At 63.8% G+C, this 204,391-nt stretch carries 176 protein-coding genes and 2 pseudogenes; 106 read left to right on the top strand and 72 right to left on the bottom strand.

The window, feature by feature from the left end:
- From ACIP90_RS13280 to ACIP90_RS13255, 6 genes are all read left to right on the top strand, one after another.
- On the top strand, nt 1-321 hold a 321-nt coding region (locus tag ACIP90_RS13280), incomplete at its 5' end, for an aldehyde dehydrogenase family protein (protein WP_400579789.1).
- Nucleotides 322-362: 41 nt separating this feature from the next.
- Nucleotides 363-1,055 carry a GntR family transcriptional regulator gene (locus ACIP90_RS13275; RefSeq protein WP_400579788.1) on the top strand — a complete coding sequence of 231 codons (693 nt, stop codon included), beginning with the start codon at nt 363-365 and terminating at the stop codon, nt 1,053-1,055.
- 310 nt (nt 1,056-1,365) lie between these two features.
- Complete coding sequence (locus tag ACIP90_RS13270; protein ID WP_400579787.1) at nt 1,366-2,295, top strand: amino acid ABC transporter permease; 930 nt, start codon at nt 1,366-1,368, stop codon at nt 2,293-2,295.
- Nucleotides 2,292-2,966, top strand: a complete 675-nt coding sequence (locus ACIP90_RS13265; protein WP_400579786.1) for a GntR family transcriptional regulator — start codon at nt 2,292-2,294, stop codon at nt 2,964-2,966. Before ACIP90_RS13270 ends, ACIP90_RS13265 begins: the two co-directional genes overlap by 4 nt.
- Before the next feature lie 160 nt (nt 2,967-3,126).
- Nucleotides 3,127-4,335, top strand: coding sequence for a PLP-dependent aminotransferase family protein (locus tag ACIP90_RS13260; RefSeq protein ID WP_400579792.1), 1,209 nt, complete (start codon nt 3,127-3,129; stop codon nt 4,333-4,335).
- Nucleotides 4,336-4,459: 124 nt separating this feature from the next.
- Nucleotides 4,460-5,794, top strand: coding sequence for an MFS transporter (locus ACIP90_RS13255; RefSeq protein ID WP_400579785.1), 1,335 nt, complete (start codon nt 4,460-4,462; stop codon nt 5,792-5,794).
- A gap of 320 nt (nt 5,795-6,114) precedes the next feature.
- Here the strand turns inward: ACIP90_RS13255 and ACIP90_RS13250 are convergent, their stop codons facing one another.
- Both ACIP90_RS13250 and ACIP90_RS13245 read right to left on the bottom strand, forming a co-directional pair.
- Nucleotides 6,115-7,518: a GntP family permease gene (locus ACIP90_RS13250; protein WP_400579784.1), complete on the bottom strand. Its 1,404-nt coding sequence runs from the start codon at nt 7,516-7,518 to the stop codon at nt 6,115-6,117.
- 52 nt (nt 7,519-7,570) lie between these two features.
- Nucleotides 7,571-8,128, bottom strand: coding sequence for a gluconokinase (locus tag ACIP90_RS13245; protein WP_400579783.1), 558 nt, complete (start codon nt 8,126-8,128; stop codon nt 7,571-7,573).
- Between the two features lie 191 nt (nt 8,129-8,319).
- Here ACIP90_RS13245 and ACIP90_RS13240 point away from each other — a divergent pair, with 191 nt between their 5' ends.
- Nucleotides 8,320-9,051: a FadR/GntR family transcriptional regulator gene (locus ACIP90_RS13240; RefSeq protein ID WP_400579782.1), complete on the top strand. Its 732-nt coding sequence runs from the start codon at nt 8,320-8,322 to the stop codon at nt 9,049-9,051.
- A 139-nt stretch (nt 9,052-9,190) separates the two neighbouring features.
- Here the strand turns inward: ACIP90_RS13240 and ACIP90_RS13235 are convergent, their stop codons facing one another.
- The 3 genes from ACIP90_RS13235 to ACIP90_RS13225 all read right to left on the bottom strand — a co-directional run bounded on the left by ACIP90_RS13235 (nt 9,191) and on the right by ACIP90_RS13225 (nt 11,691).
- Nucleotides 9,191-9,895 (bottom strand): SOS response-associated peptidase, encoded by a 705-nt coding sequence (locus tag ACIP90_RS13235; protein WP_400579781.1) that lies wholly within the window; start codon nt 9,893-9,895, stop codon nt 9,191-9,193.
- Between the two features lie 118 nt (nt 9,896-10,013).
- Nucleotides 10,014-11,168 (bottom strand): MFS transporter, encoded by a 1,155-nt coding sequence (locus tag ACIP90_RS13230; protein WP_400579780.1) that lies wholly within the window; start codon nt 11,166-11,168, stop codon nt 10,014-10,016.
- 319 nt (nt 11,169-11,487) lie between these two features.
- The gene (locus ACIP90_RS13225; protein ID WP_024365339.1) at nt 11,488-11,691 is read right to left on the bottom strand and encodes a cold-shock protein; all 204 of its coding nucleotides are present in this window, start codon (nt 11,689-11,691) and stop codon (nt 11,488-11,490) included.
- 275 nt (nt 11,692-11,966) lie between these two features.
- On the opposite strand from ACIP90_RS13225, the gene ACIP90_RS13220 reads away from it, so the two are divergent.
- The 3 genes from ACIP90_RS13220 to ACIP90_RS13210 all read left to right on the top strand — a co-directional run bounded on the left by ACIP90_RS13220 (nt 11,967) and on the right by ACIP90_RS13210 (nt 14,837).
- Entirely contained in the window at nt 11,967-12,359 is a 393-nt protein-coding gene (locus tag ACIP90_RS13220) for a TfoX/Sxy family protein (protein WP_400579779.1), read from the top strand.
- 119 nt (nt 12,360-12,478) lie between these two features.
- Nucleotides 12,479-12,955 carry a hypothetical protein gene (locus tag ACIP90_RS13215; RefSeq protein WP_400579778.1) on the top strand — a complete coding sequence of 159 codons (477 nt, stop codon included), beginning with the start codon at nt 12,479-12,481 and terminating at the stop codon, nt 12,953-12,955.
- A gap of 31 nt (nt 12,956-12,986) precedes the next feature.
- Nucleotides 12,987-14,837, top strand: a complete 1,851-nt coding sequence (locus tag ACIP90_RS13210) for a glycoside hydrolase family 15 protein (RefSeq protein WP_400579777.1) — start codon at nt 12,987-12,989, stop codon at nt 14,835-14,837.
- On the opposite strand, the gene ACIP90_RS13205 is transcribed toward ACIP90_RS13210, so the two are convergent.
- On the bottom strand, nt 14,808-15,545 hold the full coding sequence (locus ACIP90_RS13205) for a hypothetical protein (protein ID WP_400579776.1): 738 nt from the start codon (nt 15,543-15,545) through the stop codon (nt 14,808-14,810). The genes ACIP90_RS13210 and ACIP90_RS13205 overlap by 30 nt on opposite strands.
- A gap of 201 nt (nt 15,546-15,746) precedes the next feature.
- Nucleotides 15,747-16,124 (bottom strand): MarR family winged helix-turn-helix transcriptional regulator, encoded by a 378-nt coding sequence (locus ACIP90_RS13200; protein WP_400579775.1) that lies wholly within the window; start codon nt 16,122-16,124, stop codon nt 15,747-15,749.
- 97 nt (nt 16,125-16,221) lie between these two features.
- On the opposite strand from ACIP90_RS13200, the gene ACIP90_RS13195 reads away from it, so the two are divergent.
- A complete protein-coding gene (locus tag ACIP90_RS13195) occupies nt 16,222-17,673 on the top strand; it encodes an MFS transporter (protein ID WP_400579774.1) in 1,452 nt (483 codons plus the stop codon).
- A 183-nt stretch (nt 17,674-17,856) separates the two neighbouring features.
- On the opposite strand, the gene ACIP90_RS13190 is transcribed toward ACIP90_RS13195, so the two are convergent.
- The 3 genes from ACIP90_RS13190 to ACIP90_RS13180 form a co-directional block, all read right to left on the bottom strand.
- Nucleotides 17,857-18,012, bottom strand: coding sequence for a hypothetical protein (locus tag ACIP90_RS13190; protein WP_400579773.1), 156 nt, complete (start codon nt 18,010-18,012; stop codon nt 17,857-17,859).
- A complete protein-coding gene (locus tag ACIP90_RS13185; RefSeq protein ID WP_276208573.1) occupies nt 18,009-18,134 on the bottom strand; it encodes a hypothetical protein in 126 nt (41 codons plus the stop codon). Before ACIP90_RS13185 ends, ACIP90_RS13190 begins: the two co-directional genes overlap by 4 nt.
- A 393-nt stretch (nt 18,135-18,527) precedes the next feature.
- Entirely contained in the window at nt 18,528-19,376 is an 849-nt protein-coding gene (locus ACIP90_RS13180; protein ID WP_400579772.1) for an esterase/lipase family protein, read from the bottom strand.
- A gap of 381 nt (nt 19,377-19,757) precedes the next feature.
- Between ACIP90_RS13180 and ACIP90_RS13175 the strand changes: the two genes are divergently transcribed.
- Both ACIP90_RS13175 and ACIP90_RS13170 read left to right on the top strand, forming a co-directional pair.
- Nucleotides 19,758-20,540 carry a GntR family transcriptional regulator gene (locus ACIP90_RS13175; RefSeq protein WP_400579771.1) on the top strand — a complete coding sequence of 261 codons (783 nt, stop codon included), beginning with the start codon at nt 19,758-19,760 and terminating at the stop codon, nt 20,538-20,540.
- A 222-nt stretch (nt 20,541-20,762) separates the two neighbouring features.
- A complete protein-coding gene (locus ACIP90_RS13170; protein ID WP_400579770.1) occupies nt 20,763-21,170 on the top strand; it encodes an ester cyclase in 408 nt (135 codons plus the stop codon).
- Between the two features lie 284 nt (nt 21,171-21,454).
- Here ACIP90_RS13170 and ACIP90_RS13165 read toward each other — a convergent pair whose 3' ends face one another.
- Complete coding sequence (locus tag ACIP90_RS13165; RefSeq protein WP_400579769.1) at nt 21,455-22,489, bottom strand: Gfo/Idh/MocA family protein; 1,035 nt, start codon at nt 22,487-22,489, stop codon at nt 21,455-21,457.
- A gap of 74 nt (nt 22,490-22,563) precedes the next feature.
- Between ACIP90_RS13165 and ACIP90_RS13160 the strand changes: the two genes are divergently transcribed.
- The 3 genes from ACIP90_RS13160 (at nt 22,564) to ACIP90_RS13150 (ending at nt 24,344) form a co-directional block, all read left to right on the top strand.
- On the top strand, nt 22,564-23,145 hold the full coding sequence (locus ACIP90_RS13160) for a GNAT family N-acetyltransferase (protein WP_400579768.1): 582 nt from the start codon (nt 22,564-22,566) through the stop codon (nt 23,143-23,145).
- 202 nt (nt 23,146-23,347) lie between these two features.
- Nucleotides 23,348-23,788, top strand: coding sequence for a hypothetical protein (locus ACIP90_RS13155; protein WP_400579767.1), 441 nt, complete (start codon nt 23,348-23,350; stop codon nt 23,786-23,788).
- Between the two features lie 190 nt (nt 23,789-23,978).
- Complete coding sequence (locus ACIP90_RS13150; RefSeq protein WP_400579766.1) at nt 23,979-24,344, top strand: hypothetical protein; 366 nt, start codon at nt 23,979-23,981, stop codon at nt 24,342-24,344.
- Between the two features lie 114 nt (nt 24,345-24,458).
- Here ACIP90_RS13150 and ACIP90_RS13145 read toward each other — a convergent pair whose 3' ends face one another.
- Together ACIP90_RS13145 and ACIP90_RS13140 are read right to left on the bottom strand one after the other, a co-directional pair.
- On the bottom strand, nt 24,459-25,718 hold the full coding sequence (locus tag ACIP90_RS13145) for a S8 family serine peptidase (protein WP_400579765.1): 1,260 nt from the start codon (nt 25,716-25,718) through the stop codon (nt 24,459-24,461).
- 148 nt (nt 25,719-25,866) lie between these two features.
- Nucleotides 25,867-26,475, bottom strand: a complete 609-nt coding sequence (locus tag ACIP90_RS13140) for a TetR/AcrR family transcriptional regulator (protein WP_400579764.1) — start codon at nt 26,473-26,475, stop codon at nt 25,867-25,869.
- Nucleotides 26,476-26,508: 33 nt separating this feature from the next.
- On the opposite strand from ACIP90_RS13140, the gene ACIP90_RS13135 reads away from it, so the two are divergent.
- The 3 genes from ACIP90_RS13135 (at nt 26,509) to ACIP90_RS13125 (ending at nt 28,812) form a co-directional block, all read left to right on the top strand.
- A complete protein-coding gene (locus ACIP90_RS13135) occupies nt 26,509-27,573 on the top strand; it encodes a DMT family transporter (protein WP_400579763.1) in 1,065 nt (354 codons plus the stop codon).
- A gap of 169 nt (nt 27,574-27,742) precedes the next feature.
- Complete coding sequence (locus ACIP90_RS13130; RefSeq protein ID WP_400579762.1) at nt 27,743-27,952, top strand: hypothetical protein; 210 nt, start codon at nt 27,743-27,745, stop codon at nt 27,950-27,952.
- Nucleotides 27,910-28,812 (top strand): alanine:cation symporter family protein, encoded by a 903-nt coding sequence (locus tag ACIP90_RS13125; protein WP_400579761.1) that lies wholly within the window; start codon nt 27,910-27,912, stop codon nt 28,810-28,812. The genes ACIP90_RS13130 and ACIP90_RS13125 overlap by 43 nt, the downstream gene beginning before the upstream one ends.
- 274 nt (nt 28,813-29,086) lie before the next feature.
- Here the strand turns inward: ACIP90_RS13125 and ACIP90_RS13120 are convergent, their stop codons facing one another.
- Both ACIP90_RS13120 and ACIP90_RS13115 read right to left on the bottom strand, forming a co-directional pair.
- On the bottom strand, nt 29,087-29,596 hold the full coding sequence (locus ACIP90_RS13120; protein WP_400579760.1) for a hypothetical protein: 510 nt from the start codon (nt 29,594-29,596) through the stop codon (nt 29,087-29,089).
- A 209-nt stretch (nt 29,597-29,805) separates the two neighbouring features.
- Complete coding sequence (locus ACIP90_RS13115; RefSeq protein WP_400579759.1) at nt 29,806-30,081, bottom strand: hypothetical protein; 276 nt, start codon at nt 30,079-30,081, stop codon at nt 29,806-29,808.
- Nucleotides 30,082-30,403: 322 nt separating this feature from the next.
- On the opposite strand from ACIP90_RS13115, the gene ACIP90_RS13110 reads away from it, so the two are divergent.
- From ACIP90_RS13110 to ACIP90_RS13100, 3 genes are all read left to right on the top strand, one after another.
- Nucleotides 30,404-32,101 (top strand): amidohydrolase, encoded by a 1,698-nt coding sequence (locus tag ACIP90_RS13110; RefSeq protein WP_400579758.1) that lies wholly within the window; start codon nt 30,404-30,406, stop codon nt 32,099-32,101.
- Between the two features lie 103 nt (nt 32,102-32,204).
- A complete protein-coding gene (locus tag ACIP90_RS13105) occupies nt 32,205-33,026 on the top strand; it encodes an MFS transporter (protein WP_400579757.1) in 822 nt (273 codons plus the stop codon).
- A gap of 30 nt (nt 33,027-33,056) precedes the next feature.
- Nucleotides 33,057-33,365 carry a hypothetical protein gene (locus ACIP90_RS13100; protein ID WP_400579756.1) on the top strand — a complete coding sequence of 103 codons (309 nt, stop codon included), beginning with the start codon at nt 33,057-33,059 and terminating at the stop codon, nt 33,363-33,365.
- Between the two features lie 108 nt (nt 33,366-33,473).
- Here ACIP90_RS13100 and ACIP90_RS13095 read toward each other — a convergent pair whose 3' ends face one another.
- Nucleotides 33,474-34,487 (bottom strand): nucleoside hydrolase, encoded by a 1,014-nt coding sequence (locus ACIP90_RS13095; protein ID WP_400579755.1) that lies wholly within the window; start codon nt 34,485-34,487, stop codon nt 33,474-33,476.
- 33 nt (nt 34,488-34,520) lie between these two features.
- Nucleotides 34,521-35,942, bottom strand: a complete 1,422-nt coding sequence (locus ACIP90_RS13090; protein ID WP_400579754.1) for an MFS transporter — start codon at nt 35,940-35,942, stop codon at nt 34,521-34,523.
- 141 nt (nt 35,943-36,083) lie between these two features.
- On the opposite strand from ACIP90_RS13090, the gene ACIP90_RS13085 reads away from it, so the two are divergent.
- The 7 genes from ACIP90_RS13085 to ACIP90_RS13055 all read left to right on the top strand — a co-directional run bounded on the left by ACIP90_RS13085 (nt 36,084) and on the right by ACIP90_RS13055 (nt 45,080).
- The gene (locus ACIP90_RS13085; protein WP_400579753.1) at nt 36,084-36,956 is read left to right on the top strand and encodes a ribokinase; all 873 of its coding nucleotides are present in this window, start codon (nt 36,084-36,086) and stop codon (nt 36,954-36,956) included.
- A gap of 104 nt (nt 36,957-37,060) precedes the next feature.
- A complete protein-coding gene (locus ACIP90_RS13080; protein WP_400579752.1) occupies nt 37,061-37,339 on the top strand; it encodes a hypothetical protein in 279 nt (92 codons plus the stop codon).
- Nucleotides 37,340-38,053: 714 nt separating this feature from the next.
- Nucleotides 38,054-38,539 (top strand): hypothetical protein, encoded by a 486-nt coding sequence (locus tag ACIP90_RS13075; RefSeq protein WP_400579751.1) that lies wholly within the window; start codon nt 38,054-38,056, stop codon nt 38,537-38,539.
- On the top strand, nt 38,539-39,585 hold the full coding sequence (locus ACIP90_RS13070) for a helix-turn-helix domain-containing protein (RefSeq protein WP_400579750.1): 1,047 nt from the start codon (nt 38,539-38,541) through the stop codon (nt 39,583-39,585). The genes ACIP90_RS13075 and ACIP90_RS13070 overlap by 1 nt, the downstream gene beginning before the upstream one ends.
- 218 nt (nt 39,586-39,803) lie before the next feature.
- Complete coding sequence (locus ACIP90_RS13065; RefSeq protein WP_400579749.1) at nt 39,804-42,374, top strand: helicase C-terminal domain-containing protein; 2,571 nt, start codon at nt 39,804-39,806, stop codon at nt 42,372-42,374.
- A gap of 1,600 nt (nt 42,375-43,974) precedes the next feature.
- The gene (locus tag ACIP90_RS13060; protein ID WP_400579748.1) at nt 43,975-44,241 is read left to right on the top strand and encodes a helix-turn-helix domain-containing protein; all 267 of its coding nucleotides are present in this window, start codon (nt 43,975-43,977) and stop codon (nt 44,239-44,241) included.
- A gap of 158 nt (nt 44,242-44,399) precedes the next feature.
- Nucleotides 44,400-45,080: a helicase associated domain-containing protein gene (locus tag ACIP90_RS13055; RefSeq protein ID WP_400579747.1), complete on the top strand. Its 681-nt coding sequence runs from the start codon at nt 44,400-44,402 to the stop codon at nt 45,078-45,080.
- A gap of 106 nt (nt 45,081-45,186) precedes the next feature.
- Here ACIP90_RS13055 and ACIP90_RS13050 read toward each other — a convergent pair.
- Nucleotides 45,187-45,366: pseudogene (locus ACIP90_RS13050) on the bottom strand (transposase); the annotation flags it as partial.
- Nucleotides 45,367-45,447: 81 nt separating this feature from the next.
- Nucleotides 45,448-46,221: a hypothetical protein gene (locus ACIP90_RS13045; RefSeq protein WP_400579746.1), complete on the bottom strand. Its 774-nt coding sequence runs from the start codon at nt 46,219-46,221 to the stop codon at nt 45,448-45,450.
- 1,290 nt (nt 46,222-47,511) lie between these two features.
- Here ACIP90_RS13045 and ACIP90_RS13040 point away from each other — a divergent pair.
- Together ACIP90_RS13040 and ACIP90_RS13035 are read left to right on the top strand one after the other, a co-directional pair.
- Nucleotides 47,512-50,889: a helicase-related protein gene (locus ACIP90_RS13040; protein ID WP_400579745.1), complete on the top strand. Its 3,378-nt coding sequence runs from the start codon at nt 47,512-47,514 to the stop codon at nt 50,887-50,889.
- Entirely contained in the window at nt 50,886-54,095 is a 3,210-nt protein-coding gene (locus tag ACIP90_RS13035) for an Eco57I restriction-modification methylase domain-containing protein (protein WP_400579744.1), read from the top strand. The genes ACIP90_RS13040 and ACIP90_RS13035 overlap by 4 nt, the downstream gene beginning before the upstream one ends.
- Before the next feature lie 1,029 nt (nt 54,096-55,124).
- On the opposite strand, the gene ACIP90_RS13030 is transcribed toward ACIP90_RS13035, so the two are convergent.
- The 7 genes from ACIP90_RS13030 to hisC all read right to left on the bottom strand — a co-directional run bounded on the left by ACIP90_RS13030 (nt 55,125) and on the right by hisC (nt 66,583).
- A complete protein-coding gene (locus tag ACIP90_RS13030) occupies nt 55,125-58,280 on the bottom strand; it encodes a DUF3427 domain-containing protein (RefSeq protein ID WP_400579743.1) in 3,156 nt (1,051 codons plus the stop codon).
- A gap of 166 nt (nt 58,281-58,446) precedes the next feature.
- Nucleotides 58,447-60,348: a DUF262 domain-containing protein gene (locus ACIP90_RS13025; protein WP_400579742.1), complete on the bottom strand. Its 1,902-nt coding sequence runs from the start codon at nt 60,346-60,348 to the stop codon at nt 58,447-58,449.
- Nucleotides 60,349-60,564: 216 nt separating this feature from the next.
- Nucleotides 60,565-61,263 carry a hypothetical protein gene (locus ACIP90_RS13020; protein ID WP_400579741.1) on the bottom strand — a complete coding sequence of 233 codons (699 nt, stop codon included), beginning with the start codon at nt 61,261-61,263 and terminating at the stop codon, nt 60,565-60,567.
- 150 nt (nt 61,264-61,413) lie between these two features.
- The gene (locus ACIP90_RS13015) at nt 61,414-61,671 is read right to left on the bottom strand and encodes a hypothetical protein (RefSeq protein ID WP_400579740.1); all 258 of its coding nucleotides are present in this window, start codon (nt 61,669-61,671) and stop codon (nt 61,414-61,416) included.
- 1,183 nt (nt 61,672-62,854) lie between these two features.
- Nucleotides 62,855-63,343 carry a hypothetical protein gene (locus ACIP90_RS13010; RefSeq protein WP_400579739.1) on the bottom strand — a complete coding sequence of 163 codons (489 nt, stop codon included), beginning with the start codon at nt 63,341-63,343 and terminating at the stop codon, nt 62,855-62,857.
- A gap of 672 nt (nt 63,344-64,015) precedes the next feature.
- Nucleotides 64,016-65,428: an amino acid permease gene (locus tag ACIP90_RS13005; RefSeq protein WP_400579738.1), complete on the bottom strand. Its 1,413-nt coding sequence runs from the start codon at nt 65,426-65,428 to the stop codon at nt 64,016-64,018.
- Between the two features lie 57 nt (nt 65,429-65,485).
- The gene (gene hisC, locus ACIP90_RS13000) at nt 65,486-66,583 is read right to left on the bottom strand and encodes a histidinol-phosphate transaminase (RefSeq protein WP_400579737.1); all 1,098 of its coding nucleotides are present in this window, start codon (nt 66,581-66,583) and stop codon (nt 65,486-65,488) included.
- 93 nt (nt 66,584-66,676) lie between these two features.
- Here hisC and ACIP90_RS12995 point away from each other — a divergent pair, with 93 nt between their 5' ends.
- The 3 genes from ACIP90_RS12995 (at nt 66,677) to ACIP90_RS12985 (ending at nt 69,492) form a co-directional block, all read left to right on the top strand.
- Entirely contained in the window at nt 66,677-67,189 is a 513-nt protein-coding gene (locus tag ACIP90_RS12995; protein ID WP_400579736.1) for an Lrp/AsnC family transcriptional regulator, read from the top strand.
- A gap of 110 nt (nt 67,190-67,299) precedes the next feature.
- Nucleotides 67,300-68,973, top strand: coding sequence for a thiamine pyrophosphate-binding protein (locus ACIP90_RS12990; protein ID WP_400579735.1), 1,674 nt, complete (start codon nt 67,300-67,302; stop codon nt 68,971-68,973).
- Between the two features lie 201 nt (nt 68,974-69,174).
- Nucleotides 69,175-69,492 carry a hypothetical protein gene (locus ACIP90_RS12985; protein ID WP_400579734.1) on the top strand — a complete coding sequence of 106 codons (318 nt, stop codon included), beginning with the start codon at nt 69,175-69,177 and terminating at the stop codon, nt 69,490-69,492.
- A 95-nt stretch (nt 69,493-69,587) separates the two neighbouring features.
- Here the strand turns inward: ACIP90_RS12985 and ACIP90_RS12980 are convergent, their stop codons facing one another.
- From ACIP90_RS12980 to ACIP90_RS12970, 3 genes are read right to left on the bottom strand one after another with little or no spacing between them, the layout of a single operon-like run.
- Nucleotides 69,588-70,562 carry an NAD-dependent epimerase/dehydratase family protein gene (locus tag ACIP90_RS12980; protein ID WP_400579733.1) on the bottom strand — a complete coding sequence of 325 codons (975 nt, stop codon included), beginning with the start codon at nt 70,560-70,562 and terminating at the stop codon, nt 69,588-69,590.
- Complete coding sequence (locus tag ACIP90_RS12975) at nt 70,559-73,255, bottom strand: alpha/beta fold hydrolase (protein ID WP_400579732.1); 2,697 nt, start codon at nt 73,253-73,255, stop codon at nt 70,559-70,561. Before ACIP90_RS12975 ends, ACIP90_RS12980 begins: the two co-directional genes overlap by 4 nt.
- Nucleotides 73,249-74,271, bottom strand: coding sequence for a 3-oxoacyl-ACP synthase III (locus ACIP90_RS12970; RefSeq protein ID WP_400579731.1), 1,023 nt, complete (start codon nt 74,269-74,271; stop codon nt 73,249-73,251). The genes ACIP90_RS12975 and ACIP90_RS12970 overlap by 7 nt, the downstream gene beginning before the upstream one ends.
- Nucleotides 74,272-74,850: 579 nt before the next feature.
- Between ACIP90_RS12970 and ACIP90_RS12965 the strand changes: the two genes are divergently transcribed.
- The 3 genes from ACIP90_RS12965 (at nt 74,851) to ACIP90_RS12955 (ending at nt 78,708) form a co-directional block, all read left to right on the top strand.
- On the top strand, nt 74,851-75,876 hold the full coding sequence (locus ACIP90_RS12965) for a DUF808 domain-containing protein (protein WP_400579730.1): 1,026 nt from the start codon (nt 74,851-74,853) through the stop codon (nt 75,874-75,876).
- A 315-nt stretch (nt 75,877-76,191) separates the two neighbouring features.
- Nucleotides 76,192-77,043, top strand: a complete 852-nt coding sequence (locus tag ACIP90_RS12960) for a fumarylacetoacetate hydrolase family protein (RefSeq protein ID WP_400579729.1) — start codon at nt 76,192-76,194, stop codon at nt 77,041-77,043.
- Nucleotides 77,044-77,097: 54 nt separating this feature from the next.
- A complete protein-coding gene (locus tag ACIP90_RS12955) occupies nt 77,098-78,708 on the top strand; it encodes an FAD-dependent monooxygenase (protein ID WP_400579728.1) in 1,611 nt (536 codons plus the stop codon).
- A 226-nt stretch (nt 78,709-78,934) separates the two neighbouring features.
- On the opposite strand, the gene ACIP90_RS12950 is transcribed toward ACIP90_RS12955, so the two are convergent.
- The 5 genes from ACIP90_RS12950 to ACIP90_RS12930 all read right to left on the bottom strand — a co-directional run bounded on the left by ACIP90_RS12950 (nt 78,935) and on the right by ACIP90_RS12930 (nt 86,733).
- On the bottom strand, nt 78,935-80,086 hold the full coding sequence (locus ACIP90_RS12950; protein WP_400579727.1) for a flavin reductase: 1,152 nt from the start codon (nt 80,084-80,086) through the stop codon (nt 78,935-78,937).
- On the bottom strand, nt 80,083-81,537 hold the full coding sequence (locus ACIP90_RS12945; protein WP_400579726.1) for an MmgE/PrpD family protein: 1,455 nt from the start codon (nt 81,535-81,537) through the stop codon (nt 80,083-80,085). Before ACIP90_RS12945 ends, ACIP90_RS12950 begins: the two co-directional genes overlap by 4 nt.
- A gap of 8 nt (nt 81,538-81,545) precedes the next feature.
- A complete protein-coding gene (locus ACIP90_RS12940; protein ID WP_400579725.1) occupies nt 81,546-83,069 on the bottom strand; it encodes a 4-hydroxyphenylacetate 3-hydroxylase N-terminal domain-containing protein in 1,524 nt (507 codons plus the stop codon).
- 152 nt (nt 83,070-83,221) lie between these two features.
- A complete protein-coding gene (locus ACIP90_RS12935) occupies nt 83,222-84,745 on the bottom strand; it encodes a carboxylesterase family protein (RefSeq protein WP_400579724.1) in 1,524 nt (507 codons plus the stop codon).
- Complete coding sequence (locus ACIP90_RS12930; RefSeq protein ID WP_400579723.1) at nt 84,742-86,733, bottom strand: flavin-containing monooxygenase; 1,992 nt, start codon at nt 86,731-86,733, stop codon at nt 84,742-84,744. Before ACIP90_RS12930 ends, ACIP90_RS12935 begins: the two co-directional genes overlap by 4 nt.
- Before the next feature lie 136 nt (nt 86,734-86,869).
- Between ACIP90_RS12930 and ACIP90_RS12925 the strand changes: the two genes are divergently transcribed.
- Nucleotides 86,870-87,583 (top strand): GntR family transcriptional regulator, encoded by a 714-nt coding sequence (locus tag ACIP90_RS12925; protein WP_400579722.1) that lies wholly within the window; start codon nt 86,870-86,872, stop codon nt 87,581-87,583.
- 127 nt (nt 87,584-87,710) lie between these two features.
- Here ACIP90_RS12925 and ACIP90_RS12920 read toward each other — a convergent pair whose 3' ends face one another.
- From ACIP90_RS12920 to ACIP90_RS12900, 5 genes are all read right to left on the bottom strand, one after another.
- A complete protein-coding gene (locus ACIP90_RS12920; protein WP_400579721.1) occupies nt 87,711-88,517 on the bottom strand; it encodes an ABC transporter ATP-binding protein in 807 nt (268 codons plus the stop codon).
- 35 nt (nt 88,518-88,552) lie between these two features.
- Nucleotides 88,553-89,422, bottom strand: coding sequence for an ABC transporter permease (locus ACIP90_RS12915; protein WP_400579720.1), 870 nt, complete (start codon nt 89,420-89,422; stop codon nt 88,553-88,555).
- Nucleotides 89,415-90,194: an ABC transporter permease gene (locus ACIP90_RS12910; RefSeq protein WP_400579719.1), complete on the bottom strand. Its 780-nt coding sequence runs from the start codon at nt 90,192-90,194 to the stop codon at nt 89,415-89,417. Before ACIP90_RS12910 ends, ACIP90_RS12915 begins: the two co-directional genes overlap by 8 nt.
- Nucleotides 90,195-90,233: 39 nt before the next feature.
- The gene (locus ACIP90_RS12905) at nt 90,234-91,244 is read right to left on the bottom strand and encodes an ABC transporter substrate-binding protein (protein WP_400579718.1); all 1,011 of its coding nucleotides are present in this window, start codon (nt 91,242-91,244) and stop codon (nt 90,234-90,236) included.
- Between the two features lie 302 nt (nt 91,245-91,546).
- On the bottom strand, nt 91,547-93,166 hold the full coding sequence (locus tag ACIP90_RS12900; RefSeq protein ID WP_400579717.1) for an FAD-binding oxidoreductase: 1,620 nt from the start codon (nt 93,164-93,166) through the stop codon (nt 91,547-91,549).
- Between the two features lie 147 nt (nt 93,167-93,313).
- Between ACIP90_RS12900 and ACIP90_RS12895 the strand changes: the two genes are divergently transcribed.
- Nucleotides 93,314-94,261: a LysR family transcriptional regulator gene (locus ACIP90_RS12895; RefSeq protein WP_400579716.1), complete on the top strand. Its 948-nt coding sequence runs from the start codon at nt 93,314-93,316 to the stop codon at nt 94,259-94,261.
- A 54-nt stretch (nt 94,262-94,315) separates the two neighbouring features.
- Here the strand turns inward: ACIP90_RS12895 and ACIP90_RS12890 are convergent, their stop codons facing one another.
- From ACIP90_RS12890 to ACIP90_RS12865, 6 genes are all read right to left on the bottom strand, one after another.
- Nucleotides 94,316-95,623 carry an NtaA/DmoA family FMN-dependent monooxygenase gene (locus ACIP90_RS12890; RefSeq protein WP_400579715.1) on the bottom strand — a complete coding sequence of 436 codons (1,308 nt, stop codon included), beginning with the start codon at nt 95,621-95,623 and terminating at the stop codon, nt 94,316-94,318.
- A gap of 227 nt (nt 95,624-95,850) precedes the next feature.
- Complete coding sequence (locus tag ACIP90_RS12885) at nt 95,851-97,212, bottom strand: MFS transporter (protein WP_400579714.1); 1,362 nt, start codon at nt 97,210-97,212, stop codon at nt 95,851-95,853.
- A 203-nt stretch (nt 97,213-97,415) separates the two neighbouring features.
- The gene (locus ACIP90_RS12880; RefSeq protein ID WP_400579713.1) at nt 97,416-98,309 is read right to left on the bottom strand and encodes a VOC family protein; all 894 of its coding nucleotides are present in this window, start codon (nt 98,307-98,309) and stop codon (nt 97,416-97,418) included.
- Nucleotides 98,310-98,503: 194 nt separating this feature from the next.
- A complete protein-coding gene (locus tag ACIP90_RS12875; protein ID WP_400579712.1) occupies nt 98,504-99,292 on the bottom strand; it encodes a carbon-nitrogen hydrolase family protein in 789 nt (262 codons plus the stop codon).
- 35 nt (nt 99,293-99,327) lie between these two features.
- On the bottom strand, nt 99,328-100,683 hold the full coding sequence (locus ACIP90_RS12870; protein WP_400579711.1) for an APC family permease: 1,356 nt from the start codon (nt 100,681-100,683) through the stop codon (nt 99,328-99,330).
- A 10-nt stretch (nt 100,684-100,693) separates the two neighbouring features.
- The gene (locus tag ACIP90_RS12865; RefSeq protein ID WP_400579710.1) at nt 100,694-101,572 is read right to left on the bottom strand and encodes a carbon-nitrogen hydrolase family protein; all 879 of its coding nucleotides are present in this window, start codon (nt 101,570-101,572) and stop codon (nt 100,694-100,696) included.
- A gap of 94 nt (nt 101,573-101,666) precedes the next feature.
- Between ACIP90_RS12865 and ACIP90_RS12860 the strand changes: the two genes are divergently transcribed.
- Nucleotides 101,667-102,419 (top strand): FadR/GntR family transcriptional regulator, encoded by a 753-nt coding sequence (locus ACIP90_RS12860; RefSeq protein WP_400579709.1) that lies wholly within the window; start codon nt 101,667-101,669, stop codon nt 102,417-102,419.
- A 111-nt stretch (nt 102,420-102,530) separates the two neighbouring features.
- Here the strand turns inward: ACIP90_RS12860 and mmuM are convergent, their stop codons facing one another.
- Nucleotides 102,531-103,499 carry a homocysteine S-methyltransferase gene (mmuM, locus tag ACIP90_RS12855; protein ID WP_400579708.1) on the bottom strand — a complete coding sequence of 323 codons (969 nt, stop codon included), beginning with the start codon at nt 103,497-103,499 and terminating at the stop codon, nt 102,531-102,533.
- A 161-nt stretch (nt 103,500-103,660) separates the two neighbouring features.
- Between mmuM and ACIP90_RS12850 the strand changes: the two genes are divergently transcribed.
- The 3 genes from ACIP90_RS12850 to ACIP90_RS12840 are packed head-to-tail and all read left to right on the top strand — an operon-like array spanning nt 103,661 to nt 105,668.
- Nucleotides 103,661-104,110 carry a hypothetical protein gene (locus ACIP90_RS12850; RefSeq protein ID WP_400579707.1) on the top strand — a complete coding sequence of 150 codons (450 nt, stop codon included), beginning with the start codon at nt 103,661-103,663 and terminating at the stop codon, nt 104,108-104,110.
- A complete protein-coding gene (locus tag ACIP90_RS12845; RefSeq protein ID WP_400579706.1) occupies nt 104,107-104,859 on the top strand; it encodes a cyclase family protein in 753 nt (250 codons plus the stop codon). The genes ACIP90_RS12850 and ACIP90_RS12845 overlap by 4 nt, the downstream gene beginning before the upstream one ends.
- Before the next feature lie 32 nt (nt 104,860-104,891).
- Complete coding sequence (locus tag ACIP90_RS12840) at nt 104,892-105,668, top strand: IclR family transcriptional regulator (protein WP_400579705.1); 777 nt, start codon at nt 104,892-104,894, stop codon at nt 105,666-105,668.
- On the opposite strand, the gene ACIP90_RS12835 is transcribed toward ACIP90_RS12840, so the two are convergent.
- Together ACIP90_RS12835 and ACIP90_RS12830 are read right to left on the bottom strand one after the other, a co-directional pair.
- On the bottom strand, nt 105,665-106,465 hold the full coding sequence (locus ACIP90_RS12835; protein WP_400579704.1) for an IclR family transcriptional regulator: 801 nt from the start codon (nt 106,463-106,465) through the stop codon (nt 105,665-105,667). The genes ACIP90_RS12840 and ACIP90_RS12835 overlap by 4 nt on opposite strands.
- A gap of 124 nt (nt 106,466-106,589) precedes the next feature.
- Entirely contained in the window at nt 106,590-108,029 is a 1,440-nt protein-coding gene (locus tag ACIP90_RS12830) for an amino acid permease (protein WP_400579703.1), read from the bottom strand.
- 296 nt (nt 108,030-108,325) lie between these two features.
- Here ACIP90_RS12830 and ACIP90_RS12825 point away from each other — a divergent pair, with 296 nt between their 5' ends.
- Together ACIP90_RS12825 and ACIP90_RS12820 are read left to right on the top strand one after the other, a co-directional pair.
- Nucleotides 108,326-109,378, top strand: coding sequence for a homoserine dehydrogenase (locus ACIP90_RS12825; protein WP_400579702.1), 1,053 nt, complete (start codon nt 108,326-108,328; stop codon nt 109,376-109,378).
- Nucleotides 109,371-110,783, top strand: a complete 1,413-nt coding sequence (locus ACIP90_RS12820) for an aldehyde dehydrogenase family protein (protein ID WP_400579701.1) — start codon at nt 109,371-109,373, stop codon at nt 110,781-110,783. Before ACIP90_RS12825 ends, ACIP90_RS12820 begins: the two co-directional genes overlap by 8 nt.
- Here ACIP90_RS12820 and ACIP90_RS12815 read toward each other — a convergent pair.
- A complete protein-coding gene (locus ACIP90_RS12815; protein WP_400579700.1) occupies nt 110,773-111,255 on the bottom strand; it encodes an Lrp/AsnC family transcriptional regulator in 483 nt (160 codons plus the stop codon). The genes ACIP90_RS12820 and ACIP90_RS12815 overlap by 11 nt on opposite strands.
- A 75-nt stretch (nt 111,256-111,330) precedes the next feature.
- Between ACIP90_RS12815 and ACIP90_RS12810 the strand changes: the two genes are divergently transcribed.
- Both ACIP90_RS12810 and ACIP90_RS12805 read left to right on the top strand, forming a co-directional pair.
- On the top strand, nt 111,331-112,056 hold the full coding sequence (locus tag ACIP90_RS12810) for an HAD hydrolase-like protein (protein WP_400579699.1): 726 nt from the start codon (nt 111,331-111,333) through the stop codon (nt 112,054-112,056).
- A 67-nt stretch (nt 112,057-112,123) separates the two neighbouring features.
- Nucleotides 112,124-112,477: a hypothetical protein gene (locus tag ACIP90_RS12805; RefSeq protein ID WP_400579698.1), complete on the top strand. Its 354-nt coding sequence runs from the start codon at nt 112,124-112,126 to the stop codon at nt 112,475-112,477.
- A gap of 119 nt (nt 112,478-112,596) precedes the next feature.
- On the opposite strand, the gene ACIP90_RS12800 is transcribed toward ACIP90_RS12805, so the two are convergent.
- A complete protein-coding gene (locus tag ACIP90_RS12800; RefSeq protein ID WP_400579697.1) occupies nt 112,597-113,634 on the bottom strand; it encodes a helix-turn-helix transcriptional regulator in 1,038 nt (345 codons plus the stop codon).
- A gap of 120 nt (nt 113,635-113,754) precedes the next feature.
- On the opposite strand from ACIP90_RS12800, the gene ACIP90_RS12795 reads away from it, so the two are divergent.
- The 8 genes from ACIP90_RS12795 (at nt 113,755) to ACIP90_RS12760 (ending at nt 120,071) form a co-directional block, all read left to right on the top strand.
- Nucleotides 113,755-114,153: a DUF1304 domain-containing protein gene (locus tag ACIP90_RS12795; protein ID WP_400579696.1), complete on the top strand. Its 399-nt coding sequence runs from the start codon at nt 113,755-113,757 to the stop codon at nt 114,151-114,153.
- 73 nt (nt 114,154-114,226) lie between these two features.
- Nucleotides 114,227-115,120, top strand: coding sequence for a potassium channel family protein (locus ACIP90_RS12790; protein ID WP_400579695.1), 894 nt, complete (start codon nt 114,227-114,229; stop codon nt 115,118-115,120).
- A gap of 50 nt (nt 115,121-115,170) precedes the next feature.
- Entirely contained in the window at nt 115,171-115,299 is a 129-nt protein-coding gene (locus tag ACIP90_RS12785; RefSeq protein ID WP_400579694.1) for a hypothetical protein, read from the top strand.
- 4 nt (nt 115,300-115,303) lie between these two features.
- Nucleotides 115,304-115,975 (top strand): alpha/beta fold hydrolase, encoded by a 672-nt coding sequence (locus ACIP90_RS12780; protein WP_400579693.1) that lies wholly within the window; start codon nt 115,304-115,306, stop codon nt 115,973-115,975.
- A gap of 146 nt (nt 115,976-116,121) precedes the next feature.
- A complete protein-coding gene (locus ACIP90_RS12775) occupies nt 116,122-117,837 on the top strand; it encodes a LuxR C-terminal-related transcriptional regulator (protein WP_400579692.1) in 1,716 nt (571 codons plus the stop codon).
- Nucleotides 117,838-117,878: 41 nt separating this feature from the next.
- Complete coding sequence (locus tag ACIP90_RS12770; protein WP_400579691.1) at nt 117,879-118,490, top strand: carbonic anhydrase; 612 nt, start codon at nt 117,879-117,881, stop codon at nt 118,488-118,490.
- A 134-nt stretch (nt 118,491-118,624) separates the two neighbouring features.
- Entirely contained in the window at nt 118,625-118,948 is a 324-nt protein-coding gene (locus tag ACIP90_RS12765) for a hypothetical protein (RefSeq protein WP_400579690.1), read from the top strand.
- On the top strand, nt 118,926-120,071 hold the full coding sequence (locus tag ACIP90_RS12760; protein WP_400579689.1) for a flavin-containing monooxygenase: 1,146 nt from the start codon (nt 118,926-118,928) through the stop codon (nt 120,069-120,071). The genes ACIP90_RS12765 and ACIP90_RS12760 overlap by 23 nt, the downstream gene beginning before the upstream one ends.
- Nucleotides 120,072-120,170: 99 nt before the next feature.
- Here the strand turns inward: ACIP90_RS12760 and ACIP90_RS12755 are convergent, their stop codons facing one another.
- The gene (locus ACIP90_RS12755; RefSeq protein ID WP_400579688.1) at nt 120,171-120,551 is read right to left on the bottom strand and encodes a VOC family protein; all 381 of its coding nucleotides are present in this window, start codon (nt 120,549-120,551) and stop codon (nt 120,171-120,173) included.
- A gap of 234 nt (nt 120,552-120,785) precedes the next feature.
- Between ACIP90_RS12755 and ACIP90_RS12750 the strand changes: the two are divergent.
- Nucleotides 120,786-120,968: pseudogene (locus ACIP90_RS12750) on the top strand (DUF4913 domain-containing protein); the annotation flags it as partial.
- Here ACIP90_RS12750 and ACIP90_RS12745 read toward each other — a convergent pair.
- The 4 genes from ACIP90_RS12745 to ACIP90_RS12730 all read right to left on the bottom strand — a co-directional run bounded on the left by ACIP90_RS12745 (nt 120,922) and on the right by ACIP90_RS12730 (nt 126,457).
- Nucleotides 120,922-122,160 (bottom strand): amidohydrolase family protein, encoded by a 1,239-nt coding sequence (locus ACIP90_RS12745; RefSeq protein WP_400579687.1) that lies wholly within the window; start codon nt 122,158-122,160, stop codon nt 120,922-120,924. The pseudogene ACIP90_RS12750 and the gene ACIP90_RS12745 sit on opposite strands and share 47 nt — an antisense overlap.
- A gap of 65 nt (nt 122,161-122,225) precedes the next feature.
- A complete protein-coding gene (locus ACIP90_RS12740; RefSeq protein ID WP_400579686.1) occupies nt 122,226-122,681 on the bottom strand; it encodes a GAF domain-containing protein in 456 nt (151 codons plus the stop codon).
- A 40-nt stretch (nt 122,682-122,721) separates the two neighbouring features.
- Nucleotides 122,722-124,395: a hydantoinase B/oxoprolinase family protein gene (locus ACIP90_RS12735; protein WP_400579685.1), complete on the bottom strand. Its 1,674-nt coding sequence runs from the start codon at nt 124,393-124,395 to the stop codon at nt 122,722-122,724.
- A 10-nt stretch (nt 124,396-124,405) separates the two neighbouring features.
- Nucleotides 124,406-126,457, bottom strand: a complete 2,052-nt coding sequence (locus tag ACIP90_RS12730; protein WP_400579684.1) for a hydantoinase/oxoprolinase family protein — start codon at nt 126,455-126,457, stop codon at nt 124,406-124,408.
- A gap of 739 nt (nt 126,458-127,196) precedes the next feature.
- Between ACIP90_RS12730 and ACIP90_RS12725 the strand changes: the two genes are divergently transcribed.
- From ACIP90_RS12725 to ACIP90_RS12715, 3 genes are all read left to right on the top strand, one after another.
- Nucleotides 127,197-128,486, top strand: coding sequence for an MFS transporter (locus tag ACIP90_RS12725; RefSeq protein WP_400579683.1), 1,290 nt, complete (start codon nt 127,197-127,199; stop codon nt 128,484-128,486).
- Nucleotides 128,483-129,307, top strand: coding sequence for an aspartate/glutamate racemase family protein (locus ACIP90_RS12720; protein ID WP_400579682.1), 825 nt, complete (start codon nt 128,483-128,485; stop codon nt 129,305-129,307). The genes ACIP90_RS12725 and ACIP90_RS12720 overlap by 4 nt, the downstream gene beginning before the upstream one ends.
- A gap of 278 nt (nt 129,308-129,585) precedes the next feature.
- Nucleotides 129,586-130,671, top strand: coding sequence for a zinc-dependent alcohol dehydrogenase family protein (locus ACIP90_RS12715; RefSeq protein WP_400579681.1), 1,086 nt, complete (start codon nt 129,586-129,588; stop codon nt 130,669-130,671).
- 105 nt (nt 130,672-130,776) lie between these two features.
- Here ACIP90_RS12715 and ACIP90_RS12710 read toward each other — a convergent pair whose 3' ends face one another.
- From ACIP90_RS12710 to ACIP90_RS12700, 3 genes are read right to left on the bottom strand one after another with little or no spacing between them, the layout of a single operon-like run.
- Nucleotides 130,777-132,312, bottom strand: a complete 1,536-nt coding sequence (locus ACIP90_RS12710; protein WP_400579680.1) for a PucR family transcriptional regulator — start codon at nt 132,310-132,312, stop codon at nt 130,777-130,779.
- Nucleotides 132,305-133,387: a DUF917 domain-containing protein gene (locus ACIP90_RS12705; protein WP_400579679.1), complete on the bottom strand. Its 1,083-nt coding sequence runs from the start codon at nt 133,385-133,387 to the stop codon at nt 132,305-132,307. The genes ACIP90_RS12710 and ACIP90_RS12705 overlap by 8 nt, the downstream gene beginning before the upstream one ends.
- Nucleotides 133,384-134,604: a hydantoinase/oxoprolinase N-terminal domain-containing protein gene (locus ACIP90_RS12700; RefSeq protein WP_400579678.1), complete on the bottom strand. Its 1,221-nt coding sequence runs from the start codon at nt 134,602-134,604 to the stop codon at nt 133,384-133,386. Before ACIP90_RS12700 ends, ACIP90_RS12705 begins: the two co-directional genes overlap by 4 nt.
- 313 nt (nt 134,605-134,917) lie before the next feature.
- On the opposite strand from ACIP90_RS12700, the gene ACIP90_RS12695 reads away from it, so the two are divergent.
- The 7 genes from ACIP90_RS12695 (at nt 134,918) to ACIP90_RS12665 (ending at nt 143,188) form a co-directional block, all read left to right on the top strand.
- A complete protein-coding gene (locus tag ACIP90_RS12695) occupies nt 134,918-135,106 on the top strand; it encodes a hypothetical protein (RefSeq protein WP_400579677.1) in 189 nt (62 codons plus the stop codon).
- Between the two features lie 245 nt (nt 135,107-135,351).
- Nucleotides 135,352-136,407: a LacI family DNA-binding transcriptional regulator gene (locus tag ACIP90_RS12690; RefSeq protein WP_400579676.1), complete on the top strand. Its 1,056-nt coding sequence runs from the start codon at nt 135,352-135,354 to the stop codon at nt 136,405-136,407.
- A 332-nt stretch (nt 136,408-136,739) separates the two neighbouring features.
- Nucleotides 136,740-137,702, top strand: coding sequence for an ABC transporter substrate-binding protein (locus tag ACIP90_RS12685; protein ID WP_400579675.1), 963 nt, complete (start codon nt 136,740-136,742; stop codon nt 137,700-137,702).
- A gap of 74 nt (nt 137,703-137,776) precedes the next feature.
- Nucleotides 137,777-139,309 carry a sugar ABC transporter ATP-binding protein gene (locus ACIP90_RS12680; protein WP_400579674.1) on the top strand — a complete coding sequence of 511 codons (1,533 nt, stop codon included), beginning with the start codon at nt 137,777-137,779 and terminating at the stop codon, nt 139,307-139,309.
- Nucleotides 139,302-140,351, top strand: a complete 1,050-nt coding sequence (locus tag ACIP90_RS12675) for a ribose ABC transporter permease (RefSeq protein ID WP_400579673.1) — start codon at nt 139,302-139,304, stop codon at nt 140,349-140,351. Before ACIP90_RS12680 ends, ACIP90_RS12675 begins: the two co-directional genes overlap by 8 nt.
- A 114-nt stretch (nt 140,352-140,465) precedes the next feature.
- Nucleotides 140,466-141,815, top strand: coding sequence for a hypothetical protein (locus tag ACIP90_RS12670; protein ID WP_400579672.1), 1,350 nt, complete (start codon nt 140,466-140,468; stop codon nt 141,813-141,815).
- 368 nt (nt 141,816-142,183) lie between these two features.
- Nucleotides 142,184-143,188 (top strand): LacI family DNA-binding transcriptional regulator, encoded by a 1,005-nt coding sequence (locus tag ACIP90_RS12665; RefSeq protein ID WP_400579791.1) that lies wholly within the window; start codon nt 142,184-142,186, stop codon nt 143,186-143,188.
- Between the two features lie 508 nt (nt 143,189-143,696).
- Here ACIP90_RS12665 and ACIP90_RS12660 read toward each other — a convergent pair.
- The 3 genes from ACIP90_RS12660 to ACIP90_RS12650 form a co-directional block, all read right to left on the bottom strand.
- Nucleotides 143,697-144,422, bottom strand: coding sequence for an SDR family oxidoreductase (locus tag ACIP90_RS12660; protein WP_400579671.1), 726 nt, complete (start codon nt 144,420-144,422; stop codon nt 143,697-143,699).
- An 86-nt stretch (nt 144,423-144,508) separates the two neighbouring features.
- On the bottom strand, nt 144,509-145,414 hold the full coding sequence (locus ACIP90_RS12655) for an aldose 1-epimerase family protein (RefSeq protein ID WP_400579670.1): 906 nt from the start codon (nt 145,412-145,414) through the stop codon (nt 144,509-144,511).
- A complete protein-coding gene (locus ACIP90_RS12650; protein ID WP_400579669.1) occupies nt 145,411-146,262 on the bottom strand; it encodes a class II fructose-bisphosphate aldolase in 852 nt (283 codons plus the stop codon). Before ACIP90_RS12650 ends, ACIP90_RS12655 begins: the two co-directional genes overlap by 4 nt.
- Before the next feature lie 136 nt (nt 146,263-146,398).
- Here ACIP90_RS12650 and ACIP90_RS12645 point away from each other — a divergent pair, with 136 nt between their 5' ends.
- From ACIP90_RS12645 to ACIP90_RS12585, 13 genes are all read left to right on the top strand, one after another.
- Nucleotides 146,399-147,772, top strand: coding sequence for an L-fuculokinase (locus ACIP90_RS12645; RefSeq protein ID WP_400579668.1), 1,374 nt, complete (start codon nt 146,399-146,401; stop codon nt 147,770-147,772).
- Complete coding sequence (locus tag ACIP90_RS12640) at nt 147,772-148,578, top strand: DeoR/GlpR family DNA-binding transcription regulator (protein WP_400579667.1); 807 nt, start codon at nt 147,772-147,774, stop codon at nt 148,576-148,578. The genes ACIP90_RS12645 and ACIP90_RS12640 overlap by 1 nt, the downstream gene beginning before the upstream one ends.
- The gene (locus ACIP90_RS12635; protein WP_400579666.1) at nt 148,575-149,546 is read left to right on the top strand and encodes a 1-phosphofructokinase family hexose kinase; all 972 of its coding nucleotides are present in this window, start codon (nt 148,575-148,577) and stop codon (nt 149,544-149,546) included. The genes ACIP90_RS12640 and ACIP90_RS12635 overlap by 4 nt, the downstream gene beginning before the upstream one ends.
- A gap of 88 nt (nt 149,547-149,634) precedes the next feature.
- Nucleotides 149,635-150,708 carry a sugar ABC transporter substrate-binding protein gene (locus ACIP90_RS12630; protein ID WP_400579665.1) on the top strand — a complete coding sequence of 358 codons (1,074 nt, stop codon included), beginning with the start codon at nt 149,635-149,637 and terminating at the stop codon, nt 150,706-150,708.
- An 11-nt stretch (nt 150,709-150,719) separates the two neighbouring features.
- The gene (locus ACIP90_RS12625; protein WP_400579664.1) at nt 150,720-152,264 is read left to right on the top strand and encodes a sugar ABC transporter ATP-binding protein; all 1,545 of its coding nucleotides are present in this window, start codon (nt 150,720-150,722) and stop codon (nt 152,262-152,264) included.
- Nucleotides 152,265-152,299: 35 nt separating this feature from the next.
- Nucleotides 152,300-153,427: an ABC transporter permease gene (locus ACIP90_RS12620; protein WP_400579663.1), complete on the top strand. Its 1,128-nt coding sequence runs from the start codon at nt 152,300-152,302 to the stop codon at nt 153,425-153,427.
- Nucleotides 153,414-153,992, top strand: a complete 579-nt coding sequence (locus ACIP90_RS12615; RefSeq protein ID WP_400579662.1) for a gluconate 2-dehydrogenase subunit 3 family protein — start codon at nt 153,414-153,416, stop codon at nt 153,990-153,992. The genes ACIP90_RS12620 and ACIP90_RS12615 overlap by 14 nt, the downstream gene beginning before the upstream one ends.
- A complete protein-coding gene (locus ACIP90_RS12610) occupies nt 153,985-155,682 on the top strand; it encodes a GMC family oxidoreductase (protein ID WP_400579661.1) in 1,698 nt (565 codons plus the stop codon). The genes ACIP90_RS12615 and ACIP90_RS12610 overlap by 8 nt, the downstream gene beginning before the upstream one ends.
- 92 nt (nt 155,683-155,774) lie before the next feature.
- Nucleotides 155,775-156,863, top strand: a complete 1,089-nt coding sequence (locus tag ACIP90_RS12605; protein WP_400579660.1) for a nitrilase-related carbon-nitrogen hydrolase — start codon at nt 155,775-155,777, stop codon at nt 156,861-156,863.
- A 93-nt stretch (nt 156,864-156,956) separates the two neighbouring features.
- The gene (locus tag ACIP90_RS12600; RefSeq protein ID WP_400579659.1) at nt 156,957-157,970 is read left to right on the top strand and encodes an alcohol dehydrogenase catalytic domain-containing protein; all 1,014 of its coding nucleotides are present in this window, start codon (nt 156,957-156,959) and stop codon (nt 157,968-157,970) included.
- Complete coding sequence (locus ACIP90_RS12595) at nt 157,967-159,127, top strand: Gfo/Idh/MocA family oxidoreductase (RefSeq protein WP_400579658.1); 1,161 nt, start codon at nt 157,967-157,969, stop codon at nt 159,125-159,127. The genes ACIP90_RS12600 and ACIP90_RS12595 overlap by 4 nt, the downstream gene beginning before the upstream one ends.
- A 24-nt stretch (nt 159,128-159,151) precedes the next feature.
- The gene (locus ACIP90_RS12590) at nt 159,152-160,096 is read left to right on the top strand and encodes an aldo/keto reductase (protein WP_400579657.1); all 945 of its coding nucleotides are present in this window, start codon (nt 159,152-159,154) and stop codon (nt 160,094-160,096) included.
- 185 nt (nt 160,097-160,281) lie between these two features.
- Complete coding sequence (locus ACIP90_RS12585) at nt 160,282-161,088, top strand: DeoR/GlpR family DNA-binding transcription regulator (RefSeq protein WP_400579656.1); 807 nt, start codon at nt 160,282-160,284, stop codon at nt 161,086-161,088.
- A gap of 480 nt (nt 161,089-161,568) precedes the next feature.
- Here the strand turns inward: ACIP90_RS12585 and ACIP90_RS12580 are convergent, their stop codons facing one another.
- The 8 genes from ACIP90_RS12580 to ACIP90_RS12545 all read right to left on the bottom strand — a co-directional run bounded on the left by ACIP90_RS12580 (nt 161,569) and on the right by ACIP90_RS12545 (nt 170,291).
- A complete protein-coding gene (locus ACIP90_RS12580; RefSeq protein WP_400579655.1) occupies nt 161,569-162,582 on the bottom strand; it encodes a sugar phosphate isomerase/epimerase family protein in 1,014 nt (337 codons plus the stop codon).
- A 26-nt stretch (nt 162,583-162,608) separates the two neighbouring features.
- On the bottom strand, nt 162,609-164,105 hold the full coding sequence (locus ACIP90_RS12575; RefSeq protein WP_400579654.1) for a sugar ABC transporter ATP-binding protein: 1,497 nt from the start codon (nt 164,103-164,105) through the stop codon (nt 162,609-162,611).
- Nucleotides 164,102-164,956: a TIM barrel protein gene (locus tag ACIP90_RS12570; protein WP_400579653.1), complete on the bottom strand. Its 855-nt coding sequence runs from the start codon at nt 164,954-164,956 to the stop codon at nt 164,102-164,104. Before ACIP90_RS12570 ends, ACIP90_RS12575 begins: the two co-directional genes overlap by 4 nt.
- Nucleotides 164,949-165,800 (bottom strand): TIM barrel protein, encoded by an 852-nt coding sequence (locus ACIP90_RS12565; RefSeq protein ID WP_400579652.1) that lies wholly within the window; start codon nt 165,798-165,800, stop codon nt 164,949-164,951. The genes ACIP90_RS12570 and ACIP90_RS12565 overlap by 8 nt, the downstream gene beginning before the upstream one ends.
- 75 nt (nt 165,801-165,875) lie before the next feature.
- Complete coding sequence (locus ACIP90_RS12560) at nt 165,876-166,865, bottom strand: sugar ABC transporter substrate-binding protein (protein WP_400579651.1); 990 nt, start codon at nt 166,863-166,865, stop codon at nt 165,876-165,878.
- Nucleotides 166,866-166,930: 65 nt separating this feature from the next.
- Nucleotides 166,931-168,088, bottom strand: coding sequence for an ABC transporter permease (locus ACIP90_RS12555; protein WP_400579650.1), 1,158 nt, complete (start codon nt 168,086-168,088; stop codon nt 166,931-166,933).
- Between the two features lie 17 nt (nt 168,089-168,105).
- Complete coding sequence (locus ACIP90_RS12550; RefSeq protein ID WP_400579649.1) at nt 168,106-169,158, bottom strand: Gfo/Idh/MocA family protein; 1,053 nt, start codon at nt 169,156-169,158, stop codon at nt 168,106-168,108.
- Nucleotides 169,158-170,291: a Gfo/Idh/MocA family protein gene (locus ACIP90_RS12545; protein WP_400579648.1), complete on the bottom strand. Its 1,134-nt coding sequence runs from the start codon at nt 170,289-170,291 to the stop codon at nt 169,158-169,160. Before ACIP90_RS12545 ends, ACIP90_RS12550 begins: the two co-directional genes overlap by 1 nt.
- Nucleotides 170,292-170,541: 250 nt before the next feature.
- Here ACIP90_RS12545 and ACIP90_RS12540 point away from each other — a divergent pair, with 250 nt between their 5' ends.
- The 13 genes from ACIP90_RS12540 to ACIP90_RS12480 all read left to right on the top strand — a co-directional run bounded on the left by ACIP90_RS12540 (nt 170,542) and on the right by ACIP90_RS12480 (nt 183,538).
- Nucleotides 170,542-171,834 (top strand): ROK family transcriptional regulator, encoded by a 1,293-nt coding sequence (locus tag ACIP90_RS12540; RefSeq protein ID WP_400579647.1) that lies wholly within the window; start codon nt 170,542-170,544, stop codon nt 171,832-171,834.
- Between the two features lie 143 nt (nt 171,835-171,977).
- Complete coding sequence (locus tag ACIP90_RS12535) at nt 171,978-173,006, top strand: helix-turn-helix domain-containing protein (protein WP_400579646.1); 1,029 nt, start codon at nt 171,978-171,980, stop codon at nt 173,004-173,006.
- Nucleotides 173,007-173,272: 266 nt separating this feature from the next.
- Nucleotides 173,273-173,770: a DinB family protein gene (locus ACIP90_RS12530; protein WP_400579645.1), complete on the top strand. Its 498-nt coding sequence runs from the start codon at nt 173,273-173,275 to the stop codon at nt 173,768-173,770.
- A gap of 192 nt (nt 173,771-173,962) precedes the next feature.
- Nucleotides 173,963-174,340 carry a MarR family winged helix-turn-helix transcriptional regulator gene (locus ACIP90_RS12525; RefSeq protein ID WP_400579790.1) on the top strand — a complete coding sequence of 126 codons (378 nt, stop codon included), beginning with the start codon at nt 173,963-173,965 and terminating at the stop codon, nt 174,338-174,340.
- On the top strand, nt 174,337-175,611 hold the full coding sequence (locus ACIP90_RS12520) for an MFS transporter (RefSeq protein ID WP_400579644.1): 1,275 nt from the start codon (nt 174,337-174,339) through the stop codon (nt 175,609-175,611). Before ACIP90_RS12525 ends, ACIP90_RS12520 begins: the two co-directional genes overlap by 4 nt.
- Nucleotides 175,612-175,730: 119 nt before the next feature.
- Complete coding sequence (locus tag ACIP90_RS12515) at nt 175,731-176,300, top strand: hypothetical protein (protein ID WP_400579643.1); 570 nt, start codon at nt 175,731-175,733, stop codon at nt 176,298-176,300.
- 187 nt (nt 176,301-176,487) lie between these two features.
- Complete coding sequence (locus ACIP90_RS12510; protein ID WP_400579642.1) at nt 176,488-177,468, top strand: LacI family DNA-binding transcriptional regulator; 981 nt, start codon at nt 176,488-176,490, stop codon at nt 177,466-177,468.
- Nucleotides 177,469-177,588: 120 nt separating this feature from the next.
- A complete protein-coding gene (locus ACIP90_RS12505; protein WP_400579641.1) occupies nt 177,589-178,908 on the top strand; it encodes an ABC transporter substrate-binding protein in 1,320 nt (439 codons plus the stop codon).
- Complete coding sequence (locus tag ACIP90_RS12500; RefSeq protein WP_400579640.1) at nt 178,905-179,915, top strand: carbohydrate ABC transporter permease; 1,011 nt, start codon at nt 178,905-178,907, stop codon at nt 179,913-179,915. Before ACIP90_RS12505 ends, ACIP90_RS12500 begins: the two co-directional genes overlap by 4 nt.
- A complete protein-coding gene (locus tag ACIP90_RS12495) occupies nt 179,912-180,856 on the top strand; it encodes a carbohydrate ABC transporter permease (RefSeq protein ID WP_400579639.1) in 945 nt (314 codons plus the stop codon). The genes ACIP90_RS12500 and ACIP90_RS12495 overlap by 4 nt, the downstream gene beginning before the upstream one ends.
- The gene (locus ACIP90_RS12490; protein ID WP_400579638.1) at nt 180,853-182,553 is read left to right on the top strand and encodes an alpha-amylase family glycosyl hydrolase; all 1,701 of its coding nucleotides are present in this window, start codon (nt 180,853-180,855) and stop codon (nt 182,551-182,553) included. Before ACIP90_RS12495 ends, ACIP90_RS12490 begins: the two co-directional genes overlap by 4 nt.
- A 174-nt stretch (nt 182,554-182,727) precedes the next feature.
- Nucleotides 182,728-183,099, top strand: coding sequence for a VOC family protein (locus ACIP90_RS12485; protein ID WP_400579637.1), 372 nt, complete (start codon nt 182,728-182,730; stop codon nt 183,097-183,099).
- Between the two features lie 115 nt (nt 183,100-183,214).
- Entirely contained in the window at nt 183,215-183,538 is a 324-nt protein-coding gene (locus tag ACIP90_RS12480; RefSeq protein WP_400579636.1) for a hypothetical protein, read from the top strand.
- Between the two features lie 21 nt (nt 183,539-183,559).
- Here the strand turns inward: ACIP90_RS12480 and ACIP90_RS12475 are convergent, their stop codons facing one another.
- Nucleotides 183,560-184,924, bottom strand: coding sequence for an MFS transporter (locus tag ACIP90_RS12475; protein WP_400579635.1), 1,365 nt, complete (start codon nt 184,922-184,924; stop codon nt 183,560-183,562).
- Between the two features lie 383 nt (nt 184,925-185,307).
- Between ACIP90_RS12475 and ACIP90_RS12470 the strand changes: the two genes are divergently transcribed.
- From ACIP90_RS12470 to ACIP90_RS12460, 3 genes are all read left to right on the top strand, one after another.
- The gene (locus ACIP90_RS12470; RefSeq protein ID WP_400579634.1) at nt 185,308-185,721 is read left to right on the top strand and encodes an excalibur calcium-binding domain-containing protein; all 414 of its coding nucleotides are present in this window, start codon (nt 185,308-185,310) and stop codon (nt 185,719-185,721) included.
- Nucleotides 185,722-185,749: 28 nt separating this feature from the next.
- A complete protein-coding gene (locus ACIP90_RS12465; RefSeq protein ID WP_400579633.1) occupies nt 185,750-186,412 on the top strand; it encodes a class F sortase in 663 nt (220 codons plus the stop codon).
- Nucleotides 186,413-187,699: 1,287 nt separating this feature from the next.
- Nucleotides 187,700-188,704, top strand: coding sequence for a LacI family DNA-binding transcriptional regulator (locus tag ACIP90_RS12460; RefSeq protein ID WP_400579632.1), 1,005 nt, complete (start codon nt 187,700-187,702; stop codon nt 188,702-188,704).
- A gap of 48 nt (nt 188,705-188,752) precedes the next feature.
- Here the strand turns inward: ACIP90_RS12460 and ACIP90_RS12455 are convergent, their stop codons facing one another.
- Nucleotides 188,753-190,309, bottom strand: coding sequence for a glycoside hydrolase family 32 protein (locus tag ACIP90_RS12455; RefSeq protein ID WP_400579631.1), 1,557 nt, complete (start codon nt 190,307-190,309; stop codon nt 188,753-188,755).
- 399 nt (nt 190,310-190,708) lie between these two features.
- Between ACIP90_RS12455 and ACIP90_RS12450 the strand changes: the two genes are divergently transcribed.
- The 11 genes from ACIP90_RS12450 to ACIP90_RS12400 all read left to right on the top strand — a co-directional run bounded on the left by ACIP90_RS12450 (nt 190,709) and on the right by ACIP90_RS12400 (nt 203,655).
- Complete coding sequence (locus tag ACIP90_RS12450) at nt 190,709-192,145, top strand: GH32 C-terminal domain-containing protein (RefSeq protein WP_400579630.1); 1,437 nt, start codon at nt 190,709-190,711, stop codon at nt 192,143-192,145.
- Between the two features lie 44 nt (nt 192,146-192,189).
- Nucleotides 192,190-193,524, top strand: coding sequence for an ABC transporter substrate-binding protein (locus tag ACIP90_RS12445; protein WP_400579629.1), 1,335 nt, complete (start codon nt 192,190-192,192; stop codon nt 193,522-193,524).
- A gap of 43 nt (nt 193,525-193,567) precedes the next feature.
- Entirely contained in the window at nt 193,568-194,449 is an 882-nt protein-coding gene (locus ACIP90_RS12440) for a carbohydrate ABC transporter permease (protein ID WP_400579628.1), read from the top strand.
- Entirely contained in the window at nt 194,446-195,351 is a 906-nt protein-coding gene (locus ACIP90_RS12435) for a carbohydrate ABC transporter permease (RefSeq protein ID WP_400579627.1), read from the top strand. The genes ACIP90_RS12440 and ACIP90_RS12435 overlap by 4 nt, the downstream gene beginning before the upstream one ends.
- 38 nt (nt 195,352-195,389) lie before the next feature.
- Complete coding sequence (locus tag ACIP90_RS12430) at nt 195,390-196,469, top strand: LacI family DNA-binding transcriptional regulator (RefSeq protein WP_400579626.1); 1,080 nt, start codon at nt 195,390-195,392, stop codon at nt 196,467-196,469.
- 182 nt (nt 196,470-196,651) lie between these two features.
- On the top strand, nt 196,652-197,665 hold the full coding sequence (locus ACIP90_RS12425) for a LacI family DNA-binding transcriptional regulator (RefSeq protein WP_400579625.1): 1,014 nt from the start codon (nt 196,652-196,654) through the stop codon (nt 197,663-197,665).
- 62 nt (nt 197,666-197,727) lie between these two features.
- Complete coding sequence (locus tag ACIP90_RS12420) at nt 197,728-199,032, top strand: ABC transporter substrate-binding protein (RefSeq protein ID WP_400579624.1); 1,305 nt, start codon at nt 197,728-197,730, stop codon at nt 199,030-199,032.
- Nucleotides 199,029-199,985, top strand: a complete 957-nt coding sequence (locus ACIP90_RS12415; protein WP_400579623.1) for a carbohydrate ABC transporter permease — start codon at nt 199,029-199,031, stop codon at nt 199,983-199,985. Before ACIP90_RS12420 ends, ACIP90_RS12415 begins: the two co-directional genes overlap by 4 nt.
- A complete protein-coding gene (locus ACIP90_RS12410) occupies nt 199,978-200,865 on the top strand; it encodes a carbohydrate ABC transporter permease (protein ID WP_400579622.1) in 888 nt (295 codons plus the stop codon). The genes ACIP90_RS12415 and ACIP90_RS12410 overlap by 8 nt, the downstream gene beginning before the upstream one ends.
- Nucleotides 200,866-200,897: 32 nt before the next feature.
- Nucleotides 200,898-202,262, top strand: coding sequence for a glycoside hydrolase family 172 protein (locus tag ACIP90_RS12405; RefSeq protein ID WP_400579621.1), 1,365 nt, complete (start codon nt 200,898-200,900; stop codon nt 202,260-202,262).
- A gap of 34 nt (nt 202,263-202,296) precedes the next feature.
- Entirely contained in the window at nt 202,297-203,655 is a 1,359-nt protein-coding gene (locus tag ACIP90_RS12400) for a glycoside hydrolase family 32 protein (RefSeq protein WP_400579620.1), read from the top strand.
- A gap of 76 nt (nt 203,656-203,731) precedes the next feature.
- Here the strand turns inward: ACIP90_RS12400 and ACIP90_RS12395 are convergent.
- Nucleotides 203,732-204,391, bottom strand: a 660-nt coding sequence (locus ACIP90_RS12395) for an aldehyde dehydrogenase family protein (protein ID WP_400579619.1), incomplete at its 5' end; no start/stop codon positions are given.

The raw sequence follows: 204,391 nt of genomic DNA, 5'->3' as shown, positions 1-204,391 counted from the left end.
CCCCTGACCGCCGACTTGATGAACACCGAGATCTTCGGACCCGTCGCGGCGATCACGGCGTTCGACAGCGAGGACGAGGTGCTCCGCCTGGCCAACGACACCGAATGGGGTCTGGTGGGGTATGTGTTTACTGAGACCATGGAAAAGGCCCTGCGCTTCTCCGCAGAACTCGAAGTGGGAATGGTCGGCGTCAACACCGGCATCGTTTCCAACCCGGCAGCACCCTTTGGCGGGGTCAAGCAGTCCGGGCTGGGACGCGAAGGCGGCAAGGTCGGCATCGAGGAATTCCTCGAGATCAAATACACCGCAATAGCGGTCTAACGGGGCATGCAGTAGTCCGAAGAATGAAATGAGGGGGAACAATGGCAGTACCAGAAGGACTGTTTGTCCTGGAGGGAAGGCCCACCGCGCAGCTGATCGCCGATCAGCTGCGCGAACAGATAATCCAGGGGACCTTCCGCCCGGGACAGCAGATCAACGAATCCGCCGTCGCCAGCCAGCTGCGCACATCCCGGGGCCCGCTCCGGGAAGCGCTGCAGCGCCTGTGCCAGGAAGGGCTCCTGGTCAGCCACCGCAACCGTGGCGTCTTCGTCACGGAGCTTTCCACCGCCGACATCAGGGAAATCTATGAGGTCCGCGAGTCCGTGGAGCTGGCCGCGTCCAACACATTGATGGATGCCGGGCAGGAGCAGATCCAAGACACCTGCCAGGTGCTGAAGGAAGTCATCAGGGACATGGCAAAGCAGGTTGCCGCGTCAAACTGGCAGGAGATTGCACGGCTGGATATGCAATTCCACACCTCCTTCGTTTCTGGCACGGGAAATACCCGGCTGATCCGGATTTACGAAACGCTGGCCGCCGAATCCAGAATGTGCATCCTCAACCTGGAAGTCTCCTACCCCCGCCTGGACGTGCTGGTCCAGGAACACCAGAACCTTTTGGACCTGCTGGAAGCAGGAGACAGGACGGGACTGCAGCAGGCCGTCAAACGGCACCTGCAAAAAGCCGTTGAAGATCTCACGGCAACGAGGGAAGACAGGGAGATTACTGCCTAATTACGGCCTTCGAGCAGTATCCACATTGAAGAGGTGGCCAGGTCTACGGACCTGGCCACCTCTTCCGTCTCTCACTAGAGCCGCGTCTGGGTCCCGGTCCCGCGGGACATGCCCGGGCGTCGACGAAAATACACAAAAAAACTTTCTGTGAATTGTCGATGATCTGCGATCACGGTGGTTGCATTATGTAGATAGGAACGTCAGGGGCCGACGGCTCAGGAGCCGTCTCCCGGAATACAAGAAGTCACTCGCCAGATGGGGCCTCGAATCAGGCGCCATTACCGAAGCCAAGCTCAACTAGAGGGACGCCGTGAAGAAGCTAATCCATTCTGAAGGGGAATCCACCGTAAGCGGGATTGACTCCTCGCTCAAGCCAAGGCTCCGGCGGCGGAGCACCTTTGAATACGTCGCATGGATCCTGTGTGGGCTCTTTGCCCTGGCCGTTCTGATTTCGGTATCGACCAATCCGAACTTCAAGTGGCACGTGGTTGCCCGGTACTTCACCCACGAGACGATCCTGCGTGGCTTGATGCTCACCATCTTCCTGACTGTTGCCAGCATGGCCCTCGGAACGCTCCTCGGCCTGGCCTTGGCCATCATGAGGTCCTCGAGCATCAAACCGGTCGCCGCCACAGCCAACGTCTACATCACCCTGTTCCGAGGCACCCCGGTCCTGGTGCAGCTGATCTTCTGGTTCAACATCGCCGCACTGTACCCGAACCTGACCATCGGCATCCCGTTCACCAACATCGGCACCGCGATCGACATTAATTCGCTGATGTCGCCGATCACCGCGGCCTTGGTCGGCCTGACGCTGAACGAGGCCGCCTACATGGCCGAGATCATCCGCGGCGGGTTCTCCTCGGTCGGCAAGGGCCAGATCGAGGCCGCCGACTCCCTGGGCATGAGCAGCTCCATGAAGATGCGCAAGGTCATCATCCCCCAGGCCATGCCCTCGATCATCCCCGCCACCGGCAACCAGGTCATCGGCATGTTCAAGGAAACCTCCCTGGTCAGCGTGCTGGGCGTCGCCGAACTGCTCCAAAGCGCCCAGCTCATCTACGCCCGCACCTACGAGACCATCCCGCTGCTGATCGTCGCCAGCCTGTGGTACCTCGTGATGACCCTGCTGCTGAGCTACCCGCAGTCCAAGCTCGAGCAAAAATACTCCCGCACAACCTCCCGGCTCCCCCGGAAAGCAAAAGTTGTGCTGACCGCACCGGAAGGTATGGCCCGATGAGCACAGTGGATGGACTGTTTGTCCTGGAGGGAAGGCCCACGGCGCAGCTGATCGCCGATCAGCTGCGGGAACAGATTGTCCAGGGGGTCTTCCGCCCGGGACAGCAGATCAATGAATCCGCCGTGGCCAGCCAGCTGCGCACGTCCCGGGGCCCGCTCCGGGAAGCATTGCAGCGCTTGTCTCAGGAAGGGCTGCTGGTCAGCCACCGCAACCGTGGCGTCTTCGTCACGGAGCTGTCGACCGATGATGTCAAGGAGATCTATGCCGTCCGCGAGGCCGTGGAATCAGCCGCCGCAAATATATTGATGGACGCCGGACCGGAGAAGGTCACTGCCACCTGTGACGTGCTGAAGGGAATCATCAGGGACATGGCAAAGCCAGTTGCCGACGCGGACTGGCAGGCACTTGCACGATTGGACATGCAATTCCACATCTCCTTCGTGACCGGGACAGGCAACACCCGCCTGATCCGGATTTACGAAACGCTGGCCGCCGAATCCAGAATGTGCATCCTCAACCTGGAAGTCTCCTATCCCCGTGTGGACGTGCTGGTCCAGGAACACCAGACCCTACTGGATCTACTGGAAGCAGGAGACAGGAAGGGACTCCAGGACGCCATCAAACTGCATTTGCGAACGGCCGTAGAGGATCTCACCGCCACCATGGCATGACAAAGCGAGGCGCGCCGCCGTACAGAGGTTGCTTCATGACACCCTTGCGTCCTAGCTATTGTCAACAATCGACGATAGGCTTGACAGGAAGGTTCCGTAGATACAGGACGTTTGCTTCTCCGGCGCTGAGTCCTATCGAGAGGGAGAACGCATCGTGTCAATTGCGCCCACCAGTTCCGTAAGCCTCCCGTGGGCAGCCCGCACCAAGGGGCTGGTCGGTTCGATCATCGATTCGAGCACGTCCCTGCTGCAGCGGCAGACACACGACATCGTCAGCTTCGCAATGGGGAGCCCGGCTGCCGAAGCGGTTCCCTCCGATGCTTTCAGCGAAATCTATGGCTCCGTTCTCGCCGACGTCGGGGCGGGAGCTTTCGCATACGGGGCAACCGAGGGCGAAAATGCACTCCGCGATGCGCTCCTGGCGTACCTGGAAACCACGCCCGAACGCACGACGCCCGAACGGCTGCTCATCACGAGCGGAGGAATGCAGGGGCTGGACCTCGCGGGCAAGCTGTTTGTTGACCCTGGTGACCTTGTGATAGTCGAGGCACCGACCTACACCAACGGCAGCGCCACGCTCCTGGCTTATGGAGCTGACATAGTGGAGGCGCCCATTGACGACGACGGCCTGATTGTTGAGGCATTGCCGGAGCTGGTTCAGAAAGCCGGGCGCCTGCCCAAGGCCATCTACGTCATTCCGAACTTTCAGAACCCTACCGGGACGGCAATGTCCCTGGAGCGCCGGCTGCTTCTGCTTACGCTGGCCAGGGAATGGGGCAGCATCATTATCGATGACGACCCCTATGGCATGTTGCGTTTCGATGGCGAGCACATCCCGGGATTCCGCGAGCTGGGCGGCGGGGATCCGCTCGTCTTCTCCGTCCGCACCTTTTCCAAGATCCTCGCCCCGGGATTGCGGGTCGGCTGGGTGGACGCTGACCCAGCCATCGTGGCGAAACTCATTGATGCAAAACAGACGATGGACACCTGCACCAATGTGCCCAATCAGCTCCTGTCGGCCGAGTTCCTTCGCCGCGGCGACCTTGAGCCGCACCTGGAGCGGCTCCGCAGCGAATATCGCGGGCGAATGAGGGCAATGCAGGAGTCGCTGGAGCGCCACTTCGGCGGTCAGGCGACGTGGACGGATCCGCAGGGCGGATTCTTCCTGTGGCTCACCTTCGGTGAACACGTCGACACGTCGAAACTCTTTGAGCTCGGTGTCCAATACGGGGTTGCATTCATCCCCGGGCGCGCGTTTTCTGTGACTGGACAGTTCGGCAACGCCCTGCGGCTGTGCTTCGCCTCGCAAACGCCCGAGCGGACGGAACTCGGCCTCTCGCGACTCGCGGAGGCGCTCCAAGCCCTCTAGGCGCAAAGCCTAGTTATTGCGAATGATTCTTGATAGCATTAGATTGTTGGCTATTCAGCCTGCATGGAAAATGCATCAATCTGCCGGGCGGACCAGCTCCTGGCAGCAAAATCGGGAGCGACACATGAACACATCGACGGCGGCACGCACGTCGCGCGCGGAAGCCACCGGTGCCGGTGATGCCCCGGCAAGGGTGGAACCTTCACCGCGGCTTCTGCTGGCCAGCCAGCTCATCTTCAACATTGGCTTCTTCTCGGTGGTTCCGTTCCTGGCAGTGACCATGCGGGAAGACTTTGGCATGGGCGCCATGGCAATCGGGATCGTCCTTGGCGCACGCACCTTTGCCCAGCAAGGGTTGTTCCTTTTCGGCGGGGCCATCGCCGACGTCTGGGGAGCACGCCGGGCGATGATCACCGGATGCCTGGTGCGGATCGCCGGATATCTGCTCCTGGTCCTGGCCCAGGATTTCCCGCTCTTCCTGCTCGGCGCCGTTGTCACCGGCGTTGGTGGCGCCCTGTTCTCGCCTGCATTGGAAAGCCTCGTGGCGGCCGCTGCACAGCGCGGCACCAGCCGTTCCAAGACCGCGCCGAACAGCAGCACAAAAGGCAACCAGAGCTCCGCCCTCTTTGCCTTGCTGGTGGTCTTTGGGGAAGTAGGCGCAGTTGTCGGCCCGCTGCTGGGTGCCCTTCTGCTCGATACCGGCTTTGACACTGCCTTGCTGTCAGGGGCGGGGGTCTTTGCCCTGATGGCCCTGGTCTTCCTGCGCTTCCTGCCCAAAACGCGCCCCGCCAGCTCCAAGGCTCCCGCCGAACAGTCCGCACCGCCGTCGGGCATCTGGTCCTGCTTTGGCGAGAAAAAGTTCATCTGGTTTGCGGCCTTTTACAGCGTCAACCTCCTGGCCTACAACCAGCTCTACTTCGGGTTGCCGGTCGAACTCCAGCGCAGCGGGGCCGGCATCGGCGCGCTGGCCACGGTTTTCGCCTGTGCGTCCGTCCTGACCGTCATCCTGCAGTGGCCGATCGCGAGGCTCATGCGCCGGGCAGGGGCAAAGGTGGCGCTTCCCCTGGGATTTGCCCTGCAAGCCGCAGGTTTCGGTTCCCTTGCCGTCATGGCCGTGCTGTCTCCGCCGGACGGGTTCCCCATCCTGCCGGCACTTCTGCTCATAACGGGTCTTTCCCTCGGACACATGTGCGTGACGCCGGTTGCCATGGGACTGGTAGTCGAGTATTCGGCCGGGCGTCCTACCGGAGCTTTCTATGGCCTACTCGCCAGCGCGGGAGGGGTCGCCGTCCTCCTGGGCAACACGGCCCTGGCCCCGCTCTACGAACTTGCCTACACACCATCCGTGACGGCGGCCGCTCCGTGGGTGCTTTTGACCCTGCTGGCCGGCATCTCGGCGGCAGCCATCAACCGCTTCCTGCCGAAAACAAAGGTTTTGCGATCCCCAGTGCAGGCCTAGTCCGTCTCCGGCCCCGTGCAGTACCAGCATTCGTCTCCACAAGTGAGCCACACAGTGTCGTTTTTCATTATTGTCCCCTTCCATGGCCGCCACGAGGCTGCCCCGCAAGGAAGCGCATCCTCGCGCTTCCGGGGCCCTTGTGCTGGCGTGTGCAATCTAGGATGACAACGTAGCACGATCGTAAATTGTTGACAATCCCCAATCTGTAAACGAGCTGGCCAGCCGGCTTGCACGCTGAAAGAACTGTCGAAAAGCAGAGAACGACGGCGGGTGGCCGGCAAAATCTGCCAGCCACCCGCCGTCGTACTCAACTAAGGGCGCTAACCCGCCAGCCCGGCGAGGCCGAAGATGGCGACCGCGATGGCGAAGCCCATGGTGCCGATCAGGGTTTCCATGACGGTCCAGGTCTTCAGGGTGGTCTTGACGTCCATGCCGAAGAAACGGCCTACCAGCCAGAACCCGGAGTCGTTGACGTGGGAAACCACCACGGAGCCGGCTGCCACGGCGATGACCAGTGCGGCGATCTGCATGCCGTTCAGACCGGCTGTCGCGACGGCCGGGGCAATGAGGCCCGCAGTGGTGGTCAGCGCGACCGTTGCCGAACCCTGCGCGATGCGCAGGATCGCGGAGATCAGGAAGCCGGCGAGGATGAGCGGGATGCCCAGGTTGCCCAGGACGTCGGCCAGAGCGTCGCCGATGCCGGAGGTGCGCAGCACGCCGCCGAACATGCCGCCGGCGCCGGTGATGAGGATGACCGAGCAGACCGGGCCCAGCGAGGATTCGAGCAGCTTCTCCAGGACGCCGTTGTGGGTGCCGCGGCGGGCGCCGAGGACGTACATCGCTACGAGGACGGAGATCAGCAGCGCCACGGGGGTTTCGCCGAGCGTGCGCAGGAGCTGGAACCACTGCTCGTCCCGGACGGACTCCGGCAGCACGCCGGAGGCGGCGAAGGTGTTGAGGCCGGTGTTGATGAAGATCAGGACGAGCGGCAGGAGCAGCAGGCCGATGATGGTGCGGAACCGCGGCGGATGGGCTTCGGCTTCGGCGCTGGCATGGCCGAGCAGCTCGGGAACCGGGAGCTCGAGTTTCCTGCCGGTCCACAGGCCGTACAGGTAGGCGGTGACGTACCAGGTGGGAATGGCGGTGATCAGGCCGGCGATGGTGACCAGGCCGACGTTCGCCTCGAAGAAGGCCGACGCCGAGACGGGGCCCGGGTGCGGCGGCAGGAAGATGTGCATCACGGAGAATGCGCCGGCGGCGGGCAGGCCGTAGCGCAGCACTCCCCCGCCCAGGCGGTGGGCCACGGCGAAGACCACGGGGAGCATCACCACCAGGCCGGCGTCGAAGAAGATCGGGAACCCGAAGATCAGGGATGCGAGGCCCAAGGCAAACGGGGCACGCTTTTCGCCGAAGATGCCGATCAGGTAGTCGGCCAGGACTTTGGCGCCGCCGCTGGTTTCGACGATGCGGCCGAGCATGGCGCCCAGGCCAACGAGGAGAGCCACAGTTCCGAGGGTGGTCCCGAAGCCGTCAATCAGCACGGGCACCACCTGGTTGGCGGGAATGCCGGTGGCGAAGGCGGTGGCCAGGCTGACGACGATCAGCGCAAGCAGCGCGTGCATGCGCAGCCTGATGATCAGGAACAGCAGGACGGCGATTGCGGCCGCCGCAATGAGCAGCAGGGGGCCTGCGCCCAGTGTTTGGGTCCATCCTTCGATGGTCATGGTTCTCCTTTGAAACAGGGTCTTGCTAATTGGGAGCTTGAAAGCGTGTGGGTCAGTGGGCGGAGCGCGCCTGGTCCGACTCCGGGTCGTACGGCAGCTTGAGCGCGGCCACAATGGCTTCGATGAGCTCCTCCGGGGAGCGGGAAATGTCCAGGCGCAGGCTTCCATCCGCCAGTTCCTCCGGGCTCAGCGGCTCCAGGGCGGCGAGCTGGCTGGGCAGCAGCGTGGGCGGCATGAAGTGGCCTTCGCGGCCCTGCATCCGCTCGCTGATGAGGGCAGCCTCGCCGTGAAGGTGGATGAAGAGGACGCGGCCTTCCGCCTCGGACAGCAGCTGGCGGTAGCTGCGCTTGAGGGCGGAGCAGGTGAGCACCGTGCTGTGGCCGGCCTTGGCCTGTTCTGTCATCCAGTTCCGGATCTGGAGCAGCCAGGGCCAGCGGTCCTCGTCCTGCAGGGGAATGCCCTGGCTCATCTTGTTGATGTTGGACTGGGGGTGGAACTCGTCCGCCTCGGCGCACGCCCAGCCAAGCTGCTTGGACAGGGCCGCGGCGATGGTGGACTTGCCGGAACCGGCGACACCCATGACCACCAGATGCGTGGCTGGATACTGCATGTTTACCTCCGAAGAAGACGTCTTTGGCTTGTGGAAGAAGCTCAATCTGCAGCCCGTGCGAACTGCGTTCGAGATAAGGTATCACCAATTGATACCAAAGATACTATCTTTGCGTGTCACAGGTCATACCTTTGGCGCTTTCTTCCGGTACGCTGTGATAGCGCGCTGCAGCGCAGAGGGAAGGCAGGATCATGTCGACGGCGACGGCAGACCACACGGATGACGCGAACGACGGCGGGTCCCCCGCCATGCATGAACGCGTGCTGGACGCTGTTGGCGTGGCCATCGCCGCCGGCAAGCTCCCGCCGGGAAGCCGCCTCACCCTCGAGGGGCTGCAGCAGGAATACGGGATATCACGCACGGTCGCCCGCGACACGATGAAGGTCCTGGAATCAATGAACCTCGTGTATTCGCGGCGCCGCGTGGGCATTGTGGTGCAGCGCCGGGAGCTGTGGAACGTCTTTGATCCGAAGCTGGTGCGGTGGCGCCTCGCATCGGACCACCGGGAGCGGCAGTACAGCAGCCTGACGGAACTGCGCATCGCCGTCGAACCCATTGCGGCGGCCGGCGCCGCCCGCCGGGCCAGCGCCGCGGAACGCAGCCAGCTCGTGGCGTTGGCCGCGGACCTGAGGCGGCTGGGCGAAGCCGGGGAGCTTCAGGGGTTCCTCGAAGCCGACATCGCCTTCCACCGGCTGCTGCTGCAGAGCTGCGGCAACGAGATGTTCACGGCCCTCGAGGGGATGGTGGCGGAGGTGCTCACCAGCAGGACCCGGCAGGGACTGATGCCGTTCAAGCCCCGTCCGGAAGCCCTGGACGCCCACGAGGAGGTCGCCGCAGCCGTGGCCGGCGGGGATGCCACGGCGGCCGAGACCGCCATGCACCACATCCTGGATGAAGTGCGGAACGCGATGGGGCTGCACTAAGCCCCTCCGGTGGTTGGGCCGGCCGCGTGGTTGAGCCGGCCGGCCGGCCCTCTGGTCACCTCGTAGGCGGGGTTGAAGATCTTCCGCGGCCCTCCACACCCTTCACCTCGGCATCATCCGTGGCAGGTCTCGAACGTGCTCACTCGGCCGGCTCGATCAGTTCGGGCCCGTTGTTCCGTACGCTGTTCACCCGGGGACTGACAACCCTGGGCGTCAGTATCGGCTCCGGCAGGGAGTCCAGCAGGTGTTGAATGTCGTTCTTGTCGGTCAGATCCGGGTCGAGCCATTCAGCGAAACGGTCCCTGGGGATGATGACTGGTGACCTGTCGTGGACGTGGCCCAGGGCGTCCTGCGTGGTCGTGGTCAGAACCGTGCAGCTGAGCAGCCAGCGCGCCGGGTCATCCTCGGGCAGAGATGGATCAGCCCACCACTCGTACAGCCCGGCGAAGCCCAGCAGCGGCTCCTTCTCCGAGTACAGATAGTTGGGGATCTTCTTGCCGTCCTCGGTCTTCTGCCACTCGAAATATCCTTCGGCAGGGACCACTGCACGTCGCTTCACCGCGGCTTTGCGGAACGACGGCTTCTCCAGGATGGATTCGCTGCGGGCGTTGATCAGCTTGTTGCCGATCTTGATGTCCTTCGCCCAGGACGGCACCAGGCCCCAACGGGCAATGAGCAGATGCCGTTCAACGCTCCCTTCGTCCAGCCGTTCGGCCACGATAGGCACATCCTGTGTGGGCGCGACGTTCCAGCTCGGCGGGGGCGGAGAGCCCTCTACTTCCTTGGCATCGAAGTAGTTCAGAAGGTCCCCGGTGGCCTTGGACATCACGTATCTGCCGCACATGAGGCCATTCTGCCTGACGCGGCCCCAGCTGGCAGCAGACGGCAGGGCCGGCTGCGTCGAGTGACGGGCCCTCCTCGACACTTAACGGTCCCGGATCCCCAGGAACCTGCCCGGGCGGCTACTCGACGTCCTCTGCGGCTCTTGGGTAGGCGCCCATTAGCGCGGCCGATATTACCCAGATCAGACCAACAGCGACCACTGCGGCTGTGCCCCCGAACCCTGTCGCTGAGGCGGCCAAAGCTGCGCCGGCAGCAGAGGCGCTGGCGCGGAAACCTGCCGTGACTGTAAAGATCTGGGATTTGAGGTGCGGCGGGCTGAACTGATTGCGGAGGTGGAGCATCGCGGCCACGCTGGAGGCCGTGAAGACGCCGGACAGGCCAATGGCTATGGCCGTCCACATTATTCCGATATCGAGCGCGGCGCTGATCGTCAACAACCCTGTGGCAAGGAATCCTGCCATCATGAGGACGTGCGGCCTGCTGCGCGCAGGTCGCACGGTCTGGTAGAGGGCACCAAGGAGGCTGCCAGCGGCGAAGGACGTCACCAGGGCCGCACCTTCACCGGGCGAGCCGATCCTTTCGATCGAAAGTGCAATGGCCGCGATGGCCAGGCCCCCTTGGCCAAGTTGGGTCAGGGTCGAGGCGGCAGTCACAACCGCTAGCGGACGGTGCAGGACGATCCGGCGCAGAGCCGCTTTGGCTGCCCGCCATGGCGTTACTTCCGCACGCGTGTGGGGGTGAAGCCGGACTGTGCGGACAGCCACTGAACCGACGGCCGCACTGACTGCCAGCAGCATGAGAGCAGCCTTGGCGGGCAAGAAAGCCACAATTATGGCCACGGCGGCGGGGCCAGCTACGGCAGAGATGTTGTAGGAGAGGGCATCGTAGGCGAACGCTCGACGCCCGCCACCTATTGAGTTCGCGACGAAGCTCGACAAACCCCCCATGTAAAAGGGCGCGGATGCTCCGGCAGCAACCAGAAATGCCAGCGCAACAGGGACGGGTATCTCGCCGATAAAGGCGGATACCGCCAAAGCGACGGCGGTGACCACCCCGGAGGCTGCGATCCATGCGCCGGGGCGGCGGGTTCTGTCCAAGGCAGCCCCCACCAGTGGTGCGGCAAGAACGCTCGGCCCCAGCGACGCGGCCACCAGCACACCGCCTACGGCGACGTCATTCATCTGTTGCACGGCGAGAACCGGGAGCGCCACTACCGAACCGGCACTCGCCATTCTTGGTGGTACGGAAGCGGCGAGATAACGCAGCGCACTCATATTCTTACTGCCTTCGAAAGGATGTCGCCGCCCCCAGGGAGAAGGCCGTGGTTCCGAGCTTAATAAGTGCCAGCCCGGGCAGTCCATTCACCAAATCGCCCACCACGACATGGAGCAGCAAAATGATGCTTGGCGCGACTCTGAAGCGGCCGAAAAACGGGTGCTGGCTTTTAGGCGGCGTTCGATGCCGCCGCCTTCACGTCCGAAGGATGGCGGGCCCTGCATTGTTGGCACACACGGGTTAACAAAAGCAGGGCCCGTCTTGGACGGGCCCTGCTTTGAAAATATGAAACCCTAAGGCCCCAGTTTCTCTAGAAGATTAGAGAGCCTGGATGTTGACGGCCTGGGGACCCTTCGGGCCCTGCTCAGTTTCGAAGGAAACCTTCTGGTTCTCTTCGAGGGAGCGGAAGCCGGAGGAAGCGATCGCGGAGTAGTGCGCGAAGACGTCCTGTGAAGAGTCATCGGGGGAAATGAAGCCGAAGCCCTTTTCAGCGTTAAACCATTTGACGGTGCCAGTAGCCATTATTTTTGTCCTTCGTGAAGGTGGAGGAAAAGTCCCGACTTTCGGGTCCTCCGGTGTGGGGTGTTCAAAACCGCTACTTCAGAAGAACGCGGACTTTCGACCGCGCGTACTGCCTGAACTACCAAATACAAACACAACAACGGTCTCCACAGTACACGGGTTTTCGGAAGTGAGTTAATCGCGCCCCTCCCCCGTGCCCCGGTAAAGCAATATGGTGATGCTGAAAGCAGTCGGGCCCGACGTGCGCGGGCTCCCGCGATCCGGAAGAAGAAACCATGCAGATGCCCAAACCGTCAGAAGCGGACAAGGAGCACTTCCGCTCCGTCATGCCAACGGACCCCGGGGTCGTAGTCAAACCGATGTTCGGCAACCTTGGCGCCTTCGTCAACGGGAATATGTTCGCCGGGCTCTTTGGCTCCACCATCGGCGTGCGCCTCTCGGAGGCCGACCGGGCCGAACTGGAGGCGGCCGAACGGACCGTCCCCTTTGGGCCGGAGGAGCGCCCGATGGGCGGCTATACGGGGCTGCCTGAGGTCTGGAACGCCGAAGGCGAAGGCGACGAAGCCAGGGAAAAGGCCTGGGTTGCGAAGGCCTACGCCTACGTCGCGGGACTGCCGCCCAAGGAACCGAAGGCCCCGAAAGTCTCCAGGCCGCGGACCAAGAAGTAGCCGCCGCCGTCGTCCCTTGATTCCCGCGCAGCCGCTCTCTAAAATTAGAGAACATAGTTTTAGAAAGTGCGCAATGGAAACAGCACGGGCGACCTCAGAGCAGGCGGGCGGCGGCTGAGATGGACTGTCAGGGCTGGGCACTGTTCGGCCTGCTCGCCACCGCAGCCCTGACCGCGGTGATGATCGCCGCCCAGATGGCAGGCTGGACGCGGCTGGATCTGCCCCTGGTCCTTGGCACACTGGTCACCGCGGACCCGGACAAGGCGCGGGTGGCCGGTTTCTTCATTCACCTCGTGGCGGGGCAGGCATTCGCCCTCGGCTACGCGGCGGTCTTCGCATTGCTGGGCAGGGCAACATGGTGGATCGGGGCGCTGCTGGGACTCCTGCACGTTGCCGTCGCGCTGACGGTCATTCTGCCCCTGCTGCCGGGCATTCATCCGAGGATGGCCACCACCAGGGCCGGCCCGTCCGGCCGCGCGGCCCTGGAGCCTCCGGGCCTGCTGGCCCTGAACTACGGAATCCAGACGCCGGCGGTGGCCGTGGCCGCCCACGTGGTCTACGGCTCGCTGCTCGGCCTGCTCCTCACGGTCTACTGACCCTCTCGGCGCGGAAGAAGGTGCACGCACAATGGACGCAGCCGCAACGTCCGCCCTGTCCGAGTACGGGCTGCTGGGCGACACGCGCACGGCTGCCCTGGTCTCGGCCGGCGGGAGCATCGACTGGCTCTGCGCGCCCGCCTTCGACGGTGAACCGGTCTTTGGTGCCCTGCTCGGCGGGCCGGAAGCGGGAACCTTCCGGGCGGGTCCCGCGCTGCCTTCCCGGCCCCTCGTCCGCCGCTACCGCGAGCACACCGCCACGCTCGAGACGGTGTGGTCCACGGACGGCGGCACGCTGTCGCTGACCGAAGCCATGGTGGCGGAGGTATCGGGGCGGCTCATGCCCGCCACTCTCCTCATCCGGCGGCTGGTGGCCGAGGGCGCACCGGCGGAGGCCGTCGTCGAGCTTGACCCCCGCCTCGGCGAGGGCCACCGCCGTCCCCGCGTCCGGCCCGGGAAGCACCTGGTCTGCGAATGGGGCCCGCTGGCCCTGTCGCTCGGCTGCAGCGGCGGGCTGAGGACCACGCCGGGTACGACGGCGGCAATCACCGTTATGCCCGGCCGCCCGGTTGTGCTGGTGCTCGCCGTGGCCTACGCGGAGCCGCTCATCTGGGTGGACCCCGAATCCGCGTGGGAGCTGGTGGAGGCCGACGAATCGCGCTGGCGGGACTGGGCGGCAGGCTTCAGCCAGGACATCCCGTTCCGCGAACCTATCTTGCGGAGCCTGCTGACCCTGAAACTGCTGACCTATTCCCCCTCGGGCGCACCGGTCGCGGCGCCCACCACGTCGCTGCCTGAGGACGCCGGAGGCGTGCGGAACTGGGACTACAGGTATGCCTGGCCCCGGGATGCCAGCATCGGCATCGGCGCTTTCCTCGGGGTGGGCAAGGACAGCGAGGCCCTCAACTTCCTGAACTGGCTGCTGCATGCCAGCAGGCTGGAACGGCCCCGGCTTCCGGCCCTGCTGACGTTGACGGGCGGGCACGTCCCCCGCGAACGCACCTTGGAGGACTGGCCCGGCTACCGTGGCAGCACCCCGGTGAGGGTGGGCAACGGGGCGGCGCACCAGCATCAGCTTGACGGCTACGGCTGGGTCCTCGACGCCGTCTGGAACCTTGTGCGGCAGGGGCACCCTCTGAATTCGGAGACATGGCGGGCGATGCGGGGCTTTGCCGACCTCGTGGCGCGGCGCTGGCAGGAGCCGGACGCCGGCATCTGGGAGATCCGAGCGGACGCGGCACAGCACGTGCACTCCAAGGTGATGGGCTGGCTCGCCCTGGACCGGGCACTGCGCATCGCCCGGACCCATCCGGTCGGCAGGCGGCGGCAGCGGAGGTGGGATGCAGCGAGGAACAGCCTCGCCGCCGAGGTCAGGACCCGGGGCTTCGATCCTGCCAGGAACACCTACACCCGCTCCTACGGATCCGCGGACCTCGACTCAGCGCTGCTCATCCTCCCAGTGACCGGCTTCGAGGAACCGGACTCGGCACGTCTGCGGGGAACTGTTGATGCTGTCTGGACGGAGCTGTCGGCGGGTTACCCCTTCCTCTACCGTTACCCGCCGGGGCAGGACGGGCTGCCCGGGGATGAGGGCGCCTTCCTGCCCTGCTCGTTCTGGCTCGCCCAGGCTCTCGCCCTGACGGGACGGGCTTCAGAGGCCGCGGAACTGTTTGGAGCCCTCCTGGCGACCGCGGGTCCAATGGGCCTGTTCAGCGAGGAGATCGACCCTGCCACCGGCGCCTTTCTCGGAAACTATCCGCAGGCCCTGACGCATGCCTCGCTGGTTCAGGCGGCCCTGGCCCTGCGCGACGCGGCGGAGGGGCTGGCGGCAGGCCGAGGTGCTGTTGGAAGGCTAGGGCTGGACGACATTCACGAGTTCTGACCGGCTGCCGGTTTCCAGGTCCTCGGTCAGGACCAGCGCACCGACCTCGGGGCAGTGATATTTATGCTCGCGGGCATTCTTTTCGAGCGGAGTCCAGTCGTAGACCTTGACGCAGCCGGTGTACGTTCCTGATTTCGTGGAGACGGTCTCGCCGGTGGCGACGGTGTCCCGTATGTCTTCGGCATGGCCAACGTAGAATTCCTGTTTGTAGGAGTCGCCGACGCGCTGCTCGGCTTTCATCCAGATGCCGGCTTTTGCGCCGTCTTTGCCATGGAGAAAGCTGCCGGAATGGTGCAGCAGCATGCCGTTCCAGTAGTTGTTCACGTCCTCGCCGAAGTACCACACGTCGCCGTTTTTGTGCTGCGCCAGGTAATCCCGGGTTTCCTCCACGAGCTGCCCGTTCTTGTATTCCTTATCCAGATAGACCACCGTCTCAACGCCCTCTATCATCTTGGTCTCCGGCAGGATTTCGATTTCAATCCTTTCGGTGACACGTCCCTGCTGAGTGGTTTCGTACGTCATTTTCTTGCCGACAGGGAGGCTGAAGTATTGATTGGTGATGTTGGTGCTGAAATCGGCAGGGTTGACCTGCGGGTTGTATTCCGCGGCCCTGCTCCTTTTGGTGCTGTCGAAGAAAAACAGTGCGGCGCCGCCGGCCACCAGCAGCACGGCAACCACAGCAATGAATATTTTGCTTCGCGGATTCATGACCTTTCCCACTCCTCCTGAGTAGAAATTCCTGCATTGGGTCAGAGCACCGTTGCTTGCCCGTGGCCATAGGCAAAAGGTACTCCGGTCCGCCCTGAACCTGAACACCTCCGATGAACTCCACGCAGCAACACAGAATGGAGCGACGGGGCAGACGCACGGCAGGATGTCGCGGCGGGTCAGGGTTACTTCGCGGAACCCTTAGGCCAGGTTTTCCTTGAGGAGCGCGCGGTGTTCGACGGCGGCGGCCCGGTGGAGCTTGCGGCCCGCCTCTGTGAGCTCTAGGTACAGCGAACGGCGGTCGTCTGCGCAGGATTGGCGGGTCAGCAATCCGGCCTTTTCCAGCCTGTCCACGACCTTCGAGACGGCGCTCTGGCTCATGGGTGTCCGTTCACCAAGTTCCTTCATCCGGCACGTTGCCTTGCTGTTCTCCGCCACAAGGTCCAGAATCTCGAACTCGTTCAGGCCGATGTCGAACTTGGCCTCCAGCGTCCGGTCAAGGGCGCACGAAGTGCGGAAGTATGCGTCCTGGATGCTGCGCCATTGCTCAACCAGCAGGCGGTCCGTCGTTGATGCCATGCACTGATTCTAGGCGACAGCCGAACTGAAGTCGACGTCATAATATTCCCTGTCATATTCCTTGTCATTGAATGACGTGTCATATAGATTGGCGGACATGACATCACCCACCGCCCTCGAACGCACCGCCGAACCAATCGCCACGGCCGTCCGCTGGACCCGGGCCCAGTGGCTCCTGCTGATGGTTGTCTGCACCGTCCTTGCCCTCGACGGGCTGGATGTGTCCATGGTGGGCGTGGCCCTGCCGTCCATCGGACACGAACTGAACCTTGGCACGGACGCCCTCCAGTGGATTGTCTCCGCGTACGTGCTTGGCTACGGAAGCCTGCTGCTTCTGGGCGGACGGCTCGCGGATCTCCTGGGTCGCCGCCGCATCTTCCTCATCGCTCTCTCGGTCTTCGCCGCCGCTTCCCTGTTGGGTGGGCTCGTGAATGACCCCGCAATCCTCATCGCCACGAGATTCGTGAAGGGCCTGGCGGCTGCCTTCACCGCCCCCACGGGCTTCTCCATCATCACCACAAACTTCGCCGAGGGCCGCGAGCGCAACAAGGCGCTCTCCATCTTCACGACGTTCGGCGCCAGCGGCTTCTCCCTGGGGCTCGTCGTCGGCGGCCTCATGACCAGCCTGAGCTGGCGCTGGACATTCCTGGTCTCCGTGCCGATCGCTGTGCTGGTGGTCATCCTGGGCGCCCGCTTCATCCCGCGCGATACGCCCGATGCCACAGACAGCGGTCACGATATCTGGGGCGCCGTCACCCTGGCGCTGGGCATGCTGGGACTCGTGTACACGCTGGTGTCCGCACCGGAACAGGGGTGGGGATCTGTGGCAACAATCGCCGGGTTCATCATCTCTGCCGCAGTCCTGGGAGCCTTCGCCGTGATCGAGAAAAAAGTCCGGCACCCGCTCATCCGTTTTGGCATCCTGCGCGAGGGCTGGGTGGCGCGCGCCAACCTCAGTGCGATTGGACTCTTCGGCTCCTACCTCAGCTTCCAGTTCATCGTGACGCTCTTCCTGCAATCCGTGCTGGGGTGGAGCCCGCTGGGGATGGCCCTGGCCCTGCTGCCGGCCGGCCTGATCGTCGCCACCAGCGCGCCGTTCGCGGACCGCCTGATCAACGTGTTCGGCGCCACGCGGCTGATCCTGACAGGTCTGGTCTCCCTGGCCCTCGGCTACGTGTTGTTCCTCCGGGTGGGCATCACGCCCAACTACGCCCTGGACATCCTGCCCTCGATCATCCTGCTGGGCATCGGCTTTGCCCTGGCCTTCCCGTCCATCAACGTCCAGGCGACCGCGGGCATCAAGGACTCGGAACAGGGACTGGCAGCCGGGCTCATCCAGACCAGCACGCAGGTGGGCGCCGCTTTGGTCCTGGCAGTAACCACGGCCATGGTCAGCGGAGGACACTCGGACAGCGGCACGGCCCCAAGTGCCGCGGCCATGCTTGAGCAGTACAGGCCCGGCTTGGTGCTGAGCGCCGCCGTCGCGATCGCTGCGCTGCTGGTTGCGGCTTCACCTGCCCGACGGCGGACAGTGGCCCTGGCCACTTAGGGCGTGTAACTTCCGTGCGCCGGCCGGCGGCTGGCCGTCTCCGGGGTGGTCACCGCCAGGCTGTTGAAGGCATTGTTTACCGGCAGTACCGGTGCCGCATTGCCTGGCGGGACCTTCCGGCGGAGTACGGTCGACGGTGTTGAACAGGCACCGGCGCTTCGCGCCACGTGCTGACCGCCGGATTCACTCGCCGCGGTAACGGGCAAGTGCTTCCCTGTAGACGGCCGCCGTTTCGTGGTCGCCCCTGTCCGTGTACTTGGCAATGATGTTCGCCAGGTCGCGTTGGATGACCCAAAGCGCGTCATGCGGTTCACGAGAACGGGGAACGTAGTCGTTCATGATTTCCCACCCCCTTGCGCCTCTTCACGCTCCAGCAGATACCGCAGAAATGCCGCTTGGTTGTCGATTTCACGCTGTTTGCGCGGGGAAACCCAGTCCAGCAATTCTTGGTTGTCAGCCATGATGTTCACTCCTTCCAAGTTATGAATTGATGCTCGCCCCGTTCGGGCAAGATCGGCGAAAGGTTCAGTCAAGATCGGCGAAGATCTTCGGTGGCAGTTTTTGAGCCGGACGAATACGGCATTGAGGGTGCGCTTTTCCTCCAGTGGAGGCGTCTTCTTCAATAAGCCAGTAGCACCTGTTAGCTGGGCTTCCGCGCCGTCCGGTTCTACAAATTGCTCACATTGATTCAAACCCTGTCTACGGCGACCAGGCCCGTTCCAAGGTGTTCGTAGACTCAGGCCAGATAGGCCGAAGAGGGCGGCCCTGGTGGACCGCCCTCTTCTTATTCCCGCACCGCCCCATTTGGCCGCCTGATTATGAATTCAGAGGTTGGGACACGCCTGACCGACAAGCTAGATGCAGCGCGGCTGGTATGCCGGATCAGCGGGGCCGGATGCCCTACCCAGTGCGTGGGCCACAATCTGGTGCACCACGGGGTCGTTCGGCGTCTGGTCATGTTCGAAGGGATCTGCCGGGCATTTGTCCTGGATGGTGATATTGGTGACCTGCCGTGCCGGACCGTTCAGGAACTGGCTGTTGTAGGGAATGACCACTTCGTCGTAGACCGTGGAGATGACGGTGTAGGAAGGTCCCGCAACGGTGTCGCCGATGGAGTTGAGCTTCTGCATGAAAACCGAGCCAGCCTGCTGGTCGGCGCAGGCGGCGCAGCCCAGGCCTGGGTAGTCCGGATCCGGCACAAAGCCTGGCGGCGGGACTATCACACCTTCCGTGCCGTGGTTGGAGGGTGCGATGCCAATGAGCTGATGGACATGTTTGGCTCCGCCGAGAAAGCCCATGTAGTAGCGGGGCATCATGCCGCCTTGGCTGTGGCCCACAAGATTCACTTTCTTTGCGCCGGTGGCAGCACGGACCGCATCCACGAACGGGGCGAGTTCCTGGGCTGATTCGGCCACGGGCGCGGTGGCATACACGCCGTTCGTCTCGCCGTAATTGAGGGCGAAGACGCAGTACCCGGCGCTCTTGAGGTACGGCGACAGGGTGGACCAGTTCTTCACCATGCTCTCGAAGGTTCCAGGCACCAGAATGACCGGATAAGGGTGCTCTGCGGTTGGTTTGCAGGACCAGTCGTTGGCTCCCGGTGGGGAAATCTCAACGGCATCAGCTTGGGCGGGAGCCGCGGCCAGGGACCCGGCAAGGACGGTGGCTGCGGCGATGGACAGGGTCTTGGTGAGCAGTGACATAGAAACCTCTTTGTTCATGTGTCAGCGGGCTGGGCCCAGCAGTTACCTTGTTCTTCGGGCTAACCAGGGTTGCCCGGGGTACTCAAATGTAGGCAGCCCGGAGGCCCATGTGGCCTCGGGTGCACGGATGTGCGCGGAGAACGGCCGCCTGCTGACGTCCCCTCCCCCTCGGCGAAACCTTGCGTTTCCCCTGTTCGTTACTGGCGAGTAGGTTTTGGTTCGGGCGTCCAAGCCAGAAAGAACGGCCCGACACGCCTGCACAAACGTTCATGGCCGGGACGGCTAAGAGGGGAATCTCCAGCACCCGCCACCTTGTCCAACAAGCATGTAGCACGTGGAGTAGGCTGGAATTCCGCGAACAACACGCAAGCGAGGCATAACGTGCACGAGGACGCCGCCAAGTTCCTGTCCCAGCCGGTGGAGGCCCAGCCCGGCTCGCCGCTCCGGGTTGCCGTCTACTCCCGGATCGCCGAGGCCATCCGCAACAACCTGCTCACCCCCGGCTCCATGCTCCCCACCGAGACCGACCTCGGCACGGACATGAAGGTCAGCCGCACCGTGGTCCGCGAAGCCTTGATGCTGCTCGAGGAGGACGGCCTCATCCGGGCCCGCCGCGGCGTCGGCCGGTTCGTCTCCGACACCCTCCCCCGCATCGGCATCGAACGGATCCGCCCCTTCGAGGAAGTCCTCGGCGGCCCCGGACAGCACCTCGAAATCAAACGCATCCAGCGGGAGCGGCAGCCCGCCTCCGAATTCGTCGCCCCGGGTGTCGGCGTCGAGCCCGGCGCCGACGTCTGGCTCTGGGAATCGGTCCTGATCCGCGACGGCGAAGCCATCGCCCACCTGCAGGAGAACATCTCCGCCGGGCCGCTCAGTATCGGCAAAGCCTCCCCCGCGCCTTTGGAGATCGACGACGACGGCGGCGCCACGCTGCTCGCGGCCCTCAACTCCCGCTTCGGCCGGGTAATGGGACCCGGCGAATGCCAGATCAGCCTCAGCCAGGTGGGGCCGAGCCGGGCCAAGCTGCTCGACCTACGGGCTTCGGATCCGGTCCTCGTTCTGACACAGTACGTCAGACACGCGAACCGGCCCTTCTACCTGGCCAAGTGCCTGATCGCGGCACGCGCCGGGCACCTCTCCGTGATGCAGTCGCTCCAGTCCTGAGCCGACCCGACCAACTGCGAAGGGCCCGCTAAAGGGAACTAGTTCGTGGGCGCTCGCGACCATCCAGCTCTTGCCAAGGCCTAGTCTCCAGGGTGTCCTTGCACGGCTAGCCAGGGCCCCTTCTATTTGGGAGCACGGGTGCGGGACAATCTCCCTACAGCGCCCTCGTAAGGTTAGTGCTGGGATGCCTGAAGGGTCCATGAGGTAAAGGAGTGGATAAGCATGTCCGAAGAAAACAAGGCCCTCGCGCGTCGTTCTTGGGAAGCCCCGACTAACCCGGACATCGTCGACGAGGTGTACTCCACCGATCTCGTCTGGCACGAGCCCGATCGAGAGATCCGGGGCCCCGAGGAAGCCAAGCAGTTTATCGCCACGTTCAAAGCCGCTTTCCCCGACATGAACGTAACCGTGGAGGACGAGCTAGCCGAAGCGGATAAGGTCTCCACCCGCTGGACAATTCGCGGCACCCACCAGGGAGAGATCGAAGAGTTTGGCCCTCCCACCGGGAAGCAAATAGAACTAAAAGGCATCTCCATCAGCCGCATCGAAGGAGGCAAGATAGTCGAGGAGTGGAATAGCTACGACAATCTGGGCGTGATGCAGCAACTTGGGCTCGTTCCCGAAAAGTAGCACGAGTCAGGTCCAAGGCTGGGCGCCGCCACCAGGCGTAGAAGTCCTCGGCGGCCCCGGCCAGCAGCCAAGTGGGGCCGAGCCGGCAAAGCTGCTCGACCTGCGGCTTCGGATCCGGTCCTCGTGCTGACACAGTACGTCAAGGATGCGAACCGGCCCTTCTACCTGGCCAAGTACCTCATCGCGGCACGCGCGGGGCGACGGGATCAACGGAATCGTGCAGCCATCGGGAAAGCCGAAGACCGGCTTTGCGGTCGGCGTCTCCGGCTCGAGCCGCGAAATCTTCAGCTAACGCCTGGGCCAGCGCCAGAATGTGGTCTCGGTTCCGGCGCCCCCTCTTGTTTCCGCGCTGCCCTGTCGAGAGCTTCCAACACCCGTGCGTTGCTTGCCGCGTCCGTGAGATCGTAGCGGAGCGGCGTACCGTTTAGGACGCTGTCGGCGAAGTGTTCACCCATCCGAACGAAGTGGTTTGCGCCCTTGACCTGGTGATAGATCGTGTCCTTCCCGAAGTGATGCTCCTCCAGGACCGAATTCTCCTCCAAGAGGCTGAAAGGACTGTCGAGGTAGAGCCGGCCGTCAGTGCCCGTGATCTCCAGAAAGTTGCGGCGCTCCAAGTTAACTCCGGTATCAAAAAGCGCTGTTGCCCCACCGGGAAAGCGCAGCATGCCCGCGATGCTGGTGTCGATTCGGCCTCCGTCGTTGGCGTCGCGATAGTTGCCATAGGCCGCCACCCCAGCCGGCTCCTGCCCCGTGACCATCCGGCTCACGTTGACACAATAGCCACCCGTATCGAAAAGTGAGCCGCCGCCGAGCGCGGAATACCAGCGGATGTTGTCGTCCCCGCCTGCATCGAACGTGTGAGCGACGTGGACAAATGTCAGTTCGCCCACCGCGCGGGCCGCGAGCAGCTCTTGCAGCTTCTCGAAACGCGGATGAAAACGGTACATAAAGCCTTCCAGGACTTTGAGCCCGGTCTCGTCCGCTTTGCGCGTTATCTCCGCGCACTCCTCGGCGCTCATCGCCAGAGGCTTTTCACAGAGGACGTGTTTGCCCGCGTCCAAGGATTTTAGAATCCACTCGAGGTGCAGTGCGTTCGGCAGCGGAATGTAGACAGCGTCGATGTCCGGGGAAGTGAGCAGCGCTTCATAGGAGCCAAATGCCTGGGGGATGCCGTGCTTGTCGGCGTACTCCCTGGCCTTTTCCTCGGCGCGGGAAGCAATACCTACGACCTCACCGTTTTTCGTTTCCTGCAACGCCGGAATCGTCTTGCGGACGATGCGGGCGCCGCCCAGGACGCCCCAACGCAATTTCTCGCTCATTGAACTCTCCTTTTTAGCGTATGAGGATGAATCGTATGAATGTACCCTCGCTCTACCAAGGAGATGAGGCTCGCGTGATCGAAGTCCTGCCCGCGACCGCCGATCGCTTTGACGATCTCCACCCCATCCTGGCCCCGAAGAACCCCGACACCCCGGCCTGCTGGTGCCTCAGCTACCGCATCCCGAACTCGGACTACCGAGAGCTCGTCGGCCCGGAGCGACCGGCGCGGCTGCGTCGCTTCGCCGAAGAGGGCAACCCTCCGGGGGTTATCGCGTACGTCGACGGCGAGCCCGCAGGCTGGTGCTCGGCGAGCCCCCGATCCAGTCATCACCGGTTGCAACGCTCGCGCACGATCCCGACCGTCGACGACGTACCGGTCTGGAGCATTATCTGCTTTGTCATCCGGCCCTCGTTCCGGCGCCAGGGCCTGGCCCGTGAGCTGCTGGCCGGCGCGATCCGGTACGCCCGCGAACGCGGTGTCCCCGCCCTCGAGGCATACCCTCTCGACCCGCAGGGCGGCCGAGTCAGTTCGGCGTTCGCCTACGTGGGTACCACCGACCTCTTCGAATCTATGGGCTTCGAGCGCGTCGTAAAGACAAGTTCGAAGTCGGGCTCCATGACGCGCTGGTTGATGCGCCTGCAACTGGGAGGGTAGCGTCTCCGGACGCGTGCCACCCACCACCTCATCGCGATCTCGCGGCAGTACCGTCTGCTACCGCTGGTTCTCAACCACCACGGGCGCACCATTACTAGCGACCACATCTGCGTCGGCCCTGCCCGAAGCAGCTGGGTCGTCCCTGAATCCATCCCTTGCCTGCCTAGCGACGCTGATGTAGAGATCAGATAGGAGGTCAGTCATGGACATTGGTCAGGTCATCGAGCAGTACCATTCGGGATTACACGTGTTTGCCGTGGGCGATCCGGAGCCGATCAAGGCAATGTACGCGAGGAGCGAGGACGTGCTGCTAGCGAATCCCTTCGGCGGCTCCTCGCGCGGCTGGGATGCGGTTTCACAGGCGCTCGACTTCGCTTCATCAAACTTCCGCGATGGCATGCCAGTTCGGTTTGAAGAAGTTACCCGTTACGTTGGCGCAGATCTCGTTACACTGTTCGAGCACGAGCATTGGGAGACCAAGGTCGGCGGTCGACATGGATCTTGTGCAGACCTCGTGCGGGTTCGCTGCTTACAGAAGGCGTCCTCTGAGCGAAGGTTCTCCCCCTTGGTAGCGCTCAATTTGAGCTGCTATCTTTCCGGTTCAAGCATCAAAAATAACCTCCATGCGTCACCCCTGATCTGATCCAGCCTCAACTGGGCATCAAAGTCCTGGAGCTTCCCTCTTGCTTCACAAGTGATCGCGCTACTGTTCGTGTACTGCAGCTCGCAGTTGTCCTCGTTGATAACCAGCTTTCCCTGCCAGTCGCTGTCACGGATAATCCGTTCCACGTCGCCCGCGTCATACCCTGGCCTTCAGGCCCCGACCACTGCCGGTGCAGGGACGGGCAAGGCGCCGTCACAGCCGGGCAGGGAAGGAATGCCGTGGCCTGAACGATCCGCCCCGTCCTTCGCGGCACATCCCCGAGCTTGAAGCCCTCAGGAACGGCAAGGTCGTCTGCTGCACGGAGCATCTCATTGGTTCTAGCCGCCTCCAGAAAACCGCTGGCAACCACGAAGGCGGTAATCAGCAGCACCGTTGCACCGCTCAGGATCAAGGCAAACCGACGCTTCTTCAAGCTATTGAAGACAAGTGCAATAACGCCGACAACAACGGTGACCAAATCGAGAAAAGGATCATTGGGAAGTTTACGGTGAAGCTGGGGTATTCCATGCTGTCCTTCGAGACGGTGGTTGCCTAATAGTAGGCATCCCATTTGTCCCAAGCTCCTCGCTTTAGCATCAGTGCTGCCGGACTTGCCGCAAAAAATACTCCGCCAGTTTTACTGGCGGAGTATTTTGGCGGAGTATTCCGGCTAAGGGCAGTCACCAGCGACGGCTTCGCAGGCGTTCACGCGGCCGTGCTCCCAGAGGGTGCCCGTTCCATCAATATTGTCAGCGGTGGATTGGACTTTTTCGCGGACTGTTGAGTTTGCGGTGCCGGCAGGCGTGTTCCAGACCAGGGCGGCAACGCCGGCGACAATCGGTGCGGCCATTGAGGTGCCGCTGCCAATGTCATAACCCGTGGACCGGCCGTTCTGCGTGCCCAGGACGAAGGGGTGGTTCGGGAAAGTCGAGTAAACATTAACACCCGGCGCCGCGATATCCACCCATCTGCCGTAGGTCGAGAAGGACGCTTTGACGTCCCTGTTGTCGGTCGCAGCCACGGCAATAACGTTGGAATACGCGCCCGGGTAGATCTTGGCCTGGGTGCCGGCATTGCCGGCCGCGGCTACCATCACCACGCCTCGCTTCCACGCATTGTTGACGGCAGTCTCGAGGGTCCGTGATGAAACGCGCTGTCCGAGGCTCATATTGATGACCTTGGCGCCCTTTTCCACCGCCCAGTTGATGCCATTGGCAATGGCTGAGCTGGAGCCTACCCCGCTGCTGTTGAGCACTTTGGCATCCAGGATGGTGCAGTCCGGGCATACACCTGCGACACCGATGGAGTTGTGGGTGGCGGCAACAATACCGGCAACGTGCGTGCCGTGACCGTATTTGTCGTAGTCCTCGGGGTTGACGATTTTCGTATCGCTGAAGTTGGCCCTTGCCACGACCTTGTCCGAGATGTCGTCGTGGTCGATTGCCACACCTGAATCGACGATGGCGACCCGGGTACCGCTTCCTCTCGTGGTGGGCCACGCTTCGACGGCGTCCACATCAGCGTCCTTGGTGCCCCCGTCCACGGTCAGCGTGCCGGCTGTGTTGGTGAATGACTGACCCTCGTTCTGCAGAGCGTACTGGCTTTTGAAATACTCGTCAGCTGTAGCGGCAGTAACCAGCTCGTCCCGCTCGGCGTACTCAACGGCCGGGTTCCGGGTTAAGGCCTCAATGAGCTGAGATTCCTTGCCAGCCGGCACCTTTATGAGGTGAGCGCCGGTGCTGCCGATTCCAGCGCCCTCGCTGAGGCCATTCTGGCGTAGCACGCCGCCGGCCGCGCCGCTGTCGCGGAACTTCACGATGATCTGCCCCGTGATGGATGACTGAGGCGCCGCGTTGCCCGGGGCTGCCACGGTGAGTGCGCCGAGCCCCATGGCCACCGCGGCGACGCTGGCTGTAACGATCTTTTTCATAAAGAGCATCTTGCTTCAATCTGCACCAGCTAGATAGGGCTGTCGCCAAATTACATGGCCGGTGACGTGACCGCGGACTGGATCCTGCCTTTGCAGTCAGTTGGGCGACACGCGTCCCGCCCTGACAGGGCGCTAAGACGCCAGGAGGCTAGCTGGTGGCGAGCAGTCGCGCTGCTGCGTCTCGCCCTACCGCGAAGGGCTGGGGGAAGGTACCCATTCCCATTGTCACGAGCCCGCCCTCGTACAGAAGCATCAGCGAGTCGGCTGTCTGGGCAGGATCAGCAACGGACGCTTCCCTGCACAGCTGCTCGAGTAGGTCTCTCAACCATTTCTTTTGGCGGATGGCTTCCGCCGCGATGGGGTTCTTCGGGTCATCCGTCTCGGCCCGCGCGTTGATCGCGCAACACCCTTTGTCGCTGTTGTCGATGGCCCACCGCCCGGAGATGTCGAAGATCGCGAGGATCCGCTCTGTGCCGCCTGCGGGTACCTGCGCGAGTTCATTGTCGAGGTACTCGCGCCACCGGGCGTCCCGCCGTCGGAGATAGGCCACCGCCAGCGCCTCTTTCGAACCGAACTGGTCGTACAGGGTCTTCTTGGTTACGCCGGCCGCCGCGGCGATCGTGTCCACCCCTACCGCGTGGATGCCTTCCCGATAGAACAGCTCAGACGCGGCGCGCAGAACCCTTTCGGCTCCCTTCGTGTATTTGGGCAGCTCAGTCGTGTCCCGGGGCTGCTCCTCACGGCGATCTTTCACCATGCATCTACTATACCGTTCTGTATACTAATTGGCATGAGTAAACAGAACGGTATACCTCAGCGCATCGTCCTGATCGGAGCTTCCGTCGCGTTCGTTCTCAGTTGGAGTTCCGGTTTTCTCGTAGCCAAGATCGGCACCGCCGGCGCCCCGGCGCTTACTGTCGTCTTCTGGCGATTCCTCATTGTCGTGGTGATCCTGGCGCTCGCCGTCGCCGGAACCGCCCTCCGGGCCAGCATCACCCGTCGTCGGGTGGCTGGCGCCGGTTCGAAAGGCCGGCCCGGGAGTCCCTCCCGCGGCTCAGTCCTTCCCCGCGCGGACCTTCCCGGCTGGCGCGACATCCGCCCCCATCTCGTCATCGGATTCTTCGCCCAATTCGGCTACGTCGTGCCTATCTACCTGGCCATCGCCGCCGGCGTCTCGTCGGGGACCACCGCGCTCATCGATGCCATCCAGCCCCTTGTCATCGCCACCCTCGTGGGACCGCTCCTCGGGCTCCGCGTGCGTGCCCTCCAATGGCTCGGCCTGGTGTTCGGCGCCAGTGGCGTCGCCCTGATCGTGGCTTCGGACGCATCCGCAGTGGCGTCTCCAGGCCCCGCGTATCTGCTCCCGCTCGTCGCCCTCGCGAGCCTCGTCGCGGCCACATTCCTGGAGCGCCGCACCTCGGCACGCCTCGGTGTCTTTGCCACCCTGTCCACGCATGCCGCCGTCACTCTCGTCGCGGTCGCCCTGCTCGGGTCCCTCGCCGGAACCCTAGCCCCGCCGGCCACCCCTGAATTCTGGATCTCCACCCTGGTGATCGCGATCGTCCCCACCCTCATCGCCTACGCCCTGTACTGGTTCCTCCTCCGCCGGATCGGCATCACCGCGCTCAATGCCCTCCTCTTCCTGGTCGCCCCGACCACAGCTGTAGCCGGGGCTTTCCTGTTCGCGGAACCGTTCACTCCCGCCACCCTCGCCGGCTTGATCCTCGGGTCCGCCGCCATCGCTCTGGTCCTGCGGCCCGAGCGTTCCCCGGCGCATTCCCCCAGCACTTCTTCCGCCGATTCGGTCGACGCCGATTTCCAGACAGGCGAAGCGGCTTCTTCACCAACCCGGTGAAGAAGCCAAGCGGACGGGCTGCTCCACCAACGGAAGGACGCCCAGGCCAGCAGCACGGTCAGGGCCGCAGTCAGCCCGATGCGGAGCGGCAACTCCCGGACTCACAGTTTTATCGCGCGATTCCACCGGCCTCAGGCGCACGCCGGGATGCCGCCCGGGAGATGGCCAAATGGACCAACACCCACACTTTGTGGGGCCGGGTGTCCAGACCAACTCGATGGCCACCGCGATCGGCGGCGCAGCGACCATCCCGTGGGTCGTCGCCATCGGCTCCATCATCGTCCTGGCGCTTGTCATCATGGCGGTGTCAAGCGGATCGCCAGCGTCGCAGCGTTCGTGGTGCCGCTCATGGCCGTCGGCTACATCATCCTTGCCCTGATCGCCGTCTTCATCAATGCTGCCCAGCTGCCGGAAATCCTCTCGCTGGTGTTCCGCAGCGCCTTCGGCATGGATTCGACCCTCGGCGCCATCATCGGCCTGGCGGTCATGTGGGGCGTCAAACCCGGCGTCTACTCTAACGAGGCCGGCCAAGGAACGGGCCCGCACGCCGCGGCTGCCACAGAGATGTCACACCCGGCGAAGCAGGGCCTGGTCCAGGCCTTCGCGGTCTACATCGACACGCTGTTCGTGTGCTCGGCCACCGGCTTCCTGATCCTCTCGACCGGCGCCTACCGCGTCTTCTCCGGGGGCAGCGAAGACGGCGAGATCCTCGCCGAGGGCGGCCTGCTCTCGGCCACGGCTACCGTCGGGCCCCAGTTCGTGCAGACCGGCTTCGACTCCGTCTTCCCCGGTTTCGGCGCCGCGTTCATCGCCATCACGCTGATCTTCTTCTGCCTGCCCACGGTCATCGCCTACTACTACATGGCGGAGACCAACCTGCGCTTCCTCGTGGGCAACTCCTCGAGCAAGATGATTCCGGGTGTCCGAACCAGCGTCGGCCGCGCAACGACAGTCGCCCTCCAGGCAGCGATCCTCATCGCCGCCGCCTACGGCTGCATGAACACTACCGCTGACGCGTGGGTGATGGGCGACATCGGCGTCGGCCTCATGGCCTGGCTGAACATCGTCGGCATCCTGATCCTGCAGAAGCCCGCCTTCAAGGCGCTCAAGGACTTCGAGCGCCAGCAGAAGCTCGGCGTTGACCCGGTCTTTGACCCGCGGCCCCTCGGCATCACCGGGGCCACCTTCTGGGAGTCCTACAAGACGGCCGACCGCGAGAAGGAATCCGCACGGATCTAGTGCGAAGTGCACCGTGCGCCGCGCCGTTCACGCGGCGCACAGTCAGCTACCCGGATTCCCCCTTCGGCCTCACCCTTCGAACGGCTGCTGCTGGCCGGGAATGTGGGCTCCAAAGCGCGGTAACGTCCAAGCCAGTGCACGCAGCAGTAGCGGCTGTGGATCTTCGGAGGCCGTAGAGGGCATAAGCTCCAGTTTTCTAGCCCGTTCGCCGACTCATGACGGAACCGAGCAGACCCCGGCCGGGCAGATTCCTCTTATTGCGCCGCTCAGGCGTTCAGACGCACTTCGCCCTGGCCTGGACCAGGTTGGCGAAGGGCAATCTTCCATAAATTCTGATGAATTTCGCCTGATAGGTGGCTTCGGCAGAATTCACCTCAGCTGCTGCCAACTCCTTCCACGCGATGATTAACGATTTGGAATCGGCGAGCTGCCAGATGAGCCGCCCGCCCCAATGACCAACAGGCTTCCCGCGGCCGAAGTCGGCGAACTCTTGAATTCGCTTTCGGAGTCCGCGATTGCCAGTGCTTCCTGGACCTGCCTTCCCGATGTAGAGGACGTCCGCATCCTCGATCCACTCCGTTTCCAAAGTGGCTTGGAGGAGGGACGGATCCCGCCTCTTGAAGCGGCCTCCATTGCTCTTCGCAAGGAACCTCGGTTCGAAGCCATCGGGTTTAAGCACTGCATAGATTCCGGGAGCCTGCGGCACGCGGTTGATCTCCAGCTGCTCGAACGATCGGAACCCGGTAAACCCGTCCTCTTTTAGCGTCTGTTTGTTGATCTGCAATGGGTATTCCTTAGCTCGAGAAGTTGTGAAAGTTGCCTCAACAGGACCCCCAAGCCTTTGGTCGCCATCGACGAAACCGACCGGAAGCCCAGCCGGTGCAGAACATCCTGCCGCTTATAGTGTGCGGCCGAAAACGCTTTGCGTCAGCTCATACGTCATGAAGCGCGCGCCTTGGCGGGGTAGCGCGGGCCACTTGTCCAACAAACGCGTCACACCCTGCAGGCCTCGGCGGCCCCGGCCAGCACCTCGAGATCAAGCGCGTCCAGGTGGTACGGCAGCCGGCCTCCGAGTTCGCAGCGCCCGGCGTCGGCGTCGAACCAAGCAGCGACGTCTGGCTCTGGGAGTCCGTCCTGATCCGCGACGGCGAGCCCGTCGCGGACCTGCAGGAAAGCATTCTCCGCCCAGCCGGTCAGCGTCGCCGGCAGCACCGCCGCGCCGCTGGAAGTCAACGACGACGGCGGCACCACCCTGCTTGCCGCCCTCACCAAGGCGAGTGGCCGGGGACTCGGGCCGGGCGAGTGCCAGATCAGCCTGAGCCAGGTCGGCCCAAGCCGTGCGAAGCTGCTGGACCTGCGGGCTTCGGACCCGGTCCTCGTGCTGACGCAGTACGTCCGGTACGCGAACCGCCCCTTCTACCTGGCCAAGTGCCTCGTCGCCGACCGCGCCGGCCACCTCTCGGGAATGCAGTCGCTCCAGTCCTGAGCCTCAGGCCTGCCCGGATTTCCAAAAGCCGTGCACGGAGAGTCAAGTAACCAAGAGTCCCGCAACTTAGTGTTGTGATCCAACACACCTTTAGGGACTGAGGTTATGAACAACACAGCTGACCTTCTTCTGATCAACGGCGTCATCGACACCCTGCACGATGAACACCCTCGAGTCACGGCACTCGCCGTCAAAGCCGGGAAGGTCCTCGCCGTCGGTTCGTCTGCCGAGGCTGCAGCTGGACCGGGCACAGACGTCCTCGACCTCGTGGGCGCCTATGTAATGCCCGGACTACTGGACGTCCACAACCACCACATGCTGGCAGGGCAAATGGATTTGTTCGAGCTCAACGAGGCGCCCAACAAATCGCTCGATGATCTCCTCAGCGCCGTCGTGGAGTACGCAAAGAGGCTGGGCCCGGACGAGTGGGTGATCGGCGGGAGCTGGGGTTCCGGTCTCCTCGCAGAACTCAACTCCGTGGAAACCCTGGCCCGCTTTGATGCGGCGGCCGGCGGACGGCCGGCCATCCTGAAAGACGACAGCAAGCACAACAGGTGGGTAAATTCCCGAGGCCTGGCACTGGCCGGAATCGACGAGGGCACGCCGGATCCTGAAGGCGGCCAGATTATGCGGGACGCTTCGGGGCGTGCCACTGGTGTCCTCATCGAGGCTGGGGGCGTCCTCATCGAACAGACGGTGGCGCGGCTGCAGCCCCAGTCCAGGCAGGACCTGGCCCGGGCCGCAGCGCGCGGTATCGAAATTCTGCACACCTACGGCATCACGGGGTTCCAGGATGCGGCCTCGTCCCTCCAGCTACTGCAGGCACTGAAAGAGCTGGACGACTCCGGTGAACTCTCTGCATGGGTGGTGACTTCCATGCAGGCCAACGATTTTATTTTCGGCACCACTCCCCTCGGAGAGGGCATCATCGCCCACCGCGAGGACACGCGGTCCGAGCACCACAGACCGGACTTCATCAAGATCTTCCTTGACGGGGTTCCGCCGGCGGGGACTGCAGCATTCATTGAACCGTATCTGTCCGGCGTCGGCTTTCCGGAGTGCCACTGCGGAGGCACCACCATGCCTGCAGCAGAACTTGAGCGCTGGCTTATGGGCACGGCCGAACGGGGTATTTCCGCAAAGATCCACTGCACCGGGGATGCGTCGGTCCGGCTGGTGCTTGACACGGTCGGCAAGATCCGCGCAGCAGGACGCACAAAGCCGAAGTACCACATCGCCCACGGCCAGTTCGTCCAAGAAGAAGACATCCCCCGGTTTGCTGAACTCGATGTCACCGCCGACATCTCCCCCTCGTTGTGGTTCCCCGGCGTCATCTCCGAGGCCATCGCTACCGTGCTGCCAGCGGAAAGGGCGTCCAAGATGCAGCCCAACCGTTCCCTTATGGACGCCGGTGCCCGCATCGCGGGCGGCTCGGACTGGCCGGTCAGCGTGTCGCCCAACGTCTGGGAGGGGATTTACGGCCTGGTCACCCGGCAGGACCCAACGGGACAATTCCCGGGCACACTCTGGCCCGAACAGGCCATTACCCTCCCGGAAGCCATCAGGGTCTACACCACGAACTCCGCCGAGGCGATGGGCGTGGATGATGTCACCGGCTCCCTGGCCCCGGGAAAGTCAGCTGATTTCATCATCCTGAGTGACAATCCGTACGAGATCGACATCGAAAAAATCGCGCACATCAAAATCCGGCAGACCTGGTTCGCCGGCCGCAAGGTCTTCGATGCCGAGTCAACGGATCCCTCAGCAACCCCGGCCGAAGGGCGCGCAGCGCAGCGCGCCTGACGGTTCGCATTACCCCTGCTCCTTACCGCCCGCAGGGACCACTTCCCCAATTTCCCGCCGACGGCGGCCTTCGCCGCTTCGTCCTGCCCGAAAGACAGTGACCATGACCACTACCGCACAAGCCGCTCCGGCTACCGTCTCCTCGGACAAGGGGACGTACGCCTATATCGCTGTATTCAGTGCAGTCCTGTACACCGTTCTGCTGATTGCCCCTGTCATTGCGGGCAAGCTGATCGAGCAGTTCGGCCTGACCCCGGTCCAGGTGGGGACGCTCTTCTCGCTGGAGCTTGGGGCCTTCAGCCTGGCGACCGTACCTGCCTATCTATGGCTCCGCCGGATGAACCTGAGAACGGCGAGCTACATCTTCACGGCCATCGTCATTGCAGGCAACGTCGTCTCGGGCTTTGTGGACGACTTTGGCCTGTTGATGATCTCCAGGGTGGTGACCAGCGTCGCGGCTGGCTCCATCACGGTGATCATCCTGACCCTCAGCGGTAAAACCGCCAACCCCAGCCGGGCATTCGGAATATTCGTCGTTTTCCAACTGGCCATGGGAGCACTCATTCTGGCGGTCTTCCCGTCACTGTTCGCGGCAGCAGACGTTGCGGCGATCTACTGGACCCTCGCCGGACTCGCAGTGCTGTGCCTGCTTGTCGTCAACCGGATCGACGGGGAAGCGCTGCGGACCGCGGCCCCCGTTGCTGCTGACAAAGTGAAACGGGCGCCTGTCCTCAAGGCAGCTGCGGGGATGGCCGCGGTGCTGCTCTTCTACATTGCGCTCAGCGGTGTCTGGTCATTCATAGCCCAGATCTTGGCAGGCTCCGGAATCGACCTTTCCGCCAGCAGCCTTGTTCTGTCCCTGGCCACTGTCGCCGGGATACTGTCGGCCCTCGTTGCAACCGCCCTCGGTGAGTCGCCACACTGAAAGCTTTACCTGGCGACAGGTTACGCAGGCATGGCGGTAAGCATCGCGTTGCTCTTCGGCTCACCGGCCCTGATCCAGTTCGCCATCGCCGCCGTGATCTTCAAGTTCGCCTGGACCTTCATCCTGCCCTACCTGCTGTCCACCTTGTCCTCCCTTTCCAGCGGAGGCCACCTGATGAACACCACCAACCTTATGATCGGCACCGGCTTCTCCATCGGGCCGATTGTCAGCGGAGCATTGATCCAGTCCGGCGGAGGCTCATTCACGGGCATGCTCAGTTTCGCCCTCGCCGGTGTGCTGGCGTCCTGCGCCCTCGTCCTCGTGGCCCAGCGCCGATAGCGACTTCCAACACTGGCCCCACCCCCGGAGTTGTTGTCCGTCTATGCTGGCTTGAATCGTTCGTAGGTCTGCATACCTGGGCAAAAACTCCAAGGGGTGGGGTGGACGTTAGGTGAGTGAGACCGCCCCGGCGAGGCCCGCCGTCGTACCTTCCGCGCCGCCAAACGACAGCAGCACCTCCACCAGGTGCGGCGCGAAGTCGTCCTCAAGCGACAGCACCACCCGGCAGCGGGCTTCAGGCTGCTCCGGGTAGTCCATGTACAGCCCACGCATGTCGCAGACGGTCTGGCCGCAGCCAGGACCATCGGTGGTGTCGACGTCGACATGCACCACCGGGGCGACGGCGGCTTTAACGCCGCCCACCGCGAGCGCCGCGGCGAGGGGGTCGTGCATGGCGGAGCAGGCCCGGCCGAACTGGCTCTCGTAGAAGCGGAAGTAGTAGCCGAGCATCTCCCCCAGCGCCCGTGGCACAGGACCGGATGAGGCCAGCAGCTCCTGCCGGTGGCGTTCCTCAAGCACATTGGACATGGTGACGTCCAGCGGCACCAGGGTCACGTTCCAGTCGGCGGACAGCACAAGGGCTGCGGCCTCGGGATCGTTGGCGATGTTCGCCTCCGCCACCGGCGTGAGGTTCCCCGGAGCCAGGGCCGCGCCGCCCATGATGGTGATCCCCTCCACCAGTCGGGGCAGGTCGGGCTCGAGCCGCAGGGCCTCGGCGATGTTGGTGAGCGGGCCGATGGCCAGGACCCGCAGTGTGCCGGGGTGTTCGTGGGCGAGCCGGACCAGCATCTCGGCCGCGGTTTCGGACGCCAGCGAAACGGAGGCCGCCTCCAGCGAAACCTCCCCTATGCCGTTGGAGCCGTGGACGTGCGGCGCCCCGCCGCCGAAGGAACCGGCAAGGGGGTCGTGGGCTCCGACGGCGACGGGGATGTGCGCGTGCCCGGCGAGCTGGAGCAGGTCCAGGGTGTTCCGGGCGCCGACGGCGGCACTGACGTTCCCGCTGACGGTGCCGATCCCCTGCACGTGGGCCTGCGGGGTAGCGAGCAGGTAGGCCAGGGCGAGGGCGTCGTCGATGCCGGTGTCGCAGTCGAGGTAGAACGGGTGGCTGGTGGGCGTGGTCATGGTTCTTCTTTCGGTTGGTGCTGGGTGTGGCTGTTAGACGGACTCGCCCTTGGGGGCGGCGACGAAGAGGCTGACGATGAATGCGGCGGCGGTGATGGCCACCGAGATCCAGAGGGCGGTGGCGTAGCCGGCGGAGGTTGCCTGGGCGGCAAACGGGGCCACAAGAACGACGCCGAGGCTCGCCCCGATGCCGAAGGAGGCGCCGTTGATGCCGGGCAGGGCCGCGGGTGCCTCCTTGGGCGAGAGCAGCACGGAGAGTCCGTTGATGGCGGTGAGGAAGAAGCCGTTGTAGAAGATGCCAAGGGACGCGACGGCGATCAGCACGGCGACCTGGTTGTCGGCGAACGTGGCCGCGATGATGGCGCAGGCGAGGCTGAGCCCGGTGCCGGCGCGGAGGGTTTTGATCCAGCCGCGGCGGTCGGCGAGCCAGCCGGCGAGGGGTGCGGCGAAGACGCCGATCAGCGCGGCGGGGGTCAGGAACAGCAGGGCGGACAGGGAGGCGCTGAGTCCGAAGCCGTTCTTGGTGTCCTGGCTGAGCAGCACGACGGTGAAGTTGATGATGGCGAAGATGCCGGCGAGGGTCAGGACGGTGGTGGCGATGACGGGCCAGACCTGGCGGGAGCGCAGGTGGTGGACGGCGATGAGCGGGTGGCTGCGCTTCTTCTCGATCACCCAGAAGGCGGCGAAGGACGCGGCGGTGCCGACGAGCAGGCCCAGCGTGCTGGGCGCGGTCCAGCCGTCGGCCGAACCGCCGGAAACGAAGTATGTGATGAAGACCAGGAACACGGACAGGGATCCGGCGCCCCACCAGTCCATCGCGCCGCGTATGCCCTGCGGGCGTCCCGCCGGGACGGTTTTGATGATGCAGGCGGCGGCGATGGCGGTGAGGACCAGGACGACGGCGAAGATGGACCGGAAGCCGAGGGTCTCGGCCATGAGGCCGCCGACGTACCCGTCCACGCCGCCCACTCCCCCGTTGATGGCGGCGATGATGCCCACGGACGTGCCGAAGACGCGGGCGTTCAGGTTTTCGCTGAGGACGATGTAGGCGAGGGCGAAGACCGCGCTGGAGACGCCCTGCAGGAAGCGGCCGGCGATGAGCAGCGGCAGGGTGGGGGCGGCGATGCAGAGGAGGGTGCCGGCGCCCATGATGGCGAGGACCAGGAGCAGGGCGGCGCGGCGGCCGATGAAGTCGCTCCAGCGCCCGATGACGGGGCCGGCGATGGCGCCGGCGAGGAAGAACATGGACTGCACGGGGGCTGCGCTGTCGGCACCCCGGCCGAAGGAGGCCGCGATCTGGGGCAGCGCCGGGGTGACCATGCTGGCGTTGAGCTGGAAGGACAGCACGCCGAGCAGCAGGGTGGAAATGAGAAGGGCGGCGCGGCGGCCGGCGATTTTCGGCTGTTCCTCGGAGGTGATTGGCGGGGAGGTGGCGACCGTGGCTGGGGTGTTCACATCAAACTCCTTTGTTCTGCAGGCGGGTCCTGCCTTTGGGATGTGAGTTGTTATACAACCACGTATGACGCGCAAGTACAACCATGGCGTACACTATTTTCTAATTCAGCCGCCCCTGGCTCGACCTGATAGGACTTCCCCATGAGCACTCGACTTCCTGCCGTCACCGTCGTCGGCAGCATCAACCTGGACATCATCGCCACCACGGACCGGCTCCCCACCGCCGGCGAGACCGTCGGCGGCGGCGTCCTGCAGCAGCAGCCCGGCGGCAAGGGGGCCAACCAGGCCGTGGCCGCAGCGCGCCTAGGCGGGAGCGCCCGGATGATCGGTGCTGTGGGCGACGACGCCCAGGGCCGACTGATGCTGGAGGCATTGGCCGGCGCCGGCGTTGACACGGCCGATGTGGCCGTGCTCGACGGCGACGCGACCGGGACCGCGCTGATCGTGGTGGACCGCGACGGCGAAAACCAGATCGTGGTGTGCCCGGGGGCGAACTCCGCTTTCTCGCTGGAGGGCGTTTCGTTTGGGCCGGACGAGACTGTGCTGTGCCAGTTGGAAGTCGGCCTGCCTGTGGTGCTGGAGGCAGCACGGCGTTCTACAGGGTTTTTCGTTCTGAACGCGGCCCCCGCGATGGACCTGCCGGCGGAGCTCCTGGAGCGGTGCGACCTGGTGATCGTCAACGAGACCGAGTACGAGCTGATCCCGGCGCTGGCAGAGGCAAAGCTGGTCGCTGTGACGTACGGGAAGGACGGCTCGGCGATGTTCGAGCGCGGCCGGAAGGTGGCCGAGTCGCCGGCTTTGGCCGCGACGGTGGCGAACACCATCGGTGCGGGAGACGCATTTTGCGCGGCGCTGGTGCTGGCGCTGCGGTCCGGGCTTCACTATTCCCGGGCGCTGGCGGTGGCGAATACTGTCGGGGCTGATGCGGTGGGTGACCCTTCGTCGCAGCCGGCGCTTGCCCCACTGGAGCAGTACGTTGCCCGGGTAGGTGGAGCCGGGGCTGCTCGGCAGTGAATCTGGTTTTCAGGCCAGCACGGCCGGCCGACTATTCAGAGGTCCGGCGAATCACCCGGGAGGCCTACCTCCAGGCTGGGCATTTCGCTGCCGACAACCCATACATGAGCGTGCTGGACAGTATCGAACAGCGGGCGGAGCACGCCGAGGTGTGGGTGGCCGAAGCCTCCGGCGCGGTGGCCGCCGCAGTGGCGCTTACTTCGCGGGGCAGCCGTAGAGCGAGATCGCGGTTGAAAATGAGCTCGAGTTTCGGAAGCTCGCGGCTGATCCTGCTGTTCAGGGCAGCGGGGTGGGGCGCGCCGTTGTTTCGTCAGGTCATCGAACACGCCCACTCGCTGCCGACTGTCACGGCGCGCAGCATTACTAGTGCGACGCTTTATTGAACGGCCGCTCGCCCTGTACCAGTCGCTGGGTTTCCAACCCGTCCATGATCGTGACTGGTTCGCGCTCGGTGAAGACGTCCCGCAGTGGGTATTACGGCTGGAATGTACGAGACACCTTCAAGGTCGACTGTTCCCACACTCCGAGCACGAGTCTTACGGCCTGCGAACACCGGAAAAGTCCGAGCGGGCCCTGCCTTTGTGTTACATGCAGTTCTCCGTCTGCCACCCTGCTGCATACCGGTCTCCAGTGCGGCTCCGAGCGAACGCGCTGCTCGGCTGAAAGGGCCGTGGTCCCGCTCTCCTCTCTAAAAACGCCGAAGAGTCCTTGGTCGAGCACGCCCCTCACGTGGCAGGATCATCTCGATATGGGAGACAAGACACGGCAGGTTCCGAACCCAGAATGGGTGTTGATGTATCGGCGTGGCCGCCGCGGCGGGGGTTTCATTGCAATCCTGCCCGGCAGCTTCTAATTCGCCACGCGATCGGCACGGGATCACATGCGCTCTAGGCGCGCGGACAGGGAACCAAGGCCCTGTCCGACAGGTGCAATCCACCATGATAAGCGCGTGTGGTATATTTTCTGGTATGTTTTCATCGCGAAATGCTGATGACGTCCTCAGCCAGCTCGGGTCCCCATTCGTCAACTGCTTCCGGCGCGCTGTAGCGCTCACCCGGGCCGATTACCAGATACATCGCTCCGATCACCCTGAGTGGATGTCCACGTCTTCGGAACGCTACCTCGCAAACTTCATTCACGAACGCCTTTGGGCCAGGATGAACGAGCAAGTGCTCAACGAAGAACTCGCGATACAGATCGTGGACAAAGAACCCAAACGGGAAATGGTTGTTCCCGTCGGCAACGCCAACTTCGTAGTACGTTACAAGCGGCATCTTCCGGGCGATCGCATCTCAAGCTATCCCACTGACGGCGCCCGGTCGTTCTGGTCGACCGATGACGCACTCCCAACTATGGATCTGATCCCGTTGGCCATGGGATATATGTGGCATGCAGACGAACGAAAGATGGGAGATGCTCTCATCTCCTACCGAGACCGCATGGACAGGCCGGTCTGGTGTATCCGCTTAGGCGAAATGGAAGAGGGCACCAGCGAGATCACTTGGACGCCGGTTGAGCCCAACCTCCCTGCTCTGGATCTGAGCCAAATCGTTGCCGCAGCAGAACAGCAGCGAGGTTCCTGATGAATGGCATCGGTGACGTCATACTCGCCGCCAGGCAAGCTGCAGGGATCACGCAACAGGAGTTACGGGAAGCGCTTGGGGTGACTCAAGCCGCGCTCTCACGCTATGAGAACAATTTGCGGACTCCTGATGAGGAAACCTTGGCGAAGCTGGGCGAGGCTTTGGGTCTTTCGGCGGACTTTCTAAATCATTCATTTCGGCTCCAGGGCGCTATCGCCGCGGATGCTCACATGAGACGACAGAAATCCACCAAAGCGTCTGACTGGAAACGCATGGAAGCACGCCTAAACCTCGTGCGCATGCAATCTTCCTATCTGTTCGAGCGGTTGCCCATGCATGCCGAGAACCATGTGCCTACCTTCGACCCGGACAGTGTGGGGCCTGCTGAGGCTGCAGCTCACGTTCGTGCACAGTGGCGCCTGCCAATTGGACCTGTGAGGAATCTCGTCCGGTGGATCGAGTCTGCTGGGGTACTGGTTATCGAGGAGGATTTCGGTACCCGGCGGATGGACGGGCTGTCACAGTGGGCAAGCGAGTACCCAGTAATACTTCTGAACGCAACTCTGCCGACGGACAGAAAGCGCCTAACCCTGGCCCATGAACTGGGGCACTTGGTTTTGCATTCCAATTACGCTGACCTCGATATGGAAGAGCAGGCCAATCAGTTCGCTGCCGAGTTTCTAATGCCCGAGCGCGTGATCTCGCCCTCTCTCGGTGGTATTTCTCTCGGCAAACTCGTAGATCTCAAGCGGGAGTGGGGAGTCTCGATGCAGGCCCTCTTCGAGCGCGCATACAGACTCGGGAAAGTTTCGACAGAGGACCGGCTCAAGTTCTATCGGGCGATGAACGCCCGAGGTTGGAAGACCTCTGAGCCTGGGAGCGACGAATTAGCCCCGGAGCAAGCGTCGCTCGCCGCGTCCATTGGGGAAAACCTCCACGCGAACGGTCTTACTCAGGATGAGATCGCTGGATTGGTCGGTCAAGCATCCGGCCGAAACTCGCACGCGTTCGCGCCGATCCAACGAGGACTCAGAATCGTCTCGTAGCTGGCTCGCGCGGAAGGGGCTCCGGAGTCGCGCCAATTACGGGGCGGGAAGACCATCCTGCAATCTTCGAAAAGAACACACCTCACTGGACATCGAATACTCAGCTGGTCGAACAGAGTGATGGGATGGTTGTGCCCTGATACAGGGGTAGCCTCAGCAATTGCGGTCCAATGAACCCACGTAATGTACAGGTAAGTCGCACACCAGAAGGGGCATCCATGTCTAAGCTCGAGCCAAATTTCGAAGAAAGACTGTCGAGCTTTGAATCGCTGACCTTTGAGGGTTTGCGGCCCGGACAACGGCTCGTTCTGCAACAGTACGCAAAATTGCACCTCGACGAACCGGATTTGGCGATTGAAATGCCCACCGGAGAGGGCAAGACCCTCGTGGCATTGCTGATTTCAGACTATGCATTAGACCGCGGTTGGTCTGTGGCGTATCTGACCGGAACGAGGCAGTTGGCGGAACATGTGGAACAGGAAGCTGCAAAACTGGGGCTGGATACTGTTCGCTTTGCCTCCAAGCAGTACGGCCCCTCCGCCCTGGACGACTATCATCAAGCTCAGGCCGTCGGTGTGATGAACTACTGGGTCTATTTCAATAGCCGCCCGGTGCCGCAGCCCGCAGATCTAGTCATCTTCGATGACGCTCATTTGGCTGAACAGGCACTCAGCGCGCAAACTACACTTCGCATTCCCTACACCGGTGAGACTTCCAAACCCCTTTACCGGGCTATCTGCGACAAGATCCTCGCGCGAGGGGACTACTATCCAGGGCTTAGGGCTATGAGGGAAGGTACGGCGCTCCCGGGCGCTGCTCCCGAGTTAATATCCTTCAGTGATTGGGCGGACGTAAGTGGTCCCGTGGAGTCCCTAATCGCCCAGTCCCCGTTTATCACCAAGGGCGAACCGAGGTATGTTTGGGGCGACATCCAGGGCCGCCTAAAACGCTGCGGCGTCCTCATCGGTCCTTCTGCCATAGAAATGCGACCATATCATCCGCCGACTGCGCTCAATCAGTGGCACAACAAGGCGCAACAACGCCTATACATGTCAGCAACGCTCGGCTCCATGGACGACCTGCAACGTCGTCTTGGCACTGGGTCCATCGAGCGGTTGGTGCCAGAGCAAGCGCTCCCTGACGGTGAGACAGGATCCCGCCAACTAGTACTGAACCCCACATCAGATCTGCCGGATTCAGAACCTGTGATTGAGTGGGCTTTGACGCTGAGTCGAGCGGCCAAGGGCCGTGCCGCGTGGTTGTGCTCAAGCAACAGCGAAGCCGACGACATCGAACGTGCTCTTTTGAACGCAAGCGAAGCTACCTACCGCCTACGCTCGGGAAATGACTCGGCACTCGATCAATGGATCAAAGCGAAAAACGGCCATCTGATAACTGCGGGCCGGTACGACGGCCTCGACTTACCCGGGGAAGTCTGCCGGCTGGTATTCATAGTTGGCATTCCCCAGGCAAGTACGGAGTTCGAACGGTTCGTGGCCGCCTACTTGGGGGACGCCACTCACATGCGCCATAGGGTTGGTCAGCGGGTGACCCAGGCTCTGGGAAGAGCCAACCGCACACCCTCCGATAAGTCACTGTATGTGGGGCTTGATCCGAGGTTTGGACAGGTGTTGGCAGACCGTGCGGTCAGGGGGTCCATCCCGGACACGGCCCAGTCCTACATTCGGGAGGCTCTTGAACTTTTCGAGGAGGGCTGGAGACCAACCGTCCAGGCTTCACTCGCATATCTGCTGGATCCGCCACAGCCGTCGATCTCGACATCGCAATCGGCGCCTCCCGTACAAAAGAAGCGGCGCCCAGGCCGTGCAAGTGCTGGCGTAGGAGGATTGAGTGCCCATCACGAGGTTACGGCTTCAACAGATCTGTGGATCGGAAGCCATTCTAGTGCTGCATCCGCAGCACAACGAGCAGCTACAACCCTTGCAAGAGTAGGTGAAGTCGAACACTCCGCTTTCTGGCGATACGTTGAGGCTCACATACACTTCGATGCTGGAAGCGCCGCAGGCAAGTCCGAAGCGAAACGCATCTTGGATGACGTTGTGGAGAATGGGCCACGAACTGCTTGGTTTCGGCGTCTTGCTGGGCCCGCGGCGGGCTTGAGCAGCGAGCAGCAGAATGTGGCCGACGAAACCGACCGTCTTTTCTTCGCTTGGGACGAATGGATAAGGGCAACGGGTCCCAGGCTGGATTCAGTTCTGGCAAAGGGACGCCTCCGCCTTGACGGCAAACATGATGATCAGTGCGAAGGGCTGCGAATCCTGGCGCTACTCTGTGGGGCTTCGAGCGAGCTACCGTCCCAGAAGGAGCAGAGCGCTACAGACTGCAAATGGATGTGGACGACAGCCCGCTATAGTGAGCGACGCCTATGGGAGGTCAAAACAGGAAAGGCCCGTGAAGTGCCGCGTGGCGATGTTAACCAATTGCTTGGGCAGCTCGAAGTTGAGGGACGCCGATCACCCAAAGCACGAGTCCTAGGCTGTCTTCTGACTCCGACGCTGGAGGTCCCAGTCGAATCTGCGGAGGCAGCGCTCGATAAGATTTCGCTCATACATCAACCCGCTGCCATTCGGCTTTATGACCTTCTAGCCGACAGGATCCGCCTCTACTCATCGTTGTCGAGCGCGGGGTCTGCTTCGGCTCGTGGATCAGCACGATCTGAAGTCGAGAAATTGTTGCCTGCTCGTGGAGGGCTTGCTGGGCTCTTCACACCATCAAACGGCAAAGTGCGCACGGCTGAAGACGTCGCGTCGCTGTTCCCAGGCGGCTGATGATGGCAGTTGCCTGCTGATCTGGCAGTCGCCAAAGTTCCGTCAAAAACAGTTCCCTTCCCTGCAACCCGTGACTGACGAGACAGCGTCGGCCTTGCCTATCAGCCACTTAGGTCGGCGCCCCTCCTCGACCCAGAACAGGCAATGACTGCCGATTTACGATCCTTGTGACGTCTCATGAACGCTTCAGCGAGTCGGACCACAGGAGAGTACGACATTCGTGCAAGCCCTGATGTTTCAAAATCTTGGGCCACCCGGACTGCGTCTCAGCGCTAAACAACTTTTAGACGAGCACGCGGCGCGGGAGGACAAATCCGGGGCTCCAGCAACTCCTCTCCGCAGACGTCGGAGTCGCTGAAGCCTAGAGGTCGAACAGCTTTCCGGCCACCGACGGGATGAGGTCTGTGGAGATTTCAGCCCACCCCGAGCTTGTCTCCATGTGCACTGGCTCAGCGTTCAAGGTGCGGGTGAATGTGCCGTCTGGGTGCGCAACGGTTGTTTCGGTTGGCTCGGTCAGGGAGTCGACGGTACGTGCTTACCCGTCGTTCCTGCCTCCTCGATGGCAGCTGCCTCCTCTTCGGGGATGCTGTCCGGTTCGGGGCTTCTGCCCGCGGCAGCTGTTCCCGGTGGGATGTCAGAAGCATCCGCCGGGAGTGCTGCTCCCGGACCGGCGATCAGGCCAGCGCCGAGCCCAGGGTGAGAAGAACACAGCTGATCGCTGAGGGAACCCTCATGGAAACCACTTTCTACAAAGAAGAGATCAGGGCTCGGGGGCAGCGCGCAAGCTCAGAAACCCCCACTACACTGAATTGCTGAGAGAAACATACACATAATCTGGGTATTCACCTAGTGTGGCCCGGCCGCCGCATTTCTCTTGATTCCGTCGGCTATCCCGCAGTCCAAGTCCCCTCGTTCTCGTGGTCTCCTGGCGTCCGTGTTTTCCTGTCGGCAATAGCCCGAATTGAAGCCTTTATTGAGGCGAAATGTTGAGAGCGACAACCGGCACCTTTGTCATGTGGCCGTGCGCTCAACTAGTCTTCGAAAACTGGCACCATCAGGATGCCTGCAAACATTTTGAGGAAAATGAGCGGCTCTAATAAGACTGAGAGGGACGGCGTCCCCTCAGAACGGCCCGGTAGATGTGGAAGCGGCTGCATTCCACCAGTATCGGGGCCAGACTTACCGCCGTAACTCCACCGTTATTAGGGTTGTCGGTTTGTTCTTCTTCGGTATAGCGGCGGGAATCGTAGCGCTCATCATGGCCAGGCGCGCGGAAGACCACGGTGTCAAGGCAACACCCGGAAAAGTGCTTGCTGTGTTGGATGGAATCAGTGGATACGTGGTCATGACAGTATTTTTTGCAGCAACAAAGTAAAAAAATCATGAGAGGAAGCGTCAACGCGTCCGTGATCGGCGCGTAGCTGGAATCAGGCGCCGTCATTAGAGCCGCTTTCCGGTCTGCAGTGGCGGGATTGTGCCGGTAGCCCAGGTGCGCCCAACGGTTCCGACGAACTCACCTGCCTTCCCGGCACTCCTCTCCGCCACTCCGGCTTGCTTAGCCGAAGCGTTTGCGCCAGGAGTCCTTCTCCTTGCACATACGATGTTGGACATGACTGAAGAAGCTCGACCCCTGCGTTTCCTAACGATCGAACAGGTCGCACAGGAACTGAACGTGAGTCAGATCCAGGTCAGGGCTCTGCTACGAAGCGGTGAGCTTCGCGGGTTCCAAGTCGGCGGCCGGGGAATATGGCGTATCGGTGTCGATGATGTTGAGGCCTATATTGACGAGGCCTACCGCCGCACAGCGGAAAATCTCCACAGTGGGGAACTCCAAGAATCTATCCCTGCCAGCGGACAAGACGACTGACCGATCCTTCTACCGCCGGAATAGGCGTCAGGCGACGGATTCACGGCAACGGGCCCTGTCGAAAGAGCTCCGCGAAGCAGTGAGGTGGACAGGTGGGTTCCCCCGGTAAAGCCCAGAGAAGGCCGAGGACCCTGCCGGGTTTTGGGAGGATAGACCCCGTGACAGATACTCCGCGACGCAGCGCTCCCTACCAGGAGTGGGTGCTTATGTACAGGAAGGGCCTGAGCCGGGGGCAGATTGCCGACCTCACCGGTGCGGCGCCGGCGACCGTGGGCTACCACCTCGGATTGGCACGGACACTGGACCCACGACTGCAGCACGAGCATGACGCGGCCGCCCGCAAGCCCGCGATCACCGGGCAGGGGCGGGAACGCCTTCAGCAGCTCGTCGCGTTCGTGCAGGATACAGGCCGGTACCCCTCGAGGAGCTCGGGCGACGTATCGGAACGGACCCTGGCAGCATGGCTTCAGCGGCGCCGCTGCGAAGCCGCTGACGGGACACTCGCTCCGGCCTACCTTCAGGGCTTGGCGGAGCTGCCGGACTGGCGGGGCACACCCAGGGCAGTGGCAAATGAGGCACGGTGGCAGGACCGACTCACGGCCCTGTCCGCCTACCTGGCCTCGGGGCACGACTGGCCGCGCCACAAGGCCACCGTCCCAGGTCACGAGCATGAGCTCGGCGTCTGGCTTCACACCCAGCGCTACAAGGCCCGCCGGGGCGAATTGGCCCCCGCCAAACTGGTAGCCCTGGATGCAAGAGTCCCGGGCTGGAGGTCAGGGCGGACACGGGGCCGAAAACTCCTGGCTCGTCCGGGGCCGATCCAGCCCACCCAGTACTAGATTGATCGTGTGAAGCAGGACCTTCGGCTACGGCAGGTATGGCCAGCGCCGAACGGGCGCGCAGTATTTTCACCCTTGAAGGCTCTTCAGAATAGAGGGTGTAGTTGGGCCTGAATCCTCCGGTTTCGAGGAGCGCCTGGGCTATATAGTTCGTCAAGTTGCGGAAGCCGAAGGCGCTGAGGCGGAGGTGGTCGAGGCGGCCGTTGATCGCTTCTGTGGGTCAATTGGATGTGCCGGGGCGGTCGAAGTACGCGAGCACTTTGACGACGGGCTGTTTCGGCGTCCGGTCGGGCGTTGGATCTCGCTCCTACCCGGCCACCGCCGCGCGCACCCGGGCTACATCGTCAACTCCGAAGGGCCGCCAAGATTACATCTCGCCATCCGCCAGTCGCTGTGCCTCTTTGATCTCTACCTTTCTCGGCAGCACATACTCGCCAACAGCAATTCGAGCTCCCGCCAAGAACTTCACGACTACCGCCAGTGTCTCTTCGTCGAGCAAGGAAGCACTCCCCTCAAGCACCAATTTGATTGCGCTCTTCAATTCCGGAGGGAGATCGTCATCTTCAATGCGGGCATTAACCAAGACTCTCTTCCGCTCTTCCGCGAATCTCTCGGCTGCCAGAACCTCGATAACGCGCTCCCGGAATTCTGCGCTGCTCATGCTGATTCCGGGCTCCTCGACGGCGGCGTCCACTTCTTTGGAGGGATCTGCCGACGGAGTGGCGGTCAGAACGGCCAGCTCAGTAGAACCGGCTTTGCCGCTGGCCTCTCTAATTGCAGATCGAAGGCTCTTGGCAATCTCGCTCGACTTCCGCTTTATTGCTGGAGCGACGAGCTCCTTGAAAACGGGGGCAGCAACCTCCCTCAGGACCCACGCGCCCCCGTCTACTATCGCGTCTGCTATCGCTTGCTGCGTCGGCGAGAGCTCCCGCGTGTCCGTGCTTCTTGGTGAATCCGGAGCATACGCGTGAGCTCCGAACATGGCGGCCTCGTCGACCGGAAATGATTCGGGTGGCCCTAAGAGCTTATTGGTGCCGTCTTCCCGCAGGAGCTCGCGCTCGGCGCCGGGAGTATCTTTCGACTCCGAAAAATGCGTTCCTTTTGGAACTCGAACCCTGCGGAGTTGCCATTCTTCATTCATGCGACTCCTATGCTCCGACGCCTCAAACAGAAAAATACACCACTCGCGCGTGCTTGGCTCTCCAACGCGTCCAGGGTATGCACGCGCTGCCGCTCGGCGAGCGCAGTCAGATCATAGGGAGCCATGCCCGAAGTGTACTTGCGGCCACTGACAAGCGCCGATGCGGCGCGGAGTCGTGGCACCGTGACGACACGAGGCGTGGGCCCCCATGCGGCGCTATCGCTCGGCGCCACGGCCGCGGTTGCCGCCAGGCTCCAGGCGTGCCGGTGCAGCCTGCGACACGGCCGCCGTGCAACGGTCGCGGCGCCGTCTGCCCGAGGAGGACGGCGCGCGCGACGGCGTCCGCCTCGACCGGGAGGGGCCGTTCCCCGGAGGGAGGGACGGCGCGCACGCGCCGCTCGACCTCGGCATCCAGGTCCCAGCGCCGGCAGTCCTGGGTGAAGTCCCGCGATGGAGCCTATGCGAGCCCCTCTCTTAGGATCGCCGCGGAACGGTGCCGGTTGCGCGCGATGATGCCCGACAGCCGGGCCCACGCGCCGACGCTCACCTACATCGGCACTTCCGATTGGATGCTGACACCCCCATTGTGAAGAGCCTCTTTGAAGCGTCCGAGGACTTCACCAGGACTGCTGGCAGGCCAGCGAAGAAATTGCCGCCTCGGACTCGGACCGCTTCTACAGGCCATCCCATAATCATGCCTTCTGTATTGGAAGCGGTCTTCCCTCCGAACAATCCGTTGCACTAGCTGACTGCCACTCCCCCGTAGTAAATATTGAGATCGGCTTTCCTTTGAGGGCCAACATTGCGCTCCCGATGCCGAGGATGATGGCTGCATCGTCCTGGTGACAACATGCTGCGCAGACTAGAACGTGGCCAAGGACATCCACACGGAATCAGCGATCTGCCTCGTCGCCTCGAGGAATGCCTATCGTTAGAAATGAGTGAGTCCACCAGGAGCGAGCCCTGAGCTCAACCCGGCGGACGTTGAGAATCCCCGCCCAGCTGCTCCAAGTCTGAAGCAGGTCATGATGTGTTCCCAATCCTGCCCCTCCACGGCTGGGAGCAGTGGGACAACATCATGGGGAAAGTCCTCACCAAATGTCCGTCCTCGGCCAAGAGTGGAGGCACAGACGGCTTTCTAACATATGGTCCTTGGCAACGCACGGATTCGAGATCCACGGGTCTTCCTCAACTCGGAGATATGGTGGGTCTCGGGCTATAGGGTGGCGAGCGGTGTTGGGGTCAGCCGACAGCGAGTTTCTAGGGCTGAGTTGGCGAGGGAATGCTCCCTTGACTGTCGGCGAAGTGGAGGACGTGGACGTGCCGAGGATCTTCGATAATCTCGAACTGGTCTTGCATCCAACGTTGGACGCAACCTTGGCCAACTCCAGTCGGGCGGATTTCTGTGTTGGCTATTTCAATCTTCGCGGGTGGAAACTGATCGACAGCCGCATCGATGCATGGGCTGGAACCCCAGACAATCGGTGCCGACTGCTCGTGGGGATGCAGCGACTTCCCCAAGACGAACTGCGCGACATGCTACGCGCTGATTCTGCAAGTGGCGGAATCGATCTGCAGACCGCCAATGCGTTGCGTCGACGTGTGGCGCAAGAGTTCCGGCAGCAGTTGACAATGGGGAACCCAAGCAACAGCGATGAGAAGGGGTTGCGCCGTTTATCCGACCAGCTTCGCGCCGGCAAAGTCCAAGTTAAGCTCTATCTGCGTGAGACGCTGCATGCCAAGTTGTACTTGGTCCACAGGGAAGACATGAACAACCCAACCATTGGATTCGTCGGTAGCAGTAACCTGACGTTCTCTGGCCTGAAGAACCAAGGCGAGTTGAATGTTGACGTCCTCGACCACGACGCGTGCAGGAAGTTGACTTCTTGGTTCGAGGATCGCTGGGAGGACAACTTCTGCGTCGACATTACGGAGGATCTCGCCGATATTATCGACGAGAGTTGGGCCAGCCCTGTACTTCGGGATCCGTATCACATCTACGTGAAGATGGCGTACCACCTCTCGCAGGAAGCTCGGGCTGGGTTAAGTGAATACGGAGTCCCGAAAGACCTGCGGAATGTTCTGCTCGATTTCCAGGCCGCTGCTGTGAGAATAGCCGCGCACCATCTCAACCATCGCGGTGGAGTCATAATTGGCGATGTGGTGGGGCTGGGTAAGACTCTCATGGCGGTGGCCTTGGCCCGCCTGTTCCAAGAAGACCAGTTCACAAACACCCTGATCATCTGCCCGGCGCGTTTGGTTCGAATGTGGGAGTCGTACGTCCACAAATACGGACTCATAGCTCGAGTGGTTTCCCTCGGGAATGTGCAGAACGTCCTGCCTACACTTCAAAGGTACCGTGTCGTGCTGATTGACGAGAGTCATAATCTGCGTAATCGTGAAGGCTCTCGGTATCGGATCATTCGTGACTACATTGAACAAAACGACTCGCGTTGCATTCTTCTTTCCGCTACCCCGTACAACAAGTCCTACGAAGATCTCGGATCCCAACTCCGATTGTTCGTTCCTGAGAATCAGGACCTTGGAGTGCGCCCCGAGCGCCTGATCCGCGAGATGGGGGAAATGGAGTTCATCCGTAAGTATCAGGCTGCTCCCCGCACGATCGCGGCGTTTGAGAAGTCGCCCTACCCGGATGACTGGCGTGACCTGATGCGGCTCTATCTGGTGCGACGCACACGTAGCTTCATCGAGGAGAACTACGCGGCTGCCGATCCCAAAACTGGCCGAATGTTCTTGAGCTTCCCAGACGGAAGTCGTCACGTCTTCCCCACACGCGTCCCCAGAAACGTGGCACCGACACCTGTGACTTCCGAAGAGGACGACCCGTACCTTCGGATGTACAGCGATTCCGTGATTGACGTTGTCGACGCATTGAAGTTGCCCAGGTACGGCATGACCTCATATCTGGCCCCGGAGTCCGCGTTCAGCCCGACCGAGGGAGAAGTCCGGACCATTGCGCGACTCTCGCGGGCTGGCGCTCGGTTGATGGGCTTCGTCCGCACCAACCTGTTCAAACGCCTTGAGAGTGGCGGACCATCCTTCCTTCTGTCTGTGTATCGCCATGTCCTGCGAAACGAGGTGTTGGTCTACGCCCTCGAGAACGGCTTGCCAATACCCATCGGTGCTCAGGACGCGACCGTGCTGGATACGGATCTTACTGACGCAGACGAGAACGGGGAGGGCATACGTGTCGACGAGCAGGTCGACTATAGCCCCGCCAAGATTCGACAGCGTGCCCGCGATCTTTATCGCGAGTTCTCCGGTTCCCAGCATGGCCGTTTTCGGTGGCTTCCGGCCGAGGCTTTTCGGGATGAGCTGCGCAATGACCTAATCGCCGATGCCGATGGTTTAGCGGGTCTCCTGAGAGAACTCGGTGATTGGCGTCCCGAAGGGGACGCGAAGCTGCTAGCGCTTCACAGGTTGATAACGGAGGTACATCCGAAGGAGAAGGTCCTGGTGTTCACCCAGTTCGCCGACACCGCGGTATACCTCCAGCGGGAGCTACGTTCTCTCGTCGACGAGAAGGCGCGCCCAGAAATCGTGGCTGTAACCGGTAACGATAATGACCCCACGTCGATTGCTTGGCGTTTCAGTCCGAAGAGCAATGACGCTGAAACGACAGATGGTCACGAAATTCGCGTGCTGCTTGCCACTGATGTTCTGAGTGAGGGGCAGAACCTACAAGACGCTCACATCATCGTGAACTACGACTTGCCCTGGGCAATCATTCGCCTTATTCAGAGGGCTGGCCGTGTAGACCGTCTCGGGCAAGAAGCTGAAGAGATCCTTGCCTACTCCTTCCTGCCTGCGGATGGAGTCGAGCAACTGCTTCGGTTGCGAGCGCGGGTGCGCCAGCGTCTGCTGGAGAACGCTGCCGTGCTGGGTACCGATGAGACGTTCTTCGAAGACGACCCTGCGAGCATGCCTCTGGAGGATCTCTACAACGAAAAGGCAGGTGTCCTTGACGGCGATGCTGACACGGAGGTCGATCTGGCGTCCTACGCGTACCAGATATGGAAGAACGCCATTGACGAGGACCCGCATCTCGCTCAGCTGATCCCGAGCCTGCCTGCCGTCGTATATGCCACGCGTAGACTGACTGTCGGCGCTGGGGAGGTCAAGTCCCCAGGGGCATTAGTTTTCGTCCGCACATCTGCCGACAACGATGCCCTTGCATACGTTTCCGACAGGGGCGAGATCTTGAGTCACAGTCAGCTGGGAATCCTCAAAGCTGCTGAGTGTCTTCCGGATACTGCACCACAACCACGCGCCGAGAATCATCACGAACTTGTCGAGCAGGCTGTCGAGCATCTTTCCAACGAGGAGCGTGCAGTCGGAGGGCAATTGGGGCGACCGTCCGGTGCCCGCTTTCGGTGCTACGAACGTCTCAAGCGTCATTCGGAAAATGTGCGGGGGACATTGTTTGAGACTCCTGAATTGTTGAAGACTCTGGAGGACATCTACCGACACCCGCTTCAGCAGACCGCAACAGACACTATAAACAGGCAACTGCGAGCAGGCATTCCGGATCATCAGTTGGCTGAACTCTTAGTGGCGCTGCGGGATGACGGCCGACTCTCCGTCATCCAAGATAACGTAGCGCAGATCGGGCCAGAGATTCTCTGTTCGATGGGACTGGTTGAGTGAGTGGCATCAACGCCGCGCGCGCGCGCAAGCTGCTTAGGGCGACCGCTTTGGAGCAATTGTTTGTCGAAGAGCTCGGATGGGATCGGCACAAGGCGACGCGTCTCATCGAACGCAACGGGACCACATACACGTTCAGCGCTCTTGCCGAGAAGCGCGGCGTGGTTGCCTTCCTGTGCGCGTCTGCCGCTGGGCAACTTCCTAGCTATCAGGACCGGATCGCGCTTGAGCGCGAACTACGCAAACTGGTCCATGAGCACGTCATCATCTTCGTCGACGGCGCCGGAGCCTTCCAGATCTGGCAGTGGGTTAGGCGGGAGGCTGGCAAACCCCAAGCCACCCGGGAGCATCACTTCCATGTTTCGCAGTCCGGAGACTCCTTGATCGCGAAACTGGATCAATTGCTCTTCACTCTCGCGGAGGAAGACAGCATTACCATCTCAGAAGTAACGCAGCGCGCGCGGCAGGCCTTCGATATCGAGTCGGTAACGCGTCAGTTTTATGATCGGTTCCAAGATGAACACAAGGCGTTTCTTAGCTTCATAAGGGGATTCACTGATCAAGGCGATGCTGAGTGGTATGCGTCATTGATGCTGAACCGTCTTATGTTCATCTATTTCGTGCAGAAGCGTGGATTCATTGATAATGACCGTGACTACCTCCAGAATCGGCTACGGCGAGTACGTGAGGTTCGGGGCGAAGATAAGTTCTTCAGTTTCTACCGATTCTTTCTCCTGCGTTTGTTCCACGACGGCCTCGCGATGCCAGTTTCCGACCGAGAGAAAGATCTGGCGGACCTCCTCGGTAAGGTGCCATACCTAAATGGTGGGCTCTTCGAGCCGCACCGTCTGGAAAGACTCGGAAGTCATGTCGAGATTGACGACGCGGCATTCGTGAGGCTCTTTGGTTTCTTCGACTCTTACAGCTGGCACCTTGATGACCGACCGCTTAAGAGCGATAACGAAATCAACCCCGATGTTCTCGGTTACATATTCGAGAAATACATCAATCAGAAGGAAATGGGAGCCTACTACACAAAGGAGGATGTCACTGGGTACATAGCAGGAAATGCCATCGGAATCGCCTTGCTCCACCGGCTCGGGGGGAGTGGTGCAATTGATCGAGCACGAGAGTTGGTTACCCTGGCCCCCGAACGCTACCTACCGCCCTCACTCTTCGCGGCCTCCTTGCCAGGTGAGGGGCAGGCGGACGAGCGGGAGCGCTCACGTAGGCGTCATGAGGCTGTTCGACAGATGCGCAGGCCACCCCTCGAGTGGAATGATGCGATTCGCCACAACGTGGACCTCAGTGTCTTCCTCGAGGACGTCCTGCAGGAGGCATACCCGGACGAGTTGTGGGAGTTCTGGGTGACCCTGAACGGTCTCAAGGTCCTCGATCCGACGTGTGGTTCAGGGGCGTTCTTGTTCGCGGCCTTAAGGATTCTGCAGCCACTTTTCGAGGGAACCACGGCGCGGATGGAGGCGTTGCTGGGGACAACCAACCTCACCACCGAACAACGCAGCTCCTTCGAGTCGGTCATCACGGAGATTCGGCGCCACGCCAACCCTACGTACTTCACGCTCAAACGCATCCTCCTGAACAATCTGTTCGGCGTCGACCTCATGGAGGAGGCGGTCGAAATATGCAAGTTGCGACTGTTCCTCCAAGCCGCTTCGACGTTGCAGACGCCGACTGACTTGGAGCCCCTGCCAGACCTCGACTTCAACGTGAAGTGCGGGAATACAATCATCGGTTTCAGCTCACGTGGCGAACTTGCGGCTGCCATGGGTGAAGTCCTGGATTTGCATGGTGATCACGCGGGTGTGCTCTCTGCCTTGGATAAGTTGGACTCTGCCCATGCTCGATTTCGGCAGGCTCAGGGGCTGGCCGTCCACAATCGACCGGCGACTAATAAGGATTCGCTGGAAGAGTCGCTGGACTCTGTGCGAGCTGAACTCGACAGGTACCTGCTAAAGCGCGTTGGAGGCGTTACCCCCCGATCCGAGGAAGCGTGGATAAAACAGAATCATCCGTTCCACTGGTTTGCTGAGTTCCACGAGATCATGGAAAGCGGCGGATTCGATGTGATTATTGGGAATCCTCCGTACTCAGAAGTGCCCCAGACCCTAAGCCGGGACTACTTGGTGAAGCAGTACTCGACGGCCCTGTCGCGGTGGAGCCGGGATGAGGACGTCTACACGTTCGTGGTCGAGCGGAGTCTTGAACTGTTGGCCGAGGGGGGAGTCTTCGGCATGGTGCTTCCACTCAGTCTCTCGTTCAGCACAAAGCGGTCGTACGGCCTGCTGCGGGAGCAGATCGCGAAGGCAGATGGCTCCTGGTGGTTCTCGCATTTTGATCGAATCCCCAGTTCTCTCTTTGGAAATGACGTGAGAACGCGGAACACAGTTGCGATCCACGTGAGCCACCCATCCGAATATGAAGGCGGGTCTATAGTGGGTGTCACTGAGCTCCTCCGCTGGACGCATGAACAGCGCGACTACCTCTTCGACACGCTCCACTATGCGGTCATCGATGAGGTTCCGGTGCTTGGGATCCCGAAGTTGGGCTCGCAGCGACAGGCGAAAGCCTATGAAGCTTTGACGCATTCTAAACATTCCCTTGGGGTCGATCTGACTGACAGCGTCAGTTTCTCGTCTCTTGCAAGCAGCGCACCGGTGTTCCCCTCTAAGTCGGTCTTCATTGGCGGAACTGCCTACAACTGGTTCCCGGTCTGGAGGGAGATCCCCGAGACCACTGATGCGGCAGGCAACCCAAGTCTCCCTGCGCGGACTGCCTGTTACAGGTTCAAGTCTGAGGAGGAGGCCGACGTCGTCTTTGCGCTGCTGGGTAGCTCACTTGGCTACTGGTGGTGGGCCGTTGCCTCAGACGGGTTCAATCTCAAGAAGTGGCTGCTCGACCGCTTTCCGATCTCGCTGAGAGATCTCACCAAGGAGGCCCGAAAGGAGTTGGCCTCGGCGGGAGCAGCGCTGCGCCGCGAGCTGCGAAAGCACTATGTGTACAAAGACAACCGTGGGCGGGTGGGCAACTGGTACCTGCCTGCGTGCTCAGCACAGATGCACGCCATCGATGCCGTGCTTGCCAAACAAGTCGACGTTCTCGACGAGGAGTTCTTCGCAGACATACAGGCCTTCAACTCGAGGTTCTCCACGGCCCAGACCGTGGATCCAGGGGCAGATCATGCTTCATAGCTTCGCAAACGCGCCTGTGAAATGTCCGGGACATGACGCGGTAGTCTACTTGACGTTCGGATCAGAGGCGTTTACGGGCCCTTCGCAGTTAAGCATGGTTGGGTTGTTTTACCCGGTACGGGCGGTGGCCGCCAGCTGCGCGTAGGCATCTGAGTGTGTAGTTGGTTTAGTTCCGGAAGCCGCGAGCGATTCTGCGGGTGGTTTCGATGACGGCGTTGACCGCTTCCGTGGGCCCGTTGGGAGGCGCCGTAGGTGTCGAATTAGGCCAGGATCGCTGCCTTCCAGAGCCGCCGGGTCCGCCCGAGCCGGGCGCGATCACCCCGTTCACGAGGTCCCGCCCTCTATCGGGTCGGGCGTGATGTCGCGGAGCTTCTGGTAGCACTGCCAGGCCAGGGTGACTTCGCGGCCTGGGTCCCCTGCGGTGAGCTTGGCATCCAGTCTGGCCGCTTAATCCCCGGTTTCCTGAAAGACCGGGGTTCCCTAGTTTAGACAAACGGCCGATAGCGCTTTCACCGGGACCATCGTCGATGCTGCAATCCGCAGGACCATGTCGTCGTTCGGATGACTACTGACTGGCGCACCTTCCGATCAATGATCTCTTTGGGGGGCGGCTCGCCATGGGCTAAGTCCGAGGCTGAGTGAGGGGCTGCGTGACCGGTGCATACCGAGGGCGTACCAGACCCAGACTCAGCTTCTCCAAGACGACCAGAGGGGCGCTGTCGCTCTCCTAGGCCGAAGCGGCCTAGAAGCCCATGCATCCTTTGGAAGGCTCGTAGACGGCCGCTCAAGCTCCCGCCACACTTCCGTTTGGTTCGGACCTGCAAAGGCGTCGGGAACCATCCACAAACATCCACAACCTAGAGAACATGAAGGTTTTCTGGGGAGTCCGGAGGATGGGGCCAATCTTGTCTCCGGTCACCAAGACAGAAAAGCCCCCGGAATCTCGCCGATTCCGGGGGCTTGATCTGTAGCGGCGGTGGGGAGGCTCGATCTCCCGACCTCACGATTATTATGCGCCAGCTCTACAGCTCACTGCGCCACCGCAGCCGCCGTCGCATACACGTCCGCCGGCATGGGCCGGTGCAGCTTCCAGGTGATCGCAATCGGCTTCTCACCCACGTGCTGAACGTAGTCCACCTGCCCCAGACACGTGTACGGAACAGTCAGGCCTGTTTCGTCCTCTGAGGTGTCCCTAGTGAAGATCAGGATCTTCGAGCCGTCCGGAGCCCGGTCCAGGTACCGCCTCCCCGTCGGACTGCCGGGTGAGGTCACGTTCTGCGACTCCCAGTGGAATAGCTCCGGGCTAATGGCGTAGTCCTTGTACATCGTTGTCGCCGAGTGCTTCTTGTCGTCCTTGTTGAGCGTGACAAAGAAGGCATCGGTGGACGTCGCCGGGCACCAGGCCACGCCCTCACGGTGCTGAACGTTCTTGCCCAGCTCAAGCGAACCGTATTGCAGGGCCGCCAAGACCTCTTCGCGCCGGTAGGTCGCGTGCGAAAGCAGCGGAACATGTTGCAGTCCCGTTCCCAGGCCCTTTGCAGCATGCTTAGACGCGGCCACTCCGCGTTTCACGAGCTGGCGGATCTCGCTGCAGACAAACTGATAGCCGCGCAGGTAGTCGAGGCCGGCGTCGTACGTCTGGAAACCGCCGCCGTCATCCCAAAGCGTATAGAAAAGCATCCGGGCGAACGTCTGTTCCCTCATTCCGAGCTCGGCATAACGGGGCGCATCGGGGCCGACCAGCATCGAGTACGCCGCGGCGCGTTCCGGGTCGTCCACGTGGATAAGAGCAGCCATGCGGCCGAGAAGCTTCTTCTCATCGGCGTCCGAGAGCTCCTGGATTTTCCCGCTGAGGGCTGCCTCCAGCGGGGAGAACCCTTCGATCAGGCCCGCCTGGCGGAGGTAGCCGGTCCACGAGTCCCTGGTCGAACGGTAGATCGACTTCACGTCGTTCCCGGACTGCTCCAGATACGCCTCCAGTTCGGTCTCCGCGTACGAGGCGATGTCCCGGACCAGCTGCGCCCGGTTGAACCGCAGCTGTGCCCTGATGTTGTCCAGCACGACTTTCTGCGCCACCCGGTCCAGCACGATCTGCGATCCCGAGGGCAGGTACGGGAACTCGTCCTCGACGGCCTTCTCTAGCTCCTTCCGCCCGTAGCCGGTCAGCGCCCGGTAGCGCAGATCGAAGCGGAACTCACGGTGCTGCTGGCCGATGAAGTCCATGACTGTCAGCACCGCTTTTCCTTCGGCGCGGCGCAGTCCGCGGCCCAGCTGCTGGAGGAAAATCGTGGCGCTCTGCGTGGGCCGGAGCATCAGGATGGTATCCACCTGCGGGAGGTCCAGTCCTTCATTGAAGAGGTCGACGGCGAAGATACAGTTGATCTCCCGTTGCCGCAGCCGCTCAAGTGCAGCCGCGCGGTCGGCATCGTCTGTCTGTCCGGAAACCGCGACCGAAGCGATGCCGGCGCGGTTGAAGACTTCAGCCATGTAGACAGCGTGCTGTACAGAGACGCAGAAGCCGATGGCCCGCATCTGGTCCGTCCCGGTCACTTTATCGCGGAGTTCCCGGATGACCTTGGCGGCGCGGGCATCGTTGCCCGTGTACAGGTTGTTCAGCTGGGCGGTGTCGTAATTGCCACGCTTCCATTCCAGGTGGCTCAGGTCGACGTCGTCCGAGACGCCGAAGTAGTGGAACGGCACCAACAGGTCCGCGTCGAGGGCGTCCCAGAGCCTCAGTTCGCTAGCGGTGCGGCCGTCGAAGAACTGCTTGGCGACGTCGACGCCATCGCCGCGTTCCGGCGTCGCAGTCAGTCCGAGCAGCTGCTGCGGCTGCAGCTGGTCCAGCAGGCGCCGGTACGTGGGCGCCATGGCGTGGTGGAATTCATCGATAACGACCACGTCGAAGAAGTCGGGTTTCAGTTCTTCGATGCCGAGGGATGACAGGGACTGGACCGACGCGAAGATGTGTTTCCACTGCTGCGGTTTGTGCTCCCCGACGTAGAGTTCGCCGAAGACGCCGTCCTGCATAACGTCCCGATAGGTGCGCATTGCCTGTTTAAGGATCTCCTGTCGGTGGGCCACGAAGAGCAGCTTAAGATCCCGGCCGGCAGCCTCACAGAGGCGTTGGTAATCCAGCGCGGCGATCACAGTCTTGCCGGTTCCCGTAGCAGCGACCACGAGGTTGTGGTTGAAGCCCTTGAGGCGTTCGGCTTCCAGGTCCTCGAGCATCTCTTCCTGGTGGAGGAACGGCTGGACTTCGAGGCCGGTGGCTGCGTCCGGGGCGGCCGTGCGCCGGCCGCCGTTGCGTTCGAGCGCCGCGGCGAGCCTCTCTCCGTCGCGTTCGGGGTCATAGCCCTGGAAGGCGCGCTGTTCCCAGTAGCTGTCGAAGGTGACTTCGAACTTCTGCAGCAGTGTGGGCGTGCCGACGGAGCTGAGCCTGACGTTCCACTCGAGGCCGTCCAGGAGGGCTGCCTGGCTGAGGTTTGAGCTGCCGACGTAGGCCGTGTCGAAGCCCGAGTCACGGCGGAAGAGCCAGGCCTTGGCGTGCAGCCGGGTGGCCTGGGTTTCATAGTTGATCTTCACTTCCGCGCCGTAGCGAGTGACGAGCTCATTAATGGCGCGGCGTTCCGTGGCGCCCATGTATGTCGTGGTGAGGACTCTCAGACGGGCACCGCGTTCCTTCAGCTGCTCGAGGGCCGGTTGGAGGAGCCTTAGGCCCGTCCAGCGAACGAAAGCGCAGAGAAGATCGACCGTGTTGGCCGATTCGATCTCGGTTCTGAGCTCGGCAGCAAGGTTGGGATCGTCCTTGCTGTTGGTGAGGAGGGCCGAGTCTGATAGCGGCGTCGTGGGGCGGCGGAGTTGACGACGCTTGAGCGTGTCCGTGCGGTGAAGTGACTGGAGCTGGGTGGGGCCTTCGCCGATCAGGTCGTGATACTGCACCGCTCGGAGGAGCTTGTTCGCGAGAGCAACGCGCTCCTGGGGCTTGGCTGCGGTGAGGGCTCGGCGAACGGCATCGGCTATGTGGCGGGAGAGGATGTCCGGGGCGTCTTCGTCTTCTATATAGGCGAAGTTTGGCTGGACGTCCGAGAGTTGACTCAGCCGCGAAGCGAGGGCTTCCGTGTTCAGTAGCTCGTACAAGCCCTCGGGCAGCTGCTCTGCTGCCGGTCCCCCATTGAATGTAGTCACTGCGCCAGGCTATTTGGTAGTAAGAGGAAAGACCAATGACAACCACAATCTCAGCGGTCATGGACCGCGATGGGGCGGCAGGTCCATCCGGAGTTCGGAAAGATGGGGGTCACTGGGATTCCGGGAGCGAAACCCAAGTGATACTCCCTTCCGAACGCAGGGCTGCCTAACTACCGATTGTTTGGAGTGCCTCTTCTTCATCTGCATCAATTTCTTCAGTCAGGCTCGTCGCCTGATCCTGATAAACGAGATTGCCAGTAGCTCGCTCGATCAGTTCTATCAAGCGCTTTTGCCGGTCCTCCATAAAGTTGTCAAAGTCATCGGCTCTGAGCAAATTGGGATCAATCGCATGGCTTTTCAAATATGATTCCAATGCAGAGGACTCTATTGCTGGGGTTTCATTGTTTCCCCTCTCAAGTTGCGCCAAGTAGATCGAGGGCGCAGCACCGCCGATAATGCGATTGGTGCGATAGGACAAGGGAGTCTTGTTAATAATAGAGTCATAGATGCCTGCCGGTATCTTATGGTCTTCGCACCATTTGCGGGGAAAAATGTGGTGAATGTCCACCGCCTCGCCAAAGAAAACCGTGTGATCAAATGCCTGACCCGACCGAAAGTCACGAGCACCTTCAAGCATTAGAAGCGCATTTACACCCTTGTAAGCCGCGGAGAGCCGCATTCTCATAGTTCGAAGCCTATCCGCCCTGAAGACAGTATCGCTCACTGTGGCGGGAGGCTTTCCCCCCTTGAGCCATTCGGGGACCTCGAGGAAGTCTCTGGCTATCCGCGTGTCAACAGTAGAACCATACAGCTCACCAAATACTCCATTCCAGTACCAACGGACTAGCTTCGATCGATTTGCCTCGTGCTCCCACGCATCGCCAATATCAGCTAAAACGGCAGCGAGAGGGATTATCTGAGACTGATATGGGAGATCGAAGATGCGATATATATGCAACATGTGAAGGAACTTTGCCGCCCGGTGGAAACCGATCTCGGCTTGGTCCTGATACTTCAGATATGCAGTCAGAGGGAGGTTGAGTAAGGCCTGCCGATTCCCTGAAACCTGCGGTAGCTCCTTACCTGTCCTCCCCCGCAACTCGGCATCTCGACGCTTTTCACGTGTGTGAAAGAGGGAAATGACGTGAAGAAAATCTGTATTTGCTACATTAGTCAGAATGCCTGACTCCGCATCCGCGGGACGGTAAGCGCGAGCCAGCCGTCGGTGCCGCCCCTCAGTGGACGCATCACCGTACCAGTCCTTCCGCAGCTCATGTCCATCGGCCGCATACATCGCGGTGATGAGCTCAAAGGCGTCCAGTGCTTTGCCGCCGGTATTGACCTTTTCAAATACGACACAAACGGCTTCCTTGGAAGTCGAACGGTCAAGAGCTATCACGGGAATCTGATATTGCATGAAGTTGTTCAAGACTTCATCTTTAAAGCTCATTAGCAGCTTCCAGTTTTCCTGAAAGCCTTCCTTCCCCATGTTTCGTTCCATCCAGGATCTATTCCATTCATCCCAGTCGAAGACCATAGTCAATGGATACATCAAATTATCGAGCTCCGCCTCACGAGAAGAGAGATCCAGCTCGATCTCTCGTCCAAAGGCACCTCTGACGACCTTGTCGGCGGGAACCCCAACGACCGCATCTTCCCTATCGACACTGTTGTCGAGCGCTGCCCGAATATCAATGTAGAACCAGCGGTCAACTCGCTTCTTCCTCGGCGTAACCGTTCTGACGACTTGGTTCCTGAGAGTCACTTGATACAGGGAAGTCATTCGCTGCTGGCCGTCTAACAAGAGTGCCTCGGGCATCCTCTCGAATGCGCCCTCCGGAGCGCCCTCAACCGGCCGAGGCTTGAATTCAACTCCGCCCCCAGTCTCTAAAGTCATCAGTGCACCCACAGGGAAGGCGCGGGAGACTGAAGCAATGAGGCTCTTAATCCGATCCTCGTCCCAAACCCAACTACGCTGAAAATCCGGCAACTGCAATTTGCCTGATTGGCAGTTTGACAAGAGCTCCTGAAGCGAGACTGGGTTTGTCTTAAAGAACGAATTCACCATGCTTGGGACGATACATCAGGCCGTCGCTTTTCCGCGACGGCCTGCCATCCTCTGGACAGTGAGGGACCAAGCCCTGGCAGCGAAAACTGCGAGCGCTAGGAGATGTGCGGCGGGTACTGCCGGGACCCGACCGAGCACGTTAATGGATCCAGTGACCCACGTAGCGATCGACAGGCTGCGAGTGGGTTGTGCTTGAAGCAGCGTCAGGCGGTGTGCTCACGTCGCAGGGACAAGCGTTGGGTCAGGTACTTTCTGGCTGCCCAACTTCTGAACAGTAAACCGCGCACTGCAACGCTCCAAAGCATAGGACCAGGCTGCATTGTCCGCCCAGTCTGGCTTTTCGATCAGGTCGTTGATCTTTGGAACTCTGCTAAGGCCCGTGGCCAAATCGCGGTATTGGGGAAATTTAGATCGAGGAAGAAAGTAATGCTGATTTGGGCACTCGAGACCAGCATCAGTGAGAAACCAGCCTTCGGCGATAACAGCTGCCAGACTTCCCTGTAGCTGATACTGCGCGTCAGTACGCTCCATTTGAGAACTGATTGCAAGCCTGAGAGCTTCACGCAGCCTATCCAAACTATTCACCCAAGGGGCCGGTTTGCTGAGGCCCCATGCTTTGGCTCGCGTTAGCTGATGGAGGAGTTCATCGACGACTTGACTGAACTGCTCGTGGGACCGCCAGGTGGTGTGAGCTCTATGTTTCGCGGTTTCCACCATGATGCGAAGAACTCCCACCCCGCCGTCTTGGCCCGTGGCACCGGCCAACTCACGGAAAGCGGTCGTGACGGTAAACTCACCCGGAACGTCTGTTCCCTCGACGGTAATTTGGTTGTGGTCCAGCGCACCGATACCGACGGCCTCTTTCATTGCGGCCAATGCAGTCCCGTAGGTGAAGTTCGAAAGCGCGTCCAACACGTCATCTTGATATCGGGCTTTCGCTTGAACATTAGCGTCAATTTGCGCTTGGAGATCTTGAAAGCGTTGCTCAAACTTCTCAGCAACCTCATCGGTCTTCTCAGCCGCAGCTTCGTCAGCAACTTTGCGGACAGCTCTCCTGACACGAGGCTAAAAAATGAGTAGAGCACCCGCTGAGAAAAATCCCGTGCCAAAGTTCGTGAAAATGGACTGGAGCACTGGCAGATCATCAGTTGTCATGATGTTCCAAGGGAAGAGCTCGCCCACGCCTTGGGGATTGACCAAGAGCCGCAGGAAGAACGACGCGACGACTAGAACGGCGCCGATACCCATTAGCCAACAGATCCACTTCACGTTCAGTCGAGCATGACTCGGCGCAGGGGAATACGAATTATCTACTTCATCCACAGGGATACCCTATAGTCCAACGTAAGGGTCTGCTTCCTCCTTCCATGTCCGCCATATCAGCCGCCGCCGGAGGGGGCCTGTCCTCAGACATGCAGTCCAAGACCAACGAACGCGGCGGCTCCTTCGATCTGCACTTGCACCGGAGCGGTCGCGGGGAGCGGACCGAGGAAACGCTAAAAACGTGTTCGCCTAGTCGTTGATGCTGCGCGCGACCACGCTCGAGCTCGACACGCCAATGAAATTGACGTCAGTGGGTTTGGGTTTTAGGTTCCCGAGGGCATCCGGCCGCTGGGCAGAAATTCAGGGTGTAGCTCCCCCTGGTCAGACTAGCAAGCAGTTGGATTCTAGGCACACACCGGTCACGGCAGCTTGGCCCGGTCGCCTACAGCCGCCGCTGCCGGAACATCGGAAACAGCTCCCGCACCCTCGCCACACCGTCTCCAGCGAGTCGTCCACCGTCCGAACACCAGGTTCGAGCCCGAGGTCGGCTTTACCATCCCCATGGGATCCACCAGAATGCTGCGGCTCACGAAGACCGGCGGAGCCTGGCACACCCCCCACCACGTAAACGCTGTTCTCAATGGCGCTCGCCGCGTTCAGCGCCAGTCACTGCATCAACGAGTCGATGATATTGCAAGGCCACACGCTGTCACTGGCGACTGTTGACCTCTCCGCTTCTCAAGAGACATCCGAGACGGATTTCTAAAGGCAGTCCACGGGCATAGCCGTCCTGGTGAGCAGGTAGCCCACGCTGCGGCTAGACCGCTAATTCTTCCGGGGAACCGCCTCCGCACCCACCAACACAGCTCAACCCCCGCCAGGCGCCCGCTGTACGAGGTGCCCGCCCCGCTTTCAACGCGTCCGACTCCCGCCGTCGAACGCTTGTGCAAAGCGACGGTGGATGGAGTCAGCTGCCGGTACATCGCTTCCTCGGGCCGGATCCGATGGCCGTCCCGGATGACGTTCCACTCCTGCCCTGCTCCTCGATAGTGTGGGTGTCGTCCACGTCCGCCGGATAAAGCCGGAACAGGTGCAGGCGGCACTGTGTCTGACCGAACGCATTGGATATACCGTTGCCGGATGCCCTCAGAATGTGCTCGTGGAACGAGGTATTGTTCGCCACAAGCTCCTGATGGATGTCCTCGCCGGAGCGGCCGTGTTCCCTGAATTCCGCCGCTTCTGGCTACTTCAGTGAGGTGATTCCTTCGACCCTAAAAGCCGGAACCGTTGTGTTGCCGCGTATTTGGGTCTCGTAACTAATCGAGCCCAGCGACGTAGCCGTAATTCGGACTTCATCGTCAGTCACGAAGCCGCTCAGATCAGGACAGTTCGCATCTCCATCCCCTCCTTGGAAAACTGAGTTCTCATCGTAGTCATACGAGTTCTCCATTTTCTTGTAAGAGATGTTGGCGCGAAAGGTGCATGATCCCGTTGCGGCGTCGAATTGCGTGATCCGGGCGTAGAGAACTATTGTCTTCCCTTTATGGCTGTCAGGAGTCTTAACCAGGAGCGCCAAGTCTCGCTCAGTAAGTTCCGGCGCGGCATCGATCTGTGCCTGAGAGACTGGAGGAACATCCTTTGAGTCAAGCTGCGATTCTGCGGACGAATGGCCAAAGCTGGAGGCAATTGCCGCACATCCTGCGAATAGTGCGACGACCATAGCCAGGACCACCAGCCAAACGGTTCGACTTCGTCTCTTGCGCGGATAAGTTATGACCGCGGGCGCCTCAAACTCCCCAGCTCGTTGGACATGACGGGTGGCAACTCCATACGTTGGTGCGTCTATCCAGAGCTGCCACCCTTCCGGTAGTGGACCCCACGCTGGATCAGGCAGCCATCCGGGCGGGGGTGTCCAACCTTCAGGGGGTGCTGGCCAGTTCGGCGGCGGGTTGAAGCGTTTGTTCATGGTGATTGGTCCCCCTTGATCTCATGTGAGTGCCCTGACTGTATCCTTGTCGTCGACAGAATTTGCGCAGAAAATGCGCAGAAAACCGTCAATTCGATGGGTGGTGTTGGGTAGCCCGCCCTACTGCCACCGGCGCAAGGAAGCACATGTAGAAGGTCGGGCACCCGCTGCCCTTGCGGCAGACCTACAACCCGTCAGGTCACTTCACTGATGACGAGCGCCTACGTCGAGTCACACAGGCACCACTCCAAGCCGGGGTCGACGTAACCGAACACTTTTTGAACAGCTAACTGAAACTCGCTGGTCGGGTATGCCGTCCGGCCCAGGAGCATGCTGCACTTGTATCGTCCGGCACCTCAAAACGCCAAGGCGCGCCCGGCCAGACCGGACGCGCCCTTCGTGTGCCCTGAACCCGAGGAGTGGTTCGCTACGCCTGGTTCAGTCGATGAGCACCGGCTGCTTGGCACCATCCGAAGATTCAACAACCGGCGAAACGTTGCCGGAACGGTGGTGGAGCCAGTTCGCCACCGCCAGGAGCGCAACGAGCCCGAACGTGCTCAGCAGCTGGGGGCGGGAATCCTCGCCGATGAAGCCCACCGTGAAGATCGCCGCGAGGATCAGCAGACCAAGGGAAGTGAGCCACGGGAACCCGGGCATCCGCAGGGGAAGGGCCGTTCCCTCGCGGTCGGCGCGGAAGCGCAGCGCGAGCTGGGCAAGAAGCGCGGACGTCCACACCAACAGACAGGTCGAACCCACGATATTCAGCAGGACGGGAAGCACCATCTCGGGGAAGGCCATCTCCAGCACAACCGTGACAACCCCGAAGGCGACGCTGGCCAGCACCGCGATGACCGGAACCCGGGCCTTGGAGACGGAGGCGAGCGCACGCGGCGCCTCACCGCGTTCGGCCAGGGAGTACGCCATCCGCGATGCGCCGTAGAGGTTGGCGTTGAGGGCGGAGAGGAGTGCTGCGACGGCTACCAGGGTGATGGCGGTGCCGGCGCCGGGCATGCCTGCGGCTTCCAGCACCGCGGCGAACGGGCTCTTCAATCCCTCAGAACCCACGGGAACCACGGCCGCGATCACGAAGATCGCACCGATGTAGAACACCAGGATGCGCCACAGCACCGTCCGGACTGCCTTCTTCACGCTGCGGGCCGGCTCGGCGGTCTCGGCCGCTGCCACGGACACGATCTCGGTGCCGCCGAATGCGAACGCCACCACGAACAGTGCCGTCGCAATCCCGGCGAAACCGCTCGGCGCGAATCCGTCGCCGGTGAAGTTGGTCAGGCCCGGCGACTGGACGCCCGGCAGCCAGCCGAAAAGCAGGGCAGCGCCCACCAGGAGGAACCCGACGATGGCCGCCACCTTGAGCAGGGCGAACCAGAACTCGAACTCGCCGAAATTCTTCACGCTGGTCAGGTTCACGGCGGTGAGCACCACGATGAACACAAAGGCCATCAGCCACACCGGCAGGGCCGGGAAGATGGTGGCCAGCAGACCTGCCGCTCCGAGCGCCTCTGCCGCGATCACCACCACGAGCTGCAGCCACCAGAGCCAGCCCACGGTGGCACCGGCCACCGGCCCGTAAGCCTTGGCGGTGTAGACGGAGAAGGCGCCGCTGTCCGGGTTCGCCGCGGCCATCTCGCCGAGCGCCCACATCACCAGGATGATGAGCGTGCCCGCCACGAGGTAGGAGATCAGCACCGCCGGGCCGGCAGCCTGGATGCCCGCGCCCGAGCCGATGAACAGGCCCGCGCCGATGGCGCTGCCCAGGCCCATCATGGTGAGCTGGCGGGGCTTGAGTGCGGCGCCGAGGGCGCGGCCAGACGTCTTTGTCTGTTGTTCCATGGGGATTCCTCTTATATGTAGGTGGAACGGGGGTTAGGGGTAAAGTTCAGTCGGTTGTCAGGCCGCGTGGGCTGCCAAGAGTTGGAGCACGCGATCGTTGGAGGTGGGATCGGCAACGGTGATCCGCACGCCGTCGCCCTGGTATGCCCGGACCAGGATGCCCGCGCGGTCGAACGCGTCCACCAGCCCCGCCAGGAGATGGTCATCGGCCCGGATCCAGAGGAAGTTGCCCTGGCTCGGCTGCAGTTTCCAGCCCTGGGCTTCCAGCTGTGCGGCCATCCGGACGCGTTCCTGCCTGACGGCGGCCACCCGCGCTTCCATCTCCTCCCCCGCGTCCAGCGACGCGATGGCCGCCTTCTGGGCGAGCGCGCTCACGGCGAAGGGAAGGGCGGTGCGGCGCAGCCCCTCGGCGATGGCCGGCGCCGCCACGGCGTAGCCCACCCGCAGGCCGGCCAGTCCGTAGGCCTTCGAGAAGGTGCGCAGGACGCAGACGTTCGGGTACCGGCGGTACAGCGCCAGGGAACCGGGGCCGCTGCCTGCTTCGGCGTATTCCACGTAGGCCTCGTCGATCACCACGAGGATGTCGGAACGGACGGATTGCAGGAAGGCCTCGATGCGTTCATGGCTGATCGGGACGCCGGTGGGATTGTTGGGCGTGCAGAGCAGGATGACCTTGGTGCGGTTGGTGACGGCCGCGGCCATGGCGTCGAGGTCGTGGCCCTCAACGCGGTCCAGCGGGATGCGGACCGGCCGGGCGCCTGCCAGCTCAACCAGGATGGGGTACGCCTCAAACGAGCGCCACGCGAAGATCACTTCATCCCCGGCGTCGCAAAGTCCGGTGATGATCTGCTGGAGGACGCCGACGCTGCCGGGTCCCACCGCGACCTCTCCGGCCGTGACGCCGAGGTGGCGGGCAATCCGCTCACGGAGTTCGACGGCGGCACTGTCCGGGTAGCGGTTCATCGTACCGGCCGCTGCGGCCACCGCAGCGGCGGCAGCGGGCAGTGGCTTGTAGTGGCTTTCGTTGCTGGCGAGGGCAGCAATGTCCATGCCGGCGCTGCGCCGGCCCGGGACGTAGGGCGGAAGTCCGGCCACAGCACCACGAAGGGTGGGAAGAGCGGTGTCCGGTGCGGTCAGGAGCTGATCACGGGTCATGAGGACCGATCATGATTGTGACCCGGCCCACAATGCAAGATACCCTCAAGCCATTGGGACTTCTGCTCAACCTCTAGTGACTGTGATGAAAATATGACCATCCCGAACCCCCGCACCCTCGATTCCCTCGACGGCAGGATCATCCTGGCCCTCGACAAGGATCCGGAAGCCAGCGCCCTGGCACTCTCGCGGACGCTCGGCGTCGCACGCAACACCGTCCACGCCCGGCTGGCACGGCTCGAGCGCAGTGGCGCCCTCCGCTCCTTCAGCCGGAGGCTGGATCCCGCCGCGCTTGGCTATGACCTGATGGCCTTCCTCTCGCTGTCCATCAGCCAGACCCGGACAGGCGCGGTGGAAGACGGGCTCGCCGCGATCCCGGAGGTCATCGAGGTGCACGCCACCACCGGGGACGCGGACCTCATGGCCAAGGTGGTGGCACGCAGTACGGCCGATCTCTACCGCATCACCAACCAGATCCTGGAAATCGAGGGGATCCAACGGACCAGCACGGCCATTTCCGTGCTGGAACTCATGCCGCCCCGCTACGACGGCCTCCTGAGCCGGCTATCCGAGCAGGAATCCCCCCTTCCCGCTAAGCGAGGGTGATGCACGCCACAAGTGCGCAAATTTTCAGTTGTGGATCCACCTCCCTGCCAAATATCCCAATCAAACTGGACTCTCTTGCCTATCTGCAGACCAGCCCAGAAGATTCCTGCATGACTTCACTTACCGTCTCCGGCCGCGTGGCGCAGGTTCTCAGCAGCTATCTCAGCGATGTCTTCGGCGTCATGGGCAACGGAAACGTCCACTTCCTGGACGCCGCGGAAAAGCTGGGCCTCCGCTTCTCCCCCGTCCGCCACGAGGGCGCCGCCATCGCCGCGGCCGACGCCTACTACCGGACGTCAGGACGCCTCGCAGCGGGCACCACCACCTACGGCCCCGGCTACACCAACGCCCTCACCGCCCTGGCCGAGGCGGTTCAGGCGCAGATCCCGGTTGTGCTCGTCACCGGGGACGCGCCTACCAGCGGCGCCCGGCCTCAGGACGTGGACCAGGCGGCCATCGCCGCGGGCCTCGGCGCGGCCACCTTCACCGTCACCCGCGACGCCGCGGGCTCGATCACCCAGCAGGCGGTGGAGTACGCGCTCAGCAAGCGGACCGCCGTCGTCATTGCCATTCCGTACGATCTCGCCGCACTCGACGCTGCAGATGAAGAGCTTCCCGAGCCCCTGGCACCGGCGGTGAGTGACGACGCCGACGGCGGCCTCGGGCAGGTAGCCCGGCTGCTCGCCGGGGCGAAGCGTCCGCTGATCCTCGCCGGCCGCGGTGCACACCTCGCCGGCGCCGGCCCGGAGCTCCGGGAGCTCGCCGACCGCCTCGGCGCCCTGACCGCCGGAACCGCCCTGGCGCTCAACCTCCTCCAGGGCGAGGGGTACCTCGGCGTCGCGGGCGGCTTCGGCACGGACACCGCGGCCGGGCTCATGGGTGAGGCCGATGTGGTCCTCGTGGCCGGGGCAAGCCTGAGCGCCTTCACCATGCGGTTCGGGCACCTGCTCGGCCCGGACAGCACCGTTATCCAGATCGACGCCGCCCTGCAGCCGACGCACCCCCGGGTGGACCTGTTCGTCAGCGCGGACGCGAAGTCTGCCGCGGGCCACATCCTCCGGATGCTGGATGGCCCGGCCTCACCGAGCGCCGGCCGCGCGGAAGCCTGGCGCGCGGAAGCCCGCAAACGCCTGGCCGAAGGACCGGCGCACCACCCGGGCGCCGACGTAACCGCGGACGGACGGCTGGACCCGCGCGCCCTTGCCGCCGCCCTGGACGCCGTGCTGCCGGAGCGCCGCACGGTGGTCCAGGACGGCGGGCACTTCATGGGCTGGGCACCCATGTACTGGCGCATCCCGAGGCCCCAGGACCTGGTCATGGTGGGGACCGCTTACCAGACCATCGGGCTCGGCCTTGCCAGCGCCGTCGGGGCAGCCCGGGCAGTGGAGGACGGCCGCACCCTGGTGCTGGCCTCCGGTGACGGCGGTTTCCTGATGGGCCTGTCCGACCTCGAATCGCTCATTGCCGCGGCAAGCAGCGCCGTTGTCGTGATCTACAACGACGCCGCCTACGGCGCCGAGATCCACCAGTACGGCTCCGGTGGCCTGACCGAAAAGCCCATGCTGATCCCCGAGGTGGACTTCAGCGGCGTCGCCCGCGCGCTCGGTGCCGAGTCGGCGATCATCCGCTCACTGACAGATCTTGAGGCGCTCCAGGACTGGATCGACGCCGGCGCCAAGGGAACCTTCGTGGCCGACTGCCGCATCACGCCGAGCGTTCGGGCCCCGTGGATGAGCGAGTGGATGAAGGCATCGCAGGCCGCGAAGGCGGCCGTGGCGGGGTAGTTTGCGGAGCCCGTTGGACCGGGCGCCACCCTCGGAAAAGCAGGCACCCATGCGGATACACGTCGTCGGAGCCGGAGCCACAGGCGGGGCGTTCGGTACGCTCCTGCAGGAAGCATTGATTGGGCATTTCTCCCCTTTGCACCGCCCGCCGTGGGGACTAGCGTGATCTGCATCAGTGTCCACCGCCGTCGAGGAGCCGTCATGGCCGGGTTTGTGCAGATCATCGAATTCAAGACCTCCCGCATCAAGGAGATCGAAGAGCTGGGCCGTCCCTCAAGAACCGAGGGAAGCACCCAGCCCACGTTCCGCCGCATTGTTGCCACGGCGGACAGGGACCATCCCGGGACCTATTTCACCATCGTCGACTTCGATTCCTTTGACTCCGCGATGGAGAATTCCGGTCGGCCGGAAACCTCGGAGTTCGCTGCCAAGATGGCGGCACTGTGCGACGGCCCCGTGATCTTCCACAATCTGGATGTCATGTGGGAGGACAACGGAAATGGTACGGGTGACGGCTAGAAGCAGGACGTGGCCTCTGTAAGTCCCGCTCGCGAGCGGGCCGCCGTCGCAATTTACGACGGCGGCCCGCCGGCAGGCTGCCATGCGCCTGATACCTAAGACCCGGACCTATAGTGCTCCGCCAGCCTCGCCAATCCCTCATCAATCGAGACGGCGGGCGTCCAGTTGAGGAGTTCCCGGGTCTCGCGCTGGTCGAACCAGTGGGCGGTGGAGAGCTGCTCGGCGAGGAACCGGGTCATCGGCGGCTCCTCATCCCGCGCCGCCCAGGTCCAGAGCTTCTCCACTACCGCCCCCGCCGCCCGCGCCACCCCACCGGGCACGCACCACGAGGGCGCGGGGACACCTCCCGCGGCGCAGATGCCTGCCAGCAGCTCCCCCACCGGCCGCGGCTCGCCGTTACTCACCACCAAGGCCCTGCCGTGCACGTGTTCCATGCGGTGCAGCGCGGCGACGATGGCCGCTGCGGCGTTGTCCACGTAGGTCGTGTCGATCAGGGCCGCACCGGCGTCGAGCAGCGGCAGGCGGTTACGGCTGGCCCGTGCCAGGACCCGTTCCACCAGCTGGGTGTCCCCGGGGCCCCAGACGATGTGGGGCCGAACGGCTGCGACCCGGAATTCCGGAGCGTCGGCTGCGAGCGCCAACAGCTCAGCCTCGGCCTTGGTGCGTGAGTAGTCACCGTGCGCGCGCTCCGGGTCAGCCGGCTCCGCGCCAAGCCCGGCGATGGCGGCACCGGAGTTGGCCACAGACGGGGAGGACACATACACCACGTCCCGGACTCCGGCCGCACGGGCGCGATCCAGCAGGCGGCGCGTTCCTTCAACATTCACCTCATCGAACTCCGCGGCGCGGCCCGTGAAGGAAACCTTCGCTGCCAGGTGGATGATTCCTTCTGCGCCTTCGACTGCTCTCCGGAGCGCTTCAGCGTCCGTGACGGACCCGCAGAAGTCCGTGGCGCCGTCGACCCCTGACGGACGGCGCTGGAAGGTGGCTACGTCATGGCCCTGGCGCACCAGCAGCCGGGCAACTTCTCCCCCGAGCAGCCCGCTTGCTCCGGTGACGAGGACCCTCATGGCTTTCCTGGCCGGCCGCCGGCCAGCACCCGCGTAGCCCAGCGGGACAGCCGGCTCCTGTCGATCTTGGCGTTGTGCCGGATGTCGGTGGGCTGTGCGGGGACCTGGAGCACAGCGGATACCTGGACGCCGGCCTCAAGCGCTGCCCTGCGGACACTCCCGGCGAGCTGCGGCGCAGCAGGGCCGGCTTTCCGCGCGGCCGGGACGGTCTCGACGACGGCGACCACGGCCTGGGTGCCCGCCGGTCCGACGCCGGTGATCGCCGCAAGCCGGACGGCGTCCAGGCGTTCGATGGCCTGCTCCGCGCCCACGGGCGTCACCACAGCACCAGGCGCCGTGACCACATGGGCGAGGCGTCCCTCCACCCACAGCCGGCCGGCGCCGTCGAAGTGCCCCACATCGCCCGTGCGGTGCCATCCGGGCACGCTGCTGCTTTCCCGCTGGACCAGCCAGAGCCTGTCATACGCTTCCTTGACGTGCGGGGCGCTAACCAGGAGCTCACCGGTTATTCCGGGTTCCATCAAAGGCTGGGATCCTGGTGCGGTACCGTCCGCGGCCAGCGGCACGACGGCCACCCGGGCGCCATGCACCGGCCACCCCACGCACACGCCGTTGCCTGCTCCCAGTACGGTGCCGGCGGCAGCATCGGCGTCGGCGGCCTGGATCTGTCCCAAGCTAATGTCGGTAACCGGCAGCGCCTCAGTCATCCCGTACGGGGTATGCAGCGCGGCCCGGGGCAGCAGCCGCTGCACCTCTGCCAGCAGCGGTTCCGGGACGGGCGCGCCGGCAGAGAGCAGCAACCCGATGCCGTCCAAAGCTTTACGCCCTGCTTGGTCCAGGTCATCGCGGGTGGCAAGGACGTTTCGCAACGCGGCCGGCGAGGCGAAGACCACCGTAGCGCCGATCGCCGCGGCGGCGCCGGCGAGCGCGCACGCGGTCAGGGTGCGGGGCGCGGTAACGTCCATGGCCGGCGTCACGGACACTGCTCCGAGTGCCGGTCCCAGCAGGGCGAACGGTGCAAAACCGGCCACCAGTCGTGCACCGGGACGGATGTCGAAGGTTGCGGCCACCGTGTCCCGCATCGCGGCAAGCTGCCGGTGGGCATAAAGCACGCCTTTGGCGGGCCCGGTCGAGCCCGAGGTGAAGAGTACGGCGGCCGGGGCATCCGGATCCACGCTGTCCCCCGGCTGCGATGAACCGCGGCCGGCACCGGTATGCGCCAGCGCGTCGAGAGAGGCTTCGACGCCCAGCATCCGACGGCGGGCGGCCGGGAGCTCCCGCACACTGATCCGACGTCCAGGCCAGCCGAGCACTGAGGCGGCCGCGAGCGCCTTGTCGATTCCGATCAGGAAATCGGGGGTGGCGCCCTTCACGGCGCGGCTGAGGCCCTTGGTTCCCAGTCCGGCGTCGGCCACCACCACCACGGCGCCCAGCCGGAGGCAGGCGTAGAGGGCAACGGTCAGGTCCACCCCCGGCGGAACCATCAGGCTCACCCGGCTGCCGCTGTCCACGCCGGCTTCCCGCAGCCCCGCGGCCAGGTCCAGGATGTTCCGGTCCAGCTGCTGCCAGCTGAGCGAGCGGGCCACCGTACCGTCCGGCGCCATTTCCGCGACGGCGGTGTCCGCTCCCGCGGGCCCTGCCGCCTGCCTGCCGAGCAGGTCCCACAGGGGCCGGAATTCCGCCTGCTCCGGCTCAGCTGCATGGTCCAGCCGCTGGCCGCCGGGCGTCATGGCGTCCGCTTCCGCGGATGAGTTTTCGCGGTCGCCAACGTTTTCGGCGAGCCACTGGAAGACCGGCGCGGCAATGTTCCGGTCTTCCGCCAGAAGATGGCCGGCACCTTCAAAGCGGTGCACATCGGCGTGCGGAAACCTCGTGATGAGGTCCTTGAGGTACCGGTCCGAAAAAACGGGATCCCGTGGGCCCCAGAGCATCAACGCCGGGACCTTCAACCCGCGCAGCCTTTCCGCGACGCCGGTGAGCGCGGGAAAACTCGGGTGGGAGGCATCCACGGGGATGTCCGCCACAAAGTTTCCTACTCCAGCGCGGCGGTGGGCTTCTCGGTAGGGAGCCATGTAAGCTTTGCGGACGTCGGCGGGCAGCGGCGGGTGGGCGAGCGAGTGCGTCACCCGAAGAAACGCGTCCGTCGTCGTCGTTCCCCAACCGTGGACAGCGGGGTGCAGGGCAAGCCGCAGGGCCGGCGGGATTGCCGAATCGGAGGGTTGGTGGACGGCCGTGTTGGTCAGCACCACCCCGGCGAGGTGCTGCGGGTGCGCCAGGGCCCAGCCCAGGCTGATCACGCCACCCCAGTCGTGGCCCGCTGTCACCACAGGCCCGTCCAGGCCGAGAGCGTCGGTCAAGTCACCCAGGTCGTTGATGCGGTCAGCCAGGCCCCGGAACGTGCCGGTGCGCTCCGAGTAGCCCATGTCCAGTTGGTCCACCGCCACAACACGCCACGGGTGGGCGGCATCTGATCCGGCTGCCAGCAGCGTCCGCCACAGGTACGACCAGGTGGGGTTGCCGTGCACGCACAGCAGGGTACCGGCGGGAGCCAGGCCCAGGCGGGAGAGCTGGGCCCCGTTGTCCAGCAGGTGCCAACGGCGGACCGTGCCCGGCGCATCGGCGTCCGAGGTGGAGGCGACTTCAATGGTGCGCGACCATTCCGGGTCCACGCCAGGCCAGTCTGCGGTTACCAAAGAATCTCCAGCATGGCGGTGTTCAACCCGGATCCGACGCCCATGCACAGGACCCGGTCCCCCGCTTCAAGGGATTGGGCCTCGGCGGCGAGGGTCATGGGGAGGGAGGCCGGGCCCACGTTGCCCCAGTGAGGAAACGTGATGGGCACCTTCGCGGGGTCCAGGTTGATGGCGTCGATAATCGCCTGCGTGTAGGCATTGCTCACCTGGTGGGTGACGTAGCGGTCCATGGCGGTCCAGTCCCAGTCCGGCCGGGCTTCATGCCAGGCGTCGACGACGAGCTGGAGGCCGCCGTCGAGCAGTCCCTTCGTGTCGGTGGTCATGCCGTCAAGGCCGCCCACGCACAATTCATGGTGTTCGGTGCCGGCGCGCATCACCCCGCCGGCGATCCGGTGGGCACCGGGATGCTTGTCGGCGGGGCCCAGGACGGCGGCAGCAGCTCCCGACCCCAGGGTGAGCGTGGCGAACTCCCGGTTGAAGTCCTCCCGCGTGGTCTCGGGCCGCTGGAGGCGGGCCAGCGTGGCCTCCTGGGTGGCCTCGGCATCCTCGGCATTGACGATCACCGCGTACCTGATCTGCCCCGAGTCGATCATGCTGGCCGCCAGGGTCAGGCCGTTCACGAACCCCAGGCAGGCGTTGGCCACGTCGAAGTTCATGGCCGACGACGGCAGGCCGAGTCCGTGATGGATCTTTACCGCGACGGACGGTTCAAGGTTCCGCCGCGTCACCGAGGTGTTGATCAGCAGGCCGACGTCGGACGCTTCGACGCCGGCCTCGGCCAGGGCTTTGGCGCCCACCTCGGTGGCCGCATCATCAAAAGAGGTCCCGGCCGCCCACCAGCGGCGATGCGTGACGCCGGCAACACGCTCAAGCAGCCCGGGCGGGAAGTTCAGCCGCTGCAGGGTCGAAGCCAGCCTGCAGTCAAAATCCGTAGAACTCACGATCCTGGGAGCCTCGACACTGCTGACCGAGAGCAGCGCGGTGTTGCTGTGCCGGAATGTTGCATTCCCTGCCAATGAAAGCCCCTGTTCGTTTCCGTCCTACATCGTTGCGGTGACTTTACCCACAAGCGCACGATCCTGTTGGGAAGTACCGCAACAACCCAGACGTACACCCCGAGTCAGACCCGACCCCGCCGTTGGCCGACTGACCGAATCGCCATTGGTAAGCATGCTTAGAATACAGTTTGCATCGACAGGCGAGCCCATATGTGACGAAAACCCCGGCATGATCTCATCATGCCGGGATTTCCGTTTTCCGCCATGCGGTGACCACGCCGCCAGGATCCGCATGAGAAGACGGCCACCAGGCCATGCCATGAGCAAACCGGTGATCAAGGCCGCAAAGCACCAAAGATTGGCCCACCAGAAGTACCGGCGCATTGCAGCAGCCGTAGCGGTTGGACGCTCCCGGTTTGGCCCGCCGCCGGCCGGCGGTTGGATCGCCGTGCCGCCCCAGCGGACGAACGACATTTCCGCCTTTCACTCCCGTCGATGGGCTGTCCGCCGTCGATATACTGCAAACATGCCAATCACACGCCTCGACATAGGCAGCCGCACTCAGCCGTCCACCCTTGAGCAGCACGGGGGCGATCTGTGAGCGGCGGTCTCGTCGCCCTGCTGGATGACGTCGCAGCCCTGGCCCGCATAGCGGCCGCATCGGTGGACGACGTCGCTGCCGGAGCGGCCAAAGCGGGGGCCAAGGCCGCCGGCGTGGTAATCGATGACGCCGCCGTTACCCCGCAGTACGTCTCCGGGGCGGACCCGTCCCGGGAACTGCCGATGATCAAGCGGATCTTCTGGGGTTCGCTCCGGAACAAACTGCTGATCATCCTGCCGGCCCTGCTGCTTGTCAGCGCCTTCGTCCCATGGGCCATCCCGTTCATCCTCATGCTGGGCGGCACGTACCTTTGCTACGAGGGTGCCGAGAAGGTCTGGCACAAGCTCCGGGGCCACCACACCGCAGAGGAAGATCATCCGGCGGTTGAACGTGGCCCGGAGGCCGAGGCCAAGGTCGTCAAGGGTGCCATCACCACAGACTTCATCCTGTCCTGCGAAATCATGGTCATCTCGATGAACGAGGTGGCCCAGGATTCCTTGCTGTCCCGGGCGATCATCCTGGTGGTCGTGGCCCTCGTGATTACGGTGGCCGTGTATGGTGCCGTCGCTCTCATCGTCAAGATGGACGACATCGGGATGCACCTGGCCGCTAAAGATTCCGCAGGCTCCAAGCGCTTCGGCGAGCTGCTCGTCAAGGGGATGCCCGCCGTGCTGGCCGGGATAACCTTCATCGGAACGATCGCCATGCTGTGGGTTGGCGGCCACATCATGCTCCAGGGGGCCTATGACCTCGGCTGGCACGGTCCGTACGACCTGGTCCATGTCCTCGAGCACCCCTTCGAGGGGATCGCGGTGGTTGGCGGCTTCCTGGCCTGGCTCGTGAACACGTTGTGCTCGGCAGTCATCGGACTCGCCTGGGGCATCGTCGTCATGGTTATCGTGCATCCGCTGCTCAAAGCGCTGCCGTTCGGCAAGAAGAAGGGCGGGCACGAGGAGGGCGACATCCGCGCCGAACTTGCCGGCTACCGGCCGGCGAAACGTGACGCCGATCCCGACGCTTAGCTAGCGGCCCGGTGTAAGTCACCTCGCTCCGCGGTTACTGGCGCCGCCGCAGCACACCCGCTTTGCGCAACGCTGAGGCGGTTCCGGTCAACGTCCGCCCACGTACAGCTGCTCGCGACTCCGGGCTGCGTTGAGGGCAGCCACTGCTCCGCCTTCTAGATGCCTGGGATCCGGCTGCGCTATAGCCAGAATGCGTAAATGCAAGATAATGTATTCTTTGTCAAAGGATGCATATTAGTCCTGCCCGCAAAGCGGCCGGCAGGACACCAGCGCATCACACCCGGGCGCGCCGCCGCCGCGAAAGGAACCACCATCATGAACTACGCAAGCTTCGTATCCGCAGACGGCTCCCCCACATGGGGCATCATCGCCGACGGCCGGGCCTACGATCTGGGGCCCAGCGGAGCCAACCTTGCCCGCACGCTCCGCGCCGCCGTCGAGCAGGGAATCTTCGGCACCGTCGGGGAAGAGTTCCGCAACGCCCCGTCCCGTGCCGAGGCGGACATCGAGTTCCTCCCCGCCGTTACGGATCCGGGCAAGATCATCTGCATCGGCGTGAACTACCGCAGCCACCAGGAAGAATCCGGCAAGACGGAGCAGAAGGCCCCCACCATCTTCACCCGTTTCGCCGACTCCCAGATGGGGCACCTGCAGCCGGCCCAGATGCCTGCCACCACCACCAAGTTCGACTATGAAGGCGAAATGGCCTTGGTCATCGGCAAGGAGGCGTTCCACGTGGCCGAAGAGGACGCCTTTGACTACGTCGCCGGCTACGCCGCCTACAACGACCTCAGTGTCCGCGACTGGCAGCTCGCCGCCTCCCAGTGGATCCCCGGCAAGAACTTCCCCGGCACAGGCGGCTTCGGCCCCTACCTCGTTCCGGCGTCGGACCTGGGCGACGTCAACGGGCTCACCCTGGAAACCCGCGTCAACGGCGACATCCGGCAGAAGGCCTCCGTGGCCGACCTGTACTTCACCATCCCGCAGCTGATCGCCTACGTCACCGGCTTCACCCGGCTCTCCCCCGGCGACGTGATCGTCACCGGCACCCCCGGCGGCGTGGGCCTGTTCATGGAACCCTCCGGCCTGCTCTCCGAAGGGGACGTCGTCGAGGTGGAAATCACCGGCTTGGGCACCCTGAAAAACACGGTGGAACTCGTCTCCTGACCCGCCCTGCTCCCGCCCGACTGCAATCTCACAGGAACGGAACTTTGATCGGCAATGGACAAAATCATCGAAACCGACGTACTGGTCATCGGGGCCGGGCCCATCGGCCTGGCTGCCGCGAACCTGCTGGCGGACCAGGGCGTCAACGTGATGCTCGTTGAACGCCGTGCCGGTACAAGCGACGAACCGCGGGCCATCAGCGTCACCGACGAGACGCTGCGGGTCATGCAGCAGATCGGCATTCTGGACCGGCTCGCGCCGGAGATGCTCATGGACACCGGCGCGCGCTACTTCGGCCGGAAGGAACAGCTGCTGGCCGAAGTCCACCCGGCCAGTCCCCGGCTGGGCCAACCCGGCAAGTCGCAGTTCGACCAGCCCGTCATGGAATCACTGCTGCTTGACGCCGCCCGGAGCCGTCCGCTGATCGATATCCGCTTCAATACTGAAGCGTTCCGCATCACGGACGCCCCGGGGCACGCGGACACCGTGCTGGTCGACGAGGACGGCCAGCACACCGTCCGCTCCAAGTGGGTGGTGGCGTGCGACGGCGGCCGCAGCCCGGTCCGCTCCCAGCTCGGCATCCCCATGGAAGGTTCCACCCAGGTACAGAAATGGATCGTGGTGGACATCATCAACACCCCCGGTGAACCGGAACGGTTCTCCGAGTTCCACTGCAACGGGACACGTCCCGTCGTAGTGGTCCCCGGAGTCCGCGGCCGCCGCCGCTACGAGTTCATGCTCCTCCCTGGCGAGGAAGCTGCAGCGGTCACGTCTCCGCAGGCCATCATCAAGCTCATCGAGCCGTTCCAGACGATCGCCGCTGAAGACATCCGACGCGCGGCCGTCTACGTTGCCCACCAGCGCGTGGCAGTGAACTACCGCGTGGGACACGTCCTCCTCGCCGGGGACTCCGCCCACATGATGCCTCCGTTCGCCGGGCAGGCCCTGAACGCCGGGATCCGCGACGTCGCCAACCTCGCTTGGAAGATCGCCGTGAACGTCCAAGGCACCGGCACCGACGCCCTCGTAGACACCTACCAGTCCGAGCGGCGACCGCACGCGGTGGACATGGTGCGCCTTTCGCACCGGATCGGCAAAGTGGTGATGAACGTCAACCCGGCGCTCACCGCCATCCGCGACGCCGCGATCACCGCGTCCGGCATCGTTCCCACGGCCAAGAGCTGGCTTGCCGGCATGAAGTTCCTCAAGCAGCCGCACTTCACCGACGGCTGCGTGGCGGACCCGGGCAATGAAGTTCCCAAGCGGGCGGCCGCCCTGGTAGGCCGCTCCCTGTCCCAGCCGCAGGTCACGCTGCCCACCGGCGACGCCGTCCCGCTGGACACCGTCCTCGGTATGGGCTGGGCACTGCTGTACTTCCCCCACGATCGCCGCGCACCCCTTGAGGTCCGGCGGCTGGACAAAGTGGAGAACAACGACGGCGGCCCGCACCTCGCGCTGACCGGCGCCACGGCCGTCACCGATGCCAGCGGCGCATTCGCGGCTGTCGCCGGCAGCGGTATGACCCTCGTGGTGCGTCCCGACCGTTACGTTGCAGCAGCCACTACCCCAGACACCGAGCAGGCGGCATTTGAAGCGCTCGCCGCTTACGTGCCGGAACTGCCGCTTCTGTTGCAGCCTGCAGCAGGACAGCCGGCTGCGCGCTGACAGACACCGGGAGGGGAGCCGACGGGCGAAAGGAACAAGGGAGCGGGGAGGCCGTTGGGGGCTCCCCGCTCCTTTGCTGTCCGCCTCCCCGGGACTGTCCGCATTGTGCTGTCCGCGTACGGCGCACGGTTAACGCGAACAGTTAACGAACAACGACGGCGGGGCCGCACCCGCCGGGATCGGAATCCCTGGGTGCGGCCCCGCCGTCGCTGTTTGCAGCTGCTGTTTACACCTCGCCGCCGTGGCGCTCGATCACGTCGCTCGCCAACTGCTTGCCGAAGGAAGTGTGCAGGCGCAGGGCCTCGGCGGCCCGCTCGTGGTCGTGCTCCTTCAGCGCTGACGTGAGCTCCACGATGTGGCTGTGGTCCATCTTCCGGGCCCACTCTTCACTGTTGAGGGCCTCCCGCCAGACCGTGCCGATGCCCAGGCGGCGGAAGGCGTCGGTGAGCTGGGCGGAGCCTGCCACGCTGACGAGCCGGTTGTGGTACTTCGCATTGGTCTTGAGGAACTTGTCCAGCGCTTCCTTGCCGCCCTGGCGCAGCAGGGCCAGCTCGTCCGTAAGCCGGCTCAGTTCCGCAAGGTCCTCCTCCGTGAACTTGTCGAAGTGGCTGGCAAGGACCCCGAGTTCAATGGTGAGGCGGCCGTCGTAGACGCTGTCCGTCAGCTCGCGGGTGATGGGAGCGGAGAGGAATTCGCCCCTGTCCCCCCGGATGACGAGGGATTCGGCCGTCAGCTTGACCAGGGCATTGTGGACGTTGTGCGGATCGGACTTGGCCTGGGCAGCGATCTCGACCGGATCCAGCGCGTGGTGCAGCGGCGTGCGGCGTCCCAGCACCCAGTCACGCACGGCGTCGTAGGCCGCGAGCTCCTTGACCCGCTCCAGCCGGCCGAAGGCGCCGCGGAAGTACGCCAGCGGCTCGCCCGCACCCGCCTTGGCGTCCGTGACCTGGCCGAGGAATACGGTGTGCGTGCCCCCGGTGGGCGTTTCTGCAACGCGGCAGACGATGGTGGCAAGGGCGCCGTCCAGCATGGGTACGCCCTCCGCCGACAGGGTGACGGAGACGCCGTCGAACTTGTCCCCGCCCTTGCGTCCGAACTGCATGGCGAGGTCGCTCTGGTCCTCGGCCAGGATGTTGATGCCGAACACTCCGGCCTTCAGCACGGCGTCGTGCGTGGAGCTGGAGCGGTTGAGGCAGGCGAGCATCATGGGAGGCTCCATGGACAGCGACGACACCGCGGACGCCGTCGTGCCGTAAAACTCGCCGTCCACGACGGTGGTGATCACCGTGACGCCGCTGGCGAAGTGGCCCACGACGTGGCGGAAAACAGCGGGATCGACAGTGACCTCCGCCGCGGGAACAACCTGATGTGTATTCACTTGATCCTCCTGGGATGTATTGCTGAAAAGTGGGGTGTGAAGAGTCTGATGAGTGGTGCCAGGCTGTCCAGCTCCTCAAGGCGCTGGATGAGCTTTACCGCTTCCTCGGCGTTCCTGCGCGGGGTCCTGCCGCCGAACTCAACGTTGGCGTAGTACTTGTCCAGGATCTCCGCCTCGCTCATGGGGCTGGCATAGATGTCGCCCTTGGGCACGTCCGTCCTGGCCCTGAGCACCGAACCGTCCCGGAGCCGCAGCTCCACCTCGGCGGTCAGCGATTCCGCAGGCGGCAGCGAATCAACCAGCCGGATCTTGTCCAGCAGCCCCTGCAGGACCGGATCCTGCATGTGCTCGAGCGTGAGGTGTTCCGGCCGGACCGTCTTGTACATCAGGGCGGTGGCGGCGGTGAAACGGATGCTGAAGGCGCCCGAGACCTCAGGGCACTCCCCGATCACGAAGGGCTGACCCACGAAGCCCTTCAGGGTCCGCGGGGTCACGTGGATGAGGATCTCCGCGATCTCATCCTCGTTGAGCGTGTTCTCGGTGGCCAGCCGCACGCAGGCGTCCAGCGAGGGGTGGCTCGCCCGGCACGAGGACCACGGCTTGATCACACAGTCTGCATAGAACGCCTCGCCGAGCCGGCGGGTCACCTTCTCCGGCGCCGGCGATGAGCAGTACATGTCCAGGAACCCGTGCTGACCGCCAATGGCATCCGCAGGCCCGGTAAAGCCCGACTGCGCCAGCTCCGCGGACACGATCGCGTTGCGGGCGGCAAAGGCGATGGGCAGTTTGAACGCGAGGCTCTGGTCGAAGATGTTGGCGACGGTTCCGGACAGCTGGTTCACCGCCATGCCCAGCGCGTTCCGGACCTGGTGCGCGTCAAGTCCCATCAGTTTGGCGGCGACGGCGGTGCCGCCGAGGCCGTTGACGGTGCCGGTGTTGTCCTGCCCGCTGTAGACGTCAAATCCCGACGCCGCCGCGAGGCGCGCGGTGAGGTCGTCCCCGACGATCAGTGCGGTGAGCACGTCCCGGCCTGAGGACCGCTGCTGCTCGGCGACGGCCAGGGCCACCGGAACTGTGGTTCCGCTAATGTGGGCCGCGGTCTGCGTCTGGTCCTCGTATTCCGCGCCGATCGGCTCGAAGTCGTAGGACCGCATCATGACCGCGTTGACCATGGCCGCGTTGTGCGCCGGCAGGCGGGTGCCGTGGACCAGCACGCGGGATTCGGGAGCCCCGCCCCAGCTGCGGGCCAGGCTCAGCAGGGCGTCGTTGCCCTGGGCGCGGTGGCCGGCGGCGATGTTGCCCAAGGAGTCGATGATCCGGACCTTGGCCCGCGCCACGCTCTCGGCATCCAGGTTTTCGAAGCCGGTGTCAGCGACATGCCGGGCCACGGTGCCGGTCATGTTGTCCAGGCTGTTTTCGAGGCCGGTGGCTTCGGCGGTCTGGGCGGTCATTGCGGGACCTAGCTTCCGGCCCCGACGGCGAGCCGGTTGCCGGCAGGGACGGCGATCCGGTCGCCGGCAGGGACGCCGTCCGGCGCGAAGGGTGTGCCGTCGATTTCGTCGTACATGGCCTGGTAGGCGCCGGTTTCCCCGGCGGCCTGGGCCTTGCGGTGGTCGAGGGCGCGGGCACGGCCGATGCTGCCCAGGTAGAAGCGTTCGTAGAGCTCGATCCGGCTGCCCAGTGCCGAGCCCGCAAAGTCCCAGGCGGTGCGCATGATGCGGGCGCGTTCCTGGGCGCTGATGCCGTTGGCGCCGGGCAGGTACTTCTTCAGCAGGGGGCCAAGGCGCGGATCGTCGAAGGCGCCGCCCGTGGGTGTTGCCAGCAGGTTGTGCGAGCCCATGGTCTTGATGATTTCGTTGATCCGGATCATCCAGCCGGGCATGATGGCCCGCAGGGAGCTGATGTCGTCATGGCAGAAGAACGCTCCGCCGCCCCAGTCCGAGGCGCGCAGTTCCGCGGAGTGGATGGCCGCGCGGGTGAGGCGCAGGTACGTGTAGATTTCACCGAGCATCGCGCCGACGTCGGGCTTACTCTCGGTGCCCGTCACCTTGGCGATCTGCGTGCACAGGTCGTAGGCGAACTCCAGCTTCACGGCGGCACGGATAGCCGTCTGCTGCTGGGTGCTACCGGAGGCGGTGCCGGCATTTATGGAGTTGTAGACGTCCAGGTTGCCGTCGATGAAGACGCGCTCCCAGGGCACCAGCACGTCGTCGAAGATGATGACGGCGTCCTGCTCGTCAAAGCGTGCGGAGAACGGCTTGTCCGCAACATCAGCGTCCACACCGTAGTGGTCGCGGCAGATGGCGACGACGCCCGGGGTGGCCACCGGAATGGCAAAGGAAAGGGCGTACTCCTCGAACCCCTTCTGAATGGGCACCGCCGGGTAGACGTACAGCTCATCGGCGATCGGTCCGAGGGTGGCGAGCATCTTCGCGCCCCTGACGATCAGGCCTTCCCCGGTCCGCTCGACGACGCGCAGGGTGAGTTCCTCGTTCATGCCCTGCAGCTCGCCGACGCTTTTGTCGATCGCCGCGTGCACGATCGTATGGGTCAGCGCGAGGTCCTTTTCGATCACTTCGCGGTGGTACGCCGCAAGCCGCTGGTGATACACCGGGTCCCCGGAACGGTCGAAGATGTCCTTGCGGGACACGTGCCCGGCCAGGACCACGTTGACGTAGTCCGGTGTGCGGCCCAACATGCCGTTGGAGTACCGGGCCAGGCGGTCGAAGGCCCGGTGGCGGCGGGCGATGTCTTCCGTGTTCCTGGGGAGCGAGAGGCTCACGTTCATAGCCTCGCCGGTCTCCGGATGCGTGGTCAGGCAGTCCGCCGCGTACTTGTGCTGGTAGTCGAAGTAGCCGGCCATGCCGTCCACGGAACCTTTGAAGGCCGGGTGCTCAAGGACGGAGATGCGCTCCGCCCCCAGCCACACCTCACGGCCGTCATCCAGGCCCCGCTTGTACTCTGCTCCGGTGCGTGCAGTCACTGTGATCTCCTTCTAGCCTGATCCAGCACGTGGCCGGTTCGCTACATTTTAAGCTGAAAATATATTCTTGTTCGATTTTATATAACCTGCGGACCTTTGGCAATGGTCCGGCGGCAACAATCGGTGCGGCTTGGGGGCCGGGATAGCCGCCGCTAGCGCAGGGCGCGGAGTTCCGGTTCGAGGTTCCGTGGAACCAGTCCGCTGCCGGTCACGGCGTGCAGCACCGGGCGGTCGCGGGTGAACGGGCCCAGCGGCTCGCCGCTGCAGGACCGGGCGTTGCCGTCGGCAACGAAGCTAAGCAGCAGGGGCCGCAGCTGGTCGGATACCGCATCGAAGCTGTCCCCCGGGAAGCCGCGGAGCATCGGGGCGTCCTGCCAGTCCTCCCGGTTTCCGAAAAGGAACGGCAGGTCAAAGCAGTGTGGGCTGCCGGCCCCTTCAAGGCCGCTGGGGACCGAGAACCGGAGCAACGTCGACGCCACTCCTGCTGCGTCGGCCAGGCATGCCAGTTCAGTCGCGGCAAGGCGGAACTGGTGCAGGCTCATGGCCTCCACCAGCTTGGCGTGCGGCGTCCCTTCGGGCAGCCGCGCGTCCAGGAAAGCCAGGACGTCGCCGGCATCCTCGAAGTGGGTGGCCACGAAACCCGCCAGCTGCTCCGGACCCACGGCAGCCACCGGCACGGCGTGCAGGAAGGCCGCAGCCTCGTTGTCCGTACTGCTCAGCAGCAAAGACTGCACATGCAGGCAGGCTGCAGCACGCGTGAAGTCCATGGCCCAGTCCGGCACGAGCTCACCGTCTGCCCCAGGCATCAGCCCGAGGCCACGCCCCGCATATGCCCGGCCGACTGCGGCCTGGGCTTCAAGGATGGCCGCAATGGGCGCGGTGGCCAACAACCCGCCGTCGTCATTTCCGGGCCCCTCGCCGGCTCCGCCGCCGGCGAGCGCCTCCTTGGCGAGCGCCTCCGCAAGGAGGCCGTTGAACAGTTCCCGGCGTTCCTCATAGGCAGCGGGGCTGAGCGGCGGCTGCCACGGCAGGCTGAACAGCGCTGTCCGGCAAAACAGCCCCTTCGCAGCCGGGGCAAGGCTCAGGACATAGGCGTACCAGGCCCCGGCCGAATGCCCGGCGAGGGTGACGGCCTCGGGGTCTCCCCCGAACGCGCCGATGTTCGCCGAAATCCACCTGAGCGCCTGCAGGATGTCCTGCGCGCCCAGGTTCAGGGGCCTGTCGGAGCCGCCCAGCAGGGCCAGCGCGCCCAGCCGGTAACTGACGGTGACCACCACGGCGTTGCCCTCGGCGGCGAGCCGGGCGCCGTCGTACCAGCCGACGTTGCCGGCGCCGCTGATGAAGGCTCCGCCGGGGAGGAAAACGAGGACGGGCAGGTCCCGCGCGCCCTCGGGTGCCCAGATGTCCAGCAGGAAGGAGTCCTCGTTCTGCGGCAGCCGGGACAGTGCCGGGCCGATCAGCCAGTCCAGGGACCCGGGCGACTGTGGAAACACTGTGGGGCTGGCCTGCCCACGTCCGGGCGAGGGATCGCCCAGCGGCGAGAACCGGTCGGCTGGATCCAGCCGCTCACCGTAGCGGACCCCGGGAACGTGGACGACGCCGTCGGCCGTCTTTCCGAGGTATACCGTACTGCCGGTGGAGAAGGCTGCCGGGCCTGCGATGACGTCGGCGCTCATGCCAGCTGGTTGTAGTCGTCGAGGTTAACCGTGCGTGTGATCTTCCAGAAGTCCACCACCGGGTACGGCCAGATCTGGGAGACGCGGCCGAACCGGTTCTTGTACCAGGTCTGCACGGAGGGATGGCCCCAGGCCTTGGTGGCGCTGGCGGCATCCAGCTTTTCGATGAAGCCGTCCAGCACCTCCTGCTTGAGGTCCAGGCTCTTCAGGTCGTTTTCGACGATGATCCGGATGGCCTCGAGGATGTATTCGACGCCGTATTCCATCATGGAGTACAGGCTGCCGTTCACCACATGGCCCGTGTTGGGACCGGTGACCATGAACAGGTTGGGGAAGTTGGGAACCGTGATCCCGGCGAAGGCCTTCGCATCGCCGCCCCAGTATTCGTGCAGGTCCGTGCCCCTGCGGCCGGTGATCTGGAGGGGCTCAAGGAATTCGGAGGCTTGGAAGCCGGTGGCGTAGACGATGACGTCCACTTCGTGGAGCACGCCGTCCTTGGTGACGATGCCCTCGGGCACCATGCGCTCGAGGCCCTCGGTGACCAGCGTGGTCTGCGGTTTCTTGAGCGATTCGGCCCACACACCGTTGTCCCGGAGCATGCGCTTGCCGCCCACGATGTAGTTGGGCGTGACCTTGGCCAGCAGATCGGGGCGGTCCTGGTACTGCCTGGCCAGCATTTCCGTCAGTTCGCGGCGCACCTTCTCGTTCACGGCCGAGACGCTGCCCGGTTTGTTCCAGCCCGGCTCGGCGGCGGCGGTGTGCTGGCGTCCCTCCACTCCCAGCCAGTGCTGCCAGAACCGCAGCCACTGCCCGTAGTGCGGCAGCTTGCGGACCAGCCACTGGACCGAATCCGGCATGTCGTCGTAATAGCCCTTGGTGGGCAGCATCCAGGGCGAGCTGCGCTGGAACACCGTCAGCGCGGAGACCTGGTCCACGATGGCCGGAACAATCTGGTAGGCACTGGCACCGGTACCGATCACGGCCACCCGCTTGCCCGTCACGTCCACACTGTTGTCCCATTCGGCCGAGTGCATCTGGATGCCGGCAAAGGATTCCCGGCCGGCGACGTCCGGATACTTGGGCCGGTCAAGCTGCCCGACGGCGGTAATCACGGCATTGAAGCGGCGCGTCACCGGCCGGCCGCTGGCATCGATGGTGTCCACGTTCCACAGCCCCGTGGCCTCGTCATAGTCCGCGGAGGTGACCTCGGTGTTGAACTCGATGTTTTCCAGGATGCCTCCGCGCTCGGCCACCTGGCGGGTGTACTCGAAAATTTCGGGGCCCTGGGAGAACTGCTGCGGCCAGTCGTCACGCTGGGCGAAGGAGAAGCTGTAGGCGTAGTTGGGCGTATCCAGCCTCACACCGGGATAGGTGTTCTTCCACCAGGTGCCGCCCACGGTGTGGCCCTTCTCGAACACGGTGTAGGGCACGCCGGCCTGCTTCAGGCGGTAAGCCGCAGCCATGCCGGAGACGCCCGAGCCGATGACTGCGACGCTGAAGTCCCGGCCGATGGCGATGTCACGGAAGTTCCACTTCGGCTTGCCGCCCTGGCCCTCAACCAGGGCCATGTCATGCATGAGCATCGGATGGTATTCCGGGTTGGCTGCATTTGTGATCCACGTGAGGATGTCCTGCGCCTGCGCCTCGGTGAGTGTCCCGACGCCGGTCAGCTTCTCGTCCCGGACCCGCTTCAGTGCCGCGAATGCCAGCTCCCGGGCCTGTTCCTGCTGTTGGCCGTTCATGCCGCCATGGGGCAGGCCCATGATGTCGGCGGGGGGCTGCGGCGGACGGAGGTCGTCCCGCAGCAGCGAGAAGTCCCGGGTGACGGCAGCCAGGGCGACCATGAGGGCCGGCAGGTCCGAACCTTCCACGACTTCGCGGAGGAAGGCGTCGTCTTCCGTGATGGCCTCGTACTGGTCGCGCCAGTACAGATCGTCCACCACCGCCTCCCCTGAGGCCTGGACTGCTTCGGTGCTGGAGTTGGTCACGGCGGTTCTCCTTGTAATTGGGGATCTGCAGAGGACCAGCGATCAGGGTCTCTCGTGCGAGCTCCCTCTATTCTATTATTTGTTTTGCATAAGTCAACGAAGAATATATTCTAGTTCGGCCGCTACAATAATGCATATGGCGAAAAGTACCGATTCCGAGACGCTGAGCAAGCACATCCGGGATTCCCTGCGCGACGACATCCTGTCCGGCCGGTGGGCCCCGGGCGAGAAACTCCAGCTCACGGCGCTTTCAAAGCACTACCAGACCAGCAGCACCGTGATCCGTGAGGCCCTCACCCGACTGGTGGGTGACCGCCTGGTGCTCCTCAAGCCGAACCGCGGCTTCTTCGTGCCCACACTCTCGCTCTCCGAACTCAAGGACATCAACGAGCTCCGCTGCCGGTCAGAGGAGTTCGGAATCGGGCTGGCCATTGAGCGCGGCGACCTCGCGTGGGAATCCCAGCTCATCGCCGCCCACCACACTTTGGAGCGGACCCCCTACCGGGATTCCACGGACGACGCCCAGCTGACCGACGCCTGGAACCGCGCCCACCAGGCGTTCCATGCCAAGCTCCTGGAGGCGTGCGGGGTGCCCGTCCTGATCGACCTTTGCGCCACCCTGTCCGATCTCTCCCAGCTGTACGGCCGCTGGGCCGGCAGTGCCACCCGGTTCACCACGCGGGATGTCGCCCAGGAGCACCGGGACATCCTCGCCGCTGCCCTGCAGCGGGATGCCAAGAGCGCCTCCCGCCTGATCCGGGAACACTACGAGATAACGCTCAATGCCATCCTGAAGTCCGGCATTGACGACGGCGCCGGGCAGCACGGCGTGACGCCCGCCAAGGTCTGATTCGCCTGGAACGCAGAAGCCCGCCGTGAACCTCAGAGAGGTTCACGGCGGGCTTCTATGTGCAAGCGCAGCGGCGGAACAGCAGGCTGGCCGGCAGAACAGTTGGCGTTTCGGCCGAAGTGCCGGGTCAGTGGTTGCGGAGGCGGTGCAGGATGCGTGCGCGTGCCTCGGCGAAGCGCGGGTCCGCCTTGGTTTCAACCTGGTCCCGGTGATCGCCAAATCCTGTCTCGATCACGTCCACCACCGTCGCAGGCTTTTCGGCGAGCACGATGACCCTGTCGGCGAGGTACAGGGCCTCGTCGATGTCGTGGGTCACCAGGATGATGGTCACGCCCAGGTTGGACTGAAGATCAATCACCAGGTCCTCAAGATCGAACCGGGTCTGCGCGTCCACCGAGGCAAAGGGCTCGTCCATGAGCAGGACCTTGGCGTTATAAGCCAGCGCCCTGGCGATCGCGACGCGCTGCTGCATTCCCCCGGACATTTCCCACGGATATTTGTGGCCCTGCCCGGCCAGTCCCACGGCAGCCAGGTTCTTCTCCGCCGTTTCGTTGCGCTCCTTCTTGCCCACCCCGCGGCCCTGGAGCGGGAACGCCACGTTTTCCAAGGTGGTCATCCATGGCATCAGGGACCGGCTGTAGTCCTGGAACACCACGGCGAGATCACGGTGCGGTCCGCTGATGGCCTCCCCACCTACGCGCACCGCGCCGCTCTTGGGCCTGATGAGACCGGACAGAACCCGCAGCAAGGTCGTTTTGCCGACGCCGGATGGCCCCACGATCGAAACGAACTCACCGTCGTTGACGTCCAGGTTGAGGTTGTCGAGGATCCTGTTCTCGGAGTCACCAAGGCCGTAACTCATTGTCAGTCCTTGGACTTCGAGCAGAGGCGCCGTCGCTGTCTGCTCCTGCTCGGGTGCTGCCTGAACGGCCATGGTGGCTCCTTCTTTGGGATGTTGGATCGTGGGTGTCATTTCGCGCCCGACTTGAAGTACCAGCTGAGGATCCTGCGTTCGAAGACGATGAACAGCAGCGAGAGGATGTAGCCGATGACGCCGACCAGCAGTGCGCCGGCCCAGGTTTCGGGCACCTGGAAGGTGGCGGATGCATTGAGGATGTAGAAGCCCAGGCCCTTGTTGGCGGCAAACAGCTCGCTGACCACCATGACGGTGATGCCGATGGGCAGGGCGACGCGGATGCCGGCAACGATCTGCGGAAGTGCTGCCGGCAGAACCACCCGGCGGAAATGCAGCCACGGCGGGATGCGGTAGACCTTGGAGAACTTCCGGATGGTCGGCTCCACGCTGAGGACGCCGTCGATCGTGTTCAGCAGCACCGGCCACATGCAGGCGAAGGCGATGGTGTAGATCTTGGGGCCCTGCCCGATGCCGAACGCGCCGATGATGAGGGGCACCAGCGCGGCCTGCGGCACCGAACGGAAGAAGTGGATGACCGGGTCAACGATTTCCCGCAGCCATCTGGTCTCACCGAGAACCAGCCCGCCGGCGATGCCCACCACCACCGCCAGCAGGAGTCCCACGCCCAGGTTGGTCAGGCTGTAGCTTGCTCCGGACCCGATGACTCCGTTGGAGAGGTCCCGGCGCAGGCTGAGCAGGATGTCCTCAAGGGACGGAATGAAGATGTTGGTGCTGTTCGCCGAAGCGGTCCACCAGACGGCGAAGACCACGGCGATCAGCCAGGTCCTCTGCAGGACGTTCAGGAGTGCCTTGACGACGCGGCTGCGTTGGCGGAACCCGCGGCGCTGCCGCGCGCTCCCTGTTTTCGATGGATCCGTGCCCGCTGTTGTCCGCGGGGGTGTGCGGAGTGCTGTGTCAGTCATTGGCCTGCCTGTTCCACTTGAGGAGCTTGCCTTCTGCCAGGTTCAGGAGGCCGGCGATGCCCCAGCCCACCAGGCCGGCGAAGAAGAGGTAGGCGAAGGCCTGATCCCATCGCTGCGCCTGCTGCGCCAGGGTGATCTGCCGTCCGATGCCCGGCGCCTGGCTGAGCACCTCGACACCCACCGACACCAGAATGGCGATCGAGGCCGAGATCCGGATACCCGTGGAGATGAACGGCGCGGCGCTCGGGAGCAGGATCCGGCGGAACCAGAGCAGCCTCGGAATCTGGAATGTCCGCGCGGTGTCCACCACTGCAGCATCCATCCGCCGTGCCCCATAAATCGTCTGCACCAGCACCGGCCAGAGGCAGGAGAGCGAGACGACGAAGATCTCCATCTGCGCGGTGGCCCCCAGCAGCATGATGACAACCGGCATCAGTGCCAGCACCGGGAAGGACCGGCCGAAGTCAATGAGGATGGAGGTGGAACGGTCCAACATGGGGACTGAGCCAATCACCAGGCCCAGCACCGTGCCGGCAGTCACGGCGACCAGCCAGCCGCTGACTGCGGCAGTCATCGTCTGCGCCAGCGACGTCCAGAAAAGGGCGGAAGTAAATGCATTCCCAATCGCCGTTACGATTGCGGGCACCCCGGGAGTCATGGAGGGCAGTGATCCGCTCCAGATCACCAGTTGCCACACCATCAGGAGTGCGGCAACTGCCAGCAGCCTCTGGCTGGTCAGCCCCACATCAAACGCTCGTATTTGTGTCTTCATCTTCGTCTCTCAGTCAGGGTCTCTTGGCCGGCCCGGCTGCTATTTCGAAAAGCGGGGGGCGCCGCTCCAGAGCATGCCCTCCGCCGTCAGCGGGTTCTTGACGAATCCAAGGTCCTCCATGGCGTCAATGCCCGCCTGTCCTGAGGTGAGGTTGATGGCGGTATTGACCGGAACGTAGGCCTTGGGGTTGATCTTGGCAGCGTCCACCTGCTTGACGCGGGCAGAGATGTCCACGATGGCCGCGGAGTTTGCCGGATCCGAATAGAACTTGGCGGCCTTTTCCATGGCCTCGTTGAATTTCTTGGCGGTGCCAGGGTTGCTCTTGAGCCAAGGCTCGGTTGCGGCCCAGACGGTGACCGGCATGTTGCCTTGGAATTCACGGACCGGGCTGGCGATGCTCTTGAACCCAGCATCGACCAGCTGGTGGTAGTAGCTGTCCGCCACGAACGCTGCGTCCACAGTGCCCTGCTCGAGGGCTGCCTCCATCCCGGCGTAAGGTACTGCGATTTCGGTGAGGGATTTCGGGTCGATCCCTGCCGCCATTGCTGCCTGGAGCATCGGAATGTCTCCGCCGGTGTTCACGCCGTTGACGGCGACGTTCTTGCCCTTCAGGTCAGCCACCGTCTTGATGGGGCTGTTCTTGGGGATAACGATGCCGGAGTTGTCCGCTTCCGGGTCAACCACGCCGTTTCCGGAGATTACCCTGACAGGCATTCCCTTGGCTGTAGCCGTGGTCATGACACCCCACGACGCCGTGGTGATGTCCGCCTGTCCGCTGACGGTCTGCGCCAGGTTGGCGGAAGGATCCGCGCCGGGGATGATCTCGACGCTCAGGCCGGCCTCCTTGAAGTAGCCCTGCTCCTCAGCGACGTAGGCCGTCTCGAAGTGGATGGGGGCCACCACAACCTTGATGGCGGACTTGCCGCCCGACTCGCTGCCCGCGGCCGCCTCGCTGGGCGACCCACAGGCCGCAAGCGAGAGCAGGGCAAATCCGGCAACAGCCGGAATCAGGACTTGCTTGAACCGGGAGTAAAACGTGGGCTTTTCCATCCAGAATCTCCTCTTTGAGTAGTGGCAGAGGCGGCTGGAATGGTTCCGCGCCTGGCATGCCACTGTGTTGCTGGGTATTTGGCGTGCTGATCGGCATCACCGGGCTGATGACTTGGAGGTCTAGGGGCTCGCAGTCGCAGCTACAAGGAGAGCTCACTCCCGCCGATAATGCATAATCTAGTTAAAATATATCCTGAGGACTATGTTGTGGCAATAGTCACAGAAAACATAGTTTGATTGGTGCCCTTGCGATAAGCGCGAGCGCGCAACGCGCTACGGTCAGCGCCCGCGCCTTCCGCGGCCTACAGCCGGGCAGCGCTGGAACGGGCGGCGGCCTCCACGGCAAATTGGGTTTCCGGAGCATCGGCCGCCGCTTCGACGCCGCGGTAACGCCGCGGCCAGACTCCCTGCTTTCCGGGCGAGAGGATGCCGTTGGGGTCCAGCGCGTCCTTCAGCGTCTCCTGGAGCCGCCGGATGGCGTTGTTGTTGTAGTCGAAACCGTCTGCGATGACGTCCATGTAGTCCACGTGGCTGCGGTAAGGGGCGTATCCGTGGCTGCGGGCAGCCGCCAGCAATGCTGAGTAGAGTGCCCGTGCGCGCGCCAGCTGCTCCTGGTTGTCGTTTTCGAAGAAGATCATGGTCACGTGCACCATGTGGCGCGGGTAGAGGTGGTAGCCGATGTACAGGTCGAAGCCGAACCGGCGGTACAGCTCCTTGGCTTCCCGGTAGAACGCCCACACCTCGTCCCCTCGAGCGGGAATGATGGGGGCGGCATCTATGTGCCCGCCGTTCTCCGCCGCCCATGCCACTGTTGACAAGGGCCTGAGTGTGGGTACTCCGGCCATTTGGGTCCGGTCCATGTCGGCGATGTCGTCATAGGCAACCTGCACGCCTTCCGCACCTTCATAGAGCCGGGCTTTAACGGTGAACCCGCCAAGGCCGGCGAAGCGCTCCCGGATGATCTCTAGCCTGCGTTCTGCGAGACCCTTGTCACCGTAGATGGCGAACTTGGCGTTCCACTGGCCGATGCCCATCTCATGGCGCATTTCTTCCAGGCGGTCGTCCGGAATGGACCCCTCCCCCTCATACCAGCGTGAGCGCGGCCCGTTCATGGTCGCCGCCCGCACCACGTTCCCGCAGAGGGCGTTGTTCTGGATGACGTCCTCGCGCCGAAGCTGGGTCAGGATGTCAATCAGCTTGGGCAGATCCTCTTCGCGCTCCACCACAACGTCGCCGTTGATGTACACGTCCGGCCAGGGCATCAGCCAGAGACCGATCTTGGTGACTATGCCGAGATTGGACTGGGTGAAAATCCCATCGAGCGTAGGGCCGAAGCCGCCTTTGAAGATGGGACCGAGCTCGGTTCCTTCCATGGCCCACATTCCCGTCCGCACCAGGTCGCCGTCCGGCAGGACCACCTCCATGCCACAGATGGACTGGACGTGGTCACCCATCGGCGTCATGCCGTAGCCGCGGTCCAGCGCATTGCCCAGGATGGATCCCCACCCCAGTGCAGGAACGGACATCCACAGCTTCAGGCCCTTTTCCTGGATGTGTTCGAAAAGGTCAAAGAAGGTGACCCCCGGCTCGATGACGGCGTAGTTCAGATGGTCGTTCACCTCGATGATCCTGTTGAGGCGGCTCAGGTCCAGCGCCACCATTCCCTGCGAGCGCGGTTCCGGCCCCCCGTAGCCCAGGTTCTTGCCTTTGGAGAAGGACCACAGCGGAACGCCAGTGCGGTTCGCGAGCCGGACGACGGCCTGGACCTCTTCCACGCTCCCGGGCCGAACTCCCGGCCACTTCGCGCGTCCGGGATTCAGCGGGTACGGATCGATGTATCCCTCTTTGGGCGTGGCCCGGACAACATTCTCGGCGCCGACAATGGCTTCAGCTTGGTCAAGGAATCTGGATTGGGCGTCCATCTGCTTTCACGTCTCTCTCGGAAGGGATGCCGCCGCTGCGGCAATAGCTCTGGCGCCGTGGTCGGAACCGTTTCTTTCATCATGACAAGCTGCACTTCTCAAGTAAATCGTCAGTTTCAGCGGAAAGTTGTCAGTAGAATTGACAATATGAATATCAGTCTCAACCCCGCGATCACCCTGCGCCAGGTTCTCCATTTCGTGGTGGCGGCCGAAACCGGAACCATGAGCGAGGCAGCACGGCGGCTGCACATGGCGCCGTCGGCCATCTCCATGTCCATCGGGGAACTGGAGCGGATCGTCGGAGCGCAGCTGTGCATCAAGCGCAAGTCCAAGGGGCTTACCCTGACCTCCACGGGCATCGTGGTGTTCCGCCAGGCGCGGCAGTTGCTGGATCTCGCGGATGAGATTGCGTCGCTCTCCAAGAGGGACAGGACCGATATCCGGGGTCCGCTGACCGTAGGGTGCTTCATGCCGCTCGGCCCCACCATCATTCCCCCGATGCTGGCCGACTTTGCGAGCCAGTGCCCCCATGTGGAGGTGGACTTCATCGAGGGGTACCACGAGGATCTTCAGGACCGCCTGCTTAATGGCTCCATCGACGCCGCCTTCGTCTATGACATGGACGTTTCCCCTGCCCTTAAGACGGCGCCGCTGCTGTCCGTGGAGCCTTACATCCTGCTTCCGGAGGACCATCCCCTGCGCGAGGCGGAGGTGGTCTCGCTCAGGGATGTGGCCGCCACTCCGCTTATTTTCTTCGACGCTCCGCCCATTTCCACCCGCATCCTGGACATGTACCGCGATGCCGGGTTGAGTCCGAACATCCGGCACCGCTCCCGCAGCTACGCCACGGTCCGGTCCCTGGTGGCCAGCGGCCGCGGCGTTGCCGTGCTGTTTCAGCAGCCGATGCTGGACGCGCCATATGAAGAGCTGAAGGTTGTCCTGAAAACGGTTGCCGAGCCCCGGGTCCATACGCGCGCGCCGGCTACTGTTTCCTTGGCCTGGACGCGGAGCATGCGGCTGAACGCCCGCGCGCAGGCGTGGGTGGACGTCGCCGTCGAGCGGTTTGGCCCAGCCGGTGCCGGGGCCGGTGTCTGAGCAGATGGCTTCGAAGCCGAAGGCTCCAGGCTCTCGGTTTCCAGACTCCGGCTTCTAGGCTCCCGGCCGACCGAGCCCGAGGTTGTCGCGCAGCGTGGTGCCCTCGTACTCAGTCCGGAAGTAGCCGCGATCCTGGAGCTCCGGGACCAGCTTGTCGCAGATCAGCTTGAAACCGCCCGGGTTGAACGGAGCGTTGAGGTTGAAGCCGTCGCAGGCCTTCGACTCGAACCAGTCGACCATGCGGTCTGCCACCTGCGAGGGAGTGCCGGCCATCCACTGGTGTCCTGTGGAACGGGCCAGGTCCACGATCAGCTCGCGCAGCGTCATGCCAATGTCCACGCTCTTCTTCCGGTAGATCTGGTAGCGGCTGCCCATTCTGGGATCGTCGGAAAACCACTCGGCCGGGATCGACTCGTCGAACTCCAGCTCGGAAAGGTCCATCTTGAGGTCAGCACCCACCTGCTTGCGGCCGTTGCCGAGGTGCACGTAGCCAGCCAGCTCGTTCGCGAGGTCCAGCGCTTCCTTCTGGGTGTCGCCCAGAATCGGCAGGATGCCCGGGATGATTTTGACGTCGTCGGGGTTTCGCCCCTTCTCGGCCACCATGTTCTTGAACTTGGTGTAGAACTCGATGGACGGTTCCTTGAACGGCTGCGCGGTATAAATTCCGTCGGCCACGGAGGCACCCAGGTCCATGCCCGGGCCCGAGGATCCGGCCTGGACAAGCACGGGCCGTCCCTGGGGCGACCGCGGCATGTTGATGGGTCCTTCGACCTCAAAGAACTCGCCCTTGTGCCTGATGGCCTTCAGCTTGCTCCGGTCCACGTACTCGCCGGAGGCCCTGTCAACGACGATGGCGTCATCGGACCAGCTGTCCCACAGCCGCTGCACAACGTCCACGAACTCGGTGGCGCGCCGGTAGCGCACCGCGGGATCGGGAACGTCCTCCACACCGTAATTGCTGAAACCGTCCGACGACGTGACGATGTTCCAGCCGGCCCTGCCGTTGGACATGTGGTCCAGTCCGCATAGCTGCCGGGCGAGGTTGTAGGGCTCAGAAAATGAGGTGGACATGGTCCCGATGAGGCCAATGTTCTTTGTCCTGGCAGCCAGCGCTGCAAGCACGGTCATCGGTTCATAGAACCCGTTCATTTTGATGTCGCCCCGCATGACCGTGTTCGCGTGGACGATGTCGCCGAAAAATACCGCGTCGAGTTTCGCAGCCTCGGCCATCGCGGTCAGGTCTGACACGAAGTCCAGGTTGCCCAGTTCTTCGGCCCGGCTTCCTTCCATCCGCCAGCTGTCCTTGTGGTAGCCGGCGGGCAACATGAAGGTAGTGAGCACCATGTGATTCTGAGGCTTCATTGCCTGGTTCCTTTCGTGATGTGCGCCGCTCCGGACGCTTCGCTGACTCCAGCATGGCATTTTGCCTTTGTTGCGTAAATGACAAGTTTCAGCACAAGGAGTTCAAAAAAACTGATAAATGGAAGCAGGCGCTCCCAGCTCACCGGAGTAGCTGGGGGCCACTACCACTAGGCAGGCACGCCAAACGTGTCCGTGCGCAGGAAGGCCTGCCGCGTGCGGGAGTGTTTTTAGACCGTGTCGAGCTTGAGGCGTGAGCCCTCGGCCGTCAGGCGGACTGCCGCGAGCCCCGCTGCCAGGACGACAATCCAGAACACGGCCACTATCCACACACCGCCGCCGGCTGCGAGAACGAGGCCCGTAGCGATCATCGGGGTGAAGCCCGCCCCGATCATTGAGGCTCCCTGGTAGGACAGGGACGCACCCGTGTACCGGACACCCGTGGGGAACTGTTCGGAGATGTAAGCGCCGATGGGCCCGGCGAGCGCTCCCTGGACCAGCCCGTTGCCGACCACTACCGCGACCGCAAAGCCCCAGAGGGTCCCGTTGGTCAGAAGCATGATCAGGGGAAACGCCAGGAGGATGGCGGCGACGCCCGCGCCGGTAAGAACTGCGCGGCGGCCGATCCGGTCACTGAGCCGTGCCGAATAGAAGCAGACGGCCACCGTGACCACGGCGGCAACACCCTTCCAGTTCAGGACGCCGGAGCGGTCCACGCCGCTTCCGACCGCCATCGAAACGCCCCACACTGTCAGCAGTCCCTGGCAGGCGTAAAAGCCCAGCGTTGCCACCAGAGTGACCAGGACGAGGCGCGGATGGTTCCTGAGCACCTCCATCAGGGGTGGCCGCTTGATCTTGGCGGCTTCAGCGTCCAGCTTCTGGAAGACGGGAGTTTCTGCCACCTTGAGGCGGATGATCATGCCGATCACAATCAGCAGGGCGCTGAGCAGGAACGGTATCCGCCAGCCCCAGACCAGGAACTGGTCCCCGGTCAGGGCGGAAACGGCGGAAACTGCAAGGGTGGCCAGCAGTCCGCCGGCGGGGCCGCCGGCATTGGCGAACGCCGCTGCGAGGCCGCGCTTTTTCTCAGGAGCGTGCTCCAAGGCCATCAATGTGGCACCACCCCATTCCCCGCCCACAGAGATGCCCTGAATGACGCGGAGGAGGACCAGCACAATTGGCGCTGCTACACCAATCTGAGCCGTGGTTGGCAGGAGCCCGATCAGAACGGTGGCGCCTCCCATCATCAGCATCGACAGCACGAGCATCTGCTTCCGGCCGAGGCGGTCCCCAAAGTGGCCGAAGACGATGCCGCCCAGCGGCCGGGCAACATATCCGGCCGCAAGCGTCGCGAACGAGGCAAACAAGGAAAGGCCGGGGCCAAGGTTGGCGAAGAAAACCCGGTCGAACACCAGGGATGCGGCCGTGGCGTAAAGGATGAAGTCGTAGTACTCGATAATGCTGCCGATAAGGCTGGATCCCAGGACGCGGCGCATGTCCTTGGTGTTCAGTGAGTCCGTCGGGGATGACTTGCTCGGCGGCAGGTTCACCTGCTTCCGGCTTTTCTCCTGGGCGGTTTTCGGGTTCAACATGATCTCTTTTCGAAAGCTGTGAGAGTTTGTGACCGACGGCGTTGTTGGTCACGTCCCGAGGCAACCCCTTTATTCGCTCTTCCTAGCATGACGCAGATCACAGCGAAGGCCAAATAAATAAGGCATAACCAAGGCAAAAGTATTTAATCTGGACTGGCGGGGTGCCGGGACACATGGCAATGAATTGGGCGGCCGGGGCTGCCTCAGCGGTGGAGGCTACTCAGGGACCGGCGGCCCACGGGGGCGAGCCCGAACTTGCGGAATTCCAGAGGGCGGTATTCACCCCACATGTTGTACCAATTCTCGTCCTCGCCCCACACAACAGGGGGGCGGGAGTCGTCGTAGATCTGCTCCAGGTCCGTGTAAAGCTCGACGACGGCACCAGAGGTTTCCACATAGTACGCGGCAATGTTGTGGCCGGCGCCGTGACGGACCGGGCCCCAGATCAGTTCCCTGCCCAGCTTGTTCAGCCTGTCCCCCAACTTGCCGAGGTCAGCGATGCTTTGCGTCTGCCACGCGTGGTGGTGCAGGGTTCCTTCACCACGAACCAGGGCGATGCCGTGGTGGTCAGGGTTGCAGCGCATGAAATAGGCAAAGTCGTCGCCGATGACATCCGAGAGGCGGAAGTCCAGGACCCGGTGCAGGAACCGCATCATTCCCCCGACATCCCGGGGGTGGAAATTGATGTGCCCGTAGCGGTCGGGACCAAAGGACTGCTGGAGGGCGATGTTCTCCTGCATGCCGACATAAATTTCGAACACGAAGCCTTCAGGCCCAATAAAGGAGAAGCCGTCTTCGATACCAGCTCCGCGCGGCTTGCTGCTGACGATGGTGAAGTTTTCGTCCTCCACGCGCTGGCGGATTTCGCGCAGGGCATCACCGTTCGCGGCGACAAGGCCGAAGCCGTCCACGCCGTTGACGTCCGACTCAACATAGACAAGTTCGTGGTGAACCGGGCCGGCAGCGAGATAGACGGCATCGGCCGTCCGCTCCGTTTCGCGCAGCCCGAGGATCTGGGTTGCGTCAAGAACGGATCTTCCGAGGTCCGTCGTTTGAATGCTTACGTGGCCCATGGCGCTGATCAATCCCCAAGACATCCTTGTCTCCTACTCGTGGCACGGCTTCTTCAGATCCCATTACCCGCGAATCTGTGATGAAGAAAACACTATCGCATCAAGAATCGATAATCCATCGAAAAAGCACAAAAACTTGGTTGGACGCAAAAAGGGACGGGGCCCACTGCTCTCGGTGCAGTGGGCCCCGCCTCTTGGGTGGCAGTCGTGGAAGCCGGTCAGGGCTGCGGCAGCCGCCGCTGCCGGAACATCGGGAATTGCTCCTTTACCCGCGCCACTGTCGCAAGCGAGATCTCCACCGTCCGCACCCCCGGCTCAAGGCCCAGGTCGGTCTCGGTGAACCCCATGGGATCCACCAGGATGCTGCGGCCGACAGACACCGGCGGAGCCTGGCACACCCCTGCCATGTACACGCTGTTCTCGATGGCCCGCGCTGCGTTCAGTGCCAGCCACTGCTCCGTCTTGTGGGTGCCCGGCACCCACGACGAGCAGACCAGCAGGACCTGCGCGCCGGCGTCGGCCAGTGACCTTGCCAGTTCCGGGAACCGCAGGTCGTAGCAGGTCATCAGCCCGAACCGCACGCCCCCGTGTTCGAAGACCACCGGGGTGGTGGACAGCCCCGGCTTGATGAACGTCGACTCCCCGAAGCCCTGCGCGTCGAACAGGTGGATCTTCCGGTAGAAAGCCAGCCTGCCGCCGTCGGGCCCATAAGCCACCAGCGTGTTGTAGGCCTTGCCCGGCTCGTCCGAGGTTTCCACGACGCCCGCCACCAGCGCGATGCGGTGGCGGCGGGCGGTAGCGGCGAGTTCCTGGCAGACGGGGCCGTCCAGCGGCTCCGCATTCGCCGGAAAAGTCGCGTCCACGGTCTTCTTCTCGTACGTGGCGTACTCCGGGAAGGCGACCAGCGCGGCGCCGTCGCGCGCTGCCTCCGCGGCGAACCGGACGATCGCCGCAAGGTTGGCCTGGATATGGGTGCCCGACTCCAGCTGCCCGAGCGCTACCCTCACGCCAGTTCCCTCCATCGGTTGTTCTGTGTCAGGGCCTAAACGGCCGCCTCAACCGTCGCCTTCTCGGTCGCCGTCATCTCCGGCGGCGCCGCCTTGAACCCGCGCGTGATCAGCGCCAGGACCACCACGCCCAGCACCAGCCAGGACACTCCCAGCGTAATCGCGTTGCTGTCCAGCTGTGAGAGCAGGTAGGCGCAGATAACGGCTCCCACCACCGGGACCACCACATAGGACACGGGGTTCAGCTGGTGCCCGGCGCGGCGCTGGCGCAGGTAGTGGAACACCACCGAGGCGTTGACCAGGGTGAAGGCGGTGAAGGCACCGAAGTTGATGAACGACGTCGAGGTGGCCACGTCCAGGAAGATCGCGACCAGCCCGATGATGCCGGTCACGATCAGGTTGACCACCGGGGTGTGGAACTTCGCGCTGAGCCGGCCAAAGAACGCCTTCGGGAGGACGGAATCCCGGCCCATCGCGTACAGCAGGCGCGAGGCGCTGGCCTGAGCGGCGAGGCCGGAAGCGAACTGCGCCACCACCAGACCGGCCAGGAACACCGCACCGAACAGCTGCCCGCCGATCTGCAGCGCGATGGAGCTGGCCGCGGAGGCCGAGTCCTCGAACACCCCGCCCGGGTGGACCAGCTGTGTCACGTAGGACACGGCCACGAAGATGCCGCCGCCGATCAGGGCGATGAGCATGATGGCGCGGGGCATGTTCTTGCGCGGGTTGATGGTCTCCTCGGTGAGGGTGGTGACGGCGTCGAACCCGAGGAACGAGTACGCGGCGATGGCGGCGCCGGCGGAGATGGTGGCGAAGCTGGAGGTGTCGTTGAAGAACGGCTGAGTGCTGGCCAGGCCGCCGGCGCCAGAGGTGGACACCACGTTGCCGATGGACAGCGCCACAAAGAACACGATGACCAGCAGCTGGAACGCCATCAGCACGTAGTTGGCCTTGTCCGCCACCTTGATGCCCAGGATGTTCAGCAGCGTGGTGATGAGGACGAAGCCGACGATCCAGAGTCCGATCGGGATACCGGGGAACTGCGCGCTCAGGTAGGAGCCGCCGATGAGCCAGATCACCATTGGCAGGAAGAGGTAGTCCAGCAGGATGGCCCAGCCCACCAGGAATCCGACCCTCGGGTCGATCGACCGGCGGACGTACGTGTAGGCGGAACCGGCCACGGGGTACGCGATGGCCATCCGGCCGTAGCTGTGCGCCGTGAACAGCATGGCGACCATTGCCACCAGGTAGGCGGAGGGCGATGCCCCGCCGGTGGCTTCGGCGATGATGCCGAAGATTCCCAGGACGATCAGCGGGGTCAGGTACGCCAGGCCGAACAGCACCAGGGAGGGCAGTTTCAGCGTGCGGGTGAGGGTGGGTGTTGTGGTCACGGGTGTTTCCTTAGGCGTTGAAGGACTGGGGAGCCCAGGTGGCCGGGCTGATCCGGCCCTGGTAGACGGGCAGTTCGACGGCATCTTCGCCGTCGCGGAACTGCGACCAGGGGCGGTTGAGGTTTTCGGTGCCGTGGGTTCTGACATGCTCGACGGCGGCAAGGTCCAGTTCCGCCGTGAGCAGCACCGGTGCATCATCCGGGGCCTCGGCCAGGGTGTTGCCCTCCGGGTCCACGATGATGCTCAGGCCTTTGCCGGTGGGGCCGGCGCAGTTGACGCTGACCACGAAGACCTGGTTCACGATGGCGTTTGCCTTGGCGAGCACCAGCTCTTGGCGGCGGTCCGGCGTCGTGGTTTTCACAACGTTGAGAATCACCTCGGCGCCCATCCAGGCGAGCTGGCGGGAGACCTCCGGGAACCACGCGTCGTAGCAGATGTTCAGGCCCACCCTGCCGACGCCGGCCAGGTCCACGGTGGTGAACCGGTCGCCGGGGTCGTAGGGCTCGAATGGGCGCCAAGGGAAAACCTTCCGGTAGTAGCCGGCAAGTTCCCCCTGCGGGGACAGGACCAGCTGGGTGTTGAACAGCTGCCCTTCCGGACCGCGCTCGCACACGCTGCCCGGCACCAGCCAGATGCCCAGGTCCGCAGCGAGCTGCCGGAGCTCCTTGACCCGGGGGCCGTCCAGCGGCTCGGCGGAGGCCTGGAGCATTTCGGTGCGCTGCTGGTCAGGGTCGGAATCCCCGAACAGGTGCAGCTCCGGAAAGACCACCAGCTGACTGTGCGGCTGGACGGCGAGGGCGGCTTTGACTTCGTCCGCGAAAGCCGAGACGGGTTCGCCGATGAGCCGGGGCCGGGCCTGGGCAGCGATGAGGGGAAGCGTGCGTTGCATGGTTTACTCCACGTTGGCGATGTGATCTGAACTATATTAGATCAGAATGATCCAATTATGGGAAGAGGGCGGATTGCGCCGTAAAGTAGCGGATATGACCCGTCAGTTGGAGGACACCGCCGAGCCTTCGCCCATTGGCGCCGGCAGGCTCGCCGGCATCGACCGCCGCAGCGCCATCGATGCCGTGCGGCTGAGGATCGGCATGGCGATTTCGCTGGGGCTGCTGAAACCCGGCGAGCGCCTGCCCGACCAGGAGGACGTGGCCCTGGGCCTGTCGGTCAGCCCGATCACCGCCCGTCGCGCGCTGGCGAGCCTGGCGGAGCAGGGCGTGGTGGTCCGCCGCCGCGGCCGGGGCGGCGGAACGTTCGTGGCGGATGAGCCTCCGCGGAGCGTGCTGGCCGAACTGTCCGCATCACCCGCGGAGTCCCGGGCCGTGAACCGGCTGGTGGACCGGAGGCTGCTCTTCGAATGCGCCGTGACCCACTATGCGGCCATCAATGCCACCGCTGAACAGCTGGATGAGCTCGACCGGCTGACCCGGGACATGGCTGCGTCCTCGGACTGGTCTGACTACCACCAGGCCGACGAGCAGTTCCACCAACTGGTGGGGACGGCATCGGGGCTGGGGACCGCTGTCGAGGTTTACCACGAGACGCTCGCGGAGCTCTACGCCTACTTCATCCCCTACCCCATCGAGCTGCTGCACAAATCCAACTGCGACCACGTTGCCCTGGTGGCGGCCCTGCGGGCAGGCGACGTCCAAAGCGCGGTGGAGGTCTCACGGAAGCACGTGGACATCCTGCACCGAACCATGTTCATGGGCTTGGCAGCGCGAACGGACACTTGAGGCCCTCACTGACCGTGCCATCGGTTGCCGCCTCGCGGCCCCCTTGGCATACTGCGTGCACAGTCATCGGCCTGCGATGCGGGGGTGCCGGCCTGCTGAGGCAGCCAGCCGTCAGGGGTTTCCCGTAAGCCCGGCCACGGCGGCAATGTCCTCGGGGGTCGTTCGGCAGCACCCGCCGAGGAGCCGGGCACCAAGTTCACGCCAGAGGGCGACTCCTTCGGCCAGGCTTGCGGGCTGCTCGTTACCGGCTCCCCCAGATGTGTCCCCGGACGCTGCCGGCCGCCACTTTTTGGTGACCGCGTCGTAGATTTCGCCGGAATTCGGATACGCGATCAGGGGCGTGTCGGTGGCTTCGCCCAGGGCGCCCAGCGCTGGGGAAACTAGCTCCAGCGGCACACAGTTCACGCCAATGGCCACGACGGACGGCTGCGCCCTGGCGAGCTTTGCCACCCGCGCCAGCGGTGTGCCGTCGCTGATGTGCCCTCCGTCCCGCAGCGTGAAGCTGAGCCAGCCTTCGACGTCGAACTCTTCCATGAGTGCCGTCAGGGCCTCGGCCTCCGGCAAGGACGGCAGCGTCTCACAGGCAAGAATGTCCGCTCCGGCGTCCACAAGCGCGGCAATTCGGGGCCGGTGGAACTCCATGAACTCGTTTCGGCTGAGGAAGTAGTCTCCCCGGTATTCCGACCCATCGGCCAGGTATGCGCCGTACGGACCGACCGATCCGGCAATCAGCAGCGGGCCTGCACCCGGGTTTTCGGCCAGGTGCTCGCTGCGAGCCTCGTCGGCCAGGCGCACACTCAATGCCACCAGCTCCAGGGCCTCTTCTTCGCCAATGCCGCGCCGCGCGAATCCCTGGGGTGTTGCCTGATAGCTCGCCGTGATCGCGACCGCGGCTCCGGCGCGGAAGTAATCCCGGTGCACACGCTTGACGAGCTGCGGCTGTTCCAGGAGGACTTTGGCCGACCACAGGGGGTCGTCCAGATCGCAGCCGTGCGCTTCCAGCTCCGTGGCAAGTGCGCCGTCCACGGTCAGATTCGCTCCGGCATCCAGCATGCGGGAGAGCTTGGTGTTGCTGGGCATTGTTTGGGCTCCAAGCGGTTCGTTCGTCCATGGCTGTCGGGCACGGTGCACGTCGGATGCACGTCACTATGATCATAATAAGCATCTTTCAATGCTTGTAATGACCATCATACCGTGCCACGATGGCAGCAGACACCGTTGCGACCCCGAGGAGGCTTCCCTTGAAGATTGAAATGAAACCAGTACGCAAGCTGCGTGTGCATTGGCCCGTAGCTTCGGAAACCTTCTCTCGGCTCGCCAGCGGCGACGCAGACGCATTCAAAGACGAAGCGGGCATCGCGTCCCTGCTCACCGCTGTCGCGGAATCCCCTGACCTCGGGGACTTCGGCAACTACCGGCATGTCTTCGAATCCGGTTTGGGTTTTGAGGGGTTCACTTGCGCTGAAGGTGCCAATCCTACGTTGGGGCAGGTTGGTCAGCGGACAATTGCGCCGACCCTGGTCCTGACGACGTATTTCGATGCTGCGCTCGACGACGCCGCCGTGGAACGCTTCCTGCAGCACATCGTGGACATCCACCCTTGGGAGGTGCCCGTCATTGAGCTGACAGGGCCAATCGGCGTTTCCAACACTGCCCGTCCGGCACTCGTCGAAAGCCAGGCCACGTCATGACTGAAGTCACCACAACCGCCCTTTGGAACGGCCTGCAGACACTTTTTGCGGGCAGATCATTCACTGACCTGACGCACGCCTTCCACCCCGGCCAGCCACACTTCCCGGCATTCCCCGACCAAATCAGGGAGCCAGTCTTCGATCTGGAGAAAGGTGACGGTTTCACCGCTCACCGCTACTCGATCATCGGACAATGGGGAACACACGTTGATCCTCCCTCGCATTTCATCTCAGGAGGAAGGACCCTGGACCAGATTCCCCCGGAGGAGATGGTCCTTCCGCTGGTCGTCTTGGACATCACCGAGCGCGTCACCGCTAATGCGGACGCCACTCCCCGGATGGAGGATGTCCAGGCCTGGGAACGCCGCAATGGTGCCATCCCACCCGGGGCCTTTGTGGCATTGCGGACAGGCTGGAGTGACCGCTGGCCTGACGCTGCCGCCATGGCAAACAGGGACGATCACGGTGTCAGCCACGCACCGGGCTGGTCGCAGGAAGTCCTCTCCTTCCTGATTGAGGAGCGCTCGGTTACCGCCGTCGGCCATGAGCAGACGGACACAGACCCTGGACTGGCCACATCCCGCCAGGATTTCACACTGGAGACCTACGTCCTGGCACAGAACCGGTGGCAGATCGAGCTGATGGCGAACCTGGAGGGACTTCCGGAAGCGGGCGCTGCCCTCATTGCCACCTGGCCCAAGCCACTGCGGGGCAGCGGTTTTCCTGCCCGGGTCTTCGCCATCCATTAGGAGGCATTCCTCCAGTGACTAGAATCGGACCCATGTCTAAGACATCCAGCATGGGCCGGGGAATTATGGCTGTCCTGGCGGTGGGCGCCCGCAACGCAGAAGGCCTGCCTGGCGGAACGGTCGCTGATATAGCAACCGACCTGGGCAAGGACCGCAGCCAGGTAGCGCGCAGCCTGCGGACGGCCCAGCAGGAGGGGTTCCTGGTCCGCAAGGACCACCGGACCTACACCGTTGACTGGTCGCTCCTGACGGACGCGCAGCTGTTGTCCGAACAACGGTTGCAGACTGACGGCGCCACCGCGCTGGCAGGCCTGGCCCGTGAAACTGATGAAGGATGCTTCCTTGGAATTCTGAGCGGAGACAGCACCGTCACCATCGGTGAGCATGTTCCGGCAAGCAGCAACATGATCGGTTCATGGCTGGGCCGGCCCTATCCGGCCTACTGCAGCGATGCCGGCCAGGCACTACTGTGGGAAGCGTCCGACGACGAGGTCCGGACCCTGTTCTCCGGTGTCCCTTTCGTGCGCCATGGCCCCAATACGCCCCTTGACGTGGAGGACTTCCTGTCACGACTACGCGCGGCCCGGGAACGGGGATACTCCATCGTCGACGAGGAAGCCGAGCCGGGGCTGTATTCCCTGGCCGTTCCGATTCGGGACTTCAAGGGCGACGTGGTGGCAGCGCTGCAGGTCGTAGGCGCCAAGACCCGCCTGCAGCCGAGGTTGGATGACTGCGCCACGGCTCTCGTGTCCTGGGGAAGGTGGCTTGAGTCCATGCTGGGTCAGGTCCCGCCGAAGAATGTGCCTTAGCTGGCAAGACCCTTCCGGCCAGCGCTGTTTCGCGTGCCGCCCTGGCAGGAGCCCAGCCGTTGGGCTGCTTCCCACAGGGCCTTTGCAATGTCATCTGCGCCGGACATGATCTCGGCCCGGCCGCCCAGGACGCTCAGCGCTGCAAGAACGGAACCGTCGGGGGGGCGGACCGGAACCGCCAGTTCGTAGACTCCATGCTCGAACTCTTCCTCCGCGACAATGAAGCCCCGTGCCCGGTCCCGGTCCAACAATTCGACGACTTCCTGCGGCGAATGGGCCGCCCCCGGACCGCCCACGCCAATAAAGTTGACGTCCGCAAGGAGGGCCTCAACGGCTGGCTGCTCCTCGTCCCACAGCAGGGCCCGGCCGGATCCGGTGCACCACACGGGTGTCACCATGCCGGGTTTCACGAAGCCGCCGGGAACCGCGTCATTGCTGGAGGTCCGCAGGAGAATGACGCGGAACCCCTCCCGGACAGAAAGTCTGGATCTCAGGCCGAACGAGGCCACCAAAGCCTCAAGTTCGGTTCTTGACTCGCGGACCCAGCCTGTATTCAAAGCGGCAGCCAGGCTAAAAAAACGTGGACCGGTCCGGAATGGCCCGCGTTCGACGCGTTCCAGCAGTCCCAGCTCGCACAATTCCTGAGTCAACCGGGAGACACGGCTTTGGTCCATCTCCAGCTCGGATGCGATCTGGGAAACGCCGAGCAGCCGCCTTCCCCACTTCTCCCGGTCTGCGACCAGCCGAACTATCCGAAGGCCTTGGGCCATGGATGACGCTTCCGAGGAAGAATCCATGCTCCTGCTCCTTCCGCCTGATAACTACGCCTATTCTCACATGTCCCCACAGAACGCCGAGCTTGGTGGCGGGGGACGAAAGCCTCCCGCCACCAAGCTACGTGGACGATAGTTTGTGACGGCGTCAGGAGGGCTGGTTGGCGCGCGCCTTGCGTCCGTACTTGAAGTAAAAGAAGGCATAGCAGGCGCCAACGAAAGTGAATCCAAAATAGAGCGCTGCCACCTGGTTCGGGTCAAAGGCGATGCCGATGAGCGAGATGACGCAGAGCGAGAAGGCCAGGATCGGCACCAGCGGGAACAGCGGGGCCTTGTAGGGAAGCGCAGCGACATCACCGCCGTTTTTGACGAAGGATCTCCTGTGGAAAAAGTGCGAGGCGGTGATGGACATCCAGACCCCGACGACGGCGAAACCCGCCACCGACACGAGGGCCAGATATACCGTTTCAGGTGCAACGACGCTGCTGATGAGGGATGCCAGGCCACCGAGCATGCTGACGGAGAGTGCAGTCATGGGAATACCGCGCCGGGTCAGCTTCTTCAGCGCCCGGGCCGCGTGCCCCTCGTCGGCAAGGGAGTAAAGCATCCGTGCGCAGGAGAAGAGGCCGCTGTTACCGGCTGAAAGGAGCGCGGTGATGATGACGAAGTTCATGATGTCGGCGGCATAAGGAATGCCGATGGATGAGAAGACCGTCACGAACGGGCTTTCATCCAGCCCAACCTGCTCGAAGGGGATGGTGGCGGCAATGACAGCGATTGCCCCGACGAAGAAGATCAGCAGGCGGATGACGGTGCTGCGCATCGCTTTGGGGATATTGGTGGCAGGGTCGGCGGTTTCGCCCGCCGCCACACCGATAAGCTCCGAACCCGAGAAGGCGTAGAACACCGCAAGCGCAGTGACCAGGACACCCGTGAAACCGTTGGGGAAGAGACCGCCGGAAGTGTTGAAGTTTTCGAACATGCTGGGATGGTTGGCCGCCTCGCTGATCGGGTGGAAGCCGAACAGCGCCGCGCCGCCGAAAACGATGAGAACTACGATGGCGCCGACCTTGACGATGGCGAACCAGAACTCAGATTCGCCGAAGAATTTCGAAGAAACCGCATTGAAGCCGAAGAGGACCGAGGCGAAGATCAGGCACCAGACCCAGACGTCAACACCCGGGAACCATCGCTGCATCAGGAGACCGGAAGCCGTGAACTCCGATCCGATGGCCACCGCCCAGCAGAGCCAGTAGAGCCAGGCGGTGGTGAACCCGGTGGCCGGCCCGATCGACCTCGCCGCGTAGATATGGAAGGCCCCTGAGACCGGATAAGCGATGGCAAGTTCACCGAGGCAGGCCATCACCAGGTACACAACGAAGGCGCCAATGAGATACGCGATGACCGCCCCGAGCGGCCCGGCCTGGGAAATGGTGTACCCCGAGCTCAGGAAAAGCCCGGAGCCGATCACCCCGCCCATGGCGATCATGACCAGATGCCGTGCCCCCATGGACCGCCGTAGCCCCGAGTCGGTCGACGGCGGAACGGTTGGCTGCGGTTCTAGCTGGACAGGTAATGACGATTCCATGGTTTCTCCCAGGTGAGTGGCAGGTGTGATGCGAAGGATGCGCACGTGGCCTGGCGTGGGTCACGCCGACTCGGGCTGCGCAGTAGCGACAGTGATGAAAGTAACACGAGACGGCCGTTTTGGTCATTAAAAACATCTACACATGTTTATGTTGAACGTAAGTTACGTTCCGCGTGAATGACGAATCGACAGGCGGATGGTCAATTCGCCCTGCTTTTCGGTCACAATCACATGCGCTGACGGACATGGAATGCGGTCAGCATTGGAGGACCGACGTAACTGACTGAAGGAGCACCATGACCACCTACGACATTGCGCTGATCGGCTTCGGCGGCGTCAACAGGACGCTGGCCGAACTGATCGCGACGCGTGGTGAGAGACTTCGTTCCGAGCTGGGCTTCGGCCTGCGGATCGTGGCCATCACCGACCTGCGTCTCGGATCCCTGGTCCAGCCCGAAGGCGTGGACCTCTCCGTTGCCCTCAAACTGGGCGGCGACAATGAAACCTTTGCAGCCCACGGCGGATCTGCCGACACCAACAACGAATCCGTGATCCGCAACTGCACAGCGGGCATTATCTGCGAGGCCACCTTCACTAATCCCGAAGACGGCGAGCCGGCAGTTTCGCATGTGCGCTGGGCACTCGAATCCGGCAAGAGCGTCTGCACCACCAACAAGGGTCCGGTTGCCCTCCGTGGCGCCGAACTGAGCTCCCTCGCCGAGCAGAACGGCGTGCACTTCGAGTTCGAGGGTGCCGTCATGAGCGGCACTCCCGTCATCCGCCTGGCCAAGAAGATGTTCGCGGGGCTGAAACTGAAGGGATTTGAAGGCATTCTCAACGGCACCAGCAACTATGTGCTCGGGCGGATGGAAGCCGGCCTGGACTTCCACGCAGCCATCAGGGAGGCACAGGAACTCGGCTACGCCGAAGCAAACCCCGCAGCCGACATCGAGGGCTACGACGTTCAGCTCAAGGTCCTCATCCTCGCCAACGAACTGCTGGACGCCGGCATAGAGCTCAAGGACGTTCATCGGCAGGGGATTTCCACCGTGACCCCGGAGGATATTCGGAAGGCAGCCCGCGAGGGGCGCCGCTGGAAGCTCATCGGCGCGGCACGTCGGAACCCGGACGGGTCCGTGACGGCAGGCGTTTCCCCAGTGGCCCTCCCCCTTGATCATGGGCTGGCCGGGGTTTCCGGGGCGACCAATGCAGTGTCCTTCGAGACCGATCTTCTCCGCGCAGTAACCATCTCCGGCCCGGGAGCCGGGCGCGTGGAGACCGCCTACGCGCTGCTCTCTGACATCATCGCCATGCACGCAGCCAGGACGGAGGTATCCGCTAATGCCTGAATCCACATTGTGTTCGGCAGAAACCGCGCTGCCACAGTTCCGTGACGTGACGAGCCCCTACGACGGCAGGGTGGTCGGCACGGTTTCGCTGACCGAAGCCACCGCCGGCGAAGCCGTGATCGAAACGGCGCGCGTCGGCGCCCGGAAGGCACGGGCCCTGTCCCGCGCCGCACGCGGGAAGATCCTGGACGGCGCAGCAACGGAGATCGAGCAGCGCAGCGAGGAGTTCGCACTAACGATAGTGTCCGAGGCCGGGAAAACGATCCGCCAGGCACGGAAGGAAGTGCTGCGCGCGGTCAACACGCTCCGCCTGTCCGCTGCCGAAGCGCGCCGGAACGCCGGCGAAGTCATCCCCTTCGACTCCTATGAAGGCTCAGAGGACCGCACCGGGTGGTACTCGCGCGAACCGCTGGGCATCATTGCCGCGATCACCCCGTTCAACGACCCCCTCAACCTGGTGGCGCACAAGATCGGCCCGGCAATCGCCGGAGGAAACGCCGTGATTCTCAAACCCTCTGCGCTGACTCCGCTGTCAGCCCAGCATCTGGCGGACGCCCTCGTGAGCTCGGGGCTCCCGCCGGACGCCCTCACAATTGTCCACGGCGGCCGGGAAGTAGCCGAAACAATCATCAGGTCCCGGGACGTACGAATGGTGTCCTTCACCGGGGGGTTCTCCACGGGTGAGAGCATCGCCCGCACGGCGGGCTTGAAGAAGCTGACCATGGATCTCGGCGGAAACGCACCCGTGATCGTCCTGGAGGATGCCGACATCGAAAAGGCGGTGGAATCCTGCGTCTCAGGAGCATTTTGGGCCGCCGGTCAGAACTGCGTGGGGGTGCAGCGGATTCTCATAGCCGCCCCGGTCTACGGGGCGTTCCGCCGGCGCTTCCTGGAGGCGGCGGACAGGCTGGTTGTTGGAGATCCTTCAGATGAACGGACGGACGTCGGGCCCATGATCAGCCCGGCTGCGCTGCATTCGCTCCAAACCAAGCTGGACGAGGCCCTCGGCGCCGGCGCTGTCCTTCTTTCAGGCAATGTCACGGACGGCAATGTGCTTCACCCGACCGTCTTGGAAGCGGTCCCGACGGACAGCCGGCTGTGGAAGCAGGAGGTTTTCGGGCCCGTGGTCATGTTCCGCCAGTTCAGCACGTTCGAAGAGGCCATCGAAGTCGCCAACGCCATCGAGTTCAGTCTTCATGCGGGCATCTTCACCGACTCCCTGGCCAGTGCCATGGACGCGGCCCAACAGCTCGAAGCAGGCGGCGTCATGATCAACGACTCCTCTGATTACCGCTTCGACGGGATGCCGTTCGGCGGGGCCAAGTACGGAAGCATGGGCAGGGAGGGCGTCCAATTCGCGTATGAGGAGATGACCCAGCCAAAGGTCATCTGCATCAGGAACTGATCGAACCGGAGGGGGCGCGGGCATCTCCGGGGCCCCGCCTGATGTAACTGGACAGCGTCATGGCCGTCACCGTGTCCGTGACGCCGGGAATGGCCGCAATCTGTTCCCAGATCTCCTGAACCCTCTCCAGCGAGCGGGCCTCGACCCTCACCAGCAGATCAAAGTCACCGCTCACAACATCACACAAAACCACTTCCGGAATTGACCGCAGTACGGTGATGACGTCCGCCCCCCGCACCCGGTCCTTCCTGTAAACCATCAGGAAGGCGGACACCGGCCCCTGCCCCGGTGGGCCGGCAACGATCGTGTACCCCTGGATATACCCTTGCCGTTCCATCCGTTCGATCCGTTGGCGCACGGCATTCCTCGACAGCAGGACTTTGGTCGCCAGCTCCGCGTGGCTCATCCGAGCGTTCTTCGTTAGCTCCGCAAGAATCCTCTGGTCTATCTGATCAAGACTCACTCGATCCATGCCTACCCTTCACACCAAAATTTTCCCGGCACACCCAGAACCGAACCAACTCCACGACCGAAAGCACTCGAAAAAATGACACTTCTGCAGCAAGACCGTCCACCTCTCACTGGCATTAGCTGCGTCCTGTTCGACATGGACGGAACGCTGCTGGATTCAGCACCCGGCGTTACGGCAAGTGCTTCCCGAGCCCTGGCAGCCGTAGGCGCGCCGGTCCCCGCGATGGACAAACTGCGGCAATTCGTCGGCCCGCCGATGATCGAGTCCTTCAGAACAGTCTCACAGCTGGACGACATAACCGCCCAAAGGGCCCTCCAACACTACCGCAGGGCATACGCCGACCACGGCGCTGAACAGTCCAGCCCATACGACGGGATCATCGAACTGCTTGACCATCTGCACTCGGCCGGCATTCCGATGGCTGTGGCCACATCCAAGGTGGAAGATCAAGCGGTAAGACTCGCACGAAGATTTGGCATCGAAGGCCACTTCATCAACATCTGCGGGGCGTCCGACCGCGATGGAAGAGCAAGCAAGGCAGAGGTCGTCGCCGAATTGCTGCCCCGCCTTCAGTCCGAAGGCGTAGACATCTCCAGTCCGGTAATGATTGGAGACCGAAGCTACGACATCGCCGGAGCCGCCGAACATGGAATCCCGACAATATTCGCGCACTGGGGCTACGGGGACGCGGGCGAAGCGTCGCAGGCGGCCGCCGTTGTCTCCTCTCCTGCAGCCCTGCTGCCACTGATCGTGGCCAAACGCCGCCCGTCGGCTACAAGACGCTCCCCCGCCATGCCGTGACGGAGGCCCTTACGACCCCGTATATAGACTGCAGTAGTACGTGTCCCTCGACTTTTAGGAGAAGTGCATGAGCTACAGCGGAAGTCAGTCCGAGAAGCCGGTAGCAGCCGGTGACCTAGACCGCAGCCATATCGGTCAGACGGTGAGCTTTGAATCGAACGACTTCACGGTTGTCTTCGGAACACTCTCCGGCATCGCCCGGACCGAGGCCATGGTGTACCTGTCCCTTCAGGGGGTGGGCGGCGGCACACATCTGAAGGACGAGTACGACTTGCCTCTCGACCACAACGTCTACGTTCAGATGGATCCCCTGAGCACCGCCGGGAAAACCCTCGCAGAGGCGGAACGGGTCATCAAGGAGAAGTTCGACGAGATCAAGAAGAACCTCCGTGACCGGGAACAGAAACCGGACTCCGAGTAACCGAAAACCGGCCAGCAAGGAACCCCGCAGTGCCCGGCACTGCGGGGTTCCTCTGTTTGTCACTGTGCCCAACGCGCCGCCGATAGGACGAGAACCACTATGGCGATGCTGGGGCAGCTTCATGCCAGCAGCTTCGCCACCAATTCCCCGCGGCTGCCGACGCCCACTTTTCCGTAGAGCGCCTTCAAATGGTCGTGCACCGTGTGCGGGGAGATGAACAGATTTCGGGCGACGTCCGCCGTCGAAATTCCGGACAGAAGCTCCAGGCAGACATCCCGCTCACGGGCGGAGACCCCGTAGGCCGCCAGCAGGAGGCTGACCACGTCATGCGTGGTGGCCGGCTCCACGGTGACCACCATCTGCTCGGGGTCGTCGCCGGTAATGAGGCGGCTGGCCTGCAGCACCACCCAATTGCCGCCGGCGTCACGCATTCTGGCCCGGGCAGTGCCTGACACGGAGGCGTGGGCCTGCGCCACGACGGAGTGCAACGTCATGGTGAAACCGCCCGGAGCCGCATCCTCCACGTCGGCCAACCACAGGACCGCGGCGGGGGTGGCCGCCCGCAGTTCGCCGTGGATCCCGGCGATAACGATCACCGGGCCACCCGCAATGGGGCGTTGCCCGCGCTGCACCCGCACGGCCACTCGGGTGGCAGCTGCCAAAGCGGCGGTGACGGCCTCCAGGAATTCCACCTCACGGTCCGTGAAGTCCTGCCCGCCCTCCCGGAAGATACTGCCCACACCCCAGCACGCCTCGTCCACCCGGAACGCCCCGCGCAGCTCATGATGCAATCCGAGGGGCACCAACAGGTCATTGATTCGGACGCTGTGGACCACGTCCCGGTGCGGGGCATCAGAAATCCTGGCCACGGGCCGCGGCCGCAGCAGCAGCTCCCTGAACGTGTTGGGTTCGGCTCCGGTGTACTCGGACTCGGCGAAGCGGGCCGCATACTCGTCCGTCACCGGCCACGGCCGCCAGTTGGTCACGGACGTCATCCCCAGAGTGTCCGGGTCGACCCCCGCCCAGCAGCCCTGATCGAACGGCACCGCCTGCCGGACAACGGCCAGGGCGGCGGTGTAGAGCCCAGCCAGGTCTAGGCCGCCCGCGGCGAGGTCTGCAATCTCGCGCCGGGCACGCTCAGCGCGCTCCTCCCACATACCTCCAGTATCCGGCCGGAGGGCCGCACCGCAATCCCCGAAACTGGGGATTGAGGGCGTCTCCCGAAACCCCTGGTGAGGGGATCGCAGCGGCGCGCGCCGCCGGCGTACTCTTCCCCTATGAACGCCGTATCCCAGCTCTTCGCGGTGCTGGCCGCCCTGATCTACATCGTGGTGTTCCCGCTGGAAAGCTTCTTCCTGCGACACCCGGCAGCGCAGAAATTCCTCAGCACCCCTGCACAAAACGTGCCCGCCGTGATGATGTGGGCGATCCCCACAGGGTTCCGCAACCTCCTGATCGGGTTGGGGAACATCGCCGGCGTGGTCGCGGTGAACATGGGCCACGTGGTGGTGGGGTACACGCTGGTGGTCTACTGCTGCGCCAACATGGTGCTCAGCGGTGCCACCATGGGGCTCGCGGACTGGCTGGGCCACTACCCCCGGAAGGGAGACAGCATCCCCGGCACCCTCGGGTCGACCATCCCTCCCCTTATTGCGCTGGTGGCGCTGCCCTTCTGAGCAAGCGGTCGCCGTCGCCCTCTCCCCTGATGTCCATCGCGGCTTCCGAGCAGTGCCGCCCATAAGATGAGGCATGGACTTCGCGGACACGCTCTGGACGGTTTTGGGGGCCGGGCTGGTTCTGCTGATGCTCGTCGACGTCTTTCGTACGCTCCTTTATCCGCACGGTTCCGGTCCTGTGGGCCAGGCGATTATGCGCGGATTCTGGCTGGCGTCCAGAAAACTGCAGGGCCGGGGCTCCTTCATCGCAGCACCCTTGGCCATGGCAGCTGTCATTGCCGCCTGGGCAGGCCTCGCGGCCATCGGCTGGGCCCTGCTCTATCTGCCCCATCTGCCGGCCGGTTTTGTTCACGGCGCCGGGGTTCCACAGCGGGGCGACTTCGCCGAAGCGCTCTACATCTCCCTTGTCACTCTTTCCACTGTGGGGTTCGGCGAAATCGTGCCGGCACATCCACTGCTCAGGCTGGTTGTGGCCTTCCAGGCCGTCACCGGTTTCGGGTTGCTGACAGCAACGGTCACCTGGATCCAGCAGACATACCCCGCCCTGAACCGCCGCCGAGCCCTTGCCCACCAGCTGAACCTGTTCAAGGAGGCTGCAGGTCCGGCTGGTGTATTGTCGCTGGAACCCCGGCACGCTGCCGGGCTGCTGGAGTCAATGGCCGGAAACGTGGCTTCGGTGAGCATAGATCTGCTTGCGTTCCATGAAACCTATTACTTCCGTGAAGTCGAGCAGCGCGGCTCCTTGCCGGCCACGGTCGCCTACGCCCAGGAGCTGGCGTCCGAGGCCCAGCGCAGCGCGAGCCCGGAACTCCAGTTCGCCGGACGGATGCTCCACGCGGCGCTGGACGGACTCGCGAACGTCCTTCGCGGCAAATTCGGCCATTCAGGATCAACGTCTTCCGATGTGTTCGACAGTTACGAGCTGCACCACAGACACCGGCGGCCGGGGGAACCGGACAGAAACTAGCGTCGCGGCTATTCCGCGATCCGTGTCGCCGCTGCGCGTACCCTGAGGCTATGGAATCCGAAGTCCGGGATCTCAGGCTCCGCACCGGCATCACGGTGCCGTGCCTCGTCCGGGGCGACGCCGGCGCCAAGCCGGTATTGCTGCTGCATGCGTGGGGCGAATCCCGCCCGAAGCTTTGACCGCGTGATACCCCTGCTGACGGGTTTCCGGGTCTACGCTCCCGACCTCCGCGGGCAGGGCGGGGCTGACAAACCGGAGGAGGGCTATTCCCTGGCGGAACAGGCCGAGGACACCGCGGCGATCCTGGAAGCCCTCCACGTGCGGCGGGCCTTCATCGTCGGCTCCTCCAGCGGCGGCTACGTCGCCCAGCAGCTGGCGGTTGCCCACCCCGAGCGGGTTGCGGCGCTGGTGCTGGTGGGCTCTCCCCTGAACCTGCAGGGCCGGACCCCCTTCGCCGACGAAGTGGACGCCCTCACCGACCCGCTCGACGAGGGATGGGTCCGGGAGTCCCTGTCCTGGTTTCCCCTGCTGCACGAGGTTCCCCAGAGGTTCATTGAGGACCGCGTGCGCGCCGGCCTCAGGATGCCAGCCCACGCGTGGAAGGCCATCCTGAACGGCCTGTGCGAGGCCACGCCGCCCTCGGATTCGGGAACCATCGAGGCGCCCACGCTGATCCTGTGGGGCGCCCAAGACAACCTTCTGCCACGCAGCGACCAGGAAACCCTGGCCGCCCGGATCCCCGGCGCAGTACTGAAGGTCTACCCCGACGTAGGGCACATGGTTCTGTGGGAATGCCCGGAACGGGTGGCTGAGGACGCAGCGGTGTTCCTCACCTCGTGTGCCTGGCACCTGTGACGGGGGCCCCGCACCTTGCCGCCCCTTAACCCCGGCGGTAGCCTGAAAACCAGATGACGGGCCGCGCCGCCCACCACCGGTTCCGAGAGAGCTGGCTCCGGCAGCGCCCACAGGGTCAGACCCGCCACCGGGAACGGGGAGAGGCGATGTCTACGCTCGCAGACGGGCGGGAAGCCTACGCCGAACGGCGCTGGCCGGACGCCGTCGGGCAGTACACCGCTGCCGAGCAAGACGCCGAACTGCCGGCCGGCGATCTGGAGCGGCTGTCCACCTCCGTGATCCTCACCGGCCGGGGTTCCGAGGGAGTGGACATCCTGGCCCGGGCGCACCTGAAGTACCTTGCCGACGGCGACTACGCCGCCGCCGTCCGCTGCGCCGTCTGGACCGGGATTAACCTCATCTTGCTGGGTGAACCGGCCCGCAGCGCCGGCTGGCTGGCCCGGGCACACCGGATCGTCGAGGACCTGTCCGAACCCTGCCGCTTCGAGGGCATGCTGTTCTTACCTGCCGGGCTGGGCGCCCTCTACCAGGGCGAAGGCGCCGCCGCCGCGGAAGCCTTCACCAGGGCCGCTGACCTCGGGCGGGAACGTGGCGACGCTGACACGGCGGCCCTCGGCATGCTTGGCCTCGGACAGGCAAAGATCATGCTGGGCCAGCTCGACGACGGCCGGGCCCTGCTCGACGAAGCGATGGTGGCCGTCACCGTCGGGGAAGTCTCCCCGGTCCCCGCCGGGATCATCTACTGCGCAGTGGTCGAAACCTGCCATCTGGCCTTCGACCTGCACCGCGCGCACGAGTGGACAAGGGCGCTGGACCGGTGGTGCGACGCGCAACAGAACCTGGTGGCCTTCAGCGGCCAGTGCCAGAAGCACCGGGCCGAGCTTTACCGGCTGCACGGCGCCTGGACCGAGGCGATCGATGCGGCCAAAATGGCTCAGGACCTCGCCTTCCGCGGCGACCGGATGGCCACCTACGGCGGCTTCTACGAACAGGGCGAAATCCACCGGCTCCGGGGCGACTTCGACGCCGCCGAAGCCGCGTATCTGCACGCCCAGGAGACCGGCTTCCCGCCGCAACCCGGGCTGGCGCTCCTCCGCCTGGCCCAAGGCAGGCCGGACCAGGCCCAGTCGATGGTCCGGCTGACCATGGACGGCGCGGCCCCCGACTACCGGCGCCGCATGCTCGCGGCCCGGGTGGAGATCGAACTGGCAGCAGGCGACGCACCTGCAGCACGGGCCGCCATGGAGGAGCTGGCCTCGCTCTGCGCCTCGTTCGACATGCCCATGCTGCACGCCCTCGCCGAGCAGTCCGAGGCCGCCGTCCTGTTCCACGAAGGCGACCCCAAGGCTGCCCTGGTCCCGCTGCGCCGCGCATGGTCCCGCTGGCTCGGCCTCGACGCACCGTTCGAAGCGGCCTGCTGCCGCGCCCTGCTGGCCAGCCTGTGCGCCGCGCTCGGCGACGAGGAATCGGCGCGACTGGAGCGTGAGGCGGCCCGGGCAGTATTTTCGGAACTGGGCGCCGTGCCGGCGCTATCGGAGCTTGAGCGCTCGGCGCTCGAGTCATCCGCGGTTGAGTCATCCGCGCCTGAGCAGTTGGCGCCCGCTGCGCCGGACGCCCGGACAGCCCTGCTGCCAACCTCCGAGAACGACGTCGGCCACGCCGCCGGCACCGGGTCCCTCACCGCCCGCGAAACCGAGGTGGTCCGGCTCGTCTCCGCCGGACTGAGCAACCGGGACATCGCCACCGAGCTGTTCATCAGCGAGAAAACGGTGGCCCGGCACGTGAGCAATATCTTCACCAAGCTGGGCCTGACCTCCAGGGCAGCGGCCACAGCCTACGCCTACCGGCACGGACTCGTCTGACCTCCCCTTGTGAGTCAGCATGCCACCGTAAGGTAAGCAGGGTGAGCAGAATCAGCCCGTACGATGCATGGCAGCGCCTGCTTGAAGGCAACGAGCGTTTCGTCTCGGGAGAATCGAAGCACCCGAACCAGAACGCCTCCCGGCGCAGCGCACTGGCGCACACCCAAAACCCGTTCGCAGTCATCTTTGGCTGCGCGGACTCCCGCCTCGCCGCGGAGATCATCTTCGACGTCGGCCTCGGCGACGTCTTCGTCGTGCGCACAGCCGGGCACGTGATCGACGACGCCGTTCTCGGCTCTCTCGAGTACGGCGTCTCGGTGCTCAAGGTCCCGCTGATCGTCGTCCTCGGGCATGACAACTGCGGCGCCGTCACGGCCGCGAAAGAAGCCGTGGAAACCGGGGACGTGCCCTCGGGCCACATCCGCGACCTGGTTGAACGGATCACACCGTCGGTACTGAGGTCGCTGCGTGAGGACAAGACGGACGTCAACGACATCGTCGTCGAACACGCCAAACAAACCGTGCACCGGCTGCTGGACAGTTCACGGATGATTTTCGACGCCGTGGACAATTACTCCACGGCGGTGATCGCCGTCGCGTACCGGCTCGAAGAAGGCCGGGCGCGGCTCGTCTTCACATCTGGCGTCCTCTGAAGCCACTTTCCGCTAACCGTCACAGACCTCCCTCCCCTGCATAAAATTACCCATTCCGCGCCCTGCGGATTCCGCCCCGGAAATGGGTGATTCGCCCGATTCGCCGCGCGGCGCCGAAAAATAGCGTTAGTGGCATGAACATCTCGGTGCTCGCAGGAATGGTTTCCACCGTCCTCTTCGCGGTGAGCTACCTGCCCATGCTGCTCAAGGCCCTGCACACCAGGGATCTTGACTCCTACAGCCTCGGCTACCTCGTGCTGAGCAATGCCGCCAACGCCGTGCACTCCGTGTACGTTGTCAGCCTCCCGCCGGGGCCGATCTGGGCGCTGCACTTCTTCTACGTCGTCGCCTCCGCGCTGCTGCTCATCTGGTACCTGCGCTTCCGGTCCGTTCATAACCCCGCAACTGAACCTGCATCACCAAGGAGGCACCACCATGAACACCACCCCAGCAACTGACTCCTTCGGCGCCTCCGGCACAACCGCCGTCGACACCGTCATCATCGGCGCCGGACAGTCCGGCCTGGCGCTGGGCTACTACCTGGCGCAGCAGCACCGGAACTTTGTCATTCTCGACGCCGGCACACGGGTCGGCGACGCGTGGCGGAACCGCTGGGACTCGCTGCGCCTGTTCACCCCCGCCAAGTACGACGGCCTGCCCGGCCGGCGCTTCCCCGGCGACCCCCTCGCCTTCCCCACCAAGGACGAGCAGGCGGACTACCTGGAGGACTATGCCTCCCGGTTCCACCTCCCGGTCCGGCCCAACACGGCCGTTACCCGGCTGAGCCACGACGGGCGGCGGTTCCATGTCACGGCCGGGGCGCGGCGCTGGACGGCGGCCAATGTCGTCCTCGCCACCGGCGCCTACCACCTGCCCAGGACGCCGCGCTTTGCGGCGGACCTGCCGTCCGACGTCGTCCAACTCCACTCCTCCAACTACAAGAACGCGGCCCAGCTAAAGCCCGGTCCGGTCCTGGTGGTGGGGCTGGGCAACTCCGGGGCGGAGATCGCCCTGGAGACCAGCCGTACGCATGAAACCTGGCTGGCCGGCAAGCCGAGCGGCGAAATCCCGTTCCGGCACGGGCGGACCGCGGCCCGGTTCTTCATCCCCATGGTCCGCTTCGCCGGGATGCACGTGCTGACCACCAACACGCCGATCGGGCGAAAGATGCTGCCCAAGATGGCTGCCATGGCAACCCCGTTGATCCGCACCAAGGTCGCGGACCTCGCCGCCGCCGGCGTCCACCTGGTGCCGCGGGTCGCCGGAGTCCAGGGCAGCGAAGCAATGCTCGACGACGGCCGGCGCCTTCCGGTGGCAAACGTCATCTGGTGCACCGGCTACACCGAGGCCTACCCGTGGCTGGACATCCCCTCGCTGCCGGCGAACTGGCGGGAGCAGCAGCACCGCGGGATCGTGGACGCACTCCCCAGCCTGTACCTGCTCGGGAAGGACGTCATCTTCGCGGCAGCATCGGAAACCCTTCCCGGCGTGTGCCGGGACGCCAAGTACCTGGCGAAGCAGCTGGCGGCAACCCGGGCTTCGCAGGACGCAGCGGAGCTCCAGAGCCGACTGGCGGCGTAACTGGACGACGCCTGCGCCCGTCCCGACGGGCCCCGGGACTGCGGCGGCGGCGCGACCGCGGCGGCGAGCGCCGGCGTCGTTCTCCTTCAGCGTTGGCTGTTACGCGCGCTGGGTGATGTTGAGAATGTTCCCTTCGCTGTCCAGGAACCAGGCGGACTTCCCCCAGTCATCCGTGAAGACGCCGTTCTCCGTCTTCAACCCGGGCTGGTCGTACTCTTCAAAGACGACGCCGCGGCCCCGCAACTCCTCCATTTCGCGTTCGAGGTTGTCCGTTGTCCAGCCCATCTGGGTGTTCTTCGCCGTCCCGGCATTCTCTGTCTGATAAACGAGGAAGGCCGTTCCGTGTCCGCCGCGGTACACCAGGTTGTCGTCCTCCACGGACTCGGAAGGCTCCAGCCCCAGCTTGTCCCGGTAGAAATCCCTCGCCCTCTTGATGTCCTTCGCGGGAAGTACAGCCATGATGTCTGAATCCGTGAGCATGATGATTTCCTTTGCGCGTTGTTCTCTCGTTGATGGCGGTACTCTTCCCCGGAAGCGGTTCCGGAACGTCCTTGTCCCGTGGCCGCGTGGCCGCCCGTTCCGCCAATACCGGGGCGGCCACCTGGGACTCTGCTACGCCCCGCCGGCCATCATCGGCACGAGGGTCCCCGAAGCTTACGGGGCCATTATGGAGCCGATTCCCGGCTACGGAAATAGTGCTGAGGCGGGACTTCCACCACCTGGTGCCCGACATGGTGGAGGCACACGGAAGCCGTCAGCCGCTTGGAAGCCCTCGGCCCGCAACTGAGACAAATAATGCCTTCAGCCGAATCGTGGTTCCGGCCTTCCTCATGGGCCATTGCCTCCGGGCTTAAGGTGTCAAATCCCTGGCACCCCAAAGGGCACCGGTGGAGATGATCTGCCCGTCCTTAATGACGGTACGCGTCTTGCTTTCGTCCCAGAGGATTGAGGGTTCATGGAAGGGATTCCCGTCCAGGACCACCAAGTCCGCACAGGACCCTCCGGTAATACGTCCAAGGTCACCGCGCCGGAGCAGGGTGGCGTTGGTTGATGTTGCCGACCGGAGTGCGCCGTACACGCCAAGGGCTTCACACTGCAGGCGGAGTCCGGCCAGTTGCTCATCCTCCAGTTCACCCATGAGGTCTGTTCCGAACCCAATCCGGACTCCGGCATCTCGGGCCAGTGCCACGGCATTCTTTCCCGCCGCTAGCACTTCCCGGTTCTTGGCCGCTCCCACTTCGGTGAGGCCGACTTCCTTCCCGCGCCGTTCCATGGCTTCGTAGGTCACCAGGGTGGGGACTAGATAGACATCATTGGCAGCCATTAGCTGGGCGGTTTCAGCGTCCAGCAGGTTGCCGTGTTCGATGCAGCGAACCCCGTTAAGTACTGAATGGCGAATGGCCTCGGGGGAATAGGCGTGAGCGGTGGCATAGCTGCCCCGGCGGGAAGCCTCCTCCGTTACGACACGGATTTCCGCCGCACTGTACTGCGGAATGCGAATCGGATCGACCGGTGAAACCACCCCGCCGGAGGCCATTAGCTTGATGGCGGAGGCGCCTGTGCGGAACCGGTGACGCACGGCCCGCAGCAGATCCTCGACGCCGTCCACGACTTCGCACATGTGCCCGCCATGGAAGCATCCTCCATGGTTCGCGGCCCGGATGTCGCCATGGCCGCCTGTCTGGCTTAGCGCGGGGCCGGTGAAGAAGTAGCGAGGACCAGGGTACAGACCCTCCTCGAGGGCGTTGGCAAGGCCAATGTCACCACCGGCTACGTCTCGGACCGCGGTGAAGCCGCGGAGCAATGTAGCCGAGAGGCGCCTTGCCCCTGCAAGAGCGGAATAGCTCAGCGGCCCCGTTTCGTTCCTGGCGGACGTCAGGCTGATCGCATAAGCATGAAAATGTGCATCGATGAGTCCTGGAATTACGGTTCTGCCGCCGGCGTCAAGGACGGCGCCGGTCTCTTCCACATCCTGCCCTACGGCGGTGATCCGGCCATCCCGGATGCTGATGGAGCCCTCAAGCAGGTCAGGTGATTCACCGTCGAAAATGAGGGCGTTCCGTATTGTCAGGCTTCCCGGAGTTGTCACGTGCGGATCCTTCCTGTTGTTGTCCCCGCGGGCGAGCCCCCAATTGGTGCCCGCCCGCGGAGGAACTAGTTGGCGGTGGTAAGGGCTTCTTCGAGCAGATGGACGGACCGCCGTGCGACGTCCACGGCTGCATCCACCGAACTCTGGTCGTAGCTGCCCTCAGGGCCGAGGAAGTTCATGGATCCGATAGTCTGGCCATGGCTCACGACCGGAACGTTGACGATGGCCCCGCAGCCCAATGACTCGATGGTTGCCGAATCAAAGAAGAATGCGCGGACCACTTCCTTATCCGCCCCCAGGAACGGCTGCTGTCCTTTGAGCACCTGCTCCAGCCACACCGGGTTCGTGTCCCCGGCGAGAGTCTTCTTCCCGCCCACCGGATAGACATCGGGATGGGTAGTGTAGACGCGGGCCATACTGGCGCCATTATCGGCAATGACGGAGGCGGTAAAGAGCGTGACACCAACTGCTTCCTGGGCGTGAGCGTACACGTCGTCGAAGGATTCAAATTGGGAACTCATAGAGTCCTTTCTTTTCTTGATGGGAACCGGCTGGTGGTGCTTAGTAGCCGTAGTGAGTCTTGGCGAAGTCCTCGGTGATGAATCCGTTGATGATGTCGTAGGTGATGTCTTCGCGGGAGCGCTTGGAGACCTCTCCGAAGCCGCCGCCGCCTCCCACGGCGAGGCGGACGACGTCGCCGGCCTTGACCTTGCGGGCGTTCGCCTTCAGGGTGCGGACCTCATCACCGCGGCCGGGGTTGATGACAACTTCCGGCCCTTGGGCGTCTGATCCGCCGAAGAGCCCCCAGGCGGGGGTTTTTGACCGTTCGAACCAGAGCCCGACGACGCAGTCGGCCAGGAACTCGTATTCGCGCACTACGCCGTTGCCGCCGCGATACTGCCCGGGGCCGCCGGAGTTGGGGCGGATGGAGTACTCGTTGATCCGGAACGGGTAGCGGGTCTCCAGCATCTCGATGGGCAGGTCCTTAAGTGAGCCGTTGACGTTGTTGATCATGGCGGATTCACCATCCGTGCCCTGCCAGGCGCCCCAGCCGCCCAGAGTGGCTTCCATCGTGACGAAGTTCCGGCCGAAGCGGGGGTCGAAACCGGCGGCGGTGATGATCATTGAGTCACCGTGGCTGGCGCTGGCGACGCGTTCGGGCATGGCCGGGGCCATTGCCTTGGAGACGAGGTCAATCAGCAGCCCAAGGTGGGAGAAGTACCACTGGCACGGGGCCGGCGTCACGGCACCGAGCACTGAGCCGGACCGTACCTGAGTGGTCATTGGCCGGAAAGAACCGCCGTTGGAGTTGGACTCCGGGCTGATGAGGAGCTTGTAGCCGACGCGCAGTGCCGAGACGGCCTGGGCGGCACCACAATTGACCGGACCCATGGTCTGGTCCGCGGATCCTGTGACATCGAAGTCAACGGTGTCGCCGGCTACGGTGATCCTTAGCTTGATCGCAATAGGAGTGTCCAGATTGATACCGTCGTTGTCCAGGAACCCCTCGGCTTCGTAGACCCCGTCCGGGATGTTGCGTACGGTCGCGCGCTCGATTTCCTCCGTTTGGCGGAAGATCTCATCACGGGCGGCGTCCAGCTGCTCCATCCCGTACCTGCCCACGAGCTCCTTCATCCGGGTGGTCCCCATCCGGAGGGCCGCGATCATCGCGTGCATGTCACCAATGGTCTGGTAGGGGAAGCGCACGTTGGTCCGGATCAGGTCCACAACCGAAGTCTCCACTCCGGCTTCGACCAGCTTGACCGGCCCCATCCTAAAGCCTTCCTGGAAGATATCCGTCGAGTCCATCGAGCCGCCCACATCCTTGGACCCCATGTCCATCCAGTGCGCACGCGTCGCGGCGAATCCGACCACCGCGCCGTCGTCGAAGATCGGAGCAAAAAGGGTCACATCATTCAGGTGAGTGCCGCCCAGGTATGAGTCATTAAGGATCCAAATGTCCCCTTCCTGCCACACCTCGCGGCCGTACATCTCCTCCACCGCGATGGAACAGGTTTCCAGGTTGCCGAGGAACAGCGGCAGGCCGGCGGACTGTCCGAGCACGCGGTGCTCGGTGTCCAGAAGGGCCACGACGCAGTCCCCGCCCTCGTAGAGGATGGGTGAGTAAGCGGAACGGATCAGGGTGGCGTTCATGTCATCCGCGGCGCTGGTGAGCGCGTTGCGGATGATTTCCACGGTGACGGGATCCAGGGTTTTGACTGCTGCAATTGTCATTTTTGGTACCTCAGTTTCCTTCAACATCTTCAGAGCGGATGACCAGGGAGCCGATCTCGTCGACCGTGACGTTGAACCCGGGGGGAACCACAGTGGTGGCGGTCTGCTCCACGATGATGGCGGGTCCTTCGAATGTGTGGCCTGCGCCGAGGTCGTCCCGGCGGACCACGGTGGTGTCGTGTTCGACATGGTCAAAGACCACCCGCCGGATTTCGTGCTTGAACAGCGGGCCCTGCGCGGTGACGTGGCTGGGAGCTTCCAGCCGTCCCAGGTCGCCGACCGCCTGCGTGCGCAGTGTGACGATTTCAATCGGGGCGCCAAGGTTGGAGTGGCCGTAGCGCTCGTGGTACATCGCGGAGAAGCGGACAGCGAGGTTGGCGACGAAGTCGGGAGACTCGGGTTCGTCAGCGGAGGTCAGCGGAACGTTCAGGGAGAACTCCTGCGACTGATAGCGGACGTCCACGGACGCCGTCGTGGAGCGGTTTTCCTCCGGGACTCCTTCCGAGACCAGTGACGACAGGCCTTCGACTTCCATTGAGCGCAGGATGCCGGCCATGTCTGCCACGTCGATGTCTTCGTCGAGGTAGAAGTAGGGTTCGGAAAAGTCCTTGCGGATGTTGGTTTGCAGCATGCCCCAGGCAGAGAAAGCGCCGGGGAAGCGGGGAACGACCGTTTCCGGGATGCCGAGTTCCTTGGCGAGGAAGACGGCGTGCATGGGTCCGGCTCCGCCGAAGGCCACCAGGGAGAAGTCGCGGGGTTCGATGCCGCGGGAGATGGTGATGGTCCGGATGGCTTGGGCCATCTGGGAGTTGGCGACGTCGCAGATGCCTTCGGCCATGGCGATGGGGTCGAGGCCGAGCTGGTCGCCTACTGTTTTTACGGCTGTTATCGCGGCTTCACGGTCCAACGCGACCTGTCCGCCGGCGAACCAGTCGGGGTCGACTCGGCCGAGCACCAGGTTGGCGTCGGTAACGGTGGGTTCCGTCCCGCCGCGGCCGTAGCACGCCGGTCCGGGGGTGGCCCCTGCCGAACGCGGTCCGACCCGCAAGCCGCCGGCTTCGAGCCAAGCGACGGAGCCGCCGCCGGCGCCGACGGTGTGGATGTTCACGACGCTCATGAGCATCGGCAGACCTTCAAGGTGGGCCTCGGTGGAGACGTCCGGCTTGCCGTCGACCACTAAGGAGACGTCAAAGGATGTGCCGCCCATGTCCACACCGATGAGGTTGCGGTTTCCCGAGACACCGGCCAGTTCTACATCGCCCATGGCACCGCCGACCGGGCCGGAAAGCAGCGTTTGCAGCGGACGCTTACGAGCGGACTCGGCGGTGAGCACGCCGCCGGAAGACTGCATGATGTGCAGTGGAGCTTCCACGCCCCGGTCAGCGAGTTTCTCTTCTAAGTCCAGGAGGTAGTTGCGTACGACCGGACCTGTGTAGGCCTCGACGACGGCGGAGGAGGTGCGTTCGTATTCGCGCCATTCCTTGGCTGCTTCGTGTGAAAGGGAGATGGTGAAGTCTTCCCCCAGTTCCTCGAGCAGGATTTCGCGGGCCCGGAGCTCGTGCGAGGGGTTCTTGTAGCTGAACAGGAACCCAACGGCAACGGCACCGTAGCCCTCCTCCGCTGCCCGGCGCGCTGCCTGGCGTACTGCAACTTCGTCCAAGGGCCGGAGTTCCTGGCCTTGACTGTCCAGCCTGCCGCCGACACCGATGACGTCCTTGCGCTCGACCAGCGGGACGGGCTTGCGGTACTGGGCATTGTAGAGCTCGAGACGGGGGCCGCGGGCGATGTGATAAGTGTCTTCGATGCCGGCCGTGGCCAGCAGCAGCACGGGAACCCCACGGCGTTCGAGGAACGCATTCAGGCCCTGGGTGGTGCCGTGGACCAGGAAATCGATGTCCGTTAGATCATCAACTATCGATTCGAGGCCTGCAATGACTCCGGCACTCAGGTTCCCCGGCGTGGTGGACGCTTTCGTAGCCGCGTAGGTTCCGGCGTCCTGGTCGTACGCCACAATGTCAGTAAAGGTTCCGCCGATATCCATCGACACCCTGTAGTTCGGCATGTGTATCTCCTCATGCTCTTGGAATGGAACTTTGTGTGTGAGAGATCACGGTACATTCGAGGCCGAGCAAGATGGTGGGCATACTGCATGATTCGGCTACAGCTGGACGGGCAGAGTGCATAACAGTGGTGTGCGGGCACCAGACTATTGAGACCGGCGGGCTGGGCGCCATTCGGCGTGAGGTTTACTGAATTGGCGCTTGCCACTCCTTAGGGCGACAACGAAGACGCTTCCGGGTGGGATGTCGTGGCACGAGCCATTCTGGCCGGGGCAGGCACAAGTGCTGGAAACGAAACGAACCGTGGCTGAGTGCCCCTTTGGCGATCCCTCTTGGACGCCTGGCGCCAGTCCGAAAGGCCCGGTAACAACGCCGGATAGAGCCTGCCCAATGTCCCCAAAAAACAAAGTCCTTTTGACCTGCGCAGAGAGAGTGCGCGTTTAGACAAGCAGTGCTTTACGCCCAAACGGGAGAATCAAGAAAGTGCAAAGTGAACACTGCCTGAGCGCTCCTCGTTTGTAGTGTGAGTGCAATCACTCGGCGGGAGGCTAGAACGAGCTGTTCCGAGTGGAGGCTTGGTGAGCTGCTCCGAGGTGAATTCCCTGATATCGGGACTGTTCTCCGTGCAGAAACCCTGCGTGAACTTCTTATCCTGTCCAAAATATCGGAGGTCAAGACATGTCCAGTATCGACCCACTCATTTCAGGGCAAGCGCCCGGGACGGCGAGCCCACCTCGCTCCATGGCCGTCGGCCACGCGTTCCGCGACATGCCTTTCGGGTCCGTCCACTTCAAAATCGGTGCCGTCCTCTTCTTCGCTTTCGCAATCGAAGCGTGGGAAATGCTCATCCTCACCTACGTCGCCAGTGATCTAGCGACCAGCCTGCAGGTCGGTGCGACCCAGGTGGGGATCGCCATCTCGGCACTCTTCCTCGGCATGATCCCCGGATCTCTCCTATGGGGCCCCATCTCCGACCGGATCGGCCGGAAAGCGACGTGCGCGTGGAGTTTCGCCGGCTACGGCGTCATCACACTCCTGAGTTGCTTCGCGCCGAACTTCGAGACGCTCGCGATAGCCCGCTTCCTCTCCGGGCTTTTGTTCTCAGGCGTCTTCACTGTGACCTTCCCGTACTTTGAAGAACTCCTCCCCGTCAAGGTCCGCGGAAAGGCCGCGGTCTATCTCGCTGCGGGGTGGCCGATTGGCATCCTTGCCGCCCTCGGAACTACCGCCCTGATTGGGGGGCACGGTTGGCGTTGGGTCGTTGCTGTCAGCGCACTCGCCAGCCTATGGGGCATCGTTGTGTACAAGGTCGTTCCGGAATCCCCGTACTGGCTTGCGAGGCGGGGCCGGAACGAAGACGCGCACGATGTCCTCGAACGTCTGGGCGCACAAGACATTTCCCGTAGCACCATTCTCACGGTCTCGGTGGACAAGAGGCAGACCATCTGGAGCCTCTTCAGGGGCAAGATGGGTCGGATCACTGTCATTCAAGTCCTCATCAACTTCACCTTCTCTTGGGGCTACTGGGGACTTCAGTCGTGGATGCCAACGTTGCTTGAAGGGCGAGGACTGAGCGCCTCATCAAGCCTTTCCTTCATCGCCCTGAGCGCGATCCTCATGATCCCCGGCTATATGACAGCCTCCTACCTGACCGGACGTTTCGGCCGCAAGTGGATCTTTACCGGCTACGTTCTGGCGGCAGCCGGCGGCGGCTTCTTCTTCGCGACAGCCTCAACTGAAACCGAGATGCATATCGGCATGTTCTCCCTGGCCTTCTTTGCTATGGGAGCCTGGGGCGTTTGGGACACGTGGATGGGCGAACTGTACCCCTCCGCCATGCGTGGCTCGGGCTTCGGCCTCGGGATCTTCGGCCAGCGGGTTGCGAACACTATCGCGCCGAGCCTCGTCGGTTTCCTCCTCGCCTCCGCCACGGGAGCAACGTCGACGATTCTGTTTATCAATGCGTTCTTGTTTGCCACGGTCGTCCTCGGCCTGTTCTTGCCCGAAACAGAAGGAAGTGAATTGGAATGATCACCACTAACGATAATGTCGACGCTCTGTCGGAGAATGCCCGGATCCTGTGGATTAACCCCCTCTACACCGATGTGTACAACCGTGCGATGGCGGACTCCTTCCGCCAGATAGTCCGTCCCCGCACCGAAGTTGATGTCGTCTCCCTTGACGGAGAGGGCCCCTCCCACGTGGAATACAACGCCTTCGAGGCACTCATGCTGCCACAGCTGTTGCGCACGGTGCGGTGGGCGGAAGAAGAAGGCTATGACGCCACCGTCATCGGTTGTTTTTACGACCCGGCGCTGCGGGCGGCACGTGAAATCACCGATCGCATGGTGGTCGTAGGTCCGGCGCATTCGGCGCTGAGCATCGCAGGCAGTCTGGGTGAGCGGTTCTCTATCCTCGTCGGACGGAAAAAGTGGATTCCCGAGATGGCCGAGAACGTCCATCGTTGCGGCGCGTCAGACCGTCTTGCCTCATGGCGCGTGCTCGAGATGGGCGTCGATGACTTCCAGCAGGACCCGGCACTCACCGAAGAGCGGATCATGACCGAAGCCCGCAAGGCCGTGGAGCAGGACGGCGCAGACGTCATCGTCCTCGGCTGCACGGCCGAGTTCGGGTTCTTCCGAACGGTTCAAGAGGAAATTGGCGTACCCGTGATCGACGCGACCGTGGCCCCACTCAAACATGCTGAGCAGCTCGTGGATTCGGTCCGTCGGTTTGGTTGGTCGCACAGCAAGCGCCTGGGCTACGACGGGCCCACGGCCCAAGAACGCCAACGGTTCTTCCCGGCTCTCGAGCCAAAGCACATGGTTTCAATGACCACGGTGTCCGCGTAAATTCATTGCACCGCCCGTCACGCTGGCTGCTTGCGCGTGACAGAGTGCTCTCCCCCTAGGACATCTATGGCGGGAGGTACCCCAATACCCTCGCTTGCCTTGACACCCCGTGGTCGAGGCAGGCGAGGGAACCCTTGCGGGTCACCAGTAATACGGGGACGGGTAACCACATCGGTCCGTAACCCCGGCGGCATCAGCGCCGGCTAACCCAATCAAAATCAAAACGTGGCGTACAGCACCACGCAAAACGGAGGTACGGCGATGTCCGGACGGACCATATGTATCAACCCCATGATGACCCACGCTTACCATGTCCCTATCGGACTGCTGTCCCCCCTCAAGCCCAACCTCTCGCTGGCCCAGCGATGAGCAGGCCGGAATCCGCGGTTCTCTTCCGCAAATTAGGCGGCCCCGAAGTGCTGGCCGTCGAAGCTGCTTCTCCACGTCAAGTCGCCGAAAACGATGTCCGCATCAATGTCGCAGCATTCGCACTCAACCGGGCAGATTTAATGTTTATCCACGGAGAGCACTACACCATCCCGGTGTTCCCTTCGCGCATTGGGTCGGAGGCAGTGGGCACGGTCACCGAGATCGGCGAAAACGTCACCGCCTTCAACATCGGCGACCGCGTCACGAGCATTCCCTTCTTCACCGCAACGGACGGCGTGCAGGGAACAACCGCCGTCCTACCGGCGGACTACCTAACCCTTGCTCCACGGGATCTTTCGGATGCCCAGGCCTGCTCTGTTTGGATGCAATATCTCACGTCTTACTTCGCCTTCGCAGAGGCAGCCAATCTCGGATGCGAAGACACAGTGCTCATCACTGCCGCCGCCAGTTCGGCCGGGCTTGGCGCCATCGAGATCGCACGCGCACTTGGGGCGAAGGTGGTCGCGACGACACGCTCGGAGAAGAAGCGGTCGCTCCTCCTCGAGGCCGGCGCAAACGAAGTAGCCCTCGTGGGAGTCGACGACCTCGGCGAGGTCATCGACCGAACCACTGATGGCAAAGGCGTCCGGGTCGCTTTCGATCCTGTCGGAGGAGACTCCCTCGGTACCTACGTCGATCACCTCGCACCCAACGCCGTCATTTTCGGCTACGGAACGCTGAGTGATTTGCAGCCGGTTATCCCTATGGCCGCAATGTGCAGAACTCAATCAGTTTTCCACCCGTACTCAATGTTCAACCACGTCGGACGGGCCGATGAGCGGCGGCGAGGTGTCGACTTCATCCTCGAGCGGATTAGCTCCGGCGCCCTGCGGCCCAGAGTTGACAGGATCTTTGCTTACGACCAAGTGCTTGACGCCTACCGCTACATGGAGTCGAACGAACAGTCAGGGAAGATTGTCGTCGAAATAAGTTAGCCCTGCCGCGCCTGGATCCGTGTCCGTGGAACAGTCCGGCGGACACGGACCGGGGTCGCAAGCCAGAAATCCTCGACCCAATCATGAAGGAATCAGACTGGGAACTCAGGGGAGTCCTTTCTGGTTTTCGAGGGGGTCTTCGGAAGTCGTATTGTCTGGCATAGATCGCCGCAGCACTTTGGCGATGAGGTGGACGGACAGCAGCTCAGAGGGGATATCAAGCGGGACACCGAGTTCCCGTGCCCGGTTAAGCCGGGCCTGCAGGGTGTTCCGGTGCAGGTTGAGGGATTTCGCAGCGAGACTCACTGAGCCGCGGTGATCGAGGAAGGCGGCCACCGCGGTAATGATCACGTCGCGGTCAGGGGATGCCATCAGTCGCGGCAGTGCCAGTTCGGCCACGAGCGCGACGGCGTCCATGTCGACGAAGGTCGTGGCCGCGACCACGCCGAGGCTGGCGAAGCCCAGAACTGTGCCGGGCCCAATTGACCGGGCCGATTCAGCAGCCAGCCGCGCCTCACGCACGATCAACGCCAGCGCCGGGGCATCCTCCTGCCATCGGGACAGTCCCGTCACCAGGCCAAGCTCGGCAAGAGCTGGCCCCAGCCGTGTCCTGATTCGGGTTTCGAGCTGGGTCGAGGCGTCCTGATCCCCGGCCGGTACGAGCGTCAGCCAGCCGCCTTGAACCTCAGCCAAGGGGCTGCGTACTGTGACCTTGCGCCAGAGCAGGCGCAACACGGCCGTCAGCTCGGGCCGATGGTCTTGCACCTGCCCGCTGCGGAACCACACGGCCACGTACGGCTCCCCTTCGCGCCAGCCCAACTGGTTCAGTAGATGTCGGTGTTTTTCCTGGAACTCCGCGCCTGACGCGTCAGAGTCCTGATCCAACCCGGCGATCGCTGCTGTGGGAACGGCCCGGGCAGTGCTGAGTAGGTCCTCCAACAGCCAGGCTGCCTTCACCGCGGGGGTGGCCACCTCAAGGACTGAGCGGACCAGCCGGAGGTTGTAGACGCCGGAAGTGGGCACGCGGGCCGTGAGGGTGAAGCGGACGGCGCTGCTGGCATCGCCGACTTGCACGGTGATGACTTCGTCAGTCTCCCGTGGAGGCATTCCGGCGGAGGCCAGAACCACGCCGTCGTGCTCCAGGGAAACTCCGACCCCGTCCAGTTCCCTGGAAATGGTCTTGAGGACATCACCGAGTGTGGTGTCCTTTGCGACTGTCCGGGCGACCCTGGCTAGTTCCGCATCGACCACTGACAGGGCCGCTCCGATCTCGGCCGCCAGCGCCAAGGCAAGGGCGGCAGGCTCCCCGTCAGTAGCCAGCAGGGTGATGCCCAACCGCTCCGCCAGTCCGACCGCCGCGCTTGCATAGGCGCTGCCGGCCACGACGACGGCGCTGGCCCGCCGCTCCCAGGCGTGTCGCAGTGCCGCGGACACCAGCCAGCCCCCGGATCCCATCTCTGAGGAGAGGACCACCACAGTATTGGGCCGCACCTGCCGGATTGCCTCAAGCTGGGAGACGAGAACGACACTTTCTATCAACCCGCTGGATGGAGTGAGATATAGCCGTGTGGTGCCACGGAGGGAGCCGTGCGCCAATAGCCCGGCGACATCGAGCCGCGTTTCATTTTTCGATCTACGCATGTCGCCGCCTTGGGTGCACGATCGGAATGCCGAAGGCCTTTGGCTCAGCGAGATCAAGCCCCGCTTCCGTGTACCACTGCGCCGCTGCCGTGATCTTCACGATGTCGATGACGTCGCCCACCTGGACGTCGTCGATGTTGACCACCGTGCCCTGCTCGGAATTGAGCAGCGTCACCATGTCCGGGACGGCTGCTGTTACCGCACCATCCACGAGAACCAACAGGATCTCATTCTGGATTTCAAGACGGACGATGCGTCCGGTGGTTTCGTCTTCGAGCGTTACGCTGGACGGCTGCGCCGGCAGGCCGAGGTCGGTGGGCCGGGAGAGGCTTTCGATGTGGCTCACACGGGCCCGGGCGATGCGCGTGGCGCCGAGGAGATCGGCGAGCAACAACAGCTTTCTCTCAACCGGCGTGCTCGCGTCGAGGATTTGACCGATCCGGATCATCCGGCTGATGGAGCCATGGACGCCATGCTCCCTCAGCTGTTCTGCGGAACACGGATACATGGCGGTGGCTGCCCAGCCGCCGAGTTCGGTCACCAACGCACGCACCAGCGTTTCGGCCCGCTGCGGGCTTTCGACCTCAACCACCGCCCGTTCCCCGGTTACCCCCATGAGCGCGATGGGGCCGATCGCCACGTTTCCAATGTTCAGCGTGGTCTGGCTGATCAAGGGGAAAACGCGGCCCATGGGGTCGGAATCGATGACGGGCAGCGAGGACTGCAGCCCAACCATGAGGGGGACGATTCCGTTGATGTTGGCGGCGGCGAGCGAATAGATCGCCCGCACCGGCCGGCCGAGACTGGCCTCGATGGCACGGATGCAGCCGAGGAACTCATCACCCACGGGAGGCATGTCGGCGATGAAAAGGCCCTGCGTCACCATTCCGACCGCCACCACCAGATCGTCGGGAGCAAGCTCGTCCACGGTGATGAGTTCCAATGACCGGTCCTCCATCGCCCGTTGGATCATTTCTGCGTAGATGTAGATGGCCGTCGGGTCGATGGTGCAGGTCAGAAAGTGGGCCCCGGTGCGGAGGTTCCGGACGTCCTCGGTAGTGAGTACGGTGCTCATGGCTTGGCTCTCCGCGCGGCTGGGAGCAGCACGTGTTCCTCGTCGGCGGACATGTCTCCTGCCGCTTGCACCCGGATGCGAACGATTCCGGGGTTGCCGTAGGGCATGGCATAGACGTTCGATTCAAGGATGTGGGTTTGCCCGGGGCTGGCGCCCAACTGGACCGCCGCTGAGTGGGCGTCCTCTTCAGCGAGGTTCTGTGCGCGTTTCAGGTCCACACGGCCGCCGACGGTCTCGAGCCTGTCGATCCAAGCTGTCAGCGGGGCCACGGCAGACCCTACCAGCGCGGCGTCCTGCACCGCCGGAAGCGTGGGCACCAGCCCGAAGGGCAGTGCAGTCTCCTGCCCCTCGCGGAGGTCGGCAATCACGGAGGGGATGTCGGTGCGAACCGGATGGTGGACGGTGTATGGCTCCAGAATGGCGGCGTTGCTGGCGAGGCTTGCGTCAAATCCTTGGCGAATAAGGCTTCTGGCGACAGGCAGGCCTCCACGGGTGTGGCCCACGGTGACCCCGGCCTCCATGCAGAGAATGACTTCCCCCTCGGGGATTCCCGCCAACGTGGCCGCACCAAGGATTCCCATCGCGGGCTCGGCGCGCAACCCGTGCACAGGCGCCAAGGCCAGCCGTGACAGAGGTGCGCGGCCGCCGTCGTTCTTTGCAAACGACAAGAGGGTGGCCGGGAACTGGCGCCGGCCTGCCTCCTCAAGCATGGCAGCCAGCTCTTCCCCCGTCTCCATCAGGGCGCTGTTAAGGATGGCCGTGTAGTCGCGGTCCCGGAAAACGCTGGAATAGAAGTCACTGGAAATACTGATCCGCATATCTCTGTCGTTGCTTAGGATGGCATCGGCGATGCGCGTTTCATGGTCCATTGACGCCGTCGAACCGACGGAAGTGATCGCCACGTTCCGCACGTCACTGGCAAGGATGCCGGGGAGATCGGCCAGGAACGACTCCAGATCCAACCGGGCCAGAGGCTGTCCCCGCAGGTCGTGTCCCCCGCGGACATGCACGGTCCGGGTCACCGCCGGTTCAACAAGGGGTGGCAGCACGGTCATGTGAAAGTCGTCCGCGGGGGGACGGGGCGAAATACGGATGGCGACGACGTCGGCCAGTTTCCGCTCCACCAAGACCCGTCCGACGTCGGCAGTGATCTCCGTGATGCCTGACCCGAACTTCCGACGGAGCCCGGACAGGGACGACTCCAATGCTTCCGACAAGCTGCCCGCGTGCACCTCCCGAGCGGCGGAAACTACAGTCCGCCCGTCCAGTACAACGGTCCGGCAGTTGGTTCCCTGTAGCCGCAGTCCCACTCTCATTGTTCAGTTCCTGCCTGGCGTCTACCAACGATGAGTATCTGCCGAGTGGTGAATATCTTCCATGTGTATAGAGTGCACTACTAGTCGTCCTCTAGTGCTCCTCCAAGTCGCTGAGAGAGCATCGTTTGCGTGCTCCTCGGCCTATCGAGACGTTGACGAAGATACCCAGCGCGGCCCGTTAGCTAAGTCCCACAGCACGGGCACAGAATACCGGGTGCTGGAGACCCTCAAAGGGCGCACCGACGCCCTGGAGAAAAAGGCAGCGGAGCGCCAGCTCCTGGGCGACGCAGGAAGGACGGGACAGCGCGCCGGTCATGTCCGCAGCTATGACGAGAAGATGCGAGGCCGGGCTAGTGTTCAGTTCGACATCGCCTTCCAAGCCGTCCACCGGACTGCAGGGTGAAGCCTGACGTCCACCGGCTAGGGATGCGATCCCGGTGAGGAGCGCCAATCCCGGCTGATTTCGTCGTGAGTGGGGCAACCAATCCGGTTGTCGGCGTCGAGGTCAGAATTTGAGCGGGAGAACCGCAGACATCACCCCTCTTGACGTGTGCGTACGATCACACTTATCGTTAACCCTAATCCTTTAGGTAACGCGATCGGAACCTCGCGAACCTTTTCCCTAAACGATTAGAAAGTAGTCCGAATATGGCCAAGAAGCCCACGTTGCGGGACCTGAGCGAAGCGACAGGCCTGTCTTCCTACACGGTTTCGCGCGCCCTGAGTAACGGCGCGGATGTCTCGGAAGCGAGCCGGAAGCTGGTGTTGAAGGCCGCCCGGGAGCTTGGTTACGTCCCGAACCGTGCCGCGCAGGAGCTCCGCAAGAAATCGCGCAGTTCGATCGCGGTCATCACGGCGAGCACCTCGAACTACTACTACCTGGATCTGATGAAGGGCATCCAGCGGGTCCTGCGCGGAACCAGCCGGAACGCCGTCGTCGCCGATATCGCCGCGGAAGGTGTATACACGCCCGAGGTGGAAGATGCGACCATTCAGGATCTGATCCAGTCGCGGACGGCTGGCATCATCACCACGCTGACGCTGAGCAAGGAGAACGTCAAGCTCCTCGAAAGCTGGGACATTCCGGTGGTTTTCGTCGACTCGGCGCCGCCGGAGGACGCGACACAGGTTCCGAGCATTCTCACGGATAACTTTGCAGCGAGCATGAAAGCCGGAGCCCACCTCGCCCAGCACGGACGTAGGGATTGGCTTTTCCTGGCCTATCCGGGGCGCTGGTCCACGCGGGCGGAGCGGGAGCGTGGTCTCCGTGAGGCGGCCACGAAGTATGGGGCCGCGCTGCGCGTACTGGAGACGGAAAACGACTCCGACTCGGCGTATAAGACACTGTCGGGCTACCTGGAGACCCCGGGGCAGGCCCTGCCCGAGGCGATCATCGCGGGAAACAACCCTCTGCTCCACGGTGTCCTGACCGTGCTCCAGCAGCGTGGAATTGCTGTCCCCGGCCAGGTGGCGCTCATAGCGTTTGATGAGTTTGCCTGGGCGCCCTTGCTGGATCCTCCACTGACAGTGGTGGATGAAGACAGCGAATCGATCGGAGTTCTGGCCGCGCAGACGCTGACCCGGATCCTGGACGGGCAGCTGGAGGCCGAACGGCGGGGCCAGCCCCCCGTTCCCTACTACCGTCCTGAAGACCGCCGGGAGGTGACCGCGGACTTGATCGTGCGACAGTCTTGTGGATGCTGAGCTCCAGCTCCTCCTGACTCAAAGAAGCAACAAAGGTTCCGAGCCGTCTTGGCTCAGCAGCGCCTCTGGCGCGGCAGACAAGGGCCTTCCTTCCCACCCGCCCGGCCCTGCAGAAGCACCGCTGCTTTGGTACTCGAAGAGGGTACCGGCAAGCCCGGTTCCAGCGGAGTGACCTCTCAGGGGTTGTCATACCGCGGGAACCGACCCGAAAGGCCCGGTCCTCGCATCGAAGCGAGCCCGGTGTAACACCACTACCAATTCCATCACCCCGTTTTTTACGGACCTGGCCAGCCGTCACGGCCTCACCGGTTCCGGTTCAAAGGAGATCGAAAATGAATCAGCTCGTTAAGAAGTCTGCAGTCTTCACGGCAGCCGCCTCACTGGCCGCGCTCAGCCTGACGGCCTGTACCTCTGGCGACACCCAGGCCGGGACCAACAAGCCGGCAAAGATCGAGAAGATCGGCCTCATGGTCCAGGACATGTCCAACCCGTTCTTTTCCGCGATGGACAAGGGAGCCAAGGAAGCCGCAGCGAAGATCGGCGCCACCGCGAACACGCAGGACGCCCAGCTTGACCTGGCGAATCAGAATACCCAGATTGATACCTTCATCCAGCAGGGCGTGAACCTGATTGTCATCAGCGCAGTGGACGAAAACGGCATCCAGCCGGCGATCGAGCGGGCGAAGCAGGCGGGCATCATTGTCATCGCCGTGGACACCCCTGCCAAGAGCGCCGACGCCGTGGTGATGACCAACGCAGTCCAGGCCGGCGAAAAATCATGCCAGTACCTGTTCGAGCAGATGGGCGGAAAGGGAAATGTTCTTCTGGTGGACGGAACCCCGCTCCAGACGATCCGGGACCGTATCACCGGTTGCAAGAACGTCGTGAAGAAGTTCCCTGACATCAAAATTGTTGGGCAGCAGGCCTCTAAGAACGACCGAGCCTCCGGTCTCGCCGTAACCACGGACATGCTCACGGCCGCCCCCGACGTCCAAGGCATCTTCGGAATGAACGACCCGTCTGCCCTCGGTGCTGTTTTGGCCGTCCAGCAGGCCAAAAAGGCCGGCACGGTGAAAGTCACCGGCGTCGATGGCAGCCCGGAGGCCGTGGCCGAACTCAAGCAGCCCGGATCGCCTTTCATCGGAACCGCGACGCAGAATCCCGCCGAGATGGTCCGCAAGGCTGTCGAGGTCGCCCAGAACATCATCGACAACAAGCCCCCGGCAGAAACCACGATCCTGATCCCCAGTGAGCTCGTGACCCGGCCGAACGTCAGCCAGTACAAGGGCTGGTAAGGCTCCCCCACTGCCGTGTGGGGTCGCTCCAATCCCGCAGCGGCCCCACGCAACCGGACCGAGAATAGGCCGCCATGACCACAACTTCCTCCCGCCAGCCGCTGCTGCAGCTGGAAAGCATCACAAAACGCTTTGGCGCCACACTTGCGCTCAACAACGTCCACTTCGACCTGCGCGCCGGTGAAGTACACGCCCTGATGGGCGAGAACGGGGCAGGTAAATCCACCCTGATGAAGATCCTGGCCGGGAACGTAACCCGCGATTCCGGACGCATCCTGATCGACGGCAACGAAATCGACATCCGTTCCCCGCACGAGGCCGTGTCCAACGGCATCGCCATCATCCACCAGGAGCTGAACACGGTGCCGGCGATGACAGTTGCCGAGAACCTGGCCCTCGGACGGGAACCTTCGACCAGACTCGGAGCGTTGGATCGCCGTGCCATGATCGCCCAAGCCCGTGAAAAGCTGGCACGGGTCGGTGCACGGATCGACCCGCGAACGGAGCTCGGCCAGCTCAGTGTCGGCATGCAACAGATGGTTGAGATTGCCCGCGCTGTCAGCGAGAACGCCCGAATCCTGGTACTCGACGAACCAACAGCTGCCCTCTCCCGCAGCGAAACCCTCCATCTTTTCCAGATCATCAACGAACTGCGCGAGGCAGGCGTCGGACTCGTGTACATCTCCCACCGCATGGAGGAGGTCTGGGAGCTCGCGGACCGTGTGACCGTATTCCGCGACGGAACATACGTCGGTACCCGGGGAAAGACTGAAATCAGCCCGCCCGATGTCGTACGGATGATGGTGGGCCGCAACCTCGAGGACCTGTACCACCACGACCGGCACAGCCCGGGAGAGGTCATGTTGGACGTGAAGGGACTCACCGACGGAGCGGGAATCGGGCCGCTGAGCTTCCAGGTACGCTCGGGCGAGGTGGTCGCCTTGTCCGGGCTCATCGGGGCCGGCCGCACGGAAACGGCCCGGATGATCTTTGGCGCCGACCGCCCCCGTGGCGGCACCGTCACCGTCAAAGGCAAAGCGGCAACGGCCTCCAGCCCCGCCGAAGCAATCGCCCGCGGAATCGCCATGGTCCCGGAGGACCGCAAAGACCAGGCCTTGTTCGCGTCCCACAGCGTCGAGGACAACATCGCCATCAGCTCCCTCGGCGGCCACATAAGTGCCGGGGTGCTCCAACGGGCCCGCATCCGGAACGCCGTGAAAAAGCAGATGGAACGCCTGCACCTGCGGCAGAACGCCCTGCGCCTGCCGGTCAGTGCCCTTTCGGGCGGCAACCAGCAAAAGGCGGTTCTCGCCCGGTGGCTGATGCGCGCATCCGACGTGCTGATCCTTGACGAACCCACCCGGGGCGTGGACATCGGGGCGAAAAGCGAAATCTATGAAGTCATTAACGACCTGGCCAAGGCCGGCAAGGCCATCCTGGTCATCTCCTCGGACCTGCCCGAAGCGATCGGCATCAGTGACCGACTCCTGGTGATGCGCTCCGGCCGGATCGTTCAGGAACTCAACTCACGCACCGCCAGCGAAGAGGACGTCATGTCCCACGCTACCGGTACCGCAGCACAGATAAACGGAGAATTCCATGACTAACCAGGCTCTCAACAACCCACAGGATGCAGGGGTCCGGCCAGAGGCCGCACCTGCGCCCGCCCGCGGCTTCGACTTCGCCTACTGGTGGGACCGGGTCGGCATCCTCGTCGTCCTGATAGCACTCGTGGCGCTGATGGTCGTCATCGCCCCGAACTTCGCGAGCGTCAACAACCTGCTCAACATCGCCCGGTCAATCTCGATCAACGCCATCCTGGCCGCCGGCATGACCTTCGTCATTCTGGCCGCGGGCATTGACCTCTCCGTCGGCTCCATACTGGCCGTTTCCGGTGTCGCATCGGTCATGACAGGCATTGCAGGACTGCCCGCCCCCCTGGCGATCCTGGTCGGAGTCCTGACAGGGGCGGTCGCAGGACTGATCAACGGCATACTCAGCGCCTATCTGGCCCTGGCCGCCTTCATCGTCACCCTGGGCACCATGACCTTCCTGCGGGGACTGGCCTACACCATGACCGACGGCCAACCCATTGTCTCGAACACGCTCAGTTTCCGGGACATCGGCAACGGCTACTTGGCCGGCATTCCGGTGCCGGTGGTGATCATGATCATCGTCTACGTCGCGGCGTGGTTCGTCCTGGAGCGCACCCGCTATGGCCGGCACGTGTACGCGGTGGGCGGCAACGCAGAAGCCGCCCGGCTGGCGGGCATCAACGTCAAAGGCGTCCTGACTTCCGTTTATGTCATCGCCGGAGTCTGCGCCGGCCTCGCCGGCGTCATCTTCTCCGCCCGCGTCGTCTCAGCCCAGCCGACAGCCGGCACCGGCTACGAACTGGACGCCATCGCCGCGGTTGTCCTGGGCGGCACGAGCCTTGTGGGCGGACGGGGACGGATCTACGGCACCCTGATCGGCTCTATCATTCTCGGTGTCCTCAGCACAGGGCTGATCCTGATGAACGTCCAATTCTTCACCCAGCTGCTCATCAAGGGCCTCGTCATCATCCTCGCGGTGGCTATCGACAGCCTGAAACAACGCACCCTTCGCCTGCCGTGGTCCAGGGCCACCGCCATGCAAACACCCGCCTAAGAACACTCCCCCGTACCGGCAGCTACATCCTGCCCGCCCCAAGGAACAATCCGGCTACTTTCCTAAAGTGGCCGGGTTGTACCCCAACGCCAATAACTTGAGAGGAAAAGACCCGTGGCATTGCCCACCATCACCATCACGGACACGCTTCCCGGCCGACGGATCAACGAACCCGTGACCTTCACCGTCGACGCCGAATTGACCGAAAACCTCTGGACGGCAACCACCAGCGCCGGAGAGACTCTCATCTGCCAGCGGCTCCGCAACCAGCCCGCACCGGGCAAAACCACCTTCATCACCGTCGTGACCTTTGAAGGAAGCGTGGAACTCGCCCTGACCGCACCGGTCACCGGCCACGTCGACGGAATCACCGAACGGGAACCCGTCGAATCCGACGCCTTCGTCCGCCTCGACACGGGATACTTCGACCTCGAAATGTGCTCGGGCACCGCCGAAGGCACCGGCTCCTCAAAGTGGGGACTGCGTCACTTCGCCACCCTGAAAGAAGGCATCGACCTGCTGCCCTCAGGCAACAACGCCATCGGCGGGTTCTACGGACCCTTCTTCACCCCCGAGAACGGCCTCATCAACCCGCCCGAGCACACCACCGTCGAAATCGAAACCATCGAACACGGTCCGATCCTGCACCACTACCGGATGCACGGCACTGTCCCCGACGGCCTCCTTGAGGAGCTCAAAGGCAAGAAGTTTTCCATCGACTGGAAATTCACCCACGGCACACCCTACTTCACCCGCCGCTATCGCCTGGATGACTTCCAGACAGTCATCAACGGCCGCTCAATAACCAACAAGATCACCGTCGGCGACGAATTTGAAGCCGGCCAGGGCGAGGTGGTCTTCAACCGTTTTGAAGCATACGGCGGCACACGGTACCGCGCCGGGGACCCCTACGCTGCTGAACTCGCAAAAATGGTCGATGAAACCATCACCACCTCCCCCTCGAGCACGCCCAAGTTCCAGGATTTCCGCCGCCAGCTCACCGGCAATATCGAAGCCGCCCACTGGGACTTGTACTGGCGCCTGTTCTGCAGGTGGGAAGGTGCTCTGGACGAGGCGGAAATCCGCGACCGCCTCGCCCGGGTCAGGGCAAGCTCACACGTGCTCGCGGATCTCCCCGACCGGCAGTGGACAATTACAGACGGCCCCATCGACGTTTCCGCCCTGCCGCACGAAACCATCTTTCCCGGGCCGGCCTCCAAGACCGCGGAATTCCATTCAGAACTCGACAGAGCCATGGTGTGGTGGACCTCCGAACCCTCGGGAGCCTTCCAGATCGTCCAGCGCCGCCAATCAGGCTGGGTCAACTGGGGAACCAACGGAGAAAACGAATGCCCCGAACTTCCCGTCGGCGTCGAGATCAAAACCGCATACGGTATGTTCAGCGACGGCTGGCAGCAAGTAGCCGACCAACTGGAGACTGCACCCACGGTCCATCAGGCCTGAGGGCCGACAGATGGGCTTGGGACATGGCAGCGGCCAACATAATTCGCACAGACATCGCCGCCATTCTCCGGAGCCCAGTGTTGTAATTCCGGGCTCGGACGCCCTGTTGAGGGATCTGTCTCCGCAGGAACTCCGAGACCCTCCCTGCTGTGCAATCAGGATTATGCAATCAGGCGTCAGCCATCTCCTGGTCACGGCCCGGCCCGTTAGAGCACGGACGACGGAGCTCAGCAGCGACGCATTCAGCGACCCGACAAGCAAAATGAATTGAGGTGATCCAGACGGCAGAGCGAATGGCCGAGGCAAGTGAGACTACTAAGGACGGCGTCAGCTCGCATTCCGATGCGGTGGGAGTAGCCAGGCCGAAGATGCGTGACGTGGCTGCTTTGGCCGGCGTGGGAATCAAAACGGTTTCCCGAGTAATTAATGACGAACCTGGTGTTTCTGAAGCCACGCGCCGGAAAGTGCTGGCGGCGGCGAGGGCACTGAACTACCAGCTGGACATGGCAGCCCAAAGCCTCCGCCGGGCCGGCCGACAGACACAGTCCATCGGGCTGCTGCTTCCCAGCGTTGCCAACCCGTTCCATGGGCAGATCCACCGGGCCCTGGGGGATGTCCTGACCAGTCACGGCATGGCGGTCCTCGCGGCGAGCCTGGGTGATGACGCTGCACGTGAAGAGGCGCTGGTCAAAGCGTTTCTTCGGAGGCGTGTGGATGGACTGGTTCTGATCCCGGTCGCAAAAAGTCAGGGGTACCTGCCGGAACATTCCAGGGACCTTCCGATGGTCTTCAGCGACAGGGAACCGGTCGGTATCGACGCCGATGCAGTGGTTAGCGATAACGCCGCAGCCGCGGCCAAGGCCGCCGCTCACCTCATTTCCCAAGGCCACACCAAACTCGCCTACCTAGGTGGCCGCACGGATATCCAGACCGCCCGGGAGCGGCGCCGCGGCTTCATTGATGAGTTGGGCCGCGCAGGTATTTCGACCGACACCGTTCCCTTCCTGGAAGGACTACGCAGTGAGGAATCAGCACGGATGGCGGCAAGAGAGTTACTCACGGGCGCTGAACCGCCGACGGCCATTTTCTCTGCACAGATTCTGGTGACCTTCGGTGTCATGCGGGCCTTGCAGGAGCTGGAGCTGAACCGGGCTGTAGCCCTGGTCGGTTTCGGCGACTTCAACCTCTCGGACATGATGAACCCCGGCATAACGGTCGTCGCCCAACACCCCGAACGTATCGGCAGGGTAGCCGCAGAACGCATTCTGGCCCGTATCAACGGAGACCGACAGGAACCGCGAACTTACGTCGTCCCCTGTGAACTGATCCTCAGAGGGTCAGGGGAAGTTCCGCCGCCCCGCCTTGACCGGTGAGCTGCTCCGAGGCATGAATCCCCAACGGACGACGTGCCGCCGGCGCGACTGCTGGGCGAAGGTCAGGTCGAAGACGCAGCACAGGCGGTCCTTGCCGCCGCCAGAGCATTCGCGGCAGCAGGCCGACGGGTGAATTTTGAGCAGCTGACATTGAGGGCTGCGGTTAGCCGGGCATGGCGGATTGGATTCCGTACTGCCCCCTGGGCATGGAGCGGCTGGGAATGGGCAACCAACGGCAGGTTCCCAGGCCGGTGCGCCATTTTCGAACGACCAGGCGACAGGTTTATCAGCCCGAAGCTTCAGCACAACAAGGTCAGAGGCAGAGCGTTTTGGATTTCCAACAGCGCCCATAAGCCGTGGCATGGTCAACATCCTTCCACGAGCACAAGATGCTGGGTCAAGGAGTCAACAAAACTGGGGGCAGTCCCCATTTTGGGTCTTCACATATTCCTCCTGGTTGGTCAGATGAACGGCAATTCCTTCCGCTAGACCGGAGCTCACAGCCCTGCTATCCCCAGGATTGTTCGGACATGTGGCGGAAGGCGACCTCGAGGATCCTCAGATGCCGCGGGCGGGTTAGTGCGAACAGGACTACCTCGGCCACGTCGTCGGGGGTCATCATGTTTTCCAGTTCCGGCATGCCGGGAAGGCGCAGGCCCCGCCCCATCCCAAAGTTACTCGCAACCCCTCCCGGGCAGACATTGGTGCACCGGATGCCGCTGGCCCTGAGTTCGTGGTCCAATGAGCGTGTGAATCCGACTTGAGCGAACTTCGTGGCAACATATACGGCTTCGTCGGGCAGCCCGCGACGGCCTGCTTCGGATGCAACAGTGACGATGTCCCCTGCGCCTCTTTTTTGCAGGTAAGGAAGAGTGGCATGCACCGTGTTGAAGAGGCCCGTCACGTTGACGTCCGTCATTTCCTGAACGTCGCTGTCGGGGGTCTCGCTGAAGGGTGCCCAGGACCCCACCCCGGCGTTAGCGACGACGATGTCGATGCCACCAAAGTGCTCCGCCGTCCTTTCGGCGGCGTCCTGCAACGCCTCGCAGTCCCGGACATCGGCCACCGCCGTCAAGCTGTTGGGAAGACTGGGACCCAGTCCCGACCGCGACACCATGGAGACAGCGGCTCCCGACCTGGACAGGGCATTGGCGACGGCCGCACCAATGCCTCCGCTCGCTCCCGTGATGAAAGCAGTCTTGCCCGATAGTTGATGGCTGATGATTTCGTTCATAACATAACCGCCTGAGTCGATTCGATAGCTTTCACTTTGGTGTCGATCTGAGTCCAGTCCTGGCTGGAAGAGTGCTGGTCGCTGCGTCACAGTGCATGAACGGTCCAGCCGGCATTGTGGGTCGTTCCTGGGAGCAACGTCACGAGGTCTTCACCCGTGTTGAACGCGTTGGGAGGGCAGGTCATGGGTTCCACTGCCAGCCCGATGCGGTGCCGTTCGGGTATCTCATGGTCCGCGGTGTGAAGCTGGACCCATGGGCAAGCCTGTCCCCAAGTCATTGCGACTCCGGTACCGCAGGGATCCCGTAGCTGTAGGCGTACTTCGTCCTCGCCAGGGATGGTACGGAGATCGGTGAAGGCGTGGTCTATTGCCGTCTTACCGAGCCGTTGGGGGCGGCGGTAATCGAATGGTGTGCCGTCCACGGAGGTACGTTGGAGCGGAATGAGTTTGTCCGGCGTGACGTCGAGGAAGGTGCCTGCGTCCAGTTCCAGTGACCATGTATCCAGGGCGGATGGCCCGGCCATGAGGTACGGATGGGGGCAGGTCCCGTAGGGGGCAGCGTGTTCCCCGGTGTTCGTGGCGGCGACGGTGGTGTGAAAACCTGACTCGTCCACAACGTAGCTGACATCGACCAGCAACTCGAAGGGGTAGCCCTTGCTCGGGCGCAGTACGTGCCGCAGTCCCAGGCGTGATCGTTCATGGTAGAGAACGGTCCAGGGAACGTGGGAAACCAGGCCGTGTAGCGCCGCCGCCCTGGAGGGCTCGTTGATGGGAACCGTAAGCTCAACTCCCCCGAAAATGTAGCGGCCGTCAGGAATGCGGTTGGGCCAGGGCGCGACGATGGCGCCCCGGTAGTCAGGAATCGGCTCACCGGGAGCGAACGGGACAAGCAGGTCACGGCCCTCATGGGTGAGCATGCGCACGGCGGCCCCGTCTTGCGTCACCGCCGCGCTGTAGCCGGCTGCGGAAATTCTGTAGTCCCCGGCGTTCACGGGGCAGCCACCGGCCGCGTGGCCACGACCCGCAACAACCTGGCAGCGACTGCCGCGGTTTCCACCCGTGCTGGGGCGAGGTAGGCGCGGGGATCAACGATATCCGGGGCAGCCAGCGCGGAGCGGACCGCACCCGTGAATGCGACGTTCAGGATGGTCCCCAGATTGATCTTCACCATTCCTGACGCAACGGCAAGGACCACGTCGTCGTCGGGCACGCCTGAGGACCCGTGGAGGACCAGTGGCACGGCCACTGCATTTTTGATCCGGGCGATGAGGTCGTGATCCAGCCGGGCCGTCTGTGCCGTCATGGCATGGGAACTGCCGACGGCGACTGCCAACGAATCCACCCCGGTATCGGCGGCAAACCTGGCGGCTTCGACGGGGTCGGTGCGCACTCCGGGGGCGTGGGCACCGTTCTTTCCGCCGATTTCTCCGAGCTCGGCCTCGACGTGCCATCCGCGCAGATGGGCCCACCTGGCTGCGCCGCGCGTCGCGGCGATGTTGTCCTGGAACCCTAGGCGGGAGCCATCAAACATGACGGACGTGATGGCAGTTCCGGCCGCCTCGCGGAGAATTCGCTCGTCCTCGATGTGGTCCAGGTGCAGCGACACGCGGGCATGGGAGGACTCTGCCAGCGCCGCCAGCCCGCTCACGAGCGGCTTGAGCCGGCCGCGGTGGAACTTGATGCAGTTTTCGCTGATCTGCAGCACGGCAGGCAGTTCCGTTTGCTCGGCGGCCTCAATGATGGCTTCCCCGTGCTCAAGGCTGATGACGTTGAAGGCTGCCAGCCCGACGCCGCTTCCGACCGCGTCGCGCATGAGCTCCCCCGTGTGTGCCAATGTCATATGAAATCTCCGTTGCGTTTGGTTGGAGCCGCCAACCTTGTAATCAGCAGCTTTCAGATGTGAGCTTGACAACATCTCCAATGAAATACAACAATATCCAATATCTTCCAATCAACCAACAGGCAGGGGTGAACCGGTGCTTCTCGTAGGACTCGACATCGGCACGACGGCGGTCAAGGCCGTGGTCATTGACGAGCACGGCGCCGCCCTCGCCGAGGGCCGGGCCGCTACACCGTGGTCTGTTTCGCCATTGGGGGTTCAGCTGGAGGCCGCCGAGCTTCTCGAGGCCGCGGCCTCCGCCCTCACCTGTGCACTCGCCACGGCACCGGACGGTGCGGTGGCTTCCATCGGCATCACCAGCATGGGTGAATCGGGCGTGCTGACCGGCCCGGACGGCAAAGCCGTGGGCCCGGTGATCGCCTGGCATGACCGGCGGGATCTTGCCGAACTGGAGAGCCTGCGCGCTGCCATTTCCGAGGACGCGTTCTCCGTCCGAACGGGCCTGCCAATGCGGGAACAGTGGTCCCTGACCAAACACCGCTGGCTCCTGACCCATGTGCCGGAGACCCGGGGGGCGACCGCGCGCCTTAACATCGCGGAGTGGATGGCCTTTTCGCTGGGCGGAGCCCCCGTCTCCGAGCTCTCCCTGGCTTCGCGTACCGGCTGGCTGGACCTCGCTTCCCGCAACTGGTGGACCGAACCCCTGGAATGGTCGGGGGCCAGCCGGGCCCTCATGCCGGAACTGGTGGTGGCCGGGACCAACCTGGGTGCTGTGAGCGCCGAAGCGGGGATAAGCCGCCTCACCGGGGCCGCCATCACGGTGGCGGGACATGACCACCAGGCGGCGGTCGCCGGTGCGGGGGCTTACCTGCCCGGCGATGTCCTTGACTCCTGTGGAACTGCCGAGGCCCTGGTGCGCGTCATTGAACCAGCCCTTTCGGAACCGGCCCTGCTCGAGCTGACATCCGCCGGAATTACTGCAGGCTGGTCCGTCTTTGAGGACAAATGGGCACTGCTCGGCGGCACACAGGCCGGGCTGGTCCTCCAGAACGCGTTGAAAATGCTCGGCCTCGACAGCGCCGACATCGCACGCCTTGACGCCGATCCCTCCCACGGCGTCGGTCCGCTTCATGCCACGATCGACGCCGGGCAGGGACTTTCGCTTCACGGCGTCACCGGGGCAACGAGCCAGGCAGACATCTGGCGGGCCGCGCTGGATGCCGTCACCCGGCAGGCCGTGGAAATTCACTCCCTGATGACCCGGGCGGCAGGCTCCCCGTCCCGGATGGTGGTGACCGGCGGCTGGTCCCGCAGCAGCGGACTCCTGCAGAGCAAGGAAAGAGTGTTCGGCGCCCTCACGGTGTCACCGGCCAAGGAATCGGGTGCACGCGGCGCCGCCTTTTTCGGAGGCCTCGCTGCGGGGATCTACGGATCTGCTGCAGATTTTCCCTCCGGCGCGGGCCCGCGCCCATCCTCAAATACCGCCCTCCAACCGGAAGGGGCCCTGTGATGCACGCCGTCCCCGGCCGCAATGAGCCGCGCTCCGATTCCCGGGTTCCATTCCCGGAGCAGCGGCGCGGACTCATCCTTGAGCGCCTCCGCGCCGAAGGCCGCGCCGACGCGGCCTCGATCGCAGAGGAGCTGGGCGTCACCGGTGAAACCGTGCGCAAGGACCTCATGGCCCTGGACCAGCTGGGCCTCCTGCGCCGGGTTCACGGCGGAGCCGTACCCGTGGGTCGCCTGACCTACGAGCCAGCCGTCTCGATGCGGACAGGCTTCATTGACGAAAAGACCCGTATCGCCAAGGCAGCGCTGCGGCACCTGCCCACCGGCAGTTCGGTGCTGCTCGATGCGGGATCCACCACAGGCAGGCTGGCCGCGATGTTCCCGCATGACAAGGAGTTAACCGTGTACACGAACACACTCAGTATCGCCATTGGCCTCCTGGACAGGCCGTTGCTGACGGTTCACACGCTGGGCGGACGGGTCCGTCCATTGACGGAGGCCGAAGTGGACGACTGGGCATCCCGGTCACTATCCGAGATCAACGTTGACATTGCCTTCCTCGGAGCGAACGCGATTTCGGTAGACAGGGGGCTTACCACTCCGGATCCGGCGGAAGCCGCAGTGAAGAAGTTGATGCTGGAAAGCGCCCGGCGGCGCGTCCTGTTGGCGGATCACAGCAAATTCGGGTGCGTGAGCAACTGCAAACACGCCGACCTTGCCGACATCGACCTCCTCATCACCGACTCCGGCCTTGACGGCCGCGAGCTCAAAGCCGTCCAGGCGGCAGGGGTGGAGGTGGAACTGGCATGATTGTGACCGTTTCACCGAATCCCAGCATGGATCGCACCATGTCCATCGACCGGCTGCCGCACGGGGACATTGTCCGCAGCCACCGGAGTTACAGCGAGCCGAGCGGCAAGGGGGTTAACGTCGCCGTCGCGCTGCATGCCAACGCCATCGACGTCGTCACAGTCCTGCCCGCCGGCGGCTTTACCGGGGTGCAAATGACCGGAATGCTGTCCGACCTGGGCGTCCCGCATGTCGCGGTGCCGATCGCACAGGAGATCCGCAGCAATGTCAGCCTGGTGGAACCCAATGCGACTGTCACCAAGATCAACGAGGTGGGTCCCAGTTTGGACGATGCGGAGGCCGCATCGCTGATCCGGGCTGCCTTGGACCAGGTCGGCGCCGATGACTGGCTTGTCCTGTGCGGGACGCTGCCGGATGGAGCGGTGGAACGGCTGTACATCGACTTGGTGGAGGGGGCTCACGGACGGACCGCCCGCGTTGCCGTCGACACTTCGGGGGAACCCTTGCGGAACGTCCTTCCGTACGGGCCCGACCTGGTCAAGCCCAATGCCGGCGAGCTCGCGGAGCTCACCGGACGGTCGTTGGAGACCCTGGGGGACGTCGTCGACGCCGCCGAGGAACTTCGACACCGGGGAGCCCGGGCCGTCCTGGCAAGCCTCGGATCCGACGGAGCAATCCTCCTCGACGATTCCGGCTGCTATTTCGGCCAGGCACGGGTGGACCGCGTCGTCAGCGCCGTCGGCGCCGGGGATGCACTGCTTGCCGGCTTCCTCGCCGGCGGCGCAAACGGACCCCGCGCCCTCCGGGAGGGCTTGACGTGGGCGGCTGCGGCCGTCCAACACGAGGGCACTCTTTACCGCGGTGGTGGGCCACGGATAAAAGTGGACATCCGCGACGATCTCGACCGGAACCGAGCCCTCAAGGAACCCTGCACCGCAGCGGGCCAACCGGCGGGGAGCCTGATCTAAGCCCGCCCCTCCGCCCGCCAGCACCACCACAACCTCGGGCCCCAAGGCCCTTGCCTGGCTACACGCAACCCAATTTCAAAGGAGAACCATGGTTACCAAGCGAACAGCGCGGCTCGCACTTATCTCGTCTCTCTCTGCTGCCACTCTTCTCGGCCTCACGGCCTGCGGCGGTTCCGCCCCGGCCACCACGTCTCCAGAGGACAAAGGGCTGATCGGCATTTCCATGCGGTTCATCGCCGGAAACGCCTGGTTGAGCACCATGTCCGACGGCGCCGTCAAGTCCGGAACCGCCAAGGGCTGGACGATGGAAGCCGTCGATGCCCAGGGCAGCGCCCAAACCCAGATCCAGCAGATGAGGACCTTCATCAACAAGGGCGCCAAGGCGATCATCATCGAGCCGGTGGGCGACCGCAACGTCGCCGGCGGCATAGAGGCTGCCAAGGCCGCCGGCATTCCGGTCATCGTCGTCAACGACCGTGTTTCGGAGGAGCTCGCCAAGAAGGTCGCCTGCAACGTGCACGACGACGGCGAAGCGACCGCCGAGCTGGTGGGAGCGAAAGCCGCGGCGGCCGCCGTCGCCAGGAAGGGTAAAAACTCCACCATCAACCTCTACATCCAGGCGCTGTTCCCCCAGGAGCTCGTCACCGAAAGCCGTGAAAACGGGTTCATGGCCGGCTGGAACAAGTACATGGAGCAGCACCCGACGGTGAAGACCAAGCGGATCCCCAACAACTACGGCGAAGCCCTGCCGGACAAGACCCTGACCGCGATGCGCAACGTGCTGGCCGGAAACCCGGACCTTGACGTCGTCTTCAACCAGACCGACGTCGTAATGCCGGCGGTGATTGAGGCACTCAAGGGCGCGGGCCGCATGGACCAGAAGGGTAAGACCGAGGTCATCCTGGCCGGGTTTGACGGCGGCATGGAGGTTATCAAGTCCATGGCCAAGGATCCCTCCTCCCCCGTGGTTGCAGACGGCCTGAACCAGCCGGCGCTCCAGGCGGCCTACGCCGTGGACGAAGCCATCGCCGCCGTGACCGGCACACCCACCGGCGAGTGTGAGGGCACCCCGGCAACCCGGATACTGCCCGCTCTGGCTGTGACCCCCGAGAACGCCGGCCAGTACATCAGCGACGACCTCGCCTTCGCTGGCGCCGAGTAGGCGGGACCATCATGACTGCATCCGTTGGGCTCGACCTGCGCCCCCTGATCGCGGTATCGGGAGTGTCCAAGGCATACCCGGGAACCCAGGCCCTCGCCGGCATCAATTTGGAAGTGATGCCCGGAGAAATCCACGGCATCGCCGGACAGAACGGCGCCGGAAAATCCACCCTGGTGAGAATCCTCTCCGGCGTGGAAAGGCCTGATTCCGGCAAAGTCCTGATCGACGGTGAGGCCGTCACGCTGGATAACCCGCAGGCGGCCCAGCGGGCGCGGATCATGACCGTTCACCAGGAACTCAGCCTGGTCCCGCACCTCTCTGTGGCGGAGAACATCTACGTTGGAGAACTGCCGCGCACCGCCGTCGGCACCATCCATTGGTCCAGGGTTCGCACCCAGGCCCGTGAACAGCTGCTACGCCTCGGGTTCGACATCGACGTCCGTGCCAGCGTGGCATCGCTGCCGATCGCCCACCGGCAGGCCGTGGAAATCGCCAAGGCCCTGACCCGGGACGCCCGGGTCCTGATCCTGGACGAACCCACGGCCACCCTGCCGCGTCACGACGTGAACCAACTGTTCGACCTGCTGAACGAGCTAAAGAAGCTGGGCCTGGCCATCATCTACATTTCGCACCACTTCGACGAGATGTACGCAATCTGTGACAGAATCTCCGTCTTCCGGGACGGCCAACGCGTGGCGCTTCACGACGGCGACGAAAAGCAGCACGATGCCATCCTGCAGTCCATGCTCGGCGGGGTGAGCCCGGAGCGGTCAGCAAAGCTTCAGGTGGGGCCCGGAGACATGCCCAGGCTCGGCACCGGCCGGACCGAGGGCGAGGTGGTGCTGTCAGTCCGTGGCCTCCGTGATGGCCACGACCTGCACGGGGTGGACCTGGACCTTCACAAAGGCGAGGTGCTCGGCATAGCCGGCCTTTCCGGCAATGGCCAAAGCCAGCTTGCCGCGGCTTTGTTCGGAGCTGAAAAGTCCCAGCACGAGGAGTTTCTGGTCAACGGCCGGGAGCGGCGTCGGCAGGATCCCGCCCACTCGATCGCCCTGGGTATCGGCTTGCTCCCCGAGGAACGCAAGACGCAGGGGCTGATCCTGACCATGTCCATCACACGGAACATCACCATGGCCTCTCTGCCGCGGTTCTCGCCCGGGAATTTCCTGAACAAGGCCAAAGAACAGAAGGCAGCAGTGCGCATGCGTGACGCCCTTGCCATCAAGACCGCACACGTCGGCGAAGCGGTGGGAAACCTCAGCGGCGGCAACCAGCAAAAGGTTGCCCTTGCGAAGTGGCTGGTCAGCGGCGTCAGCACGCTGATCATCGTCGAACCCACCCGGGGCGTGGACGTGGGGGCAAAACTTGAGATCTACGAACTCATCCGCACGTTCGCGGACCAGGGTGGCAGCATCATCCTGATCACGTCCGAAATCGATGAGGCCCTGATGTGCGACCGGGTGCTCATCCTTAGCCGGGGCCGGACCGCCGGCGCCGTGAGCCGCAGCGAGATTGAGCAGCGCGGGGAGGCCGCGATCCTCGACCGCTTCAACTGACCGTCCCGATAACCAAAACAATGGAGTTCAAACCCGTGGCAACCAACACCACCCCAATACCGCCGGCACGAAGGCTTGCCCAAAGCCTGCCGTCCGCCCTCACTTCGCTCCGCACGTTCGTCGCTTCGCTCGGCTCCAAGGGATACCTGCTGGCCGTCGGCGCCATCGTCCTTCTCGTCGGCAGCGCACTCTCCCAGCACTTCATGACCTCACGAAACCTCATATCGGTCCTGATCACCGCTTCTGTGGTGTCCGTCCTCGCCGTCGGACAGTACCTCGTGATCGTCACCGGCGGCATCGACCTCTCGGTAGGGGCCGTCGCAGCAGTGTCGTCGGTGATAGCGGGGCTGGCCCTTCAGCAGGGCACGCCCTGGCCCGTCGCCCTCCTTCTTGCACTGCTGACCGCCGGCCTGATCGGGGTCTTCAACGGCCTGATGATCGTCTACGGCGGCATCACCCCGTTCATCGTGACGCTGGCGATGATGAGCATCGCCCGCGGTGTGGCATACATGCTGCAGACGGGGCGGCAGGTCGCGATCGAGGACCAAGGCTTCCTTGCGGCCTTCACCGCCAGCGTGGGTCCCATGCCCGCGCCGGTCATGATCGCCCTGCTGGTGACCATCGTCTTCGCCGTCGTCATGTCCCAGACCCGCTTCGGCCGCCGGCTCTTCGCACTGGGAGGCAACCCGGAAGCCGCCAGGCTGTCCGGACTCCCCATCAAGCGGGACATCATCGGCGCCTACTTCCTCTCCTCCCTCCTGGCCGGCCTGGGCGGGGTGATGATCGCCGCACAGCTGACCGAGGGCAGCGCGATCATTGGCGAGGGCTACGAGCTCAACGCAATTGCCGCCGTCGTTGTGGGCGGGGCGTCCCTTTTCGGCGGCACCGGCGACCCTGTCAGCGCCGTCCTGGGAGGCCTGATCATCGCGGTGATCCTGAACATCATGGACCTTCTCGGCATTCAGGCCCAACCCCAGCTGGTGGTCAAAGGGGCCGTGATCCTGCTGGCCGTCCTGTTCACCAGCGGCGTGGGCAACAAGCTGCCCGGCGCCCTTCGAAAACTCATCTTCCAGCAGCGCTACACGGGCAAGCCCACTACTCAAGCGACGCCGCTCGGCGCTGCACCGGCAAAGGACAAGGAGGAAGCGGATGTCCGCCACTAACGAGGCCACGCTGACCCGGTGGCGGTTCTTCACGGAGGCGGAAGCCGAAACCGTGGACGCCATCTGCGCGCGCATCTTTCCCAGCGGCGACGGAAAACCCGGCGCCCGGGAAACCAAGGTCATCACCTACATCGACAGGACGACGGCGGACGAGGACGAGGCCCTGCGCCGCTGCTACCGAGACGGAGTGGAGGCCCTGAACGGCCTCAGTTCCGAGCTGTACGGCCAACGGTTCGCGGAGCTGTCCGACGAACGCAAAGACGAGGTGCTGGAACGCATCGAAGCCAGCGGAGCCGCTGAATCCACTGGAGCCCCGGAGGGCCCCGAAGATGAGGGCCTCCTGGCCACGTTCTTCGCCCTCGTCTGGGAACACACGATCCAAGGCATGTTCTGCGACCCCCACTACGGCGGCAATCACGAGGCCCTGGGCTGGCAGCTGGTCGGCTTCCCAGGGGCCCAATGGGGCTACAACGCCGAACAAATGCGGCCCGGCTTCGATTCCAAAACCATCCCCATCAAGACACTTGAAGATCTACGCAGAGAGTTGAGGCGAGCAGATGCCTGAGACTGCAGAGGCCATCGTCGTCGGGCTGGGAGCATCCGGAGGCATCATCGCCGAGCAGCTGACCAAGGCCGGAATCCGGGTGCTTGCCCTCGACAAGGGACCCGTGCACACCACCGAGGAATTCACCTTCAAGCAGGACGAAGTCAAGTACTACTCCCGCGGCTCCCTCGTCCCCCAGCTGGCAACCGACCCCGTCACTTGGCGGCCGGACGAAAAGTCCACCGCACGGCTGCTCCCCTGGGCAGCCGGGGTACGCGGGAACAGCGAACCCCTGCACTTGCCGCCCTCCATTGGTCCCGGCGGCGGAACCCTGCACTGGGGCGGTGCTTCCTGGCGCCACCGCGACGCCGACTTCCGCATGAAATCCCTCATCGAGGAGCGCTACGGTGCCGACGCCCTGGACGAGGATTCCACCATGGTGGACTGGCCCATCGGCTACAGCGACCTGGAACCCTACTACGACCGCGTCGAATGGGAACTGGGCGTCTCGGGCCGGGCGGGAAACGTCAAGGGCGCGCCGGACCCGGAGGGTAACCCCTACGAATCCCCCCGGGAGCGCGGCTTCCCGATGCCCCCGCTGCGCACGGCGCCGGCCGACGACAGGTTTAAAGCGGCCTGCCAGCGCCTCGGGTACCGCCCCTTCCAGCAGCCGGCTGCGGTGGCTTCCACAGACTACAAGTCGCTAAAGGGCTGCGAATACTGCGGTTTCTGCCACGGCTTCCTGTGCCACGTCAACGCCAAGCAGTCCAGCCGCATCACCTCCGTCGAGGCGGCCCTGCAGACGGGCAACCTGGAAATCCGTTCCAACTCACGGGCCTTCCGGCTAGACCGCGACCCTTCCGGCCGCCGGATCACCGGAGTCTCCTACTTCGACGCCGACGGCAACGTCCACGAGGTGCAGTCCAGCCTCGTGGTGGTGGCCTGCTACGCCTTGGAGAACAGCCGTCTGCTGCTCGCCTCCGGCATCAACGCCAGCGGCCAGGTGGGCCAGAACTTCATGACACACAGCTTCGGCTGGTGCAGCGTGGTCCTGCCAGAGTTCAGCAATCCCTTCATGGCACCCCTCGTCGCCGCCAGCGTCGTGGACGATCTGAACTGCGACGGCGTGCCGGACAACGACGAAGGGGTGCTGTGGGGATCCGTCCTGACCAGCATTCCCGGCGACCTCCAGCCCATTGAAGCCGCCCACAACCTCCCGCCCGGCATGCGCCGCTGGGGTCAGGGCTTCAAGGACTGGTTCTCCGAGAACTACCGTCGCCTGATGGGCATCCACAACCAGGTTCCCAGCTTCCCGTCCAGGAAGTACTACTGCGACCTCGATCCGGTGGTGAAGGACAAGTTCGGCCAGCCGGCGCTGCGCATCACGCACGACTGGTCCGAGCATGACCTGGCCGCCCTTAAGTACTTCGAGAAGGTCAAGCGCGCCATCGCCGAGGAAATGGGCGCCACCCAGTTCTGGTCCGAACCGACGCCCCCGGCATACCACCTGTCCACGCACGAGGTGGGAACTCACCGGATGGGCGAGAACCCAGCCGATTCCGTCGTCGACATCTACGGCGAGTCCCATGAATGCAAGGGCCTGTTCGTCGTCGGTGGCGGCCAGTTTCCCACGCTGTCCGGCTACAACCCGACCCAGACCCTGCAGGCGCTGGCGTATCTCAGCGCCGACCGCATCCTCGACAAGGTCTGACCGGGCCCGTACCGGAACACTAAACCCCCGAAAGAACACCTCGTCTACCTGAAACCCCAGGCGACGACGCGATAAAGAAAGAGAAATAACAAATGGTTGACCCGTATGCCATCGTGGCATTGTCCAACACCGTCCACACCATCAAGAAGCGCGAAGACGCCATCGAGAACACCAAACGGATCTGCGACTTCATGGACCCGGCCGTCATGGTGGCGGCCACCGACGGCGCACCCGTCAAGCTTGTTGTCCTGCCGGAAATGGCAATTCAGGGCATGCTGCCGGACTTCAAAGCCGGCAACCGCGAAGCCCACGAAGCCTTCGCCATGACCATCCCCGGACCGGAGACCGAGATCCTCGGCCAGAAGGCCCGCGAGCTCAACACCTACATCGCCGCTGAGCTCTACCTTGTCCGCGACGACGACTTCCCGGGCCACCTCTTCAACGTGGCCTTCATCATCGACCCCAACGGTGACGTGGTCTACAAGCGTTACAAGTCCACCTCGGACGCGTACGAGGGCGGCGCCCTGGGCACCACCAACCCGCACGACATCTGGGACGAATTCATTCAGAAGCGCGGCAACGGCAACCTCCTGGATGCCTTCTTCCCGGTCGCCAAGACCGAGATCGGCAACATTGGCTACATCATCTGCCACGAGGGCGCCTACCCGGAGACCTCCCGCGGCCTGGCGATGAACGGTGCCGAACTCATCATCCGCGGCACACTGATCGAGCCGCAGGTGGGCATGGGGATGTGGGAGCTGCAGAACCGCGCCCACGCCATGTTCAACCAGGTCGTGGTGGTCGCTCCGAACCTGGGCCCGCAGCGCAACGACGACGGCAGCCTCTTCGACCTCTTCGGTGGCCAGTCGATGATCGTGGACCACAAGGGCCGGGTCCTGGTGAAGAACGAAGGCGTCAGCGCCGGCGACTCCTTCGTCAGCAGCGTCATCGACCTGGAGGCGCTCCGCCGCTCGCGGGCTGCCAACGGCGTGACCAACTGGTTCAAGGACCTGCGCACCGAAATGTATGCGGGTATCTACGAACAGCCCATCTACGAAAAGAACCAGTACCTCAACGAGCTGCCGGCCGAAGGCTGGCTTGCCCGTGAGGCGAAGCGCCGTGGCATGAACATCGAAAAGCTCATGGAACGCGGACTCCTCACGGCGCCGTCGAGCAACTAACTCCCCGCAAGAGGGAAACCACTGCGGGCGTCCGGCCCAGGCCGGACGCCCGCAGTCCATCACCAATCCCTGCAAAACCCGAAAGGTAGACGCATGTACGCCGCCGTCCTCCGTGCCCCCGGACCCGTCGAGAACCATCCGCTGGACTACAGCGAGGTCCCTGAACCCGTACCCGGACCCGGTGAAGTCGCGATCAGCGTGCTCGCCTGCGGGGTCTGCCGGTCCAACCTGCACATGATCGAGGGTGACTGGCTGCCCGGCACCCCCGCCGCGCTGCCTATCATCCCGGGCCATGAGGTTGTGGGCCGGGTGAAGGCCGTTGGTCCCGGCGTGGACAACCTCGCGGTGGGCGACCGGATCGGCGTCCAGCCCATCTGGTCCGCGTGCGGCATGTGCGGGCACTGCATCGGCGGTCATGAGCAGCGCTGCCGGCGGCGGCAGATCACCGGAGAGACACGCGACGGCGGTTACGCGGAAGTCATGCTCGCGAACGCCGCCTTCGCCTGCAAGATCCCCGATTCCCTGTCCGATACCGAGGCTGCGCCACTGTTCTGCCCGGGGATCACCGCCTACGGCGCGGTGAAGAAGGCGCTGCTGCGGCCGGGACAGAACGTGGCCGTGTTCGGCGTCGGCGGCGTCGGCCACCTGGCGCTGCAGATGGCCGGGCTCACCGGCGCCCACGTCAACGCCGTCTCCCGGAGCGTGAAGGCCCGGACCCTTGCCGAGCAGCTGGGTGCACACGGCGCATATGTGCCTGCCGGAAGCGAGGCAGGCCTGGTGCTTCGGGACGGGTCCCAGGACGCGGCCATCGTCTTCGCCCCGTCGGACCGGGCCGTTGCCGAAGCGCTGCGCGTCATCAAGCCGGGCGGCCGCGTGGTGCTCGGCGTGGCACAGTCCGTGGGCGTTATGGACATCGGCGACGAAAAAACTGTGGTCGGAACGGTGCTGGGTACGCGCCAGGACATGGCGGACGTACTAAGCCTCGCAGTGGACGGCAAGCTCCACGCTGTCCATGAAGACTTCCCGCTCAGCGAGGCCAATCAGGTGCTGCAGCGGCTCAAGAACGGCCAGCTGCATGGCCGTGCCGTACTGGTGCCCGGCGCATGAGTGCCGTCGCCGGCCGGGAACCGCAACGGTTCATCATCGTGGGCCGGGGCTGGCGCGCCGACTTCTACCTGCGCATAGCCCGAAGCCTTCCCCACCTCTTCACCTGCGTCGGTGCGGTCACGCGAACATCAGAAGGCGGGGAGTACATGGAGCAGCAGTGGGGCATACCCACATACCGGACCCTCCAAGAGGCAGCCCGGAGCCTGGACCCGGACCTCGCCGTCACGTGCGTCCCCCGGCACGCCAACCCGGAGGTCGTCCGTGCACTCATTGGCCTCAACATTCCGGTCCTTTCGGAAACGCCGCCCGCCGCTGACCTTCCCGCACTGCTCGCGCTGTGGCACGACGTGGGGTCCACGGGCATGGTCCACGTGGCCGAGCAGCACCCCTATCTTCCCTTCTTCCGCGCAGTCCGCCGCCTCCTCGACGCCGGCAAGTTCGGGGAAGTCAGCTCCGCCACCGCGTCCTGGACCCACGACTATCACGCCATGGCCATCCTGCGGTCGGTGCTCGCCATAGGACACGACCGCGTACACATCCTGGCGATGTCCCGGCAGTCCCCGCTCCTCAACGGACCAGACCGGCAGGGCAAACCCGATCACAAGAAACTGGACGACGTCCGCACCACACTCGCGCTCCTAAGTTCGGGCTCCAAAACAGGGCTCTACGACTTCACCGAGACCCAGTGGTTCAATCCCCTGCGCGGACGGCATTTCCAGCTCCGCGGCAGCCACGCCGAACTCACCGGCAACCGGCTCACCTGGTTAAACGACGACGGCGACCCCATCAGCGCACCGATCGAACGACGCCAACTCGGCATCAACGGCAACCTCGAAGGCGCCGATCTGGACACACTCAGCGCCGCAGGGGAAATCCTCTACGTGAACCCTTTCCGCGGCGCCCGGCTCTCAGACGAGGAGATCGCCATGGCCACCTGCCTCAACAACACGCTGCCGGAAAACCGCACCCAGGGCTACTCCCTGGCCGACGCCTGCCAGGACCACTATCTCTCCCTCCTCATTCATGAAGCCGCTGGGTCAGGAGGGAGCCTCAACTCGACGCCACAACCATGGCAGGCCGTTCCGAGCCTCCACACCTCATCGGGCCACCAGCTCACACCAGCGCGTGCCGTCACCGGCCTGGAACCAACCAAATAACAACCGATTCGAAGGAACGACAATATGCAGAAGCGAACCCTGGGACGCACCGGGCTATCCGTCTCCCCAGTCTGCGTGGGAACAAGTGCCCTGGGCAGCCACCCCACACAATACGGCTATGAAGTCAGCCACGAGACGGCGGTAGCCACCATCCGCCGAGTGTTCGACGGACCGTTCAACTTCGTCGACACCTCCAATGAATACGGGCACGGCGGCGACAGCGAACGCCGGATTGGCGAAGCCATCAAAGAAGCGGGCGGCCTGCCGGCAGGCATTGTCCTCGCCACGAAAGTCGACCCCGTCGTCGGCACCACGGACTTCTCCGGCGACCGGGTCCGCAAGTCCGTGGAGGAAAGCCTCGAACGGCTCGGACTGGACAGACTGCAACTCGTCTATTTTCACGACCCCGAAAAGATCACCTTCGAAGAAGGAACGGCGCCTGGAGGTCCCCTAGAGGCCCTCATTGACCTGAAGAACCAAGGCGTTATCGAACACCTGGGTGTTGCAGGCGGCCCCATCGACCTCGAACTGAAGTACCTGGCGACCGACGCCTTCGACGTCGTCATCAGCCACAACCGCTACACCCTCGTGGACCAGACGGCGGAGCCGCTGATCCAGGACGCGGCGGCCCGCCGCGTGGCATTCGTCAATGCCGCCCCATTCGGCGGCGGCATGCTGGTCAAAGGTCCGGACGCAGTCCCGAACTACTGCTACCGCCCGGCGAGCCCGGCGATCGTGGAGCGGGTCCGGAAAATGGAACAGCTGTGCAAGGCGCACGATGTGCCCCTGGCCGCCGCGGCGCTGCAGTTCTCCACCCGGGACCCACGTGTCGCGTCCACGATTGTAGGGATGTCCGAACCCCGCCGCGTTGCCCAGACAGCCGAACTCGCCGAGTGGGACATTCCGGCCGAGCTGTGGGACGAACTGATCCCGCTGGCCCGCGCCGCCGGTTCCGGGGAATTGGGATAACCGCCTACCTTCCCAAACACCGTGAATGCCTCCGCCAGGTCCCATACCGGAATCTGACGGAGGCATTCCGGCGTGCTGGCCGACGTCACCGTGCCCCGGTAATTCCAGATTCTCGTCAGCAGGAATTTCATGACACCGTTAGGAGGAGTCAACCGGCCAGCTAAGCCGCTTTACAGGAGGTAGCCATGACCCCAGCCGCAGAACAGGCCAACGGGCGTCCGGACACGCGCGTGCCCTACGCGGACCAGAGAAGAGAATTCATCCTTGCCACACTCCGAACGAACGGCCGCGCCGATGCCGCCGACATGGCTCTGGAACTCGGGGTCACGAACGAAACCGTCCGCAAGGACTTTGTAGCCCTCGAGCAACTCGGATTGCTCCGCCGCGTCCACGGTGGGGCGATCCCCGTGGGGCGCCTGACCTATGAACCTCCCCTGGCAACGAGAACAGCCCTCTCCGAGGAGAAGGAGCTCATCGCCCGGGCGGCCCTCCAGCACTTGCCCGCCGACGGCTCAGTACTCATCGATGGGGGGTCCACGACCGCGAAGCTGGCCGAAATCCTGCCGCGGGACCGTGCGCTGAGGGTCTACACCAACACGCTGTCAATCGCCATCACCCTCATGGATGCGCCGTTGCTGACGGTTTACACACTTGGCGGACGCGTCCGCCCGGTCACCTCCGCGGAAGTCGATGACTGGGCAGCCCGGGCACTTGCTGAAATCAACGTGGACGTAGCGTTCCTCGGAACCACAGCCGTCTCCCTCGAGCGGGGCCTCACAACTCAGGATGCGGCCGAAGCGGCCGTCAAGCGGCTCATGCACGCCAGCGCCCGTCGCCGGATTCTTCTCGCCGATCACAGTAAGTTCGGGAAGGTCAGCAACTGCAAACACGCAGATCTGGGCGACATCGACCTCCTTATCACTGATACCGGCATCAACCCCCAGATGCTGAAGTCGCTGCGTTCAGCAGGCCTCCGTGTGGAGACGGTCTGACCCCTCGTCAACGATTAACAGGCCCTCATCTACGGGCACACCGCAGTCAGTCGTCGCCCCGTTCTGAACGGCGAACGCGGTGCTGGCCCCACCCGGCGTCCAATCCTGAAAAGACCAGGACGGAAATCGGCCTCGTACAACGTTTGGCCTCATCGCCGGACTTGCCGGGCCGTGGTTCGCCTGCCAATGCGCGCTGAAATCGTATGTCAGGGTTCCGGCTGGCGCGCCATCCCTGAATTCGATACAGCAGTGCCGCACGTCCCTGCGATCGCCGAGGACCATCTCTATCCCCATGATGAAAGTTCCCGTGCATGGAAGCTCTCCGCTGTACTCAAACTCGAGAACGCAGTCACGATCGGTTCGCGAGACAGCTGCCCTGACTAGCCGGGGCGCCTGAAGGCAAACTTGGTCATAGGCGTGAGTACACATGGCGACTCCTCATACACGGGACCCAATGGTGGTCTTTCTGATGCCCGACAATTAATCCTTGCTGCTGAAGGCGGCGTCGAAGCTGGTCTGCGAGGCCGGGAAGTCGAACTTCTTGAGCGCGGCGAGGGCTTCGGGGGCGCCGTGGAGGCGGTCCATGCGGGCGTCTTCCCATTCGATGCTGATGGGGCCGGTGTAGCCGATGGCGGTGAGGGCGCGGAAGGAGGATTCCCAGGGGACATCGCCGCGTCCGGCGGAGACGAAGTCCCAGCCGCGGCGGGGGTCGCCCCAGGGCAGGTGCGAGCCCATGACGGTGTTCCGGCCCGTCATGCGCAGCTTGGTGTCCTTGCAGTCCACGTGGTAGATCCGGTCCTTGAAGTCCCAGATGAAGGAGACGGGGTCGATGCCCTGCCACATCATGTGGGAGGGGTCCCAGTTCAGGCCGAACGCCTCCCGGTGGCCGATGGCTTCCAGGGTCCGGACGGTGGTCCAGTAGTCGTAGGCGATCTCACTCGGGTGGACTTCGTGGGCGAAGCGGACGCCGCATTCGTCAAAGACGTCCAGGATGGGGTTCCAGCGGTCCGCGAAGTCCTGGTACCCGGCGTCGATGACCTTTTCCGGCACGGGCGGGAACATCGCGACGTACTGCCAGATGGAGGAACCGGTGAAGCCGACGACGGTGTCCACGCCCAGGGCCTTGGCGAGCCGGGCGGTGTGTTTCATTTCCTCGGCGGCGCGCTGGCGGACGCCTTCGGGGTTCCCGTCGCCCCAGACCCTGGCGCCGACGATCGCTTCGTGGCGGAAGTCGATCGGGTCATCGCAGACGGCCTGGCCCTTGAGGTGGTTCGAGATGGCCCAGACTTTGAGGTTGTATTTTTCCAGCACGGCGAGTTTGGATTCGACGTAGCCGGGCTCGTCCCAGCGCCAGGCGTCCAGATGGTCCCCGGACACGGCGATCTCGAGGCCGTCGTAGCCCCAGCCGGACGCGAGCCGCGCGACTTCCTCGAAGGGCAGGTCGGCCCACTGGCCGGTGAACAGGGTGAACGGGCGGGTCTGTTGATTGGTCATAGCTATTTCCGTTCCGGGAGGATCGCCTACGCCGCGGCGTAAGCGATGACGTTTTCTTTCGTTGCTTGGGCTTTATCCAGTTCGGCCACTACTCGGCCGGCCCGCATGACCATCACTCTGTCGGAGAGCTCGAGCAGCTCGGGGAGCTCGCTGGAGATCACGAGTACGGCTACGCCTCTGCGGGCCAGCTGTTCGATCAGACGGTGGATCTCGGCCTTCGCACCGATGTCGATGCCCTTTGTTGGCTCGTCCAGGATGAGGACCTTGGGATTGCTTGCCAGGCAACGGGCGATGATGACCTTTTGCTGGTTGCCGCCGGACAGGGACTGTATCGGCGTTTCCGCAGACGGGGTCCTGACATCGAGTTCCTTGATGTAGTCGCCGACCATCTTCTTTTCGAGGCCCCGCCGCAGCACGCCCCATTTACTGACCTGTTTCAGGAGGGTCAGCGTGGTGTTTTCGCGAATGGACAGCATTGGAATGATGGCCTGCAGCTTGCGCTCCTCCGGGACGAGGGCAATGCCGGCAGCGATGCCGGCCGAGGCACCATGGAGACTCAGTTTCCGGCCGTTTACCTCTACGGTTCCGGCGTCGGCTTTGTCTGCCCCGTATATGCATCGGGCGACCTCGGTCCGGCCTGCACCGACGAGTCCTGCGAGTCCAACGATCTCCCCTGCATGCAGCTGGAGGTTCACGTCCTCAAACGCACCTGCCAGGCTTAGACCCCGCGCCTCGAGAACAAGTTCACCGCGTTCGCGGGGAATGTGCTCGTAGAGGTCAACGTCCTTGCCCACCATCAGCTGCACAACGGAACGGGCATCAAGTTCATCTGCCGGGACGGATGAGGCCACCGTTTTGCCTTCGCGGATGACGGTTATCCGGTCGGCCAGTGTGAAGACTTCCTCCAGTTTGTGCGAAACGTACATGATCGCCAGGCCTTTGCCCCGCAGCTCGTTAACCAGCTTGTACAGTTTCTCAACGTCCTGCTCGGTCAGGGCGGTGGTGGGCTCATCCATGATGATGACTCTCGCGTCCTGGGCTATGGCCCGCGCGATTTCCACCATTTGACCGTCCACCGTTGAGAGCGCCATGGCAGGGGTGTCGAGGTTGAGGTGGGGCGCGACCTGGTCGAGGGCCTTGCGTGCGCGCTTACGGATCTCGCGGCGGGAGAGGATGCCGTTGTGTCCGCCCCAGTTTCCCAGAAGAACATTCTCGGCCACGGACAGGTCCGGGACCAGGTTGTGCTCCTGGTAGATGGTGGCGATGCCGGCGGCCTTGGAGGCCACTGTGCTGGAAGGCATGAGCTCGCCGTCCACGTACACGCCGCCTTCGTCCGGAGTGTAGAACCCGCTGAGTGTCTTGATCAGCGTTGATTTACCGGCCCCGTTTTCACCGCAGACGCAGTGCACCTCTCCGGCATGAAGCTCAAAGTTCATGCCGGAGAGGGCGACGACGCCCGGAAACAGTTTTACGAGATTGCGTGCTTCAACGATTGCTGGAGCGCGTCCGGGCGTCACGGTCATGGCAGTTCCCTCCTCAGGAAGGTGAGTCCGTCCCTGGCCAGCGCGTCCATGGACGGTGCCACCGGCCGCCAGAGCGAAACGGCCTTGGCGATTTCCTCGACCGTGGGAAGGAACGATTCGACAACAATGGAACCCTGGTAATCGATCGTTTTCAGCGCGTCAAAGGTCTCGGACCACGGGACGTGTCCGCTGCCGGGCGTTCCGCGGTCGTTTTCCGACACTTGGAAGTGGAAAACCTTGTCACCGGCAGAAGTGATGGCCTCACCGATGTTCTTCTCTTCAATGTTCATGTGGAACGTGTCGAGCATGAGGCCCACGTTGTCCCGGCCGATCAGTTGGCACAATTCCAGACCTTGCTGGACAGTGTTGACCAGGTCGGTTTCGAAGCGGTTGAGCGGTTCGATGGCCAGCGTGACTCCACGTTCGGAGGCGTAGTCGGCCACTTCGCGCAGACTGTCGGCCGCCCACTGGCGCTGCTGCTGGCGTTCCCCGGGGGAAAGCAGCCGGGCTTTGCCGGTGGCCGAGTACATAGGGCCGGCCACATGGGGTGATCCGACGGCTTGCGCGATGTCAATGCAGAGTTTCAGGTAGTCAATGCCCTGCCGCCGCTTCTGCGGGTCCTCGTGCGAGACGTCACGGTCCGGTCCGAATGCGCCGCAGATGGACACGGGCAGTCCGGTCCGTTCCGAGGCTTTCTTCAGTGCTTCCGCGCTGACCACCGCAGGGTCTTCAATGCAGACTTCGATCAGGTCGTAGCCCATTTCTTTAGCGACATCGAACTGATCGACGTCCTCATCGGTGAATGGGGAGACCAGGATGAAGGTGCTGACTCCGAATTGGTATTTACTCATTGGGCCACAGCTCCTGTTCCAGCTTCTTCATTTCGTTGATGGCTTTTTCGGTGTAGGGGTCAAGGAACTCCAGGTGGCCGCCGCGTGCCATCATGGCAAAGGGGTTTGACGCGGCGGGCAGGAGCTCGAATGTCAGGTAGCCGTCGAAGTTGATGTCCTTCAGCGTCTGCAGTGTCGGACGGAAGTCGATGTGTCCTACGCCGGGGGCTGCACGGTTTGAATCGGCCAGGTGGACATGGTTGACCTTGCTGCCGGCACGGGCGAAGGCGCCGTGAATGGTGTCTTCTTCGATGTTCATGTGGAAGAGGTCACCATGCACGCCGGCGTTCTTCAGGCCGGTAGCGTCCAGAAGTTCAACGGCGCGGTCGAGCCGGTTCAGGAAATGTGTCTCGTACCGGTTCCATGGTTCGAGGGTGATGTTGATGCCGACGCCGGCCGCATATTCGCCAAGCGTGCGGACGTTCTCCACAGCCCATTCCCATTCCTGTTCGTCGCTGGCCAGGGCTTCGGTCTTACCCACCGGGGAAGGTCCGACGATGATGGTCGGAGCTCCGACGGCGGCGGCGAAATCGGCTACCGACTTGCCGTAGTCGAGGGCCTTCTGCCGGTTGGCGGCGCTGGGGTTGATCAGGTCGCGTTCCTCGCCGAACCAGATGCTGCAGATGGAGCTGACGTCAATGCCTGCGTCCTTGGTGAGCTGGTTGATTTCTTCGACGTTGTGCGTTGCCGGTTCTCCTACGAGTTCGATGGCGTCGTAGCCATAGCGGGCGACGCGGTCGATGCCTTTGGCGATGTCTTCCTGGTAGTAGACGATGGCGTTGTAGGAATACTTGAAGCGGGACATGTTTCTCCTTGAGTTGGAATTGGTTTGTTCTGCCGGGCCACGTAGCGGGGCCCGGCCGTTAGGGCGTTTGGGGCCCTAGTCCTTGAAGATGTTGCCCCAGAGCTTGGGGTCATCAACGTTCTCTTTGGTGATGAGCTTGGTGTCGGTCAGCTGCATCTTGGGGACCTGCTTGCCGTCCAGCAGGTCAACTTGGGCCTGAAGGGCCAGTGCTCCCATTTCGAAGGGGTTCTGGTCCATGGTGGCGTCCTGGATACCCTTGCGGATGCGGTCCAAGGCGAGGGGTGTGCCGTCGACTCCGACGAGCGGGATGTGGTTTGCGGCTCCGACCGGGGCGTCCTTGTTGATCTGGGAGAGGCCGGAGACGATGCCACGCACCATTTCGTCGTTGTGGCTGAAGAGGCCGTTGATGCTTGAGTCGGCGGTGAAGTTATCGACGGTCAGGGACAGGGCGTTGTCTGCAGTCCACTGCGCGTCACGGCCGATGACCTTAATATCGGGGAACTGCTTGATGCCGTCGGTGAAGCCCTTGCCGCGCAGAATCGCGTGGTAGGCGCCCTTGGCTCCTTGGTATTCAAGGACGGTTCCCTTGTTTCCCATCAGTTTGGCCACGGCTTCAGCGCCGAGTTTGCCGGCCTTTTCGTTGTCGAAGGCGACGGCTGCGTCGGCGATGTCGCCCGGGATCACGGAGTCGACGGTGGTGACGGTCTTTCCGGCATCGTGGATCATCTGGACTCCGGGGACGAGTTCAGCGGAGTTATTGGGGCTAAGGACGATGCCGTCTACGCCCTGAGCGAGCTGGTCCTGGATCTGGCTGATCTGGGTGCTGGAGTCGCCTTTGGCATCAAGGAGTGTCACCTCGACGCCGAGTTCCTTCGCCTTATTCTTCACGCCCTGTCCGAGGGCAACCATGAACTCAAAGCTCTGGCTGTAGAGCAGGACGGCGATTTTTTTTGTCTTCTTTCCGTCGCTTGCTTCCTGGGCGGCGCTGGGTGTACCGCAGCCGGTCAGGGCGATGGTAGCGGCGGAGATTGCCGCAAGGACCGCCAGTTTGGGTGAGGTCTTCATTGACTTACTCTTTCTGTTGAGTGCTTAGATGTGCCGGCCGGGCCGGGCTGTAAGCGGGTGAGGTGTTAGGCCGGTGTTCCGGTCGTGTGCGCTGTGACGGCTCCGGCGCTTGTGGTGCCGGCCGTCTTCGGGTCTATCGCCGGCGGCGGCCCGATCTTGCGTTTCCGCGACAGGTTCTTTTGGACGTACTTGTAGCGGTACACGTCCAGGGCGGCGGCAGCGAAGATGACGACGCCTTGAACGATCCGGTCGTAGGACGAGGGGATGCCGAGCAGGTTTACGGCGTTCGAGACCATGGCGATCAACAGCACGCCGAGCAAGGTGCCCTTGATGTTTCCCTGGCCGCCGAAGAGGCTGGTTCCGCCGATGACCACGGCGGCGATGACGGTCAGTTCAATGCCGTCGCCGGCACGGGGGCTTCCGGAGGCCAGCCGGCCCGTGAGCAGGAGGCCTGCCATTCCCGCGGAGAGACCGGCGATGATGTAGGCGTTCATCGTGACCCGGTCGACGCGGATGCCTGCCAGCAGAGCTGCTTCCTTGTTGCCGCCGACGGCGTAGATGGAGCGTCCATAGGTGGTACGGGTCAGGGCCAGGTGGGCCAGGAAAGCGAGCACCAGAACGGCCGGTATAAGCAGGGGGATCCCTGCGATTTTCGCGCTGACCATGTCGGTGAGCACCTTCGGAACGGGGGTGATGTTGCCGCCGTCGGAGTAGGCAAAGGCGATGCCCGAGCCGGCGGAGAGTGTTGCCAGGGTCGCGATCAGCGGGGATATGCCCAGCTTCGTGACCATCAGCCCGTTGACCGCGCCGACTCCGGCGCCAACCAGGAGGCCGGTCAGGAGCCCGATAGCCGGCGGCATGTCCATGTTGACGATGACGCCCATGGACAGCACGGACGACAGGGCAGCCGTGGATCCTACCGAGACATCGATGCCGCCGGTAAGGATCACGAAGGTCATGCCGATGGCGAACACACCGAGGATAGTGCACTGGTACAGCAGGTTCACCAGATTGACCGTGGTCAGGAATACCGGGCTTAGGAACGTCAGCAGTACACCGAAGAGCAGGACGACGACGAGCAGGCCCTGCGCTCCGATGAAGTCGCCGACGCCGGAAAGCCGTGAACGGGACTCGTTTTGGGATTTTCCGGGACCAGCCTTCCCGGAAACTGCACGGGCGGAGCCAGTGGTTGTTTGTGGCTGCATGGTTGTATCTCCAGTCATTTCGACACTTCTTCGGGTCAGAAGTGCGAGTGGCTGCCGAAGAGTTCGGCGTTGGTCTTCAAGGGAATGGGCGCACCATCCTGGCGAGCGGAGTCGGCGGTGGCCATGACCAGCTGCAGGCTCTGGATGTTGTCGGTGACGTCCGTCTCAGCCTTCTGCCCCGTTTCGATGGCGTCGCGGAAGGCTGCGAGGGTTCCCAGACGCTCCTCGACCGGCAACGGGTCCAGGTCGACGTGCATGACGCCGGAGCGTTCCACCGCGCCGGCGAGGAATACGGTGTCGAACAGTGAGGCGAAGTTGATGGTGACCTCGTTGTTCTTCCAAGTGATGGCGCCCCTGCTGCCCTGGATTTCCCAGTCGCCGTCCCAGCTGGTCTGCGGGCCGTAGGAGCTCCATGAACCGGTGTATACGACGCGGGCACCGTTGTCGCAGTCGAACTGCACGACCGCGGAGGCGTTGCCCTTGAACCTTGAGGTGCCAGTGTTCCAGGACCGTGCACGCACGGCGGTGGGTTCGACACCGATGATGCCGCGGAGCTGGTCGAGGTGATGGATCATGGCGTCCACGATGAGGGGCTCATCCATTTCGAGCCGGAAGCCCTCGAACGGCGGGTTCTTCTTGTAGTCGATGAAGACGTGCTCGAGGTCTCCGATGACCCCTTCGCGGATGAGGCGCTGAACGGTCCGCGCGGCGCGCTTGAAACGGTAGTTCTGGGACACCATGGCCTGCTTGCCGGACTTCTCTGCCGCTTCGATGATGCGGATGCCGTCCTCGAGGTTATGGGCGAGGGGCTTCTCAATCAGTGTGTGCACGCCGGCTTCAAGGGCCGGGATGGCCACGGCTGCATGGTATTCGGGCGGAACGATGACCAGGACAGCGTCGAACGTTTCCTTGTGGTTTAACGCTTCTTGGATCGTGGGGTAGGCGGGGATTCCGTACTGTTCACCTGCAGCCCGTGCGGCGTCGGGGTTGACGTCGACAACGCCGGCCAGCTCCCAGGTTTTGCTCTGATGAATCACGTTCAGCCATGAAGCGCCCCACGCGCCGAGGCCTACCTGGATAATTTTCATTACTGCACTCCTTCTAGTTGTTTCGCACCGGGGACGTCGACCCACTCGCCGCCCTTGCTGGATTCGATGATGCTTTCGGTGAGAACGGCTGACCTGAGGCCGTCCCGGAACGTGGGCAGGCCATCCCGGATGTCTCCGTCGATTGCGGCGTAGGTATCGGCGACAAATGAGTTGAAGGCATCCTGATAACCCTGCGGATGCCCTGCCGGCAGGACACTGAGGCGTGCCGCTTCGGGGCTAAGCGCATGCGGGTCGCGGAGAAGCAGCTGTGAACCGGCCCGTTTGCCAAGCCACAACGTCTCCGGGGCTTCCTGGTCGAACTGGACGGTGCTCTCAGAACCTGAAATTTCGATCATCAGGCGGTTCTTCCGCCCAGGTGCTACCTGGCTGACCAGGAGGTTTCCCACGGTGCCGGTCTCAGTCGCGAATACAGCCGCGACGAGGTCCTCGGTCTGGACGTCCTTGTGGGTTGCCCGGCCCGAGAAGAGAGTGCGGCTCAGAGCGCTCACCCGTTTTATCCGGTCCCCGCTCACGAATTCGAGGAGATCGCAGAGGTGGGACCCAATGTCGGCGAACGCCCGCGAAGGGCCACCGATACCGGCGTCCACCCGCCAGTTGTCGTCGTCTCGGGACAGCAGCCAGTCCTGAAGATAGGACGCCTGGATGGTGGAGATCAGTCCCGTCTGGCCGGATGCAATACGTTCCCGGGCTTCCCGCACCATGGGGTGGAAGCGGTAGACGAAGGGAACGGTCGCGACCGTTCCGGCCGTAGCCGCGAGCTCCACCAGATGGGTGGCATCCTTCACAGCGGTAGCCAGCGGCTTCTCGCAGACAACGTGCTTGCCTGCCTTCAGCGCGGCCTCCGCTAGCGCGACGTGGGTGGCGTTCGGGGTGCAGACGTGGATGACGTCGATCGTGTCGTCCTCGATGAGGTCCTGGACCGAGGCGTAAGCCCGCTCGACGCCCAAGCGGTCTTTGGCGCGGGCGGCACTGGCAGGGCTCGAGGACGCGATGCCGGCGACTTCCGCGCCGGCAGCACGGGCGGCTCTGCTGTGCACCTCAGCCATGAACCCGGCACCGACGAAGCCGGCCCGTAACCGGGAGGGGGCTGTCGTGGTTCTGTTGTTTTCCATGCCGAAACAGTGACACGCACCACGTGGCTTTAGTCAGTCACCCAGCAAAAGTCTGCACCTTTTGACGCTCTTGGCCGTGGAATGCACACCGAAGCTGCACTTTTTGATGCTGGCGGCTTCGACGAGTGGACGGGAACGAGTGGGCACCTTGACACTGAGTGGAGACGAGGCCCCTCGGGGCCCTGTGAGCCTGATGTTTCAGATCTCAAGCTCACCATTCACCTCTTTCGAGCCCCCGAAATGGAGAGACATGGACAACGGCGGCCCCGGCGAACTCTTGCGCATCCTGCGGGACGGACGCCCGCGAACCAGGGCAGACCTTGCCGGAATAACGGGCCTGGGTCGAGCTGCCATCAGTTCACGCCTTGAGCCGCTCCTAAAGCTGGGGCTCGTTGTACCCGTGTCAGATGCGGCTTCCACCGGTGGCCGCCCATCGGCGCGCCTGGCCTTCAACCCCGGTGCAAAGGTGGCCGCTGCCGCTGACGTCGGTGCCACACACGCGACCGTGGCTCTTGCGGACCTGTCCGGAAGGGTACTCGTGGAAACCACTGAACGACTTGAGATTTCGTGTGGACCGGAAGCTGTTCTGGATTGGCTAACGATGACGCTGACGGGCCATTTGAAAGCGATGAAGCGTCCAGCAATGGATATCATCGCTGTCGGCATTGGGCTACCCGGTCCGGTAGAACACTCCACGGGAAAGCCGACCAGTCCGCCGATCATGCCGGGATGGGATGGATTCGATGTCCCCGCTTACGTTCAGCAGACCTTTGACGTTCCCGTACTCGTCGATAACGATGTCAATCTCATGGCGCTCGGGGAGCGGGCGACCCGCTGGCCCAATGAGGACAACATGATCTTCCTCAAAGTCGCCACAGGTATCGGCTCAGGGGTTGTTAGTGGAGGAATATTGCAGCGAGGCGCGGCAGGAGTCGCTGGAGACGTTGGCCATATTGCTGTTTCCCGGGCGGCAGGAATTCAATGCCGCTGTGGCAAGACCGCCTGCTTGGAGGCCATTGCAGGCGCTCCGGCCGTCGCCGCCCAGCTCCGCGAAAATGGACGCGAAGCCACCACAGGCAGCGACGTGGTCTCGCTCGTCCGTTCGGGCGATTTGGCCGCCATTCAGGCCGTTCGGCAGGCTGGCCGCGACATCGGGGAAATGCTCAACATGTGTGTGAGCTTCATCAACCCCTCCCTAATTGTCGTGGGCGGATCGCTTGCACAATCAGGAGAACATTTGATCGCCGGTATCCGTGAAACGGTCTATGCACGCTCAACGCCGTTAGCTACCCAGCACTTGAATATCACCCAATCCGAAACCGGGCCGGAAGCTGGAGTGGTTGGGGCCAGCATCTTGGCCGTCGAATATGCCCTCGCCCCTCACCGAGTCAATGACCTCGCAACCATGCTGCATTTCGGCGGACACGAAAAGACCGACGATCTGCGGAAAGGGGAACATGTGGCTATCCACCGCACGCTCACCCACACCAACGGCGACCATACCGTCGTGGGGGTGTGGGCACTAAGGCCATCAACGCCCTGATCAAAGGTCAGTACAGGTAAAATAGGCATAAGAGCCGAGGTCCTTTCTGGCCAGCCTTATGAGCCACCGCAACCGCTTCCTCAAGACGTAGCGGCCGCTCCCATAGCCGCCATGAAGCTTCAGCTGGTGAAAAGGAGGATGGCATGCCTCAATCCGCTAGCGGGAACAGCGGCCGACTGCGACAATATACAGTGCCGGAGGGGCTCAATCCCGAACAAAGGTTCGAACATTGGCGCGCGTGGTATGGCAGTGCTGTCGAGACTCCAATGCGGCTGGAAAAGTCGGCACGCCAGACTCCTGTGTCCTTCAATCCTTCAGCCATTAATCTTGCCGGGCCGGGCTTTAGCCTCATAGAAATGTTCAACGGTCCCGCAGTGGGCTCGTGGGCGCCGAATCCCGACACCAAGGATCTGCGCCTGGCCTACTTCCGCAAAGCGCCGGGCTTAACCCTCGCTCTCAACGGCGTGCCTGAGCCAGTATCACAGGGATCTGTCAGGTTCATCGATACTTCGCTGGGCGGCAGTTTCGATGCGCCCGAAGGCTTTCATGCCTTGCAGCTCAACATCGACCGCAGCAGCCTGAATGTGAGCGAATCCGCGCTAGGCTCCCTGCTTCGCCTGCCTGACCTCGCAAAGCACCCAATTGTGGGCACTTTCATAATCCCCGCGCTGATGAGCTGGAAGCGGCCGGGCATCGACCGGGAGGCATCGGGAACCGCAGACATCCTCCGATCAGTCATGGCCACCTTGGTGGGCTCCCTGCTCGAAACCCCGATCGACGATGAGGCGCAGAAACCGGCTCTAAGCCGGGCTGTGAAGAAATACCTTGATGCCAGCTATGAAAACCCCGATCTGGACGTGGCAATGATCGCCGAGAGGTTCAACCTCTCCCGTCGCTCTCTGTTCTACTTTTTCGAGAATGAAGAACTTCACTTGGGTGAGCGTATACGCGCCTTGAGAACGCGCAAAGCCCTCGAGCTCCTCCTTCAGGCCGGCGCCCAAAGGATCACTTACTCAGAAATAGCGACATCGTGCGGATTCACCAATGTGCAAAGCATGCGCCGTGCAGTGAAAGAGTTTACCGGGATGAATGTGAGGGAGATCCATCGATCCGAGCCCGTCGTTCGTGACGCACTGCAACAACTGCGGGAGTCGCTGAACCCCAACATGTAATGGGCGGCCGAGACTGTAGCGGACCCTGCGGTCATTCTTGGTGCCGCAAATCAGGATGCCGACGCTTTCGCTGCCTCCCCTTCCGGGTGCGTGGTTTCCCCTTCCAAGCGACGGCCGACCCAATCTGATCAACCGACCGGCCTTTTCCAAGCCACCTGGACCAGCCTCCGGCCGCCATCGGGCCGCGAAGTCGGCTTGAGCAACCGACGGCGACACCCGCCCAGCCTTGCGAGGCGCCGGGCCGCCTCGGCTGGCATACTGCACTCATGCCTACCCCACCAGCAGTGTTCGGCAAGGACGTCATCAGCCAGCCGCCCCAGGCCCTGCTCGAGGCCTTTCTCGACGAGCACCGGGCGGCGCTCAACGACTGCCTGAACGGGCTGACCGAGGAACAGGTGCGCCGCTCACTGGTGCCCTCGCGGACCACGCTGCTGGGCCTGGTGAAGCATGCGACCGTCGTCGAGAAGGTGTGGTTCGACGAGGCAATCAGCTGCCGTCCGCGCGCCGAGATCGGCATCCCGGCCACGCCCGACGAATCGTTCATCCTCGGCGACGGCGATTCCATCGCCAGCGTCCAGCGGGCACACCGCGAGGCGTGCGAGGCGTCGCGCCGTGCGACGACCTCCCTGGGGCTGGACGACCTGGTCCACGGCAACCGGCGGGGTCCGCTCCCGCTGCGCTGGGTGTACCTGCACATGCTGCGCGAGCTCGCCCAGCACTGCGGGCATGCTGACATCCTGCGCGAGCAGATCCTCCACGGCTGACCAGCAGCGCGAACCGGACCTACAACCCCCGCACTTGCCCCCTGCACCCCACAGGAGCATAATGGTTAGCGGGGCTAATTAGCATTGCTAAGGAAATTCGCAGGAGGCGCAGCGCAAGTGACGGAAACGGACCGGGAGCCCAGGGACAGCATCACGCCGGATGTTCTCGCCATCGACCTTCGGACAGCGGTGATGCGCACCTCCCGCAGGCTCCGCGTGGAGGCAACCGGGGACGTCATCACTCCCGGCCAGTACACGGTCCTGGCCCAGCTGCACGTCAACGGACCGCAGACCCTCCGGGCACTGGCCGAACGCGAGCACGTGCAGGCGCCGTCCATGACGCGGATCGTCAACGCCCTCACGGAGCAGGGCTTTGTTACGCGGACGGCCCACCCCGCGGACGGCCGCCAGGTCCAGGTAGGAATCACCCCGGCCGGGATGGACGTTTTGGCAGAGGCCCGCGTACAGCGGACGGCCTGGCTGGCTCAACGCGTCGCCGGACTCAGCGACGAGGACCGCCAGACCCTCAGCCGCGCCGCCGCCATCATGCAGCAATTGAGCGCCAAATGAGCGCGATGTTCCGGGCACTGGAGAACCCCAACTACCGCATCTGGGCGGGCGGGGCGCTCGTCTCCAATATCGGCACCTGGATGCAGCGGATTGCGCAGGACTGGCTGGTACTGACCGTCCTCACCGACCATTCCGGCACAGCCGTCGGCATCACCACGGGCCTTCAGTTCCTGCCAATGCTGCTGCTTGGCCCCTACGGCGGTGTCCTGGCAGACCGGCACCGCAAACGCCTGATCCTGCTGTGGACGCAGCTGGCGATGGGACTGTGCGGGCTGGCCATCGGACTCCTGGTGGTCACGGGCACCGCCCAGCTGTGGCATGCCTACCTGGCTGCACTGTGCCTTGGGCTGGCCAGCGCCATTGACGCTCCGGCCCGCCAGACCTTCGTCTCCGAACTGGTGGGGCAGGACAAGGTGGCCAATGCGGTGGCGCTGAACTCCGCTTCCTTCAACACCGCGAGGCTCACCGGTCCTGCCATCGCCGGCGTCCTGATCGCCTGGGTGGGCACCGGACCGGTCTTCCTGCTCAACGCAGCCAGTTTCGCCGCCGTTATCATCTCGCTGTTCCGCATCCGCACCTCCGAGCTGACCCCGGCCACGCCGGCGGTCCGCGGCAAGCACCAGGTGGCCGAGGGCCTGCGCTACGTGCGGGGCCGGCCGGACCTGACACTCATCCTGGTCATGGTGGGGGTCCTTGGTGCCTTCGGCATGAATTTCCCCATCACCAACGCGCTGATGTCCACCGCGGAGTTCGGAGTGGGGCCGGGTGAATTCGGGCTGCTGGGTTCCATCATGGCCGTCGGGACCCTGGCCGGTGCCCTGCTCGCCGCCCGCCGGTCCGGCCCCCGGCTGCGGTTCCTGCTGGGCGGGGCGCTCGGACTCGGGTTCTTCACGCTGGTGGGCAGCGTGTCGCCGTCGTTCTGGCTCTACGCGGCCGTGCTGATCCCGGTGGGTCTGGCCTCCATAACCTTCCTCAACAGCTGCAACACCAGCATCCAGCTCTCCGTGGAGCCGCAGTTCCGGGGGCGTGTGCTGGCGCTCTACCTGGGCGTCCTGCAGGGCGGCACCGCGGTGGGGGCGCCGCTCATGGGGTGGATCGGCACGGAATTCGGCGCGCGCTGGTCGGTGGCCGGCGGCGGCGCCGTCGTGCTGCTGACCGGCCTGCTCTCCGTCATCGCGGTCAGCCGGCGCAGCCCGCTCACGTTCCGGGCACAGCTCCGGACCGCGTTCCCCGGAAAACGCACCCGGGACATGAGTGCCTCCGACGCCTAGCCCGCCTCCCGCAACTGCCGCGGCATGCCCGGGGGTGACTCGGATAGGCTCACTTGGGACGGGACCAGCATGGGCTCCAACTGTAAGGGGCGGGGAATTCCTTGGATCTACTGGGCGGCATGAGCCGCGACGAACTCCGCATCTTTTCTTGGGTTGCCGCCACCGTTTTCGCGCTGGCGGCCGGCGTCTGGCGTCCGCGCAGGCTTCATTGGACTCTGCTCGGTTCCGTCCTGCTCTTCGCGGCCCTCAACGCGGGTGCCGCGATCTACGTCCTGAACCATTTCAGTGATCCGCGCTGGTCTGCAGGGGGCGATCCGCCGCTGAGCGCTCCGTCGCTTTCCGGGACGCCTCTCGTGGGGCAGTTTCTGGGCCCCCTGGACTCTGCTCTGAACGGTGTGGTCGGCGGGGTGAACGAGTTCCTGGCATTCAAGCAGGCACTTCCCGTAGCGCTGGACTTCCTTGCCGCGTCGGGCTGGGCCCTGCTGGTGTCGTTCCCGCTTGCCATTCTCGCCGCCGGCATCAGTTACTCCATGGCTCGGCGCCGAACGGCGGAGTTCGACGAATACTGTGCCACCGTTGACCTCCTCAAAGATGAGCTTGAGCAGGTCAAGCGGCAGATCTCGTCAGGGAATTCCGCCGATACGGCACTCCCTGCGGAGGACGAGGACACTGATGGCCGCCCGGACTGACGCCGAAGAGCCTTAACGTCCGGTGGACCTGCCTCCATCGCCGATGAAGCCCCCGTTTACGAAACGTACAACAATCCCGTTCCCCTCCGTTTAGTGTTGGTGCAGCAGATCACGAAACCGATTACGTAAACCGTTTACGTAGCCGTGTTCTGCACAGGAACCAGCCAGCACCGGCCGAGGAGAAACAGTGGTAACCATCAGGGACGTCGCCAGGCACGCCGGCGTATCTCCCGCCACCGTCTCGCGGGTGGTCAACGGGCTGGTGGGCTACTCCGCCGAAACCCGCGAGCGCGTGGAGGATGCGGTCCGCAGTCTCAGCTACGAAACGGACTACCTGGCCCGCGGCCTGAAAACCCGGCAGACCTCCGTGATCGGGCTGCTGGCACCCATGGTGTCGGACGCCCTCGCCTCCCAGGTGATGCAGGGCGTCGAAGCCGAGGCCCAGGAGCGCGGCTACGCCGTAATGCTGGGCCGCACCGGAGCCAAGTCGGCCTATATTGCCGGCTACCTGCGCACACTCCGCACCTACCGGGCGGCCGGCGTCATCCTCATCTCCGCCGTCATCACGTCCGAAACGCGGCAGCTGCTGGGGCCGAACATCCCCATCATCTCCGTGGCCATCAGCGACAGGTCCGGCTCACCCAGCGTGGCCATCGACGACGAGCAGGCAGCGTACGACGCAACCCGTCACCTGCTGAAGCTCGGCCACCGCCGCATCGGCCTGCTCACCGGCGATCCCGCCTCGATCTTCGTGGCCCAGCCCAGGGAACGCGGCTACCTCCGCGCCATGGCCGAGGCCAAGTGCACTCCCGTCACCGCCACCGGCAGCTTCTTCTACGAAAGCGGCGCCCCCGGCCTGGATGACCTCCTGGCCCAGGAACCGGAGCTCACGGCGATCTTCGCCATGAGTGACGAGATGGGCGCAGCCGTGGTGAACGAACTGCAGAAACGGGGCCGACGGGTCCCGGAAGACGTCTCCGTCCTCGGCTTCGACAACACCTCCACTGCCCTGCACGTCCACCCGCCGTTGAGCACCATGGCCCAGCCGCTCGAGGAGATGGGCCGGATGGCCGTGAAGAAACTGCTTCGCTCCCGCGACCTGGGGCCGAAGATCATGCCACACCGGCTGATCGACCGCGGCTCCACCGCGCCTCCCGCTACCACTTAGCACAACCCCAACCCCCTTCCCAACGGCAACAGCCGGCACCGACGCGTGCCGCCGTCGTCGTACTCCCCCATGCCCAAAACCAAGTGCCACAACAGACAGAACCCCTTGAAGGAGCAACACATGAGGCAGCGCCGCCGGACCTGGCAGACTCTTCTCACCACCACCGCACTCGTGACGGCCGCGGCCGTCTCGCTCACGGCCTGCGGCGGATCCGCCACGGAACCCAAGGCCGGAGCCAGCGCCGCCGCGGCGTTCGAAGGCAAGGGCCCCATCAACTACGTCTCCTCCCGCGACGCCTCCGGTGCCGCGCAGAAGAGCATCGACGAATGGAACGCGGCGCACCCGGACGAGAAGGTCACGTTCATCGAACTCCCGGACTCTGCCGACCAGCAGCGCCAGCAGCTCGTCCAGAACGCGCAGATCAAGTCGGACACGTTCAGCGTGCTCAACCTGGACGTCGTGTGGAACTCTGAATTCGCGGCCAACAAGTGGGTCCTCCCGCTCCCCGCGGACGCCATCCCCACGGACCGCATGATCCCCGCCACCGTGAACGCCGCGAAGTACCGGGACACCCTCTACGGCGCCCCGTACTACACCGACGGCGCACTGTTCTACTACCGCACCGACCTCCTCAAGGCCGCCGGCGTGGCCGCCCCGCCCAAGACCTGGGACGAGATGAAGGCCGCCTGCGAGAAGGTGCTGGCACTCCCCGCAGCCAAGGGCATGTCCTGCTACGCCGGCCAGTTCGACAAGAACGAGGGCCTCACCGTCAACTTCTCCGAAGCGGTGGCCTCGGCCGGCGGCAGCATCGTGGACGCCGAAGGCAAGCCGACGGTCAACACCCCCGAAGCCAAGCAGGGCCTCTCGCTGCTGGTGGACGGCTTCAAGGACGGGCTCTTCCCCAGCGACGCCATCACCTACCTCGAGGAACAGGGCCGCCGGGCCTTCCAGGACGGCAAGGTGGTGTTCCTGCGCAACTGGCCGTTCCTCTACTCATCGTTGAGCGCCACGGACGGCTCCAGCGCGGTGGCGGGCAAGTTCGGCATCACGTCCATCCCGGGAACCACGGGCACCGGCGTCTCCACCCTCGGCGGACGCAACCTGGCAGTCTCCCCGTTCACCCCGAACAAGGCCACGGCCCTGGAGTTCATCAAGTTCTTCACCAGCCAGGAACAGGCCCAGAAGCGTCTGGCCCTCAGCTCCCGCGCCCCCGCCTACGCCGCGCTCTACGAAGACCCGGCGATCGTGGCCAAGCGCCCGTTCTTTCCCACGCTGCTCGAATCCCTGACCAGCGCCCAACCCCGCCCCAAGGTTGTCCAGTACGGCGCCACCACCAAAGCCATCCAGGAAGAGGCGTACGCCGCCCTGACCGGCGCGAAGGACACGGACACCGCCCTGGCGGACATGCAGGCAAAGCTCGAAGAGATCACCGCCAAATGACAGCCACCGTTACCGCCCCCGCCCCGCAGAACCGGAAAAACCCGCCAACCCGGAGCACGAAAAACCGCACGCCCGGCGAGGGCCGCATGGCCGCCATGCTGCTCTCCCCCACCCTCCTGGTCCTAGCGCTGGTGATCGTGTATCCCCTGCTTTCGGCCATCCACCAGTCCCTCTACCGGGCCGAGTCCGGCCTGGACGCGGACGGGTTCGTCACCGAAGGCGAGGCCTTCGTGGGCCTGGCCAACTACGCGGACCTGTTCGTGGGCGAGTCCGGCCAGCGCTTCCTCAACGCCTTCTCCAACACCACATTCTTCACCGTCACCACCGTGCTGCTGGAAACTGTCCTAGGCCTGTGCCTGGCGCTGGCCATGAACCGGGCCTTCCGCGGCCGGTCCTTCCTCCGCGCCAGCATCCTGGTGCCGTGGGCTGTGCCTACCGCCGTCTCCGGCCTGCTGTGGCGCTGGATCTTCCAGTCGGACGGCATCGCCAACAGCCTGCTGGGCAGCGAAATCCTGTGGACCGCCGAAGGCACCGCCTCGAAGGTGGCCATCATCGTGGCCGAGGTGTGGAAGACCGCACCGTTCATCGGCCTGCTGGTCCTGGCCGGCCTGCAGATCATCCCCGAGGAAGTGTACGAGGCCGCGAGGATCGACGGCGCCGGCTGGTGGCGCCAGCTCGGCTCCATCACCCTCCCGCTGGTCAAGCCCACGCTCCTGGTGGCCGTGCTGTTCCGCATGCTCGACGCCCTGCGGATGTTCGATCTCCCGTTCGTCCTCATCGGTCCCGGCAAGGAATCCGTGGAAACCCTCTCCATGCTCGCCTGGGACGAATCCAACCAGCTCCGCTACGGCTCCGCCTCCGCGTTCGCCGTGGTCCTCTTCCTGTACGTCGCCGTCGTCGCCATCGTGTTCGTGAAGGTGCTGGGCGCGGACATCACCGGAGGAAAGCAGCTGGGCCTCAAGAAGCGCAAGGCAACCCGTTCACAGAAGGCCGAGGCCACCCGATGACCATCACCGAACCCAACAGCCTCGGCACCGACAGCAAGCGCGAAGGCAAGCAGCACGGCGGGAAAGGCGCCCGCAAAGCCGGCGCATCGCCGTCGGACGCTTCTCCCGCACCGAAGAAGCGCACCTGGCGCTCCTACTCCGTGTACGCCGGGCTGGTGCTGATCTTCGCCTACTGCCTGGCGCCGTTCTACTGGATGATCGTCTCCAGCCTCCGCCGCACCGCGGACATCTTCGACAACACCCTCCTGCCCGCGCCGTTCTCCCTTGAGAACTACGTGAAGGTGTTCGACGGCTCCACCATGTTCGGCCAGGCCCTGCTCAACAGCCTGATCGTGGCCGGCACCACCACGGTGCTAGCCCTGGTAATGGGCGTGTTCGCCGCCTACGCCATCTCCCGGCTGAACTTCCGGTTCAAGTCCGTGATCCTCGGCGTTATCATTGCGACGTCGATGTTCCCCGGCATCTCGGTGGTGGTGCCCCTGCTGAGGTTCTTCACGGACCTTGGCTGGATCAACACCTACCAGGCCATGATCATCCCCAACCTGTCCTTCGCCATTCCGCTCGCCGTCTGGAATCTGACCACGTTCATGAAACAGCTGCCGTTCGACCTCGAAGAAGCGGCAATGATCGACGGCTGCAGCAAGTGGCAGGCCTTCCGGAAGGTACTGCTCCCGCTGGCCGCACCCGGCGTGTTCACCACCGCCATCCTGACGTTCATCCACAGCTGGAACGAGTTCATCATTGCCCTCTCGATGATCAACGACCCCCAAATCCAGACCGCCACCGTCGCCATCTCCAAGTTCACCGGCGCCACCGAGTTCCAGGCACCGTTCGGCGAACAGATGGCCGCCGGCGTGATCGTCACCGTTCCGCTGGTGATCATGGTGCTGATCTTCCAGCGCCGGATCGTGGAAGGCCTCACCGCAGGGGCCGGCAAATGAATGATTCCGGTTCTGCCGCCGGGGCGCCTTTGGGTGCCGCTTCCGAAGAAGCGCACGACGCCGCGTGGTGGCAGTCCGCGGTCATCTACCAGGTGTATCCGCGCTCCTTCGCGGACGGCAACGGCGACGGCGTGGGCGACCTCGCCGGGCTCGCCGCCCGCCTGCCGTACATCGCCTCACTGGGCGTGGACGGCATCTGGATGACCCCGTTCCAGCCCTCCCCGCAGGTGGACCAGGGCTACGACGTGAGCGACTACTGCGGCGTGGACCCGCTCTTCGGCACCATGGCCGAGTTCGACCGGCTGCTGGACCTCGCCCACTCACTGGGCCTGCGGATCCTGCTCGACGTCGTCCCGAACCACTGCTCCTCGGCCCACCCGCTGTTCCGGCAGGCCCTCGCGGCCGGCCCTGGCTCGCCGGAACGGGAACTGTTCCACTTCGTCCAGGGCCGCAGTTCCGGCCCGGACTCCCCCGGCGACCTGCCGCCCAACAACTGGCAAAGCGTCTTCGGCGGCCGGGCCTGGAGCCGCGCGAACCCGGACTCGGAAGGCGACAGCCCGAGGGCCGACACGGAGTGGTACCTGCACCTGTTCTCGTCCGGACAGCCCGACTGGAACTGGCGGAATCCCGCCGTCGGGGATTACTTCGAAGGCGTGCTCCGCTTCTGGTTCGACAAGGGCGTGGATGGCATCCGGATCGACGTTGCGCATGCGCTGTTCAAGGCGGACGGCCTGCCGGACGCGCCTGCCGACACCGCCGTGGTGGACGGGCTCCGGTCCAATCCCCTGGTCTCGGACCAGGAAGAGGTCCACGAGGTGTACCGCCGCTGGCGGACCCTCGCTGAGAAGTACCAGCCGCACCGCCTGCTCGTGGGCGAGGTCAACCTGGAACCGGCCCGCGCCGCCCGCTACACCCGGGCCGACGAGATGCACCAGGCGTTCGCCTTCGCCTTCGTGAAGCTCGGCTGGGACCCGGCGGCATGGGCTTCGGTGGGAGCGGAGCTGGAGGCGGCCCGGCAGCTGCACGGCGCCGCGCCCAGCTGGGCGCTGGAGAACCACGACATCGTCCGTTCGGTGACGCGGTTTGGGGGCGGGGCTCTCGGCGCCCGGCGTGCCCGGGCTGCGGTGCTGGCGCTGCTCGGCCTGCCCGGCGCAGCGTACCTGTACCAGGGCCAGGAACTCGGCCTGCCCGAAGTCGACGTCCCGGTGGATGCCCGCGTGGACCCCATGTGGGTCCGCGGCGGGATCACCCGCGACGGCGCCCGCGTCCCGCTGCCCTGGACCGAGGACCCGGCACGAAACCACGGCTTCACGCTGGGTTCCGCCGGTGAGCGGGCCGGCTCGCCGTCGGGCCCTCCTTCCCCGCCGTGGCTGCCGCAGCCCGACGGCTGGGGCAGCCACGCGGTCGAAACCCAGCGCCAGGACCCGGGCTCCATGCTCGCCCTGGTGACTGCCGCCGTCGGACTCCGCCGTCGGTTGTGGGAACAGGGCGTGTTCACCGCGGACGACGGCGGCACCTGGCGGGTGGAGGCCGGGAACCTGCTGCTCTGCGAGCGCAGCCCGAGGTTCCTCGTCGCCGTCGCGATGGGAACGGAGCCGGTGCGGCTACCGGGCGGGACCGTGCTGGCCAGTGCCGCTCCGCTGGAACGTGAGGGCTGGCTGCAGCCGGACAACGCCGCGTGGGTGCTGCGGCACTGAGTTTCCTGTTGACGGAACCGGCCCTGGCACCCGCCTTCGTCGTTCCCTCCCCTGCCGGGACGCCGCCGACGGCGACGGTTCCCCAGCGGCGGCCCCTGCCCGCATCTAGCCGTTGAAGTTCAGACCCGCGGGTCACGTCCACGGCCAGCCCAGGGTCTGCCTAAGATGGGTGCCATGTCCAGTCGGTTAGCGGCCATCGTGATCGACGCCGTACAGCCGCGCGTGGTGGCCGACTTCTGGTGCAACGTCCTCGGCTGGCACGTGGTCGACGCGGACGACGGCGTCATCAGCATCTCGCCACCAGATGGCTCATGGCCCACAATCGACGTGGTGCCAGTGCCAGAGAGCAAGTCCGTCAAGAACCGGCTGCATCTCGACCTCCGCGCCGACGGCACATCGACGGCCGACGAGCTTGAGCGACTCCTGGGCCTGGGCGCGCTACACACAGACGTGGGCCAAGGGTCCGACGCAACGTGGGTTGTTCTCAGTGATCCCGAAGGCAACGAGTTCTGTCTGCTCGCCCGCACCGTGCAAGAAGCCCGATGACGATGGCGTAAAGTACGACGCCGGCGCGGTAGGCGGCCTCCCGCCACAGCGTGGCCTCGCCCGCAATTGGGCGCGAAACCGGGGCGGGCGCCCGGGCGCGCGGGATAATGGAAGCATGACGGATCAGGATCACCACCGGGATCCGTGGGAAGAGTTCGACAGGCTCCCACCCGCGGTCCCCGACCGCGTCGAGGGGATACCCGGAGGTCAGCCTCTGGGCTTTGGCTTCCGCACCGGCGTGCGCAGTGCAAGGGTGGCGTTCGGGTTCGCCGTGTACGCGCTGGTCCTCGGAACCCTGCTGGTCCTCGCGGGCGTGATCGTGTTCATCAGCCAGGGGCAGTGGCTATTAGTCGGACTGATGGTGATGATCGAGGCCGTCTTCGTGTATGCCTTCAGCCGGCTGGCGCGCCAGGCACGCAACCGGCGTTTGGCCCAGTAGCGGCGCTGGCCAGTAGCGGCGCTACGCCGCCTTCCGCTCCCGCCACAGCAGCGACACCACGAACGTCACCGCGCAGAGGCCCAGCATCACCAGCACCATGCGGCCCCAGTTTTCCTGGTTCACGCCGGTGCCGTAGAAGATGCCGATCATCACGGTGGCGCCGATGGCGCCGACGTACCGGCAGGTCTGGTAGATCCCGGCGGCCACTCCCCTGTCCCCCGGCGCTGCCGACACGTACAGGCCTTGGTTGGAGGCGATGGCGACCGCCCCGTACGGCACGCCCATGAGGGCGGTCAGCGCCAGCACCAGCAGGACGGCGAACGACGCCGTCAGCAGCCACAGCGCCGCTGCCGCCACAGTAAGCAGTACAACGGCGGCGATCAGCACCCGCCGCACGCTGAACCGGTCGATTGCGCGCGCGGCGAGCGGCGTGACGATGACGGACATCGCCGCCAGCGGCAGCATCAGCAGGCCCACCACGCCGGGGTCATAGCCACCGGCTTCCTGCAGCAGCTGGGGCAGGCCGAAGAACGCGAAGTAGTAGACGCCGCTGAACACCGTGAAGCCCAGGTACACCAGCAGCAGCGGCCGGTTCCGGCCCAGCAGCCGGAGGTCCAGGAACGGGCGTTTGAAGCTCAGCTCCCGCCAGGCGAACAGCACGGCCAGCACCATGGCACCGCCCAGCAGCCACCAGCGGAAACCGGGCAGCGCGTCCAGCAGTCCCATGAGCAGCAGCACCATGCCGCCCGTGAAGGCGAGGATGCCGGGAATATCGGAGTCACGCAGCAGGCTGGCGAGGCTGCCCTGCTCCCGCGCGTGGTCATCCGGCGCGAACTTCCGCACCAGGAGCAGGGCGGCGAGGGCCAGCGGCACGTTGATCAGGAACAGCGCCTCCCAGCCGACCAGGCTCACCAGCAGCCCGCCAACTACCGGGCCGACCGCCGCGCCGGACGTGTTGGCCATCTGGATGCGGCCCAGCGGCCGCGTCGTTGACACGTCCGCCTGCCTGGCCAGTTCACCGACCATGACGACGGCGCTCGGGTACGCCGTCGCGGTCCCCAGGGCCATGAGCGCGCGGGCGATGCAGACGAACACGAAGTTGGGCGAGAAAGGAGCCAGCGCGCAGGTCACCGCCACCAGCGCCATGCCCAGCATGAAGAGCCGCCGCGGCCCGAACCTGTCAGCCAGCCGCCCCATCAACGGCTGGCCCGCAGCCGAGGTGATGTAGAAAGCGGTGATCACCCAGGTGACGGTGGCGACGTCGAGCCTGAAATCCTCGCGCAGCACCACCAAGGCAACGGCGATCATCGACGAATTCAGCGGGTTCAGCGACGTGCCCAGGCTGAGGCCGGCCACGGCGAGGCCGGTGCGGGGAGAGTTGCTCACGGCAACAGTCTTCCGTACAGATCGGCCTCCTCCCCAACTGAGTGACGTTCAGCCCTCCGGCATCGAACGCCCGCCGGTCTGCAGCGTCCTCGAACGGCTTATGCAGTGGATGCCACTATGGCTGTGTCACCAGGCTGCAAGCCAATGGCCACGACGCCGTTGACGTCATTTCCACCGAATCCTACTGATTCTGGGGCCAACGATGCTCATTCCCAAACCCGCAATTGCGCTGCGCGTCACATTGACGTTTCAACCATCGACGCTGATATAAGTTGCAAGGCAAATGCCACTTTTTATTCGCCAGCAGGGCCCTCGCAGGCTTCCTTCATGGGATGGTCATGCGCTCGCCCTGACTTGGCACACAAAAATGAATGGGGAACAAAATGAAAAAGAGCACCGCCGTACTGGCAGTAGCGGCCGTGGTTGGACTGTCAGCGCTGACGGCAACCCCCGCTAGTGCAACAATCGGCGCGTACCCTAACTGCGATGCAGCGGCAGCGGCAGGCGCCTTCAACATCCCGGTGGGGGCACCCGGTTACGGTCCGCACCTCGACCGGGACAAGGATGGCATTGCCTGCGAAAGCGCCACCGCCGGCGGAACCACCGACGTCGCTCCGGCTCCCGACGCTGTCGCCCCGGCTCCTGCCCAGGTGCGCCAGGTGCCTGTTGGTGGCGCTGACACCGGTGTTGCTCAGGAAACGGGCAACGGCATGGGCTTCCTTGCACTTGGGGGCCTCGCCGTGGCAGCAGCAGGCGCAACGATGATCGTGCGCCGCCGCACAGCCATCCAGGCGTAAAGACCCGGGATCGGAAACAGAGCTTCGTATGACTAGCTCAACGAGCGCCCGTCGCAGATGCCAGCTGGCGTCTGCGGCGGTCGCTTTGCTACTTTTCACAGGCTGCGGAACCAGCACTCCGTCGCAAAGCATCGGCACACCTGCGTCTGTCAATGCGACGGCAAGGGCTTCAGTGCCGGCGTCGCCCAGCGACTCAGCAGTGGCTTCAGCGCCTGCGTCCCCATCACAGGACGTCATGGCCGCCTCCGCCCCGGTATCTATAAGCATTCCATCCGTTGGCACTCAATCCGAACTCCTGAGTCTCGGCCTGAGGGAGGATGGCTCGCTGGAAGTGCCGCCGGATGGGCCGGGGGCCCCCGCTGCGTGGTACAACGGATCCCCCACACCTGGCGACCCCGGACCTGCAGTCCTTCTTGGACATGTGAATGCAACCGACGGAGGACCAGGCGTCTTCGCCAAACTCCGCGATCTCAAGACGGGCGATCTCATCAGGGTTACCCGGCAGGATGGCACCACGAGCGAATTCACATTCGATCATGGCGACCAGTACCCCAAAGACGCGTTCCCTACAAAGGCGGTCTACGGAAATACCGAAGGCCCCGAACTGCGGCTTATCACGTGTGATGGTTATGACCCGGAAACAGGTCTGTTCGACGACAACTACGTGGTCTACGCAAAGCTTCTCGCTTGAAACCACGCCGGTCGAAGTAACAACCTGACACGGAATCGGTTGTGAATAGCGGAGCCTTTCCCTGCCGCCGTCACAGCCACTCCCGAGTGTGATGGCGGCAGGGAAAATTCCCTTGTGAGCACCCGGCCACGGCAGTAGCATCCCCTCACCTGATGGCTCCGTGGAAGTGGGCACCGATGCTCGACACTGCGCGCAACACAAGGGCCGGCGGGCTCCGCGACCTGGTCACAGAGCTCCTCGGCCTGTGGCTGCTGCTGGCCGTCTTCCTAGACGGCTGGGCGCACCTGAACGTCCCCAGCCTCGAAACGTTTTTCACGCCATGGCACGCGGCCCTTTACGCCGGCATGCTGGCTACGGCGGCGTGGACCGCCGTCGTGATCTGGCGGAACCGGGCGCCCGGGCAGACATTGCGGCAGGCCATTCCACCCGGCTATCGCGGAACAACGGCCGGGGTCATTCTCTTCGCCACCGCCGGCGCCTTGGACCTGCTGTGGCACGAGCTGCTGGGCCTCGAAGTGTCGCTGGATGCCCTGGTCAGCCCCACCCACCTGCTGCTCGGCTTCAGCCTCTTCCTCATCCTGGGCACCGCGGTGCGGAGCGCCCGCGCGGCCGGGCCCGCCCGGAACTTTGCGTGGACCCCGGCGGCGCTGTTCGCCGTCGTCCTGCTGACCGGGCTGGGAGCGTTCTTCCTCATCTACTGCTCAGCTTTCGTCCGGCCAGGGCCGACGGCCCTCTTCACGCCTATGCCGGTGGGCACGCCCGGCCGCATCCAGGCGGAACTGCCGGTGGTCGTCAGCCTGGCGAGCTACCTCGTGACCACGGCCCTGATCATTGCGCCCTTCCTCTTCACGCTCTCCGCAGCCCGGCGCCCGACCAGCGGGATTGTCACCATGCTGGTGGCGGCAGCGGCCTGGCTGCCCGTCGTGATGGTGGGCCTGCAGCCGTACGCGATCGCCGGAGCAGCCGGCGCCACTCTGGCGGCATTGGTGGCCGACCTACTGCTGCTCCGGCTCCCCGACGACTGGCTGAGCAGGCGGCTGCCCGCGGTCACGGCAGGGATCGCTGCGCTCCTGTGGACGGGCCAGCTCGTCGCTTTCGCGGTGACGGATGCGATCCGCTGGCCGCCATCCCTCTGGCTGGGGGCGGTGGTGCTCAGCGCCGCGGCGGCTGCGGGCTGGCCGCCCTCAGTTCCTGGGGCCCGGCGAGGACCGCATCGGACGCCCGTCTGTAAACTGGCGGAGGCGGCGCGAAACGTTCGCGTAAACGATTCTCCGAGGGCGGGCGACGATGACGACGATGGTAAAAGTGGCCCAACTGGCCGGCGTGTCCATCTCCACCGTTTCGCACGTCCTGAACGGCACCAGGCACGTTGGCGACGAGACCCGGCAGCGCGTCCTCAAAGCCATCGAGGAAACCTCCTACCGCCAGGATGCGCTGGCCCGCGCCATGCGGCGCTCCCGGACCGACAGCATCGGCCTGATAGTTTCCGACGGCGGCGAGCCGGCTTTCGCTGAAATGATCCGCGGTGTGGAAGAAACCGCCGCCAACCAGGGCATCACCCTCCTCCTTGCCAATTCCGCCGAAGACCCTGAACGCGAGGGCCGCGCCGTCCGGGCCCTCCTGGAGCGCAGGGTGGACGGCCTCATCCTGGCCCGCTCCGCCGGTTCCGGCCCGGAGGCCCTGGCCGAGTTCGCCAACCAGGACACGCCGCTGGTGCTGATGGACCGGCTGTCCGAGGACCCCTTCGACCAAGTGGGCGTGGAAAACACGGCGCCCATCAAGGAACTGGTCGACCATCTCACGTCACAGGGCCACGACCGGATACTGCTGGTGGCCGGGGACACCCGCGTGTCCACATTGCGGGAACGGCACAGCGCCTTCCAGGACGCCATGACGGCAGCCGGCATCCCGCCGTCAGACCAGCTCACCGTCACCGCCGCCGGCCAGGAAGGGGCCGACGCCGGGATAGAGGAAGCACTGTCAGCAGCCGCCCCGCCCACCGCAGTCATCGCCTGCAGCACCGTGCTGGCCGCGGCCGCGCTGCGGCGCATCCAGCAGCGGGGACTTCGGATGCCCGAGGACATCGCCTTCGCCGCCTTCGACGGCTTCGCCTACGCGGATCTGTTCGAGCCCCAGCTCACCACCGTCCGCCAGCCGGCATTCCAGGTAGGTGCCACCGCCGCCCAACTGCTGACCAAGCGCATCGCTGACAAGTTGGCCGAGACCTCCGTTGTCCGGCTGGCGCCAACCATCGAATACCGGGCCTCGACCGGCCCTGCCCCGGCCGCCTAAAAGCACGGGCCAGGCCTCTAAAGACGCCGGGCCCGCTGATCCCAGTTGCTAGATGGGGCTGCCGAACTCGCGGATTCTAATTCCGGTGAAGTCCGCCGGGCCGCCGTCGGCGTAAAACGAGATACCGGTGTCGACGTCGGCGAAATGCACTTGCTGCGACAGCACCGTGTGCCCGGCGTTCACGAACACTTCGACGCTCTGTGTATCGACGAAGATGCGCAGGTGCACCGATCTCGCGTTGGCGTCAATAGGCGCGGCAGCACGCGAGTAAGGCGCGAGCGAGTAGCCGTTCTGGTCCGAGGGCGCACGGTCGACGTAGAGCTCGTCGCCGTACTTGCCAACGTTCGTATGACGCAATCCGTCTAGTGAGCGGCCTACAGAGACCCCAACGTTCGTAGCCGCGTCCCATGAGATGTCGAGCTCGAGCTCGTAGGCGCGCCCACTCCACGGCAGCACGGAACTGCCGTTGACCGTGCGATCAGGGAACGTGGTGGTCGCGGTGGCGTAGCCCGAGAGCGCCTCAACGGGGGCGCTGAGCAGGCTGTACCAGCTGCCCGATTGGTGCTCGAGCCGCAGTTCCCGCACGATCGAGTTCTGCCCGTTGTACCCGTCGGATGCATCGGTGGGTACGTCCCGGGCCGCGTACTTCCAGTTGTTCATCCAGGCGATTGCAAGGCGTTTTGTCTCGGGCGCCTCAACCGATGGCCACGTGACAGCTGCGTACCAGTCCCAGCCCCAGTCGAGCCACTGCGGTGTGAGGTTGCCGGCAATAAACGCCGTGCCGTTCCAGGCGCCAGTCCAATACGCATAGGTCATCGGTAGGCCGATGCTGTAGGCATCCATGCTCGCGCCGAGCACCCAATGCCGTGTGCCGTCGCCAGCGGTCATCTCGAACAGATCGGGGCACTCGATCCCGCCGAGCGCATGGTTCGGGTAGTCGAAGTTGGATTTCCACTGCCAATTCCGCAGGTTCGGCGAGGTGTAAAAGGCCGCGTAGCGTGCCCGTCCGATCACGCACACCCATTCGCTGCGCATCTCGTCCCAATGGATCTTGGGGTCGCGAAACCACTCTGCGTTTTCGATCTCGGCTGGTGTCGCGGCAGTGCGGCCGTCGGTGTTGGCGATCACCGGGTCGGGGAGGGCGGTGAAGGTGTAGCCGCCGTCGGTGGACCAGTAGAGGTACTGCTCCTGATACTTGCGGATCCCGTCGGTGGGCTGTGTCGCGAGTGCGATCACCGCCCCGGCGCCGAAGCCGGCGGTGTTGGCGGCGTCGACGACGGCCGATCCCGACCACACCGGGAAATCGGGCTGCAAGGGCATCACCACGCCGTGGTGGGTGAAAGACACGCCATCACTGGTCGTGGCGTGGTCCCATCCGCCCGGGCCATTATTCTGCCCGGAGTGCAGGTAGTAGAGCTGATAACCGCCGTTGGTATACACGGGGCGTTGCGGGTCGCACAGCCAGCCCGAGGGCGGAGTCATGTGATAGACCGCCCGCAGGGATGACTGGGCGTGCGCTGCCGGTAGGGCGCTGCCAGCGAAAAGGGTAAGTGCCCCGACGCCTGCACCCTGCAGGACAGTGCGTCGTGAGGTTTCGTGCCTCATAAATTGGTTTCCTCTCAAGGTTCGGCGGGCGCCATAGCCAGCTGAACGTGGTGGTAGCGGAGGCGCATAGGGGTGTGGGACATGGGAAGGTCCCGGGCAGCAGTGCGCGCTCTTCGGAGTGAGAAACGTCGACCGGTGTCCCTGAAACTGCCGTCCGTTAGTTGGCGACGGGCGTGGGACTCACCGGTTACGCAGGACGATAGTCCGATCCGGAGGCCGTGGTCAAGCGTTTAATCACCAGGTTGTCACTTTCTCAGGACGGCTCGGTGTATTAATGGTCCTCCTGGGCTGGGAGCGCCGGAAGCAAAAGAGAAAGTTTGCTAAAACGCTTGATCACCACACGCATTAACGCTACCTTCCTAGTGATCAAACGCTTTAGCAGAATGGACATCAGCGCAGATGAAACGCTCAGTCTTCTTCCAGCCCAACCACGGATGGGTTGGGGACCTTATCCCCTTCGAGAAGGATGGAGAGTTCTGGCTCTTCTACCTTCACGAAGACCGCTCGGATCCGAAACCCGGGACCTCATGGAACCTCGTCACCACTAAGGACCTCACGCAGTTTGAGGACCATGGCGTTTCCTTGCATCACGGCAGCGAAACCGATCTGGACTTTAATGCCTACACGGGCAGTATCGTCGTCGACGATACCGGCATCCACCACCTGTTCTACACAGGCCAGAACCCCCGGAATCTCGGCCCTGACGGTCTGCCCCTGCAGCTGGTCATGCACGCCTCGAGCACGGATGGCATGCAGACGTGGGTGAAGCACCCGGAACTCACGTTTGGCGCTCCGGAGGGGTATGAGTCCGGGGACTGGCGGGATCCCTTCGTGTTCCGCGATGAAAGCAGGCACCAGTGGCGGATGCTGTTGGCGGCACGGCATTCCGACGGGCCAGAACGGCGCCGGGGTGTCATTGCCCAGTGCGTGTCCGGTGACCTGATGACCTGGCAGCACACCGAGCCCTTCTGGGATCCACGCCGCTACATTACGCATGAATGCCCCGACGTCTTCGCTTGGGGCGACTGGTGGTACATGGTGTACTCCGAATTCTCGGAATCGTTCACTACCCGGTACCGCATGGCCAAGAGCCCCGACGGGCCCTGGACCGTACCGAACCTGGACAGCATCGACGGCCGCGCGTTCTACGCCTCCAAGACAGCAGAGCGCGAGGGGCGCCGCTTCTTCTTCGGCTGGATCGCCAGCAAGGAAGGCGACACCGATCAGGGACCTTGGCAGTGGGCCGGCACGATGGCCGTGCTGGAAGCCCGCCAAAATCCGGACGGAACCCTGGGATTTTCCTTCGCCGATGAACTCGTGGGCAGCTTCTGGGAGGACATCCCGGTATCCCTGACCAACGACCTGCCGACACGGCTGGGCGTACCGGACGGGTATGCCGCTGTCATATCCGACGAAGAACTGCCCAGCCAGTTTTACACCAAGGCAGTGTTGGACATCGCCCCTAACACCACCGAATGCGGGCTGTTGCTGCGCTCCAGCCAGGACGGGGACCAGTCCTACATTCTGCGCTTGGAACCGAAACGTGGCCGGCTCGTCTTCGACCGCTGGCCACGGGCCATCACAGGAGAGGCCCAATGGCACGTGTCCGGGGACGTTCCGTTCGACATCGAGCTGGAGCGCCCGTGCGACCTTGCTCCGGGCGAGCACACCCTGGAGGTCATCGTCGACGGCGACCTGTGCGTCGCCGTCGTCGACCGGCAGGTAGCTCTCAGCACCCGGGTCTACGACCTGCCCGCGGGACGGATCGGCCTTTTCACCGGCGAAGGATCCGTCACGATCACCGAACTTGAGATCCGTAAGCGCACCGACACCTGAATATCCCCACCCCAACCTCTGTTCAATCAAGGGAGATTGCCGCAATGAAAAAACTAATCCGTGCTGCCGCCGTCGCCGCCGTCGCAGCCTTGGCATTGACAGCCTGCGGCGGCGGAGGGACCAGTGACCCTTCCAACGTCAGCCCCACCGGGGAGATCAAAGCCCGTGAAATCTCGTGGCTGCTTTCCCGGCCGGCTGACGGCGCCGTCATCAACATCATGAAGAAGCTCGCGGACGAGTACGCCAAAGACCACCCGGGCTTCGCGCTGAACCTCGTCACCACACCCGACCGGCCCTCTTACATCCAAAAGCTTGAGACGCTGGCCGCAGCCAACAAACTCCCCGAGCTCTTCGACACCGATGCCACGCCTTTCGCCCAACAGCTGGCCAAACAAGGGAAAATGGTCGACGTCGAAAAGTTGCTGAAGTCCCTGGACGTCTACGACGACTACCGGCCCAGCGCGCTGGACTATCAACGGTTCGACGACGGGTCCCTGAATATGATTCCGTTCCAGTTCGAGCTGGAGTTCATCTGGTACAACAAGGCCCTGCTGCAGAAGGCCGGGGTCTCCGTGCCGAAGTCCCTCGATGACATCCCCGCCATGTGCACCGCCCTGCGCGCGGCCGGCATCACACCTATTGCCATCGACGGCCAGGACCAATGGCCTCTGGAGCGGTATATCGCCTACCAGCCCTTCCGTGAAGCCGGGCCGGACTTCATTCAGAAGCTCAAGAAGGGCGAAGCAAAGTTCTCTGACCCCGCAGGCCAGAAGAGCGTCGAATGGCTGGCTTCGCTCGGCAAGGCGAAGTGTTTCCAGGACGGCTTCTCATCCCAGGGCTACTCCGATGCCCAGAACCAGTTCACCTCGGGACAGGCAGCAATGTACAACATCGGTACCTGGGAACTGCCAAGCCTGGCGACGGACAAGCTGAATCCTGAAGTGCGTAAGGACATCGACTTCTTCACCCTGCCCACGACTGCAGGATCCGTCACGGCCGCAAATGAGTTCGTCTCCCCGTCCGGGATCGGCATGGCCGTCAACTCCAAGACCTACGACCCGCTCGTGAGTGACTTCCTGAAGTTCGCCCTGACGAAGTACCCGTCCGAATACGCGGCCACCGGTGCACTGTCGCCGACCACGAACGTCGAGACGGCCGTACCGGCCAACGCCACGCCCTTGTACAAGAAGGCCTTGGAGAAGGCCAACGACCTCGGGGTAAAGCAGGCCATGCCGTGGGACACGCAGCTCGACCCGACCACCAACGGCAGGCTGCAGCAGGAGCTCGTGCTCCTGGTCCAAGGCAACATCACGCCCGAACAGTTCACCAGCACGATGGACAGCACCATCGCGCAGAACGCCCCGAAGTTCTTCAAGTAATCACAGCGGTGGGGGCTACGGCCCCCACCCGAAAGGCCCAGCCATGCTCCCCAACAGGTCACGACTCTCTGTCCTGGTCTTCCTGCTCCCACCCCTGCTGCTGTACGGCGTCGCAGTGCTGTTCCCCATCATGCAGTCGCTGTTTCTTAGCTTCTTTTCCTGGAACGGCATCAGCGACATGGAGTTCGTGGGGCTCGCCAACTACGTGCGGATGCTCACGGCAGACGACATCTTCTGGCGCTCCTTCTTCAACGCCCTCGGTTATCTCGCCATCTGCCTGGTCCTGCAGCTCGGCGGCGCCCTGCTCGTCGCCAGCCTCCTCACCTCAATGCGACGCGGCCGCGAGCTCATCAAAACTCTCTATCTCCTGCCGGCCGTGATCTCCACAGTTGCTATCGCGTTCCTCTTCGTGCGCATCTACTCGATCGAACCGGTGGGCCTCCTCAACCAGCTCCTGCACTGGATCGGCCTCGGCGCTTTTGAACGCCCCTGGCTCTCGGACATCAACAGCGTCCTCACCGCAGTATCGGCCCCGGAAGGCTGGCGGTTCACCGGCCTTTACATGCTCATCATCTACGCGGCGCTGCTGTCCGTCCCGCAGGAACTGGAGGAAGCCGCCCGCCTCGACGGCGCCTCGCGGTGGCAACTGTTCACCAAGATCCGCTTCCCGCACATCATGCCCGTCTGGATCACCACCACGATCATGGCAACCACTTACGGCCTGCGCGGATTCGACATCCCGTACCTCATGACAAACGGCGGCCCCGGACAGTCCTCGGAGCTCCTGACCACCTACATGTACAAGACGGCTTTCACGAGCACCGACTTCGGATACGCCAGCACCATCGCCGTCTTCATCGTCGTCGAGTGCCTGGTCGCCGTCGGGCTCATTCTCTTCATGCTCAAACGAAAGGCGGACGCATGACCGCGCCAGCAGCTCCTGTTACAAGGCCCCTCCCGGCCCCATCAGACAGCCCGCCGCCCCTCCGCAGGCGGCGGCCGCCCAGCCTCCACAGCACGCTGTCAAAGGTGATCATCGCCCTCATCGTCATCGTGCAGGTCTACCCTCTGGCCTGGCTCTTCATCACGAGCCTGCGCACCGAACATGACTTCGCGACCGGCGACCCTTTCGCGCTCCCCAAGGCGATCACCTTCGATAACTACGCCCGCGCCTTCGAAACGGGCAACCTCGGAATGAACATCCTCAACAGCTTCATCGTCACGATGGGCGCCAACCTCCTGATTGTGCTCCTGGGCATGATGGCCGCCTACGCCCTGCAGGTCCTCGGCTTCCGCTTCAGCAAATTCATCCGCAGCCTTTTCCTGATCGGCATCATCGTGCCTGTGCAGATCGCGCTTGTGCCGCTCTTCATCGACTACTCGACCATCAACCTGCTCGACACGTACCCATCGATGATCATCCCCCTGGCCGGCTTCGCCCTTCCGATGTCGATCTACCTTTTCTCCTCGTTCTTTGAGTACATCCCGCGGGAAACGTACGAGGCAGCCTCTCTTGACGGAGCAGGCCCGTACCGCATCTTCGGACTTATCACCCTCCCCCTTTCGGTGAATACCGTCGTGACAGTCGTGCTGGTCAACAGCATCTTCATCTGGAACGACTTCATTTTCGCCAACACCTTCGTCCTCTCCGAGGAACTGAAGACCATTCCGCTGGGCCTGCAGAACTATATCGGCGCGATGGGCAAGACTGACTGGACAGCCACGTTCGCGGCCGTCTGCGTCACCATCACGCCCCTGCTGCTGGTGTTCCTCGTGCTGAACAAAGCAATGATCCAAGGCCTGGAAAGTGGGGCGACGAAGGGATGACGGCCATGGCAGACGGATATACTCCTGATGGAGGGCACATGATTTCGCAGGAGAAAAATTCAGGCAAAGCGGCCACCCCCGACGTTCCTGTCAGAACGGGCACCGCCCATCCAGTCACCCTCCGCGAGGTTGCTGAAGCAGCCGGCGTGTCCACCGCCACCGTCTCGCTGGTCATCAACAAGAAGAAGAATGCCCGCATTGCGGATGAGACGCGGCAACGAGTCAACGACGCGATCCGGCAGCTCGGTTACCGACCCAACGCATTGGCCAAGACCCTGGTCAGCGGCACGTCACGGTTCATCGGGCTGGTCGCAGATGGCGTGGCCACCACCCCCTTCGCCGGCCAGATCATCCACGGCGCCCAGGACGAAGCCTGGAAACACGGGTACGCCCTTCTTATCGCCAACACCGAAGGCAACCGCGAGCTTGAAAAGGACGCCATCGCCATGATGCTCGAATACAAGGTGCGCGGAATCCTCTACTCCACCTGGTTCCATCGGCCAACCGACATCCCGGACACCTTGCGCGAAGCGGACTTCGTCCTCGTCAACTGCTTCTCTCCAGAGCCTGGGGCGGCCCGCGCCGTCGTACCCGACGAAGTACAGGGTGGGCACTCCGCCACTGAAATCCTGCTTCGCGGCGGCCACCGGCGCATCGCTTTCATCAATGCCACCATCCCCGCACCTGCCAAGGACGGCCGGCTACAGGGCTACAAGAATGCCCTGGAGGCTGCCGGAATTCCATTCGACTCCGACCTGGTGATGGAAGCCTATCCGGATCAGGAAGGTGGATACGGCGCTACCGACGAACTGCTCAAGCGCCACGTCACAGCCGTGTACTGCTACAACGACCGTATGGCCATGGGACTTTACGACGGCCTGCGGGAAAATGGGCTCTCCATCCCGGACGACATCGCCGTGGTGGGTTTCGATAACCAGGAAGTAATCGCCGCTCACCTTCGCCCCCCGCTGTCCACGGTTTCCCTGCCCCATTACGAACTCGGTGCGGCAGGAGTGCGCATGCTGCTGGGCCTGGACGGCGCACCGAATGCCTCCGCCGTGAAGATCGCCTGCCCCGCAATTGAGCGCGCTTCTGTTGCTCTTCACTCACCGGCATAGGTTCTAAACACCCGCGACGGCGGCGCGTCCCCTGAGTGGGGGCGCGCCGCCTCGGGTCCGGGATCAGCGCAACCCCCTGAGCTGAGAAACCCTCAGATCCCTTTCTGTGACCCATTGCACATCGAAACGTTTGCGTCTACTATCGAAACGTTCGCGCAAACGTTTTTCTTGAAGGAGGCGCAGTGGCAACCATCGTCGATGTCGCATCACTTGCCGGTGTTTCGACGTCCACTGTGTCGCACGTCCTCAACGAAACCCGGCACGTCGAACCCGAGACCAAGGCCCGCGTCATGAGTGCGGTGCAGGCGACGGGCTACCGGCGGGACGTGCTGGCCCGTTCCATGCGCCGCGCCAGGACAGACTCCATCGGCCTCGTTGTTTCGGACGCCGGGGAGCCGGCCTTTGCGGACATGGTGCACGGAGTGGAGGAGGCCGCAGCGCAGCTCGGCCTGTCCCTGCTGCTGGCGAACTCGGCGGAAGATCCCGCCAGGGAGCGCGCCGCGGTGGAGGCACTGCTGGACCGCCGCGTGGACGGCCTGATCATCGCGCGGGCAGCCGGCTCACAAGCCGGGCTGCTTGAGCGGATCCGGAACGAAAAGAAGCCCCTGGTGCTGCTGGACCGGCTCGCGGACCTGGAAGTGGACCAGGTGGGGGTGAACAACCAGGCCGCCATGGCAGCCCTGGTTGACCACCTCACCGACCGCGGCCACGAACGGATCATGCTCATCTCGGGCGATCTGCGGGTCTCATCGCTCCGCGAGCGCCATGACGGTTTCCGCGCCGCCATGGCCAAACGCGGCCTGGAGGTACCGGCCAGCCTGCTGTGCGAAGGAACGGTCACAGCCCAGACGACCTTTGACCGGGTCCGGCCGCTGCTTGACGGCTCCGCCGCCGCGGGTCCGACGGCGATCCTGGCCTGCAGCACCGTGTTGGCGGCGGGAGCCCTCCGTGCAGTCCAGCACCAAGGGCTGAAAGTACCCGGGACCATGGCCTTCGCCACGTTCGACGGCTTTACCTACCCGGACCTGTTCCAGCCCCAGATCACCACGGTACGCCAACCGGCTTTCCAGCTCGGCGAGAACGCCGTGGGTCTACTGATGCGGCGCCTCGAGGACCCCTCCGCCCCCACTAAGATCCTGCGGCTCGAATCCGAGATCGAGTTCCGCAGCTCCACCGAACAACACCTCCACCAGTAACTGCTCTACAAACCCCATCGCATCCCATCAGCGCATCCGCGCCGCATGCAAAGGAGCATCACATGAGAAAAACAGTCCGCACCACCATCGCCTCGGCGGCAGCCGCGGCCCTGCTGGCCCTCACCGCCTGCGGAAGCGCCACGGATTCCGCCGCACCGGCGGCAGACGGCCCCTACTCCGCCCCCGCGAAGGACATCACCGCCACCATCTCCGTTTCGAACTGGGGCGACCCGGGAGACAAAGCCGTGTACGACGGCGTCGCCGAACGCTTCAAGGAGAAGTACCCCCACGTGACGGTGAACAACAACTTCACCCCCATCACCACCTGGACCGAATACGTGAACAAGCTCGTCACGCAGGCCGCCGCCGGGCAGGCCCCGGACGTCATCAACATCGCCACCGAAGGTGTGGAGCTCGGCCTGGCCAACGAGCTGTTCACACCCCTGGACGGCTTCCTCAAGAACGACCCCGAAGCCGCATCCCTGCGCAAGGACATCGACCCGAAGCTGCTCGAAGGGTTCAGCAAGGACGGCTCCACCTACCTGATGCCCAACACGTTCAACACCATGGTGATCTACTACAACACCAAGATGTTCGAGGCGGCAGGAATCGAGCGGCCCAGCGATGACTGGACCTGGGACGACTTCCTGGCGATCGCCAAGAAGCTGACCACCGGTTCAGGCGCCAACAAGGTCTACGGCTTCGCCATGCCGTACTACTCCTTCGGCATCACCCCGTGGCTGTACTCCAACGACACGTCGATGATGAGCGAGGACCTGCAAACCGCCCAGCTGACCGACGAAAAGGTCAAGGAAACGGTGGGCTGGGTCCGCGACCTTGTCACGGAGCACGGAGTGTCGCCGCAGCCCAAGGGATCTGACCCGTACCAGCTGTTCCCTGCCGGCAAGGCAGCCATGACCGGCGCCGGGCACTTCGTCACCGGCGGGTTCGAAAAGGCAGGCTTCGAAGACTACGACATCCTCCCGTGGCCGAAGGGAACCACCAAGTCCACGGTATTCGGCGCCGGAGCATTCGCCGTCTCCAAGACCTCCAAGAACCCGGAGCTGTCCTGGGAGTTCATCAAGATGCTGACCGACCAGCAGACGCAGAAAAAATGGGCCGACGCCGGCGCCGCCGTGCCGTCCACCAAGACTGCCGCTTCATCACCGGAGTTCCTGGCCTCCCCCAAGCACGCTGCGGAGTTTTACAACTCCCTCTCCTACGCCAAGCCGGTAGCCGCCCCCCGCGCCTACAACGTGCTGGATCCGGCGTTCATGCGGGCCATGGACGAGATCATGTCCGGCCAGGACATCGGCTCCTCACTGGAGAAGGCCCAAAAGGACGTTGAGGAGGCACTGCAGCAATGACACTGACCGCCCCCACAACCCAGCTGCCCCCTGCGCCCCCAACAGGGCACGGGGGCCGCCCCGGGCACCGCAGCGCGGCCCGCCGCCGGGAAGCCCTCACCGGGTACGCGTTCACGGCACCCACCGTCATCGGGTTCCTGGTTTTCGTCCTGGGACCCCTGGTGGCTGCCCTCTACCTGAGCCTCACCAAGTACAACATCCTGACGGCACCCAAGTTCGTCGGCCTCGACAACTACATCCGCATGTTCCGGGACGAACGCCTGGCCACAACGTACGGCAACACGGTCATCTACGTGGGTGCCGCCGTCGTCCTCATCAACGGTTTCGCGCTCCTGTTCGCCGTCCTGATCAACCAGCGGCTCCCCCGGGCCCTGACATACGTCTTCCGCTCGGCGTACTTCTTCCCGTACCTGGTTGCCCTGGTCTACGTGTCCATCATCTGGCAGGCGCTGTTCCAGAAGGACACCGGCATCCTGAACTACTACCTCACCGCCATGGGCGGGGAACGGATCGACTGGCTCAACAGCTCCGAGTTCTCCAAGGCATCCGTGATCATCGTGGACACCTGGCGGAACGTGGGGTTCGCCATGCTGATTTTCGTGGCGGCCCTGCAGGAAGTCCCCAAGGACATGGTGGAGGCCGCCCGCATGGACGGTGCCAATGAGTGGCAGGTCTTCCGCCGGATCGTCCTGCCGATGATCAGCCAGGCCACGTTCTTCAACATCACCATCACCATCATCGGCGCGTTCCAGATCTACGAATCGATCATTGTGCTCACCCGGGGAGGCCCGGGTGACGCCAGCCGCAGCGTGGTGATGTACATCGCCGAAGTGGCCTTCAACAAGTTCGATATGGGCTACGCCTCAGCCATCGCGGTAACACTGTTCCTCATCATCATGCTGGTGACGCTGCTGCAGTTCCGCCTTCGAAAGTCATGGGTGAACAATGAGTAACCTCAACGTCCCGGTCCTCCCCTCCCGCAAAAGCAACGAAAAAGCCGTACGACGGCGGCCCGGCGTCGGGAAGTCCGTTTCAGTTGCGCTGCTGGTCATCGGTGCGGTGGGGATGATCGCCCCGTTCCTCTGGATGTTCACCACGTCGCTTCGGGACGCCAGCCACGCGTACGACCTGCCGCCGCAGTGGCTGCCCACCGAATGGGACTGGTCCAACTACGCCGCGGCAGTCAGCGGGCCAGTGCCCATCCTGCGGAACATGCTCAACAGCGCCGTCATCGCCATCGCCGTCAGCATCGGCATGATCATCACGGCGCCGATGGCCGGCTATGCCTTCGCCAAGCTGGAGTTCCCCGGCCGCAACTCCATCTTCGTGGGCCTGCTGTCCTCGCTGATGGTTCCGGCACAGGTGACCATCATTCCGCTGTTCCTGCTGATGCGGACCTTCGGTCTGCTGGATAACCCTCTTAGCCTGATCCTGCCGGGGATCACCGGCGCGCTTGGCGTCTTCCTGCTGCGGCAGTTCTTCCTGGGGCTGCCACAGGAAATCATCGACGCTGCCCGCATGGACGGAGCCACCGCCTGGCAGACGTACCGGCTGATCGCGCTGCCGCTGGCCAAGAACGCCGTGAGCACTCTGGGCGTCATCACTTTCCTGGGCAGCTGGAACGCCTACTTCGCGCCGTCGATCTTCCTCAACAGCACGGACACCGCCACCCTGCCGCTGGGCCTGGTCCTGATGCTCGGCCCTTATGGTGCCGGGAACGTGGCCCAGGTGATGGCCGCAACCACCATCGCCATCGCCCCCGCGCTCATCGTCTTCCTCGTGGCCCAGCGATGGATCATCGCCAGCCTCACCCAATCAGCCGTCAAGGGCTAACCACCACCTCTCTTACGAAAGGCACCACTCCCATGGCATCATCGCCCCGCTCCGGCCTGCTCTCGAGCCTGACAAAGCTCTCCACCGCCCGCACGGCCCGCGCCTCCAGCTGGGACCAGTCCGGCCGGAACCGCGACAACTGGATCGTCATGCCCGGCGAGGAGCGTGTCCTTGCAGACATCGAGGGGCCGGGCGCCATCACCCACATCTGGATGACCCAGTCCTGCCGGATCCAGCCCGGCCCCGGCCAGATCTCCCCGGAACTCGTGGGCGTACCCATGCTCGAAATCCACAACGCCCTGGGCGTCAGCTGGGAAGTGGTGGACCCGGACTACTACCGCAAGATCGTCCTCAAAATGTACTGGGATGACCAGGAGACGCCGAGCGTCATCGCACCTCTGGGTGACTTCTTCGGCCTGCTGAACTCCCTGTCCGGCTCCTACGACTCGCTGCCTCTCTCCGTCTCCGCGAAGGAAGGGGAGCTGAACACCTTCGGCGGCAGCGCGGCGTTCAACAGCTACTTCGAGATGCCGTTCAACTCCCGGGCAAGGATCGTCGTCGAAAACCAGAACGACATCCCCTACCTGCAGTACTTCTACATCGACTACGAGCTCTACACCGAGCCCCTGCCAGAGGACACCGCCTACTTCCACGCCCACTGGCGCCGGCAGAAGCCCAACGCCGGCTGGGGCCCGGACCTGCAGACCAACAGCATCGAGGTGGCCATCCCCAACCTCTCGGGGGACGACAACTATGTTGTCCTGGAAACCGAAGGACAGGGACACTACGTGGGGTGCAACCTGGCCGTGCGCCACTTCCAGGGCTCCTGGTGGGGCGAGGGCGACGACATGATCTTCATCGACGACGACACCTGGCCGCCCAGCCTGCACGGCACGGGCATGGAGGACTACTTCGGCCACGCCTGGGGCATGCAGCACAACGCCTTCCTGATGAACGGCACCATGGTCCACGAAGAAAACGTGCCCGGCTTCCACCACAGCTACCGCTTCCACATGACGGATCCCATCAGGTTCCAGAAGCGCATCAAGGTCACGTTCGAGCACGGCCACGCCAACCACCTCTCCGACGACTGGTCCTCCACCGCCTACTGGTACCAGACACTCCCCTCCCCCGTTCTGGACATCGACCCCGTGGAGGAACGCCTGCCGCTGCGGCCGCGTGAGCAGGTGGAAGAGCGCCCCCTCCCGGACCTGACGCCGGCCCAGCAGGCCGCCCGCGATGCCTCGGCTGCGCGGATGAAGCAGTTCACCGAAACGCGGGACGCGGTCCGGAACGAGCGCAGGGCAGAAATCGACGCATGGGAGAAGGCCAACGCCGAGCAGGCGCGGGAAGTCCGGCAACGCTTCCTGGCCGCCAACAGCGTCCTGGCCCAGTAACCCCACAATCCCCGAAAAGCAGAAAAGGATCAGCATGAACATGCAGGAACCGCGGCCCGCCTTCCACTTCACAGCCGCCGAAGGGTGGATCAACGATCCCCTTGGAATGACCTGGAAGGACGGCCAGTACCACCTCTTCTACCAGTACGTTCCGGGCCGCACCACGTGGGCCTCCAACTGCCACTGGGGCCACGCCACCTCCCCGGACATGATCGCGTGGACCGAGCAGGGCGTCGCCGTGGCGCCCGGGGACGGGGACGACGGCGTCTGGTCGGGTTCCATTGTCACCGGCGAGGAAGGTGCCGTGACCATGTTCTACACGTCGGTCACCGAGCCGGACATTGGCGTCGGCACCGTCCGCACTGCAACTCCGGACGACGCCTCTTGGACCTCGTGGACCAAGGGTGCGAAGCTGATGACCGCGCCGGATCTTGGCGTGGTGGCTTACCGGGACCCGTTCGTTTTCCGCGATGGCGGGCAGTGGCGGATGTTCGTGGGCGCCGGGCTGGAGGGCGGAACCGCAGCGGCTATTTCCTACAGTTCCCCGGACCTGGCGCAGTGGACGCTGGACGGCATCGCCGCACAGCGCACCGGCACGGAGACGGACCCTGTTTGGACCGGCACCATGTGGGAATGCCCCCAACTGTTTGAGATCGGCGGCTCCCACGTCCTGGTCACCTCCGTCTGGGAGGACGACGTGCTGCATTACGTGGCCTACGGTGTGGGAACCTACTCCGACGGGAAGTTCACCGCCCGTTCCTGGGGTCAGCTCAGCTTCGGCAAGAGCTACTACGCGCCGTCGTTCTTCCGGGACAAGGACGGTGCCCCGTCGCTGATTTTCTGGATCCGCGGCGTAGTCAGCCCCGACGGACAGTGGGCCAGCGCGCTGAGCATTCCGCACACGCTGACCCTCGACGGTGACACGCTGGTGGCCACCCCGCACCCCGACCTCGCGCAGTATTCCCAGCCGGGGCACCTGGAGCAGATGGGCGCCACGGTTTTCGAGACCGTGCTCGACGGCGGCGGGGACCTGCGGTGCACCGTCACCGCCGGGACGGCCATCCGCCTCGCCACCCTGGACGGTCCCCTGGCCACCATGCGGCACGACGGGAAAGGCATCCGCGTGACGGCTGCCGGGAACGCCGATTTCGCCGACGCGTTTCTGCCGGCGGACGCGGGGGCCGGACTCCGGGTGATCATCGACGCCGGCGTGCTGGAACTCTCCGGCAGGCAAGGAATCATGGCGGTCCCGCTGCCCGTCATGGACTCGCCGGTGACGCTGACCGTGAGTGGTGCCTCCGGCACGCCCCTGCTGCACACGGTGACGAGGCCGGCGCCTCGGGCGGCGGACCTGCATCTTGCTGCCACGTCCCTGCCGTACCTCCTCGGCTAGCCCCGAACCCCTGCCGGCCGTGAACCTTCCTTCGTGGAGGCTGCGGCGGCAGGGGAAACCGGGAGACCAGCGGCGGTTAGTTGGAGGGGAAGTTGTAGGAGGCGCCGGAGAATTGGTCAGCTTCGGGCCAGCGGGAGGTGACGACCTTGCCGCGGGTGTAGAAGGAGACGCCTTCGGGGCCGTAGATGTGCTTGTCGCCGAAGAGCGAGGCCTTCCAGCCGCCGAAGGAGTGGTACGCCACCGGGACGGGCAGCGGCACGTTGATGCCGACCATGCCCACGCTCACGGAGCGCTGGAACTTCCGCGCGGAAGCGCCGGAGGAGGTGAAGATGGCGGTGCCGTTGCCGTAGGGGTTGGAGTTGATCAGCCTGATCCCGGCGTCCAGGTCCTCCACACGGACCACCACGAGGACGGGTCCGAAGATTTCCTCGGTGTAGGCCGTCATCTGGGTCGTCACGTGGTCGATCACGGTAGGGCCGACCCAGAACCCTTCCTCGTGGCCGGGGACCACGAGATCGCGGCCGTCCACCACCATGGCAGCGCCGGCCTGTTCGGCCTCAGTGACGATCCGCACGATGCGTTCCCTGGATTCCGGAGTGATGACCGGACCCATCTCGGCGCCGGGGGCCGTGCCGTTGTCAACCTTCACGGCCAGGGCACGCTCCTGGACCTTCTTCACCAGCAGGTCAGCGGCATCCCCGACGGCGACCGCCACGGAGATCGCCATGCAGCGCTG

Source organism: Arthrobacter sp. NPDC093139, assembly GCF_044754165.1.
Taxonomy (GTDB): domain Bacteria; phylum Actinomycetota; class Actinomycetes; order Actinomycetales; family Micrococcaceae; genus Arthrobacter.
Note: the sequence above shows the minus strand (reverse complement) of the source record. Positions and strands in the feature narration are given on the sequence as shown.

Excerpts from the sequence above, each read along its gene's own strand:
- ACIP90_RS13075 (WP_400579751.1), top strand. The coding sequence starts at position 38,054 with ATGTCCACGTCTTCGGAACGCTACCTCGCAAACTTCATTCACGAACGC.
- ACIP90_RS12580 (WP_400579655.1), bottom strand. The coding sequence starts at position 162,582 with ATGACCAATCAACAGACCCGCCCGTTCACCCTGTTCACCGGCCAGTGG.
- ACIP90_RS13130 (WP_400579762.1), top strand. The coding sequence starts at position 27,743 with ATGGACCAACACCCACACTTTGTGGGGCCGGGTGTCCAGACCAACTCG.
- ACIP90_RS12730 (WP_400579684.1), bottom strand. The coding sequence starts at position 126,457 with ATGCCGAACTACAGGGTGTCGATGGATATCGGCGGAACCTTTACTGAC.
- ACIP90_RS13135 (WP_400579763.1), top strand. The coding sequence starts at position 26,509 with ATGAGTAAACAGAACGGTATACCTCAGCGCATCGTCCTGATCGGAGCT.
- ACIP90_RS12540 (WP_400579647.1), top strand. The coding sequence starts at position 170,542 with ATGGACAACGGCGGCCCCGGCGAACTCTTGCGCATCCTGCGGGACGGA.
- ACIP90_RS13005 (WP_400579738.1), bottom strand. The coding sequence starts at position 65,428 with ATGGAACAACAGACAAAGACGTCTGGCCGCGCCCTCGGCGCCGCACTC.
- ACIP90_RS12625 (WP_400579664.1), top strand. The coding sequence starts at position 150,720 with ATGACTGCATCCGTTGGGCTCGACCTGCGCCCCCTGATCGCGGTATCG.
- ACIP90_RS12820 (WP_400579701.1), top strand. The coding sequence starts at position 109,371 with ATGCCTGAATCCACATTGTGTTCGGCAGAAACCGCGCTGCCACAGTTC.
- ACIP90_RS13070 (WP_400579750.1), top strand. The coding sequence starts at position 38,539 with ATGAATGGCATCGGTGACGTCATACTCGCCGCCAGGCAAGCTGCAGGG.
- ACIP90_RS13165 (WP_400579769.1), bottom strand. The coding sequence starts at position 22,489 with ATGAGCGAGAAATTGCGTTGGGGCGTCCTGGGCGGCGCCCGCATCGTC.
- ACIP90_RS12435 (WP_400579627.1), top strand. The coding sequence starts at position 194,446 with ATGACCGCGCCAGCAGCTCCTGTTACAAGGCCCCTCCCGGCCCCATCA.
- ACIP90_RS12920 (WP_400579721.1), bottom strand. The coding sequence starts at position 88,517 with ATGGCCGTTCAGGCAGCACCCGAGCAGGAGCAGACAGCGACGGCGCCT.
- ACIP90_RS13185 (WP_276208573.1), bottom strand. The coding sequence starts at position 18,134 with ATGGCTGACAACCAAGAATTGCTGGACTGGGTTTCCCCGCGCAAACAG.
- ACIP90_RS12440 (WP_400579628.1), top strand. The coding sequence starts at position 193,568 with ATGCTCCCCAACAGGTCACGACTCTCTGTCCTGGTCTTCCTGCTCCCA.
- ACIP90_RS12960 (WP_400579729.1), top strand. The coding sequence starts at position 76,192 with ATGAACTACGCAAGCTTCGTATCCGCAGACGGCTCCCCCACATGGGGC.
- ACIP90_RS12405 (WP_400579621.1), top strand. The coding sequence starts at position 200,898 with ATGGCATCATCGCCCCGCTCCGGCCTGCTCTCGAGCCTGACAAAGCTC.
- ACIP90_RS12600 (WP_400579659.1), top strand. The coding sequence starts at position 156,957 with ATGTACGCCGCCGTCCTCCGTGCCCCCGGACCCGTCGAGAACCATCCG.
- ACIP90_RS13045 (WP_400579746.1), bottom strand. The coding sequence starts at position 46,221 with ATGAATGAAGAATGGCAACTCCGCAGGGTTCGAGTTCCAAAAGGAACG.
- ACIP90_RS12545 (WP_400579648.1), bottom strand. The coding sequence starts at position 170,291 with ATGGAAAACAACAGAACCACGACAGCCCCCTCCCGGTTACGGGCCGGC.
- ACIP90_RS12865 (WP_400579710.1), bottom strand. The coding sequence starts at position 101,572 with ATGCAACGCACGCTTCCCCTCATCGCTGCCCAGGCCCGGCCCCGGCTC.
- ACIP90_RS12840 (WP_400579705.1), top strand. The coding sequence starts at position 104,892 with ATGTCTAAGACATCCAGCATGGGCCGGGGAATTATGGCTGTCCTGGCG.
- ACIP90_RS12560 (WP_400579651.1), bottom strand. The coding sequence starts at position 166,865 with ATGAAGACCTCACCCAAACTGGCGGTCCTTGCGGCAATCTCCGCCGCT.
- ACIP90_RS13190 (WP_400579773.1), bottom strand. The coding sequence starts at position 18,012 with ATGAACGACTACGTTCCCCGTTCTCGTGAACCGCATGACGCGCTTTGG.
- ACIP90_RS12555 (WP_400579650.1), bottom strand. The coding sequence starts at position 168,088 with ATGACTGGAGATACAACCATGCAGCCACAAACAACCACTGGCTCCGCC.
- ACIP90_RS13265 (WP_400579786.1), top strand. The coding sequence starts at position 2,292 with ATGAGCACAGTGGATGGACTGTTTGTCCTGGAGGGAAGGCCCACGGCG.
- ACIP90_RS12735 (WP_400579685.1), bottom strand. The coding sequence starts at position 124,395 with ATGACAATTGCAGCAGTCAAAACCCTGGATCCCGTCACCGTGGAAATC.
- ACIP90_RS12550 (WP_400579649.1), bottom strand. The coding sequence starts at position 169,158 with ATGAAAATTATCCAGGTAGGCCTCGGCGCGTGGGGCGCTTCATGGCTG.
- ACIP90_RS12795 (WP_400579696.1), top strand. The coding sequence starts at position 113,755 with ATGAACGCCGTATCCCAGCTCTTCGCGGTGCTGGCCGCCCTGATCTAC.
- ACIP90_RS12635 (WP_400579666.1), top strand. The coding sequence starts at position 148,575 with ATGATTGTGACCGTTTCACCGAATCCCAGCATGGATCGCACCATGTCC.
- ACIP90_RS13230 (WP_400579780.1), bottom strand. The coding sequence starts at position 11,168 with ATGAGTGCGCTGCGTTATCTCGCCGCTTCCGTACCACCAAGAATGGCG.
- ACIP90_RS12725 (WP_400579683.1), top strand. The coding sequence starts at position 127,197 with ATGGCCGTCGGCCACGCGTTCCGCGACATGCCTTTCGGGTCCGTCCAC.
- ACIP90_RS12925 (WP_400579722.1), top strand. The coding sequence starts at position 86,870 with ATGGCGAAAAGTACCGATTCCGAGACGCTGAGCAAGCACATCCGGGAT.
- ACIP90_RS12685 (WP_400579675.1), top strand. The coding sequence starts at position 136,740 with ATGAATCAGCTCGTTAAGAAGTCTGCAGTCTTCACGGCAGCCGCCTCA.
- ACIP90_RS12990 (WP_400579735.1), top strand. The coding sequence starts at position 67,300 with ATGACTTCACTTACCGTCTCCGGCCGCGTGGCGCAGGTTCTCAGCAGC.
- ACIP90_RS12935 (WP_400579724.1), bottom strand. The coding sequence starts at position 84,745 with ATGAGCGCCGACGTCATCGCAGGCCCGGCAGCCTTCTCCACCGGCAGT.
- ACIP90_RS13215 (WP_400579778.1), top strand. The coding sequence starts at position 12,479 with ATGGACTGTCAGGGCTGGGCACTGTTCGGCCTGCTCGCCACCGCAGCC.
- ACIP90_RS12570 (WP_400579653.1), bottom strand. The coding sequence starts at position 164,956 with ATGAGTAAATACCAATTCGGAGTCAGCACCTTCATCCTGGTCTCCCCA.
- ACIP90_RS12480 (WP_400579636.1), top strand. The coding sequence starts at position 183,215 with ATGACGGATCAGGATCACCACCGGGATCCGTGGGAAGAGTTCGACAGG.
- ACIP90_RS12630 (WP_400579665.1), top strand. The coding sequence starts at position 149,635 with ATGGTTACCAAGCGAACAGCGCGGCTCGCACTTATCTCGTCTCTCTCT.
- ACIP90_RS13155 (WP_400579767.1), top strand. The coding sequence starts at position 23,348 with ATGGACATTGGTCAGGTCATCGAGCAGTACCATTCGGGATTACACGTG.
- ACIP90_RS12585 (WP_400579656.1), top strand. The coding sequence starts at position 160,282 with ATGACCCCAGCCGCAGAACAGGCCAACGGGCGTCCGGACACGCGCGTG.
- ACIP90_RS12775 (WP_400579692.1), top strand. The coding sequence starts at position 116,122 with ATGTCTACGCTCGCAGACGGGCGGGAAGCCTACGCCGAACGGCGCTGG.
- ACIP90_RS12490 (WP_400579638.1), top strand. The coding sequence starts at position 180,853 with ATGAATGATTCCGGTTCTGCCGCCGGGGCGCCTTTGGGTGCCGCTTCC.
- ACIP90_RS12650 (WP_400579669.1), bottom strand. The coding sequence starts at position 146,262 with ATGACATTGGCACACACGGGGGAGCTCATGCGCGACGCGGTCGGAAGC.
- ACIP90_RS12450 (WP_400579630.1), top strand. The coding sequence starts at position 190,709 with ATGAAACGCTCAGTCTTCTTCCAGCCCAACCACGGATGGGTTGGGGAC.
- ACIP90_RS13225 (WP_024365339.1), bottom strand. The coding sequence starts at position 11,691 with ATGGCTACTGGCACCGTCAAATGGTTTAACGCTGAAAAGGGCTTCGGC.
- ACIP90_RS12705 (WP_400579679.1), bottom strand. The coding sequence starts at position 133,387 with ATGAGCACCGTACTCACTACCGAGGACGTCCGGAACCTCCGCACCGGG.
- ACIP90_RS12420 (WP_400579624.1), top strand. The coding sequence starts at position 197,728 with ATGAGAAAAACAGTCCGCACCACCATCGCCTCGGCGGCAGCCGCGGCC.
- ACIP90_RS13255 (WP_400579785.1), top strand. The coding sequence starts at position 4,460 with ATGAACACATCGACGGCGGCACGCACGTCGCGCGCGGAAGCCACCGGT.
- ACIP90_RS12515 (WP_400579643.1), top strand. The coding sequence starts at position 175,731 with ATGAGCCGCGACGAACTCCGCATCTTTTCTTGGGTTGCCGCCACCGTT.
- ACIP90_RS13110 (WP_400579758.1), top strand. The coding sequence starts at position 30,404 with ATGAACAACACAGCTGACCTTCTTCTGATCAACGGCGTCATCGACACC.
- ACIP90_RS12485 (WP_400579637.1), top strand. The coding sequence starts at position 182,728 with ATGTCCAGTCGGTTAGCGGCCATCGTGATCGACGCCGTACAGCCGCGC.
- ACIP90_RS12505 (WP_400579641.1), top strand. The coding sequence starts at position 177,589 with ATGAGGCAGCGCCGCCGGACCTGGCAGACTCTTCTCACCACCACCGCA.
- ACIP90_RS12985 (WP_400579734.1), top strand. The coding sequence starts at position 69,175 with ATGGCCGGGTTTGTGCAGATCATCGAATTCAAGACCTCCCGCATCAAG.
- ACIP90_RS12525 (WP_400579790.1), top strand. The coding sequence starts at position 173,963 with ATGCGCACCTCCCGCAGGCTCCGCGTGGAGGCAACCGGGGACGTCATC.
- ACIP90_RS12565 (WP_400579652.1), bottom strand. The coding sequence starts at position 165,800 with ATGTCCCGCTTCAAGTATTCCTACAACGCCATCGTCTACTACCAGGAA.
- ACIP90_RS12760 (WP_400579689.1), top strand. The coding sequence starts at position 118,926 with ATGAACACCACCCCAGCAACTGACTCCTTCGGCGCCTCCGGCACAACC.
- ACIP90_RS12945 (WP_400579726.1), bottom strand. The coding sequence starts at position 81,537 with ATGACCGCCCAGACCGCCGAAGCCACCGGCCTCGAAAACAGCCTGGAC.
- ACIP90_RS12615 (WP_400579662.1), top strand. The coding sequence starts at position 153,414 with ATGTCCGCCACTAACGAGGCCACGCTGACCCGGTGGCGGTTCTTCACG.
- ACIP90_RS12885 (WP_400579714.1), bottom strand. The coding sequence starts at position 97,212 with ATGTTGAACCCGAAAACCGCCCAGGAGAAAAGCCGGAAGCAGGTGAAC.
- ACIP90_RS12915 (WP_400579720.1), bottom strand. The coding sequence starts at position 89,422 with ATGACTGACACAGCACTCCGCACACCCCCGCGGACAACAGCGGGCACG.
- ACIP90_RS12860 (WP_400579709.1), top strand. The coding sequence starts at position 101,667 with ATGACCCGTCAGTTGGAGGACACCGCCGAGCCTTCGCCCATTGGCGCC.
- ACIP90_RS13275 (WP_400579788.1), top strand. The coding sequence starts at position 363 with ATGGCAGTACCAGAAGGACTGTTTGTCCTGGAGGGAAGGCCCACCGCG.
- hisC (WP_400579737.1), bottom strand. The coding sequence starts at position 66,583 with ATGACCCGTGATCAGCTCCTGACCGCACCGGACACCGCTCTTCCCACC.
- ACIP90_RS12610 (WP_400579661.1), top strand. The coding sequence starts at position 153,985 with ATGCCTGAGACTGCAGAGGCCATCGTCGTCGGGCTGGGAGCATCCGGA.
- ACIP90_RS12900 (WP_400579717.1), bottom strand. The coding sequence starts at position 93,166 with ATGGACGCCCAATCCAGATTCCTTGACCAAGCTGAAGCCATTGTCGGC.
- ACIP90_RS12590 (WP_400579657.1), top strand. The coding sequence starts at position 159,152 with ATGCAGAAGCGAACCCTGGGACGCACCGGGCTATCCGTCTCCCCAGTC.
- ACIP90_RS13080 (WP_400579752.1), top strand. The coding sequence starts at position 37,061 with ATGAGCGTGCTGGACAGTATCGAACAGCGGGCGGAGCACGCCGAGGTG.
- ACIP90_RS13235 (WP_400579781.1), bottom strand. The coding sequence starts at position 9,895 with ATGTGCGGCAGATACGTGATGTCCAAGGCCACCGGGGACCTTCTGAAC.
- ACIP90_RS12500 (WP_400579640.1), top strand. The coding sequence starts at position 178,905 with ATGACAGCCACCGTTACCGCCCCCGCCCCGCAGAACCGGAAAAACCCG.
- ACIP90_RS12845 (WP_400579706.1), top strand. The coding sequence starts at position 104,107 with ATGACTGAAGTCACCACAACCGCCCTTTGGAACGGCCTGCAGACACTT.
- ACIP90_RS12410 (WP_400579622.1), top strand. The coding sequence starts at position 199,978 with ATGAGTAACCTCAACGTCCCGGTCCTCCCCTCCCGCAAAAGCAACGAA.
- ACIP90_RS12605 (WP_400579660.1), top strand. The coding sequence starts at position 155,775 with ATGGTTGACCCGTATGCCATCGTGGCATTGTCCAACACCGTCCACACC.
- ACIP90_RS12710 (WP_400579680.1), bottom strand. The coding sequence starts at position 132,312 with ATGCGTAGATCGAAAAATGAAACGCGGCTCGATGTCGCCGGGCTATTG.
- ACIP90_RS12660 (WP_400579671.1), bottom strand. The coding sequence starts at position 144,422 with ATGAACGAAATCATCAGCCATCAACTATCGGGCAAGACTGCTTTCATC.
- ACIP90_RS12640 (WP_400579667.1), top strand. The coding sequence starts at position 147,772 with ATGCACGCCGTCCCCGGCCGCAATGAGCCGCGCTCCGATTCCCGGGTT.
- ACIP90_RS12880 (WP_400579713.1), bottom strand. The coding sequence starts at position 98,309 with ATGTCTTGGGGATTGATCAGCGCCATGGGCCACGTAAGCATTCAAACG.
- ACIP90_RS12430 (WP_400579626.1), top strand. The coding sequence starts at position 195,390 with ATGATTTCGCAGGAGAAAAATTCAGGCAAAGCGGCCACCCCCGACGTT.
- ACIP90_RS12575 (WP_400579654.1), bottom strand. The coding sequence starts at position 164,105 with ATGACCGTGACGCCCGGACGCGCTCCAGCAATCGTTGAAGCACGCAAT.
- ACIP90_RS12530 (WP_400579645.1), top strand. The coding sequence starts at position 173,273 with ATGCCTACCCCACCAGCAGTGTTCGGCAAGGACGTCATCAGCCAGCCG.
- ACIP90_RS12720 (WP_400579682.1), top strand. The coding sequence starts at position 128,483 with ATGATCACCACTAACGATAATGTCGACGCTCTGTCGGAGAATGCCCGG.
- ACIP90_RS13195 (WP_400579774.1), top strand. The coding sequence starts at position 16,222 with ATGACATCACCCACCGCCCTCGAACGCACCGCCGAACCAATCGCCACG.
- ACIP90_RS12825 (WP_400579702.1), top strand. The coding sequence starts at position 108,326 with ATGACCACCTACGACATTGCGCTGATCGGCTTCGGCGGCGTCAACAGG.
- ACIP90_RS13065 (WP_400579749.1), top strand. The coding sequence starts at position 39,804 with ATGTCTAAGCTCGAGCCAAATTTCGAAGAAAGACTGTCGAGCTTTGAA.
- ACIP90_RS12810 (WP_400579699.1), top strand. The coding sequence starts at position 111,331 with ATGACACTTCTGCAGCAAGACCGTCCACCTCTCACTGGCATTAGCTGC.
- ACIP90_RS12785 (WP_400579694.1), top strand. The coding sequence starts at position 115,171 with ATGGAATCCGAAGTCCGGGATCTCAGGCTCCGCACCGGCATCACGGTG.
- ACIP90_RS13105 (WP_400579757.1), top strand. The coding sequence starts at position 32,205 with ATGACCACTACCGCACAAGCCGCTCCGGCTACCGTCTCCTCGGACAAG.
- ACIP90_RS12665 (WP_400579791.1), top strand. The coding sequence starts at position 142,184 with ATGCGTGACGTGGCTGCTTTGGCCGGCGTGGGAATCAAAACGGTTTCC.
- ACIP90_RS12520 (WP_400579644.1), top strand. The coding sequence starts at position 174,337 with ATGAGCGCGATGTTCCGGGCACTGGAGAACCCCAACTACCGCATCTGG.
- ACIP90_RS12805 (WP_400579698.1), top strand. The coding sequence starts at position 112,124 with ATGAGCTACAGCGGAAGTCAGTCCGAGAAGCCGGTAGCAGCCGGTGAC.
- ACIP90_RS13245 (WP_400579783.1), bottom strand. The coding sequence starts at position 8,128 with ATGCAGTATCCAGCCACGCATCTGGTGGTCATGGGTGTCGCCGGTTCC.
- ACIP90_RS12765 (WP_400579690.1), top strand. The coding sequence starts at position 118,625 with ATGAACATCTCGGTGCTCGCAGGAATGGTTTCCACCGTCCTCTTCGCG.
- ACIP90_RS12980 (WP_400579733.1), bottom strand. The coding sequence starts at position 70,562 with ATGAGGGTCCTCGTCACCGGAGCAAGCGGGCTGCTCGGGGGAGAAGTT.
- ACIP90_RS12830 (WP_400579703.1), bottom strand. The coding sequence starts at position 108,029 with ATGGAATCGTCATTACCTGTCCAGCTAGAACCGCAGCCAACCGTTCCG.
- ACIP90_RS12415 (WP_400579623.1), top strand. The coding sequence starts at position 199,029 with ATGACACTGACCGCCCCCACAACCCAGCTGCCCCCTGCGCCCCCAACA.
- ACIP90_RS13025 (WP_400579742.1), bottom strand. The coding sequence starts at position 60,348 with ATGGTGAATTCGTTCTTTAAGACAAACCCAGTCTCGCTTCAGGAGCTC.
- ACIP90_RS12465 (WP_400579633.1), top strand. The coding sequence starts at position 185,750 with ATGACTAGCTCAACGAGCGCCCGTCGCAGATGCCAGCTGGCGTCTGCG.
- ACIP90_RS12910 (WP_400579719.1), bottom strand. The coding sequence starts at position 90,194 with ATGAAGACACAAATACGAGCGTTTGATGTGGGGCTGACCAGCCAGAGG.
- ACIP90_RS12495 (WP_400579639.1), top strand. The coding sequence starts at position 179,912 with ATGACCATCACCGAACCCAACAGCCTCGGCACCGACAGCAAGCGCGAA.
- ACIP90_RS12790 (WP_400579695.1), top strand. The coding sequence starts at position 114,227 with ATGGACTTCGCGGACACGCTCTGGACGGTTTTGGGGGCCGGGCTGGTT.
- ACIP90_RS12835 (WP_400579704.1), bottom strand. The coding sequence starts at position 106,465 with ATGGATTCTTCCTCGGAAGCGTCATCCATGGCCCAAGGCCTTCGGATA.
- ACIP90_RS13250 (WP_400579784.1), bottom strand. The coding sequence starts at position 7,518 with ATGACCATCGAAGGATGGACCCAAACACTGGGCGCAGGCCCCCTGCTG.
- ACIP90_RS12470 (WP_400579634.1), top strand. The coding sequence starts at position 185,308 with ATGAAAAAGAGCACCGCCGTACTGGCAGTAGCGGCCGTGGTTGGACTG.
- ACIP90_RS13145 (WP_400579765.1), bottom strand. The coding sequence starts at position 25,718 with ATGAAAAAGATCGTTACAGCCAGCGTCGCCGCGGTGGCCATGGGGCTC.
- ACIP90_RS12455 (WP_400579631.1), bottom strand. The coding sequence starts at position 190,309 with ATGAGGCACGAAACCTCACGACGCACTGTCCTGCAGGGTGCAGGCGTC.
- ACIP90_RS12995 (WP_400579736.1), top strand. The coding sequence starts at position 66,677 with ATGACCATCCCGAACCCCCGCACCCTCGATTCCCTCGACGGCAGGATC.
- ACIP90_RS12905 (WP_400579718.1), bottom strand. The coding sequence starts at position 91,244 with ATGGAAAAGCCCACGTTTTACTCCCGGTTCAAGCAAGTCCTGATTCCG.
- ACIP90_RS13180 (WP_400579772.1), bottom strand. The coding sequence starts at position 19,376 with ATGTCACTGCTCACCAAGACCCTGTCCATCGCCGCAGCCACCGTCCTT.
- ACIP90_RS12890 (WP_400579715.1), bottom strand. The coding sequence starts at position 95,623 with ATGAAGCCTCAGAATCACATGGTGCTCACTACCTTCATGTTGCCCGCC.
- ACIP90_RS13240 (WP_400579782.1), top strand. The coding sequence starts at position 8,320 with ATGTCGACGGCGACGGCAGACCACACGGATGACGCGAACGACGGCGGG.
- ACIP90_RS12740 (WP_400579686.1), bottom strand. The coding sequence starts at position 122,681 with ATGAGTTCCCAATTTGAATCCTTCGACGACGTGTACGCTCACGCCCAG.
- ACIP90_RS12715 (WP_400579681.1), top strand. The coding sequence starts at position 129,586 with ATGTATCAACCCCATGATGACCCACGCTTACCATGTCCCTATCGGACT.
- ACIP90_RS12690 (WP_400579676.1), top strand. The coding sequence starts at position 135,352 with ATGGCCAAGAAGCCCACGTTGCGGGACCTGAGCGAAGCGACAGGCCTG.
- ACIP90_RS12400 (WP_400579620.1), top strand. The coding sequence starts at position 202,297 with ATGAACATGCAGGAACCGCGGCCCGCCTTCCACTTCACAGCCGCCGAA.
- ACIP90_RS13095 (WP_400579755.1), bottom strand. The coding sequence starts at position 34,487 with ATGACCACGCCCACCAGCCACCCGTTCTACCTCGACTGCGACACCGGC.
- ACIP90_RS13170 (WP_400579770.1), top strand. The coding sequence starts at position 20,763 with ATGTCCGAAGAAAACAAGGCCCTCGCGCGTCGTTCTTGGGAAGCCCCG.
- ACIP90_RS12595 (WP_400579658.1), top strand. The coding sequence starts at position 157,967 with ATGAGTGCCGTCGCCGGCCGGGAACCGCAACGGTTCATCATCGTGGGC.
- ACIP90_RS12895 (WP_400579716.1), top strand. The coding sequence starts at position 93,314 with ATGAATATCAGTCTCAACCCCGCGATCACCCTGCGCCAGGTTCTCCAT.
- ACIP90_RS13140 (WP_400579764.1), bottom strand. The coding sequence starts at position 26,475 with ATGGTGAAAGATCGCCGTGAGGAGCAGCCCCGGGACACGACTGAGCTG.
- ACIP90_RS12535 (WP_400579646.1), top strand. The coding sequence starts at position 171,978 with ATGCCTCAATCCGCTAGCGGGAACAGCGGCCGACTGCGACAATATACA.
- ACIP90_RS13205 (WP_400579776.1), bottom strand. The coding sequence starts at position 15,545 with ATGAATCCGCGAAGCAAAATATTCATTGCTGTGGTTGCCGTGCTGCTG.
- ACIP90_RS13100 (WP_400579756.1), top strand. The coding sequence starts at position 33,057 with ATGGCGGTAAGCATCGCGTTGCTCTTCGGCTCACCGGCCCTGATCCAG.
- ACIP90_RS12815 (WP_400579700.1), bottom strand. The coding sequence starts at position 111,255 with ATGGATCGAGTGAGTCTTGATCAGATAGACCAGAGGATTCTTGCGGAG.
- ACIP90_RS13210 (WP_400579777.1), top strand. The coding sequence starts at position 12,987 with ATGGACGCAGCCGCAACGTCCGCCCTGTCCGAGTACGGGCTGCTGGGC.
- ACIP90_RS13220 (WP_400579779.1), top strand. The coding sequence starts at position 11,967 with ATGCAGATGCCCAAACCGTCAGAAGCGGACAAGGAGCACTTCCGCTCC.
- ACIP90_RS12460 (WP_400579632.1), top strand. The coding sequence starts at position 187,700 with ATGACGACGATGGTAAAAGTGGCCCAACTGGCCGGCGTGTCCATCTCC.
- ACIP90_RS12755 (WP_400579688.1), bottom strand. The coding sequence starts at position 120,551 with ATGCTCACGGATTCAGACATCATGGCTGTACTTCCCGCGAAGGACATC.
- ACIP90_RS12955 (WP_400579728.1), top strand. The coding sequence starts at position 77,098 with ATGGACAAAATCATCGAAACCGACGTACTGGTCATCGGGGCCGGGCCC.
- ACIP90_RS13085 (WP_400579753.1), top strand. The coding sequence starts at position 36,084 with ATGAGCACTCGACTTCCTGCCGTCACCGTCGTCGGCAGCATCAACCTG.
- ACIP90_RS13200 (WP_400579775.1), bottom strand. The coding sequence starts at position 16,124 with ATGGCATCAACGACGGACCGCCTGCTGGTTGAGCAATGGCGCAGCATC.
- ACIP90_RS12675 (WP_400579673.1), top strand. The coding sequence starts at position 139,302 with ATGACTAACCAGGCTCTCAACAACCCACAGGATGCAGGGGTCCGGCCA.
- ACIP90_RS12680 (WP_400579674.1), top strand. The coding sequence starts at position 137,777 with ATGACCACAACTTCCTCCCGCCAGCCGCTGCTGCAGCTGGAAAGCATC.
- ACIP90_RS12445 (WP_400579629.1), top strand. The coding sequence starts at position 192,190 with ATGAAAAAACTAATCCGTGCTGCCGCCGTCGCCGCCGTCGCAGCCTTG.
- ACIP90_RS13060 (WP_400579748.1), top strand. The coding sequence starts at position 43,975 with ATGTTGGACATGACTGAAGAAGCTCGACCCCTGCGTTTCCTAACGATC.
- mmuM (WP_400579708.1), bottom strand. The coding sequence starts at position 103,499 with ATGCCCAGCAACACCAAGCTCTCCCGCATGCTGGATGCCGGAGCGAAT.
- ACIP90_RS12800 (WP_400579697.1), bottom strand. The coding sequence starts at position 113,634 with ATGTGGGAGGAGCGCGCTGAGCGTGCCCGGCGCGAGATTGCAGACCTC.